The organism is Pseudomonas sp. FDAARGOS_761, from assembly GCF_013343155.1.
Classification (GTDB): Bacteria; Pseudomonadota; Gammaproteobacteria; order Pseudomonadales; family Pseudomonadaceae; genus Pseudomonas; species Pseudomonas aeruginosa.
Genome location: NZ_CP054572.1, coordinates 4478526 through 4702283, shown reverse-complemented (window position 1 = coordinate 4702283; position 223758 = coordinate 4478526). Strand labels below are relative to the sequence as shown.

At 67.5% G+C, this 223758-nt stretch carries 207 protein-coding genes and 1 riboswitch (2 of these 208 running past the window's edge); of the genes, 100 read left to right on the top strand and 107 right to left on the bottom strand.

Features of this window, described 5'->3' with window-relative positions; genetic code table 11:
• Together mapR and ccoG are read right to left on the bottom strand one after the other, a co-directional pair.
• A protein-coding gene (gene mapR / locus FOC67_RS21845) for a GntR family transcriptional regulator MpaR (RefSeq protein WP_003101248.1) crosses the window boundary here: on the bottom strand, positions 1-1196 show its 5' portion. 220 nt of this gene lie to the left of the window's left edge; 1196 of the gene's 1416 nt are visible here — the first part of the coding sequence; the start codon lies at positions 1194-1196; its stop codon lies beyond the left edge, outside the window.
• Positions 1197-1293: 97 nt separating this feature from the next.
• The gene (gene ccoG, locus FOC67_RS21840; RefSeq protein WP_079993372.1) at positions 1294-3015 is read right to left on the bottom strand and encodes a cytochrome c oxidase accessory protein CcoG; all 1722 of its coding nucleotides are present in this window, start codon (positions 3013-3015) and stop codon (positions 1294-1296) included.
• Positions 3016-3120: 105 nt separating this feature from the next.
• On the opposite strand from ccoG, the gene FOC67_RS21835 reads away from it, so the two are divergent.
• A complete protein-coding gene (locus FOC67_RS21835; RefSeq protein WP_009313324.1) occupies positions 3121-4794 on the top strand; it encodes a nitrite/sulfite reductase in 1674 nt (557 codons plus the stop codon).
• The gene (locus FOC67_RS21830; protein WP_003093457.1) at positions 4791-5279 is read left to right on the top strand and encodes a DUF934 domain-containing protein; all 489 of its coding nucleotides are present in this window, start codon (positions 4791-4793) and stop codon (positions 5277-5279) included. The genes FOC67_RS21835 and FOC67_RS21830 overlap by 4 nt, the downstream gene beginning before the upstream one ends.
• Before the next feature lie 81 nt (positions 5280-5360).
• Here the strand turns inward: FOC67_RS21830 and hpaI are convergent, their stop codons facing one another.
• The 8 genes from hpaI to FOC67_RS21790 all read right to left on the bottom strand — a co-directional run bounded on the left by hpaI (position 5361) and on the right by FOC67_RS21790 (position 12762).
• Positions 5361-6167: a 4-hydroxy-2-oxoheptanedioate aldolase gene (gene hpaI / locus FOC67_RS21825; RefSeq protein WP_003093455.1), complete on the bottom strand. Its 807-nt coding sequence runs from the start codon at positions 6165-6167 to the stop codon at positions 5361-5363.
• Positions 6168-6179: 12 nt separating this feature from the next.
• Positions 6180-6983: a 2-oxo-hept-4-ene-1,7-dioate hydratase gene (gene hpaH / locus FOC67_RS21820; RefSeq protein WP_009313325.1), complete on the bottom strand. Its 804-nt coding sequence runs from the start codon at positions 6981-6983 to the stop codon at positions 6180-6182.
• A gap of 17 nt (positions 6984-7000) precedes the next feature.
• Positions 7001-8305 (bottom strand): MFS transporter, encoded by a 1305-nt coding sequence (locus FOC67_RS21815; RefSeq protein ID WP_003101263.1) that lies wholly within the window; start codon positions 8303-8305, stop codon positions 7001-7003.
• Positions 8306-8397: 92 nt separating this feature from the next.
• The gene (locus FOC67_RS21810) at positions 8398-8790 is read right to left on the bottom strand and encodes a 5-carboxymethyl-2-hydroxymuconate Delta-isomerase (RefSeq protein ID WP_003101265.1); all 393 of its coding nucleotides are present in this window, start codon (positions 8788-8790) and stop codon (positions 8398-8400) included.
• A gap of 10 nt (positions 8791-8800) precedes the next feature.
• Positions 8801-9724: a 3,4-dihydroxyphenylacetate 2,3-dioxygenase gene (gene hpaD / locus FOC67_RS21805; protein WP_003093449.1), complete on the bottom strand. Its 924-nt coding sequence runs from the start codon at positions 9722-9724 to the stop codon at positions 8801-8803.
• A gap of 131 nt (positions 9725-9855) precedes the next feature.
• Positions 9856-11316, bottom strand: coding sequence for a 5-carboxymethyl-2-hydroxymuconate semialdehyde dehydrogenase (gene hpaE / locus FOC67_RS21800; RefSeq protein WP_003110130.1), 1461 nt, complete (start codon positions 11314-11316; stop codon positions 9856-9858).
• Positions 11313-12092 carry a fumarylacetoacetate hydrolase family protein gene (locus FOC67_RS21795; protein ID WP_003110132.1) on the bottom strand — a complete coding sequence of 260 codons (780 nt, stop codon included), beginning with the start codon at positions 12090-12092 and terminating at the stop codon, positions 11313-11315. The genes hpaE and FOC67_RS21795 overlap by 4 nt, the downstream gene beginning before the upstream one ends.
• Before the next feature lie 10 nt (positions 12093-12102).
• Positions 12103-12762, bottom strand: a complete 660-nt coding sequence (locus tag FOC67_RS21790) for a fumarylacetoacetate hydrolase family protein (protein WP_009313326.1) — start codon at positions 12760-12762, stop codon at positions 12103-12105.
• A gap of 219 nt (positions 12763-12981) precedes the next feature.
• Between FOC67_RS21790 and hpaA the strand changes: the two genes are divergently transcribed.
• Entirely contained in the window at positions 12982-13893 is a 912-nt protein-coding gene (gene hpaA, locus FOC67_RS21785) for a 4-hydroxyphenylacetate catabolism regulatory protein HpaA (RefSeq protein ID WP_003093443.1), read from the top strand.
• 51 nt (positions 13894-13944) lie between these two features.
• Positions 13945-14751, top strand: a complete 807-nt coding sequence (locus FOC67_RS21780) for an APH(3')-II family aminoglycoside O-phosphotransferase (RefSeq protein WP_009313327.1) — start codon at positions 13945-13947, stop codon at positions 14749-14751.
• Positions 14752-14874: 123 nt separating this feature from the next.
• On the opposite strand, the gene FOC67_RS21775 is transcribed toward FOC67_RS21780, so the two are convergent.
• From FOC67_RS21775 to ppnN, 4 genes are all read right to left on the bottom strand, one after another.
• Entirely contained in the window at positions 14875-15444 is a 570-nt protein-coding gene (locus FOC67_RS21775) for a hypothetical protein (protein ID WP_009313328.1), read from the bottom strand.
• Between the two features lie 77 nt (positions 15445-15521).
• Positions 15522-17708: a bacteriophytochrome BphP gene (gene bphP, locus FOC67_RS21770; protein WP_003137565.1), complete on the bottom strand. Its 2187-nt coding sequence runs from the start codon at positions 17706-17708 to the stop codon at positions 15522-15524.
• Between the two features lie 27 nt (positions 17709-17735).
• Complete coding sequence (locus FOC67_RS21765) at positions 17736-18323, bottom strand: biliverdin-producing heme oxygenase (protein WP_003132314.1); 588 nt, start codon at positions 18321-18323, stop codon at positions 17736-17738.
• A gap of 117 nt (positions 18324-18440) precedes the next feature.
• Positions 18441-19826 (bottom strand): nucleotide 5'-monophosphate nucleosidase PpnN, encoded by a 1386-nt coding sequence (gene ppnN, locus FOC67_RS21760; protein ID WP_003093432.1) that lies wholly within the window; start codon positions 19824-19826, stop codon positions 18441-18443.
• Positions 19827-20245: 419 nt separating this feature from the next.
• Between ppnN and FOC67_RS21755 the strand changes: the two genes are divergently transcribed.
• The 3 genes from FOC67_RS21755 (at position 20246) to FOC67_RS21745 (ending at position 26480) form a co-directional block, all read left to right on the top strand.
• Entirely contained in the window at positions 20246-20755 is a 510-nt protein-coding gene (locus FOC67_RS21755) for an N-acetyltransferase (protein WP_003101282.1), read from the top strand.
• A 153-nt stretch (positions 20756-20908) separates the two neighbouring features.
• Positions 20909-22099 (top strand): sugar transporter, encoded by a 1191-nt coding sequence (locus tag FOC67_RS21750; RefSeq protein WP_003093428.1) that lies wholly within the window; start codon positions 20909-20911, stop codon positions 22097-22099.
• 127 nt (positions 22100-22226) lie between these two features.
• Complete coding sequence (locus tag FOC67_RS21745; RefSeq protein WP_004351703.1) at positions 22227-26480, top strand: CHASE domain-containing protein; 4254 nt, start codon at positions 22227-22229, stop codon at positions 26478-26480.
• Between the two features lie 163 nt (positions 26481-26643).
• On the opposite strand, the gene FOC67_RS21740 is transcribed toward FOC67_RS21745, so the two are convergent.
• Both FOC67_RS21740 and FOC67_RS21735 read right to left on the bottom strand, forming a co-directional pair.
• The gene (locus FOC67_RS21740; protein WP_003093424.1) at positions 26644-27042 is read right to left on the bottom strand and encodes a hypothetical protein; all 399 of its coding nucleotides are present in this window, start codon (positions 27040-27042) and stop codon (positions 26644-26646) included.
• A 64-nt stretch (positions 27043-27106) separates the two neighbouring features.
• On the bottom strand, positions 27107-28300 hold the full coding sequence (locus FOC67_RS21735) for a class C beta-lactamase PDC-12 (protein WP_009313329.1): 1194 nt from the start codon (positions 28298-28300) through the stop codon (positions 27107-27109).
• 148 nt (positions 28301-28448) lie between these two features.
• Between FOC67_RS21735 and ampR the strand changes: the two genes are divergently transcribed.
• Entirely contained in the window at positions 28449-29336 is an 888-nt protein-coding gene (gene ampR, locus FOC67_RS21730; RefSeq protein ID WP_009313330.1) for a LysR family transcriptional regulator AmpR, read from the top strand.
• Positions 29337-29879: 543 nt separating this feature from the next.
• Here ampR and FOC67_RS21725 read toward each other — a convergent pair.
• Positions 29880-31124 carry a cyclic di-GMP phosphodiesterase gene (locus FOC67_RS21725; RefSeq protein ID WP_009313332.1) on the bottom strand — a complete coding sequence of 415 codons (1245 nt, stop codon included), beginning with the start codon at positions 31122-31124 and terminating at the stop codon, positions 29880-29882.
• A gap of 282 nt (positions 31125-31406) precedes the next feature.
• Positions 31407-32282: a LysR family transcriptional regulator gene (locus FOC67_RS21720; protein ID WP_003093413.1), complete on the bottom strand. Its 876-nt coding sequence runs from the start codon at positions 32280-32282 to the stop codon at positions 31407-31409.
• A gap of 158 nt (positions 32283-32440) precedes the next feature.
• On the opposite strand from FOC67_RS21720, the gene FOC67_RS21715 reads away from it, so the two are divergent.
• A complete protein-coding gene (locus tag FOC67_RS21715; protein ID WP_003093411.1) occupies positions 32441-33193 on the top strand; it encodes an SDR family NAD(P)-dependent oxidoreductase in 753 nt (250 codons plus the stop codon).
• Between the two features lie 16 nt (positions 33194-33209).
• Here FOC67_RS21715 and FOC67_RS21710 read toward each other — a convergent pair whose 3' ends face one another.
• The 6 genes from FOC67_RS21710 to FOC67_RS21685 all read right to left on the bottom strand — a co-directional run bounded on the left by FOC67_RS21710 (position 33210) and on the right by FOC67_RS21685 (position 40091).
• The gene (locus FOC67_RS21710; protein ID WP_003110144.1) at positions 33210-34889 is read right to left on the bottom strand and encodes a GMC family oxidoreductase; all 1680 of its coding nucleotides are present in this window, start codon (positions 34887-34889) and stop codon (positions 33210-33212) included.
• Between the two features lie 154 nt (positions 34890-35043).
• Positions 35044-36348: a carbohydrate porin gene (locus FOC67_RS21705; protein ID WP_003093407.1), complete on the bottom strand. Its 1305-nt coding sequence runs from the start codon at positions 36346-36348 to the stop codon at positions 35044-35046.
• 84 nt (positions 36349-36432) lie between these two features.
• Positions 36433-37158, bottom strand: a complete 726-nt coding sequence (locus tag FOC67_RS21700) for an SDR family NAD(P)-dependent oxidoreductase (RefSeq protein ID WP_003093405.1) — start codon at positions 37156-37158, stop codon at positions 36433-36435.
• Positions 37159-37172: 14 nt separating this feature from the next.
• Positions 37173-38231: a 2,3-butanediol dehydrogenase gene (locus tag FOC67_RS21695; protein ID WP_009313333.1), complete on the bottom strand. Its 1059-nt coding sequence runs from the start codon at positions 38229-38231 to the stop codon at positions 37173-37175.
• The gene (locus tag FOC67_RS21690; protein WP_020750850.1) at positions 38228-39487 is read right to left on the bottom strand and encodes an MFS transporter; all 1260 of its coding nucleotides are present in this window, start codon (positions 39485-39487) and stop codon (positions 38228-38230) included. The genes FOC67_RS21695 and FOC67_RS21690 overlap by 4 nt, the downstream gene beginning before the upstream one ends.
• A 70-nt stretch (positions 39488-39557) precedes the next feature.
• On the bottom strand, positions 39558-40091 hold the full coding sequence (locus tag FOC67_RS21685) for a 2,4'-dihydroxyacetophenone dioxygenase family protein (protein ID WP_009313335.1): 534 nt from the start codon (positions 40089-40091) through the stop codon (positions 39558-39560).
• 318 nt (positions 40092-40409) lie between these two features.
• Here FOC67_RS21685 and FOC67_RS21680 point away from each other — a divergent pair, with 318 nt between their 5' ends.
• Together FOC67_RS21680 and FOC67_RS21675 are read left to right on the top strand one after the other, a co-directional pair.
• Entirely contained in the window at positions 40410-41369 is a 960-nt protein-coding gene (locus FOC67_RS21680) for a helix-turn-helix domain-containing protein (protein WP_009313336.1), read from the top strand.
• A 47-nt stretch (positions 41370-41416) separates the two neighbouring features.
• Positions 41417-41833, top strand: coding sequence for a PaaI family thioesterase (locus tag FOC67_RS21675; protein WP_003104529.1), 417 nt, complete (start codon positions 41417-41419; stop codon positions 41831-41833).
• A gap of 63 nt (positions 41834-41896) precedes the next feature.
• Here FOC67_RS21675 and hpaC read toward each other — a convergent pair whose 3' ends face one another.
• The 6 genes from hpaC to FOC67_RS21645 form a co-directional block, all read right to left on the bottom strand.
• Complete coding sequence (gene hpaC, locus FOC67_RS21670; protein ID WP_003104531.1) at positions 41897-42409, bottom strand: 4-hydroxyphenylacetate 3-monooxygenase, reductase component; 513 nt, start codon at positions 42407-42409, stop codon at positions 41897-41899.
• Positions 42410-42438: 29 nt separating this feature from the next.
• Positions 42439-44001 carry a 4-hydroxyphenylacetate 3-monooxygenase, oxygenase component gene (hpaB, locus tag FOC67_RS21665; protein WP_003111030.1) on the bottom strand — a complete coding sequence of 521 codons (1563 nt, stop codon included), beginning with the start codon at positions 43999-44001 and terminating at the stop codon, positions 42439-42441.
• A 165-nt stretch (positions 44002-44166) separates the two neighbouring features.
• The gene (locus FOC67_RS21660; RefSeq protein ID WP_003093387.1) at positions 44167-44457 is read right to left on the bottom strand and encodes a DUF2218 domain-containing protein; all 291 of its coding nucleotides are present in this window, start codon (positions 44455-44457) and stop codon (positions 44167-44169) included.
• Between the two features lie 212 nt (positions 44458-44669).
• Positions 44670-45431 (bottom strand): SDR family oxidoreductase, encoded by a 762-nt coding sequence (locus tag FOC67_RS21655; RefSeq protein ID WP_003113029.1) that lies wholly within the window; start codon positions 45429-45431, stop codon positions 44670-44672.
• On the bottom strand, positions 45428-46813 hold the full coding sequence (locus tag FOC67_RS21650) for an aspartate aminotransferase family protein (protein WP_003093384.1): 1386 nt from the start codon (positions 46811-46813) through the stop codon (positions 45428-45430). The genes FOC67_RS21655 and FOC67_RS21650 overlap by 4 nt, the downstream gene beginning before the upstream one ends.
• A gap of 8 nt (positions 46814-46821) precedes the next feature.
• A complete protein-coding gene (locus tag FOC67_RS21645; RefSeq protein WP_003111033.1) occupies positions 46822-47646 on the bottom strand; it encodes a molybdenum cofactor biosynthesis F family protein in 825 nt (274 codons plus the stop codon).
• Between the two features lie 470 nt (positions 47647-48116).
• Between FOC67_RS21645 and FOC67_RS21640 the strand changes: the two genes are divergently transcribed.
• From FOC67_RS21640 to FOC67_RS21610, 7 genes are all read left to right on the top strand, one after another.
• Positions 48117-48686 carry a fimbrial protein gene (locus tag FOC67_RS21640; RefSeq protein WP_003111034.1) on the top strand — a complete coding sequence of 190 codons (570 nt, stop codon included), beginning with the start codon at positions 48117-48119 and terminating at the stop codon, positions 48684-48686.
• A 30-nt stretch (positions 48687-48716) separates the two neighbouring features.
• Positions 48717-49463 carry a molecular chaperone CupB2 gene (gene cupB2, locus FOC67_RS21635; RefSeq protein ID WP_003093375.1) on the top strand — a complete coding sequence of 249 codons (747 nt, stop codon included), beginning with the start codon at positions 48717-48719 and terminating at the stop codon, positions 49461-49463.
• Positions 49464-49784: 321 nt separating this feature from the next.
• Positions 49785-52319: a fimbrial biogenesis outer membrane usher protein CupB3 gene (gene cupB3, locus FOC67_RS21630; RefSeq protein WP_031627507.1), complete on the top strand. Its 2535-nt coding sequence runs from the start codon at positions 49785-49787 to the stop codon at positions 52317-52319.
• Positions 52316-53056, top strand: coding sequence for a molecular chaperone (locus tag FOC67_RS21625; protein ID WP_003132349.1), 741 nt, complete (start codon positions 52316-52318; stop codon positions 53054-53056). Before cupB3 ends, FOC67_RS21625 begins: the two co-directional genes overlap by 4 nt.
• An 87-nt stretch (positions 53057-53143) precedes the next feature.
• The gene (locus FOC67_RS21620; RefSeq protein WP_009313338.1) at positions 53144-56200 is read left to right on the top strand and encodes a GLUG motif-containing protein; all 3057 of its coding nucleotides are present in this window, start codon (positions 53144-53146) and stop codon (positions 56198-56200) included.
• Between the two features lie 99 nt (positions 56201-56299).
• Positions 56300-57445 carry a fimbrial protein gene (locus FOC67_RS21615; RefSeq protein WP_009313339.1) on the top strand — a complete coding sequence of 382 codons (1146 nt, stop codon included), beginning with the start codon at positions 56300-56302 and terminating at the stop codon, positions 57443-57445.
• Between the two features lie 644 nt (positions 57446-58089).
• On the top strand, positions 58090-58734 hold the full coding sequence (locus FOC67_RS21610) for a response regulator transcription factor (RefSeq protein ID WP_003093364.1): 645 nt from the start codon (positions 58090-58092) through the stop codon (positions 58732-58734).
• Positions 58735-58748: 14 nt separating this feature from the next.
• Here the strand turns inward: FOC67_RS21610 and FOC67_RS21605 are convergent, their stop codons facing one another.
• The 4 genes from FOC67_RS21605 to FOC67_RS21590 form a co-directional block, all read right to left on the bottom strand.
• Positions 58749-59438 carry an SDR family oxidoreductase gene (locus tag FOC67_RS21605; RefSeq protein WP_003093362.1) on the bottom strand — a complete coding sequence of 230 codons (690 nt, stop codon included), beginning with the start codon at positions 59436-59438 and terminating at the stop codon, positions 58749-58751.
• Positions 59439-59527: 89 nt separating this feature from the next.
• On the bottom strand, positions 59528-62503 hold the full coding sequence (locus FOC67_RS21600; RefSeq protein ID WP_009313340.1) for a non-ribosomal peptide synthetase: 2976 nt from the start codon (positions 62501-62503) through the stop codon (positions 59528-59530).
• A 210-nt stretch (positions 62504-62713) separates the two neighbouring features.
• On the bottom strand, positions 62714-62920 hold the full coding sequence (locus FOC67_RS21595; RefSeq protein WP_003093358.1) for a helix-turn-helix transcriptional regulator: 207 nt from the start codon (positions 62918-62920) through the stop codon (positions 62714-62716).
• Entirely contained in the window at positions 62917-63291 is a 375-nt protein-coding gene (locus tag FOC67_RS21590) for a hypothetical protein (protein WP_009313341.1), read from the bottom strand. The genes FOC67_RS21595 and FOC67_RS21590 overlap by 4 nt, the downstream gene beginning before the upstream one ends.
• A gap of 106 nt (positions 63292-63397) precedes the next feature.
• Between FOC67_RS21590 and FOC67_RS21585 the strand changes: the two genes are divergently transcribed.
• Positions 63398-64234 carry a class I SAM-dependent methyltransferase gene (locus tag FOC67_RS21585; RefSeq protein ID WP_003132375.1) on the top strand — a complete coding sequence of 279 codons (837 nt, stop codon included), beginning with the start codon at positions 63398-63400 and terminating at the stop codon, positions 64232-64234.
• Here the strand turns inward: FOC67_RS21585 and FOC67_RS21580 are convergent.
• Positions 64231-64899, bottom strand: a complete 669-nt coding sequence (locus FOC67_RS21580; RefSeq protein ID WP_003093352.1) for a helix-turn-helix transcriptional regulator — start codon at positions 64897-64899, stop codon at positions 64231-64233. The two genes, FOC67_RS21585 and FOC67_RS21580, sit on opposite strands and share 4 nt — an antisense overlap.
• Positions 64900-65127: 228 nt before the next feature.
• Here FOC67_RS21580 and FOC67_RS21575 point away from each other — a divergent pair, with 228 nt between their 5' ends.
• The 6 genes from FOC67_RS21575 to FOC67_RS21550 all read left to right on the top strand — a co-directional run bounded on the left by FOC67_RS21575 (position 65128) and on the right by FOC67_RS21550 (position 72035).
• Positions 65128-66615 (top strand): aldehyde dehydrogenase, encoded by a 1488-nt coding sequence (locus FOC67_RS21575; RefSeq protein ID WP_009313342.1) that lies wholly within the window; start codon positions 65128-65130, stop codon positions 66613-66615.
• Between the two features lie 190 nt (positions 66616-66805).
• Entirely contained in the window at positions 66806-68296 is a 1491-nt protein-coding gene (locus FOC67_RS21570; RefSeq protein WP_003093348.1) for an APC family permease, read from the top strand.
• Positions 68271-68849 carry a DUF3156 family protein gene (locus tag FOC67_RS21565; protein ID WP_003132379.1) on the top strand — a complete coding sequence of 193 codons (579 nt, stop codon included), beginning with the start codon at positions 68271-68273 and terminating at the stop codon, positions 68847-68849. Before FOC67_RS21570 ends, FOC67_RS21565 begins: the two co-directional genes overlap by 26 nt.
• A gap of 160 nt (positions 68850-69009) precedes the next feature.
• Positions 69010-69960: a transcriptional regulator FeaR gene (gene feaR / locus FOC67_RS21560; RefSeq protein WP_003093343.1), complete on the top strand. Its 951-nt coding sequence runs from the start codon at positions 69010-69012 to the stop codon at positions 69958-69960.
• Positions 69961-70228: 268 nt separating this feature from the next.
• Entirely contained in the window at positions 70229-71113 is an 885-nt protein-coding gene (locus tag FOC67_RS21555) for a dTDP-4-dehydrorhamnose reductase (protein ID WP_003113045.1), read from the top strand.
• Positions 71106-72035, top strand: coding sequence for an NAD-dependent epimerase/dehydratase family protein (locus tag FOC67_RS21550; RefSeq protein ID WP_003093339.1), 930 nt, complete (start codon positions 71106-71108; stop codon positions 72033-72035). Before FOC67_RS21555 ends, FOC67_RS21550 begins: the two co-directional genes overlap by 8 nt.
• Here FOC67_RS21550 and FOC67_RS21545 read toward each other — a convergent pair whose 3' ends face one another.
• The 6 genes from FOC67_RS21545 to FOC67_RS21520 all read right to left on the bottom strand — a co-directional run bounded on the left by FOC67_RS21545 (position 72036) and on the right by FOC67_RS21520 (position 76539).
• The gene (locus FOC67_RS21545; RefSeq protein ID WP_003159320.1) at positions 72036-72392 is read right to left on the bottom strand and encodes a SirB2 family protein; all 357 of its coding nucleotides are present in this window, start codon (positions 72390-72392) and stop codon (positions 72036-72038) included.
• An 83-nt stretch (positions 72393-72475) separates the two neighbouring features.
• Positions 72476-73174, bottom strand: a complete 699-nt coding sequence (oprG, locus tag FOC67_RS21540; RefSeq protein WP_003093337.1) for an outer membrane protein OprG — start codon at positions 73172-73174, stop codon at positions 72476-72478.
• Positions 73175-73321: 147 nt separating this feature from the next.
• The gene (locus FOC67_RS21535) at positions 73322-73840 is read right to left on the bottom strand and encodes a DUF3299 domain-containing protein (RefSeq protein WP_003137628.1); all 519 of its coding nucleotides are present in this window, start codon (positions 73838-73840) and stop codon (positions 73322-73324) included.
• Between the two features lie 17 nt (positions 73841-73857).
• Positions 73858-75123, bottom strand: a complete 1266-nt coding sequence (locus tag FOC67_RS21530) for an ABC transporter permease (protein ID WP_004355513.1) — start codon at positions 75121-75123, stop codon at positions 73858-73860.
• A 2-nt stretch (positions 75124-75125) separates the two neighbouring features.
• Complete coding sequence (locus FOC67_RS21525) at positions 75126-75830, bottom strand: ABC transporter ATP-binding protein (RefSeq protein ID WP_004365793.1); 705 nt, start codon at positions 75828-75830, stop codon at positions 75126-75128.
• Positions 75831-75918: 88 nt separating this feature from the next.
• Positions 75919-76539 (bottom strand): DUF2796 domain-containing protein, encoded by a 621-nt coding sequence (locus FOC67_RS21520; RefSeq protein WP_009313343.1) that lies wholly within the window; start codon positions 76537-76539, stop codon positions 75919-75921.
• A gap of 132 nt (positions 76540-76671) precedes the next feature.
• Here FOC67_RS21520 and FOC67_RS21515 point away from each other — a divergent pair, with 132 nt between their 5' ends.
• A complete protein-coding gene (locus tag FOC67_RS21515) occupies positions 76672-77028 on the top strand; it encodes a hypothetical protein (RefSeq protein ID WP_003161695.1) in 357 nt (118 codons plus the stop codon).
• A gap of 24 nt (positions 77029-77052) precedes the next feature.
• On the opposite strand, the gene trxA is transcribed toward FOC67_RS21515, so the two are convergent.
• From trxA to FOC67_RS21500, 3 genes are all read right to left on the bottom strand, one after another.
• Positions 77053-77922, bottom strand: coding sequence for a thioredoxin (gene trxA, locus FOC67_RS21510; protein WP_004355507.1), 870 nt, complete (start codon positions 77920-77922; stop codon positions 77053-77055).
• 71 nt (positions 77923-77993) lie between these two features.
• Complete coding sequence (locus FOC67_RS21505; protein WP_009313344.1) at positions 77994-78656, bottom strand: methyltransferase; 663 nt, start codon at positions 78654-78656, stop codon at positions 77994-77996.
• Complete coding sequence (locus tag FOC67_RS21500; RefSeq protein WP_003132387.1) at positions 78653-79123, bottom strand: YbaY family lipoprotein; 471 nt, start codon at positions 79121-79123, stop codon at positions 78653-78655. The genes FOC67_RS21505 and FOC67_RS21500 overlap by 4 nt, the downstream gene beginning before the upstream one ends.
• Before the next feature lie 185 nt (positions 79124-79308).
• Here FOC67_RS21500 and nrdR point away from each other — a divergent pair, with 185 nt between their 5' ends.
• The 13 genes from nrdR to FOC67_RS21435 all read left to right on the top strand — a co-directional run bounded on the left by nrdR (position 79309) and on the right by FOC67_RS21435 (position 89030).
• Complete coding sequence (nrdR, locus tag FOC67_RS21495) at positions 79309-79773, top strand: transcriptional regulator NrdR (RefSeq protein ID WP_003107181.1); 465 nt, start codon at positions 79309-79311, stop codon at positions 79771-79773.
• Positions 79770-80891, top strand: coding sequence for a bifunctional diaminohydroxyphosphoribosylaminopyrimidine deaminase/5-amino-6-(5-phosphoribosylamino)uracil reductase RibD (gene ribD, locus FOC67_RS21490; RefSeq protein ID WP_009313347.1), 1122 nt, complete (start codon positions 79770-79772; stop codon positions 80889-80891). Before nrdR ends, ribD begins: the two co-directional genes overlap by 4 nt.
• Positions 80892-80972: 81 nt before the next feature.
• Positions 80973-81135: riboswitch (FMN riboswitch) on the top strand.
• 183 nt (positions 81136-81318) lie between these two features.
• Positions 81319-81978 (top strand): riboflavin synthase, encoded by a 660-nt coding sequence (locus FOC67_RS21485; RefSeq protein WP_003093316.1) that lies wholly within the window; start codon positions 81319-81321, stop codon positions 81976-81978.
• Between the two features lie 26 nt (positions 81979-82004).
• Entirely contained in the window at positions 82005-83102 is a 1098-nt protein-coding gene (ribBA, locus tag FOC67_RS21480; RefSeq protein ID WP_003093313.1) for a bifunctional 3,4-dihydroxy-2-butanone-4-phosphate synthase/GTP cyclohydrolase II, read from the top strand.
• 117 nt (positions 83103-83219) lie between these two features.
• Complete coding sequence (gene ribE, locus FOC67_RS21475) at positions 83220-83696, top strand: 6,7-dimethyl-8-ribityllumazine synthase (RefSeq protein WP_003093311.1); 477 nt, start codon at positions 83220-83222, stop codon at positions 83694-83696.
• A complete protein-coding gene (gene nusB / locus FOC67_RS21470; RefSeq protein WP_003093308.1) occupies positions 83693-84172 on the top strand; it encodes a transcription antitermination factor NusB in 480 nt (159 codons plus the stop codon). Before ribE ends, nusB begins: the two co-directional genes overlap by 4 nt.
• Before the next feature lie 18 nt (positions 84173-84190).
• Positions 84191-85159, top strand: coding sequence for a thiamine-phosphate kinase (gene thiL / locus FOC67_RS21465; protein ID WP_009313348.1), 969 nt, complete (start codon positions 84191-84193; stop codon positions 85157-85159).
• Positions 85152-85667: a phosphatidylglycerophosphatase A gene (locus FOC67_RS21460; RefSeq protein WP_003093304.1), complete on the top strand. Its 516-nt coding sequence runs from the start codon at positions 85152-85154 to the stop codon at positions 85665-85667. Before thiL ends, FOC67_RS21460 begins: the two co-directional genes overlap by 8 nt.
• Positions 85668-85675: 8 nt before the next feature.
• On the top strand, positions 85676-86422 hold the full coding sequence (locus tag FOC67_RS21455; protein WP_003102821.1) for an ABC transporter substrate-binding protein: 747 nt from the start codon (positions 85676-85678) through the stop codon (positions 86420-86422).
• A gap of 2 nt (positions 86423-86424) precedes the next feature.
• Entirely contained in the window at positions 86425-87069 is a 645-nt protein-coding gene (locus FOC67_RS21450) for a TIGR02281 family clan AA aspartic protease (protein WP_003093301.1), read from the top strand.
• Between the two features lie 130 nt (positions 87070-87199).
• On the top strand, positions 87200-87817 hold the full coding sequence (gene ribA, locus FOC67_RS21445) for a GTP cyclohydrolase II (protein ID WP_009313349.1): 618 nt from the start codon (positions 87200-87202) through the stop codon (positions 87815-87817).
• The gene (locus FOC67_RS21440; protein ID WP_003102818.1) at positions 87814-88233 is read left to right on the top strand and encodes a hypothetical protein; all 420 of its coding nucleotides are present in this window, start codon (positions 87814-87816) and stop codon (positions 88231-88233) included. The genes ribA and FOC67_RS21440 overlap by 4 nt, the downstream gene beginning before the upstream one ends.
• On the top strand, positions 88233-89030 hold the full coding sequence (locus FOC67_RS21435) for a cobalamin-binding protein (protein WP_009313350.1): 798 nt from the start codon (positions 88233-88235) through the stop codon (positions 89028-89030). The genes FOC67_RS21440 and FOC67_RS21435 overlap by 1 nt, the downstream gene beginning before the upstream one ends.
• A gap of 123 nt (positions 89031-89153) precedes the next feature.
• Here FOC67_RS21435 and dxs read toward each other — a convergent pair whose 3' ends face one another.
• The 3 genes from dxs to FOC67_RS21420 form a co-directional block, all read right to left on the bottom strand.
• Positions 89154-91037 carry a 1-deoxy-D-xylulose-5-phosphate synthase gene (gene dxs, locus FOC67_RS21430; protein WP_003102816.1) on the bottom strand — a complete coding sequence of 628 codons (1884 nt, stop codon included), beginning with the start codon at positions 91035-91037 and terminating at the stop codon, positions 89154-89156.
• A gap of 108 nt (positions 91038-91145) precedes the next feature.
• Positions 91146-92033 (bottom strand): (2E,6E)-farnesyl diphosphate synthase, encoded by an 888-nt coding sequence (gene ispA / locus FOC67_RS21425; protein ID WP_003132406.1) that lies wholly within the window; start codon positions 92031-92033, stop codon positions 91146-91148.
• Entirely contained in the window at positions 92030-92272 is a 243-nt protein-coding gene (locus tag FOC67_RS21420) for an exodeoxyribonuclease VII small subunit (RefSeq protein ID WP_003093283.1), read from the bottom strand. Before FOC67_RS21420 ends, ispA begins: the two co-directional genes overlap by 4 nt.
• A 157-nt stretch (positions 92273-92429) precedes the next feature.
• Here FOC67_RS21420 and FOC67_RS21415 point away from each other — a divergent pair, with 157 nt between their 5' ends.
• On the top strand, positions 92430-93599 hold the full coding sequence (locus FOC67_RS21415) for a mandelate racemase/muconate lactonizing enzyme family protein (RefSeq protein WP_009313352.1): 1170 nt from the start codon (positions 92430-92432) through the stop codon (positions 93597-93599).
• A 231-nt stretch (positions 93600-93830) separates the two neighbouring features.
• Here the strand turns inward: FOC67_RS21415 and FOC67_RS21410 are convergent, their stop codons facing one another.
• From FOC67_RS21410 to mucE, 8 genes are all read right to left on the bottom strand, one after another.
• A complete protein-coding gene (locus FOC67_RS21410; protein WP_009313353.1) occupies positions 93831-94838 on the bottom strand; it encodes a DUF4340 domain-containing protein in 1008 nt (335 codons plus the stop codon).
• Between the two features lies 1 nt (position 94839).
• Positions 94840-96642 (bottom strand): GldG family protein, encoded by a 1803-nt coding sequence (locus FOC67_RS21405; protein ID WP_009313354.1) that lies wholly within the window; start codon positions 96640-96642, stop codon positions 94840-94842.
• A 9-nt stretch (positions 96643-96651) separates the two neighbouring features.
• On the bottom strand, positions 96652-97386 hold the full coding sequence (locus FOC67_RS21400; protein ID WP_003110515.1) for an ABC transporter permease: 735 nt from the start codon (positions 97384-97386) through the stop codon (positions 96652-96654).
• Positions 97383-98309, bottom strand: a complete 927-nt coding sequence (locus tag FOC67_RS21395; RefSeq protein ID WP_003093264.1) for an ABC transporter ATP-binding protein — start codon at positions 98307-98309, stop codon at positions 97383-97385. The genes FOC67_RS21400 and FOC67_RS21395 overlap by 4 nt, the downstream gene beginning before the upstream one ends.
• Positions 98310-98713: 404 nt before the next feature.
• The gene (locus FOC67_RS21390) at positions 98714-101014 is read right to left on the bottom strand and encodes a CHASE2 domain-containing protein (protein ID WP_033985403.1); all 2301 of its coding nucleotides are present in this window, start codon (positions 101012-101014) and stop codon (positions 98714-98716) included.
• 18 nt (positions 101015-101032) lie between these two features.
• A complete protein-coding gene (locus FOC67_RS21385; protein WP_003110517.1) occupies positions 101033-102034 on the bottom strand; it encodes a FecR domain-containing protein in 1002 nt (333 codons plus the stop codon).
• Positions 102035-102199: 165 nt separating this feature from the next.
• Complete coding sequence (gene aqpZ, locus FOC67_RS21380) at positions 102200-102889, bottom strand: aquaporin Z (protein WP_003102790.1); 690 nt, start codon at positions 102887-102889, stop codon at positions 102200-102202.
• Between the two features lie 346 nt (positions 102890-103235).
• On the bottom strand, positions 103236-103505 hold the full coding sequence (gene mucE / locus FOC67_RS21375; RefSeq protein WP_003110519.1) for a mucoid induction factor MucE: 270 nt from the start codon (positions 103503-103505) through the stop codon (positions 103236-103238).
• A 194-nt stretch (positions 103506-103699) separates the two neighbouring features.
• Between mucE and FOC67_RS21370 the strand changes: the two genes are divergently transcribed.
• Positions 103700-104416: a response regulator transcription factor gene (locus FOC67_RS21370; protein WP_003093250.1), complete on the top strand. Its 717-nt coding sequence runs from the start codon at positions 103700-103702 to the stop codon at positions 104414-104416.
• Between the two features lie 90 nt (positions 104417-104506).
• On the opposite strand, the gene ppa is transcribed toward FOC67_RS21370, so the two are convergent.
• The 3 genes from ppa to FOC67_RS21355 form a co-directional block, all read right to left on the bottom strand.
• On the bottom strand, positions 104507-105034 hold the full coding sequence (gene ppa / locus FOC67_RS21365; protein ID WP_003093248.1) for an inorganic diphosphatase: 528 nt from the start codon (positions 105032-105034) through the stop codon (positions 104507-104509).
• A gap of 79 nt (positions 105035-105113) precedes the next feature.
• Positions 105114-105944, bottom strand: a complete 831-nt coding sequence (locus FOC67_RS21360; RefSeq protein ID WP_003093244.1) for a zinc-dependent peptidase — start codon at positions 105942-105944, stop codon at positions 105114-105116.
• Positions 105945-105946: 2 nt separating this feature from the next.
• Positions 105947-106612, bottom strand: a complete 666-nt coding sequence (locus FOC67_RS21355) for a DedA family protein (protein ID WP_003093241.1) — start codon at positions 106610-106612, stop codon at positions 105947-105949.
• Between the two features lie 193 nt (positions 106613-106805).
• On the opposite strand from FOC67_RS21355, the gene FOC67_RS21350 reads away from it, so the two are divergent.
• On the top strand, positions 106806-108389 hold the full coding sequence (locus FOC67_RS21350) for a protein kinase (protein WP_023094520.1): 1584 nt from the start codon (positions 106806-106808) through the stop codon (positions 108387-108389).
• Here FOC67_RS21350 and FOC67_RS21345 read toward each other — a convergent pair.
• From FOC67_RS21345 to FOC67_RS21320, 6 genes are all read right to left on the bottom strand, one after another.
• Entirely contained in the window at positions 108282-109175 is an 894-nt protein-coding gene (locus tag FOC67_RS21345; RefSeq protein WP_003093237.1) for an ABC transporter substrate-binding protein, read from the bottom strand. The genes FOC67_RS21350 and FOC67_RS21345 overlap by 108 nt on opposite strands.
• Before the next feature lie 49 nt (positions 109176-109224).
• Positions 109225-109686: a GNAT family N-acetyltransferase gene (locus FOC67_RS21340; RefSeq protein WP_003093235.1), complete on the bottom strand. Its 462-nt coding sequence runs from the start codon at positions 109684-109686 to the stop codon at positions 109225-109227.
• 162 nt (positions 109687-109848) lie between these two features.
• The gene (eutC, locus tag FOC67_RS21335) at positions 109849-110670 is read right to left on the bottom strand and encodes an ethanolamine ammonia-lyase subunit EutC (protein WP_003110520.1); all 822 of its coding nucleotides are present in this window, start codon (positions 110668-110670) and stop codon (positions 109849-109851) included.
• Between the two features lie 10 nt (positions 110671-110680).
• Positions 110681-112075 carry an ethanolamine ammonia-lyase subunit EutB gene (locus FOC67_RS21330; RefSeq protein ID WP_009313358.1) on the bottom strand — a complete coding sequence of 465 codons (1395 nt, stop codon included), beginning with the start codon at positions 112073-112075 and terminating at the stop codon, positions 110681-110683.
• 58 nt (positions 112076-112133) lie between these two features.
• Positions 112134-113582, bottom strand: a complete 1449-nt coding sequence (gene eat / locus FOC67_RS21325; RefSeq protein WP_004365829.1) for an ethanolamine permease — start codon at positions 113580-113582, stop codon at positions 112134-112136.
• Between the two features lie 209 nt (positions 113583-113791).
• Complete coding sequence (locus tag FOC67_RS21320) at positions 113792-115312, bottom strand: aldehyde dehydrogenase family protein (protein WP_009313359.1); 1521 nt, start codon at positions 115310-115312, stop codon at positions 113792-113794.
• A 338-nt stretch (positions 115313-115650) separates the two neighbouring features.
• On the opposite strand from FOC67_RS21320, the gene eatR reads away from it, so the two are divergent.
• From eatR to FOC67_RS21300, 4 genes are all read left to right on the top strand, one after another.
• Complete coding sequence (eatR, locus tag FOC67_RS21315; RefSeq protein WP_009313360.1) at positions 115651-117582, top strand: sigma-54-dependent transcriptional regulator EatR; 1932 nt, start codon at positions 115651-115653, stop codon at positions 117580-117582.
• 157 nt (positions 117583-117739) lie between these two features.
• Entirely contained in the window at positions 117740-119095 is a 1356-nt protein-coding gene (mpl, locus tag FOC67_RS21310) for a UDP-N-acetylmuramate:L-alanyl-gamma-D-glutamyl-meso-diaminopimelate ligase (RefSeq protein WP_003093229.1), read from the top strand.
• An 8-nt stretch (positions 119096-119103) separates the two neighbouring features.
• Positions 119104-119733, top strand: a complete 630-nt coding sequence (gene ubiX / locus FOC67_RS21305; RefSeq protein ID WP_003093227.1) for a flavin prenyltransferase UbiX — start codon at positions 119104-119106, stop codon at positions 119731-119733.
• The gene (locus tag FOC67_RS21300) at positions 119717-120010 is read left to right on the top strand and encodes a YceK/YidQ family lipoprotein (RefSeq protein WP_023094415.1); all 294 of its coding nucleotides are present in this window, start codon (positions 119717-119719) and stop codon (positions 120008-120010) included. The genes ubiX and FOC67_RS21300 overlap by 17 nt, the downstream gene beginning before the upstream one ends.
• Before the next feature lie 19 nt (positions 120011-120029).
• On the opposite strand, the gene FOC67_RS21295 is transcribed toward FOC67_RS21300, so the two are convergent.
• From FOC67_RS21295 to FOC67_RS21285, 3 genes are all read right to left on the bottom strand, one after another.
• Positions 120030-120671, bottom strand: coding sequence for an oxidoreductase (locus FOC67_RS21295; protein WP_003093223.1), 642 nt, complete (start codon positions 120669-120671; stop codon positions 120030-120032).
• Positions 120672-120717: 46 nt separating this feature from the next.
• Positions 120718-122457 carry a C13 family peptidase gene (locus FOC67_RS21290; protein WP_003118249.1) on the bottom strand — a complete coding sequence of 580 codons (1740 nt, stop codon included), beginning with the start codon at positions 122455-122457 and terminating at the stop codon, positions 120718-120720.
• A 190-nt stretch (positions 122458-122647) separates the two neighbouring features.
• Positions 122648-123103, bottom strand: coding sequence for a MaoC family dehydratase (locus FOC67_RS21285; protein ID WP_003093220.1), 456 nt, complete (start codon positions 123101-123103; stop codon positions 122648-122650).
• Between the two features lie 193 nt (positions 123104-123296).
• On the opposite strand from FOC67_RS21285, the gene FOC67_RS21280 reads away from it, so the two are divergent.
• The 3 genes from FOC67_RS21280 to FOC67_RS21270 are packed head-to-tail and all read left to right on the top strand — an operon-like array spanning position 123297 to position 124982.
• Positions 123297-123659 carry a CidA/LrgA family protein gene (locus FOC67_RS21280; protein WP_003100294.1) on the top strand — a complete coding sequence of 121 codons (363 nt, stop codon included), beginning with the start codon at positions 123297-123299 and terminating at the stop codon, positions 123657-123659.
• On the top strand, positions 123659-124369 hold the full coding sequence (locus FOC67_RS21275) for an LrgB family protein (RefSeq protein WP_003093214.1): 711 nt from the start codon (positions 123659-123661) through the stop codon (positions 124367-124369). The genes FOC67_RS21280 and FOC67_RS21275 overlap by 1 nt, the downstream gene beginning before the upstream one ends.
• Positions 124370-124388: 19 nt before the next feature.
• Entirely contained in the window at positions 124389-124982 is a 594-nt protein-coding gene (locus FOC67_RS21270; protein ID WP_003093212.1) for an LON peptidase substrate-binding domain-containing protein, read from the top strand.
• Positions 124983-124992: 10 nt separating this feature from the next.
• Here FOC67_RS21270 and FOC67_RS21265 read toward each other — a convergent pair whose 3' ends face one another.
• Together FOC67_RS21265 and FOC67_RS21260 are read right to left on the bottom strand one after the other, a co-directional pair.
• Positions 124993-126306 carry a bifunctional DedA family/phosphatase PAP2 family protein gene (locus FOC67_RS21265; RefSeq protein ID WP_009313361.1) on the bottom strand — a complete coding sequence of 438 codons (1314 nt, stop codon included), beginning with the start codon at positions 126304-126306 and terminating at the stop codon, positions 124993-124995.
• Complete coding sequence (locus tag FOC67_RS21260) at positions 126303-127022, bottom strand: DNA-3-methyladenine glycosylase (RefSeq protein ID WP_003110373.1); 720 nt, start codon at positions 127020-127022, stop codon at positions 126303-126305. Before FOC67_RS21260 ends, FOC67_RS21265 begins: the two co-directional genes overlap by 4 nt.
• A gap of 63 nt (positions 127023-127085) precedes the next feature.
• Here FOC67_RS21260 and FOC67_RS21255 point away from each other — a divergent pair, with 63 nt between their 5' ends.
• On the top strand, positions 127086-127943 hold the full coding sequence (locus FOC67_RS21255; protein ID WP_003132493.1) for a class I SAM-dependent methyltransferase: 858 nt from the start codon (positions 127086-127088) through the stop codon (positions 127941-127943).
• Between the two features lie 7 nt (positions 127944-127950).
• On the opposite strand, the gene FOC67_RS21250 is transcribed toward FOC67_RS21255, so the two are convergent.
• Complete coding sequence (locus FOC67_RS21250; protein WP_009313362.1) at positions 127951-129174, bottom strand: alpha/beta fold hydrolase; 1224 nt, start codon at positions 129172-129174, stop codon at positions 127951-127953.
• A gap of 297 nt (positions 129175-129471) precedes the next feature.
• Between FOC67_RS21250 and FOC67_RS21245 the strand changes: the two genes are divergently transcribed.
• The 12 genes from FOC67_RS21245 to lipA all read left to right on the top strand — a co-directional run bounded on the left by FOC67_RS21245 (position 129472) and on the right by lipA (position 140587).
• Positions 129472-130737 (top strand): glutamate-5-semialdehyde dehydrogenase, encoded by a 1266-nt coding sequence (locus tag FOC67_RS21245; RefSeq protein ID WP_003132497.1) that lies wholly within the window; start codon positions 129472-129474, stop codon positions 130735-130737.
• Positions 130737-131381, top strand: a complete 645-nt coding sequence (gene nadD / locus FOC67_RS21240; protein WP_003110376.1) for a nicotinate-nucleotide adenylyltransferase — start codon at positions 130737-130739, stop codon at positions 131379-131381. Before FOC67_RS21245 ends, nadD begins: the two co-directional genes overlap by 1 nt.
• A 22-nt stretch (positions 131382-131403) precedes the next feature.
• Positions 131404-131760 carry a ribosome silencing factor gene (rsfS, locus tag FOC67_RS21235; protein WP_003100305.1) on the top strand — a complete coding sequence of 119 codons (357 nt, stop codon included), beginning with the start codon at positions 131404-131406 and terminating at the stop codon, positions 131758-131760.
• A 7-nt stretch (positions 131761-131767) separates the two neighbouring features.
• On the top strand, positions 131768-132235 hold the full coding sequence (gene rlmH, locus FOC67_RS21230) for a 23S rRNA (pseudouridine(1915)-N(3))-methyltransferase RlmH (protein ID WP_003093193.1): 468 nt from the start codon (positions 131768-131770) through the stop codon (positions 132233-132235).
• A 12-nt stretch (positions 132236-132247) separates the two neighbouring features.
• The gene (gene mrdA / locus FOC67_RS21225) at positions 132248-134188 is read left to right on the top strand and encodes a penicillin-binding protein 2 (RefSeq protein ID WP_003093191.1); all 1941 of its coding nucleotides are present in this window, start codon (positions 132248-132250) and stop codon (positions 134186-134188) included.
• A 31-nt stretch (positions 134189-134219) separates the two neighbouring features.
• Positions 134220-135323, top strand: coding sequence for a rod shape-determining protein RodA (gene rodA / locus FOC67_RS21220; protein WP_003114090.1), 1104 nt, complete (start codon positions 134220-134222; stop codon positions 135321-135323).
• Positions 135324-135331: 8 nt separating this feature from the next.
• Positions 135332-136354 carry a lytic murein transglycosylase B gene (gene mltB / locus FOC67_RS21215; RefSeq protein ID WP_003132500.1) on the top strand — a complete coding sequence of 341 codons (1023 nt, stop codon included), beginning with the start codon at positions 135332-135334 and terminating at the stop codon, positions 136352-136354.
• Positions 136351-137376 (top strand): septal ring lytic transglycosylase RlpA, encoded by a 1026-nt coding sequence (gene rlpA / locus FOC67_RS21210; protein ID WP_003093184.1) that lies wholly within the window; start codon positions 136351-136353, stop codon positions 137374-137376. Before mltB ends, rlpA begins: the two co-directional genes overlap by 4 nt.
• Before the next feature lie 65 nt (positions 137377-137441).
• The gene (locus FOC67_RS21205; protein WP_003093182.1) at positions 137442-138602 is read left to right on the top strand and encodes a D-alanyl-D-alanine carboxypeptidase family protein; all 1161 of its coding nucleotides are present in this window, start codon (positions 137442-137444) and stop codon (positions 138600-138602) included.
• Positions 138603-138672: 70 nt separating this feature from the next.
• A complete protein-coding gene (locus tag FOC67_RS21200) occupies positions 138673-138954 on the top strand; it encodes a DUF493 domain-containing protein (protein ID WP_003100311.1) in 282 nt (93 codons plus the stop codon).
• Positions 138954-139607 carry a lipoyl(octanoyl) transferase LipB gene (gene lipB / locus FOC67_RS21195; RefSeq protein WP_003093177.1) on the top strand — a complete coding sequence of 218 codons (654 nt, stop codon included), beginning with the start codon at positions 138954-138956 and terminating at the stop codon, positions 139605-139607. The genes FOC67_RS21200 and lipB overlap by 1 nt, the downstream gene beginning before the upstream one ends.
• On the top strand, positions 139604-140587 hold the full coding sequence (gene lipA / locus FOC67_RS21190) for a lipoyl synthase (RefSeq protein ID WP_003119196.1): 984 nt from the start codon (positions 139604-139606) through the stop codon (positions 140585-140587). The genes lipB and lipA overlap by 4 nt, the downstream gene beginning before the upstream one ends.
• Positions 140588-140732: 145 nt before the next feature.
• On the opposite strand, the gene FOC67_RS21185 is transcribed toward lipA, so the two are convergent.
• Positions 140733-141626, bottom strand: coding sequence for a LysR family transcriptional regulator (locus FOC67_RS21185; protein WP_003132503.1), 894 nt, complete (start codon positions 141624-141626; stop codon positions 140733-140735).
• A gap of 107 nt (positions 141627-141733) precedes the next feature.
• Here FOC67_RS21185 and FOC67_RS21180 point away from each other — a divergent pair, with 107 nt between their 5' ends.
• Positions 141734-142624: an alpha/beta fold hydrolase gene (locus FOC67_RS21180; RefSeq protein ID WP_003132505.1), complete on the top strand. Its 891-nt coding sequence runs from the start codon at positions 141734-141736 to the stop codon at positions 142622-142624.
• 109 nt (positions 142625-142733) lie between these two features.
• Here the strand turns inward: FOC67_RS21180 and FOC67_RS21175 are convergent, their stop codons facing one another.
• From FOC67_RS21175 to leuS, 6 genes are all read right to left on the bottom strand, one after another.
• Positions 142734-144080 (bottom strand): lytic murein transglycosylase, encoded by a 1347-nt coding sequence (locus tag FOC67_RS21175; protein WP_003132508.1) that lies wholly within the window; start codon positions 144078-144080, stop codon positions 142734-142736.
• Positions 144073-144477 (bottom strand): hypothetical protein, encoded by a 405-nt coding sequence (locus FOC67_RS21170; protein ID WP_021265261.1) that lies wholly within the window; start codon positions 144475-144477, stop codon positions 144073-144075. The genes FOC67_RS21175 and FOC67_RS21170 overlap by 8 nt, the downstream gene beginning before the upstream one ends.
• A 178-nt stretch (positions 144478-144655) precedes the next feature.
• Positions 144656-144808 carry an alternative ribosome-rescue factor A gene (arfA, locus tag FOC67_RS21165; protein WP_003093169.1) on the bottom strand — a complete coding sequence of 51 codons (153 nt, stop codon included), beginning with the start codon at positions 144806-144808 and terminating at the stop codon, positions 144656-144658.
• 91 nt (positions 144809-144899) lie between these two features.
• Complete coding sequence (holA, locus tag FOC67_RS21160; protein WP_003132512.1) at positions 144900-145937, bottom strand: DNA polymerase III subunit delta; 1038 nt, start codon at positions 145935-145937, stop codon at positions 144900-144902.
• A gap of 37 nt (positions 145938-145974) precedes the next feature.
• Positions 145975-146598: an LPS assembly lipoprotein LptE gene (gene lptE / locus FOC67_RS21155; RefSeq protein WP_003110380.1), complete on the bottom strand. Its 624-nt coding sequence runs from the start codon at positions 146596-146598 to the stop codon at positions 145975-145977.
• Between the two features lie 66 nt (positions 146599-146664).
• The gene (gene leuS / locus FOC67_RS21150; RefSeq protein ID WP_003110381.1) at positions 146665-149286 is read right to left on the bottom strand and encodes a leucine--tRNA ligase; all 2622 of its coding nucleotides are present in this window, start codon (positions 149284-149286) and stop codon (positions 146665-146667) included.
• 170 nt (positions 149287-149456) lie between these two features.
• Here leuS and FOC67_RS21145 point away from each other — a divergent pair, with 170 nt between their 5' ends.
• Together FOC67_RS21145 and FOC67_RS21140 are read left to right on the top strand one after the other, a co-directional pair.
• Positions 149457-149888: a hypothetical protein gene (locus tag FOC67_RS21145; protein ID WP_003137702.1), complete on the top strand. Its 432-nt coding sequence runs from the start codon at positions 149457-149459 to the stop codon at positions 149886-149888.
• A 72-nt stretch (positions 149889-149960) separates the two neighbouring features.
• Positions 149961-150722 (top strand): YdcF family protein, encoded by a 762-nt coding sequence (locus FOC67_RS21140; RefSeq protein ID WP_003093163.1) that lies wholly within the window; start codon positions 149961-149963, stop codon positions 150720-150722.
• Between the two features lie 49 nt (positions 150723-150771).
• Here FOC67_RS21140 and lnt read toward each other — a convergent pair whose 3' ends face one another.
• From lnt to miaB, 5 genes are all read right to left on the bottom strand, one after another.
• Positions 150772-152307, bottom strand: a complete 1536-nt coding sequence (gene lnt, locus FOC67_RS21135; RefSeq protein ID WP_009313380.1) for an apolipoprotein N-acyltransferase — start codon at positions 152305-152307, stop codon at positions 150772-150774.
• Between the two features lie 185 nt (positions 152308-152492).
• Positions 152493-153332 carry an HlyC/CorC family transporter gene (locus FOC67_RS21130; RefSeq protein WP_003093161.1) on the bottom strand — a complete coding sequence of 280 codons (840 nt, stop codon included), beginning with the start codon at positions 153330-153332 and terminating at the stop codon, positions 152493-152495.
• Positions 153329-153811 carry an rRNA maturation RNase YbeY gene (gene ybeY, locus FOC67_RS21125; protein ID WP_003093160.1) on the bottom strand — a complete coding sequence of 161 codons (483 nt, stop codon included), beginning with the start codon at positions 153809-153811 and terminating at the stop codon, positions 153329-153331. The genes FOC67_RS21130 and ybeY overlap by 4 nt, the downstream gene beginning before the upstream one ends.
• Positions 153801-154823: a PhoH family protein gene (locus tag FOC67_RS21120; protein WP_003111486.1), complete on the bottom strand. Its 1023-nt coding sequence runs from the start codon at positions 154821-154823 to the stop codon at positions 153801-153803. Before FOC67_RS21120 ends, ybeY begins: the two co-directional genes overlap by 11 nt.
• Before the next feature lie 168 nt (positions 154824-154991).
• Complete coding sequence (miaB, locus tag FOC67_RS21115) at positions 154992-156332, bottom strand: tRNA (N6-isopentenyl adenosine(37)-C2)-methylthiotransferase MiaB (RefSeq protein ID WP_003093158.1); 1341 nt, start codon at positions 156330-156332, stop codon at positions 154992-154994.
• Between the two features lie 128 nt (positions 156333-156460).
• Here miaB and FOC67_RS21110 point away from each other — a divergent pair, with 128 nt between their 5' ends.
• Complete coding sequence (locus FOC67_RS21110; RefSeq protein WP_003093157.1) at positions 156461-156793, top strand: DUF1820 family protein; 333 nt, start codon at positions 156461-156463, stop codon at positions 156791-156793.
• Positions 156794-156808: 15 nt separating this feature from the next.
• Here the strand turns inward: FOC67_RS21110 and FOC67_RS21105 are convergent, their stop codons facing one another.
• From FOC67_RS21105 to FOC67_RS21090, 4 genes are all read right to left on the bottom strand, one after another.
• Positions 156809-157357 carry a tetratricopeptide repeat protein gene (locus tag FOC67_RS21105; protein WP_003093155.1) on the bottom strand — a complete coding sequence of 183 codons (549 nt, stop codon included), beginning with the start codon at positions 157355-157357 and terminating at the stop codon, positions 156809-156811.
• A 208-nt stretch (positions 157358-157565) separates the two neighbouring features.
• Positions 157566-158849, bottom strand: coding sequence for a glutamate-1-semialdehyde 2,1-aminomutase (gene hemL / locus FOC67_RS21100; protein ID WP_009313381.1), 1284 nt, complete (start codon positions 158847-158849; stop codon positions 157566-157568).
• Positions 158850-158886: 37 nt separating this feature from the next.
• Entirely contained in the window at positions 158887-159516 is a 630-nt protein-coding gene (thiE, locus tag FOC67_RS21095) for a thiamine phosphate synthase (protein WP_003093148.1), read from the bottom strand.
• Between the two features lie 10 nt (positions 159517-159526).
• A complete protein-coding gene (locus FOC67_RS21090) occupies positions 159527-160324 on the bottom strand; it encodes a hydroxymethylpyrimidine/phosphomethylpyrimidine kinase (protein ID WP_003100335.1) in 798 nt (265 codons plus the stop codon).
• A gap of 210 nt (positions 160325-160534) precedes the next feature.
• On the opposite strand from FOC67_RS21090, the gene ladS reads away from it, so the two are divergent.
• From ladS to FOC67_RS21060, 6 genes are all read left to right on the top strand, one after another.
• Positions 160535-162922, top strand: a complete 2388-nt coding sequence (gene ladS, locus FOC67_RS21085; protein ID WP_003093145.1) for a hybrid sensor histidine kinase/response regulator LadS — start codon at positions 160535-160537, stop codon at positions 162920-162922.
• Between the two features lie 105 nt (positions 162923-163027).
• Positions 163028-163675, top strand: a complete 648-nt coding sequence (locus FOC67_RS21080; RefSeq protein ID WP_009313383.1) for a TetR/AcrR family transcriptional regulator — start codon at positions 163028-163030, stop codon at positions 163673-163675.
• Entirely contained in the window at positions 163672-165321 is a 1650-nt protein-coding gene (locus tag FOC67_RS21075) for an acyl-CoA dehydrogenase family protein (protein ID WP_009313384.1), read from the top strand. Before FOC67_RS21080 ends, FOC67_RS21075 begins: the two co-directional genes overlap by 4 nt.
• Positions 165322-165332: 11 nt before the next feature.
• On the top strand, positions 165333-165764 hold the full coding sequence (locus tag FOC67_RS21070) for a PaaI family thioesterase (RefSeq protein WP_003137711.1): 432 nt from the start codon (positions 165333-165335) through the stop codon (positions 165762-165764).
• Positions 165765-165818: 54 nt separating this feature from the next.
• Entirely contained in the window at positions 165819-167318 is a 1500-nt protein-coding gene (amn, locus tag FOC67_RS21065) for an AMP nucleosidase (protein WP_003119204.1), read from the top strand.
• Positions 167319-167468: 150 nt separating this feature from the next.
• Positions 167469-168035, top strand: coding sequence for an SEC-C metal-binding domain-containing protein (locus FOC67_RS21060; protein ID WP_003106057.1), 567 nt, complete (start codon positions 167469-167471; stop codon positions 168033-168035).
• Here the strand turns inward: FOC67_RS21060 and FOC67_RS21055 are convergent.
• The gene (locus FOC67_RS21055) at positions 167993-169078 is read right to left on the bottom strand and encodes an MBL fold metallo-hydrolase (RefSeq protein WP_003106059.1); all 1086 of its coding nucleotides are present in this window, start codon (positions 169076-169078) and stop codon (positions 167993-167995) included. The two genes, FOC67_RS21060 and FOC67_RS21055, sit on opposite strands and share 43 nt — an antisense overlap.
• A 138-nt stretch (positions 169079-169216) precedes the next feature.
• Here FOC67_RS21055 and FOC67_RS21050 point away from each other — a divergent pair, with 138 nt between their 5' ends.
• Positions 169217-169786 (top strand): pseudouridine synthase, encoded by a 570-nt coding sequence (locus FOC67_RS21050; protein WP_003114324.1) that lies wholly within the window; start codon positions 169217-169219, stop codon positions 169784-169786.
• Positions 169787-169819: 33 nt separating this feature from the next.
• On the opposite strand, the gene FOC67_RS21045 is transcribed toward FOC67_RS21050, so the two are convergent.
• From FOC67_RS21045 to FOC67_RS21035, 3 genes are all read right to left on the bottom strand, one after another.
• Positions 169820-170212 carry a globin gene (locus tag FOC67_RS21045; RefSeq protein WP_009313386.1) on the bottom strand — a complete coding sequence of 131 codons (393 nt, stop codon included), beginning with the start codon at positions 170210-170212 and terminating at the stop codon, positions 169820-169822.
• A 100-nt stretch (positions 170213-170312) separates the two neighbouring features.
• Positions 170313-170522 carry a DUF2788 domain-containing protein gene (locus FOC67_RS21040; protein ID WP_003093125.1) on the bottom strand — a complete coding sequence of 70 codons (210 nt, stop codon included), beginning with the start codon at positions 170520-170522 and terminating at the stop codon, positions 170313-170315.
• Between the two features lie 201 nt (positions 170523-170723).
• Positions 170724-171233 (bottom strand): Lrp/AsnC family transcriptional regulator, encoded by a 510-nt coding sequence (locus FOC67_RS21035; protein WP_003119210.1) that lies wholly within the window; start codon positions 171231-171233, stop codon positions 170724-170726.
• A 447-nt stretch (positions 171234-171680) separates the two neighbouring features.
• Between FOC67_RS21035 and FOC67_RS21030 the strand changes: the two genes are divergently transcribed.
• Positions 171681-172364, top strand: a complete 684-nt coding sequence (locus tag FOC67_RS21030; RefSeq protein ID WP_023443497.1) for a DUF6515 family protein — start codon at positions 171681-171683, stop codon at positions 172362-172364.
• Here the strand turns inward: FOC67_RS21030 and fieF are convergent.
• The gene (gene fieF, locus FOC67_RS21025; protein ID WP_003093118.1) at positions 172357-173253 is read right to left on the bottom strand and encodes a CDF family cation-efflux transporter FieF; all 897 of its coding nucleotides are present in this window, start codon (positions 173251-173253) and stop codon (positions 172357-172359) included. The two genes, FOC67_RS21030 and fieF, sit on opposite strands and share 8 nt — an antisense overlap.
• Before the next feature lie 88 nt (positions 173254-173341).
• Positions 173342-173758 (bottom strand): hypothetical protein, encoded by a 417-nt coding sequence (locus FOC67_RS21020; protein WP_003093116.1) that lies wholly within the window; start codon positions 173756-173758, stop codon positions 173342-173344.
• A 141-nt stretch (positions 173759-173899) separates the two neighbouring features.
• Between FOC67_RS21020 and hrpB the strand changes: the two genes are divergently transcribed.
• Complete coding sequence (gene hrpB / locus FOC67_RS21015) at positions 173900-176416, top strand: ATP-dependent helicase HrpB (protein ID WP_012613624.1); 2517 nt, start codon at positions 173900-173902, stop codon at positions 176414-176416.
• A 10-nt stretch (positions 176417-176426) separates the two neighbouring features.
• Here the strand turns inward: hrpB and FOC67_RS21010 are convergent, their stop codons facing one another.
• The 3 genes from FOC67_RS21010 to FOC67_RS21000 form a co-directional block, all read right to left on the bottom strand.
• Positions 176427-176834, bottom strand: coding sequence for a hypothetical protein (locus FOC67_RS21010; RefSeq protein ID WP_003093113.1), 408 nt, complete (start codon positions 176832-176834; stop codon positions 176427-176429).
• Between the two features lie 23 nt (positions 176835-176857).
• Positions 176858-177592 (bottom strand): ABC transporter substrate-binding protein, encoded by a 735-nt coding sequence (locus FOC67_RS21005; protein ID WP_003106825.1) that lies wholly within the window; start codon positions 177590-177592, stop codon positions 176858-176860.
• 89 nt (positions 177593-177681) lie between these two features.
• Positions 177682-178821, bottom strand: coding sequence for an endonuclease/exonuclease/phosphatase family protein (locus tag FOC67_RS21000; protein ID WP_009313390.1), 1140 nt, complete (start codon positions 178819-178821; stop codon positions 177682-177684).
• A 61-nt stretch (positions 178822-178882) separates the two neighbouring features.
• Between FOC67_RS21000 and FOC67_RS20995 the strand changes: the two genes are divergently transcribed.
• Positions 178883-179719, top strand: coding sequence for an SDR family oxidoreductase (locus tag FOC67_RS20995; protein WP_003106828.1), 837 nt, complete (start codon positions 178883-178885; stop codon positions 179717-179719).
• Positions 179720-179725: 6 nt separating this feature from the next.
• Here FOC67_RS20995 and FOC67_RS20990 read toward each other — a convergent pair whose 3' ends face one another.
• The 4 genes from FOC67_RS20990 to FOC67_RS20975 form a co-directional block, all read right to left on the bottom strand.
• Complete coding sequence (locus FOC67_RS20990; RefSeq protein ID WP_009313391.1) at positions 179726-180160, bottom strand: VOC family protein; 435 nt, start codon at positions 180158-180160, stop codon at positions 179726-179728.
• 66 nt (positions 180161-180226) lie between these two features.
• Positions 180227-180883, bottom strand: coding sequence for a hypothetical protein (locus tag FOC67_RS20985; RefSeq protein ID WP_003106831.1), 657 nt, complete (start codon positions 180881-180883; stop codon positions 180227-180229).
• 83 nt (positions 180884-180966) lie between these two features.
• Positions 180967-182061: a dimethylsulfone monooxygenase SfnG gene (sfnG, locus tag FOC67_RS20980; protein ID WP_003093107.1), complete on the bottom strand. Its 1095-nt coding sequence runs from the start codon at positions 182059-182061 to the stop codon at positions 180967-180969.
• A 157-nt stretch (positions 182062-182218) separates the two neighbouring features.
• Entirely contained in the window at positions 182219-182800 is a 582-nt protein-coding gene (locus FOC67_RS20975; RefSeq protein ID WP_003110389.1) for a cysteine hydrolase family protein, read from the bottom strand.
• 99 nt (positions 182801-182899) lie between these two features.
• Between FOC67_RS20975 and FOC67_RS20970 the strand changes: the two genes are divergently transcribed.
• From FOC67_RS20970 to FOC67_RS20960, 3 genes are all read left to right on the top strand, one after another.
• Positions 182900-183616, top strand: coding sequence for a DUF2076 domain-containing protein (locus FOC67_RS20970; RefSeq protein WP_009313392.1), 717 nt, complete (start codon positions 182900-182902; stop codon positions 183614-183616).
• A gap of 65 nt (positions 183617-183681) precedes the next feature.
• Positions 183682-184185 (top strand): NYN domain-containing protein, encoded by a 504-nt coding sequence (locus FOC67_RS20965; RefSeq protein ID WP_003093104.1) that lies wholly within the window; start codon positions 183682-183684, stop codon positions 184183-184185.
• 77 nt (positions 184186-184262) lie between these two features.
• Positions 184263-185612, top strand: coding sequence for a DEAD/DEAH box helicase (locus FOC67_RS20960; RefSeq protein ID WP_003118269.1), 1350 nt, complete (start codon positions 184263-184265; stop codon positions 185610-185612).
• A gap of 22 nt (positions 185613-185634) precedes the next feature.
• Here FOC67_RS20960 and FOC67_RS20955 read toward each other — a convergent pair whose 3' ends face one another.
• Both FOC67_RS20955 and FOC67_RS20950 read right to left on the bottom strand, forming a co-directional pair.
• Positions 185635-186810, bottom strand: a complete 1176-nt coding sequence (locus FOC67_RS20955) for a TIGR03862 family flavoprotein (protein WP_014604025.1) — start codon at positions 186808-186810, stop codon at positions 185635-185637.
• A 359-nt stretch (positions 186811-187169) separates the two neighbouring features.
• The gene (locus tag FOC67_RS20950) at positions 187170-187799 is read right to left on the bottom strand and encodes a response regulator transcription factor (RefSeq protein ID WP_003093094.1); all 630 of its coding nucleotides are present in this window, start codon (positions 187797-187799) and stop codon (positions 187170-187172) included.
• Positions 187800-188080: 281 nt separating this feature from the next.
• On the opposite strand from FOC67_RS20950, the gene rocR reads away from it, so the two are divergent.
• The 7 genes from rocR to FOC67_RS20915 all read left to right on the top strand — a co-directional run bounded on the left by rocR (position 188081) and on the right by FOC67_RS20915 (position 197503).
• Positions 188081-189259, top strand: coding sequence for a two-component system response regulator cyclic di-GMP-specific phosphodiesterase RocR (rocR, locus tag FOC67_RS20945; RefSeq protein ID WP_003106013.1), 1179 nt, complete (start codon positions 188081-188083; stop codon positions 189257-189259).
• Positions 189260-189360: 101 nt separating this feature from the next.
• Positions 189361-192999 (top strand): transporter substrate-binding domain-containing protein, encoded by a 3639-nt coding sequence (locus tag FOC67_RS20940; protein WP_009313393.1) that lies wholly within the window; start codon positions 189361-189363, stop codon positions 192997-192999.
• 214 nt (positions 193000-193213) lie between these two features.
• Positions 193214-193804, top strand: a complete 591-nt coding sequence (locus tag FOC67_RS20935) for a GNAT family N-acetyltransferase (RefSeq protein ID WP_003110394.1) — start codon at positions 193214-193216, stop codon at positions 193802-193804.
• A 26-nt stretch (positions 193805-193830) separates the two neighbouring features.
• Positions 193831-194409 carry a GNAT family N-acetyltransferase gene (locus FOC67_RS20930; RefSeq protein WP_003110395.1) on the top strand — a complete coding sequence of 193 codons (579 nt, stop codon included), beginning with the start codon at positions 193831-193833 and terminating at the stop codon, positions 194407-194409.
• Positions 194410-194411: 2 nt separating this feature from the next.
• The gene (locus FOC67_RS20925; RefSeq protein ID WP_009313394.1) at positions 194412-196007 is read left to right on the top strand and encodes a SagB/ThcOx family dehydrogenase; all 1596 of its coding nucleotides are present in this window, start codon (positions 194412-194414) and stop codon (positions 196005-196007) included.
• A 33-nt stretch (positions 196008-196040) separates the two neighbouring features.
• On the top strand, positions 196041-196910 hold the full coding sequence (tesB, locus tag FOC67_RS20920; RefSeq protein ID WP_003093084.1) for an acyl-CoA thioesterase II: 870 nt from the start codon (positions 196041-196043) through the stop codon (positions 196908-196910).
• Positions 196907-197503 (top strand): HAD family hydrolase, encoded by a 597-nt coding sequence (locus FOC67_RS20915; protein WP_003107576.1) that lies wholly within the window; start codon positions 196907-196909, stop codon positions 197501-197503. Before tesB ends, FOC67_RS20915 begins: the two co-directional genes overlap by 4 nt.
• Before the next feature lie 122 nt (positions 197504-197625).
• Here FOC67_RS20915 and FOC67_RS20910 read toward each other — a convergent pair whose 3' ends face one another.
• Positions 197626-197907: an HU family DNA-binding protein gene (locus tag FOC67_RS20910; RefSeq protein ID WP_003093079.1), complete on the bottom strand. Its 282-nt coding sequence runs from the start codon at positions 197905-197907 to the stop codon at positions 197626-197628.
• A gap of 369 nt (positions 197908-198276) precedes the next feature.
• Here FOC67_RS20910 and FOC67_RS20905 point away from each other — a divergent pair, with 369 nt between their 5' ends.
• The 6 genes from FOC67_RS20905 (at position 198277) to FOC67_RS20880 (ending at position 205219) form a co-directional block, all read left to right on the top strand.
• Positions 198277-199197 (top strand): hypothetical protein, encoded by a 921-nt coding sequence (locus FOC67_RS20905; RefSeq protein WP_009313395.1) that lies wholly within the window; start codon positions 198277-198279, stop codon positions 199195-199197.
• Positions 199198-199402: 205 nt separating this feature from the next.
• The gene (gene tauA, locus FOC67_RS20900) at positions 199403-200416 is read left to right on the top strand and encodes a taurine ABC transporter substrate-binding protein (protein WP_003110398.1); all 1014 of its coding nucleotides are present in this window, start codon (positions 199403-199405) and stop codon (positions 200414-200416) included.
• A 64-nt stretch (positions 200417-200480) separates the two neighbouring features.
• Entirely contained in the window at positions 200481-201272 is a 792-nt protein-coding gene (locus FOC67_RS20895; protein WP_009313396.1) for a taurine ABC transporter ATP-binding protein, read from the top strand.
• On the top strand, positions 201262-202080 hold the full coding sequence (locus tag FOC67_RS20890; RefSeq protein WP_003114312.1) for an ABC transporter permease subunit: 819 nt from the start codon (positions 201262-201264) through the stop codon (positions 202078-202080). The genes FOC67_RS20895 and FOC67_RS20890 overlap by 11 nt, the downstream gene beginning before the upstream one ends.
• Before the next feature lie 106 nt (positions 202081-202186).
• On the top strand, positions 202187-203020 hold the full coding sequence (gene tauD / locus FOC67_RS20885) for a taurine dioxygenase (protein ID WP_003093068.1): 834 nt from the start codon (positions 202187-202189) through the stop codon (positions 203018-203020).
• Positions 203021-203182: 162 nt separating this feature from the next.
• Positions 203183-205219, top strand: coding sequence for an OPT family oligopeptide transporter (locus FOC67_RS20880; RefSeq protein ID WP_009313397.1), 2037 nt, complete (start codon positions 203183-203185; stop codon positions 205217-205219).
• Positions 205220-205327: 108 nt separating this feature from the next.
• Here the strand turns inward: FOC67_RS20880 and betT are convergent, their stop codons facing one another.
• The 3 genes from betT to FOC67_RS20865 all read right to left on the bottom strand — a co-directional run bounded on the left by betT (position 205328) and on the right by FOC67_RS20865 (position 209408).
• The gene (gene betT / locus FOC67_RS20875; RefSeq protein WP_003119234.1) at positions 205328-207289 is read right to left on the bottom strand and encodes a choline BCCT transporter BetT; all 1962 of its coding nucleotides are present in this window, start codon (positions 207287-207289) and stop codon (positions 205328-205330) included.
• A gap of 189 nt (positions 207290-207478) precedes the next feature.
• The gene (locus FOC67_RS20870; RefSeq protein ID WP_009313398.1) at positions 207479-208453 is read right to left on the bottom strand and encodes a sigma 54-interacting transcriptional regulator; all 975 of its coding nucleotides are present in this window, start codon (positions 208451-208453) and stop codon (positions 207479-207481) included.
• 175 nt (positions 208454-208628) lie between these two features.
• A complete protein-coding gene (locus FOC67_RS20865; RefSeq protein ID WP_003093057.1) occupies positions 208629-209408 on the bottom strand; it encodes a MetQ/NlpA family ABC transporter substrate-binding protein in 780 nt (259 codons plus the stop codon).
• A 437-nt stretch (positions 209409-209845) separates the two neighbouring features.
• Between FOC67_RS20865 and cioA the strand changes: the two genes are divergently transcribed.
• The 3 genes from cioA to FOC67_RS20850 are packed head-to-tail and all read left to right on the top strand — an operon-like array spanning position 209846 to position 212507.
• Positions 209846-211312 carry a cyanide-insensitive cytochrome bd quinol oxidase subunit I gene (gene cioA, locus FOC67_RS20860; RefSeq protein ID WP_003093054.1) on the top strand — a complete coding sequence of 489 codons (1467 nt, stop codon included), beginning with the start codon at positions 209846-209848 and terminating at the stop codon, positions 211310-211312.
• Positions 211313-211315: 3 nt separating this feature from the next.
• Entirely contained in the window at positions 211316-212323 is a 1008-nt protein-coding gene (gene cioB, locus FOC67_RS20855) for a cyanide-insensitive cytochrome bd quinol oxidase subunit II (protein WP_003093053.1), read from the top strand.
• Positions 212324-212336: 13 nt separating this feature from the next.
• Positions 212337-212507, top strand: a complete 171-nt coding sequence (locus FOC67_RS20850; RefSeq protein WP_003093052.1) for a DUF2474 domain-containing protein — start codon at positions 212337-212339, stop codon at positions 212505-212507.
• A 274-nt stretch (positions 212508-212781) separates the two neighbouring features.
• On the opposite strand, the gene FOC67_RS20845 is transcribed toward FOC67_RS20850, so the two are convergent.
• Entirely contained in the window at positions 212782-213570 is a 789-nt protein-coding gene (locus FOC67_RS20845; protein WP_003137733.1) for a helix-turn-helix domain-containing protein, read from the bottom strand.
• A 101-nt stretch (positions 213571-213671) separates the two neighbouring features.
• Here FOC67_RS20845 and FOC67_RS20840 point away from each other — a divergent pair, with 101 nt between their 5' ends.
• A complete protein-coding gene (locus FOC67_RS20840; RefSeq protein WP_009313399.1) occupies positions 213672-214853 on the top strand; it encodes an MFS transporter in 1182 nt (393 codons plus the stop codon).
• A 56-nt stretch (positions 214854-214909) separates the two neighbouring features.
• On the opposite strand, the gene FOC67_RS20835 is transcribed toward FOC67_RS20840, so the two are convergent.
• Positions 214910-216085 (bottom strand): acetyl-CoA C-acyltransferase, encoded by a 1176-nt coding sequence (locus tag FOC67_RS20835; RefSeq protein WP_003103022.1) that lies wholly within the window; start codon positions 216083-216085, stop codon positions 214910-214912.
• Between the two features lie 181 nt (positions 216086-216266).
• Between FOC67_RS20835 and FOC67_RS20830 the strand changes: the two genes are divergently transcribed.
• The 4 genes from FOC67_RS20830 to FOC67_RS20815 all read left to right on the top strand — a co-directional run.
• On the top strand, positions 216267-217949 hold the full coding sequence (locus FOC67_RS20830) for a fatty acid--CoA ligase (RefSeq protein ID WP_009313400.1): 1683 nt from the start codon (positions 216267-216269) through the stop codon (positions 217947-217949).
• A gap of 211 nt (positions 217950-218160) precedes the next feature.
• Positions 218161-220086, top strand: coding sequence for a DUF1302 domain-containing protein (locus tag FOC67_RS20825; protein WP_003132618.1), 1926 nt, complete (start codon positions 218161-218163; stop codon positions 220084-220086).
• A 60-nt stretch (positions 220087-220146) separates the two neighbouring features.
• A complete protein-coding gene (locus FOC67_RS20820) occupies positions 220147-221514 on the top strand; it encodes a DUF1329 domain-containing protein (protein WP_003103009.1) in 1368 nt (455 codons plus the stop codon).
• A 332-nt stretch (positions 221515-221846) separates the two neighbouring features.
• On the top strand, positions 221847-223758 hold the 5' portion of the coding sequence (locus FOC67_RS20815) for a helix-turn-helix transcriptional regulator (protein WP_009313401.1). 809 nt of this gene lie beyond the right edge of the window; the window shows 1912 of its 2721 coding nt (coding positions 1-1912); it begins with the start codon at positions 221847-221849; its stop codon lies off the right edge, out of view.

The following is a 223758-nucleotide window of genomic DNA, read 5'->3' as shown; positions in this document are numbered from 1 at the left end:
CCGCTGGGACGGCTGACCCGGGTCTGCTCGGGGAAGTAGCGCGCCACCGCCGCGAGCATGGCGTTCTGCTGGGTCTCCAGGGCGTAGCGCAGCTTGCGCAGGTGGCGGTCGTAGCCGCCGTGCTGGAGATAGTCGGCGATGGCCGCCTGGGCCGGGATCGACGCCGACAGGCTGGTCATCAGCTTCAGTCGCTCGATCTGCTCGGCGTAGCGTCCGCCGGCCACCCAGCCGACCCGGTAGCCCGGCGCCAGGCTCTTGGAGAAGGAACTGCAGTGCATCACCAGGCCTTCCTGGTCGTAGGCCTTGACCGGCTTCGGCGCCTGCTGGCCGAAGTACAGCTCGGCGTACACGTCATCCTCGATCATCGGCACCTGGTGGCGCGCCAGCAGCTCGGCGAGGGCGCGTTTCTTCTCGTCGTCCATGCTCGCGCCCATCGGGTTCTGGAAGTTGCTCATGAACCAGCAGGCCTTGATCGGCAGGCGCTCCAGGCTGTCGGCGAGCACTTCCAGGTCGATGCCTTCGCGCGGATGCACGGGGATTTCCACCGCCTTCAGCTTCAACCGTTCCAGCACCTGCAGGGTGGCGTAGAACGCCGGCGCCTCGATGGCCACCAGGTCGCCGGGACGGGTGACCACCTGCAGGCAGAGGTTGAGTGCCTCCAGCGCGCCGTTGCTGATGACCAGTTCTTCCACCGGCAGCAGCAGGCCGCCGACCATGTAGCGCAGGGCGATCTGGCGGCGCAGGCCATGGTTGCCCGGCGTCATGTCGGCGACCACCGACTGCGGGTCCATGTCGCGCACCGCATGGGCCATCGAGCGCGCCAGGCGCGGCAGGGGAAACAGTTGCGGACTGGGGAACGCCGAGCCGAAGGGCACGGTGTCCGGGTCCTTGATCGAACTGAGTACGGAGAACACCAGCTCGCTGACGTCGACCTCGGTGGCGTCGGCCTGGCGCGGGCTGATCTCCGGTTCCGGCAGCGGCCGCTGCACGTGCTGGCAGACGAAGTAGCCGGAGCGTGCGCGGGCCATGATCAGCCCACGGCTTTCCAGCAGGTAGTAGGCCTGGAACACGGTTGAAGCGCTGACCCCGTAGGTACGGCTGGCGTGCCGTACCGAGGGCACCTTCTGCCCGGGGGCGAGGACGCCGGTGCGGATCAGCTCGGCAATCTCGTCGGCGAATTTCTCGTAGCGCTTCATCTTGTCCTGGCCGCTGTCCTGGCTGGCCGTGGGCACGGCCGCTGGCGCCCACTCTATGCGCGCCGGGACCGTGTTGTCATGCCTCATCGCGGCCTCCTCAGCGCGCCGGCGAAACGAAGGTGCTGGTGCTGCCGACCGCCAGGCTCGGGTCGTCGATGCCGCGCAGGCTGAACGCCAGCGGTTGCGAGCCGGCCCTGGCGCGTTCGGCGGTAGAGGCCACCGACACCGGGAAGTCGAGGATCTCGCCGGGCTTCAGGCTCAGGGTGTGCTCGCCCTGCAGGCGGAACTCCGGTGCGTCGTCGAGTTGCAGGCGATAGCGCTGCGGCTGCTGGGTCTTGTTGATGACCTTGAGGGTGTAGATGTTCTCGATCTGCCCGGCGGCGTTCTCGCGGAACAGCCCACGGTCGCGGGTCACGTCCAGCGAGGCCAGCGGGCGGGCATCCAGGGCGACGACGAAGGCGCCGATCATCGCCAGCATCACCGCCGCGTAGCCGACCAGGCGTGGACGCAGGAAACGGGTCTGGCCACCTTCCAGGGCGCGTTCCGAGGTGTAGCGCACCAGGCCGCGTTCATAGCCCATCTTGTCCATGATCGAGTCGCAGGCGTCGACGCAGGCGGCGCAGCCGATGCAGGCGATCTGCAGGCCGTCGCGGATGTCGATGCCGGTGGGGCAGACCTGCACGCACTGCTGGCAATCGATGCAGTCGCCGAGCCCCTGGGCGCGCGGATCGCTGCCTTTCTTGCGGGCGCCGCGGGATTCGCCGCGGGCGGCGTCGTAGGACACGATCAGGGTGTCCTTGTCGAACATCACGCTCTGGAAGCGTGAGTAGGGGCACATGTGGATGCACACCTGCTCGCGCAGCCAGCCGGCGTTGACATAGGTGGCGGCGGTGAAGAACAGCACCCAGAACAGGCTTTCCAGGTCCAGCTGGAAGCTGAACAGGTCGGCCACCAGCGGTCGCACCGGAGTGAAGTAGCCGATGAAGGTGACCGCCGTGACCAGGCTCACACCCAGCCACAGCGCGTGCTTGGCCGTCTTGCGCAAGAGCTTGGCGGCGCTCGCCGGACCCTGGTCGAGCTTGATCCGCGCGTTGCGGTCGCCCTCGGTGACCTTCTCGCACCACATGAACACCCAGGTCCATACGCTCTGCGGGCAGGTATAGCCGCACCAGACGCGGCCGGCGAACACGGTGATGAAGAACAGGCCGAAGGCGGCGATGATCAGCAGCGCCGAGAGCAGGATGAAGTCCTGCGGCCAGAAGGTCGCGCCGAAAATGTAGAACTTGCGCTCGGGCAGGTCCCAGAGCACCGCCTGGCGGCCGTTCCAGTTCAGCCACAGGGTGCCGAAGAACAGCAGGAACAGCAGGCCGCCGCCGAGGCGGCGGAAGTTGCGGAACAGACCGGTGAAGCTGCGGGTGTAGATCGGGCCGTTCACCGCCGACGGCAGCTTGCCGGGCGCGGGCGGCTGTTTCGACGGAGCGGCCGGTACGGCGGGCTCGACCTGGATCGCGGGAATTCTTTCGCTCATTTTTCGTAGGCCCATCAGGCTGGAGAGGCGGTTGCGACTATAGGAACCGGCTGATGGGCGAAACAGCGGCAGATCGAGCGGGAAAAACCGTATCAGATGCCTCCCGAAAGCAGCGGCCCAGCATTGCCGCGGGTTGCCGGGCGACCTCCGGCAGTACAGATATGCGCCCCGTGGCAACCGGTCGCAGGCGGCGCGAATTCGCCGTCGTCGGCCATCTGATGTGTTTTTTTCGGCGGAATCTGCCGCTGTTTCGCTGTCTGTACGCGGGCGATAGTGGGTGCCAGTGAACACCGGCCCATCCTGTCGCCAGAAACAGGGGCGCAGCCGGTCCCCGGTTTCTTCGCCACCCACCCTGCCCGTCATCGGTGGAGAAACCCTGTCGATGAGGGCTTTGCGATGTACCAGTACGATGAATACGACCAGGCGCTGGTGAGCGAGCGGGTGGCGCAGTTCCGCGACCAGATCGCCCGCCGCCTCGACGGCGAACTGAGCGAGGAGGAGTTCCTCCCGCTGCGCCTGCAGAACGGCCTGTACCTGCAGAAGCACGCCTACATGCTGCGCGTGGCGATTCCCTACGGCACCCTCTCGTCGCCGCAACTGCGCGCGCTGGCGCATGTCGCCCGCTACTACGACCGCGGCTACGGGCACTTCACCACGCGGCAGAACATCCAGTTCAACTGGATCGAGCTGGAGCAGGTCGGCGACATCCTCGAACACCTCGCCGGCGCGCAGATGCATGCGATCCAGACCTCCGGCAACTGCGTGCGCAACATCACCACCGAAGCCTTCGCCGGGGTCGCCGCGGACGAATGGACCGACCCCCGGCCGCTGGCCGAGATCCTGCGCCAGTGGTCGACGGTGAACCCGGAGTTCCTGTTCCTCCCGCGCAAGTTCAAGATCGCCCTCAGTTCGGCGGTGGAAGACCGCGCCGCGGTGCAGATGCACGACATCGGCCTGTACCTTTACCGCCACCCCGACGCCGGCGAGTTGCGCCTGCGGGTCCTGGTCGGCGGCGGCCTGGGACGCACGCCGATGCTCGGCCAGGTGATCCGCGACGACCTGCCCTGGCAGCACCTGCTGTCCTACGTCGAGGCGATCCTGCGGGTCTACAACCGCTACGGCCGGCGCGACAACAAGTACAAGGCGCGGATCAAGATCCTGGTCAAGGCGCTGGGCATCGAGGCTTTCGCCCGCGAGGTGGAGGAAGAGTGGCAGCACCTGCGCGACGGCCCGGCGCAACTGACTGCCGAGGAGTGCCAGCGGGTCGCCGAGCGCTTCGTATTGCCGCGCTACCTGCCGCCGGCCGACGGCGAGCTGGCCTACGGCAGCGCCCGTGCGGCCGATCCGGCCTTCGCCCGCTGGGCCTCGCGCAACGTCCAGGCGCACAAGGTGCCGGGCTACGCCTCGGTGGTGCTGTCGACCAAGCCCGGCGCCAGCGCGCCGCCGGGCGACGTCACCGCGGAGCAGATGGAACGCGTCGCCGACTGGGCCGAGCGCTACGGTTTCGGCGAGATCCGCGTGGCCCACGAACAGAACCTGGTGCTCCCCGACGTGCGCCTGGAGAACCTCCACGCGCTGTGGCGCGAGGCCTGCGCAGCCGGCCTCGGCACGCCTAACCAGGGCCTGCTCAGCGACATCATCGCTTGTCCCGGCGGCGACTACTGCGCGCTGGCCAACGCCAAGTCGATCCCCATCGCCCAGGGCATCCAGCAGCGCTTCGAGGACCTCGACCACCTGCACGACATCGGCGAGCTGAGCCTGAACATCTCCGGCTGCATGAACGCCTGCGGCCACCACCACATCGGCAACATCGGCATCCTCGGCGTCGACAAGAACGGCAGCGAGTGGTACCAGGTCACCCTCGGCGGCGCCCAGGGCAAGGACAGCGCGCTGGGCAAGGTGATCGGGCCATCGTTCAGCGCTGCCGAGGTGCCGGCGGTGATCGAGCGGATCGTCGAAACCTTCACCGACCTGCGGGTCGGCCCGGAACGTTTCATCGACACCTTCAACCGGGTCGGCCTGGAGCCGTTCAAGGCCCGGGTCTACGCCAGGATGGAGGAACCGGCATGAACAACCTGATCCGTTTGCGCGATGGCGTCGCCGAGGTCTGCCGCGACGATCCCTGGCAACTCCTGCGCGAGTTGCCCGACGCGCTGCCGCCGGGGCCGTTGCTGCTGCCTCTGGCGGCCTGGCTGGAGCGCCGCGGCGAGGCCGGAGCCGCCGCGCCCTGGCTGGCGCCGGACGATGAGGTGGAAGCCTTGCTGCCGCACTTCGCCGAGCTGCCGCTGATCGCCGTCGACTTCCCCAGCTTCCGCGACGGCCGTGGCTACAGCCTGGCCTACCTGCTGCGCGTGCGCCTGGGCTGGAGCGGCGAGTTGCGCGCAGTGGGCGACGTGTTGCGCGACCAGCTCAGCCATATGCGCCAGTGCGGCTTCGATGCCTTCGCGGTGCGCGAGGACAAGAACGTCGAGGACGCGCTCAAGGGGCTGGCGGGCTTGAGCGTGCTCTACGGCCGCTCGGCGATCGAGCCGCGACCGTTGTTCCGCCGACGCTAGGCATACGCTCCCGGACCGACGCCGATACCTGCCGCAACGCCGACCTGGCCCCTCTCCCGCAGCGGGAGCGAGGCGCGCCCCTCAGCCGTAGACCGAGGAGCTGGCGGACGGCGCCGGCGCGCCGCCCTTGAAGCGCCCCGCCAGCTCGCGCAGCGAACGCATCAGCAGGCTGGTGTCCACGCCCACCGCGACGAACGCGCAGCCCAGCTCCAGGTAGCGCCGCGCCAGCGCCTCGTCGGCGGAGAGGATGCCGGCGGCCTTGCCGGCCGCGCGGATGCGGCGGATGGCGTCCTCGATGGCCGCCTGCACCTCGGGATGGCCGGGATTGCCGCGATGGCCCATGGCTGCGCTGAGATCGGCCGGACCGATGAACACGCCGTCGACGCCCTCGACGGCGGCGATCGCGTCGAGGTTGGCCAGGCCCTCCAGGTTTTCCACCTGGACCAGCAGGCACATCTGCTCGTCGGCGTGGTCCAGGTATTCCGCCACGCTGTTCCAGCGCGAAGCCCGGGCCAGCGCACTGCCGACCCCGCGCACGCCCGCCGGCGGATAGCGCACGGCGCGCACCAGGCCTTCGGCCTGGGCGGCGCTGTCGACCATCGGTACCAGCAGGGTCTGTGCGCCGATGTCGAGCAATTGCTTGATCAGCGCGGTGTCGCCCTGCACCGGGCGAATCACCGGCTGGCCGGGGTAGGGCGCCAGCGCCTGCAACTGGCCGAGCAGGCTGCGCAGGTCGTTGGGCGCGTGCTCGCCGTCCAGCAGCAGCCAGTCGAAGCCGGCGTTGGCGGCCAGCTCCGCGCAGTAGGGATCGGCCAGGCCGAGCCACAGGCCGATCTGCGCCTCGCCGCTGCGCAGGCGTTGCTTGAAGCGATTGACGGGCAGGTCCATGGAAATACCTCCTCAGACGAAACGGCAGGAGATGCTGCCGAGCAGATCGTAGTCGACGTGGAAGGTGTCCCCCGGCGCGGCCGCCACCGGGCGGGTGAAGGAGCCGCCGAGGATCACCTGGCCGGCCTCCAGGCAGACGCCGTAGGGCGCCAGCTTGTTGGCCAGCCAGGCGACGCCCTTGGCCGGGTGGTTGAGCACCGCGGCGGAGACGCCAGACTCCTCGATCACGCCATTGCGGTAGAGGATCGCCGGTACCCGCCGCAGGTCGATATCGCCTGGCCGCACGGCCCGGCCGCCCATCACCACGCCGGCGTTGGCGGCGTTGTCGGAGATGGTGTCGAAGACCTTGCGCGTGACTTTCGTTTGCGGGTCGACCTGCTGGATGCGCGCATCGATGATCTCCAGTGCCGGGATCACCCACTCGGTGGCCTCGAGCACGTCGAACAGGGTGCAGCCCGGACCCTTCAGCGGCTTGCCGAGGATGAACGCCAGCTCCACCTCGACCCGCGGCACGATGAAGCGCTGGAAGGGGATGTCGCTGCCCTCCTCGAAGAACATGTCGTCGAGCAGCGAGCCGTAGTCCGGTTCGCTGATGTTCGACGAGACCTGCATGGCGCGCGAGGTCAGGCCGATCTTGTGGCCCTTGAGCACGCGCCCGTCGGCGATCTTGCGCTCGACCCAGGCGCGCTGGATGGCGTAGGCGTCCTCGATGGCGATGTCCGGGTAGTCGAGGGAGAACTGCCTTACCTGCTGGCGCGAGCGTTCGGCGGCGTCGAGGCGGTTGGCGGCTTCCTGGATCAGACGGGGATCGAGCATGGTCGGGGTCTCTCGGTTCAGCGTGGGTTGACCACGGCGGCGGGGGTCCGCAGGACCAGGCCGGCGCCGAGGGCGATGAGGATGGCCAGCAGGTACAGGGCCAGGCTGGCGCTCTGGGTGGTGTCGCGCATCCAGCCGATCAGGTAGGGCGCGAGGAAGGCGGCGATGCTGCCGAAGGAACTGATCAGGGCGATTCCGGCGGCCAGGGTGGCGCTGGAAAGGAAGGCCGGCGGCAGTTGCCAGAACATCGGCAGGGCGGCGCTGGCGCCCATCCCGGCGATCACCAGGCCGCCCATCACCAGCCAGGCGCTGGTCGGTGCCAGGGCCGCCAGGCTGAGCCCGGCGGCGGCCATCAGCAACGGAATGCCCAGGTGCCAGCGGCGCTCGCGCAGGCGGTCGGAGGAACGGCCGATGAAGATCATGAAGGCGCAGCCGGCGAGATAGGGCACCGCGCTGAGCATGCCGATGCGGCTGTCCTGGGCGATGCCGGCACCATGGATCAGGCTCGGCATCCAGAACGCGATGGTGTTCACCGCCAGCATCACCGCGAAATAGATCGCCACCAGCAGCCACACCTGCGGATTGCTGAAGATGCCGGAGAAGGAGGTGATGGTCTTGCGCTGCTCCTCGCCGGCCAGTTCCTCGCGCAGCAGGTGCTTCTGTTCGTCGCTGAGCCACGTCACCCGTTCGAAGCTTTCCGGCAGCGAGCACCAGACCACCACGCCGAGCAACACAACCGGCAGGCCTTCGATCAGGAACATCCACTGCCAGCCGCGCAGTCCGAGGGCGTCATGGAAGCCTTCTAGGATCCAGCCCGAAAGCGGTCCGCCGATCACCCCGGCCATGGGCACGGCGATGGCGAACAGAGCGGTGATCTGCCCGCGTCGGCGCGCCGGGAACCAACGGTTCAGGTAGACCAGGATTCCGGGGAAGAAGCCGGCCTCGGCGACCCCCAGGAGAAAGCGCAGCAGGTAGAAGCCGCGTGCGGTCTCCACCAGCAGCATGGCGGTGGAGAGACAGCCCCAGACCAGCATCAGGCAGGCGATCCAGCGGCGCGGGCCGATCCGTTCCAGCATCAGGTTGCTGGGCAGGCCGAACAGCGCATAGGCGATGAAGAATAGCCCGGCGCCGAGACCGTAGACGGTGTCGCTGAAGTGCAGGTCGGCGCTCATCTGCAATTTGGCGAAACCGATGTTGATGCGGTCCAGATGGGCGAAGACGTAGCACACCAGCAGCAGCGGCATCAGCCGCCAGGTGACGCGGTCGTGGGTGCTGTCGCTGAGAGGCAGGGTGGTGCTGTTCAGGGTGCTGGCTGTGCTCATGATCTTGTACTTTTTGTGAGCGCCCGGACGTCCCGGCGACCTGTCGGTGGCCGGGAGGCGAGCTGGGTGAGTGCAGCGTTATGGCGGGCCGGTCAGTCCGCCGGGTTGTTCAGGAATTCATGCACGTTGTTGCGCTTGTAGTTCAGCTCCGCGTCCAGTTCGGTGAGTTCGAAGGACAGCGCCAGCAGGCGTCGCGCCTGGAGCTCGGCGAAGTGCGCGGTGATCACCTCGAAAAGTGCCTCGGCGACTTGCCGGCGAGTCTCCAGGTCGCGACCGGCGCCGACTTTCAGGGTCATGTGGACGAAGGCGTAGTCGTGCCTGCCGTCGGCCATGCGCCAGGTGTCCAGGCGCACGCCGCGGCTGCGGATGCCGCCGAGCGGGAACACGCCGCTGGCGCCGAGGCAGGCATGGACCTTCTCGAACAGGCCGGGCAGGTCGGCTTCGGCTTCGATGTTGTCGGTGTATTCGGCGATGAAGTGCGGCATGGTGGCGTCCTCAGAGGCGGCTGGCGCAACTGGCGCCGGCCGGGTTGCCGGCTTGGGCGGCGGGGATCGCCGAGCCGTCCTGGGCGGTGACCGGGAATACCGCGTTGATCTGCCCGGTGCCGGAGGAGCCGAAGTAGGGCGTCACCACCTCCGCCTTGCCGTCGTAGGCCGACCAGCCGAGGGCGCCGAGGAGCATCGCGGTGTCGTGCATGAAGCCTTCGCCATGGCCCTTGGAGGCGTACTCCGGGAGCATCCCGCAGAACTCCGCCCAGCGGCCTTCCTGCCACATCTGCACGACTTCATGGTCGAGGACCTCGAGGAACGGGCTCCAGATGCGGTCGGAGAAGTCCGGCGCCTGGCCGTTCTGGGCGAAGCGGTGGGACAGTGAGCCGCTGGCGAGGAACGCCACCGTGCCGTCGTAGTGCTCTTCCACCGCCTTGCGCATGGCCCAGCCCAGGCGCGCGCTATCGTTCAGGTAATGCACGGTGCACAGGGCAGAGACCGAGACCACCTTGAAGTGGCGGTCCTGGTTCATGTAGCGCATCGGTACCAGGGTGCCGTACTCCGGGCCGAGGGTAGTGGCGTCGTGGGCCAGGGTTTCCACGCCGAGCGCGTTGCAACCCTCGGCGAGGATGCGGCCCAGCTCCGGGTTGCCGGGGAAGCCGTACTCCATGTTGGCGATGAAGTGCGGCAGCTCGTTGCTGGTGTAGAGCCCCTCGAAGTGCGGCGCGCAGTTGATGTGGTAGCCGGCGTTGACCAGCCAGTGGGTGTCGAACACTACGATGGTGTCGACCCCCAGTTCGCGGCAGCGCCGGCCGATCTCGCGGTGCCCGTCGATCGCCGGCTGGCGGCAGCCGTGGCGCGGGCCGGGCAGCTCGGACAGGTACAGCGAGGGTACGTGGGTGATCTTGGCAGCCAGAGCGACTTTGCCCATGACGATTCTCCTGGTGGCCCGTTGGGCCTGGCAGCGGGCGCGGCCGTTGGCGGCTGGCCCGGATTCTTCTGATTGTGTCTGCACGCCGGCGCTGCTGGCGGCCTCGGGCGGCCGCTCTGCACGAGCGCGCCCTACACGCCCCAGCGGGGGATGTGATGGCTGCCCATGGATATACACACGTTCTTGATCTCGGCGAATACCTCGAAGCTGTATTCCCCGCCTTCGCGTCCGGTGCCCGAGGCCTTCACTCCGCCGAACGGCTGGCGCAGGTCGCGCACGTTCTGGCTGTTGATGAAGACCATCCCGGCCTCGATGCCGCGTGCCAGGCGATGGGCCTTGCCGATGTCCTGGGTCCAGATGTAGGAGGCCAGGCCGTATTCCACGTCGTTGGCCAGGCGCAGCGCCTCGGCTTCGTCCTTGAACGGGATCAGGCAGACCACCGGGCCGAAGATCTCCTCCTGGGCGATGCGCATGCGGTTGTCCACGTCGGCGAACACCGTGGGCTGGATGAACTGCCCCTTGCTCAGGTGCGCCGGCAGGCCGGCCGGACGCTCCAGGCCGCCGGCCACCAGGGTGGCGCCTTCCTCGAGGCCGATGCGGATGTAGCCGGTGACCTTGTCGTAGTGGGCCTGGGTGATCATCGAGCCGACCTGGGTCTTCGGGTCCTGCGGATCGCCGACGATCAGGCGCCTGGCGCGCGCGGCGAACTCGGCGACGAACTGCGGGTAGACGCTTTCCTGGACGAAGATGCGACTGCCGGCGGTGCAGCGCTCGCCGTTCAGCGAGAAAATGGTGAACAGAGCGGCGTCCAGCGCCCGCTCGAGGTCGGCGTCTTCGAAGACCAGCACCGGCGACTTGCCGCCCAGTTCCATCGAGTATTTCTTGATACCGGCCGCCTCCATGATCCGTCGCCCGGTGGCGGTGCCGCCGGTGAAGGACACCGCGCGCACGTCGCGGTGGCGGACCAGCGCGTCGCCGGCGCTGGCGCCGTAGCCCTGGACCACGTTGAACACCCCCGGCGGAATGCCCGCCTCGTGCACCAGGCGGCCCAGCTCGTTGGCGGTCAGCGGCGACAGCTCGGACATCTTCAGCACCGCCGTGTTGCCCAGCGCCAGGCACGGCGCGGTCTTCCAGGTGGCGGTCATGAACGGTACGTTCCACGGCGAGACCAGGCCGCAGACGCCCACCGGCTGGTACAGGGTGTAGTTGAGCATCTGGTCGTCGACCGGATAGCTGTGCCCGTTCATCCGCGTGCAGACTTCGGCGAAGAACTCGAAGTTGTGCGAGGCGCGCGGGATCAGCACGTTCTTCGTCTGGTGGATCGGCAGGCCGGTGTCGAGGGTCTCAAGTTCCGCCAGGTGCGGCACGTTCCGGTCGATCAGCTCGCCGAGCCGGCGCATCAGGCGCGCGCGCTCCTTGGCCGGGGTATTGGCCCATTTCGGGAAGGCTTCCCGGGCCGCCGCCACCGCCGCGTCGATTTCCGCCGCGCCGCCGCTGGCGACCTCGCCGATCAGCTCGCCGGTGGCCGGGTTGTAGTTCTCGAAGACGTCCTTGCTTTCGACCTCGCGGCCATTGATCCAGTGTTTGATCATTCTGCGTGCTCCTGTGCGCGGGCGCGGAAGAATTCGGCCTCGCTGACGATTCGGTTGACCAGGCGACCGACGCCTTCCACCTCCACCACCACTTCGTCGCCGGGGACCACGTCGGACAGGCCTTCCGGGGTGCCGGTGGCGATCATGTCGCCCGGCTGCAGGGTCATGAAGCTGGAGAAGTATTCGATCAGGTAGGGAATGTCGAAGATCATGTCCGCGGTGCTGCCTTCCTGGCGCAGCTCGCCGTTGACCCAGGTGCGCAGGGTCAGCCGGTTCGGCTCGGGAACCTCGGCCGCGTCGACGATCCACGGCCCCACCGGGGTGGTGGCGTCGCGGTTCTTCACCCGCAGGTTGGGCCGGTAGTAGTTCTCCAGGTAGTCGCGGATCGCGTAGTCGTTGCACACCGTGTAGCCGGCCAGGTAGCCGAGGGCGTCCTCGCGGCGGACGTTGCGCGCCGGCTTGCCGATCACTGCCACCAGTTCGCACTCGTAGTGCATGTAGTCGACGTTGTCCGGACGCCAACTGACCTGGCGGTGGCCGGTGTAGGTGCCCGGCGACTTGATGAACGCCAGCGGTTCGCTGGGCGCCTTGAACGACAGTTCGGCGGCATGGTCGGCGTAGTTCAGGCCGAGGGCGAACATGCTCCCGGTGGCCGGCGGCAGCCACTCCACCCGGTCCTCGGCGAGCAGGGTGCCGTCGGCCAGGCGGACGGCGTTGGCGTCTTCCACGGTGACCTGGTGAACCCGGCCCTGGTAGCGGATGCGTGCGTGTTTCATGGTCGGTTCCTCATTCCGCGACGATGCTGTTGACGAGGCGGCCGAGGCCGTCGATCTCGACCTCGACGCGGTCGCCGGGATGCACGTCGACGCGCCCTTCGGGGGTGCCGGTGATCAGCACGTCGCCGGCGTGCAGGGTCATGAACTCGCTGATCTCGGCGATCAGCCGCGGGATGTCGCGCACCAGGTTGGCGGTGTTGTTGCGCTGGCGCAGTTCGCCGTTGACGTACAGCTTCAACTCCAGCGCATGGGGATCGGCGATCTCCTGCGCCGGCACCAGTTGCGGACCGAACGGGCAGAAGCCGTCGCGGCACTTGGCTTTCACCGCCGGGCGGTAGTAGCTGTCTTCCGGCAGGCTGAACTCGTTGACGATCACGTAGCCGGCGACATGTGCCATGGCCTCTTCCTCCTTCACCCGGCTGGCGTCGCGAGCGATCACCACGCCCAGCGCCGGGCCCGGTTGCAGGTGCTCGACGCCGCGCGGGAAGAGCACCGGGGCGTCGTGCTCGTTGCGGGTATTCGGTGTCTTGATGAACAACACCGGCTTCACCGGCGGCTTCTGGTAGGGCGGCTGCTGGAACTCCGGCAGGCGGCTGTCGAGCAGGCCCTTGTAGTTCAGCGCGACGCCGAACAGGGTGCCGGCGGCGAGGTCATTCAGTGCGCGGCTCATTGTGGTGGTGTCTCCTGGCGCGATAAGCGAACGGCGAGGGGGCCGTCCTGGCGAAAACTCGTTAATGTGTTAACGTTATATTTAACATGTTAATGATCGTCAACCCCGGCTGCTGCGCCATTCGTCCCGGGGAGGTGGCAAGAGGCGCCGTCTGCGGTATACGGATGCCCGCGACGGCTTGCGTGCGCAGCCGGGAAGAACAACAAAGAGAAGATCGCCATGCCAGAGCGCCAGCCGATCCCCAACATCAACATCGGGCAGGTCTACGACCAGCGCTATGCCGACGCCGAGGTGCACTACGATGCGCTGGGCAACCTGGCCGGATTCTTCGGCCGTAACATGCCGGCGCACCGGCACGACCGTTTCTTCCAGGTGCACTACGTGAAGAACGGCGCGGTGCGGGTCTATCTCGACGAGCGCCAGTACCTGGAGTCGGGGCCGATGTTCTTCCTCACCCCGCCGACCGTGCCGCACGCCTTCGTCACCGAGGCGGACGCCGATGGCCATGTGCTGACCGTGCGCCAGCAACTGGTGTGGAGCCTCACCGAGGCCGAGCCGGGCCTGGCGCCCGGCCCGCAGGTGGCGCCGGCCTGCGTGGCGCTGGGCAACCTGGAGGGCGGCGCGGCCGAGGAGGCGGCGCGCCTGGCGCTGCTCTTCGAGCAGTTGCGCAGTGAGTCGATGGCCAGCCGTCCCGGCCGCCAGCAGACGCTGCTGGCGCTGACCCGCCTGGTCATGATCAGCCTGCTGCGTCTCTCGGCCAATTCGGTGGCTGCGCGGCCGATGCGCCACGAAGACCTGCAGATCTTCCAGCGCTTCAACGCGCTGATCGAGGAGCGCTATGCCGAGCACTGGCCGCTGTCGCTCTACGCCAGCCGAATCGGCGTCACCGAGGCGCGCCTCAACGACGTCTGCCGGCGCATCGCCGACCTGCCGTCGAAGCGCCTGGTGTACGAACGGCTTATGCAGGAGTCCAAGCGCCTGCTGCTGTTCACCGGCGGCTCGGTGAACGAGATCTGCTACCAGCTCGGCTTCAAGGACCCGGCCTACTTCAGTCGTTTCTTCGTGCGTTACGCAGGGCTCACCCCCAGCGCTTACCGCCAGCGACAGGCCGACGGGGAGTCCCGTCGCTGAGCGGGTGGGCGGGTATACTCGCGCTCCCACTCGAACAGGAAGCGTTTCTCCATGCATGATGCAGCCACCTCCATGCCGCCGCAGGCTCCCTCAACCTGGGCCGACTACCTTGCCGGCTACCGCTGGCGAGGGCAGGGCGAAGGATGTTCCGCGGCCACGGTCCACCGCCTGGAGGCTGCGCGGCGGCCGACCCTGTTCGTCAAGCAGGAAGTGCTGTCCGTACATGCCGAGCTGCCCGCCGAAATCGCCCGCCTGCGCTGGCTGCACGGTGCCGGCATCGACTGCCCGCAGGTGCTGAACGAAACCCAGAGCGACGGCCGGCAATGGCTGCTGATGAGCGCCGTGCCGGGGGACACGCTGTCCGCGCTGGCGCAGCGCGACGAGCTGGAGCCCGAGCGCCTGGTGCGCCTGGTGGCCGCCGCCCTGCGCCGGCTGCACGATCTCGATCCGGCCGCCTGTCCCTTCGACCATCGCCTGGAACGGCGCCTGGACACCGTGCGCCAGCGGGTCGAGGCCGGGCTGGTGGACGAGGCGGACTTCGATGACGACCATCGCGGTCGCAGCGCCACGGAGCTGTACCGCCTGCTCCTCGACCGGCGTCCGGCGGTCGAAGACCTGGTGGTCGCCCACGGCGACGCCTGCCTGCCCAACCTCTTGGCGGAGGGCCGGCGCTTCAGCGGCTTCATCGATTGCGGGCGGCTCGGCGTCGCCGACCGGCACCAGGACCTGGCCTTGGCCGCGCGGGACATCGAGGCCGAACTCGGCGCGACCTGGGCCGAGGCCTTCCTCGTCGAATACGGCGGCGATATCGACGGCGAACGGCTGGCGTACTTCAGGCTGTTGGACGAGTTCTTCTAGAGTAGGGCCGGTTCGGGTCCGGACTGGATTCGGCCTGCCGTTGCACGAAAACGAGGTACAACGGCATCGGCCACTATCGCCAACGCCACCGCGCGCCCTCGCTCGTTCCGCGGAGTCGCCGGCTCAGTTCAGCCGGTACTGCGCCAGTTCCTTCGCCGAAAGCACGCGCATCCGTTTGGGATCGGTGCTTTGCATGGCCTGTACCAAGGTGCTGGGGATATCCATTTCGCGGAAGTAGGCGGCGGAGTCGTAGCGCATGCCGTTGGCCGAGCGCGAGTGCAGCGAGTCGCCGTGGGCGTAGTAGGGACGGTGCAGGCCGACGTAGCCGCGTACGGTCTTGCGCTTGCCGGCCGCCAGCAGGTAGACGCAGGTGCCCTGGCAGACGCTGCTCGACGGCACCAGCGCATCGAAGCCGGATTCGCGCAGCAGGCGGCCCATGCGGATCGCCTCCGGCACGCTGCCGCCGATGCTGTTCAGCAGGAGCAGCTTGCGCGAGTAGGTTCCCGGATTGTTGCGCAAACCCTTGAGCAGCGTTTCGTAGTCGCCCGGCGCGATCTCCTCCGAGACGCGGACCGTCAGCACCCGCCCCATGCTCTTGTGTTGCAGCGAATGCACTTCGACCCTGGCCAGTGCGGGAGCCGCGCAGAACACGGCGAGGCAGGCGAAGACGGTCCGGAGGCGGAGGCGGGGCATGGAACGGGGCGATCCTGTCAGACGGCGATGGCTGCCGAAGATACCTGCAAGCGTTGCATTGTGCACGGTCCTCGTCGTCAGGACGAGGAGCCGGTCTCCGCCTGGCGCACCGGCAGGCGCAGGCAGAAGGTGATGACGTCGTCGCGGCAGTCCACGTCGATACGCCCCTGGTGGGCCTGGGCGATGGCCTGGGAGATGTACAGGCCGATACCGAGGCCGTTGCGGTTGCGCTGGTTGTCCGCCGACTCGCGCTTGAACGGTTCGAACAGGTTGGCCAGCTGCGCTTCGGAGAGGCCGCTGGTTTCGTTGAGCACGCTCAGGCACACCTCGTCGCCCTGGCGGGTCAGGGTGACCAGCACCGGCCGGCCGGGCAGGCCGTGATGACGGGCGTTGCTCAGCAGGTTGGCGGCGACCTGGGCGTAGCGGTCCGGGTCGACCACGGCACGAACCTGCGGGTCGATGGCGATCTCGATCACCAGGCCGGGATAGGCGACGTCGGTTTCGCAGACGATCTGCTGCACCAGTTGCGAGACGTCGGTGTCGACCGGGTTCACGGTGAGGCCGATGCCCGATTGCAGGCGGCTCATGTCGAGGATCTGGCTGACCAGCCGTTCCATGCGGCTGCTGGACGCGGAAATGTGTTGGCGCAGTTCGGTGGTGCGGGTGTCGCTGGAGGACAGCAGGGCCGCCGCCATGGAGATCGACTGCAACGGGTTGCGCAGGTCGTGGCCGAGCACCGCGATCAGGCGCTGGCGCATGCGGTCGACCTCGGCCGCATGGTTGAGGCACAGTTCCATCAGGTCCAGGCGCAGCTTTTCGGCGATCGCCAGGTCGGTTTCGCTCCAGGGCGTGGAGTGGCCGCGGACCACTTCCTCCCAGGCCTCGAACGAGCCGCGCGGGGTCAGCCGCGGGCCGGAGGGGCCGATGGTCAACAGCTTTTCCGGCTTGCCGCCCCAGCGGATGCGGTGCACTTCCTCGTGGCGGAACCAGAAGATCCAGCCCGATTCCTGGCGGTGGAAACGGATCGCCAGCACACCGCAGCAGTCGCCGCCGTCCGGAGAGTCCTCGCTGGGCTGCGGCCAGTTGTCGGTGTGGTAGATGTCCCGTTCCGGGTCGCGCTGCAGGCGTTGCAGGACATTCCCGGCCTGGCGCTCGAAGTCGCCGCGGATGCTCAGGGTGCGGCCGCCGAGCATGACCAGGGCGCCGTCGCAGGGAATCAGTGCGGCGATGCCATCGTCCGGGTGGGCCAGTGCGCCGAACAGGTCGTCGGCGTCCCGCGCGCGGCGAGCCAGGGCCAGCCTGCGCTCGGTGGACACGCGCAGCAGTTCGGCGATACGCCCCTGCTCCAGGCGCTCGACGATGGCGCTGCAGACCTGGGAGAAGATCTGGAACGACATGCGCACCGGGTAGGGAATCAGTTTGGGCGACATGTGATGGCAGGAGAACAGTCCCCAGAGCTTGCCGCCGACCACGATGGAGATGCTCATCGAGGCGCGCACGCCCATGTTGGTCAGGTATTCGCAGTGGATCGGCGAAACGCTGCGCAGCACGCTGTAGCTGAGATCGAACGATTCGTTGGTCTCCGGGTTCAGCGCGGGAAACACGCGCATCGGCGTATAGGCCACGTCGGCGATCAGCCTGATCGGGTTCTGGATGTACAGGCGACGCGCCTGGGCCGGGATGTCCGAGGCCGGGTAGCGTTGCCCCAGGTAGCTTTCGAGGTCTTCGCGACGGCTCTCGGCGACCACCTCGCCGGAGTCGTCATGACGGAAACGGTAGGCCATCACCCGGTCGTAGCCGGTCATCCGGCGCAGTTCGTCGGTGACGTTGCTGAGCAGGCTGGCGGTGTCGTTGTGCAACTGGACCTGGGCGATGATGCGCTGGGCGTTGAGGGTGAAGGAGGTGATCGACAGCGTGTCCGCGGTGCGGATCTCGAACTCCAGGTAGAACACTTCCTTGTAGCTGTGGCCGATCACGTCGAACAGGTGTTCGCCGATCCGCGTCTCGACGCTGTTCGACCATGGGCCGTTGCCGGTCAGTCCCTCTTCGAGCATGCGCAGGACCTCCGGCCCCACCTGCTCCGGCGTCAGGTAGGAACCCGGCGAGGCGACGAAACCCAGTAGCGCCTGGATGTTCTCGCTCGCCGCGAGGACCATGCCGTCCGCGCGCAGGGCGATCAGCGCCCCGTGCGGCTGGATCGCGCCAGGCACGTGGATGGGTTCGTCCTCGCAGTTCGCCAGGGTAACCGGGGTGATGCTCGTCATCTATCGTCCAGCCTGGTCTCCAGGCAGTCAGGCTTCGTCGAGAACCCATCGACGAAACGAAAGGAATGTAGCCTGTGCCGCATCCTGCGCAAGGCCGATGGCTTCGGGGCTGTCGATCTGCCGGGCGAGCTGTTCGAGAAACTCCTGCCAGCGCACCCCGGTGGCCTGGCCGTAGCCCCGCAACCACTGTAGCGGCAGACCGGGCAGGCGTGGAGCTAGTCGTTTGTAGAGATACGCGCCGCCCAGCGTCGCGCCTTCCATCACGTAGGCCACCCCGAAGACCTCCGCGGCCCGTGTCGCATTCGGCAGGTCGGCGCAGCGCGGTAGCGCCTCCACCTGCGCGCGGCTCATGCCGCCGGCCAGCAGGTCGCTTTCCAGCCAGGCGCTCTTGACCAGCCGCGCGTCGGCCCGCAGCGCCGCCGGCCAGCCGCTGCGGTTGTCGCGCAGCGCGCGCTCCAGGGGTTCGAGCCAGCCAAGGATACGTCCGGCATGGTCGAGGTAGGCGCGGTCGTCGAGATCGTCGTCGCCCAACGGCGAACGGCGGTCCAGTTCTGCGTGCAGGTCACGGGTGGCGTCGCGGAGCGCGGCGAGGGCTGGCGATGGAGATGGGGACATGAGGTCAGGGCCAGCGATTCGAGGCATGAACGGAAAAGAGTAGCAGGAAGCCGTACGCCCGGCTCGGAATAAATGGGCATCCCCGCGCGCGGCGCAGGGATGCCGGAGCGGGCGCGCTCAGGCCGCCTCGGTCTGCACCACCCGGTAGCAGGGGACGTAGGCCGCGCCGCCGGGCAGCTTCATCCGGTGCTGCTTGACGAAGGCCTGCAGCAGGCGGTCCAGCGGCAGCATCACCGCCGGGTCGCCGTGGATCTCGTAGGGCCCGTATTGCTCGATCATGCGGATGCCGTTGTCCTTGACGTTGCCGGCGACGATCCCGGAAAACGCGCGGCGCAGGTTGGCCGCCAACTCGTGGGGCGGCAGGCTGCGGCTGAGCTGGAGGCTGGCCATGTTCTCGTGGGTCGGCTCGAACGGGCGCTGGAAGCTTTCATCGATCTTCAGCATCCAGTTGAAGTGGAAGGCGTCGTTGCGCTCGCGGCGGAACTGCTTCACTTCCTTCAGGCCCTGGGCCATCTGCTTGGCCACCTCGGCCGGGTCGTCGATGACGATCCGGTAGTGGCGCTGCGCCGCATGGCCGAGGGTCGCCCCGACGAATTCATGGAGCTGCTGCAGGTAGGCTTCGGCGCTGCGGGGACCGGTGAGGATGACCGGGAAGGGCAGGTCCTGGTTGTCCGGGTGCATGAGGATGCCCAGCAGGTAGAGGAACTCCTCCGCGGTCCCGGCGCCGCCGGGGAAGATGATGACCCCGTGGCCGACGCGGACGAAGGCTTCCAGGCGCTTCTCGATGTCCGGCAGGATCACCAGTTCGTTGACGATCGGGTTCGGCGCCTCGGCGGCGATGATCCCCGGCTCGGTCAGGCCCAGGTAGCGGCCGCCGACGATGCGCTGCTTGGCGTGGCTGATGGTGGCGCCCTTCATCGGCCCCTTCATCACCCCCGGTCCGCAGCCGGTGCAGACATCCAGGCTGCGCAGGCCGAGTTCGTGGCCGACCCTCTTGGTGTACTTGTATTCCTCGCTGCTGATCGAGTGGCCGCCCCAGCACACGACGATCTTCGGCTCGACGCCGGGGCGCAGCGTACGGGCGTTGCGCAGCAGCTGGAAGACGTAGTCGGTGAGGCCCTGGGAGCTGTCCAGGTCGACGTGCTGGCTGTCCAGCCCGCTCTGGGTGTAGACGATGTCGCGCAGGGCGCTGAACAGCATCTCGCGGGTGCTGGCGATCATCTCGCCATCGACGAAGGCGTCGGCCGGCGCGTTGATCAGCTCCAGGCGCACGCCTCGGTCCTGCTGGTGGATACGCACCTCGAAGTCCTTGTAGGCGTCGAGGATGGTCTTGGCGTTGTCGCTGTGGGCGCCGGTATTGAGGATCGCCAGGGCGCACTGGCGGAACAGTTGGTAGGTCTTGCCGTTGGCGGTTTCGCTCAGTTGTTGCACTTCGCGTTGGGAGAGGGTTTCCAGCGTGCCTTTCGGACTGACCGAGGCGTTGATCACAGGGCGATGAGACATGTGCGATTCCATGCAGGGGATGCGGCGGCGTAGAAGAACCGCGGCATCCGGATAAGGGAGCGCCGGGCAGGTTGCGTGCCGGGGGAGAGGGCGATCAGCCGTCGGAGTGGGGCGACGAGGCAACCGTGCGCTGGGGCTTGGCTCCAGGGTCTTGGTTAAATGTAATAGCGAGAACCTGACTGATCTGACAAGGAAAATCTCGAATTTATCTGTCGCCGGCCTGGCACCGGGGAAATCCTGCCACTAGCCATGGGCGAAAAAATCCGGCATCGGCTGGGATAATCGACTCTTCTCCTGATATCGTTGCGTTTCCGCCGGATGCTCGGCCAGTCGAAGGGAGGAACGAAGCATGTCGTATGAACAGTCCAGCAGCGTACCTAGCGACTTTCTTTCCTCCTTTTTCCAAGAGCCTGTCATCCATGATCGAACTCAGAACCATCACCCGCGACGACTGGGAAACCTGCATTGACCTGAAGGTCGCCCGCCACCAGGCGCACTTCGTCGCTTCCAACCTCTATTCGCTGGCCCAGAGCCGCTTCCTGCCGGGGTTCCGCGCGGTCGGCATCCACCACGGCGGGCGCATGGTCGGCTTCGCCCTCTACGGCCCCGACGCCGACGACGGCCACTACTGGCTCTACCGCCTGATGATCGACCGCCGCTACCAGGGCAAGGGGCATGGCCGCGCCGCCCTGCAACGGATCATCGCCAGCGTGCGCCGGACGAGGCGGCGCAGCGATCGCCTGATGGTCGCCTACGCCGTCGACAACGACGTGGCTCGCCAGCTTTATCGGGACGCCGGCTTCGTCGAACAGGGCCTCGCGCCCTGGGGCGAGACGATGGCCTGCCTGATGCTGCCGGAGCCGTCCCATCGCTCCGGGAAGGTCGCCGGAGCGCCGGGCGGGCGTGCAGCGCACGGCGTCCCGGCGTAGAATCGCGGGATTCGGCAGTTCCCTCCAATACCTATAACGACCATCCAACGCACATCGCCGCCCCGGACCCTTGCGTCCGGGGCGTTTTCCGTCGTGCGTGGCGAGGGTCGCGGGACCTGCCCGTCCGCCCCCTGCTCCGGAACCGAACGCCCCATGGACAGCACCTCCGAAACCCGCAGCGGCAGCTGGCTGAGCGTGATCGCCCTGGCCCTGGCCGCCTTCATCTTCAACACCACGGAGTTCGTCCCGGTCGGCCTGCTCAGCGACATCGGCCACAGCTTCGAGATGCCTACCTCGCAGGTCGGCCTGATGTTGACCATCTATGCCTGGGTGGTGTCGCTGGCCTCGTTGCCGATGATGCTGCTGACCCGCAACATCGAGCGGCGCAAGCTGCTGGTCGGGGTATTCCTGCTGTTCATCGCCAGCCACGTGCTGTCCGGGCTGGCCTGGAGCTTCCAGGTGCTGATGCTCAGCCGGATCGGCATTGCCTTCGCCCACGCGGTGTTCTGGGCCATCACCGCTTCGCTGGCGGTGCGCGTGGCGCCGCCGGGACAGCAGGCCAAGGCGCTAGGGCTGCTGGCCACTGGCACCACCCTGGCGATGGTCCTGGGCATCCCGCTGGGGCGGGTGGTCGGCGAGGCCCTGGGCTGGCGTACCACCTTCATGGCCATCGCCGGACTCTCGGTGCTGACCCTGCTCTACCTGGCGCGCTCCCTGCCGCTGCTGCCAAGCCAGAACTCCGGTTCCCTGCGCAGCCTGCCGATGCTGTTCCGACGCCCGGCGCTGGTTTGCCTGTACGTGCTGACCGTGGTGGTGATCAGCGCCCAGTTCACCGCCTACAGCTACATCGAGCCCTTCGCCAAGCAGGTGGCGCAGATGAGCGGCGAGGCGACCACCCTGCTGCTGCTGTTGTTCGGCGGCGCCGGGATCTTCGGTTCGATCCTCTTCAGCCGCTACAGCGAGGCTTTCCCGCGAGGCTTCCTGCTGGCCGCGATCCTCGCCTTGGGCAGCAGCCTGGCGCTGCTGTTGCCGCTGTCCGCGCAGCCGACCTGGCTGATGGCGCTCAGCCTGCTCTGGGGCATGTCGATCATGTGCTTCGGCCTGGCCCAGCAGTCCCGCGTCCTGCGCCTCGCCTCGGACGCCACCGACGTGGCCATGGCGCTGTTCTCCGGCCTGTACAACGTCGGCATCGGCGCCGGCGCGCTGCTCGGCAGCGTGGTCAGCGAACGCATGGGCCTGGCCTCGATCGGCAACGTCGGCGCCGCGCTGGCGCTGGCCGGCCTGCTGCTCGCCCTGTTCGCCGCACTGCGCTACGCGGAGGCGCTGAAAAGCACGTCGTTGTGAGCGGTCATACCTGGGGTCGGATGATTCGGCGGAGGAATCCGCCCGCTTGATCTAGTCTTCTGGGACGAAAAGGCGCAGGGAGTGCGGGATTGCCCCGCGCCGGGCCGGCGCAGGGACGGAATATCGGGTGAACGTACAACAGAGCAAGTTCAGGCTGAGCCGCTGGGCGGGCGCGACACTGGCGCTCGGACTGCTGCTGTCCGGGCTGGGCGCCTGGGGGCTGGCGCTGGTCAACGAGCAACAGGCGCGGATGGCGCTGGAACGCGAGGCGGAACTGCTGGCCGAGGCGGTGACCCGCCGCGTGGAACTCTACCAGTATGGCTTGCGTGGGGTGCGCGGTGCCTTGCTGACGGCGGGCGAGGCGCACATCGACCGCGAACTGTTCCGCCGCTACAGCCTGACCCGCGACATCGACCGCGAGTTTCCCGGCGCCCGCGGCTTCGGCTTCATACGCCGGGTGGCGGCCGCCGACGAGGCCGGGTTCCTGCGCCAGGCGCGGGCCGACGGCCAGCCGGAGTTCCGCATCCAGCAACTGACTCCGCACGATGGCGAGCGCTATGTCATCCAGTACATCGAGCCGGTGGCGCGCAACGGCCAGGCGTTGGGCCTGGACATCGCCTCGGAAGCCAATCGCCGGGAGGCCGCCCGCGCCGCCCTGGAGACCGGGCAGGTGCGCCTGACGGGGCCGATCACCCTGGTCCAGGCCAGCGGCTTGCGCCAGCAATCGTTCCTCATCCTGATGCCGATCTACCGCAGCGGCATCACTCCACCGCCGGGGCCCCAGCGCGAACTCGAAGGCTTCGGCTGGAGCTATGCGCCGCTGCTGACCGGCGAGGTGCTGGCCGGGTTGCCCATCGACAACGCGGCGATCCACCTCGAACTCAGCGACGTCACCGGCGACGGCGCTGCCGTGCCCTTCTTCGTCAACGGCGCCGCGGCGCCGGCTCAACGCCTGTTCGGCCACATGCTGCGGCGGGAGATCTACGGTCGGCACTGGCAGATGGCGTTCAGCGCACTGCCGCTGTTCGTCCAGCGCCTGCACCAGCCTTCGCCGCGCATCCTGTTCCTGGCCGGCAGCCTGGTCAGCCTGTTGCTGGCGGCGCTGGTCAACGCCAGCGCCCTCGGCCGCCTGCGCCGGCGTCGGGAGGCGGCGACCCAGGCGCGGCTGGCGGCGATCGTCGGCAATTCGGCGGACGGCATCATCGGCGTCGGCCTCGACGGCGTCATCAGCGACTGGAATCGCGGGGCCGAGGCGTTGTTCGGCTACCGCGAGGAGCAGGCGGTCGGGCGGCGGGTGGTGGACCTGCTGGTGCCGCCATCCAAGGAGAACGAGGAACTCGACATCCTCGCCCGCATCGCCCGTAAAGAACAGGTGGTCAGCTTCGATACCGTGCGCCGGCACCAGGACGGCCACCTGCTCGATGTGGCGGTGACCGTCTCGCCGATCCTCGGTCCGGACGGCGGCGTGGTCGGCGCCTCGAAGACCGTACGCGACATCTCCGCGAAGAAGGCCGCCGAGGCCCGCATCCGCGAACTCAATACCGGCCTGGAGCACCAGATCGCCGAGCGTACCGCCGAACTGCGTCGGTTGAACGTACTGCTCGGCAGCGTGCTGCAGGCGGCGTCCGAGGTGTCGATCATCACCCTCGACCGCGACGGCATCATCAGCGGCTTCAATCTCGGTGCCGAGCGGATGCTCGGCTACCGCGCCGACGAGGTGGTCGGCAAGGCCTCGCCGACCCTGCTGCACAGCGAGCGGGAGTTGCTCGCCCGCGGCCAGGAGCTGGGCGAGGAGGGTTTCCGCGTGCTGGTGGCGCGGGCCGAACAGGAGGGCGCCGAGACCCGCGAATGGACCTATCTGCGCAAGGACGGCTCGCCGCTCAGCGTGACGCTTTCGGTTACCGTCCTGCGCGACGAGGCTGGGGCGATCAACGGCTACCTGGGCATCGCCGTCGATGTCACCGAATGGCGCAACGCCGAGCGCGAGATGGCCGCGGCGCGCGACCAGTTGCAAATGGCCGCCGACGTGGCGCGCCTGGGCATCTGGCGCTGGAACCTGGCCGACGACAGCCTGCAGTGGAACGAGCGCATGTGCGAGCTGTATGGCCAGCCGCTGGCGTTGCGCGACGGCGGCCTGGTCTACGAGCATTGGCGCAGCCGCCTGCATCCGGAAGACCTCGAGCGCACCGAGGCCAGCCTGCGCGCGGCGGTGGAGGGGCGCGGCAACTACGATGTGATCTTCCGCGTGGTGCTGCCCGACGGCGGCATCCGCTTCATCCAGGCCGGCGCGCAGGTCGAGCGCGACGCCGACGGCAACCCGCTGCAGGTCACCGGGATCAATATCGATATCACCAGCGACCAGCAACTGCAGGCGCGCCTGCGCGAGGCCAAGGAGCAGGCGGACGCCGCCAGCGCGGCGAAGTCGTCGTTCCTGGCGAACATGAGCCACGAGATCCGCACGCCGATGAATGCCGTGCTGGGCATGCTGCAACTGGCCCGGCAGACTGATCTCAACGAACGCCAGCGCGACTACCTGGACAAGGCCAGCTCGGCGGCAACCTCGTTGCTCGGCCTGCTCAACGACATCCTCGACTACTCGAAGATCGAGGCCGGCAAACTGGTCCTGGAAATGCTCCCCTTCGAGCTGGAGCCGCTGATGCAGGACCTGGCCGTGGTGCTCTCCGGCAACCAGGGCGACAAGGACGTCGAGGTGATCTTCGACATCGATCCCGAGCTGCCCAGCGCGGTGGTCGGCGACCGCCTGCGCCTGCAGCAGATCCTCATCAACCTGGCCGGCAACGCACTGAAGTTCACCGCCCGCGGGCACGTCCTGGTGAGCTTGCGGCGTCTGGCGCACGACGCCCACCTGGTGCGCCTGCGGGTGCTGGTGGCGGACACCGGCATCGGCATCAGCGCGGAACAGCAGCAGCGCATCTTCGAAGGTTTCACCCAGGCCGAGGCGTCCACCTCGCGACGCTTCGGCGGCACCGGCCTCGGCCTGTTCATCTGCAAGCGCCTGGTCGACCTGATGGGCGGTGAATTGCGGGTCGAGAGCGCGCCGGGCAGCGGTAGCCGGTTCTGGTTCGACCTGGACCTCGACGTCGCCCACGACCAACCGCTGCGTGCGGCCTGCCCCGGGGCCGGCGAACCGCTGCGGCTGCTGGTGGCGGACGACAACCTGGTGGCCGGCGAGCTGCTCGAACGCACGGTCGGCGCGCTCGGCTGGCGCGCCGACTGCGTCGGCAGCGGCAGCGAGGCGGTGGCACGGGTCCAGGCGGCGATGGCCGAAGGCCGTCGCTACGACGTGGTGCTGATGGATTGGCGCATGCCCGATCTCGACGGCCTCAGCGCGGCGCAACTGATCCGCCAGTTGCAGGGCGACCTGCCGCCGCCCATGGTGATCATGATCACCGCCTATGGCCGCGAGGTGCTGGCCGATGCGCGCGACCACAGCGCGCCGCCCTTCGTCGATTTTCTCACCAAGCCGGTCACGCCCAAGCAACTGGCCGACTCGGTGCTGCATGCCCTGCACGGTGAACAGGGCGCCCCGGCCAACCCGCCGCCGCGCCCGGTGGAGCGCACCCAGCGGTTGCGGGGCGTGCGTCTGCTGGTAGTGGAGGACAACGCGCTGAACCGCCAGGTCGCCGCCGAGCTGTTGAGCAGCGAGGGCGCCCGGGTGGCCCTCGCCGACGGTGGGCTGGCGGGCGTTCAGCAGGTGCTGGAGGCGAGCGTGCCGTTCGACGCGGTGCTGATGGACATGCAGATGCCGGATATCGATGGTCTCGAGGCGACCCGGCGAATCCGCGCCGACGGGCGCTTCGCCGGGCTGCCGATCCTGGCCATGACCGCCAACGCCTCGCTGGCCGACCGCGAAGCCTGCCTGGCGGCGGGCATGAACGACCATGTGGCGAAGCCGATCGACAAGGAGCGCCTGGTGCTTTGCCTGCTCGGTCATCTCGGCAGGAGCGGCGCCAGGGGCGCGCCGGCAACGGCAGCGGACGCGGGCGAACTGGTCGAGGCGCGGGGCGATATCGTCGGGCGTTTCGGCGGCAGCCTGGAGCTGATCGTCCAGGTGTTGCGGCGCTTCGTTCCGGATATGCAGGACCTCTTCGCCCAGCTCGAACGCCAGCTCGGCGAGGGCGATGTTCAGGGCAGCGCCGCGACCCTGCATACCATCAAGGGCAGCGCGTCCACCGTTGGCGCCAGCGCCCTGGCCGGCCGTGCCAGCGAGCTGGAGCAGGCCCTGCGCCGCGCCGATCCGCGGCGCGGCATGGAAATCCTCGCCGGCATCCGCCTCGACGAACTGCGCACCCTGTGCGATGCCTGCCTGCTCCGCCTGCAGGCGATGTTCGGCGACGTGCAGGCGGAGTCGGCGAGCTGAACCCCGGCGCGGTGGCCTGTCCCGCCAAGAATTCAGGCGGACCCGGGGCTCGCCTGCATCCGCTGCGGCCTGTAGGGCGAATAACGCCATGGGCGTTATCCGCCGATACTCCTGAAGCCCGCCCAGGTCTTGAGCGACATCCTCTTCCTGTCGTTCAGTGCCTTCAGGCGTCGCGCAGCAGGTCGTGGGCGTTGAGCAGGGCGTAGGCGACTTCCGGGCGCTTCTCCAGGCCGCGGCGGATGGCGGCGGGAATCGCCTGGCGGGTCTTGCGGCAGAGCCCCGGCTGCTCCTCGAAGCGCATGCGGATGCCGCGCATGCTGCGCACCTCGCCGAAGGCCGGGGCGATCCGCAGGCGGATGCCCAGTTGTTCCTCCATGCGCCGCAGCAGGTGTTCCAGGTCTTCCAGGCTGCGCAGGGCTTCCAGGCGAGCGGCCAGGCGCTGCTCTTCCTGGCGGGTCAGGAGGAGGATGCGACGGTCCGCGCCGGGCGCCTCCAGGCGCTCGCGTTCGCAGACGCAGGCGCCGGGCGGGCAGGGCTGGCGGAGGGGCGGGGAAGCGCTCATGGCACCATCATAGCCAGGACCGGCGTCCCGCGCCGCTACGCTCCGTCGCCCTCGCGAGCGCGCCTCAGCGCTTCAGCGGCACCTTGGCCTGCTGCTCCAGGCCGCTGAGGATGGCGTAGGCGATCTTCACCCGCTCGGCATTGGGATAGTTGCGGTTGGCCAGGATCACCAGGCCCAGGTCGCGGCCCGGGACGAACGCCACGTAGGCGCCGAAGCCGTTGGTGGAGCCGGTCTTGTTCAGCAGGCGCTGGCCCTCCAGCGCCTGTGGCGCGGGCAGCCTGGCGATCCTGTGTGGTTGCAGCGCCATCGGCGTCGAGTTGCCGGCCTGCAGGCGCTTCAGGGAGATCGGCCAGTCGTAGGCTTCCCAGCCCAGGCCCTGGGTCATGTCGCCGACCTTGTAGTAACCGCGATGGGTGGCATCGAGCGCCTGCGCCCAGGGCCTGTCCAGGCGCTCCGGATGCAGGTTGGCATCGACGAAGCGCAGCAGGTCGGCCGCGCTGGTCTTCACCCCGTAGCCTTCGGCATCCAGCGGGCCGGGACCGACCCGTAGCGGGCGGTCGTCCTTGCCGTAGCCCTGGGCGTACTGCGCCAGCGCCGCCTCGGGCACGTCGAGGTGGGTCTGTTCGAGGCCCAGTGCCGGGAACAATTGCTGCTCCATGAGCCGTTCGAACGGCTGGCCCAGGCTGCGCGCGGCGAGATAGCCGAACAGGCCGATGCTCGGGTTGGAATAGAGGCGCTGACTGCCCGGCGCGTAGGTCGGCTGCCACTGGCGGTAGTAGTCGCGGATCTGTGCCTGGTCCTTCTGCACCGAGTCGGGGAACTGCAGCGGCAAGCCGCCGGCGGTATAGGTCGCGAGGTCGAGCAGGCTGATGCCGTCGAAGCGGCTGCCCTGCAGTGCCGGCCAGTGCTGGCTGGCGCGGTCGTCGAGGCGCATCTTGTCCTGGGCCAGGGCATAGCCGGCGAGGGTGGCGGTGAAGGTCTTGCTCACCGAGCCGATCTCGAACAGGGTCTCCGGCGTCACCCGGCGGCCGTCCTCTTTCGAGGCCAGCCCATAGCTGAAGTAATGCGGTTCTCCTTTCAGGCTGATGGCCACGGCCAGGCCCGGAATGTCATTGGCCTTCATCACCGGTTGTACGGCGGCGTCGACCAATGCCTTCAGGCGATCCGCCGGGGCCTCGCCGGCAATGGCCGGGGTGGCGGCGAACAGCAGTGTGGAAGCGGCGATGCCGCACAGGCAGGGGAATCTGGTATCGCGCATGAGGATTGGCGTCCTTTGTCGTTGGCTGCATGAGAAACCGCCCCGGGAGCGCTCCTTGATCGGCGGGCGGGGAAAATCTAGGCTTGCGCAGGATTTGCGGCAAACGACGAATACTCGCGGCAGCCATTAGAAAAATTTGGAGCAGAGATTGGTTCGACCCCATTTGCCGCTGAACGCCCTGCGCGCCTTCGAAGCTTCGGCCCGGCACCTGAGCTTCACCCGCGCGGCCATCGAGCTGTGCGTGACCCAGGCGGCGGTCAGCCACCAGGTGAAGAGCCTCGAGGAGCGTCTCGGCGTGGCCCTGTTCAAGCGTCTGCCGCGCGGCCTCATGCTGACCCACGAGGGCGAGAGCCTGCTGCCGGTGCTGTGTGACTCCTTCGACCGCATCGCTGGCCTGCTGGAACGCTTCGAGGGTGGCCACTACCGGGACGTGCTCACCGTCGGCGCGGTCGGAACCTTCACGGTCGGTTGGCTGCTGCCGCGGCTGGAGGACTTCCAGGCGCGCCATCCCTTCATCGATCTGCGCCTGTCCACCCACAACAACCGCGTCGACATCGCCGCCGAGGGGCTCGACTACGCGATCCGCTTCGGCGGCGGCGCCTGGCACGGCACCGAGGCGCTGGCGTTGTTCGAGGCGCCGCTGACGGTGCTCTGCTGCCCGGAGGTCGCCGCCCAGTTGCACAGTCCCGCCGACCTGCTGCAGCACACCCTGCTGCGCTCCTACCGCGCCGACGAGTGGCCGCTGTGGTTCCAGGCGGCCGGACTGCCGGCGCACGCGCCGCTGACCCGGAGCATCGTCTTTGACACCTCGCTGGCCATGCTCGAGGCGGCCCGCCAGGGTGTCGGCGTGGCCCTGGCGCCGGCGGCGATGTTCGCCCGGCAACTGGCCAGCGAGAGCATCCGGCGTCCGTTCGCCACCGAAGTGAGTACCGGCAGCTACTGGCTGACGCGCTTGCAGTCGCGGGGGGAGACCAGCGCGATGCTGGTGTTCAGGGAGTGGTTGCTGGGCCAGGCCGTCTTGGAGAGCGAGGCGTAGCGTTATATCGGTTCGGGTATAAAGATGTAGAAGCGTCCGTTCTGCCTGAACGCTCTGGCGTTTCCGAGATTGATACGGTTTCTTGCGTTCGGATTGTGATTGGAGTGGTCAACGGCGTGACTGATATGGGCCGGTTTGTCTGAGTCTTTGGTCGGGCCGGACATCGTCACCCCCAAGCTGGCCGCATATGCTCGGCGAGCGGCTACAACTTCATTCTCAGGCATACCTCTCCGGCCTGTTTCCGCCACGACCGCCAGTTCGCACAAGCGGCCTGGATTATCCCTGGTGATTACCAGACGGGCTTCAGCGGCCAATAGCTCAAGCAGGGCTATAGAGGGGCCACAGCCCTGTGCGCTGCGCCTCTTGATAGTGTCCATGAGCGGTTCCATAGGGCCTCCTCTCGGGTACCGGTGGTTGTTAGAAGTATTGACGACGGTGCGCTTAAAGCAACCGGGAGCAGGTGCCGGTTGCGGCGAAACGGCGGATAACGCTTCGCGTTATGCGCCCTACGGGAGCGGTGCTCGGCTCGCCGGCGGAAGGCGTCTACGGCTTTCCGGTTCCCGCGTCGAAATACGACCCGCCGTTGCTCGGCAGTCCCGTCCACATCTCGTCGAGATTGCGGAAGTTCCAGGCCTCCGCCGGCTCGAAGCCGACGATTCGGTCGGTCTGTCCGGCCCTACCCAGGTCTATCACCTGCTGCGGGATCGGCACCTTCGAGCGGGCCGAGAAGAATACCTTGACCCGTGGCGTCAGCAGCGAGCGGCCGTGTTGCTCGAGGACCACGCCGAGGCGCCCGCTTTCCAGCCTGACCAGCGCGCCGACCGGGTAGATGCCCACCGCCTTGACGAAGGCGCGGAACACCTGCGGGTCGAAGTGCCCGTTCCATTCGGCCATGCGCCGGATCGCCTCGGCGGCGTTCCAGCCCTTCTTGTAGGGACGGTCGGAGGTGATCGCGTCGTAGACGTCGCACACCGTGCCCATCCGCGCCAGCAGGCTGATCTGCTCCTGCGCCAGGCCGAAGGGGTAGCCGGTGCCGTCGATGCGCTCGTGATGGTGCAGGCAGACATCCACCACCAGGGCGCTGACCTGGCGGCAATCGAGCAGCATCCGCGCGCCGTTCTGCGGATGCCGGCGGACCAGGCCGAATTCCTGCTCGGTGAGCTTGCCGGGCTTGTTCAGGATCGGATCGGGTACCGCCATCTTGCCGATGTCGTGCAGCAGCCCGGCCAGCCCCGCCTCGTGTACCAGCGGGTCGGACAGTTCGAGCTGGCGGGCGAGGGCGATCATCAGCGCGCAGACCGCCACCGAATGCATGTAGGTGTATTCATCCGAGGTCTTCAGCCGTACCAGGCTGACCAGCGCGTTGGGATGGCGCAGCACCGAGGCGGAGATTTCGTCCACCAGGTCCGATGCATGCGCGGTGTCGATGGCCTGGCCCATGCGCGCGTCGTGGAACATGCTGACCACGGCGGCCTTGGCGCGGCCGCAGAGCAGGGCGGCGTGGCGGATTTCCTCCTCCAGGGCGACCCGCGCCGGCGAAGGGTCGGCCGGCATGGTGACCGGCAGGACCGCAGCGGCCGAGACCGCCGCTTCCTCCGGGAGGTCGAGGCCCTTGCCGGCGTCGATCCAGACCTCCTTCACGGCGCTTTCGCGCAGGCGCTGCAGGTCGGACTGGTTGTCGAGCAGGAAGCCGCCCTTTTTCCAGAACGGGTGGTCCAGCCACGAGCCGCAAAGGCTCTGGACGAACATACCGAGGCGAAGCTGGGTTACCGGAATGCGTTTCAGCACGATGGGCTCGACCTCGAGACTGGGCCAGGTGGCTGTCTCCTAACGGTAGCCGAGATGGGCCGGCGGGAGTGAGAGATGCCCGTCAGTTCGTCGGCGTGACCTTCGCTTGGCTGCGTATCGTTCTGTATCCGCGTACTCCCGGCATACAAATCCCTCCGCCGACGGTACAGCCCCGATACATCGCCCTGGCGAAGTGGCCCTATCCAAACCGGCGCCAGCCAGGTCCTCGCGCTGGCGGAGACGGCGGTGGAAACCTACGGCGGCGATAGCACGAGCCAAATCTCAGTCGCGGCGCTCGACGAGCGCGTCCTGGTGTACAGCCATCAAGCGTTGCGCGTTGGGCGTGAGATGGCCGCTGTGCCAGATGAAATGGATCTCGGTGGTGCCATAGTCGCGCAACGGATGCGCGCGGACCTGGTGGTTGCCAGGTAGCGTCGCAAGCACGGAGCGCAGCACCCAGGCGGCACCCATGCCTGCGCTGACGCAGGCGAGCATGGTGTGGTAGGACTCGATTTCCAGCACTGGCAGTTGTTGCAGGCAGTCGGCTTCCTCCAGCCAGCGATCCATGCGGAAGCGGAACGAGCAGTCGTGACGGAACCCATACAGTTCGGCGCAACGCAGGTCGCGCGGACTGGTGATCGGTGGATGATCCAGCTCGGTAACCAGCACCATTTCGTCGACGAAGGCCAGGCTACTTTCCAGGGTCTGAGAGCGCACGGGACCATCGCTCAGGGCCAGGTCTAGCACTCCATCCGAGACCTGCTGCACCAAGGCTTCCGAGGCTTCGCTGCGGATGTCCAGTTCGATCGCGCGGTGGCGTTGGCGGAACCGCCCGATCAGGCATGGCATGAAGGCGACCAGAACCACGTCGAGGGCACCTACCACCAGGCGGCCGCCGCTCTCTTCGTTGCGCATCATGGCCCGGGTACTGTCGCTGAGATCGAGGATTCGCCGGGCATGCTCCAGCAGACGCCGACCGTCCGGCGACAGGCGCAGACGCTGGTGCTCGCGCAGGAACAGCTGGCAGCCGAGGTCTTCCTCAAGCTGGCGGATGCGTACGGAGAGACTCGACGGGACACGGTTCAGCGCCTTCGCCGCGGCGTTGATCGAGCCGGTGTGGGCCACGGCGCAGAAGGCGCGGAGCTGAGACAATTGCACCTGGGTATTCTCGCTTTGCGAATCGTTGGCTGAATATTTTTCGATTTCCAGAATACCTTGTCGTTCGCTACCGTTCGCCCGTCCTTACGTCCGGTGATCGGATCCCGGCGTTCCTTCCCGGCTTGCGGGCCTATCGCGTCCGCTCATGGAGAGATTACATGGATCTGCAACTCGCACAGCGCAGGGTGCTGGTTAGTGGCGGTTCGCGCGGTATCGGCCGCGCCATCGTCGAACATTTTCTCGCCGAAGGGGCCGAGGTGGCCTTCTGCGCCCGTGGTGAGGCGGGCGTGGCCGAAGCAGCGGATTGCTTCGGCGAGCGTGCCTTTGGCATGTCTGTGGACATCACCGACCCGCAGCAGGTGCGCGGTTGGGTAACGCGCTCGGCGCTGCACTTGGGCGGCATCGACATCGTTGTGCCCAACGTCAGCGCGCTGGCCGGTGGCGGAGACCTGGACACCTGGCGGCGCGCTTTCGAGACCGACCTGCTGGGCAGCGTGGGCATGGTCGCTGCCGCCCTGCCGTGGTTGAAACGCTCCGAGGCTGCCTCGGTGGTGCTGATCTCCAGTGTTTCCGGCCGCGAGGTGGACATGTTCGCCGAGCCCTATGGCGTGCTCAAGGCGGCCCTGGTCCACTACGGGAAGACGCTTGCCAGCCGCCATGCGGAGGACGGCATTCGGGTCAATACGGTGTCGCCGGGCAACGTCTATTTCGAAGATGGCGTATGGGGCGCGATCGAACGGGATAGCCCGGAAACCTTCGCCCGTTGTCTCGCCGCCAATCCCATGGGGCGCATGGCGCGACCCGACGAGGTGGCGCGGGCGGTGCTGTTCCTGGCCAGCCCGGCGGCCAGCTTCACCACCGGAACCAACCTGCTGGTGGACGGCGGGTTGACCCGGGGCGTGCAGTTCTGAGCAGAGTGCCGGAGGCTCAGGCCTCTACCAGCTCCGGCGCATCCCGCCGCTGTTCCGTCGGCGCATGGGGCGCCGGCTTGCCGAGGATCAGGTCGGCGGCCTTCTCGCCGATCATGATCGCCGGGGCGTTGGTATTGCCGGTGATCAGCGTCGGCATGATCGACGCATCGGCCACCCGCAGGCCTTGCAGGCCGTGCACGCGCAACTGGTCGTCGACCACCGCGAGCTGGTCGTGGCCCATCTTGCAGGTGCCCACCGGATGGAACACGGTGCCCAGGTTGGCGCGGATCCAGGCCTCGATCTGGCCGCGGCTGGAAACCTGCGGGCCCGGTACCAGCTCGCCCTTGAGGTGACGGGCGAAGCTGCGGCTGGCGGCCAGTTTGCGGACCAGTTGGAAACCCTGGACCAGGGTATCGAGGTCGGCAGGGTGGCTGAGGAAGTTGGCTTCGATCAGCGGCCGGTCGTGCGGGTCCGGCGAGTTCAGGCGGACCCGCCCGCGGCTCTGCGGGTGCATCACCGCGACGTGCAGGCTGACCCCGTGGCCGAAGGGGACCAGGCGCTGCGGCTGGTTCTTCAGCGCGGGGGCGACGATCAGACCCAGCTCCGGGGTCTCTGCCTGCGGGTCGAGGCGGAGGAAGCCACCGGACTCGACGGTGTTCGAGGTCAGCGCCCCGCGCCGGCCGAACAGGTACTGCCAGGGCGAGCGCAGCAGCGGCAGCCAGCCCTTCGGCGAGAAACCCAGGCCGTAGCCGAGCTTGGCCTCGGTGCGGTACATCAGCACGATGTCCTGGTGGTCCTGCAGGTTCTCGCCGACCCCAGGCAACTCATGGCGCTGGACGATGCCGTGGCGCGCCAGTTCCGCCGCCGGGCCGATGCCGGAGAGCAACAGGAGCTGCGGCGAGTTGATCGAGCCGGCGCTGAGGATCACTTCGCGGCGTGCCTGCAATTGCACGACCTCGCCAGCCTGGCTGATCTCCACGCCGGTGGCGCGGGTGCCTTCCAGCAGCACGCGCAGGGTCAGCGCCGAGCTGAGCACGGTGAGGTTGGGCCGCGCCAGGGCCGGGTGCAGGAAGGCGCGCGCCGCGCTACAGCGTTCGCCGTTGACCTGGGTGACGTGGAACGGGCCGATGCCTTCCTGGCGCTCGCCGTTGAAGTCGGCGTTGTACGGCCAGCCCATTTCCTCGGCAGCCTGGAAGAACACCTGGTTGATCGGGCCCGGGCTGCGCTGCGCGGCGACGTTCAATTCGCCGCCGCGCCCGTGCCAGGGCGATTCGCCCGGCTCGAAATGTTCCGAGCGGCGAAAGTAGGGCAGCAGCTCGTCGTAGCTCCAGCCGCGATTGCCGAGGGATGCCCAGCGGTCGTAGTCGTGGCGGTCGCCGCGGATGTAGATCATCCCGTTGATCGCGCTGGAGCCGCCCCAGACCTTGCCGCGCGGGCAGGCGATCGGCTGGTTGGCGGTGCCGGGCTGGGCGGCGAAGCGATGCATCCAGTTCCACTTCGGGTTGGCGATCAGGCGGATGATCCCGGCCGGTGTGCGGATGTAGGCGGCGGGGAGCGGCGTGCGGTCGCTGGGGCCGGCCTCGACCAGGCAGACCGAGACGGCGGGATCGGCGGAAAGACGGTTGGCCAGGACGCAACCGGCGGAGCCGGCGCCGACCACGATGTAGTCGAACGAGCGGCGGGCAGTGGAAGTCATGTCGGCACCTTTCTGGGTGTGCTGCCGGGCCTCGCCCGGCGTTCTTTTTCGCCCCGCGCCCATGGGCGCGACGCTACTCCATTGGACGGGGAAGCGCGCCCGGCCGCTTGTCCCAGCCTGCCGGCGGGCTTGACCGAGGCTGCCAGGCGGCGCGCTAAAGCCCCAGCAGCGAGCCCATGTCGACCATCAGTTGCAGGCCGACGACGAAACCGTCGCCGCTCAGTTCGCGGGCGCCGGGGTTGTAGTAGTTGTCCGGGTTGAAGATGTACTGCACCGACGGCTCCAGCGCGATGTGCGGGGTCAGTGCGATGTGCGCATTGGTTTCCAGGGCGTACACGTCGCGCTGGCCGAGTTTCGCGTCGCCGCCGGCGGCGATCCGCGCCTGGCGCTGGAACTCCAGCTGGTGGTCGTTCAGGCGCAGGTAGCTGGCCTTGAGGTTGAGCTTGTCCCGCGTGCGGTCGAACGGCGCATGGTAGGTCAGGCCCAGCTCGGCGAAATGACGGAACGGCTGCTTGTCGTCGGCCGATACCGACAGCGAGCCGAACAGCCCCAGCGCCCTCGGCGAATCGAGGCGGCCGCCGTCGGCGCGCCAGAACAGCTGCTGGAACTTGAAGAAGCCGCCGGCGCTGCCGTGGTCGCTGGCGCCGGTGAGCGGGTCGACCTGGTTGGCGGTGTTCAGGTAGGCGTTGAGTTCATAGTGCGAGCGGTAGGGATCGAGGCTTTCCTCGCGCTTGTCGCCGATCCCCAGCAGCAGGCTGGTGCCGCTGGCGTCGTCGGTGCCGAAATCGAGGCCATGGCGCTTCTTCAGGTAATCCACCGGGTTGGACTCGAAGGCCCCGGCGTGCAGGTACAGGGTCGGGGTCGCCCGGTACTTCAGGTAGCCGCCCCAGGCGCCGTAGGGCGGCGGCAGGATGCCGGTGGAGGCGTCGATGATCGGGTCGTTGCAGGTGACCACGGTCTCGCAGTTGTAGATCAGGAAATAGCGCCGCGCATTGGTGCGTCCGAGATGGCTGTCGAGGCGTCCGCCCAGCCACTGCTGCTGCCAGGTGAGCAGGCTCAGCTGGTTGGCGCCGATGTCGTTGTGCAGCGGCGCGCCGCCGAAGTAGCTGCCCACCGCGCCCTGCCAGCTCGGCCCGGTGGGCTGACCGGTGCCGCGGTCGAGGATGAACAGGGTTTCCTCGATGTGCAGCGAGGCGCCGTCCAGGCCGGCGAGGGTGGCGAGGTCGAGGTCGGCGCCGAGGAACAGGTCGCCGCTGTTGCCGAAGCTGTGCTGGCGCGGGCCGGTGTCGAGGTTCTTCAGCGACAGGCTCCAGAACTGCGCGTGGGTCTTCACGCCGTGGCGCTGGAGTCGTTCGCCGAACCCGGCCAGCGGGCCGCTGCGGCTGTCTTCGGCGGCCTGCGCGGAGAGACCGAGGAAACCGGCGCAGAGCAGCGCCGGCAAGGTGCGGAGGGTTTTCATGGCAAGGCACTCGTCTTGTTGTTGTTCTGTCGTGCGAATCGCTGTCCGCCCCAAGCGGACAGGTGCATCCGGAGCGAAGGCGGCTCAGGCGCAGAGATAGCCGCCGTCCACCGCCAGCACGGCGCCGGTGACGAAGCTGGCGCCGGGACCGCAGAGGAAGGCCGCGGCGCTGGCCACCTCGGGCGCCTCGCCCCAGCGCGCCAGCGGCGTGCGCTGCATGATCCGGCGGGTGGCCTCGACGTCGGCCTTGAGCCCGGCGCCCAGCGGCGTGTCGATCCAGCCGGGGGCGATGGCGTTGACCCGGATGCGCTCGGCGGCATACTCGCAGGCCAGGGAACGGGTCAGCTGGACGATGGCGCCCTTGCTGGCGCTGTAGGCCGGGCGGTCGGCGGAACCGAAGGTGCTGTACATCGAGGCGATGTTGAGGATGCTGCCGCCGCGCTGCGCCAGCAGCGGCCGGGCCAGTTGGCTGGCGAGCATGGCGGCGCTCAGGTTGAGGCGCAGCACCCGTTCGAAGGTCGCCAGGTCGTATTCCTCGCGGTCGCGGCTGATGCCGGCGTTGTTCACCAGCACATCCAGGCGCGGCAGCGCTTCGAACAGCCGTTGCAGGCGCTGGCTGTCGGTGATGTCCAGTTCTTCCCGGCGAATCCGCGGATGACGCGGTGCGTGCACGCCGTCGGCGTCCAGGCCGAGGGCGACGACTTCGGCGCCGAGTTCGGCGAACTGCATGGCGATGGCCGCGCCGATGCCGGAGCTGCCGCCAGTGACCAGCACCTGCTGGCCGGCGTAGATATCGTGTTGGAAAACCATCGGCGATCGTTCCTTCAGGCGTCGGCCAGGGCCGGGTTGGGATTGACCAGCACCTTGACCTGCGACTTGTCGCGCAGCAGGGCCTCGAAACCGTGCTCGACGGCCTGCTCCAGGGGCACGCTGCGGGTCACTGCGCGGGCCAGGTCGAGGCGGCCATCGGCGAGCAGGGCAATCAGCTCTGGGAAGGCGTCGCGGTAGCCGACGCTGCCGAGCAGGCGCAGTTCGCGGTTGACCAGGTCGAAGGCGTCCAGCCTGACCTCGCCCATCAGGCTCACCAGCACCAGCTCGCCACCCTTGCGCAGGCTGGCCAGGGCGGCGTCGAGGCTGGCCTGGCTGCCGGCGGCCTCGAAGGCGCAATCGAGCGCGCCGCCTTCGCGCAGGCGCGCCGCCGTGTCGCCGTCACGGGCGTCGAGCGCCCGGCTGGCGCCGAATTCGCCGGCCAGGGCGAGGCGCTCGGGACTGACGTCGACCGCGGCGATGTCCTCGATTCCGCGCAGGCGGGCGAGCATCACCAGCAGCAGACCGATCGGGCCAAGCCCGAACACCGCGCAGCGCTGGCCCGGCGCCAGGCTGCTGCGGCGCAGCGCGTGCAGGGCCACGGCGGCCGGTTCGAGCACGGCGGCCTGGCGGAAGCCCACCGCGTCCGGCAGGCGGTGCAGCATGTAGGCCGGCACCCGCGCGCGCTCGGCGAAGCCGCCGTCGCCCATCAGGCCGATGAAGCCCATCGACTCGCAGAGGTTGTAGCGGCCTTCCCGGCAGTAGCGGCATTCGCCGCAGCGGTATTCCGGCTCCACCGCGACGCGGTCGCCGATGCGCAGTCCCTCCACGCCAGGGCCGAGCGCGGCGACCACGCCGCAGAACTCATGGCCGAGGGTCAGCGGCGCGCGGCAACCGGACAGCGGGTGCGCCTCGGCCTGGGGAATCGAGTGCGGGCCGCTCTGGTATTCGTGCAGGTCGCTGCCGCAGATGCCGCAGTAGGCGACTTCCAGTTCGACTTCGCCGGGCCGCGGCGCCTGGCGTTCCAGTTCGCTCAGGCGGAGGTCGCGGGCGGCGTGCCAGCGCAGTGCTTTCATGGTTGGTTTCCTTGCAGGACGGAAGTAGGCGCGCTGCGCTGGCGCGCCAGCACGGCGGGTGCGGTTTCGCGCAGGAACAGCGAGAGGAACGCGGCGAGCAGGGCGCCGCCGCAGGACATCCACATGACGATGGACAGGCCGAAGCGGTCGGCGGCGAAGCCGGCCACGGTCGGCGCGAGGAAACCGCCGACCAGTTCGCCGAGGCCCATGATCAGGCCGAGGGCGGTGGCGATGACGCCGCGCGAGACGGTCTCCGCCGGGATGGTCGCCATGAACAGGGTGAAGCAGCCGAGCCCGGTGTAGGTCAGCAGCAACAGCAGGCCGAGGCTGGTCGCGTTCGGCGCATAGAGCAGCGCCAGCGGGCAACACGCGGCGAGCAGGGAGAACGCCACCAGGGTCGGCCGACGGCCGATGCGATCGGATATCGCCGGTACGGCGAAGCCCCAGACCACCCAGGCGACGCCCAGGCAGCTCATCAGCCTGCCCATGGTCGCCGGGCTGAAGCCGCGGGCGTTGACCAGGAAGGTCGGGGTAAAGGAAATCAGCACGATGAACCAGGTGACGAATACGCAACTGATCAGGGTGCAGAGCAGGATGTTGCGGCTCTTCAGCAGTGCCAGGCGCTTGCCTTTCGCTTCTTCTGCGCGCGGCGCCGGGCGCTGCGCGCGGGGCGGGTCGGGACGCACATGGCGCCAGATCAGCCAGGCGATCAGCAGGCCCGGCAGCAACGAGACGATGAAGGCGTGACGCCAGCCGAGGGCTTCGGCCAGGGCCACCAGCAGCGGCGGGCCGACCACCGCGCCGAGCAGGCCGGCCGCCGAGCCCTGTAGCAGGCCCATGTTGAGGCCGCGGCGATGCGGCGAGGAGGCCTCGACCATCAGTGATTGCGAGAGCGGCAGGATCGGCCCCTCGGCCAGGCCCATGATACCGCGGAACAGCAGCAGGCTGAGGAAGCCGCCGACCAGCCCGGACAGCGCCGAGCACAGCGAGAACAGGATCACCGCCACGATCAGCAGCGGCTTGCGCTGGCCGCGGCGGTCGGACCAGGCGCCGACCAGCGCGCCGGATACCGCCCAGGCCAGGGCCAGCACCGAGGAGAGCATGCCCAGGTGGCTGTTGCTCAGTTGCAGCTCCTGTTCCATGAAGGGAAACAGGAAGGACAGCGCCAGGCGGTCGAAGAAGACGAAGCCGAAGGTCAGGAACAGCACGCAGAGCAGGACGTTTTCGTAACTGGCGGAATTGTTGTTATGCGCCATGTCGGTCTCCAGGCCGGGCGGGCCGGCCGGCGGGGAGGCGCGCATCCGCCGGGGCGGCGCGCGCCCGGGGTCAGCGGAACAGGGAGTCGATGTAGGCGGCGCCGACGCCGATCTTGTCGTAGTGCGCGCGGCACATCGCGATGTAGTCGTGGACGTCGAAGATGCCGTCCGCGTTGCCCTTCTCGTCGAGCCAGACCAGCGGCCCCTTGACGATGAAGAACGCACGCATCGGCTGCTCGTGCTCATAGGCCACCAGGGTGTGGCCCTCGCCGGGCGTCTCGTAGACGAAGTCGTCGGCGGTGGCGGTCCAATCGTGCTCCAGGTAGCCCCACTTGCCGCTGATGGTGTAGGCGAACACCTCGTGCGGGTGGTAGTGGCGGTTGACCAGGCCGGCGCTCGTCGCCATCAGGATGTCGCACCAGCGGTTTTCGCTTGGCGAGATCCACAGCGGACGCGACTTCACGGTCTCGGTGAAGGGCACGTAGAGGCGCTCGTCTTCGGTCGGCGCGTTGCGCAGGTAGACCTCGGGCTTGGCGTCCGGCTTGAAGCAGTCGGGAATCGGTTGCAGGTCTTTCCAGAATTCACGGGTGGCGAGTTCGGGCATGGGGCGGCCTCTGTCGTTGTTATCGTCGGGCCGACTCTAGCCATGGGCGGGCCTTCGGGTTTGACCCTGGCGGCCAGGAAACTTGCGCTTTTCGGACATGGCCTGGCGTGACCCGCGGCGCGCCGCCAAGCTGGCCTGCCCAGCGTCGGAGCCGGCTGGGGGGCGATTGACGGAGGAAAGGATTCAGATGTTAATGACGGGGTGCCAGGCGCCTCGCCGACCGACCGCGACAGGTTGGCGGAGCGGCCCGGCGCCTGGCCCCGGAGGCCTTGCCTGAGGTCCGGGAGGTCCACGCAGCGTTCGACGAGAAGAATAAAAATGCCCGCAAATGCCTTGCTCGAAACCCGGCGGGCCAGCACCCAGGACATTCCCCTGGAGCAGCGGCTGGCGTTCTGGGAGGACTACAACGCTTCCATCCTGGTTGGCCTGAAATGTTCGTCGTATTCCCAGGCCGGCTTCGCCGCGACCCAGGACAACCTCTGCCTCGAACGCCTGCGGCTGGCCCGCATCGGCGGCAACGAGCACGTGGTGGAGCGCGACCGCTCGATGATCCGCGCAGTGCCCAAGGAGTCGATCTTCGTCTCCCTGGTGCAGGGTAGCCAGTCGTTCTTCTACCAGGACAACGGCTGCAACCTCCTGCAACCGGGCGAGCTGGTTATCTACCGGACCGACAAGCCCTACCTGTTCGGTTTTTCCGGACCGATGCGGCAGTTCATCTTCGACATTCCCCAGGACGATTTCGCCGAGCGCTGCCTGCGCGACTTCAAGGGACCGCTGAAGATCGGCGCGGAAAGCCCGGTGCAGCGCCTGCTGGTGCGGACCCTCGGCGAGCGTACCCGGGATTTCCTCGACAGCCCCCATGGCGAGGATGCCGAGCGCTACCAGGAGGAAGCCTACGACCTGCTGGCGAGCATCATCAGCGACCATGCCGGCGAGCACCGCGCCAGCGCCCTGGGCGCGTCCTACCTGCTGGCGGCCAAGCAGTACATCCAGCAGCACCTCGACGAGCCCGCCCTGAGCTGCGAGCGGGTGGCCGCCGCCACTGGCGTCTCCAGCCGGCACCTGGCGCGGCTGTTCGCCCAGGAAGGCAGCTCGCCCGGGCGCTACCTGCAGGAGCGGCGCCTGGAGCGGGCCCGCCAGTTGCTCGCTTCGCCCCAGGGCCGGCGCCTGGATGTCGCCGAGGTCGCCTATCGCCACGGCTTCTCCAGCCAGGCGCATTTCGCCCGGGCCTTCAAGGCGCGCTACGGGATGACGCCGAGCGAGGCGCGTGGCCGCTAGACCCGACTACCGTACCTTTCCTCCTCCTACTGCCAAGGACCCGTTCCGTGACCGACAAGAAAGAGCAGATCGCCCGTTTCATCCAGCGCGAATTTCCCCAGACCCGGGTCGTGGTCGAAGCCGTCGGCGAGCGTAGCGCCACGGTCTGGCAGGCGGTCGACGCCAGCGATCTGCGCCCCGGCGGCACGGTCTCCGGGCCGACCCTGATGGCCATCGCCGATGTCGCGCTGTACGTGGCGGTACTGGGCGAGATCGGCATCGTCCCGCTGGCGGTGACCACCAGCCTGACCATCAACTTCCTGCGGCGTCCGGCGGCGGACCGCCGGGTGGTCGCCGAGTGCCGCCTGATGAAGGTCGGCAAGACCCTGGCGATGGGCGAGGTCTCGCTGTTCTCCGAAGGCGACGCGGAACCGGTCGCCCATGTGGTCGGCACCTACTCGATCCCACCGGCGCACCGCCGCTGAGGGCCTGGCCGGGTTCTCGGCGGCGGCTGCGAAACGCTGGCGGAGGATTCCCGGAGGCGCCGTTCAGGCCGCCCGCCGGGGGCATTGCAGGCGATGGAAGCTGCGGCTGAAGTAGACCAGGCCGTCGCCCTGTTCGAGGACCTGGATGTCCTCCAGCTCCAGCAACAGCACCGAATGGGTGCCGATCTCCTGGACCTCGGCGATGCGTCCCTGCAGGTTGGCCAGGGCACCGTGCAGCACCGGCAACCCGGCGAGGCCCTCGCGCCAGTCATGGAGGGCGAAGCGGCGCTCCATCGGGACCTCGGTCATGCCGGCGAAGTGGCGGGCCACCTCTTCGTGCTCGCCGCTGAGGACGTTCACGCAGAGCCGGCCGTTGGCCTTGAACACCGTGTTCATCTCGCTGTTGCGGTTGATGCAGAGCATCAGCGTCGGCGGGCTGTCGGTGACCGAGCAGACCGCGGTGGCGGTGATCCCGCAGCGTCCTGCCGGGCCGTTGCTGGTGATCACGTTGACCGCCGCCGAAAGATGCGCCATGGCGTTGCGGAAGGCTTGCTGCCTGGGTTCGAGCTGGGACATGGGGATAACCTCCGGACGCGACGCGGGCGTCATTGGCGGATGCGATCGAGTACGTTGATGTCGTCCGGGTTGTGCAGGTGCGGCACGGTCCAGCCGTTCTCGTCGTAGTCGCCCATGCACTGCTCGACCATGCCGAGCATGCCCTTCATCGCCCCGCTGCCGACCGCCTGGCGCAGGGCCTGCATGCGGATCTCGTCCTGGCTGCCGGCGTAGTTGATCTCGTACAGCTCGTGGCGGCCGCCGAACTCGCTGCCGATGGCGTCCCAGAGCAGCTTGAGGATCTTGATCCGCTCCCGGTGGCCCATGCCGCCGGAGCCGCGGCAATAGGTGGAGAGGTACTTGTCGAGTTGCGGATTGTGCAGGTCGCGAACGCCGGAGGGCAGGTAGATCAGGCCGCTGGCGACCACCTGCTCGATGGTCTTCTTGATCTCCGGGTAGGCCTGCGGCGCCAGCACGCGGTAGGCCTGCAGGGCCTCGGCGCTGGGCAGGAAGGCGCCGCTGTGCCATTCGCTGGCGTTGCCGTACATGGCGTCGGTCAGCGACCAGAACAGGTTGCGCCAGGCCACCACTTCGCCGACCTGCGCCTGCACGCCGCGGAACTCCAGGGAGCCGGTGCATTGCAGGGCCTTGTAGAGGGCGCCGGTGATGAAGTCGAGCTTGACCGCCAGGCGGGTGCAGCCCTGCATCGGGAACAGCCGGCCGAAGCCGCCCTGGGGGAACCACTGCTTGCAGCGTTCGAAGTCGCGGTAGATCAGTACGTTCTCCCAGGGGATGAACACCTTGTCCATCACCAGGATCGCGTCGTTCTCGTCGAAACGGCTGGACAGCGGGTAGTCGAACGGCGATCCGGCGATGCCTGCCACCAGTTCGTAGGAGGGGCGGCAGATCAGCTTCATGCCGGGGGTGTTCATCGGCGCGATGAACATCAGGGCGAAGTCGGTGTTGTCGCCGAGCAGTTGCGCCGAACCCTGGCCGACGAAGTTGTAGTGGGTCAGCGCGGAATTCGTGGCGACCACCTTGGCGCCGCTGACGACGATGCCGCCGTCGACTTCCTCGTCCACCGAGATGAACACGTCCTTGACCTGGTCCACCGGCTTGTCGCGGTCGATCGGCGGGTTGACGATGGCATGGTTGAGGTACAGGCAGGCTTCCTGGATGCGCTTGTACCAGGTTTTCGCGTTGTCCTCGAAACGCCCGTAGAAGCCCGGGTTGGCGCCGAGGGCGCTGCCGAAGGCGGCCTTGTAGTCCGGGGTGCGGCCCATCCAGCCGTAGGTCAGCCGCGACCACTCGGCGATGGCGTCGCGCTGCTGGCGCAGTTCGTCGGCGCTGCGCGCGTAGCGGAAGAACTTGTGGGTATAGCCGCCGTTGCCGGTATCGGTCTCCCAGCAGAGCTTTTCCTTGCTCTGCGGATCGTGCAGGGCGTCGTAGAGCCGGGCCATGGAGGCGGCCGCGTTGCGGAAGGCGGGGTGGCTGGTGACGTCCTTGACGCGGTCGCCGTAGATGTAGATCTCACGGTCGTCGCGCAGGCTGGCGAGGTACTCCTCGCCGGTGAACGGACGGGTGGCAGAGGCACGGAAATCTTCGGGTTTCATCATCGTCTCCAGTCATTGTTGTTATCTGCGCGAGAGCGCCTGGAGGGGATGATGGGACGGGGGCGGAGCGAGCTGAATGGCTTTTCCGGGGAATGAATTGCACTTTCCATGGCCCCGCGTGACGCCCGGCGCCCGGCCGCGAAGGGCGGCCGGGTGGCGGCGCGTTCAGCTTTCGGCGGGCTGCCAGGCAATCTCCAGGCTTTCGCTGTTGGCCATACGTTGCAGGTGATCGGCGACCACGTTCTGCATGTGGGCGAGGCTGTCCTCGTCGGGGCTGTTGAGAATCATCAGGACATGGTCGGGGTGGGCGAGCAGCTCGCAGTTGGAGTCGCCGAAGTCGATGAAGCCGCGCTCGGGAGTGAGTTCGACTTCGAACTTGTGGCCCCAGTGCTTGCACAGGCGATTGACGTAGCGTGCGGCCGATTCGGTACGGACATGGGAGGTGGAGCGGAACATGAAGCGAATCCTCTCGGTTGGGGATTTCCGATACTAACCTGCTGAGAGTCATTCTTATTCATCCATTTTGCAGGGGCTTTCGATAATCACCCGGCAAATGGTCGGCCCTTGTCCGTGGGACAGGGCGAGCGCCCTACCGGAGCCGGCGGAAGTGTTTGCCGGATACGTCGGAAGGCGCTCTCTCTGGAGGGAGAGGGCGAACGCCAGCGGCTTCAGGCCAGCCCGCCGTTCTCCGGCAGCAACGCGCCGCCATCCACAACCAGGGTCTGCCCGGTGATGTAGCTCGCCTCGTCGGAGGCGAGGAAGAGCATGGCGTGGGCGATGTCCAGCGGCTGGCCGACACGCCCGAGGGGGATGTGCGCGGCCAGCGCGGCGGCGTCGCCGAGGCTGCCCAGCGCCGGAGTCGCGACCAGGCCGGGCTCGACGCCGTTGACGGTGATGCCGTCGCCGGCCAGCTCCAGCGCGGCGGCGCGGATGAAACCGTTGACCCCGGCCTTGCTCGCCGCATAGTGCGAGAGTCCAGGGATCGCCGTGCGCGGGCCGGTCACCGAGGAGGTCACCAGGACGCGCCCGGCCACGCTGCGGCGCAGGGCGGGAAGGGCGGCCTGGGTCAGCCGGAAGCAGCTTTTCAGGTTCACCGCCAGGGTCCGTTCCAGGGTGCCTTCGTCCAGTTCCGCGAGGGCGCACTGGGGAAAGGCAGCGGCGTTGTGCAGGAGGATGTCCAACTGGCCGAAGCGCTCCAGGGTCGCGCTCACCGCTCGTCTCGCGGCGTCGTACTCGCTCAGGTCGACGGCCAGCAGTTCGGCCGTGCCTCCGCCCAGGCGGATCGCCTCCAGGACGGCCTGGCCGCGGCTGGCGGTACGCGTCGCCAGCAGAACCCTGGCGCCTTCGGCGGCGAAGCATTCGGCGATGGCCCGGCCGATGCCCTGGCCGGCGCCGGTGACCAGTGCGACGCGGTTCTCCAAGCGCCTCACGATGGGCGCTCCAGCAGTTCGCCCAGGCAATCGCGGAGCAGGCGGTCGTGCAGTTCGACGTCCTCCGCGCGGGTCGCCGGGCAGGTCAGCGCCATGTTGTGGAATGGCGTCAAGAGCACGCCGCGGTTGAGCAGGTAGAGGTGCAGGCAGGCCTCGACCAGGCCGTTGCGTGCGTGGTGGGCCTCGCCGCCGTTGCGCGGGGCGTGGGTCATGAACAGGTACTCGACGCGCGCGCCGATGCGCGTCACGTGCCAGGGCAGGCGCAGTTCCTCGAGCGTCGCGCGGACGCCCGCCTCGAGCTGCGCGGCGAGCTGGAACATGTGCCGATAGGCGTCCTCCGTCATCACTTCGGCGAAGGTCGCGCGCATCGCCGCCAGTTGCAGCGCGTTGCCGGCCAGGGTGCCGCCAAAGCCGAAATGGTTGATCGCCTGCCCCGGTCGGAAGTGCGGCAGTACCGCCCAGATCCGCTCCGCCTGCGCCTGGCTGCATCCCCAGACGGCGCTGGGAATGCCGCCGGCGATGCATTTGCCGAGGACGAAGAAGTCCGGCTCGAGGCCATGCGCGCCGCTATAGCCGGCGGGACCGCAGGAGATGGTGTGGGTCTCGTCGATGATCAGCGCCACGTCGTGGCGGCGGGTCAGTTCGCGCAGGCCGGCGTGGAAGCCTTCGGCCGGCGGGACCATGCCGACGTTGGTCATGAAGGGTTCGGTGAGCACCGCGGCGACGTCGCCATGGGCGAGGGCGGCCTCCAGCGCGTCGAGGTCGTTGAACTCCACCAGGCGGGTGGTGGCGTCGTGGCGTACGCCATTGGGGTGAACGCCCGCGCGCGGAACCATGCGCCCGGCGGCGTCGAATTCCACCTGCGATTCGTCGACGCTGCCGTGGTAGTTGCAGTTGAACACCACCACCTTGTCACGTCCGCTGAGCATCCGGCACAGGCGCAGGACGAAACGGTTGGCGTCGGTGGCCGAGGTGGTCACCTGCCAATAGGGCAGGCCGAAGCGCCGCGCCAGTTCGGCGCCGACCCACAGGCTGTCCTCGGTCGGCAGCATCAGGGTCGAGCCGCGCCGCGCCTGGCGGGCGATGGCGTCGGCCACCGCCGGTTGGGCGTGGCCGAACATGGCGCCGCTATCGCCGAGGGCGAAGTCGACGTACTGCTGGCCGTCGATGTCGGTGACGCGCGCGCCCTGGGCCTCCTTCACCAGCAGCGGGCAGTTGCCCGGCCACTGTTGCATCCAGTGCAACGGTGCGCCGTACAGCCAGTGGCGGCGGTTTTCCCGGTAGGCCTGGGCGGAGCGCGGATGCAGTTCGTCGAAGCGTCGCAGCTCGCGCTTGAACAGCGCTTCGACGCGGGCCAGGTCGAGGCCGAAGGTGGTGTCCATGGGCGTCCTCACAGGTCGTGGCGGGTCTGGTTGAGCACCTGGGCCAGGGCGCCGACCGGGAAGTTAACCGGGGTGGCGAAGTCGTCGTCCTGGTAGCCGAAGATCTTGCCGTCGGTGCGCCCGGCTTCCAGGTCGATCAGCAGCACGCCGAGGGTCGGCACGATCTTCTCGCGCCAGACGAACAGGTACAGGCGTTCGGCCAGTCGGTAGCAGTGGCAGCGGTCGGTATCGGCCAGCCCTCGCTCGGCGCCGCGCAGGCATTGCCAGGTGTAGAAGTCGGGATTGAGGTAGACGTGTTCGTAGGCCTCGCTGGCGCTGTAGACGTAGCGGTTGCGCAGGCCGACCAACTCGTCGCTGGGGACGTGCGGGCAGGCGCCGGGCTGCCACGGGCGGTCGAGGCTGCCATGCAGGAACTCGGCCTCGACGCCGGTCAGTTCCCGGCCGGCCAGGGCCCGGGAGAACAGACCCTGTTCGCAGGCCGTGCGGTCGGGCAGATGGCCGAGCACCGCGGTGAACGCCTGGTTGTCGAAGTCCAGCACCAGGCTGACCGAGACCGGCCGGCCGTTTTCCTGCTTGAGGAAATCCACCAGGTAAAGGTTCTCCCGCAGTGAACTGGCGCGGTAGTCCGACTCGCCGCTGGCACTGCCGTCGGCCAGGCGCCAGCGCAGGCGCTGCGAGTCGAAGGCATGTTCGATGACCCAGCCGTTGGCGAAGTGCAGGACTCGTTCGAGCCCGGCGAGATCGCCGCAGGCGGGAAGGACGTGGTTGTCCGGAGCGAAGCCGTCGGCCAGGGCGCCGACGGTGATCCATCCGGAATGCGAGTGGGCGGACATAGGGTTCTCCTCGTCGTGGGAAACCCATGCTGGCCTGTCTTCGAGTATCCCGATATCGACCGGATGGTTGATAGGTCGATATGCCACGGAAATAGCACGGAGCGGCGAAGGGAAAGTTATCGAAGATGAAGTATTAGATGGGTTTTCGTTTCTTCTTTTTTGGTTTTTTAGTTAATGGGTTCCTGTTCTTCTATAAGTATTTTCTGAATGTATTCTTATGTACCTATTGGCTGTTATCGGAAATGGACTACATATGTTTTCGTATGATTATTATTTTTAAATCCTGTCTTTCTTTCTAGTATTTGGGTCTGCGTTTATCAGGGCGCAATCTTCGGCTGTCGCGTAATGGTCGGAGGCGCTTTAGGCGGCCGTCCCGGTTGCGCGCAAAGGCTTGGCTACCTTGGCCGGTTCGTACTGCATCGGCTCTCCAGGGAGCAGCCAGGATGTTCCACAACTCCAAAGGAAATCAGATGAACAAGTTCAAACGTGCAATTCTTGCGCCCCTCGTTGCGTCGGGCACCCTTCTCGCGCTGATGTCCCCCGTGGCCCATGCGGTCGATGGGATCGTCAACTTCTCGGGCAACATCACCGACGTCGCGTGCGATATCAACGGCCAGGCGCCGGGTGCGGGCAACGTCACCAACGTCGACCTGGGTATCGTGGCGCCGACCCATTTCACCGCCGTCGGAACCAACTCCACTTTCCAGGAGTTCGACCTGGTCCTCTCCGGTGCCGGCTGCACCAATGACAAGAAGGTTTCCATCGCCTTCGATACGGTCACCAACGTCGACCGTATCAGCGGCAACCTGATGCTGATGGGGCCGTCGAAAGCCAAGGGCGTGCAGATCCAGATCTTCAACAATTCGGCGGCCAACACCACGAAGATCCCGCTGGGCTTGGTCGAGGCCGCCCCGCAGAAGGCAACCATCGACAAGAACACGGCGACCCTGAAGTACAAGGCCTCCTATGTGTCCACCGAGAAGACCGTGATCGCGGGTACCGGCCTGTCCCATATCCGCTACCTCCTGGCGTACGAGTAAGCGGCGGTCGACGGACGAAGAGGTGAGGCCATGGCGCCGCTAATGCATCGTTTTCATTCTTTCGTGGCGGCAAGCGCCGTGGCCATCGCCCTGTGCGCCGGAACGGCTCATGCCGGGCTGATCGCACAGGGCACTCGCGTCGTCTTTCCGGCCAGCGAGCGCGAGGTCACCTTGCGGGTCAGCAATACGTCCGGCACTCCCGTGCTGGCGCAAGCCTGGATCGACGATGGCCGGCAGGACGTTCCCCCCGAGGAACTGCAGGTCCCCTTCAGCGTCACGCCGGCCGTGACGCGAGTGGACCCCAATGGCGGCGCCGTATTGCGCATCGCCTACCTGAAGGCCCCGTTGCCGACGGATCGCGAATCGCTGTTCTGGCTGAATATCCTGGAAGTTCCGCCCAGGGACGAAGACGAAAACAATGCATTGCAGTTTTCCTTTCGTTCGCGCTTCAAGCTCTTCTTTCGACCCAGCCAGTTGAAGAGTGTCGATTCGGCTGCCGGGAAACTTCAATGGAAGTTTCTGGAGTCAGGGGGAGCAGGAAAAAAGACCGTAGTACAGGTAAATAATCCGACGCCTTACTACGTTTCGTTCGCCAGCGTCGAATTGATTGTCGATGGCCGTGTCATGTCCGTGGGAAAGGGAATGGTCGCGCCATTCTCGACGAAGGAGTTCGACTGGCAGGGAAATCCGAAGAACATGGAAGCCGCTTCCGTCAGATACGAAGTCATCAACGATTACGGTGGCCGCAATACCCTCGATAGGGCACTCGGCAAATAACCCCTCCGTTTCCCCGCTTTTTACTTACGGCCCGACATATGAGTGGCGATTTTAAAATCGCTGCAGGGATTACATATGCCCAAAGTTTCTCTTCATAGGTGCTTGTCCGCTCCCGCTTACGGTGGGCAGGTCGCCCTGTTGCGAATGGCGATACAGGGAGGGATCGCCGTTCGTTCCCTGCGATTCGCCTGTCTGCTGGCACTGTTTCCTTCGCTGTCCTCCTGCCAGTCCTGGTCCTCCGTCGGCGCCGCCGGCGTAGCCGGGGCGAAGGCGAAGGAGGCCAGGGCGGGAGCACCGGCGAAACAGCCGCAGGCGCCCGCGGTGGCCGTTGCGTCACCGGCCGGCGGGTTGGACGCACCGTCGCGGCGGATCGTCTTCGACGCGCAGATGCTGGCCCTGGGGCCGGGCGGACGCTCGATCGATACGTCGCGTTTCGAGCGCGGCGACGTCATCGAGCCAGGCCGCTATCGCCTCGACCTGCTGCTCAACAGCCGATGGCGCGGTGTCGAGGAAGTCGAGCTGCGCCGCCAGCCGGGGCGGGAAAGCGCGGTCTTCTGCTACGACCGGGGCCTGCTGGAGCGGGCGGGCATCGACCTGGAGAAGAGCGCGCGTGGCCAGGATCGTTCCTCGGCTCGCGATCCTCTGCCCGAAGGTTTGCACTGCGACCCGCTCGAGCGCTATGTGCCGGGGGCCCGGGTCAAGCTCGATATCGCCGAGCAGTCGGTCTATGTCTCGGTGCCCAGCTATTACCTGAGCCTGGATTCGTCGAAGACCTATGTCGATCCGGCGAGCTGGGACAGCGGCATTTCCGCCGCCTTGCTCAACTACAACAGCAATCTCCACGTCAGGGAAAACCACGGCAGGAGCGCCACCAGCGGCTATGCCGGGATGAACGCCGGCTTCAATTTCGGGCGGGCGCGCCTGCGCCACAACGGCACGGCCACCTGGTCGCGCCGCATGGGCAGCCACTACCAGCGCAGCGCCACCTATGTGCAGACCGACCTGCCGGCCTGGCGTGCGCAGTTGTTGCTGGGAGAAAACTCCACCAGCAGCGAGTTCTTCGATGCGGTGTCCTTCCGTGGCGTGCAGCTTTCCAGCGATGACCGGATGCTGCCGGATTCGCTGCGCTACTACGCTCCGGTGGTCCGTGGGACCGCCAGTACCAATGCGCGGGTCTCGGTCTACCAGCGCGGCTACCTCATCTACGAAACCACGGTGGCACCCGGGGCGTTCGCTCTCGACGAACTGCAGACCGCCAGCTATGGCGGGGACCTGGAAGTGCGGGTGACCGAAGCCAGCGGGGAAGTCCGCAGTTTCATCGTGCCGTTCGCCACCACCGTGCAACTGCTGCGCCCCGGGACCACGCGCTACAGCCTGACGGCCGGGCGGCTCAACGATCCCAGCCTGGAGCGTCGGCCGAACATGCTGCAGGGCGTCTACCAGCGCGGCCTGGGCAACGACGTCACCGCATACGCGGGCGGGGCCTTCACCGGCAGCTACATGTCCGGGTTGATGGGCGCGGCGCTGAACACGCCGGTGGGCGGATTCTCCGGTGACGTGACGCTGGCGCGTACCGAGGTTCCCGGCGGCGACCGCCTTAGCGGCTCCAGCTACCGTCTCGCCTACAGCAAGAACCTGCCGAACACCGGCACCAACTTTTCGCTGCTCGCCTATCGCTACTCCACCGGCGGCTATCTCGGCCTGCGCGACGCGGCCTTCATGCAGGACCGGGTAGAGCGAGGCGAGCCGCTGGAGTCGTTCTCGCGCTTGCGCAACCGTCTCGACGCCAACATCAGCCAGCAACTGGGCAACGGCGGCAACCTGTACCTGAACGGCTCCTCGCAGCGCTACTGGAGCGGCGGCGGGCGGGCGGTCAACTTCTCCGTCGGCTACAGCAACCAGTGGCGCGACGTCAGCTACTCCATTTCCGCGCAACGCCTGCGCAGCCACTACGAAGGCTTTTCCAGCGGTGACAAGCGCGGCGAGACCAGCACGCTGTTCAGCCTGAACCTGTCCATTCTGCTGGGCGGCGCGGGACGCGGGTCGCCGACCCTGAGCAGCTACCTGACCCGCGACAGCAACAGCGGAACCCAGCTCACCAGTGGGGTTTCCGGCATGCTGGGCAAGCGTGGCGAGGCCTCCTACTCGCTGTCGGCCTCCCATGACCGCGACAGCCGGCAGACCTCGAAGAGCGCCAGCCTCGACTATCGACTGCCGCAGGTCGAACTCGGCTCCAGCCTCTCGCAGGGACCGGGCTATCGGCAGTTGTCGCTCAAGGCCGCCGGCGGCCTGGTCGCGCACAGCGGCGGGATCACCGCGGCACAAACCCTGGGCGAGACGATCGGCCTGGTCCACGCGCCAAACGCCAGGGGCGCGGGTGCCGGCTACTCGGGAAGCCGGGTCGACCGCCACGGCTATGCGGTGATTCCCAACCTGCTGCCCTACCAGTTGAACAGTGTCGACCTCGACCCCAACGGCATGGCCGACGAGATCGAGCTGAGGTCCAGTTCGCGCAACGTGGCGCCCACCGCCGGAGCGGTGGTGCGCCTCGACTATCCGACGCGGGTAGCGAGGCCCTTGCTGGTGGATAGCCGGATGCCCAGCGGCGAGCCCCTGCCGTTCGCCGCGGAAGTGCTCGATGCCCACAGCGGGCAGCCGGTGGGCGCCGTCGGCCAGGGCAGCCGCCTGGTGCTGCGGGTCGAGCAGGATCGCGGCTCGGTTCGGGTGCGCTGGGGCAACGAGCCGCAGCAGCAGTGCCTGGTCGACTATGCGCTGGGCCCGCGCGAGACGACGCCTCCCGTCCTGCAACTGGCATGTCGCCCGGCGTCGGCCGCCGACCGGGAGCGCACGCTGTGACCGGCGTCGGCCTGGGCCGATGCGGCACGGCCTGGGTCCTGCTGGTGGCGCTGGTGGCCGATGCCTCCGCCTCGCTGTCCGTGATCGGGACCCGTTTCATCTATCCGGCGGGCGTTTCCGCGCTGACGATTCGCGTCGGTAACGTCGGGACGCGCCCGGCCCTGGTCCAGGCCTGGCTCGATCGCGGCGACGAGACGGCGGACCCGAGCGCTGTCACGGTGCCGTTCATCCTGTCGCCGCCGCTGTTGCGTATGGACCCGCAGGAGACCCAGGCGCTCCAGCTTCGCCATACCGGCGAGCCGCTGCCGGACGACCGGGAATCGCTGTTCTGGGTCAACCTGCTGGAGGTGCCGGGGCGGGAGGACGGCAGCGGCAACCTGCTGCTGGTGAGCTACCGCCTGCGGATGAAGCTCCTGTTCCGTCCGCAGGGTCTGGCCGGCGATCCGCGAGCCGCCGCGCGCCAGGTCGTCTGGCGCCTGCGTCCGGCGGTACGGCCGGGGCAGCGGGCGCTGCTGGAGGCGGACAACCGCAGTCCCTATCACGTTTCCCTGGTGCGCCTGGAGCTGGGCGAGGGCGACCTCGCCATGTCCCTCGGCAGCGTCACCTTGCCGCCTTTCGCCGTTACCCCGTTGAGTCTGCCGGCCGTGCCCGGCGAGGCGGCGCGGGTCCATTTCGATGCGGTGGGGGATGACGGCCAGATCGAGCGCGGTGACGCGCCGGCAGAGAGATACCCGTAGGAGTTCGGCAGGGCCCGGGGAGTTGGGCTCCTGCCGTAGCACGGCCCTGCGAATAGGTCGCGGGGTTTCACTGGAGGAAGGAAGCACATGAACAAATGCTATGCACTGGTCTGGAACGTATCCCAGGGCTGCTGGAACGTCGTCAGCGAAGGCAGTCGCAGGCGCGGCAAGCCCGCCGGCGCCAAGGCGGCGATCGCCTCCGCCCTGGCCCTGCTGGGCGCCACGGCCCTGGCTCCGGCCTATGCGCTGCCAAGCGGGGGAACGGTGGTCGGCGGGAGCGCGAACGGGGAGATACACCTGTCGGGCGGCAACAGCCTGTCGGTCAACCAGAAGGTCGACAAGCTGATCGCCAACTGGGACTCCTTCAGCGTTGCCGCCGGCGAGCGGGTGATCTTCAACCAGCCGAGCAGTAGCTCGATTGCCCTGAATCGGGTGATCGGCACCAAGGCCAGCGATATCCAGGGCCGGATCGATGCCAACGGCCAGGTCTTCCTGGTCAACCCCAACGGCGTGCTCTTCGGTCGCGGCGCCCAGGTCAATGTCGGCGGCCTGGTGGCTTCCACGCTGGACATCACGGATGCCGAGTTCAACGGCAACTCCTCCAGATACCGTTTCACGGGTCCCTCTACCAACGGTGTCCTCAACCAGGGAGGCGCCATCACCGCGGCGGAAGGCGGCAGCATCGCCCTGCTGGGCGCGCAGGTCGACAACCGCGGGACGGTCCTGGCGCAGATGGGCGGTGTCGGGCTCGGCGCGGGCAGCGACCTGACGCTGAATTTCGACGGCAACAAGCTGCTCGACATCCGCGTCGACGCCGGGGTCGCCAATGCGCTGGCAAGCAACGGCGGCCTGCTCAAGGCCGACGGGGGGCGAGTCCTGATGGCGGCCAGGACCGCCAATGCGCTGCTCAACACGGTGGTGAACTCCCAGGGTGCCATCGAGGCCCGTTCGCTGCGCGGCAAGAACGGGCGGATCGTGCTCGATGGCGGCCCGGACGGCAAGGTCATGGTGGGAGGCGCCTTGTCCGCCAATGCGCTGAACGGACCGGGGCACGGCGGCACGGTCGAGGTCCGGGGGCAGGCGGTGGAGGTGGCCCTGGGCACCCAGGTGAACACGCTCGCCAGCAATGGCCTCAACGGCACCTGGAAGATTGCCGCCGACAAGATCGACGTGCGCCCATCGGCGGTGTCGGATGGCGTCACCGTTCATGCCGACACCCTGTCGCGGAACCTGGCGAGCACCAATATCGAACTGGTTTCGACCAAGGGCGACCTGGACCTCGACGGCTCGGTGAGCTGGGCATCGGGCAACCGGCTGGGGCTGGGCTCCGCGGCCGACCTGACGCTGAATGGCAGGCTGAATGCCAGTGGCGCCAAGGCTGGGCTGGAGCTGAAGGCCGAAGGCGCTATCGATATCAATGACAAGATCGTTCTCGGCGGGGCTGGCAGCGCGCTGGCCATGGATGCCGGCGAAGGCCACCGGGTGAACGGCACGGCGTCGGTCTCCCTGGCCGGGGCCAACGCGACCTACGTCTCCGGCGGCTATTACTACACGGTGGTGCAGAACCTGGCGCAGTTGCAGGCGATCAACAAGAACCTGGACGGCCTGTACGTGCTCGGCGGCAATATCCTGGGCGGCAGCTATTACTGCACGGCACTGCAGTCCATCGGCGGGCCCGCCGGCGTCTTCAGCGGCACCCTGGACGGTCTCGGCAACAGCATCGGCAATCTCTCGATCAGCAACACCGGGCCGAATGTCGGGCTGTTCGCCCGCTCCTCGGGCACCCTGAGCAACCTGAAACTGAACAACCTGCGGGTATCCGATAACACCTACGGCTCCGGTCCGTCTTCGCTCGGCGCCCTGGTCGGGATCAACAGCGGGCGTATCGCCAACGTCAGCGCCAGCGGGGTCTCGGTCGTCGGCAGCCGACTGCGCTCCAACGCACTGGGCGGCCTGGTCGGGCGCAATATCAACGGGCAGATCACGAACGCATCCGTCAGCGGCGGCGTCACCGCTTATGCGGCGAGCACGGCGGTCGGAGGTCTGGTGGGGGAGAACTTCACCACCGCCTGGGGGCCGGAGGCGGTCATCGAGAACGCCCACAGCAACGTCCATGTGGCTGCACAGTCCACCGAGCGCAACAGCCTGGGCGGCGTCGGCGGCCTGGTCGGACTGAATGCGAAGGCCACGATCAGGGCGTCCGGCAGCCAGGGGAAGGTCGAGACCTACCGGCCCGGCCTGAACGTCGGCGGCCTGGTCGGCTACAACATGTTCGGCCACGTCTCCGATAGTAGCGCCAGCGGCCAGGTGGAGGCCGGCGGCGCGGGGAATACCGGCGGGCTGGTCGGCCTGAGTTCCGGCGGCGAGATATTCCGCTCGCAGGCGAGCGGGTCGGTGTACAGCAAGGGCGGCCTGGCGACCGGCGGGCTGATCGGCAAGGCAGAAGGCAACGGCATGCTCGGAAACCTGAAAGCCAGCGGCAGCGTCACGGACCAGGGCGGCGCGGATCTGGGCGGGCTGGTCGGCAACAATAGCCAGAGCGCCATCGAGACCGCCGAGGCGACGGGCAAGGTCAGCGGCGGCAGCAACAGTCGCGTCGGCGGGCTGATTGGATACAACCTCGGCGGTTCCGTCGCCCATGCGATCTCGCGCGGCGACGTGAGCGGCGGGTTCAACAGTCTGGTGGGCGGGCTCGTCGGCCACAACGGCGGCGAACTGGTCAACGTGGATGCCAGCGGCAGGGTCAGCGCCGCTGCGAGTGCGTCGGTTGGCGGCCTGGTCGGCAGCAACGCCGGTTCGATCCTGTCGGCGCGCAGCAGCAGTACCGTCAACGGCAGCGGGCGCAGCCGCATCGGCGGCCTGGTCGGCGAGAACCAGATCCAGGGACGCATCGTTTCGTCCATGTCGGAAGGCACCGTCAGTGGCGACTACTACGTCTCCATGGGCGGGCTGGCCGGCGTCAACCTGGGATCGATCGAGTACTCCGGCGTCAGCGGCAAGATCGACTTCAAGCCTCAGTCCCATTACGGCCAGATCTACGGTGCGCAGGTCGGCGAGAACCATGGGGTCCTGGGCGGCAACTACGTGATCGGCGAGGCGGCGCTCCTGCCGCCTGCCGGTATCGACTACGGCAACATCTGGTAAGGCCGGCAGGGGAGGTCCCTGGCGGACCTCCCCTGCCGGCCGGGGCCGCTCTCGCCTGGAGTGTGGCCCTCTTCCGCAGGCGCAATCTTGGAGAGTTCCATGAGCATGAGGTTATTTCCCGGCCGCGTTTCCCTGCGCCGCCGGCCTGGCGCGCAGGCTCGGCAGGCGCTCGTTCTCGGCCTCTGCTGCCTGACCGGCGGCCAGGCCTGGGCCCTGAACGAGGTCGCCCTGAACTGCTCGTTCGACAATGGCAAAGGCTTGCCCTGGCGTGTGGTGAACGAGCTGACCAGCGGCACGGCGAAAGGCACGGTGCTGTTCGCCAGGCCGGTGAGCCTGTTCCTGAACTACAAGCCCCAGGCTTCCCAGGAGGCGCATGAGCTGGTCATCGGGGGGAACTGGTCCGGGGTGGGCTATCCGGGGCCCTACGGCACGGTGGCGTCCGACGTCAAAGGCATCGGCTATCGGATCTCGGTGGATGCCCAGGACGGCGTCAAGCGGGTGATTCCGGTCGACAACCAGCCCCATGCGCTGGACAAGCGAGTCACGAGCTTTTCCGGAAGCACGACCAGCGACTACCTACAGGAACTGGTCCTGACGGTCGACCCCGGCGAGTTGCCTGCCGGCGACCTGAAGGTAACCAGCGTATCCGGCAGCGCCACCCTGAATCTCTGGGCGGTGGACAGGCTGAAGGGCGAAGCGTCCATCGGCAGCGTCCTGGCGGTGCCTGCGGACAACTACCCCACCGGGGTTTGCCGAAAGCCCTATTCGCTGATCGGCCCGGCCTCCATCGGGATCGGCGGCGGTCCCCCGCAGCCGCCGATCCCGAAGAAATGCAAGGTCGAGGTGGGACGGGAAATCAACGTCAAACTGGGTAGCGTCGCGTTGAAGAACTTCCCGCGGGTCAACGACACCTCCACGGAGCGTTCCTTCGATATTTCTCTCAGCGAGTGTGCGGCGCTGGCCAAGCCGGAAATCGCTTTCCGCGACAAGTATGTCTCGGCGCAGCAAGCGGACCCGACGATCCTCAGCTTGAAGAGCGGCGGCGCGGCGGGGTTCGGCATCGTCGTGAAGAACGGCCTGGACCAGCAGCGGATACGTTTCGACGGCACGCCCTACCCGATGCGGCGTGTCGGCGACAGCGCCGACCTCCCGCTGAGTGCCGCCTACATCCGTATCGGCGCGGAGGGCGAATTGAAGGCCGGGGTCGCCGACGGCGCCGCCGAGTTCACGTTTACCTTCCCCTGAGCGGCGCCGCCGTTCTTTCCCCGGCGTTTCCCGCCCCGCCTCGGGAAGCGCCGTCGGCCGCTTTCGCGCCAGCCCTTGCGAAGGCTCGGCCCCTCACCTCCAGTGGTTGCAGATCGCCGAAGGCGCTCTGCATATCGCTCCGCTGCTCGTCCTGGGTCTCGTGCGCACATGCCATTCCCGCACGCGGAATACCGATATTGCGTATGGGCGAAGGCTTTCTGAGGGATATGCAAGTTTCCTCGGTAGGATTTCGCGCAAATAAAAGAACGCTATTTTCCAGGCGATAGTTTCAGCTTGTCACGGAACTCTTTTTTCAAATTTTTTGCTGCTCTGGCTTGTCCGTTTCGTATTTCATCGTTTTTCATAAGTGTCTGCGTATACGTTTTTCGGGGGCTGTTTCAAGTGTCTTTGTTGTTAGTTTGCGAGGCGAAAAAATAGTAGTTTTACTATATTAAATATCGTCGGTTTCACTAGAAAATACACATGTTCACTTTGAACCGGGGCAGTGGCGTCGGCGGATTCCGGACCGCGCTTTCCTCCTTGCCGGCCGAGCGGCGGCCGCCTGCCTGCGGCAGGCATGACCGAGACCACAGGTTTCCTGGTAACGCTTTCGCCTGCCGTGTACCGCTTAAGGAGACGCAAGGATGTCCCTACATCGCATTCGCGTAATGGTTGCGGATGATCATCCCGCCATTTCGCTGGGTATTTCCTACGAACTGAGTCAGTGCGGTTCTTTGGAGATGCTCGGTCAAGTTTCCAATTCTACCGAGTTGATCGGCCGGCTCGACGAAGGCGACTGCGATGTCGTTATCGTCGACTATACGATGCCGGGCGGGAAATATGGCGATGGACTGGCATTGTTGTCATTGCTGCGACGACGTTATCCGCATCTGCAATTGGTCGTCTTTACCATGCTGAACAATCCGGGTCTTATCCGGGCCATTCTCAAGCAGGGTATCAATTGCATCCTCAGCAAGTCCGACTCGACCAGTCACCTGCTGGCGGCGGTGAGCGCGGCCTATTCGCGAAACCAGTATTTCTCGCCGTCGATCAGGGACATCTTCGTCAACCAGGTGCTTTCCTCGCACAACGAACGGCTGACGCCCCGGGAGGCGGAAATCGTCCGTCTGTTCGGCTCCGGACTGACCATCACCGAAATCGCCGAGCGCTCGCATCGCAGCGTGCAGACCATCAGTACGCAGAAGGTCAGTGCCATGAAGAAGCTCGGCATCAAGCGCGATGCCGACCTCATCAGGTATGCGGCCGAGGGCTATTGCCGGATGCCCTGACGGATCGGCCCGCTTCACCAGGGCAGCGGCTGGTTCCGATAATCGACGAAGCGACAGGCATTCACGCCCGCGGCATCCTCCACCGCCGCGACCAGTCCGGCGGCGCTTTCCTCGACGCTCAGCGGCGCGCTGTCGCCGCCCATTTCGGTACGCACCCAGCCGGGATGCAGGAGCAACAGGCTGAACGGCAACTCCTCGAACTCGCCCTCCCAGCTGCGTACCAGGCTGTTCAGCGCCGCCTTGCTGGCGCCGTAGAGCGGCATTGTGGCCGACAGGCCCAGCGCCAGGCTGGCCATCTGCGAACTCATGAACGCCACCACGCCACCCCGGCTAACCCGCCCGGACAGTGCCCTGGCCAGGCGCAGCGGCGCGATGGCGTTGGTCAGGAACAGCTGGGCGGTCTGCTCGGCGTCGATTTCCGCCACATCCTGTTGCTGCGGGCCGTAGATGCCGGCGTTGACGATCAGGCGATCGATCCGCCGCTCGCCCAGCGCCTCGCCGATGCGTTCGGCGCAGTCGCGTTGGTTGAGGTCGCCGGTCACCGCTTGCAAGCGCTCCCCGGCTCGCTCCGCCAGTGCCTGCAGCCCGGGAGAGCCTTGCGGTCGCCGGGCGACGGCGAATACCTGTGCGCCGCGTTGCAGGAAGGCATCCGCCAGTCCCAGGCCGATGCCGCGCGAGGCGCCGACGATCAGAACGTTGTGCATGAGGTTCTCCGGGCGATAAAGCGGACAGGATACCCAAGCGCGTCCCGCTGCGGTAACCGCCGCGGCGACCGGCCGCGGCGGCCTCGACCTTACCGCATGGCGCTGCCGCCCAGGCCGGCGAGGTACAGGTCGAGCAGGCGGTCGTCGAACTCCGGCTCGCGCACGGCGCTCCCGCGCAGGTGTTCCTCGACGTTGGTGCAGTCCCAGAGATAGGTATCCTGGTACAACTCGACGGTGCTGCGGCCGGCGTACATGTTGTCGCGGAACATACTCAGCAGGGGATAGAGCGGGGCGTCGCGATTGTCTTCCCAGAGACTTACCCAGTCGTCGAACGGCATCTGCCGAAGGGGACGCCCGGCGCGTCGCCCGAGACGGCCGAAGAACTCGTCCAGGGTCAGGCAGCGCGGAATGCTCGGCACCAGGTTGAATTTCTTGCCCAGCGCCGAAGGCTGGCGGGCGATGACGCTGATCGCCTCTACCATGTAGTCCACCGTGGTCAGGCCCTCGCGCAGCTCGCGCAGGAGCGGCACGGCCCGGTACTCCAGGCAGGTCCGCGCCAGCCGGCTCCACCACTGGTAGTCGGCGTAGGCGCCGGTACGGCTGTGGCAGGTGGCGTAGCCGAGGCGGAAGGTCATCAGCGGCAGGCCGCGTTCAGCGGCGAGGTCGGCGATCTTTTCCATCACCCATTTGCTGCGCACGTAGCCCATGTCGGTGACCACCGCCGGCAGGTTCTGGTCGATGTCGTCGTCCTCGCGCATCAGGCGCTTGCCGGTATGCAGGTGGCCCCAGCTGTACACCGAGATGCTCGACAGCAGCATCAGCGGCTTGCAGCGGCCGCTGGCGCAGAAGCGCAGGACCTGGCCGAGCCCCTCGACGTTGTCGCGCTTCATGTAGCTGTACGGCTGGATGAAGTTCACCGCGCTGGCGGAATGGAAGACCTGGTCGACGCTGCCGGCCAGCTCGCGATAGGTTTCCGCCGGTAGTCCGAAGCCTGGTTCGGCGAGGTCGGCGGCGTAGGCCCTGACCCGTCGCCAGTCCGACTCGGCGAGTTCGATGCGGTGCTGCCGGGCGGCCTGGCGCAGGCGTTCGAGGGCGTGGGCGTCGTTTTGCGCACGGACCGGACAATGCAGGTCGGCCTCGCGGCTGGCCAGCAGCTCGGCGAGCAGGTGGGCGCCCATCAGCCCGCTGGCGCCGGTGAGCAGGATGTGCCGTGGCGCGAGCAACTGGGCGGCGTCCATGGGCCGACTGAAATCCACGTCGGCGGGCAGGCGCACGTCCCGTTGCAGCTCCTGGGCCGGTTCGCTGTCCAGCGCCGGCGGCGCTTCGCCGGCGCGCTGCGCCAGGCTGGCCGCCAGTTGGCGTACGCTCGGGGTGCGGTAGATGTCGTGGATGTAGGCACGGTTGCCGAAGCGTCGGCTCAGTTCGCGCACCAGGGCGGCGGCCAGCAGGGAATGGCCGCCGACCTCGAAGAAGCTGTCGTCCAGGCCGAAGTCGGTATGCCCCAGCACTTCCTGCCAGGCCAGGGCCACTTGCAGTTCGCCGGGGGTGCCGAAGCGTTGCTCGTCGAGTCGTTCCTGGCATTGTTCCTCCAGGCGTCGACGCAGGGCCTGGCGGTCGATCTTGCCGTTGACCGTGGTCGGCAGGCTGTCCAGCGACAGATAGCGGCTGGGCAGCATGTAGTCGGGCAGTTCCTGGCGCAGGGCGGTCTTGATGGCGGCGAGCACGGCCCTGGCATCGCCGCCCCGCTGGCGGGGGACCACGAAGGCGCTCAATTGCTGGCTACCGCAGCGTGGGTCGGCATGCGCCAGCACCACCGCGCCATGGATCGCCGGCTGGCGCAGCAGCGCGGCTTCGACGTCGCCGAGTTCGACGCGGTGGCCGCGGATCTTCACCTGGTCGTCCAGCCGACCGAGGAACTGCAGGCTGCCATCGGCCAGCCAGCGGGCCTTGTCGCCGGTGCGGTAGAGCCGACGCCGCAGTGCCTGCGAGTAGTGGAAGCGCCTGGCGGTCATGTCCGGGTCGCGCAGGTATTCGCGCGCCAGGCAGACGCCCGCCAGGTTCAGCTCGCCGGGCCGGTCGCCATGGCAAGGCCGGTCGTCGGCGTCGAGAATGAATGCCTCGCAACCGTCGATGGGCGTGCCGATCGAGGCGGGCCGCCGATGAGCTTCGGCGTCGACGATGCGGCAGGTGGCGAAGACCGTGGCTTCGGTCGGGCCGTAGTAATCCACCACGGTATAGGGCAGCCCGCCGGTTGCGACCGGCGGCAGTTTTTCCCCGGCGCAGAACAGGTAGCGCAGCGCCAGCGACGGCGGAGCGGGTTGCTCCACCAGCGCAGGGACTATCACGGTAGGCGCGAAGGCATGGCTGATCCGCTGCTCGGCGAAGAATGCCAGCAGCGCCGCCGGGTCCGGGCGCACCTCGTCGGGCACCAGGTGGAGGCAGGCGCCTGCGCACAGGGTGGACCAGATTTCCCATTGGCAAACGTCGAAGCCGACGCCGGCCATCAGGGTGGTGCGGCTCCGTTGGTCCATCTCGAAGCGCCGGTTGTGCCAGTCCACGAGGTTGCTCAGGGAGCGGCTCTCGATCACCACGCCCTTGGGTTCGCCGGTGGTGCCCGAGGTGAAGATCACATACAGCGCTTCGCTGCCGTCGAGCGCCGGCCTCGGCGCGGCACCCGCCGCGCTCGTCGCGAGCACCTGTGCGATGACCTCCACCGGTTGCCCCGGCAGGTCCTCGGCCTGGGTGGCGAGGACCACGGGGGCCTGGCACTGGCGGAGGATTTCCTGCTTGCGCCTGTCGGGTTGCCGACGGTCCACCGGTACGTAGGCCGCTGCGCACTTGGCGGCCGCCAGGATGGCGATGACCAGTTCGGCCGAGCGTTCGGCCAGCAGGGGCAGCCGCTCGCCCCGGGCGACGCCGCGCCTGGCCAGGTGGGCGGCCAGCCGGTCGCTGAGTCGGTCGAGTTCGCGGTAGCTGAACGAGCGCTCGCGATCGACGAGGGCGGGGCGTTCGGGATGGGTATCTGCGTGTTGCCTGAATAAGCCAAGAACAGAATCTTTCGACATGGCTGAGACTCCTGTCTTGCCGGTTGAAAAGACGTTATCCGTGGTTTTTCAGCGTATCGAGCGGGGACCAGGGGGAAGGCTGGCGATAGGCCTGGTCCAAGGCTAGCCCCGAGGGGAAATGCGGCAACTGCCATTTGGTACAGGGTAAGGGGGGCTCGCCGCCGGGGTCGCCAGGGGGCGCCCCGGACATTTTCGGCAGCGGGACCGGACTCAGTCCAGCTGGCCTTCCCGGTCGTCGAAGATCGCTTCTATCGCCAGTCCGAACACCCGGGCGAGCTTGAAGGCCAAGGGCAGGCTTGGGTCGTAGCGGCCGGTTTCGATGGCGTTCACCGTCTGCCGCGATACCTCCAGCTTTCCGGCCAGCTCCGCCTGTGACCAGCCGCGCTCCGCGCGCAACTCGCGAACCCGGTTCCTCATGCGTAGCGCCTCAGTCCCAGGACGCAGCCGATGGCCCAGAACGCGCCCATCAGGGGCCAGACGAAGAACATCGAGAGTTTCGGAAAGCCGGTGGTTTCGAGGAAACCGTAGGCGAAGGTGAGCAGGGCGGTGCCGACGAAGGCCAGGGCGAGGGCTTCGAGATGGATGCGCCGGGCCATTTCGTCGAGGCGCCGCAGGTAACGGATCACCACCAGCGCCAGGGCGACCATCGGTGGCACCGGCAGCAGGGCGAGGAAGACCCGGCCGGCGCCCGGTTCCGTGCCTGCCAGCAACTGGCCGCTGATCAGAACGGCAGCGGCATAGGCGACCAGCGCGAGAAGCAGTTCGAGGAAGAAACGTTTGTGGGTCATGGTTGAATCGTCCATGTAAAGGGGGCTTTACATTGGCCGGGATGCTCTTCTTTGTCAAGCAAGCTTTACATTCTCCATGGGCTTGCCTTGGCGAGGAGACTCGGGGATGGTAGCGGGCGGTCTCTGGGAGAACGGCGAAATGGCGACGGGCGACGAATTCGACGCGCTGCTGGTGGAAGCCGGCCGCACACCGATGCGCGGCTGGGAATACGACTATGGCGGACGCATCCGCCTGGAACCGCCGCCATGGGATTTCCCGGGGCGCATGCTGGAGCGCTGCCGGGCCGCCGCCAGCCTGCTGGACATGGGCACCGGCGGCGGCGAATGGTTGAGCCGGCTGCCGTATCGTCCGCCGCTCACCGTGGCTACCGAGGGCTGGGCGCCCAACCTGGAGATTGCCCGGGGTCGCCTGGAGCCCCTGGGCATCCGCGTGGTCGAGGTGGAGGGCGCGCCGGACAACCATCGCCAGGGCCGGGAGGGCGATGGCGGCGGGGCGTTGCCGTTCGCCGATGGCACCTTCGACCTGGTCGGCAACCGCCACGAGTCCTATCTGCCATCGGAGGTCCGGCGGGTGCTGGCGCCCGGCGGCTGTTTCCTCACCCAGCAGGTGGCCGGCGACTTCAACCGCGAGTTCTATGCGTTGCTCGGCGAACCGGCGCCGACGCCGGAGGCGCCGCACTGGAACCTGGGTTTCGCCCGGGCCCAGCTGGAGGCCGCGGAGTTGCCGCCGGTGGCAGGCGGCGAAGGTTGGGAGGTGTTGCACTTCGCCGATGTCGGCGCCCTGGCCTGGTACCTGTTGAACCTGCCCTGGGTATTTCCCGGTTTTTCCTTCAGGCGCCACCGCGAGCGCCTGCGCGGCCTGCACGAGAGCGGCAAGCCGCTGGCGGTGCGGCAGTTCCTCTTCTGGCTGGAGGCGCGCAGCCCCCAGGCCGCGCGCGGCTAGAGGAAGAGTCGCTTCACCAGCTCGGTGCGGCTGCGCGCGCCGGTCTTGCGGAACAGGTTGAGCAGGTGGGTCTTCACCGTCGGCAGGCCGAGTCCGAGGCACTGAGCCAGGCATTTGTTGCTGACGCCGTCGCGCAGCAGCAGGGCGATCTCCCGTTCCCTCGGTGTCAGGCCTTGCAGGCGCTCGGCGCTGGCCGTTGGCGTGGCGCATGCCTGCGCCGCCAGCTCCATCAGGCCATGCAGGGCGCGCAACTGTCGCAGCTCCTGGTCGGAGAAGGCCCCTAGGCGGGCGTCGCGCAGCAACGACAGGGCCGCCACCGGACGCTGCTGCGCATGCGCCAGCACCTCGACCACGTCGCAGATCCCGTGGCGTCGCAGGAAGCCCTGGTACAGCGCGCTGTCCTCCGCGGGCTGGCGGGCGATGCCCTGGCGCAGCGGCACCACCGGCGAAGCGCTGGCCAGGCAGTGGCGCGGCTGCAGCGGATCGTAGTCGCGGTAGTGGCGCAGGTAGTCGCGGTGCATGCCGGCCGGCATCCGCAGGAGCTGGAAATCGTGTGCGCGGCAGTCCTCGTCGATGCGATAGAACACGCACAGGCTGGCCGGCACCACCTGGGTGAAGGCCTGCATGCAGCGCGGGCCGAGGTCGGGCGACAGGGTCGAAGGCATGGCGCGGGACTCCCGTGGGACGAGGCGGCGGGACGTCCACTGTCCTGCTTGCCGGGCAGAATGTCCATGCCCCGGCGCGCCGTCTTGTCTCTCTCTGCCTGGCTTGGCAGGCAGCGGCAAGAAACCCGGCAGGCTGGAGCAAGCGAGCGGGGGAGCGGCGGGTCCAGAGTATTCCCGGGTAGTAGGCGCATGCATGACGCAGCGCCGTCGCCAAGCCGAGGAGCACACATGAGTATTGCCATCGACCCGTCCGTCAGCGCCTTCTTGCGCAGTCCCCATGGCCTGCTGATCGACGGCGAGTCCGGGCCGGCGCGTTCCGGCGCCGACATGCCGCTGTACGACCCGGCGACCGGTGCCGAGCTGGCGCGCGTGGCCCGCGCCGGCGCCGAAGACGTCGATCGGGCGGTCGCCGCCGCGCGGCGTGCGTTCGAAGGCAACTGGGCAGGCCAGCGCCCGGCCGATCGCGAGCGCCTGCTGCTGCGACTGGCGGAACGGATCGAGGCGCATGGCGAGCAACTGGCGCAGCTGGAGACCCTGAACAACGGCAAGTCGATCAACCTGTCGCGGGCCCTGGAGGTCGGCGCCTCGGTGGAGTTCATCCGCTACATGGCCGGCTGGGCGACCAAGATCGAGGGCCGCAGCCTCGACCTGTCGATCGCTGCGGTCCCAGGCGCGCGCTACCGGGCCTACACGGTGCCGGAGCCGGTGGGCGTGGTCGGAGCCATCGTGCCGTGGAATTTCCCCTTGCTGATGGCGATCTGGAAGATCGTCCCGGCCCTGGCCTGCGGCTGCACCGTAGTCCTCAAACCGGCCGACGAAACCCCGCTGACCGCCCTGCGCCTCGGCCAGTTGTGCCTGGAGGCGGGGATTCCACCAGGGGTGGTGAACATCGTCACCGGCACGGGCGCCGAGGCCGGCGCGGCACTGGCGGCGCACCCAGGCATCGACAAGCTGGCGTTCACCGGCTCGACCCCGGTGGGCAAGCTGATCGGGCATGCGGCGGTGGAGAACATGACGCGTTTTTCCCTCGAACTCGGCGGCAAATCCCCGGTGATCATCCTCGATGACACCAGCCTGGACATGGCTGCCGCCGGTTCCGCCGGCGCGATCTTCTTCAACCAGGGGCAGGTCTGCACCGCTGGTTCGCGCCTCTATGTGCAGCGCAAGCGTTTCGACCAGGTGCTGGAGCGCCTGGCGGCCATCGCCGGCGACCTGAGCATCGGCCCCGGCCTGGATCCGACCACGCAGATCAACCCGCTGGTCTCGGCCAGGCAGCAGGAGCGGGTGCTGGGGATGATCGAAAGCGGGGTGGCCGAGGGCGCCAGCGTGGTCTGCGGCGGGGCGCGCCAGGGCGAGATGGGGTTCTACGTGCAGCCGACGATCCTTGCCGACGTCACCCCGGGGATGCAGGTGGTGCGCGAGGAAATCTTCGGGCCGGTGCTGGTGGCGACGCCCTTCGACGATCTCGACGAAGCGGTGCGTCTGGCCAACGACAGCATCTACGGGCTCGGTGCGAGCATCTGGTCCAACGACCTGCGCCAGGTCATGGACCTGGTGCCCAGGATCAAGGCCGGCACGGTATGGGTGAACGCCCACAACCTGCTCGACCCGTCGATGCCGTTCGGCGGCTTCAAGCAGTCCGGCATCGGTCGCGAGATGGGCCATGCGGCGATCGAGGCGTACACCGAGAACAAGTCGGTGTGCATCGCCTACTGATATCGATGAAATCGGGGTGAGCCGATTCGTTCGGCTCTTTCGCTGCCCTCCGCGGCAGCCTTTTGTTCGACACGCTTCGCCTGCCGGCGGAGCGTACGGGACGCCGGCGCGTCCCGCAGGGCGCCTGGCGCGCCCTGGCAGGGCCTGACGCAAGAACAACAACAGCAACGCTGCCGTCGAGGATACGTCGATGTCCAACTCCAGACTCACCCAGCACCTGCTCCGCGGGCGGGTTGGTTTCCCCACCGCCCTGGCCAGTTCGGTCGGGTTGATCATGGCCAGCCCGGTGATCCTCACCGCCACCACCGGCTTCGGCCTGGGCGGCGGAACCTTCGCCGTGGCGATGCTGGTGGCGCTGCTGCTGATGCTGGCGCAGTCCACCACCTTCGCCGAGGCCGCCTGCCTGCTGCCGACCCGTGGCTCGGTCTACGACTACCTGTCGTGCGGCCTCGGGCGCTTCTTCGCGATCACCGGCACGCTGTCGGCCTACCTGATCGTCCATGTGTTCGCCGGCACCGCCGAAACCATGCTCAGCGGCACCATGGCGCTGGTCAACTTCGAGTCGCTGAATACCCTCACCGAGCCGGGCGGCGGCGCCTGGTTGGTGGGCGTCGGCATGGTGCTCTGCTTCGGCCTGCTGAATGCGCTGGGGATCACCGCCTTCGGTCGCGCCGAAGTGATCCTCACCTTCGGCATGTGGAGCACCCTGATGATCTTCGCCGTGGCCGGTCTGCTGCGCCTGCCCGCGGTGGAGTTGCAGGGCTGGTTCGGGGCCTCGATGGTCGGCGACGACCTGCCGACCCTGCTGTCGCTGGTGGGCATGGCGATGTTCATGTTCGTCGGTTGCGAATTCGTCACGCCGCTGGCGCCGGAGGTGCGCCACGCTTCGCGGACCCTGCCGCGGGCGATGGCCCTGGGGTTGGTCGGGGTGGCCTGCTGCATGTTCCTCTATGGCGCGGCGATGCGCCGGCAGGTGGAAAACCTCGACCTCGGCGGCGGCCTGCACCTGCTGGAGACGCCGATGGCGATCCCGCGATTCGCCGAGCAGGTGATGGGACCGTTCGGACGCATCTGGCTGGGCGTGGGCCTGCTGTTCGCCGGGGCCGCCACCATCAACACCCTGATGGCCGGCCTGCCGCGGATTCTCTACGGGATGGCGCTGGATGGCGCCTTGCCGAAGGCCTTCACCTACCTGCACCCGCGCTTCAAGACACCATTGCTGTGCATCGCCGTGGCAGCGGCGATTCCCTGCCTGCACGCCTGGTGGCTGGGCGGCGACAGCGAAGGGATCATCCACCTGGTCCTGGCGGCGGTCTGCGCCTGGGGCACCGCCTACCTGCTGGTGACCCTCTCCGTGGTGCTGCTGCGCATCCGTCGCCCGGACCTGCCGCGCGCCTACCGCTCGCCGCTGTTCCCGTTGCCGCAGCTGTTCTCCAGCGCCGGAATCCTGCTGGGGATGTTCTACATCACGCCGCCGGGTATGAACCCCGCCGACATCTACCTGCCGTTTGCCCTGATGCTCGGCCTGGCGGCCGCCTACGCCCTGTTCTGGACCCTGTGCGTACAGCGGGTGAATCCGTTCCGTCCGCTGGCGGTGGAAGAGGTGCTGGAGAAGGAATTCGCCGAAGAGGACCAGCAGCAGCGGGAGAAGGCGCATGTCCGCCTGGGCGCGCTGGTATGAGCGCCACTGGCGCGACTGGCGGCCAGCCGCCTATCGCCCCGGAGCCACCCTGGCCCTGGTGCGGCGCAACCTGGCTGCGTGCGACGGCGAGGCGCAGGACGGCAGGCTGTTGCTGCGTACGAAAGAGCTGAGCCTCGAGGTTCGCGAGCGGGTCCAGGCGCACCTGTTCATGCATATCGTCAGCACCGAGTTCAGCCTGTTCGTGGCGGCGCCCGGGGGGCCGCCGGCCAGCCTGGAGCTGCGTCACGCCGGTTGCTTGCGGCGTCGCGGCATTCTTTGCAAGGTGCGCAGCGGGAGCGGGCTCGAGCCGTTGCGGGAGGCCTTGCAGGGGGGCGACCGGGCCTTGCTGGAGCAGCTCATGCCGCTGGACTTCCGGAGCTTGCGCCTCTGCCGCGACGACAGGGGCTGGACCGTGAGCCTGGAACACCTGGGGGCGTGCGAGGTGGTCAACCGCTTCCCCGCCTATCGCCGCTACATCCCTCTGGTCGCCGAGCAGCGCCTGGCCCTGCTGGGCGCCTTCGCCCAATTGCAGCGCCTGCTTTCTCCCGCCTGAACGGCCCTTGCCGGCTCTCCCGGATGCGTATCCGCCGGTCCATTTGCGCTAGCTTGTGGGTATATCGATAACATGTTAATCATATCGGCAGCGCTGCGTGGCTCGGTAATTGCCGCGCCATACAACAATAACGATGGCCGTTGCCGTCAGGAGGTGCCCGGTGCATACCCTGTCTTCCGCACACAACAGCTTCGAAGCCTGGAACCAGGCGTTGCGCCAGGTCTGCGGGCGCTTCGAATCGCAGCCCGCGCTGAACCGGACGCTGTTCATCGGCGATATCTCGCGGCAGGACCTCGGCGGCCTGGAGCTGGCGCAGATCCGCACCAACGCCGGGCGCATCGCCCGCCAGGCCACCCATGCCGATCATGACGACGACCGTCACTGCTTCCTGGTCGTCCAGCGCAGCGGCCATGCGCAACTGCGCCAGGGTGGGGACAGCATAGAGCTGGCGCCAGGGGAAATGGCGCTGATGGACTCCGCGGGCGGCTGCGAGATCATTCCCCACGGACTCATCGAACACACCTCGTTCCATCTCTCCCGCGACCAGGTATGCCGGCACCTGCCGCCCAGCCAGCGGGCCTTCGGCAAACTCTCGCCGAACTGCGCCAGCGGTCGCCTGCTCGGCCTGCTGGTGCAGCAGGTGTGCGCCGGAGAACTGCAGCCGTGGGCGGTGGCGGACGAGGGCGGGGCGTTGCAGGAGGCGCTGATCGCCCTGCTCGGGCCGGCGCTACAGCACGCCGGCGAGGAATTGGAGGGACCGCTGGCCGGGCTCTATGGCTACAGTCTGCGCCGGCACGCGGAGCGTCTGATCGAGCAATCCCTGCAGGAGCCGCGCCTGAGTCCGGACATGCTCGCCGGCCGCCTGCGCATCTCGGTGCGCCAGTTGTACCGGTTGTTCGAGGAGCAGGGCGACAGCGTCTGCCGCTACATTCTCCGCCAGCGCCTCAGCCGCAGCGCCGCCGACCTCGGCAACCCACGGCTGCGCGGCGAATCGATCACCTCCATCGCCTTCAAGTGGGGTTTCAGCGACTCGGCGCATTTCAGCCGGGCGTTCAAAAAGCAGTTCGAGGTTTCGCCCAAGGACTATCGGGCCGGCGCGCTACCGGCCTGACGCCGCCGCGCGCTGCCATTCGTCCCGCCGATCCGCGCCGCAGGCGGAGCTGGCCCGGTGAATGCTTGACGCTTCACCGGAGGCACAGCAAGAATGCGGCGTGTCAGGTTGCATGAAAATAACGGCGGCGCTGTCCGGGGTACCTGCCGCGACAAGCAGCACCCGATGCCCGCACCTTTCATGTCGCCAGCGAGGCGCAGGATGTCATTGCCTTGGGGCGTGCGCCGCGTCGCTATTCACTATCAGATTTCGAGTGCCCCCCTACACCATGCGAATGCGCCTGATGCTTTTGGGCGGCGGTAATGCCCTTGGACAGGCGCTGATCCGCCTAGGGGCGGAGGAAGACATCGGTTTCCTCGCGCCCAGACCACCCGAGCAGGGCTGGGATGCCGCCAGCCTCACCACCCTGCTGGACGAAACGCGCCCCGACGCGGTGATCAACCTCGCCTTCTACCACGACTGGTTCCAGGCCGAGCAGGTCGAGGCGGAGCGCCTGGGCGCCCAGGAGCGCGCCGTCGAGCGCCTCGCGGAACTCTGCCAGCACTACGAGATCCTGCTGGTCCAGCCGTCCAGCTACCGGGTCTTCGACGGCGCCCGCGCCACCGCCTACAGCGAGAAGGACGAGACCCTTCCGCTGGGCCTGCGTGGCCAGGCGCTCTGGCGCATGGAGCAGAGCGTGCGCGCGGCCTGCCCGCGACATGTGCTGATCCGCTTCGGCTGGCTGCTGGACGAAAGCCCGAACGGCTTGCTGGGACGTTTCCTCAGCCGCGCCGAACAACCGCAGCCGCTGTTCCTCGCCGACGACCGGCGCGGCAACCCGACGCCGGTGGACGACGCCGCGCGGGTGGTGCTCTCGGTGCTCAAGCAGCTCGACTGCCAGGCGCCGCTGTGGGGCACCTACCACTACGGCGGACTGGAAGCGACCACCACCCTGGCGCTGGGGCAGGTGATCCTCAACGAGGCGCGTACCTATCGCTCCAACCTGATCCAGGAGCCTTCGGCGGAGGCCCATGCCGCGCGCCCGGACGCGCTCGACGAACCGCAGCACGCGGTGATGGTCTGCAAGAAGATCCTCCACACCTTCGGCATCAAGCCGCGCGCCTGGCGCGCAGGTTTGCCGGCTCTATTGGACAGGTACTACAGGCATGTTTGAACGCCCCATCCTGATCACCGGCGGCGCCGGTTTCATCGGCTCCCACCTGACCGACGCGCTGCTGGCGCGCGGCTACCGCGTGCGTGTGCTGGACAACCTGTCCACCGGCAAGCGCGACAACCTGCCCCTGGACGACGAACGGGTCGAGCTGCTCGAAGGCGACGCCGCCGACGCGGCGACCCTGGCGGCCGCCCTGAAGGGCTGCGCGGCGGTCGCCCACCTGGCCGCGGTCGCCTCGGTACAGGCCTCGGTGGACGACCCGGTCGCCACCCACCAGAGCAATTTCATCGCCACCCTGAACCTCTGCGAAGCGATGCGCGAGCAGGGCGTGAAGCGCGTGGTGTTCGCTTCCAGCGCAGCGGTCTACGGGCAGAACGGCGAAGGCACGGCGATCGACGAAGACACCCCGAAGTCGCCGCTGACGCCCTACGCGTCGGACAAGCTGGCCAGCGAGTACTACCTCGATTTCTATCGCCGCCAGCATGGGCTGGAACCGGCGATCTTCCGCTTCTTCAACGTCTACGGGCCGCGCCAGGACCCGTCCTCGCCCTATTCCGGGGTGATCAGCATATTCACCGAGCGCGCCCTGAAGGGGACGCCGATCACCGTGTTCGGCGACGGCGAGCAGACCCGCGACTTCATCTACGTCGCCGACCTGGTCGATTTCCTGGTCCAGGCGCTGGAGGCGACGGCGGTGGAGCCCGGGGCGGTGAACGTCGGCCTGAATCGCAGCATCAGCCTGAAGCAGTTGCTGGCGGAGATCGGTCAGGTGCTCGGTGGCCTGCCGCCGGTGACCCACGCCGACGCGCGAGCCGGTGACATCAGGCATTCGCGGGCGAACAACGAGCGCCTGCTGCGGCGTTTCCGCTTCGACCAGCCGACGCCGATGGGCGTGGGCCTGGCGCGCCTGCTCGGCCGCTGATCACCACCAGGGCTTGTTCAGCGCCAGGTAGAAGATCCCGCCCAGCAGGGCAAGGCTGAGGACGCTGAGCAGGCCCTTGCCGGGGCCCCGCGCCATCCGCAGGGCGAACGCCGCGCAGACGATGTAGCCCAGCAACAGCCCCAGCTTCGCCAGCAGCCAGAGCGGCAGCGGCCAGGGCATCGCCAGGTGCACCAGGCCGAGCGCGCTGAGCAGCAGCAGGGTGTCCACCAGATGCGGTCCCCAGCGGCGGATGCCGCTGGCCTTGCGCCCCGACCAGTTCCAGGCCAGGCGCCAGACGAACAGGGCGGCGCTGCTGAGGGCGAAGGTGATGTGCAGGGTCTTCAGCCAGAGGTACATGGGGTCCGTTTCCGCAGGATGAAAAAAGGCGCCCGAAGGCGCCTTTTTCCGTTGGGGGCGCAAGCCCCGCGACAGTCTACGACTCAGAACTTGTAGCCGAAACCGATCATGTAGACCCACGGATCGACGTCCACGTCGACCTTGGTCTTGTTCACGCCCAGGGCGCTCGGGCCGTTGATGCTGGCCTTGGTGTCGATGTCCATGTACCAGACGGCCATGTTGAACAGCGCGTGCTCGTTGAGCATGTAGTCGAAGCCCAGTTCGCCGGCCAGGCCCCAGGAGTCCTGCAGCTTCATGCTGCTGAAACCCTGCGCCTTGCGGTTGCTGGCGAGGTCTTCGTCGAAGAAGGTGGTGTAGTTCACGCCCAGGCCGCCGTAGGGCTGGAAGGCGCTGTTGGTACCGCCCATGGGGTAGTACTGGAGCAGCAGGGTCGGCGGCAGTTGCTTGATGTCGGCCAGCTTGCCGTCCAGGCCCGGGCCGAGGCCCTTGACGTCGACCTGGTGGTTGAACGGAGTGGCGGCGACCAGTTCCACGCCCCACTTGTCGGCGAACATGTAGGTGAAGGTCAGGCCGAGCTGGGTGTCGCTGTCGACGGTCGCCTTGGTACCGCGCTGCTTGGCGCCGTCCAGCTTGATGTCGGAACTGCTGTCGTCGGGATCGACGGTGGCGAAGCCGCCACGGATGATGAAGTCACCGGCCTTGTGTCCTTGAATATCCGCAGCGGCGAACGGGGAGGCGACGGTGAGGGCCAGCAGGGAAGCGGTAAGCCAGGACTTACGCATGATGAGCTCCATTCCTTGTATTAGAAAGTGTTGGTGCTGCTAATGGTCAGCCAGCTAACAGTTGCCTTCCTTGACACAGCTCAATCAATCCTAGGAGCAAATGTGACCGCCGCAACGTAAACGGCGCGGCGGATTGTCGCATGTCGTTCAGCTACCTTCGTATTCGTAGGGCGTCACCTTGCTCGCCTGCATGCGGTAGCCGGCCGCCGCCAGCTCGCTGCTGGCGTTCTCCACCTTGAAGGTGCCCTCGACCCAGAACGGCTGGTACAACTCGTCCATCTGCACGCCCTTGGCGGTCTTCACGTAGACGATCTGGTTCGACGGCGGCGGCGGTACGTGGATGCAGGCGCCGTAGTAGGGCACCAGGAGGAACTCGGTGACCAGCCCGGCCTCGCTGATTTCCAGCGGCACGATGTAGCCCGGCAGCTTGGCCTCGATGCCGTCCAGTGCCTTCACCACCGGGGCGTTGGGGCTCTGCTGGCTGGCCGCCGGGCCGGCTTCGCTGAGGGCGTTGGCGAGGTCGTGGATCGGCAGCGGCGCCGGGGCGGGCGGGGCGCCGGCCGGGATCAGTTGCGACCAGGTCAGTTCGCGCGGCGCGGCGCGCGCCACGGCACTGCCCAGGAGCAGGGCGAAAGCCAGCAGGAGGACGGTCAGGGAGCGCAGCATCGGGGAATATCTCCGGGTCATAGGCGGATCGACAGGCCATCGGCCAGGGACTGGCGGTAGGCGCGCCAGGCCGGCACGCAGCCGATCAGCACGGCGGCCGCCAGGATAGCCCCGAGCAGGCTCCACTCATAGTCGCTCGGCCAGGCCAGCGGCAGGTAGATGCCGTAGTTGGCCTGGACGTAGCCCTGGCTGGCGGCGATGCCGAGGTAGAGCAGGCAGAGGCCGAGGGCGACGCCGGCCAGCGCCAGGCTGAAGGCCTCGGCCAGCAGCAGACCGAAGATGTGCCAGGGGCGCGCGCCCACCGAGCGCAGGATGGCCATCTCCCGGCGGCGCTCGTTGAGGCTGGTGAGGATCGCCGTGAGCATGCCGATCAGGCCGGTGAGGACGACGAACAGCGAGACCACGAACAGTGCCTTCTCGGCGGTGCCCATCAGGCCCCACAGTTCCTGCAGGGCGACACCGGGGAGGATCGCCATCAGCGGTTCGCCGGGATAGTCGTTGACCTCGCGTTGCAGGGCGAAGGTCGCCACCTTGCTCTTCAGGCCGACCAGGAACGCGGTGATCGCCTGTGGTTGCAGGTCCATGTGCCGCGCCTGCTCGGCACTGACGCGCCCGGCGCCCATCGCCGGCACCCCGTTGCGCCAGTCGACGTGCAGCGCCTCCATGCCGGCGAGGGATATGTGCAGGGTGCGGTCCACCGGGGTACCGGTGCGCTGGAGGATGCCGACCACGGTGAACGGCTTGTCGTCGTGCTTGACCAGGCTCACCGTGCTCACCCCATGGGCCAGCACGATCTTCTCGCCGAGCCTGTAGTGCAGGGCTTCGGCCACCTCGGCGCCGAGCACCACGTCGAACAGGTCCTGGCCGAAGGCGCGGCCCTCGGCCAGTTGCAGTTCCTGGCCGCGGCCGTAGCGGTAGTGCTCGAAATAGCCGGCATCGGTGCCCATTACCCGGTAGCCGCGGTGCGAGTCGCCGAGGGAGATCGGGATCGCCCACTTCACCCGCGGGTTTTCGGCGAAGTGCCGGTAGCTGTCCCAGCGGATGTTGTTGGTCGCGTTGCCGATGCGGAATACCGAGTAGAGCAGCAGGTTCACCGAGCCGGAGCGCGCGCCGACGATCAGGTCGGTTCCGGAGATGGTACTGGCGAAGCTGGCCTTGGCCTCGGTGCGGACCCGCTCCACCGCCAGCAGCAGGCAGGCGGAGAGGGCGATGGCGAAGATCGTCAGCAGGGCGGTGAAGCGGCGGTTGGCCAGGCTGGCCAGTGCCAGTCGGAAGAGATACATGCTCAGAGTCCTGCCGGCCGGGCGGCGCGGTTGAGATCGGAAAGGGACAGGCTGCGGTCGAACAGCCCGGCCAGGCTCTGGTCGTGGCTGACGAACAGCAGGCTGGCGCCGGCCTCGCGGCATTCGGCGAAGAGCAACTGGAGAAACGCCTCGCGGCTGTCGGCGTCGAGCGCCGAGGTCGGCTCGTCGGCGATCACCAGCTCCGGCTGGCCGATCAGCGCGCGGGCGGCGGCGACCCGCTGCTGCTGGCCGATGGACAGGCTGTCGGCGCGGCGTGCGTGCAGTTCGCCGCCGAGGCCGAGCTGGCCGAGCAGATGGCTGGCGGCCTGCGCCGGGCTACCGTGGCGTTCGCGGGCGCGCTGACGGCGCAACGCGGAAAAGTGACAGGGCAGCTCGACGTTCTCGCGTACCGAGAGGAACGGCAGCAGGTTGAACTGCTGGAAGATGTAGCCGGTGTGGTCGACGCGGAAATGGTCGCGGCGCGCGGCGGACAGCTTTTCCAGGTCCTCGCCGAGCAGGCGGATGCTGCCGCGGCCGGGCTTCTGCACGCCGCCGAGGAGGCCGAGCAGGGTGGTCTTGCCGCTGCCGGAAGGCCCCTTGAGGAACAGGCTCTCGCCGCGTTCGAGATGGAAGCTGGGAATGTCCAGCAACTCCGCCTGGCCGGGCCAGGCGAAGCCGAGGTTGGTCAGGGTGATCAGTGCGCTCATGGGGGTAGGGGCGGAACGCTCCGCCGGAGCCTCGAGAATGGATGGAGGGGCGCCGCGCCGAATCCCTCGCGGCGCTTCCGGAACGATCCTACAGCTTCAGCTCGGCGCTGGCCGGGGCCAGGTCGGCGCCTTTCTGGCCGTCGGGACCGATCAGTTGTACCTGAATTTTCTGGGTGGCGGGGAAGCGCTTGAAGAACTCGGCGAGGGTCAGCAGCTTGAGCAGCTCGGGCTTCTCGCAACTGAGCTGGTAATGGGCGTGGATATCGGCATGACCGTTTTCGTGTTCGTGTTCGTGTTCGTGTTCGTGTTCATGTTCATGTTCATGTTCATGTTCGTGGCCTGCCTTCTCCTTGTGCGCGTGGGCCGGCGCCTTGTCGCCGAACAGCGGACTCCGCAGTTCCTGGCTGGCCACCGAGCAGCCGGCGGTGACCGGCAGGGCGAACAGTTCCAGCGGTTTTTCCAGTTGCGCGCGGGCCTTGGCCACGGCGGCCTTGTCCGCGTCGGTGCTGGCGGCGTGTTCGAAACCGACCAGGTTCATCGCCGGGCTGTCCAGCTCCAGTTCGAGGGTCTTGCCGTCCAGCGCCACGTTCAACTGGGCGACGCCGTGCTCGTGCTTGCCCAGGCTGCCGTGGGCGTGGTCATGGTCGTGGTCGTCATGGGCCTGGGCGGCGAACGGCAGCAAGACGAGGGCTAACAGCAGTGGGCGCATGAACGGGACTCCGGCAAGGAAGGAAAAGAGTTTGTTACGTTATAACGAATTTTTCCGCCTGCCTAGCCTGGCCGATTTGGCCCCTACGCGCCGACGTGGGAGCATGGCGCGATTCGCTTGTGGAGAAACGAGATGGTGCGGATTCGCGGAAGCATCGGCGACTGGCCGGTGGACCTGACCCTGGAACTGGACGCCGAGGATTGGCGCCAGCTGGCGCAACACGTGCCCCCGCCGCCGCTGGGCGAGCCGCAGGTCGCGGCGGCCAGGGCGCCGGCGTCGGCAGCGCCGGTGGATCGCCTGTGGCAGACCGCCCAGGACCTGCTGCGCGGCAGCGGGCGGATCGAGGGGCCACAGTTGCTGGCGGAGCTGGAGGCGTTCAGCGGCAACGCCGGCGCCGCCAAGCAACTGCTGGTGCGCCTGCGGCACGACGCCCGGGTCAAGGTCGAGGTGGTCGACGGCACCCAGGTGTTCGTCTGGCTGGAGGACTGAGCCCCGCGGACGGGGCTCGGCGACTCAGTAGAGCGCCTGGTACAGCTTGCGGCGGTAGGCGGTGACCAGCGGATGGTCGTTGCCGAGCAGGTCGAAGACCTGCACCAGGGTCTTGCGCGGCAGGTCGTCCTGGTAGCCGCGGTTGCGCAGGAACAGCTTGAGCAGTCCGTCCAGAGCCGCCTCGTACTGCTGCCGGGCGAGCTGCTGGACGGCCAACTGGTAGGCCGCCTCGTCGTCGCCGGCATCGGCGGCCAGACGGCTCTTCAGTTCTGCACTGTCGGGCAGGTCGGCAGCCTGGCGCAGGAAGGTCAGTTGCGCGCGGGCGCCGGCCAGGGCCTGCTTGTGCTCGTCGCTCTTCACCGCGTCGAGGATGGCCTGCGCCTCTTCCAGTTCGCCGCGCTCGGCCAGGCAGCGGGCGTAGAGGATCAGCGCCGCGGGGTTGTCGTTGTTCTCCGCCAGCAGGGCTTTCAGGGTCGCTTCGGCGTCGCCGATGCGGCCTTCGGCGAACAGCGCCTGGGCCACTTCCAGCGGGTCTTCGTCGGGCAGCGCCGGTGCTTTCACATGGGGTTCGAGCAGGGCGCGGATCTGCGATTCGGGCTGGGCACCGGCGAAACCGTCGACCGGCTGGCCATCCTTGAACAGGACCACGGTCGGCAGGCTGCGGATGCCGAAGCGCATCACGATGTCCTGCTCGACGTCGCAGTTGACCTTGGCCAGCAGCAATTCGCCCTGGTAGGACTCGGCGATCTGCGCCAGCAGCGGCATCAGCGCCTTGCACGGGGCGCACCAGTCGGCCCAGAAGTCCACCAGGACCGGCTTGTGGAACGAGTTCTCGATGACCAACTGCTCGAAGTTGGCGCCGGTGACGTCGAAGATGTAGGGCGTATCGCTCATGTCGATTCTCGGAAACGCAAGGTGGTGACCACTATAAGTGGGGGCGCGCCGCGCGCAAACAAGCCCGTGCCTCAGGCTTGCCCGCGTTCGGCGTGATACAGGCTGACCAGGCGGAATTCGGCGGGTTCGGCGAGGTCCGGCCAGGTACAGGCGTCGAGCACGTCCAGGCGCCGGTACAGCGGATGACGGAAGTCACGGACCCGCGAGTCGGCGACCAGCGCCTGGCGGCCGCGGCTGAGGAACTGGTCGAGCAGCGGCAGGTTGGCGCGGTCGTAGAGCACGTCGGCCACCAGGATCAGGTCGAAGCGATCGTCCTCGGCGAAGAAGTCCGCCGAATAGCTCAGCTCCACTCCGTTCAGTTCGGCGTTCGCCCGGCTCGCTGCCAGCGCCAGGGGATCCAGGTCGCAAGCCACCACCTCGGCGGCGCCGGCGCGGGCCGCGGCGATCGCCGCCACCCCGGAGCCGCTGCCGAAGTCCAGCACGCGCTTGCCGCGGACCCACTGCGGGCGCTCCGCCAGCCAGCGCGCCAGGACCAGCCCGCTGGCCCAGCAGAAGCACCAGTACGGCGGCTCTTCGAGGATGCGGCGGGTTTCCTCCGGGCTGAACTGGCGGTCCATGTTCTGCGCGTCGATCAGCCACAGGCGCAGGTCGGTGCTGGGCAGCGCGGTGGCGCTGAGCCGGGCGTCGCCGAGCAGCTCGCCCAGCGCCTGGGTCAGGGCTTGCGGTGCCGTCACGGCGCGCGTACCAGGCGCAGTTCGCCGAGGGACTGGGTGGTCGGCTGGGCGATCCGCAACGGATGCAGGCGCCAGGCCAACTGGCCGGACTGGATCACCCGCGCGTGCAGTTCGACGCGCAGCGCGCCACCGGCCGGCGGGAAGGACTCGGGGTTGAACGGCAGGCGGAAGGGCATGAGTTCGCCGGTGGCCAGCACCGTCTCGCTGGCCAGCAGCCGCTGTGGACGGTCGCGCTCGTCGATCACCAGCAGTGCCATCTGCACCTCGCTGCCGCGTGGCAGGCTGCCCTGGATGCTGCTCAGCGTTCCGCTCAGCTCGCGCAGGTGGGCCGGCAGCACCGGCTCGACCATGGTCACGCTGCGCGAAGCTTGCGGCGTTGGCGCAGGCTTCGGCTTGTCGCTGGAACAAGCGGCGAGGAGAAGGACGGCCAGCAGGGCGATCGAGCGCAGGGTCATGGGCTGCTCCATAGCGGTGGAATCCGGGCGGCGCTTGTATAGCGCAAAGTGTGATTCTTGTCGCGCTTCGCGTAGGCCGCAACGTCCGATTCTTCCCGCCTCTCCCAGCGTGCCGGCGCCGGTCGATTCTGCGGGTGCTCGGTCGGGCGCGGATGCGCTACCATGCGGCTTCCTTCAGCTACGCCTGTATCAGCACCATGCATTGTCCCTTCTGCGGTGCCCATGACACCAAAGTGATTGACTCGCGACTGGTCGCCGAGGGCGATCAGGTGCGCCGGCGCCGCGAGTGCCTGGCCTGCGGCGAACGTTTCACCACCTTCGAGACCGCCGAGCTGGTCATGCCGCGCCTGATCAAGCAGGACGGCAGCCGCCAGCCGTTCGACGAGGACAAGCTGCGCGCCGGCATGCAGCGTGCCCTGGAGAAGCGTCCGGTCAGCGTCGAGCGCCTGGAAGCGGCCATCGGCCACATCAAGCACCAGTTGCGCGCCACCGGCGAGCGCGAGATCAAGTCGCGGGTGCTGGGCGAACTGGTGATGGCCGAGCTGCAGAAGCTCGACGAAGTCGCCTACATCCGCTTCGCCTCGGTTTACCGGCGCTTCCAGGACCTCAACGAATTCCGCGAGGAGATCGAACGCCTCGCCCGCGAGCCGGCCAAGGAATGAACGCCGCCGACCCGCTGTACATGGCCCGCGCCCTGGAACTGGCGCGCCAGGGGCTGTACTCCACCCATCCGAATCCGCGCGTCGGCTGCGTGCTGGTCAAGGACGGCCAGGTGGTCGGCGAGGGCTGGCACGTCCGCGCCGGCGAGCCGCACGCCGAGGTCCATGCCCTGCGCCAGGCCGGCGAGAATGCACGCGGCGCCACCGCCTACGTGACCCTCGAGCCTTGCAGCCACTTCGGCCGCACCCCGCCGTGCGCCGATGCGCTGGTGGGCGCCGGGGTGGCGCGGGTGGTCGCGGCGATGCAGGATCCCAACCCCGAGGTCGCCGGTCGCGGCCTGCTGCGTCTGATGCAGGCCGGTATCGCGGTGCAGAGCGGGGTCCTCGAGGCCGAGGCGCGGGAACTCAACATCGGTTTCATCAAGCGCATGGAGCATGGCCTGCCGTTCGTCCGGGTCAAGCTGGCGATGAGCCTGGACGGGCGCACCGCCATGGCCAGCGGGGAAAGCCAGTGGATCACCGGCCCCGCCGCGCGTTCGGCGGTGCAGCGCTTGCGCGCTCGCTCCAGCGTGGTGCTGTCCGGCGCCGATACGCTGCTGGCGGACGATGCGCGGCTCAACGTTCGCCCCGACGAACTGGGCCTGAACGCCGAGCTTACCGCGCTCGCCGCGGCTCGCCAGCCGTTGCGGGTGCTGGTCGACGGGCGCCTGCGGGTGCCGCTGGAATCGGCGTTCTACCAGGCCGGTCCGGCACTGGTGGCGACCTGCGCCGCCGCCTCGGCGCGCGAACGCTTCCAGGACGCCGGTCACGAACTGCTGGCGCTGCCCTCCGCCGAGGGGCATGTCGACCTGCACAAGCTGCTCGTGGAACTGGCGGCGCGCGGCGCCAACGAAGTGCTGGTGGAGGCCGGCCCCCGCCTGGCCGGCGCCTTCGCCCGGCTGGGGCTGGTGGATGAGTACCGGCTGTTCGTCGCGCCGAAGTTCCTCGGCTCCAGCGCCCGTCCTTTGCTCGACTGGCCGCTGACGCGGATGGCCGATGCGGCGCAGTTGCTGATCGACGACATCCGCGCGGTGGGCGACGACTGGCTGGTCACCGCGCGGCCCCATCCGCGGGACGCTTGAACTTCGCTGCGCGGCGACGCGGCGGACGATGCACAAGCGGCGCAACTGTGGTAAAACGCCACACGGCCATCTCGGTGGCCGTAACGTTCTCAGGGCGGGGTGAAAGTCCCCACCGGCGGTAATGGCGCGCAAGGCGCCTAGCCCGCGAGCGCTTGCCGGACCGGCCACCGCCGGACGACAAGGTCAGCAGACCCGGTGCGATTCCGGGGCCGACGGTCATAGTCCGGATAAAGAGAGAACGGGATTGCCTGCCTGGGCGTACCCTGTGCGCCCGCAAGATCCCCTTCGATCCAAAAAGCCCTGTTTTTCACGAAACAGGAGTTCGTCATATGTCTTCATCTTGGAATACCCGCGCTATGGCACGCAGGCCGCTCGGCGTCGCGCCGGCCATGCTGCGCGCCTGTGCGGCGGAAAAACGGGAGGTCGCATGTTCACCGGCATAATCGAATCGATCGGCAGCGTCCGCGCGATGACGCCCAAGGGCGGCGACCTGCGGGTCTACATCGCCACCGGCAAGCTCGACCTGGGCGACGTCAAGCTTGGCGACAGCATCGCGGTCAACGGCGTCTGCCTGACCGCGGTGGAACTGCCCGGCGATGGCTTCTGGGCCGACGTCAGCCGCGAGAGCCTGGCGCGCACCGCCTTCCAGCACCTGAAGGTGGGCAGCCGGGTGAACCTGGAAAAGGCCCTGACGCCGACCACCCGCCTCGGCGGACACCTGGTGAGCGGCCACGTCGACGGCGTCGGCGAGGTGCTCAAGCGCGAGGAGAACGCCCGCGCCATCCAGTTCACCGTACGCGCCCCGCGCGAACTGGCCAGGTACATCGCGCACAAGGGCTCGATCACCGTCGACGGCACCAGCCTCACGGTGAACGCGGTGAACGGCGCGGAGTTCGAGCTGACCATCGTCCCGCATACGCTCAGCGAAACCATCATGGCCGAGTACCAGCCCGGACGCCGGGTCAACCTCGAGGTCGACCTGCTGGCCCGTTACCTGGAGCGCCTGCTGCTTGGCGACAAGGCCGCCGAGCCCAGCGCCTCCGGCATCAGCGAAGCGTTTCTCGCCGAGAACGGTTTTCTCAAGTAACCCACGAATTGCATAAGGGGGTGCCCATGGCACTCAACACGATCGACGAACTGATCGAAGACATCCGCCAAGGCAAGATGGTCATCCTGATGGATGACGAGGACCGCGAGAACGAAGGCGACCTGATCATGGCCGCCGAATGCGTCCGCACCGAAGACATCAACTTCATGGTCAAGCATGCCCGCGGCCTGGTCTGCATGCCGATGACCCGCGAGCGTTGCGAGCGCCTCGGCCTGCCGCTGATGGTGCAGCGCAACGGCTCCGGCTTCGGCACCAAGTTCACTGTCTCCATCGAGGCCGCCGAGGGCGTCACCACCGGCATCTCCGCCGCGGACCGCGCCCGCACCGTGCAGGCTGCGGCGGCGAAGAACGCCGTGGCCGCCGACATCGTCAGCCCCGGCCACATCTTCCCGCTGATGGCCCAGCCAGGCGGTACCCTGGCTCGCGCCGGGCACACCGAGGCGGCCTGCGACCTGGCGCGGATGGCCGGGTTCGAACCGTCCGGGGTGATCTGCGAGGTGATGAACGACGACGGCAGCATGGCTCGCCGGCCCGAACTGGAGGCGTTCGCCGCCGAGCACGGGATCAAGATCGGCACCATCGCCGACCTGATCCACTACCGGCTGATCCACGAGCGCACCGTCGAGCGCATCGCCGAGCAGCCGCTGGACAGCGAACTGGGCCACTTCAACCTGATCACCTACCGCGACTCGGTGGAGGGCGACGTGCACCTGGCGCTGACCCTCGGCAAGGTCTGCGCGGAAGAGCCCACCCTGGTCCGCGTGCACAACATGGACCCGCTGCGCGACCTGCTGCAGGTCAACCAGCCGGGCCGCTGGAGCCTGCGCGCGGCGATGACCAAGGTCGCCGAGGCGGGCAGCGGCGTGGTGCTGCTGCTCGGCCACCAGATCGGCGGCGACGACCTGCTCGCCCATGTCCGCGAGATCGCTTCGGCGCCGGCCCCGGCGCCCAAGGCCACCACCACCTACAGCACCGTCGGTGCCGGCTCGCAGATCCTGCGTGACCTCGGCGTGCGCAAGATGCGCCTGCTGAGTGCGCCGATGCGCTTCAATGCGATATCCGGTTTCGACCTGGAAGTTGTAGAATACCTGCCCGCCGAATAAGGCCTGTCCCGCCCGCCGCGTGCAAGATCGCGGCGGGCGCTATGCTGGACCGACCTTTCGACCCTTTTCGCTCGGGGCGCAACGGCGCCCCGGCTCTTTAACAGATGAGACCTGCTCATGACCCTGAAGACCATCGAAGGTACCTTCATTGCTCCCAAAGGCCGCTACGCCCTGGTGGTCGGCCGCTTCAACAGCTTCGTCGTGGAAAGCCTGGTCAGCGGCGCCGTCGACGCGCTGGTCCGCCACGGCGTGGCTGAAAGCGAGATCACCATCATCCGCGCCCCGGGTGCCTTCGAGATCCCGCTGGTGACCCAGAAGGTCGCCCAGCAAGGCGGCTTCGACGCCATCATCGCCCTCGGCGCGGTGATCCGTGGCGGCACCCCGCACTTCGAATACGTGGCCGGCGAGTGCACCAAGGGCCTGGCCCAGGTGTCCCTGCAGTTCGGCATCCCGGTCGCCTTCGGCGTCCTCACCGTCGACTCCATCGAGCAGGCCATCGAGCGCTCCGGCACCAAGGCCGGCAACAAGGGCGCCGAAGCCGCGCTGTCGGCCCTGGAAATGGTCAGCCTGCTGGCGCAGTTGGAGGCCAAGTGAGCAATCAAGACAGCGGCAACCCGGCAGCCAAGCCGCCGAAAGGCAAGACCGCCGCTCGCCGCAAGGCCCGCAGCCTGGCCGTCCAGGCCCTGTACTCCTGGCAGATCGCCGGCCAGCCCCTGCACGAGATCGAGGCGCAGTTCCGCACCGACAACGACTTCTCCGAGGTCGACGGCGCCTACTTCCACGAGATCCTGCACGGCGTGCCGCGACAGAAGAGCGAGCTGGACTCCACCTTCGAGCCCTGCCTGGACCGCCCGCTGGCCGAGATCGACCCGGTCGAGCTGGCCATCCTGCGGCTGTCCACCTACGAGCTGCGCAACCGCATCGACGTGCCCTACAAGGTAGTGATCAACGAGGGCATCGAGCTGGCCAAGACCTTCGGCGCCACCGACGGCCACAAGTTCGTCAACGGCGTGCTCGACAAGCTGGCGCCGCGCCTGCGCGCAGCCGAGCTGCGCGGCGGCAAGCGCTGATCCCGCGCCGGCGGCGTCATGGGTGAGTTCGAGCTGATCCGCCGCTTCTTCGCCGCGGCCGCCTGCGCGGCGCCGGCGACGGAGGTGGCCCTCGGCATCGGCGACGACTGTGCCCTGCTGGCGCCGCCTGCCGGCGAACAGCTGGCGGTCTCCACCGACACCCTGGTGGAAGGTGTGCATTTTCCCGCCGGTTGCGACCCTTTCCTTCTTGCCCAGCGCGCCCTGGCGGTCTCCGCCAGCGACCTGGCGGCGATGGGCGCCGCGCCCCTGGCCTTCACCCTGGCCCTGACCTTGCCGAAGGCCGAAGCCGAGTGGTTGCAGGGCTTCGCCCGCGGCCTCGACGCCATGGCCCGGCAGTGCGGCCTGGCCCTGGTCGGCGGCGACACCACGCGCGGCCCGCTGAGCATGACCCTGACCGTATTCGGCAGGGTTCCGGCCGGCCAGGCGCTGACCCGCGCCGGTGCGCGCCCGGGCGACCTGCTCTGCGTCGGGGGCCCGCTCGGCGAGGCTGGAGCGGCGCTGGAACTGGTGCTGGAGCGAAGATCGGCGCCCGCCGAGGTGGCCGAACCGCTGCTGGCGCGCTACTGGACGCCGGCCCCGCAATTCGGTCTGGGCCTCGCCCTGCGCGGCAAGGCCAGCGCCGCCCTGGACATCTCCGACGGGCTGCTCGCCGACTGCGGGCATATCGCCCGCGCTTCCGGCGTCGCCCTGCTGGTCGAATGCCAGCGCTTGCAGGCAAGCGCCGCGTTGAGCGGCCTGCTCGCCGGCGAGGAAGCCTTGCGCCAGCAACTGGCCGCCGGCGACGACTACGTGCTGGCCTTCACCCTGCCGTCTGCGTACCTTGGCGAGATTCGCGCCGCGTGGCCGGCCATGGCCGTCATCGGCCGGGTCGAGGCGGGGCAGGGGGTGCACCTGCTCGACGCCGACGGAAAGGAACTCATACCGGCCGTGGCCGGCTACCAACATTTCGGAACCCAACGTGACTGAGCATCCTGATCAGGCGCCGGCGCAGCCGGTGCCGCCGTCGGTCTGGCGCAATCCCTGGCATTTCCTCGCCTTCGGCTTCGGCTCCGGCACCCTGCCCAAGGCGCCGGGCACCTGGGGGTCGCTGGTGGCCATCCCGTTCATCCCGCTGTGGCAGATGCTGCCGGACTGGGGCTACTGGCTGATGCTGGGAGTGACCATGCTGTTCGGCTTCTGGCTGTGCGGCAAGGTCGCCGACGACCTGCGCGTGCACGACCACGAAGGCATCGTCTGGGACGAGATGGTCGGCATGTGGATAACCCTCTGGCTGGTGCCGGAGGGCTGGTGGTGGCTGCTGATCGGCTTCGTCGTGTTCCGCATCGTGGATATTCTCAAACCCTGGCCGATCAGTTGGGTGGACCGCAACGTGCACGGGGGCGTCGGGATCATGCTCGACGACGTCCTGGCCGGGGTATTCGCCTGGCTGGTCATGCAGGGTCTAGTCTGGGGATGGGTACACTGGCTGGTCTGAGGCCTCCCATGCGTCTGCTCGTCCTGTTCTGCTGCCTGTGGCTGCTGCCCGGCGTCGCTTCCGCCGCCCCCTCCGTGGGCGAGATCCGCGTGGTCAGCGAAACCTGGACGCGCTACACCCAGGAGGACGGTCGCGGGGTGGCCTGGGATCTGCTGCGGGCCGTCTACGAGCCGGCCGGGGTACGCCTGCGGATCGCCAACGAGCCCTATACCCGGGCGGTCGGCCTGGTCCTGCGCGGCGAGGCCGACGCCTGGGTCGGCGCCTACCGCGGGGAAATCGACGAAGCGCTTTACCCTCGCTGGCCCTATGACGTCGATCCGATCGCCGTGCTTTCCCTGAAAGACAATCCGCCGCCGCCACTGGAGGGCCTGAGCCGGTTCCGCCTGTCATGGATGCGTGGCTACGCCTTCGCCCGCTATTTCCCTACCCTGACCCCGCACAGCGAGTTGCAGCGCCGCACCTCGGCGCTGCCGATGCTGCTCAACCACCGGGTCGACTATTTCATCGATTCGCGTCCGGAACTGGAGGAAATGCTCGCAGGGGCCGGAGCGCTGGCGGCTGAGTACCGCATCACCGACGTCACTCGGTTGCCGCTGTATCTTGGCTTCTCCGATTCCCCCAGGGGCCGTGAGCTGCTGGCGCTGTTCGACCGGCGCATGCGGCAGTTGCATGCCAGCGGCGAGCTGGAGCGGATCTTCGCCCGCTGGAACTGGCCCTATGCGCCGTTGAAGGCAATCCTGCCACCCAAGGAGTGATCATGCTGCGGCTGTGCGTCGCCCTGTTTTCCAGCGTTCTCGCGTTGTCCTCGCTGGCCGCGCCCCAGGTGTTCGTGGTCGGCCTGTTCCCCGGCGCGGCGGTACTCAACGTCGATGGCCAGCGCAAGCTGGTCAGGGTCGGCCAGACCGGCCCGCAGGGCGTCCAGGTGGTCAGCGCCGACAGCCGCAAGGCGGTGCTGCGGATCGACGGCGTCGAGCGCACCTACGAACTGAGCCGCGAATACAACGAGGCGGGCTATTCGGCGCCGCAGCGGCAAAGCTTCAGCATCGCCCGCGGTACGGGCGGGCACTATTGGGTGGCCGGTTCGGTGAACGGGCAGAACATGCAGTTCCTGGTGGATACCGGCGCCACCAGCATCGCCATGAACGAGAACGAGGCGCGCCGCCTGGGTATCGATTACCGGGTGGACGGCAAGCCGATGGTCGCCTCCACTGCCAGCGGAACCTCGCGCGGCTGGCGGGTGACCCTGGACCGGGTGAAGATCGGCGGTATCGAGTTGCTGGGCGTCGAGGCGGCGGTGATCGAGGGTGGCTATCCGACCGAAGCCCTGCTCGGCATGAGTTTCCTCAACCGGGTGCGTTGGCGCGAGGAACAGGGGATGCTGCTTATCGAGGCCAAGCATTGAATGTCGCTCGCTCATAACCCGGGGTTCTATTCATCGTCCATCTCGATAGGTATTTGCGGCATTTCGAGCTGACCGGGCGCCGGACGCTGCTGGTACAATGGCGGACTTCCGTTTCCCTAGGAGTTCCCCGGTGTCCGTCGTGTTCGTCGCCGCCTCCAAACTGCCGACTCCCTTCGGCGAATTCACCATGCATGGTTTCCTCGACGAGGAGAGCGGCAAGGAACATGTAGCCCTGAGCATGGGCGACATCGCCGATGGCGCGCCGGTGCTTGGCCGCCTGCATTCCGAATGCCTGACCGGCGACGCGCTGTTCAGCCTGCGCTGCGATTGCGGTTTCCAGCTGGAAGGCGCGCTTGCCGCCATCGCCGAGGAGGGCCGCGGCGTGCTCCTCTACCTGCGCCAGGAAGGTCGCGGCATCGGCCTGCTGAACAAGATCCGCGCCTACGAGCTGCAAGATGCCGGCGCCGATACCGTCGAGGCGAACCTGCAACTGGGTTTCGGCGCTGACCAGCGCGACTACGCCATGTGCCAGCCGATGCTCGCGCACCTGGGCGTCTCCTCCCTGCGCCTGATGACCAACAATCCGCGCAAGGTCAAGGCGCTGGAAAGCTACGCCATCACCGTGGCGGAGCGCGTGCCGCTGCAAAGGGGCCTGAACAAGCACAACAGGCGCTACCTGGCGACCAAGGCCGGCAAGCTCGGGCACATGCTCGGCAGCCTGCACCAGGGCGAGGCGGAAACCACGTGAGTCGCCAGCAAGCCCGCGGCGCGCTGGGACGCGCCTGGTGGTTGCAACTGGCGTTGGCGCTGTTGCCGCTGATCCTGGTCGAGTTCTTCCTCGGCGAACTGCAACCCCTTCCCCATGGTCTGGCGATGCCGCTGTTCATCGCCGCGCTGCTGTCGATGTTCGTCAACCTGCCGCTGTTCGGTGCCTACAAGCGTGGTCTCATCGCCACCCAGAAAGCGCTGGATACGGCGGAGGAAGCCGCCGCCTGGACCCGTCTGGCGCAGGTGCGCCGCAAGGCCCTGTTCGGCGCCAGCCTGCCGGCCTGGATCGGCGTGCCGGGCGTGTTCGCCGGGCTCAACGGCGTTGCGCTGATCCTGCTCGGGGTCACCAGCCTGGTGCTGTTCTGGCTCTACCGTATTCCGCGTCAACTCGGTTGATGCGCTCGTTCTGGCTGCTCGCCTGCCTGCTCCTCAGCCTTTCCGCCGGGGCGGCGCAGCGGGTGGTCAGCCTGGCGCCTTCGCTGACCGACAGCGTCCTCGAACTCGGCGCCGCGCGCCGCCTGGTCGGCGTGCTGGATGGCGGCGAGCGTCCGGCGGCGATTGGCGACCTGCCTTCCGTCGGCCGCTACGGCCAAGTCAATCTCGAACGCTTGCTGGAACTGCAGCCCGATCTGATCCTGGTCTGGCCCGGCAGCGTGCCCGAGGCGCAGTTGCAGCGCCTGCGGGACTTCGGCATCGCCCTCTTCATCGCCGAACCGCACAACCTCGACGAACTGGCCCTGCAACTGGCTGCGCTGGGCGAGGCATTGGGCGAGGCCGAGGCCGGCCAGCGGCTGTCGACCAGGTTCCGCGAAGGCATGCAGCGCCTGGCCGAGCGCTACCGGCGGGACAAGCCGCTGAAGGTGTTCTACCAGGTCTGGGACCGGCCGCTGTACACCATTGGCGGACGCCAGGTGATCAGCGATGCGCTGCGCGTTTGCGGTGCCGAGAACCTGTTCGGCGACCTGCCGCAGCCGGCGCCGCAGGTCAGCGTCGAGGCGGTTCTGGCGCGCGATCCGGCGGTCATCGTCGCCGGCAGTCACGCCCAGCTCGAACTCTGGCGGCAATGGCCGGCGCTGGCGGCGACGCGGCGCGGACAGCTGCACCGGATCGAAGACAAGAACCTCGAGCGGCCGAGCTTCGCCATGCTGGCGGCGACCGAGAAACTCTGCCGCTCGCTCGCCGGGGCGCGCTGAACGCTTGCCGGTATCGCGCTGTACCGGCGGATAACGCCGGTGGCGTTATTCGTCCTACGGGCAATTGGGGGGTAGGGCGAATAACCGCAACGCGGTTATCCGCCGTTGTCGCTGGGTTTGGCGCTACTGCCGGTCGAGACGCTGGCGTACTGCCTTTTCGATGCCCGCGGCATCCAGGCCGCATTCGGCGAGCATCTCGCTGGGCTTGGCGTGTTCGACGTAGTAGTCGGGCAGGCCCAGTTGCAGCAGCGGGACTTCGAGGCCCTCGCTGGCGAGGAACTCGCCGACCGCCGAGCCGGCGCCGCCCATCACGGCGTTTTCCTCGATGGTCACCAGCAGTTCGTGGCTGCCCGCCAATTCGCGTACCAGGGCTTCGTCGAGGGGTTTGACGAAACGCATGTCGACGACCGTGGCGTCGAGGCTTTCGGCGACCTTCATCGCCTCCGCCAACTGCACGCCGAAGACCAGCAGTGCGACCCTGCCGCCGCGCCGACGGACCACGCCCTTGCCGATTTCCACCGGTTGCAGGTCCGGATCGATCGGATGGTTGGGGCCGCTGCCGCGTGGATAGCGCACCGCGGCCGGGCCATCGAACAGATAGCCGGTGGTGAGCAGCTTGCGCAGCTCGTCCTCGTCGCTGGGGGTCATCACCAGCATGCCGGGGATGCAGCGCAGGTAGGAGATGTCGAAGCTGCCGGCGTGGGTCGGGCCGTCCTCGCCGACCAGGCCGGCGCGGTCGATGGCGAACAGCACGTCGAGGTGCTGCACGGCGACGTCATGGATCAACTGGTCGTAGGCGCGCTGGAGGAAGGTCGAGTAGATCGCCACCACCGGCTTCATGCCCTCGCAGGCCATGCCGGCGGCCAGGGTCACGGCATGCTGTTCGGCGATGGCGACGTCGAAGTAGCGTTCCGGGTAGCGTTCGCTGAAGGCCACCAGGTCGGAACCTTCCTTCATAGCCGGGGTGATGCCGAGCAGGCGCGCGTCCTGGGCGGCCATGTCGCACAGCCACTGGCCGAAGACGCTGGAATACTTGGGTCCGCCGGTCTTCTTCGGCGCACTGCCGGGAGCTTCCAGCTTGGTGATCGCGTGGTAGCCGATCGGATCCAGTTCGGCCGGGGCGAAGCCCTTGCCTTTCTTGGTCACCACATGGAGGAACTGCGGGCCCTTCATGTCGCGCATGTTGCGCAGGGTAGCCACCAGGGTCGGCAGGTCGTGGCCGTCGATCGGGCCGATGTAGTTCCAGCCGAGTTCCTCGAACAGGGTGCCGGGGACCAGCATGCCCTTGGCGTATTCCTCGGTGCGCCGGGCGATCTCCCAGGCCCCGGGCAGGCGCGAGAGCACCTTCTTGCTGCCCTCGCGCATGCTGCTATAGGTGCGGCTGGAGAGGATCTTCGCCAGGTAGTTGGAGAGCCCGCCGACGTTGTGCGAGATCGACATGTCGTTGTCGTTGAGGATCACCAGCATGTCGGCGTCGACTTCCGAGGCGTGGTTGAGTGCCTCGAAGGCCATGCCGGCGGTCAGCGCACCGTCGCCGATCACGGCCACCGACTTGCGCTCCTTGCCTTGCAGGCGGGCGGCGATGGCCATGCCCAGGGCGGCGCTGATGGAGGTGCTGGAGTGGCCGACGCCGAAGGTGTCGTACTCGCTCTCTGCGCGGCGCGGGAAGGCCGCCAGGCCGTTCTTCTGGCGCAGGGTGCCCATCAGCTCGCGGCGTTCGGTGAGGATCTTGTGCGGATAGGCCTGGTGGCCGACGTCCCAGACCAGGCGGTCGTCCGGAGTGTCGAAGACGTAGTGCAGGGCGATGGTCAGCTCGACCACGCCGAGGCCGGCGCCGAAATGACCGCCGGTCTGGCCGACGGTATACAGCAGGTACTGGCGCAGCTCGTCGGCCAGGGTTTCCAGGTCCGCCTCGCCCAGCCGGCGCAGTTCGGCCGGCGAAGAGGCGCGGTCGAGCAGGGGCGTGGCGGGGCGCTCGCGGGGAATCTCATGGAGCGTCTTGGGCATCAGGCTGTCGTTATGCAATCCGGAGAGGCCAGCAGTTTACCTGATGCACCGGCCGCGCCCAAGCAAGGGAGCCCCTACCTTTGCCGGGGACTTCCGACGACCCGTCGGTCAGTTGCGTCGCTCGACGATGTAGCGGGCCAGTTGGCGCAGCGGGTCGGCGCTCGGCGGAAAACCGTCGAGGGCGGCCAGGGCCTGGTCGCGCAGCTCCAGGGCATAGCCTTTGGCGGCCTCCAGGCCGAGCAGGGCGGGATAGGTCGGCTTGTTGTGCGCCTGGTCCTTGCCCTGGGTCTTGCCGAGGGTGGCGGTGTCGCTTTCCACGTCGAGGATGTCGTCCTGCACCTGGAAGGCCAGGCCGATCGCCTCGGCGTAGCGCTCCAGGGCGGCCAGCGCGGCGGGCTCGGCGCGACCGCTGGCGAGGGCGCCGAGGCGCACGCTGGCTTCGATCAGCGCGCCGGTCTTGTGCCGGTGCATGACTTCCAGGGCCGCCTGGTCGAGGGCTACGCCGACCGAGCCGAGGTCGATCGCCTGGCCGCCGACCATGCCGGCGGAGCCTGCGGCGCGCGCCAGGCGGGTGAGCATTTCCAGACAGACGGCATGTTCCTGCGGATTGCGCCGGGTGTCGGCGAGCACTTCGAAGGCCAGCGCCTGCAAGCCGTCGGCGGCGAGGATCGCGGTGGCCTCGTCGAAGGCCCGGTGGGTGGTCGGCTGGCCACGGCGCAGGTCGTCGTCGTCCATTGCCGGCAGGTCGTCGTGGACCAGCGAGTAGGCATGGATCAGCTCCACCGCGCAGGCCGCGGCGTCGGCGCGCTGCGGCGCACCGCCGAGGGCCTCGCAGGCGGCGTAGGCGAGCAGCGGGCGAACCCGCTTGCCACCGTTCATCACGCTGTAGCGCATGGCCTCGTAGAGGCGTTGCAGTTCTTCGCGGGGAGCGACGAACAGGGCGTCCAGGGCGGCATCGACGCGCGCCTGGCAGCGCGCCTGGTAGGCCGCGATCATGCCTCGTCGCCTTCCGCATCGAACGGCGCTTCGCTGAGCTCGCCGTCGCGTTCGAGGAGGATCTGTACCTTCTGTTCGGCCTGGCTCAGCGACGTCTGGCATTCGCGGGTCAGGCGGATGCCCTGCTCGAAGGCGCCCAGCGACTCTTCCAGCGACAGCTCGCCGCTTTCCAGGCGTTCCACCAGGGTTTGCAGCTCGGTGAGGGACTGTTCGAAATCGAGGGTTTTCTTGCGGGCCATCGGGGGAGTCTCGGCGAGGTGTACAAAACCCCGCGACACTAGCAGAGGGGCGGGGGCCGGGCAAATCGGCGGAAGGTCGCTACGACCGATCGGGACGACCATGGCGGCGGCCTTGGCTAAGGTGGAGAGAGGTCCAGCGAGGAGGAGCCGACAGGCGATGCGCATCCAGGAGGTCCGGGAACGCAGTATTCCCCTTTCCCGTTACGCCGGCGTGGCGGCTGCCACCGGTGGTTTGAGCACCAGCCTGGTGGCGGTGCTCACCGATGCCGTGCGTGACGGTCGGCGTGTGGTCGGCTACGGCCACGCCTCGGTAGGGCGCTACGCCCAGGGCGGGCTGATCCGCGAGCGTTTCGCCCCGCGCCTGCTGGGGGCTCCGGCGGACAGCCTGGCGAGCGACGATGGCAGTGGCATCGATCCGTTGCGTGCCTGGGACCTGATGATGCGCGACGAGAAGCCCGGCGGCCACGGCGAACGCTGCGTCGCGGTGGGCGCCCTGGACATGGCCCTGTGGGATGCCGCGGCCAAGGCCGCCGGCCTGCCGCTGCATCGCTTCCTGGCGCGACGCCTGGGGCTGGCGGAAGACTATCCGCAGCGCGTACCGGTCTACGCCGGCGGCGGCTACCCCTATCCGCACGACGACCTGGGACGCCTGGAGGAGGAGCTGCGGCGCTTCGTCGATCTCGGCTACACCCACGCCAAGATCAAGATCGGCGCGGCCGGGCTGGACCAGGACCGGCGCCGTATCGACAGGGCGCTGCGGGTTCTCGGCGACGCTTCGCGGCTGGCGGTCGACGCGATGAACCGCTACGACGCGGGGGGCGCCGTCGACGCAGCGAAAGCCCTGGCGCCGCTGGGGTTGTGGTGGTTCGAGGACATCTGCGACCCCCACGATTTCCCTACCCAGGCCGAAGTAGCGGATATCTATCCGGGCCCCATCGGTGCCGGCGAGGCCTTGTTCTCCCTGGCCGAGGCTCGCCTGCTGGACCTCTACGGCGGCTTGCGGCGGGAGCGCGACGTGCTGGTCTTCGACCCCGTGCATTGCTATGGCCTGCCGGGCTACCTGGCGATACTCGACCACCTGTGCGCCCGGGGTTGGCCGCGCGCGGCCTTCCGCCCGCACGCCGGCTACCTGTTCAGCCTGCACCTGGTGGCGGCCCTGCGCCTGGGCTGGGCCGAGGCTACGCCGTCGGCTTTCCGGCCATTCGACGATTTCGCCGGTGCCCTGCCGTTTTCCTCGGGACTGGCGGGGTTGCCACAATCGCCTGGTATCGGCTTCGAGCGCCAGGCGACACTTGCCGGGCTGTTCCGCAAGCTTCTGGAGGTCTAGCGAACGGCGGTTGGCTGGGGTTGTGCGGAGGCATTAAAAAAGCCGGCTTGTGGCCGGCTTTTCTGGGGTGGGGTTGGCTTACTTCTGATAAGCCGCGCCTGCCTTAGGAATTCTGCATCGACGAGCCGAGGGCTCGTGAAGGAGGCGCTACTCTAGCAAACTCGGCCGGTCCTGCCCAGCATCCCGCGGGGCTCTATTTCGCCGGCTGCGAGCGGCGCCTGGCGAGAGCGCTCAGCACTTGGGCGACGAGGGCTTGGCCGGCTTGCTTTTCTTCACCGGCGATGCCTTGGGTAGCTGGGGCGCGGGAGCGGTATCCGGACTCAGACCCTCCACGCGGTAGCGCCAACCCTTGATGGCTGAGACCTGCCCGTCGGCGAAGCCCTTGCTGTCGGTCAGTTGCAACCAGTACTGGCGCTCCAGTTCCAGAAGCTGGCCCTGCAGCGTGCCGCCGGCGAAACTCTTGAGCGTGAAGGTCAGCAGCGGTTTTTGCCGCGAGGCCTTGGCCGGCGCGACCTCCAGCAGCCTGAGCGCAGCGAACAGGCGTGCGGCCTGCTCGGCTTCCGCCTCGCCCATCAACTGTGGCCTGGATGGGAACTGTCGCAGGCGGATGCCATCGTCCTTTTCGCTGGCTCGGGAAATGTTCAGCCGTACACCGTTGCCATAGGACAGGGTCAGCTCGCGCAACTGTTCGAATGGCAGGTCGGTCAACCGAGGGTCGAGCAGGGCCAGGTCGTTGACCGGCAGGCCGACCGTTCGGTCGATCAGCCAGGCCCGCTCATCGTCGGCCTGCCTGACCAACTGCCCGCCCTGCGAGGTGCGCTTGCCCAGCAACAGAACCAGCGACGGCGCGTCGCCGCGCTCCAGGGTGATCCGGCTGGCCTGGCCCTTGCCCTGGTCGGAGAGTCCCATGCGCTCGCGGTTTTCCGGCGAGGCGCTCTTTTCCTCCAGCAGGCGCGCGTCGGCCAGGCTGCGCAACAGCTGCCGGATGGTTTCCCCCGAGGCGGGATAGCCGTCCTTGCTGGCGAGCGTCCAGTCCTTGCCATCGCGCCTGGCGCGGATCGTCGGTTGGCCGGGGGTGGCGATGCACAGCGCGGTCACCTGGTGCGGTTTCAGCCCTGGCAGCCAGGCGCGGCTCGCAGGCGGTTGCGCGGGCGGTTGCTGCCGTTCGTGGAGCCAGCCCAAGGTTCCGGCGAACAGCGCCAGGGCGAGAGCGAGTCCCGCTATGCTACCCAGGCGCATGTCAGCCCCTCCTCCGGCGCATGCTGCGCCAGCTCCAATGCAGCAGGAGGAGCAGGGTGAGGAGCGCCGGCAGCAGGACCGTATTGGCCAGTTTCACCTGTTCCGCCAGGCGCTCGACATCGGCATTCAGTTGGAACTGCAATTGACGCAGTTGCTGGCGGATGCGCAATTTGTCATCGATGAAGCGGCGCAGCGTCGCTTCCATTTCCGGAGTCACCTCCTGGCCGCCGTCGTCCATCGATTGCTGCAGGGCCCGCAGGTTCTTGTCGGTATCGTTGAGGCTCTGCTGCAGCGCGTTGAGCTGTTCCTGGGCGCGCATCCCGGCTTCGCGTCGGAGCGCTTCCACGCGGGTGAACGGGCGCTTCGTATGGCCTCGCGAGCGTAGGTCGATCAGCGCGTCCGAACCGGAGAGATAGTCGAGGGCATTGCCGACGAACAGGTCGTTGTCCGCCCATACCTGCGGCTCGTTGTGGCCGGGCTGTTCCTGGAGCCAGAGCGGATTGCTCAGCAGGTCCGTATCGGCGACCAACAGCACATGGATGTTTGCGCTGTCGCTCAGGCCTTCGCCTTGCTTCCCGCGGTCCGCGGGGAAGGCACTCGTCGCCGGCCCCTCGACCTTGGCGGCCAGCACGTAGCGTTCTCCGGTCGGGACCAGGGTGGCGTTGAGCTGCTCCGTCGAGGATTGGCGGAAGCGCTCCAGCGACAGCGGCATGCTGTGCGCCGAGCTGTGCAGCAACGGAATGAAGCGCGTCGAGGCTCCGCCGAGAGGTTCGAGCAGGCCGACGCTGGCGAGGTTGAGGCTTTCCAGGCCGGTGGTCAGCACGTTGTCGTGGGGGAACGTGTCGCCGGGGAGGTGCAGCCAGGTCGGATTGCGCTCCGGGCGACGTTCGGCGTTGGGTTTGATCATGGCGAACGAGGCATCCGCCAGCAGGGTATCCGGCCGCAACTGGACGCCCCAGGAACGCAGCAACGGGGCCAGGTCGGAGCCTTTCCCGCCGTCCGCATCGGCGAGACTCAGAGGATCGACGAAGGCCAGCAGCTTGCCGCCGCGCAGGACGAACTGGTCGATGGCGTATTGGGTCTGTTCGGACAATTGCCTGGGGTGCACCAGCATCAACACCGAGATGTCGGCGGGGATTTCCGTCGAGGCGAGCCCCAGGGTGCGGATGTCGAACTGTTGGTAGAGCTTGTCCATCATCGCCCACGGCCTGCTGCCCGACTGCCCGTCGGTGGGCGCCTGCCCGGTCATCGGCAGCGAACTCATCAGGCCGACTACCGTGCGCTCCCGTTGCGCGAGCGCCTGGACCAGGCGGCTGAGATCGTATTCCAGAAGCGGCTCTTCTTCCGGCGAGAAGAACGGGATCACCTGGAGGCCGTCGGTTGCATCGGTGGCCGCCAGGCCAAAGTAGATGGCTTCGCCATTCGTGCCGATGGGCAGCGCTTGCAGGCCGAAGCGCGCGGCACGGTCCTCGTCGTCGGAGAATGGCAGGGGGTCGATCACGAACAGTCGGACATTGCCGTGGCTCCGCCGCGCATAGAGGTCCAGCACCTCCTCGACGCGGCGGGCGTAGTTGCGCAGGGCGGGCAGGTCACTGGCGCGGCTTTTCGAAAAGAACAGGTAGAGGTTGAGCGGTTCGTCGAGGCTGTCGAGGACTTCCTGGGTGCCGGCGCTGAAGGTGTAGAGCTTCTGCTGGGTGAGGTCGAACTGCTGGTCGCGCAGCAGCAGGCTGGACAGCAGGTTGAAAGCGAGGAACAGCAGGCCGACCAGCAGCAGGCCGACGCCCGAGTACAGGGTTCGTTTCATGGGTGTTTCCTACGCCGCCTTTTTCAGGTCGATGATGATGGTGGTGGCGACCAGCCAGGCGACGATCAGGCTGAAGAAGTAGGCCAGGTCGCGGACGTCGAGCACGCCCCGGCCGAGCGCCTCGAAACGGACCAGCACGCTCAGCGAGGCAATGCCGTCCAGCAGCCATTGCGGAAGCCAGCCGGAGAGCGCCTGTTGTACGTGGGGAGTGCCGGCGCCGACGAACAGCAGGCAGACGAGAACGGTCAGGGCAAAGGCGATGATCTGGTTCTTCGCCAGCGCCGACATGCAGGATCCGATGGCCAGGTAGCCGCCGGACAGCAGCCAGCCGGCCAGGTAGCCGGCGATGATCGCGCCGTTGTCGGGCGAGCCGAGGTAGTTCACCGTCAGCGGCATCGGGAAGGTCAGCAGCAACGCCAGCCCGGCGCAGAACCAGGCCGCCAGGAACTTGCCGGTGACCAGGGTGGCGCGGGAGACGGGCAGGGTCATCAGCATCTCGATGGAGCCGGACTTGCGCTCCTCGGCCCACAGGCGCATGGCCAGCGCGGGGATCAGCAGGAGGTAGAGCCAGGGCAGGCTGGAAAAGAACGGCGCCAGGTCGGCCTGGCCGCGCTCGAAGAAGTCGCCCAGGTAGAAGGTGGCCACGCCGGAGAGGACGAGGAAGATCAGGGTGAACACATAGGCGAGCGGCGTGGCGAAGTAGCTGCCCAGCTCGCGTCTGAAAATGGTGCCGATGGCGGTCATGCGGGGGTTTCTCGGGTCAGTTGGCGGAACACTTCTTCCAGTTGGCCGTGTTCGGTACGCAACCCGGATACCCGCCAGCCATTGCCGTGGATCAGGCGGTTGAGCGCGGGAAGGATCTGCGCGCCGGGGCGGGCCAGGATGGTCAGGGTGCCGGCTCGGTCGGGGCGTCCTTCGATACCGGCGACGCCGGGGAGCATGGCGATGGCCAGCGGGTCTACCGGTGCTTCGATGCTGAGGCTGACGGCATGGTGGTAGCGGCTGCGGGTCCTGAGTTCGCCCGGGGTGTTGTCGGCCAGCAGGCGGCCGCCGTTGATCACCAGGGCGCGGCTGCACATGAACGAGACTTCTTCGAGGATGTGCGTGGAAATCACCACGATCTTGCTTTCCGAGAGGTTCTTCACCAGTTGCCGGACCTGGTGCTTCTGATTCGGGTCGAGGCCGTCGGTGGGCTCGTCGAGCAGGAGCAGCTCGGGATCGTGGAGGATCGCCTGGGCCAGCGCGACGCGACGCTTGAAGCCCTTGGACAGGGTTTCGATGATGCTCCTGCGCTCATCCCGCAGCTCCATGCAGTCCATGGCGCTGTCGATGCGCCGACGTTTTTCCCGTCCGCTGTAGTCGCGGATGGACGCGACGAAGGCGAGAAAGCCCTCGACCGTCATTTCTCCGTAGCTGGGAGCGTTCTCCGGCAGGTAGCCGATCAGCTTCTGCGCCTGGCGCGCCTTGTCCTGCATGTCGAAGCCGAAGATGCGTATGCTGCCGGCGCTCGGCGCGAGGAAGCCGGAAAGCATCTTCAGGGTGGTCGACTTGCCCGCTCCGTTTGGGCCGAGGAGACCGACGATCTCTCCCCGGTCGATCCGGAAGCTCAAGTCGTTTACCACCGTCCGGCCGGAAAAGCGTTTGCTCAGTCTGTCTATGTCGATCATGGTTTCACTGGAAGTTGAGCCGTTTGCTGTTATGCGTAGGGGATCGCATGAGCGCGGTAGATTACCGGGAGTTATTGGCTGGTTTTTCCAGTGGGCTCTTTTTGAGATTAGTTACTTATATTGTTGGGAAACTTCCTACGAACTATCGTTAAAAGATGGAAGTTATCGAGACTTCCAGGGCAGCCCTGGAGCTGGCGCAGCGCCTTGGTTCCGCTGCGGGAACGCGGCCATGTCGCGCTCGCTGGTGCCTATGTTGGGGACGCGTCGATTCCCCCTGCGGAGTTTCACGAGGGAAGGCAGTTGCCGTTTCGATAGACGGGAAGCGGAATAGTCCGGCCGCCTGGATATTCCGAACTTCGAGACCAATGCAAGTTGGAGGAAGACCCGACTTCCGCCAGTAGCGGTTATTCCTCGCCTTTCAGCAGCGGAAGGCGAATCTCGAAAGTGGTGCCCTGGCCAACCTGGCTCTGGCAACCGATCCTGCCGCCGTGCCGGTCGATCACCGTCTTGACCATGGCCAGCCCCAGGCCCAGGCCGGTGCTGCCCTCGGCGGAAGCGAAGCGCTGGTACTGGCTGAACAGGCGCGGTAGTTCGGCGGCCGCGATACCTTTGCCCTGGTCGACGATCCGGCAGCTCAGCCAGTCGCCTTCGAGGCGGATGCTCAGGCTGACGACGGTCCCCGCCGGGCTGTACTTGACCGCATTCTCCAGCAGGTTGAACAGCGCGCGCGTGAGCAGGCCGGGGTCGGCCCAGACCATCGGTTCCTGCTCGTCGTCCCAGTCGCGCCGCAGGTCGATGTCCTTCTGTTGCGCGAGGGGCCAGAGCTGGTCGGCGGCGTCCATCGCCAACATGGTGAACATGCACGCTTCGAAGCGGTAGGCGTCGGATTCGGCCTTGGCCAGTTGCACGAAGGCGTCGGTCAGGCCCAGGGCGCGACGGACCTGCTGCTCTATCTGTCGGTAGACCTGCTGGCCGGCTTCGTCCTCGGCGGGGCGAACGTCGAGCAGGGCGAGGATCGCCGAGTGCGGCGCGCGCAGGTCGTGGGAGAGGAAGCGCAGGAGGGTGGCGCGCTGGCGCTCGGCATCGCGTTCGGCGCTCAGGTCGATCAGGCTCACCAGCCAGCCGATGGCGGTTTCGCTTTCGACCGGCAGCAGGCGCGCCAGGTCGAGGCGCAGGTCGCGTTCCCGATGGTCGCGGAACTCGATGGCTTCCAGGGTTTCCAGCGTTGGGCGGGCGCCGCCGGCGAGGCTCGGATGGCCGAGTTCGGCCAGGCACTGGCGCAGTTCGGCGCCGCGCAGCTCGCCGCCGAACAGGTCGCGTGCCTTGCGGTTGGCCAGCAGGATCTGCCCCTGCGGGTCGCAGATCAGGGTCGCCACCGGCAGGCCTTCCAGGCCGTCGGCCATGAACCGCCGGCTGTCGCGGGTGCGGCTGACCGCCTGCTCCAGGGCGGCGATGCGGTTCTGCAATGGATCGTTGCCGGCGCGCGGGGGGCTGGCCCGCTCGGGCAGCACCTTGGGCTCGCGGTCGAGACGCGCCAGTTCCCAGCCAAAGTAGGCGAGCACCGCGTTCAGCCGGCGCCAGCTCCAGATCAGGTAGGCCAGCAGCAGGCCGACCAGGCTGGCCAGCGGCGACCACCACCAGCCGTTGAGCAGCAGCGCCCAGGAAAGACCCAGGGCCAGGACCGCGCAGGCCAGGGTGAGGAGCAAGGCGTGGCGCGAGCGGAACAGCATCAGGCCGAGCAGCAGCGCTACGCTGGCGGCGGAGAGCAGGGCGGCGAGCCAGGGTTGCAGGTCGACGGCGGTGCGCTGCTGCAACAGCCCGTTGAGGATGTTGGCCTGGATCTCCACCCCCGGCGTGGTGCCGAGGCTGGCCGACAGCGGGGTGACATAGCGGTCGCCGAGGCCCGGCGCGGTGGCGCCGACCAGGACCAGGCGGTCGCGCAGCAGGCTGTCTGGCACCTCGCCGCGCAACACGCTGACGTAGGGCACGCTGGGGAAGCCCGCGTCGGCACCGATGAAGGGAATGCGGATGGCGTGGTCACGCTGCCAGCCGGGCAGGTTGCGCATGTCGTCGAGGCCGGGCATGGGCATGGCGCCGGCATCGGCGAATGCTTGCCAGGCGAGCAGCGGGCGCGGCTGGCCGAGCGGTCCTTCGCGCAGGTAGACGCTGCGCACCGTGCCGTCGCTGTCCGCTTCGACGTTGATATGCCCGATGCCGGCGGCGCAGCCGGCCAGCGGCGCGGTCGGCGGTATCTCCCGTGGCGGTTCGCCGTAGCGCGGCACGCTTTCGCGCAGCAGTGGCAGGAGGACGTTGCCGGCCCGGCACAGCGATCTTGCCAACTGGCGGTCGCTGTCCGGATTGGAGGAGGGTTCGCTGAAGATCACGTCGAGCAGTACGCTGCGTGCGCCGGCGGCGGCCAGGCGATCCAGCAGCTCGGCGTGGATGCTGCGCGGCCAGGGCCAGCGACCGAGGCTTTCCAGGCTACGGTCGTCGATGGCGACGACGAGGATGCGCGGATCGACGGCCAGCGGGGTGAGGTTGCGCAGGCGGTCGTAGAGCAGGTTGTTCAGCGGCAGGCCGCTGCTCAGCGAAAGCAGGGCGGTGAGCGGAAGGAGCAGCAGGCTGACCAGCAGCCATTCGCGCACCAGACCGCGGAACAGCCGCTGCGCCTGGCTGGGCTCGTCCTGGCGGTCGAGCGCCTTCATCGGCGAGGCCCCGGCGCCCTATCGGGCACTGCCGCCTCGCGGGTAGTAGAGAATGTCGTAGACGCTGGTCTCGCCCTCCAGGCCGTCGTTGTCGAAGGCCGAGAGACGGACGTGGTAGAAGGCCGCCTTGAGTCCGCTGAAACTGACTTCCGGGGTGCTCGAGAAACGCTCCTGCTGGATGCGCAGGAAGTCCGGATCGCTGGCTACCTGCGCACGGTAGCGCTTGGCGCCGTGCAGCGGGGCAAGATAGAGCTTCCAAACCGGCGACTCGCCGTGCTCGCCGCCCTGGCCGCGCAATTGCGGGGCGGGTAGCAGGTCCACCGGCGTCAGCTTGCCCTGCGGCTTGACCTTCAGGCCGCGGCGGGCGTCGACCAGCACGTCCTCGTCCGGCTCGGCCTGCGCCGCCTTGCGGGCCGGGCGCCTGCCGTTGAGCGGCAGGTCGTCGCTGGTCAGCTCGCGGTTCACCGCGACGCGCCCGTCGAGCACTTCGGTCAGCGCCTGGCCGTCTTCGGTGCGGGCGCGGAAGTGGGTACCGCGCACGCCCAGTACGCCGACCGGGGTCAGCACCTGGAAGCGGTCGTGATCGCTCTTTCTCTTCAGGACATAGGACTCGACCTGCCCCGCGCGCAGGGCGATCTGCGGAATGCCGGTGTCCTCGTCGAGGTGCAGGGTGACTTCCGAACTGGAGGGCAGGACGATGCGGCTGCCGTCGCCGAGCAGCAGGCTGACGAAGGCGGTCGGAGAGGTCTTGACGCCTTCCAGTTCGTCGATGTCCATGCCTTCTTCCAGGGGCGTCTGGTTGCCCTTGGCGTCGAGCTTCCAGGCGTCGCCGGCGAGATAGAGCACGCTGGCGGGGAGCGGCTGGGGCAGGCACGTTTCGCCCTGCTCGATGAACGGCGGCCGTTTCGTCTTGGCCGGCGCGGCCGCGACGGAGCCGGCGAGCAGCGTCAACAGTCCGCCCAGCGCCAGGGCGGCGCAAGCCGGAAAGAGGGATCGGGAAGTAAGGGCGAGGGCTGTCATAGGCTTCACTGGGCGGCGGGTCAGGTATCGCTGGCGGTCCGGTCAGGCTGCAATCTGCCTGATCGGGCGCCGGTTTCGCAATCCTTGCAACGACATCGGGAGCCCGCAGGCTCCCTTGTCGTTTCCTCGGCCGCAGCGCCTGGCGGTTGGGCCAGGCGCTTCGGTTCAGTCGTTCTTGTCGCCGATCAGGCGATAGGCCAGGGCGCCGAGTACCGCACCGAGAATCGGCGCGACCCAGAACAGCCACAGCTGGGAAACCGCCCAGTCGCCGACGTACAGGGCGACCGCGGTGCTGCGCGCCGGGTTCACCGAGGTGTTGGTGACCGGGATGCTGATCAGGTGGATCAGGGTCAGGGTCAGGCCGATGGCGATCGGCGCGAAGCCCTGCGGCGCGCGCTTGGAGGTGGCGCCGAGGATGATCAGCAGGAACATGCCGGTAAGTACCACTTCGCTGACCAGCGCGGCTTGCAACGAGTAGCCGCCCGGCGAGTGTTCGCCGTAGCCATTGGAGGCGAAGCCGGCGGCTAGGTCGAAGCCGGCCTTGCCGCTGGCGATCAGGTACAGCACGCCGCCGGCGGCGAGGCCACCGAGGACCTGGGCGACGACATAGGGCAGCAGTTGGCTGGCCGGGAAGCGCCCGCCGACCCACAGGCCTACCGATACCGCGGGGTTCAGGTGTGCGCCGGAGATCGGGCCGATGGCATAGGCCATGGTCAGCACGCTGAGGCCGAACGCCAGGGCCACGCCGAGGTAGCCGATTCCCAGTTCCGGTACGCCGGCAGCGAGTACTGCGCTGCCGCAGCCGCCCAATACCAGCCAGAAGGTGCCGAAGAACTCTGCTCCGTATTGCTTCATGATGAGGTCCTTTTCAGATCCAGGGTGGGACGCGGATCGAGGCGTCCGGATAGCGGGAGGGGATGATTCGAACAAGGAAGGGGAGATGACACATCCGTGTGTCGAAGCCAGCCCTGGGGGGATTGGCTCGGTTGCCTGGGGCGATCGTCCGTCACCGACCCCTGACTGTGGTTCGAGTGGTCTCGTCCCACGGCCCGCCGGAGCGGGTTTACACATCCCTGTGTCGGAGCAATCCATTTGCTCCTTGGCCTACTCAGCGGTTGGAAATCTACCAAGCGCGATTTGTCTGCTGTGAGATTTGCCATATTTCTTCAGATTCTTCCGCGCTATTTCAGATTCGTCGCGTTCAAAACACCCAGCGCAACTCGTCACGCACGCTGACGGCGCCGGACAGGCCGACGTTCCACATCTCGGCCCTGGCGCGGGCCGGGCCCTCGAGGCCGAGCGGAGTGGCGAAGGACGGGCTGGCGGTGCCCTGGCTGAACGATGGGGCCTGGACCGGACCGGCCGGATGGCTCACCGATTCCAGGCCGAGGACCAGGGCAAGGCAGGAAAACTTGCCGAGGGCCTGCAGGTTGATGTCACGCAAACGTTGGCTAACTGGCCGGAAACCCATGGCTACGACTCCTTGATAGGTCAGGCTGGCGCTGGCTCGCGGGCTCTTCGTCCCGCTTAATGGCTATTTGGAATCAGGCTATCAAGGGCTGGTCGCGACCAGAGAGATTCGTCACAATTCTTCAGATTTGTACGTAATTCGCCGTTCCTGGAGCGAAAAAGGGGCGTTAGCCCGATTGAACAGGACCAGCTTTTATGCGTGTCGCGATACTGGACGACGAGTCGGCCGAACTGGACCGGGTCGAGCAGACCTTGCAGCAGATACCCGCGCAGGGCGAACAGGCCTGGACGGTGCACCGTTTCGCCCGTGGCGAGGACCTGCTCAAGCAGCTCAAGCGGGAAACCTTCGACCTGCTGATCCTCGACTGGCAGTTGCCGGACCTCAGCGGCCTGCAATTGCTGCGCTGGAGCCGCGAGCATCTGGATGCGCCGCCGCCGGCGATCATGCTGACCAGCCGTGACGCCGAACAGGACATCGTGCAGGCGTTGAACAGCGGCGCCGACGACTATGTCAGCAAGCCGTTCCGGCCCAACGAACTGAAGGCGCGGGTAGCCGCCGTGCTGCGTCGCCACGGGGGAACGCGTCCCGCGCAGCATGAGGTGCAGACTTTCAACGACCTCAGCTTCGACGATGCCGAGCTGACCGTGACCCGGGCCGGCGCGCCGATCAGCCTGACCGAGCGCGAATACCGCCTGGCCCGCTGCCTGTTCGCCAACCTGGGACGGCCGTTATCGCGGGAATATCTCTACGAGCGCTTCTGGCCCCACGAGGAAGTGTTGTCCTCGCGGCCGCTGGATACGCACATCTATCGCCTGCGCAACAAGCTTGGCCTGACCGCCGAGCGTGGTTGGCAGTTGCTGACCATCTACGGCTACGGATATCGGTTGGAGAGCGTGGCGACGGTCGACTGAGCGGCGCGGGGGGCGAGACCGACCTTGGCGGTCGGCGAGGGAGAATGAAAAAGCCCCGCGGCTGCGGGGCTTCTTTTCGGCGAGGCGCGCTTACTTCTGGAACGCGGCCACGGCCTTGGTGATCTCGGCGCGGGCGGCGTCGGCGTTGCCCCAGCCTTCGACCTTGACCCACTTGCCTTTCTCGAGATCCTTGTAGTTCTCGAAGAAGTGCTTGATCTGCTCCAGCAGCAGGGCCGGCAGGTCGGTGTATTCCTTCACGTCCTTGTACAGGACGCTCAGCTTGTCGTGCGGCACGGCGATCAGCTTGGCGTCGCCGCCTGCCTCGTCGGTCATGTGCAGGACGCCAACCGGGCGCGCGCGGATCACCGAACCGGGAGCGACCGGATAGGGGGTCACCACCAGCACGTCCAGCGGGTCGCCGTCGTCGGCCAGGGTGTTCGGGATGAAGCCGTAGTTGGCCGGGTAGAACATCGGGGTGGCCATGAAACGGTCGACGAACAGGCAGTCGGTGTCCTTGTCGATCTCGTACTTGATCGGCGCATGGTTGGCCGGAATCTCGATAGCGACGTAGATGTCGTTCGGCAGGTCCTTGCCGGCCGGGATCTTGCTGTAGCTCATGGGTGACTCCAGAGGTTTCTGGCCAAAAAAGAGGCCGCGATTATAGGCATATTCGGTTGTCGATGCCATGTACCGGCATTCAGCCGTTAGTCGTGTCGCCCGCCGCCTCGCGGTAGTCCGGATGCTCGGCCTGCAGGCGGCGCAGGCGTTGCAGTGGGTCCTGGCGGTAGAACAACTGGAGCTGCCGGTATACCGCCGGATAGGCCTCGTGGAGGAGATCCGGAGCGGTGAAGAAATACTCGCTGGTAACGGCGAAGAACTCCGCCGGATCTTCCGCCGCATAGGGATCGATGGCGGTCTGCGCGTCGGGATCGCGGTCGAGCAGGGCGTTCATCTCGTCGTAGGCGGCCTGCATGGCGCTCGCCCAGTCGCCGATGCGCATGCCGGCGTGCAGCGGCGGCAGGCCGTTGGCGTCGCCGTTGAGCATGTCCAGCTTGTGCGCCAGTTCGTGGATCACCAGGTTGTAGGCATCCCAGCCACCCCCGCCGACGACGCCGGGCCAGGCCAGGACCACCGGCCCTTGCAGGGAGGTCTCGCCGCTGCGTTCGTCGTCGAACTCATGGACTACGCCGCTGGCGTCGCGGTGTTTCTGCGGGCTGACGAAATCGTCGGGATACAGCACCAGCTCGTGGAAGCCCTGGTACCAGTTCAGCTCCGGCAGGTGCAACAGCGGCAGTTGCGCCTGCGCCGCCAGCAGCAGGCGGCCGAAGTCGTCGAGATCGACGCCGGCGAGTGCGGTCAGGTGCTTGTCGGCGAGAAACAGCACGGCCCGCTCGCGCAGGCGGCGGTCCTCGTCGGCGTCCAGGCCGTCGAGGATCGGCAGGTGCCGGCGTACCCGCTGCCAGAGCTCTTCGGCCACCGGGTGGCGCGCCAGCAGGCGCCGGCGCCGCCAGGCGCGGAACGACCACATGCTCAGTCGCTCTGGGCCTTGGCCTGTTTGGCGGCGCTCGCCTGCAGGCGATGGCGAATGAAGCCGAGGATCATCGGCAGCAGCGACAGCAGGATGATGCCGATCACCAGCAGCGACAGGTTCTTCTTGATGAACGGCACGTTGCCGAAGAAGTAGCCCAGGGTCACCAGGCCGCCGACCCAGGCCACGGTGCCGACCACGCTGAACATGACGAAGCGCGGATAGTGCATCTTCGCCATGCCGGCGACGAAGGGCGCGAAGGTCCGCACGATGGGCAGGAAGCGCGCCAGGGTCACGGTCTTGCCGCCGTGGCGTTCGTAGAACTCATGGGTGCGGTCGAGGTAGTCGCGGCGGAATACCTTCGAGTCCGGGTTGCTGAACAGCCGCTTGCCGAGGGTCCGGCCGATCACGTAGTTGGTGCTGTCGCCGGTGATCGCCGCGACCATCAGCAGCCCGCCGAGCAGCCATGGGTCCATGCCGCCGGTGGCGCAGATGGCGCCGGCGATGAACAGCAGCGAGTCGCCGGGGAGGAACGGAGTCACCACCAGGCCGGTTTCACAGAAGATCACCAGGAACAGGATGGCGTAGATCCAGACGCCATAGTTGCTGACCAGCATGGCCAGGTAGGTATCCAGGTGGAGAATCAGATCGATTGGGTTGAAGTCCATTGAGCAACCTGCGGAGACAACGCGTTGAGCGGCAGAGGGCCGCCATTATAGGGGGGCGTCCGGATGGGTGGGGGGCTGTTTGTCGCGATCCCGGCAAAACCACTGATTGCAGGATGTTTCGGTAATTTTTCCGAAATTGGTCGGCATAAAGTCTGCAAGAACAGGAGAAATTTCTAGCAGGGAAGGGCGTGCGATGACACTCCAGCCTTTTGCCCAGCCACCGCTCAGTCTCGCCCTGGGCGCCGGGCGCGACTTGCCGGGGCAGGCCGCGCGGGTTCGCGCCGAATGGCTCGCGCCTCGCCCCGGACGGGCTCCGGCGTTTCTCCTGGCGCTGCTCTGGGGACGCGGTTGCGCCAACGTGGTGCAGGCCATCGAAGGCCATCTCGACGCACTGTTCGCCGACTACGCCTGTACCCCCGAGGGTTGGCCGGAAGCGCAGGCGGCGCGGCAGGTCCTGGCTTCGCTGAACATGCAGCTGTATCGCCGGCGCCGCGAAGGCGAGCCGGGCGTGCTCGAGCTGGCGGCGGGGTTGCTGCTGGTCCATGCCGGGGGCGTGCACTTTCTCCAGTGCGGCGCCGTCGGCCTGCTGCGTTATCGCCAGGGCAGCCTGCAGCGCCTGGGAGGGAGCGGCCAGCCGCTGGGTAGCAGCGCGGAGCTGGCGCTGGTCCAGCACAACCTGACCCAGGTGGCCGGCGAGCCCTTGGTGCTGGCGCCCCAGCCGTTGCTCGAAGTGGCCGACCTGCGCGCCCTCGGAGAACGTTGTGCCGGGCTGACCACGGGGCGCCTGGAGGGCGTGCTGCAGCCGTTGCTGCATGCGCCGGGGGCGGTGGCGCTGGTCTTGCCGGGGGCGCTCGAGCGCGCCCCAGCGGCGCCACGGCATACCGGCTGGCCAGCGCTGGGCGCGGCGTGCCCCGGCGACTGCGTGGATGGCTGGACCTTGCAGGCGGCTTGCGCGTTCGGCCCGCCCGGGCGGCTGTTCCGCGCCTGCGACGAGCAAGGACGCGAGGCGTTGCTGCTGCTCGCGGCGGCCGATGCCGACGAAGCGTTCTGGCAGCGCGAATGGGCACTGCGGCGCTGCCGTGCGGAGAGCCTGCCGCGAGTATTGTCGTCGCTCCGGTTGCGTCGTCATGCCTTCCAGTTGTTCGCTCCGCCGCGCTGGCCGATGCGCAGCCTGCTGGATTGGGCGCCAGCGCACCTGCCGCTGGAACCGCAATGCGCGCTGGTCCTCCTGGAGCAACTTATCGATGCGGTTCGCGCCTTGCAGCGGCGCGGTGTACAGGGCTTGTGGCTGGCGCCGCGGCAGATCCTGCTGGACGAGGGCGGGCGCCTGCTGTTCCTCCCCGAGGCAGCGGCGATCCTGCCGGGGGTGGCGCGCCAGGCGCTGCCTGCGGACAGCGTGCCGCTGGCGCCGGAGTTGCGTCGCGGCGAGGCGCTCGATGGCCGGGCCGACCAGTTCGCCCTGGCGGCGCTGTTCTATTGGCTGCTCTGTGGTCGCTGGCCGTCGATCGCTTGCCCGGAGAGCGACGGCGGATGCCGCTACGAGCCGCTGGGCGAGCGTCAGGCGGACCTGCCGGTCGGCTGGGACGGTGTATTGGCGCGGGCCCTGGCGCCGCGTCCGGAGGCGCGCTTCGAAGCGTTGTCGGAATTCTGGCTGGCCTTGCAGAAGCCGCTAGCGCATCCCCAGCGGGTCTTTGCGCCACGCCGGTTGCAACGGGGCGTGCTGGCCCTGGTCCTGCTCCTGGCCGGGGCTGCGCTGCTGGTCGGCCTGGCCGGTTAACGGATCGACGGCCAGCGTGCGGGTCTGTCCGCTGCGTTCGAGGTGCGCTTCGGCGATCAGTTGTTCCAGCCGGCCGCTGCGACGCATCAGGCGCAGGTTGCGGTCGAGGCTGGCGGCAAGGGCGGCGCCGCGGGCGTGCCTTTTCGGCACCAGTACATAGAGCGGCTTGACCTCCAGCGGCGGTTCGATGAACACCAGGCGATCCTTCAGCGCCGGCACGTTGCGCGCCAGCAGGTGGTAGCCGGTGTAGCGATCGACCACGGCCAGGTCGATACGCCCGCGCAGGAGCTTCTCGAGGTTCTGCCAGTCGTTGGTCACCGCGTCCTTGGTCAGGCTGCGGTCGGCGTCGAAATCCTCCCGGTTGACGTAGCCGCGGACCACACCGATGCGGTACGGACGCAGGCTTTCCAGATGCGCGGGATTGACCGGCAGCAGGCGCTCGCGCTGGCGGAAGAAGCCCAGTTGCGAGTCGAGCAGGGGGATGGTGGCGTGGAACAGTTCGCGCCGCTCGGGCGACAGGTAGGCCGGCATGAGGGCGTCGAAGCGCCCCTCGGCGGCTTCCTTCAGAGCGCGTTGCCAGGGCAGGAACACCAGTTCGGCGCGGTGCCCGTCGAGGGCCAGGGCTTCGTCGAGGATGCGGCTGGCGAGGCCCTTGCCCGGCAGGTCGGGGCCGACGTAGGGCGCCCAGTCGAGGGTCGCCACGCGCAGGGTGTCGGCCTGCGCGCCGGCCGTGGCGAGGAGCAGGCCGAGCAGGACGCCGGGCCAGTGCCAGGTGCGCGAACCCATGGATGCCTCTGCTCTGAGCGATCGGTTGGGAAGTGCCGTGCCTTTGTCTTCAGCTTAGTTCGTCGCTGATCGGCAGGGTGTAGTTCTTGAACTCCTGGTCTTCGCGGAAGCCGATCGACTCGTAGACTTTCTGCGCTACCTCGTTGTCGACGCTGGTAGAGACACGCATGCGCACCGCATGGGTTTCCCGGGCCATCTGCTTGGCGTGTTGCAGCAGGTGGTCGGCGACCAGTTGCCGGCGCGCCTCTTCGGCGACGTAGATGTCGTTGAGGATCCAGACGCGCTTGAGCGACAGCGAGGAGAAGCTCGGATAGAGCTGGCAGAAACCGAGCAGCCGGTCTTCTTCGTCGGCCAGCGCCAGGTAGATCACCGACTCCTTGCGGCGCAGGCGTTTCTCGAGGAATTTCCGCGAGGACTCGGGGTAGGAGAGCATGCCGTAGAATTCGCGGTACTTGACGAACAGCGGCGCCAGCAGGTCGAGGTGTTCGAGGGTGGCTTGCACGATTCGCATGACGGGCCTCGCATTGCGGGAAGGGGCTGCCGGGACGATGCAGGCTGCATGCCAGCAACGCTTCGATGCTGCCCAATCTCCCTGGAAAGCGCAATCCAAGCGAACGTTTGAATCGGTCGAAGGAGGGGCGTCGCGCGCCGGCCCATCCTTCGGCCGGGAGGCTCAGTCCCTCGCCAGGAGGAAGTTGCCGGTGCGCGGAGCCTCGCCTTCCAGCGCCTGGACTTCCGCCTCGTCCTTCAGGTTGACCCCGGAAAGCTGCCGCCGGCAGGCCTCGCGCATCAGGTAGAGCAGGCGGTGCGCGGCCATGCCGTAGCTGAGGCCTTCCAGGCGGACGTTGGAGATGCAGTTGCGATAGGCGTCGGTGAGGCCGACCCGCGGGGCCCAGGTGAAGTACAGGCCGAGGCTGTCCGGCGAGCTGAGGCCGGGACGCTCGCCGATCAGGATCACGCTCATCTTCGCCCGCAGCAATTCACCGATCTCGTCGGCCACCGCCACCCGTCCCTGTTCCACCAGGACCACCGGCGACAGCGACCAGCCTTCGGCCAGCGCCTGTTCCTCCAGGCGTTCGAGGAAGGGCAGGGTGTGACGCTGCACGGCCAGCGCGGAGAGGCCGTCGGCGACCACGATGGCCAGGTCGATCTGCCCGTCGTAGCCGGCGGCGTGTTCGCGCAGGCGTTGCACCGAGGCCTCGTCGAGGCGCCGGCCGAGGTCCGGGCGTTGCAGGTAGACGTGGCGGTCGGCGGCGGCGCTGTGCAGCAGCAGGCTGTCGCGGCCGCGCTGGCGCAGGCCGTCGCTGATGGCCGCATGGTCGAAGGGCAGGTGCACGGCGTCGCGCGCCTGGGCGTGGGCGTACTGGAAGTCCAGTTGCGGGCGGGTCGGCAGGCTGGTGCCGGTGCGGCCCAGGGCGATCCGCGCGGGGGTCAGCTGGCGCAGCGGCAGCCAGGGGTTCTCGGCGCTGGCGTCGGGCAGGTGCTTGTCGTTCATCGGCATCTCCTCAGGCCAGTTGCGCCAGGGCCTGGCGGAACGCCGGCGGTAGCTCGTCGCCGAAGTGGATGCGCCCGTCGGCCTGGGTGAAGATTCCCATCCGCTGCAACCAGTCCTCGAATTCCGGCGCCGGCTTCAGGCCCAGCGTCTGGCGTGCATAGAGGGCGTCGTGGAAGGAGGTGGTCTGGTAGTTGAGCATCACGTCGTCGGAGCCGGGAATGCCCATGATGAAGTTGATCCCGGCGACGCCCAGCAGGGTCAGGAGCATGTCCATGTCGTCCTGGTCGGCCTCGGCATGGTTGGTGTAGCAGATGTCGCAACCCATCGGCACGCCGAGCAGCTTGCCGCAGAAGTGGTCTTCCAGGCCGGCGCGGATGATCTGCTTGCCGTTGTACAGGTACTCGGGACCGATGAAGCCGACCACGGTGTTCACCAGGAACGGCTTGAAGTGACGAGCCACCGCATAGGCGCGGGTCTCGCAGGTCTGCTGGTCGACGCCGTGATGGGCGTTGGCCGAGAGCGCGCTGCCCTGGCCGGTCTCGAAGTACATCAGGTTGTTGCCGAGGGTGCCGCGCTTCTGGCTGAGCCCGGCCTCGTAGCCTTCCTGGAGGATCTTCAGGCTGATGCCGAAGCTGGCATTGGCCGCCTCGGTGCCGGCGATCGACTGGAACACCAGGTCCAGCGGCACGCCGCGGTTGATCGCCTCGATGGAGCTGGTGACGTGGGTCAGCACGCAGGCCTGGGTGGGAATCTCGTAGCGCTGGATGATCGCGTCGAGCATCTCCAGCAGGGCGCAGATCGAGGCCATGCTGTCGGTGGCCGGGTTGATCCCGAGCATCGCGTCGCCATTGCCGAACAGCAGGCCGTCGAGGATGCTCGCGGCGATTCCGGCCGGGTCGTCGGTCGGGTGGTTCGGTTGCAGGCGGGTGGAGAGTCGGCCGCGAAGGCCGAGGGTGTTGCGGAAGCGGGTGACCACGCGGATCTTCTGCGCCACCAGGACCAGGTCCTGGACACGCATGATCTTCGATACCGCCGCTGCCATTTCCGGCGTCAGGCCCGGAGCCAGGGCGCGCAGGCTGGCCTCGTCGGCGGCGTCGCCGAGCAGCCAGTCGCGGAAGCCGCCGACGGTGAGATGGGACACCGGGGCGAAGGCGTCGCGCTGGTGGGTGTCGATGATCAGGCGGGTGACCTCGTCGTCCTCGTAGGGAATCAGCGCCTCGTCGAGGAAGTGTTTGAGCGGGATGTCGGCCAGGGCCATCTGCGCGGCGACCCGCTCGCCGTCGTTGCTCGCCGCGACGCCGGCGAGGAAATCGCCGGAGCGCGCGGGGCTGGCCTTGGCCATCACGTCCTTGAGGCTGTCGAAGCGGTAGGTCTCGCCGCCGACGCTATGGGTGAAACGTGCCATGTGTGTCTCCAGTGCCCGGCCTCGCCATGCGGCGGGCCGGGCTTTGTCGTTGTCGCTCTCAGCGCAGGTCCTGTTCCGCCGCCTGGATCGCGGCGAACTCCTCTTCCGGGGTGCCGGACACCAGGTGATGCCGACTGTACAGGGCGAAGTAGCCGATCAGTACAGCGTAGATCGCCACCGCGCCGACCACGACCCGCGGGTCGACCAGGAAGCCGGCGACCACCGCGACGCAGGCCAGCGCCAGGGCTACGCCGGAGGTGAGGATGCCGCCAGGGGTGCGGTAGGGGCGCTGCATGTCCGGGCGGCGGATGCGCAGGGTGATGTGCGCGGCCATCATCAGCACGTAGGAGATGGTCGCGCCGAACACCGCGACCAGGATCAGCAGGTCGCCCTGGCCGGTCAGCGACAGGCCGAAGCCGATCACCCCCGGCACCACCAGGGCCAGTACCGGCGCCTTCTTGCGGTTGGTCAGCGAGAGGCTGCGCGGCAGGTAGCCGGCGCGGGAGAGGGCGAAGATCTGCCGCGAGTAGGCATAGATGATCGAGAAGAAGCTGGCGATCAGCCCGGCCAGGCCGACCAGGTTGACGAACTGGCTCATCCAGGTCGAACCCTTGTAGGCCGACTCCAGCGCTTCCACCAGGGGATTGCCCGAGCCCATCAGCTCCTTGGCTCCGGCGGCCCCGGGACCGACGACCAGAATCAGTGCGGCGAAGGCGAGAAGCACCAACATGGCGCCGATCAGTCCGCGCGGCAGGTCGCGCTTGGGGTTCTTGGTTTCCTCGGCGGCCAGCGGCACGCCTTCGACGGCGAGGAAGAACCAGATCGCGTAGGGGATCGCCGCCCAGACCCCGACATAGCCGAACGGCAGGAAGCTGCTGGCGCCGGTCGCCGCGGTCTGCGGGATGTTGAACAGGTTGGCCGAGTCGAAGTGCGGAAGCATCGCGACAATGAACACGCCGAGGGCGATGGCCGCCACCGCGGTGATGACGAACATCAGCTTCAGCGCCTCGCCGGCGCCGAGGATGTGGATGCCGATGAACACGATGTAGAACACCAGGTAGATCAGCCAGCCGCCGACGCCGAACAGCGACTCGCAGTAGGCGCCGATGAAGCAGGCGATGGCCGCCGGGGCGATGGCGTATTCGATGAGGATCGCGGTGCCGGTGAGAAAGCCGCCCCAGGGCCCGAAGGCGCTGCGGGCGAAGCCGTAGCCGCCGCCGGCGGTAGGGATCATCGAAGACAGCTCGGCGAGCGAGAAGCACATGCACAGGTACATGGTGGCCATCAGCAGGGTGGCGAGGAACATCCCGCCCCAGCCGCCCTGGGCCAGGCCGAAGTTCCAGCCGGCGTAGTCGCCGGAGATCACGTAGGCGACGCCGAGCCCGACCAGCAGGACCCAGCCGGCGGCGCCTTTCTTCAGTTGACGGTGTTGGAAGTAGTCGGCGTCGACGCTTTCGAAGTCGACCCCGGAAGTTGCGGGCGCATGGCCGGTTTGTTCGAGGGACATGGGTTTTTCACCTCAATCTTGTTGTTATCGACCCCGGTTTTCCCGGTGGTGTGCTGTACGTGGTGAACGCAGGCAATAGCTATGCCAGCCGCTCTGCAATCGGCTTGGCGAGGAGGTGGAAGGGGCGCCACCGTCAGCCTCGGCGGCGTGTTTCACGAGCCGGCGCGACCGCTCCGGGAAAGAGCGGTCGCGGCCGGTCCGGGGTCCTACTAGAAGAAGCCCAGCGGGTTGATGTCGTAGCTCACCAGCAGGTTCTTGGTCTGCTGGTAGTGGTCGAGCATCATCTTGTGCGTCTCGCGACCGACGCCGGACTTCTTGTAGCCGCCGAACGCGGCGTGGGCCGGGTACAGGTGGTAGCAGTTGGTCCACACGCGACCGGCCTTGATCCCGCGGCCCATGCGGTAGGCGCGGTTGATGTCACGGGTCCAGAGACCGGCGCCGAGGCCGTACTCGGTGTCGTTGGCGATGGCCAGGGCCTCGGCTTCGTCCTTGAAGGTGGTGACGCCGACCACCGGGCCGAAGATTTCCTCCTGGAACACGCGCATCTTGTTGTGTCCCTTGAGCAGGGTCGGCTGGATGTAGTAGCCGCTGGCCAGGTTGCCTTCGAGCTTCTCGACGCTGCCGCCGGTGAGCACTTCGGCGCCTTCCTGCTGGGCGATGTCGAGGTAGGAGAGGATCTTCTCGTACTGCTGCTGGGAGGCCTGGGCGCCGACCATGGTCTCGGTGTCCAGCGGGTCGCCGCGCTTGATCGCCCTGACCTTTTTCAGCACCTCTTCCATGAACGCCGGGTAGATCGACTCCTGGACCAGCGCGCGGGACGGGCAGGTGCACACCTCGCCCTGGTTGAAGAAAGCCAGCACCAGGCCCTCGGCGGCCTTCTCGATGAACGCCGGCTCGGCCTGCATGATGTCTTCGAAATAGATGTTCGGGCTCTTGCCGCCCAGCTCGACGGTGGAGGGAATGATGTTCTCCGCCGCGCACTTGAGGATGTGCGAGCCGACCGGGGTGGAACCGGTGAAGGCGATTTTGGCGATGCGCTTGCTGGTGGCCAGGGCCTCGCCGGCCTCCCTGCCGAAGCCCTGGACGACGTTGAGCACGCCCGGCGGCAGCAGGTCGCCGATGAGTTCCAGCAGCACGCAGATGCCCAGCGGGGTCTGCTCGGCCGGCTTGAGCACCACGCAGTTGCCGGCGGCCAGCGCCGGGGCCAGCTTCCAGGCGGCCATCAGCAGTGGGAAGTTCCACGGGATGATCTGCCCGACCACGCCCAAGGGCTCGTGGATGTGGTAGGCCACGGTGCTGTCGTTGATCTCGGCGGCGGAGCCTTCCTGGGCGCGGATGCAGCCGGCGAAGTAGCGGAAGTGGTCGGCGGCCAGGGGGATGTCGGCGTTGAGGGTCTCGCGCACGGCCTTGCCGTTGTCCCAGGTCTCGGTGACGGCGAGCAGTTCCAGGTTCTGCTCGATGCGGTCGGCGATCTTCAGCAGGATGTTCGAACGCTCCTGCACCGAGGTGCGGCCCCAGGCGTCGGCGGCGGCGTGGGCGGCGTCGAGGGCCTTGTCGATGTCCTCGGCGGTGGAACGGGGGAACTCGGCGATCGGCTGGCCGTTCACCGGCGAGGTGTTGGTGAAGTACTGGCCCTTGACCGGAGGCACGAACTCGCCGCCGATGTAGTTGCCGTAGCGGGCCTTGAAGGAAACGATGGCGCCTTCGCTACCGGGATGAGCGTAACGCATGATGGTATCTCCTGGCTCTTGTGCTTATTAGGGGAGGACGCGCTGTCGCGCTTGTCGTAAGCCTGGAGCAAGGGCCGGGCCAGAGTGGCGAAAGGCCCGAAGTAGAGCGTCCTGGAGGTTTCGCAGGGGGGCTTGCGAACGCTCCCTGTCACGCGGGCGGGACGCTCGTGAGTGACACTCTGTACCGTTTTCGGCGCAGCGCATGACTCATCGGTCAGTCCGTCGTTGCATTGCGCCCCGGCCTGTTGGATGCTGCACCGATAGCCGTCCGGAGACTCGCGGACCGATCCACCGCGCCCAGGCAAGAGACGGCCCGTCCCTCGCGGAGAACCATAACAATGCCTGCCAGTTCCATGAGCCGCCACGCGCGGCAAGTGCTGACCGTCGCCCAGGGCAAGATCCCGCCGGGCGGCCCTGCGACCGATCCGTCCATCGCCCGCTCCTGGCTGCGCTGCCTGGAACAGCACCATCTCGATCCCGGCCAGCCGATGGCGCCGATGGTGCTGGAGCACGCGCGCATGCTCGAACGCCGCGAGCGCCTGCAACAGGTGCTGGAGATCGCCGATGGCGAGATGCACAGCCTCTACCAGCAGCTTTCCGGCAACGACCACGCGGTACTGCTCACCGATGCCCGCGGGGTGATCCTCAATTGCGTCAACGCCGACGCCCAGCGCCAGACCTTCGAACACGCCGGCCTCTGGCTCGGCGCCGACTGGAGCGAGCCCTGCGAAGGCACCAACGGCATCGGCACCTGCGTGGTCGAGCGGCAGGCCCTGACCATCCAGCAGGAAGAGCACTTCCGTAGCCGCCACACCGGCCTGACCTGCTCGGCGAGCCCGGTGTTCGATCCGCAGGGCGAGCTGATGGCGGTGCTCGACGTGTCTTCGGCGCGCCAGGAAGTCTCGCGGCAGAGCCAGTTCCACACCATGGCGCTGGTCAACCTGTCGGCGAAGATCATCGAGGGCTGCTATTTCCTCCGTCGCTTCGAGGGCTCCTGGCTGCTGCGCTTCCATGTCCAGGGCGACTATGTCGGCCTGTTCAGCGAAGGGCTGCTGGCCTTCGAGGAAGACGGGCGGATCCGCGCGGTGAACCAGAGCGCGCTGAACCTGCTCGGTTGTCCGCGCCAGCGCCTGCTCGGCCAGCCGGTGGAGACCTTCTTCGATTGCCGTCTCGACGACCTGCTCGGTCGCGCCTCGCCGCAACCCAGCGCCAGCTGGCCGCTGCGCACCCGCGAGGGACGGACCCTGTACGCCATGCTGCGCGGCGCGCCGCGGGCGATACCCCAGGGCCTGGCGGTGCCCCCGGCAGCGAAGCCGGCGCCTGCCGCGCCCGGCCTGTGCCTGGGCGACGCCGAGCTGGCCGCCGATTTCCGCCGGGCGCTGAAGGTCTACGCGCGCGACGTGCCGCTGCTGCTCAACGGCGAGACCGGTTCCGGCAAGGAGGCCTTCGCCAAGGCCGTGCACCTGGCCGGCCCGCGCGCGGAACAGGCGTTCGTCGCGCTGAACTGCGCGGCGATCCCGGAAACCCTGATCGAGAGCGAACTGTTCGGTTATCGCGGCGGCAGCTTCACCGGCGCGCGCAAGGAGGGCATGCGCGGCAAGTTGCAGCAGGCTGACGGCGGCACCCTGTTCCTCGACGAGATCGGCGACATGCCGCTGGCCTTGCAGACCCGCCTGCTGCGGGTGCTGGAAGAGCGCCGGGTAGTACCGCTGGGCGGCGAGCCGGAGGATGTCGACGTGCGCCTGATCAGCGCTACCCACCGCGACCTGGCCGAGCTGGTCGCCGATGGACGCTTCCGCGAGGATCTCTACTACCGCCTCAATGGCATGGTCGTGAGCCTGCCGCCGCTGCGCGAGCGCAGCGACCGCGAGGAGCTGCTGGACTACCTGCTGGCCGAGGAAGCCAGGGGCCAGCGCATCCAGCTCGACGGCGAGGTTCGCCAGGGCCTGCTGGCCTACCGCTGGCCGGGCAACGTCCGGCAGATGCGCACGGTGCTACGGACCCTGGTGGCACTCTGCGAGGACGGCCGGGTCGGCCTGCGCGACCTGCCCGCGGATATCCGCCAGGCCCTGGCGGTGCTGCCGCCCGCCGCAGCGGCGCCCGCCCCGGCCGCGGGCAACAGCCTGGACGACGCCGAGCGAGCCGCGTTGCTGGCGGCGCTGGATGGCCAGCGCTGGCACGTGAGCCGGGTGGCCGAGCAACTGGGGATCAGCCGCAACACCCTGTATCGCAAGCTGCGCCGGCACGGCCTGGTGCGCGGTCAGGCCTGACGGGCGGGACGGCTCCAGGCGGGCCGCCGCGAGGCCGGCGGGAACCCCGCCGACGCCGCGTCGTCTGATGCCGCGACGCCGGGCGGCCGGCGCCTCCGCTGTGCTAATCTGCCGCCCATTCACAGCGCCTTCGACGGCTTGATCTGCAGGAGTCTGCATGCACATCCACGTACTCGGCATCTGCGGGACCTTCATGGGCTCGCTGGCCGTGCTGGCCAAGGAACTGGGCCACCGGGTGACCGGTTCCGACGCCAACGTCTACCCCCCCATGAGCACCCAGCTGCAAGCCCAGGGCATCGAGCTGATGCAGGGCTACGATCCGGCCCACCTGGAGCCGGCGCCGGACCTGGTAGTGATCGGCAACGCCCTGTCGCGCGGCAATCCGGCGGTGGAGCATGTCCTGAACAAGGGCCTGCCCTACGTTTCCGGCCCGCAGTGGCTGGCCGACCACGTGCTGCAAGGACGCTGGGTGCTGGCGGTGGCCGGTACCCACGGCAAGACCACCACCACCAGCATGCTCGCCTGGGTTCTGGAGCACGCCGGCATGAGCCCGGGCTTCCTGATCGGCGGGGTGCCGCAGAACTTCGGGGTTTCGGCGCGCCTGGGCGGTACGCCGTTCTTCGTGGTCGAGGCCGACGAGTACGACAGCGCCTTCTTCGACAAGCGCTCGAAGTTCGTCCATTACCGCCCGCGCACGGCGATCCTGAACAACCTGGAATTCGACCACGCGGATATCTTCCCCGACCTCGCGGCCATCGAGCGGCAGTTCCACCATCTGGTGCGCACTGTGCCGGGCGAGGGCCTGATCATTCGCCCGAGCGCCGAGAAAGCCCTGGAGCGCGTACTCGGGATGGGCTGCTGGACCCCGGTGCAGACCACCGGCGAAGGCGGCCAGTGGCAGGCGCGCCTGCTCGCCGAGGACGGCTCGCGCTTCGAGGTGCTGTTCGACGGCATCGTCCAGGGCGAGGTGGACTGGCCGCTGACCGGCCTGCACAACGTCGCCAACGCCCTCGCCAGCCTGGCGGCGGCGCGCCATGTCGGCGTGATGCCCAGCCAGGGCGCGGCGGCGCTCAGCGAGTTCCGCAACGTCAAGCGGCGCATGGAGAAGGTCGCGGAGGTCCGGGGCGTGACCCTCTACGACGACTTCGCCCACCATCCGACCGCCATCGCCACCACCCTCGACGGCCTGCGCAAGCAGGTTGGCGCCGATACCCAGGTGATCGCCATCGTCGAGCCGCGTTCCAACTCGATGAAGCTCGGCGCTCATCGCGACGGCCTGCCGGACAGCGTGCGCCAGGCCGACCAGGTGCTCTGGTACGCGCCGCCGAACCTGGGCTGGGACCTGGCCGCCACCGCCGCGCAATGCGCGATACCGTCGCAGGTCTGCGATACCCTGGAGGCGATCATAGAGCAGGTGCGCCAGCAGGCCAGGCCCGGCGCGCAAGTGGTGATCATGAGCAACGGCGGCTTCGGCGGCTTGCACGGCAAGCTGGCCGCGGCGCTGGCCGAGTGAGGGGCGCGATGAGCGGTCCGGAACGCATTACCCTGGCGATGACCGGCGCCTCAGGCGCCCAGTACGGCCTGCGCTTGCTCGATTGCCTGGTGCAGGAAGAGCGCGAGGTGCACTTCCTGATCTCCAAGGCCGCGCAACTGGTGATGGCCACCGAGACCGACGTGGCCCTGCCGGCCAAGCCGCAGGCGATGCAGGCCTTCCTCACCGAATATTGCGGTGCCGCCGCCGGACAGATCCGCGTGTTCGGCCAGAACGACTGGATGGCGCCGCCGGCCTCCGGCTCCAGCGCGCCCAATGCCATGGTGATCTGCCCGTGTTCCACCGGCACCCTGTCGGCGGTCGCCACGGGGGCCTGCAACAACCTCATCGAGCGCGCCGCCGATGTCGCCCTGAAGGAGCGCCGGCCGCTGGTGCTGGTGCCGCGCGAGGCGCCGTTCTCCAGTATCCACCTGGAAAACATGCTCAAGCTGTCCAACCTCGGCGCGGTGATCCTGCCGGCGGCGCCGGGCTTCTACCACCAGCCGCAATCGGTGGAGGACCTGGTGGACTTCGTCGTCGCGCGAATCCTCAACACCCTGGGGATTCCCCAGGACATGCTGCCGCGCTGGGGGGAACAGCACCTTGTCAGCGACGAGTAGGGTGCTGCTACTGGTCCTGGCGGTGCAGTTGGGCGGTTGCGCCACCGTGCGCACCCTGGATGCGGCCAAGCCAGGGGCGCCGGTGGTCTACGCCGGCACCCGGCTGGACTGGTACAGCCTGCACGGCGGCTGCTGCCCAATGGAACGCTTCGGCGCGGAGGCGCCGGCCCATCCGGGGCTCGACCTGCCGGGCAGCGCGCTGCTGGACACCCTGTTGCTGCCGTTCTCGCTGGCCACCGCCATCGGCCTCAACCTCGGCGTCAGCGGCGGCATGTAGGGCGGGACCCGCCCGCGGCTCATTTCCCCAGCTTGCGCAGTTCGTCGGACTCGACGATGCGCACGCCCTTGCCTTCCTCCAGCGCCAGGCGCCAGAGCGCGCGGGCCAGGTCGCAGGCCTCGATGCCGTGGTACTTGCCGGGAAGGATGCGGGCGATCGGCGCGGCGAGGATCTCGGCCAGGCGGAATTCCTCGCGCGGGCCGAACAGCAGCGATGGCCGGGCGATGGTCAGCTGTGGCCAGCCCTGTTCCTGCAGGGCCTGCTCCAGTTCGCCCTTGACCCGGTTGTAGAAGATCGACGACTTGGCGTCGGCGCCCAGGGCGCTGACCACCAGGTAATGCCGGGCGCCCATCTCCAGCGCGCGCTTGCCCACCGCCAGCGGCAGGTCGAAATCGACCGCGCGGAAGGCCTCCTCCGAGCCGGCTTCCTTGATCGTGGTGCCGAGGCAGCAGAAGGCGGTATCGATGCTGCCGTTGAGTTGCGGCAGCAGCTCGGCCAGCGGGCCGACCGGGTTGTCCAGCCGCGGATGCTCGGCCAGCGCCTTGCGGGCAGGGGCGATGACCTTGGCCAGGGTCGGCTCGCTCAATATCCGATCCAACAGGTGCTCGCCGGTAAGACCGGTCGCGCCGGCGAGCAGAACGCGCTTGGGCGTCGAGTGCATGTGTGTTTCTCCCCTTCCACACCAATGAGCGTAGTGCGCGGCGTATCTATTTGCCCGCCGCGCCCTCGCCGGTTTTTCCTTCCCGGGACGCGAGCGCGCGCTCGGCTTGCTGCCCCCGCAGCGTCCGCCAGTGCGCGAGCACGCGTTCCGGTAACCAGGCTTGCGGTTCCGAAGCTTCGAAACCTTCCTCCTTCTCCCTTTGACGCACTTCCTCTTTCGCCAGTTCGAACGCTTTGGACAGATCGTCGGTGCGGTTCAGCGCATTGGCCAGCAAGGCGCGGCCGAAATAGGTGAAGTCGGCGTCGTCGGAACAGCCGAACGAGACCCGGTCGGCACGCGCGGCGGTCAGGATCAGGGTACGTTCGTCTTTCAGCGGCGGGATGAAGCCCCCGCTGTAGCAGGCCGATACCACCAGCACCTTGTCGCGCTGGCGCAGCGGCGCGAGCAGTTCGGCCAGTTCCGCGGCCGGCAGGTCGCCGAGGTTCAGGCCGGGCATGTCCAGGGCCAACTGGTGGTCGCTGGAGCCGTGGCTGGTCAGGTAGATGAAGACCAGGTCTTCCGGCCCGCTGCGTTCGGCCAGGGTGCGCACGGCGCGGGACAGGCTTTCCCGGGTAGCCAGCGGGCGGTCGCCGAAGTGGTCGCGGTGGTTGACCAGGCGAATCACGCCACGAGCGGCGAAACGCTGGCCGAGCAGGTCGCCGGCGTAATCGGCCTCGCGCAGGAACACGCCCTGGCGGCCATCGCCGCCCAGGCTCAGGGCATAGAGTTCGCTGGCCGGCGTCGAGGCCGGGATCTTGCGCAGTTCTTCGTCGAGCAGGCGACCCTGGGCCAACAGGCCGATTTCCAGGGTGTCGGGCAGGGCCTTGCCGGCGGCGTCGCGGATGCGCTTGCCGTCGGCCCAGAGTCCCTGCTCACGGCTGCCGTCGGCGCGGTCCAGGGTGCCTTGGCCGGCATAGGCGCCGGCGGCGAAGCCGCCTTCGTAGCGGGTGCCGTCCAGTTGTTCGAGCAGGCCCTGGCCATGGAAGCGCCAGAACTGGAAACCGCCGCGGTAGCGGCTGCCGTCGGCGCCGAGAAGCTCGCCGGGGCCGTTCAGCGCGCCTTCGCTGAAGCGGCCGATCCAGACATCGCCGCTGGCGCTTTCGTAGCGCCCCTGGCCATGGAACTGGTTGTCCTTGAACTGGCCGACGTAGCGGTCGCCATCGGGCCCGCTCCAGCGCCCCTTGCCGTTCAGTTGCCCGTCGCGGAAGGTACCGGCGTACTGGTTGCCCTGGCTGTCGCTGAAGCTGCCTTCACCTTCCAGGCGACCCTGGCGGAAGCTGCCCTGGTAGCGGCTGCCATCGCTGCCGTCCAGCGTGCCCTGGCCGCTGTACAGGCCCTTGCGGAAACCGCCGCGGTAGCGAGTGCCCTGTTGTTCCAGGCTGCCTTCGCCATCGAACAGGCCCTGGCGGAAGCCGCCCTGGTAGACGCTGCCATCGGCCATCGCCAGGCGTCCCTGACCGTCGAACAGGCCGGCCGCGAAGCCACCGCTGTAGCGGCTGCCGTCGGCGCCCTGCCAGGTGCCATGGCCGTGCAGCAGGCCATGCTCGAAGCGGCCGGCGTACCAGGCGCCGTTGTCGTAGTCCAGCCGGCCCTGGCCTTCCAGGCGCCCGTCCACCAGCTCGCCGCGATAGCGCGCGCCGTCCGGCAGGCGCGCATCGGCCGGGAGCAGCGGTTCGCCCTCGCCACAGGCGGCGAGCAGGATGACCAGGGCGGAGCAGAGCGAGAGAGACCTGGCGGGGCGAAGCATGCGGCGTTCCCGATGAGTGGTTCGGTCCGAGGGTGGAGGGGAGACAGTGTGGCGGAAAAATCGTTGCCTGGCAGTAGGGTATTTCCCTGCCGGCCCAGAGCGCCCCCGCGAGCGGGGGCTTTTGGAAGGGGGGAGAGGGGCGCGAAGGCGCCTGGCCGTCAAGCGAACGGCAGCGCTCGCTGGGGCGGGCTCAGACGAAGCAGAGGCTGAGGGTCTCGGCGATGTAGGCGGGTTTCTCCTGGCCTTCGATCTCCAGGGTGGCGCGCGCCTTGATCAGCCACTGGCCGGGATTCTTCTCGTTGACGTCGAGCAGGGTCAGGCCCAGGCGGACCCGCGAGCCGACCCGCACCGGCTGGATGAAGCGCACCGTATCGAGGCCGTAGTTGACCGCCATCTTCAGTCCTTCGGGAAGCACCAGCAGGCCTTCCATCAGCTTCGGGATCAGCGACAGGGACAGGAAACCGTGGGCGATGGTGCCGCCGAAGGGCGTCTTCGCCGCCTTCTCCGGATCGACGTGGATGAACTGGTGGTCGCCGGTGCATTCGGCGAACTGGTCGACCCGCTCCTGGTCGATGGTGAGCCATTCGGAATGGCCGAGATCCTTGCCGACATAGTCCTTGAGCGCTGCTACGGGTACGAATGGCATAAGTCCTCCGGGAGGATGGCTGTTGTTCTCATGGTGCAGGAAGATCAGCACGCGTTGGCGACCGGGTCAAGAAACCATCGGCCTGGCGAATATCGCGTCATGCGGTGCCGCGACTGCGACTGATGGATAGGCGAGGAGCGTGCCAATGTCCCGGCGGGCTGGGCATAATGGTCGGCCCTTGCTGGAGGTGCCCATGTTGCTTCGTGGTCTGACCTGGCTGGTGCTGTTCCAGTTGCTCGGCACAGGTCTGAACGTTCTGTTGTTGCCCATGCTGCCCGGTCCGATCATCGGCCTGGTGCTGCTGTTCGGTTATTTCCTGGCGCGTGGCGAGGTCGGCAAGCCGGTCAACGAGGCGGCCGGCTCGTTGCTGCGCTACCTGCCGCTGCTGCTGGTGCCGGCGGCGGTCGGGGTGATGGCCTATGCGCGGGAGATCGCCGCCGACTTCTGGGCCATCGTCGGCGCGCTGGTACTGTCGCTGGTGCTGTCGTTCCTGTTCGCCGGCTGGATGATGCAGAAGCTCATCGATCGCCAGCAACGTCGCCGGGAGGAGTCCTGATGGCCTGGCAGGCCGCCCTCGAGGCGGTGATCCACCATCCGCTGTTCGGCGTCGGCGTGACCCTGGGCGCCTACCAGTTGGCCCTGGCCGCCTATGAACGGACCCGCTGGGTGTTCCTGCAGCCGGTGCTGGTGTCGATGCTGGTGGTGATCGGCGTACTGCTGCTTTGCGGCATCGACTACGACGAATACAGTGCCAGCGCCAAGGTCCTGACCATTCTCCTCGGCCCCGCCACGGTGGCCCTGGCGGTGCCGCTGTTCCTCAACCTGCGGCGTATCCGCCAATTGTTCTGGCCGACCCTGCTGACCCTGGTGGTCGCCGGTACGCTGGCGACGGTGCTGGGCATCGCATTCGGCTGGCTGTTCGGTGCCGAGCCGCGGATGCTGATGAGCATGGCGCCGAAGTCGGTGACCTCGCCGATCGCCATGCTGGTGGCCAGCCAGATCGGCGGCGTGGCGGCGCTGGCCGCCGTGTTCGTACTGATCACCGGGGTGCTCGGGGCGATCCTCGGGCCGGAGCTGCTGCGCGCCATCGGCGTCCGGCACCCCGCCGCGCAGGGCATGGCGCTGGGCATGACGGCCCACGCGGTGGGCACTTCGCGGGCCTTGCAGGAAGGCGAGGAGTGCGGCGCCTTCGCCGCCCTGGCGATGAGCCTGATGGGCGTTGCCACCGCAGTGCTGCTACCGTTGGCGGTAGCGCTGGTTGCCTGACGATGCCCGAGGAGTCGCGATGAAGTTGCCGTTGTTTCCCCTCAACGCCGTGCTGTTCCCCGGTTGCCGCCTGGACCTGCAGATCTTCGAGGCGCGCTACCTGGACATGATCAGCCGCTGCATGAAGCAGGGCACCGGTTTCGGCGTGGTGACCATCGGCGAAGGGCGGGAGGTCGGCGAAGCGCCGAGCCGCCTGGCGATGGTCGGCTGCGAGGCCTCGGTCCGCGACTGGCAGCAGCGCCCGAACGGCCTGCTGGGCATCCGCGTGGAGGGCGGTCGGCGTTTCCAGGTGCTGTCGGTGGAGGTCCAGGCCGACCAGCTCAGCGTTGGCGAGATCGAGTGGTTCGAAGACCTGCCGGAGCAACCCCTGACCTACGAACACAACGATCTCGCCGCGTTGCTCAGCGTGCTGGCCGAGCATCCGATGGTGGCCGCGCTGGAGATGGGCGGCGAGCCCGGCGGCCAGCAGGACCTGGCCAACCAGTTGGCCTACCTGCTGCCGTTCGATACCGAACGCAAGCTCGAACTGCTCGCCCTGCCCGACGCGCAGATGCAACTGGCGCGGATCCAGGTGCTGCTGGAGCACCTGCAGGGCGAGTTGGGTATCGACTGAGCGCCAACCCTCACAGCGGCCGGTAGCGCGCAATGGCTTCCGGCAGGGCCCAGCCGGCGGCGATCGCCAGGGTCGCCACGCAGACCGGCAACAGCAGCCACCAGACCCGTTGCGGCAGCGCCGGCAGCGACTCGCGGCGCTGGCTCAGCCACAGGCTGGCGGCGCAGACCGTAGTGGCGAGCAGGGCGCCGGCGACGATGTCCGACGGCCAGTGCACGCCAAGGTAGACCCGCGACAGGGCGATGCTCAGCGACGGGATCACCGCCAGCAGTACCCAGGTCAGGCGCCAGCGCGGCGGTTGCTGGCGGCTGGCGAGGACGCCCAGGGTGAGGAAGAAGGCGAAGGACGCCGAGCTGTGCCCGCTGGGGAAGCTGAAGCTGCTCAGCGGTTCGGCCAGCACTTCCGGGCGGGCGCGGGCGAACAGGGTCTTCAGGGTCTGGTTGGCCAGCGCGGTACCCACCAGGGTGCCGATGGCGAAGATGGCCGGACGCCATTGCCGGGTCAGCAGGAGGATACCGCCGAGCAGCGCGCCGGCGATGAACTGGGTGCGGAAATCGCCGAGCCGGGTGACCACCACCATCACCGGGTTCAGGTCGGCGTTGCGGTGCTCCTGGACCAGCGTCATCAGGCCCTGGTCGAGGTCCTGGAGGTACGGCCAGGCGACGGTCATCGCCAGCAGCAGGACCAGGCTCAGCGCGGCCGCCACAGCGGTTGCCCAGCGTTTGCGTCGCAGGCTGGCCTGGACTACCACGCCGACCAGCACCGCCAGGCAGGCCGCGACGATCCCGGCTTCGCTCCAGAAGCCTTCCGGCAACGGCAGGCGCAGGGCTGCGCCGGTGGCCCAGCCGGGCAACAGGTAGGCGACCGCCCAGCCGGCGGCGGCAATCAGCGAAACGCCGAGAAAACGGCCGAACGGCATGTCGAGCATGCCGGCGACCATCGGCAGCATCGGCCGCAGGGCGCCGATGAAGCGGCCGACCAGCAGGCTGGCGATACCGTAGCGCTCGAAGTACACCTCGGCGGCGGTGATCCACTGCGGATGGCTGCGCAGGCCGGGTAGGCGGCGGATGTTCTGGTGGAAGCGGCGGCCGATCCAGTACGAGCTGAGGTCGCCCAGCACCCCGCCGGCGTAGGCCAGCAGCAGGGTTTCGCCGAGGCTGAGGGCGCCGCTGCCAGCGATCACCGCGACGCCGAACAGCAGCACCACGCCGGGCAGGACGATGCCGACGATGGCCGCGCATTCGAGGAAGGCGATGAGGAAGATGGCCAGCCCCAGCCACTCGGGGTTGGCGGCCATCCAGGCGTTGAAGCTGTCGAGACTCATTGCAGGTGCGGGTCCTGGTGTCCGAGTAGATGATAGTCGCGCCCGGCGACCTGGCCGCGGCGCAGTGGGTTGCGGGTGCAGAAGGCGGCGAAGGCGGCATCGACGAAACGGTACGGCAGGTGTTCGTCGCGCCCCTTCGGAATGCCCAGCCGAGCGGCCTGGATCACCTGGCTGGGGCGCTCGCCGACATCGTCGACGAACAGTCGCTGCGGATCGAAGCGCTGTGCGTCCCACTCCGGCACCTTCAGCCCCATGGCCTTGCACAGCAGGGTCTGGCCGGCGCACAGGCGGCCGATCTCGCGGGGCCGGCCCTGGCTGTCCGGGTTCAGGCTCTGCATCCGCTCCAGCGCCGCGTGGTCGCTGATGCGATCCAGCCAGGGATGGCCGGACTTGATCAGCACCGCATTGCCCGGCCCGCCGGCGCTGAAGTTCAGCGAGTCGCCGCCGCGCGCGTAATACATATAGATGTGCCCGCCGTCGAGGAACAGTGCCTTGCGCTTCTCGGTGTAGCCGAGCGAGGCGTGGCTGCCTTTCTCCTCCAGGTAGTAGGCCTCGGTCTCGATGATTCGCGCCGCCAGCCAGAGATTGCCCTGGCGATGGCGGATCACCTTGCCCAGCAGCTCGCGGGCGACCAGCAACGCATCGCGGTCGAAGAAGGTGTCGGGGAGTGGCCGGGCGTCGGGCCAGGGCAAACTAAGGATGGGATCGCGGGACATGGGATTGTCGCTGGGACCATGGCAGTCATAGGCTGGCGAATGATAACAACAAGAGCCTGAATCATGGTTGAACGAGAGCGTGTCGACAGTGCCCACATCACGCCCAGCGCCCATTACACTGGCTACGTCTGGTTCCGCCATCGACTCGCCGAACCGGCCTTCGCCACCGTCTTCGGCCGCTGGGTACACGGCTTCGTCGCGCCGATCAACTGGGGCGCGCAGCTCGGTTTCGGGCTGAACATCGAGGATTTCCTGTTACAAAGACACCTCATGATCGACGCGCGCCTGACCCAGGCCGTCGAACGCGAGGGAGTGGTCCAGGTGGTGGAAATGGCCTGCGGGCTCTCGCCGCGCGGGCGACGCTTCCGGCAACGCTATCCACAGTTGCGCTACCTGGAGGCCGACCTGCCGCCGATGGCCGCGCGCAAGGCGGCGCTGCTTCGCGATCAGGGTTGGCTGGGTCCGGAGCACGCGGTGGCGGCTGTGGATATCCTCGCCGAGGACGGCGAGCGCAGCCTCGCCGCGCTGTTCGCCGGGCTCGACCGCGAGCGCCCGCTGGTGGTGATCACCGAGGGGCTGGTGAACTATTTCCAGCGCCCGGTGATCGAGGCCTTCTGGAGTCGCCTGGCGACCGAACTTAAACGCTTTCCCCAGGGCACTTACCTGACCGACCTCTATCCCGATCTCCGCGAGCACCCGCGCTACCGGCAGATCCGCTGGGGAGTGGGGATCATCGGGCGGCTGACGCGGGGAAGCTATCCGTTGCACTACCGCAATGCCGCGGAAATCGAGGCGGCCTTCGCCCGCTGCGGCTTTGCCTCCACCCTGGTGCTCGACCCGCAGCGCGAAGGCGCCGCCCTGGGCTTGCCGCAGGGACGCCTGCCGAGCCTGGTGCGGGTGATCGAAAGCCGCACGGCATAGCCGCCTTTCAGGCGACCTCCGCTCGCTGCCAGGCGGCGAGGAGGTCGGCCAGTCCGGCGCTGGCCGCCGGATCGGAGTGCGGGAAGATGAAGGCGAAGCCGCCGGCGGTCGAACGCAGGGGCAGGATGTCCAAGTCCGCCAGGCCGTCGTAGCACAACCGCCAGCCGCGTTGCGGGCGGGATTCGGGCAGCTCGGCGTGCAGCCGCCCGCCGAAATAGCCGAGTTCCACCAGTTCCACCGCATAGACGCCGAGCTGCGGATGTTCCAGCCGAGCGTGCCCCTGGGCTGGCCGATGGCGGACCTCGAAGCGTCGCTCCAGGCCGAGCAGGCGCGTGCGCGGGATCCGCGTGCTGCCCTCGGCGCGCTCCGGCAGCGCCTCGCCGCGCAGGAACGGGCCGTAGAGCCGGGCGCAGGCCTCGCGTCGTTCGAACTGGGCAAGATGGTCGGCGTCGTGGATCAGGGCGAACTCGGCGTTCCCGCAGGCATGGGCGAACACCGCATGTTCCCAGGGCTGGGTGAAATGGTCGTACTCGCCGGCGAGTACCAGGGTCGGGCAGGTCGGGTGCCGCTCGAAGCCGCCGAAGGCCAGCAGGCGCCGGCTATTCTGCCGGTAGCGTTCGATCTCCGCCACGGTCAGGCGTTGCAACTGGCGCAGCATGGCCTTGCGAAATACCGGGGAGACGCCGGTACGTTCCAGCTGTAGCGGGTTGATCAGGCCGGTCAGTACGCCGTGGGCGAAGGCGCTCTGGTCGCCCTCGTCGAGCCGGGCCAGCGCTTCTTCCAGCAGCAGCCGCGCACCGGGGCGGCCGAATGCGGTGATGCCGGCCAGTAGCAGGCGCGCGCAGCGGCGCGGATGGCGGGCGGCGAACAGCGCGGCCAGGGCCGAGCCGTAGGACAGGCCGATGGGCATCAACGGCGGCAGGCCGAGCCGTTCGGCGAAGGCCGCGATCAGGTCGGCGAGGTCTTCCAGGCTCAGTTCCGCCGCCAGTTGCAGGTTGCCGCCCTGGCTCGGCAGGTCGAGCAGGATCACCGGGTGCTCGGCGAGCAGTTCGCTGACCTCGCCGGCGAACGAGCGGAAGCTCTGGAAGGCGCCGCCCAGCAGGAGCACCGGCGGGCGCGGGTCGTCGGCGCGGGCGGCGAAGGCCTGGTAGCGCAGTTGCCAGCCGTCTAGAAAGAGGATATCCGGTTCGCTGCTCAGCGACTGCGCGCTGTAGTCGGTACGGTAGCGCATGGCGAGGCCCCGCGGTGTGTGCGTCGTTATTGTTGTTCTGCCGAGCGGGTGCCGGTGGGTGGCAGCGGCCAGGCTCGCTTCGAAGGTAAACAGAGGTAGCAATTTTGTTTACCTATCCTTCGGCCGGCGCCTGCGCCCGGGTGTCACCGTCTCGCGCACAGGCCCAGGCGCAGCGGGGCCGCCGCGTTACCGCCGGGGGCCGCAGAACGCACTGTCTACCGACCGGCTGTTGCGGCTGGGCGCGCCGGGGCTGGCTCGCTATAATCGCGCATTTCCCTGACGCCAGATGCCGAGACCATGACCGAGTCCGTCCTCGACTATATGAGCCGCCTGGGCCGCGATGCCCGCGCCGCCTCGCGGTTGCTCGCGCGCGCCGCCACCGCGCAGAAGAACCGCGCCCTGCTGGCCGCGGCCGATGCGCTGGACGCCGCCCGCGCGGAGTTGTCCCACGCCAACGAGCAGGACCTCGCTGCCGGCCGGGCCAATGGCCTGGAGCCGGCGATGCTGGACCGCCTGGCGCTGACCCCGGCGCGCATCGACGACATGATCGAGGGCCTGCGCCAGGTCGCCACGCTGCCCGACCCGATCGGCGAGATCCGCGACATGCGCTACGTGCCCTCGGGCATCCAGATCGGCAAGATGCGCGTGCCGCTGGGCGTGGTCGGGATCATCTACGAGTCGCGGCCGAACGTGACCATCGACGCCGCCAGCCTGTGCCTGAAGTCCGGCAACGCGACCATCCTGCGCGGCGGCTCCGAGGCGATCCACTCCAACCAGGCGATCGCCCGCTGCATCCAGCAGGGCCTGGCCGAGGCCGGCCTGCCGGCCGCCGCCGTGCAGGTGGTGGAAACCACCGACCGCGCCGCGGTCGGCGCGCTGATCAGCATGCCCGAATACGTCGACGTGATCGTCCCGCGCGGCGGCAAGAGCCTGATCGAGCGCATCAGCCGCGAGGCCAAGGTGCCGGTGATCAAGCACCTGGACGGCATCTGCCACGTCTACATCGATGTCGCCGCCGACCTGGACAAGGCGATTCGCGTCGCCGACAACGCCAAGACCCAGCGCTACGCGCCGTGTAATACCATGGAGACGCTGCTGGTGCATGCCGGTATCGCCGAGCGGGCGCTGCCGCCGCTGGCCACGATCTACCGCGAGAAGGGCGTGGAACTGCGCGGCGACGCCGCGACCCGCGCGCTGCTCGGCGCAGACGTGCTGGAGGCTACCGAGGAGGACTGGCGTACCGAGTACAACGCGCCGATCCTGTCGATCCGCATCGTCGACGGGCTGGACGCGGCGATCGAGCACATCAACACCTACGGCTCGCAGCACACCGACGCGATCATTACCGAGAACTTCAGCGATGCGCGGCGTTTCCTCGCCGAAGTGGATTCCGCTTCGGTGATGGTCAACGCCTCGACCCGCTTCGCCGACGGCTTCGAGTACGGCCTCGGCGCCGAGATCGGGATTTCCACCGATAAGCTGCACGCCCGCGGCCCGGTCGGCCTGGAAGGCCTGACCAGCGAGAAGTACGTCGTCTTCGGCGACGGTCACGTGCGCACCTGATGGGCAAACGTATCGGCCTGTTCGGCGGCACTTTCGACCCCGTGCATATCGGACATATGCGCAGCGCCGTGGAAATGGCCGAGCAGTTCGCCCTCGACGAACTGCGCCTGCTGCCCAATGCGCGGCCGCCGCACCGGGAAACCCCGCAGGTGTCGGCCGCGCAGCGGTTGGCGATGGTCGAGCGGGCGGTGGCGGGAGTCGAGCGATTGACGGTCGATCCCCGCGAACTGAAGCGCGACAAGCCGTCCTACACCATCGACACCCTGGAGTCGGTGCGGGCGGAACTGGCGGCCGACGACCAGTTGTTCATGCTGATCGGCTGGGATGCCTTCTGCGGCTTGCCGACGTGGCACCGCTGGGAGGCGTTGCTGGATCACTGCCACATCGTCGTGTTGCAGCGTCCGGATGCCGACAGCGAGCCGCCGGAGTCGCTGCGCGACCTGCTGGCGGCGCGGAGCGTGGCCGACCCGCAGGCCCTGAAAGGGCCGGGCGGGCAGATCACCTTCGTCTGGCAGACGCCGCTGGCGGTGTCCGCCACCCAGATCCGTGCGCTGCTGGGTGCCGGGCGCTCCGTGCGTTTCCTGGTGCCGGACGCGGTATTGAACTACATCGAGGCGCACCACCTGTATCGTGCGCCACACTGATAAAGAAACAGAGACCGACTCAATGCAAACCGAACAACTCGTCCAAGTGGCCATCGATGCCCTGGAAGACCTCAAGGCCCAGGACATCGTGACTCTCGATGTGCGGGACAAGACCAGCGTCACCGACTACATGGTGATCGCCTGCGGCAGTTCTAGCCGCCAGGTCAAGTCGCTGGCCGACAACGTCCTGACCAAGGCCAAGGAAAACGGCGTCAAGCCCCTGGGCAGCGAAGGCCTGGAGTCCGGCGAATGGGCGCTGCTCGACCTGGGCGACGTGGTGGTCCACGTGATGCTCCCGGCGACCCGCCAGTTCTACGACCTGGAGCGCCTGTGGCAGGGCGCCGAGCAGAGCCGCGCCCAGCACCAGCCGGAAGAGTGACGCCGGCATGCGGTTGCGCCTGATCGCGGTTGGCTCGCGCATGCCTCGCTGGGTCGAGGAAGGCTGGCAGGAGTACGTCAAGCGCCTGCCGGCCGAGCTGTCCCTCGAACTGGTGGAGATCCCGCTCAACACCCGTGGCAAGAACGCCGACGTGGCACGCCTGATCCGTCAGGAAGGCGAGGCCATGCTGGCGCGCGTGCAGCCGGGGGAACGGGTGGTGACCCTGGAGGTCGAAGGTCGGCCCTGGAGCACCGAGCAACTGGCTCGCGAACTGGATCGCTGGCGTCTCGACGCACGCACCGTGAATCTCATGGTCGGCGGCCCGGAAGGGCTGGCGCCGGAGGTCTGCGCGCGCAGCGAGCAGCGCTGGTCGCTGTCGCCGTTGACGCTGCCGCACCCGTTGGTGCGGATCCTGGTCGGCGAGCAGATCTACCGGGCCTGGACCGTATTGTCCGGGCACCCCTACCACAAATAGTCCCCAGTCCCGATGCCGCAGCCGATCCACCTGAAAGACCACGAGAAAGACGCCCGCCTGGTGCGTCGGCGCGTCATCGTCGGGGCGGTGGCGGTGGTCTTGCTGACCCTGGTGCTGGTGGCGCGCATGTACCACCTGCAGGTGACCCAGTACGAGTACCATTCGACGCTGTCGGAGAACAACCGGGTCCATGTGCAGCCGATCCCGCCGACCCGCGGGATCATCTTCGACCGCAACGGCGTGATCATCGCCGACAACCGGCCGAGCTTCAGCCTGACCATCACCCGCGAACGCACCGAGGACCTGCAGAAGACCCTCGACACGCTGGTGGAGATCCTCGGCCTGACCGAGGACGACCGGGCCATCTTCGAGAAGCGCATGAAGCAGGGGCGGCGTCCGTTCGAGCCGGTTCCCATCATGTTCGAACTCAACGAGGAACAGATCGCCCGCATCGCGGTGAACCAGTTCCGCCTGCCGGGCGTCGACGTGGCGACCCAGTTCGTCCGCCACTACCCGCTGAAGGAGCACTTCGCCCATTCGGTCGGGTACGTCGGGCGGATCAACGAGCAGGAACTGAAGAACCTCGACCCGATCAACTACAGCGGCACCCACCATATCGGCAAGACCGGCATCGAGCGCTTCTACGAGAGCGAGTTGCACGGCACCGTTGGCTACGAGGAAGTCGAGACCAACGCCCGCGGGCGGGTGCTGCGGGTGCTCAAGCGCACCGACCCGATTCCCGGCAAGGACATCGTCCTGAGCATCGATAGCCGCCTGCAGGAGGCCGCCGAGAACGCCCTGGCCGGGCGGCGGGGCGCCATCGTGGCGATCCAGCCGTCCACCGGCGACGTGCTGGCGATGGTCAGCCAGCCGAGCTACGACCCCAACCTGTTCGTCACCGGCATCAGCTTCAAGGCCTATGCCGAGCTGCGCGACTCCATCGACCGGCCGCTGTACAACCGCGTCCTGCGCGGGCTCTATCCGCCGGGCTCGACGGTGAAGCCGGCGGTGGCACTGGCCGGCCTCGACGCCGGGGTGGTCACGCCGACCTCGCGGGTCTTCGACCCCGGCTACTACCAGTTGCCCAACTACGACCACAAGTACCGTAACTGGAACCGCTACGGCGATGGCTGGGTGAGCCTGGAGTCGGCGATCTACCGGTCCAACGACACCTATTTCTACGACCTCGCGCACAAGCTGGGGATCGACCGCCTGCACGCCTTCATGAGCCGCTTCGGCTTCGGCCAGAAAGTCGCCCTGGACATGTTCGGCGAAGCCGACGGGCTGATGCCCTCGCGCGAATGGAAGCGCAAGACCCGCCGCCAGGTCTGGTACCCGGGGGAGACCCTGATCCTCGGCATCGGCCAGGGCTACATGCAGGCGACGCCGATCCAACTGGCGCAGATGACCGCGCTACTGGCCAACAAGGGCCACTGGATCCGCCCGCACCTGGCCAAGACCATCGACGGCCAGCCGCCGGTCGACCCCGACCCGATGCCCGACATCGTGCTGCGCGACCCGGCCAACTGGGACCGCGTCGACTACGGCATGCAGCAGGTGGTGCATGGCGCCCGCGGCACGGCGCGCAAGGTTGGCGCCACCTCGGCCTACCTGATCGCCGGCAAGAGCGGTACCGCCCAGGTGGTGGCGATCAAGCAGAACGAGCGCTACGACCGCTCCAAGCTGCTCGAGCGGCACCGCGACCACGCCCTGTTCGTCGGCTTCGCGCCGGCCAACAACCCGCAGATCGCGGTGGCGGTGATGGTGGAGAACGGCGAGTCCGGCTCCGGCGTCGCCGCCCCGGTGGTCAAGCAGGTGATGGACGCCTGGCTGCTCGACGAGCACGGCAAGCTCAAGGCCGAATACGCGGAACCCGTCGCGCCGCTCGCGGCGGCGGTGGCCAAGCCCGAACCCACGGCAGCCGAGCCGGAGGCGCCCGCCCTTGAACAGTAACTTCGACCGCACCCTGTCCAACGAAGACGTGATGCGCCGGCGCGCCAGCCTGTTGCAGCGCCTGCACATCGACGGGATTCTCCTGCTGCTGTTGCTGATCCTCGGCGCCACCGGCCTGTTCGTCCTCTATTCGGCGAGCGGCAAGAGCTGGGACATGCTGATGAAGCAGGCCACCTCGTTCGGCCTGGGACTGGGCATGATGGTGGTCATCGCCCAGATCGAGCCGCGCTTCATGGCCCGCTGGGTGCCGCTGGGCTACCTGGTGGGGGTCGCGCTGCTGGTGGTGGTCGACGTGATCGGCCACGACGCCAAGGGGGCGACGCGCTGGATCAACATCCCCGGGGTGATCCGCTTCCAGCCCTCGGAGTTCATGAAGCTGCTGATGCCGATGACGGTGGCCTGGTACCTGTCCAAGCGCAACCTGCCGCCGGGGCTCAAGCACATGGTGATCAGCCTGGCGATCATCATCACCCCGTTCGTGCTGATCCTGAAACAGCCCGACCTCGGCACCGCCATGCTGATCCTCGCTTCCGGCGGCTTCGTGCTGTTCGTCGGCGGCCTGCGCTGGCGCTGGATCGTCGGCGCGGTGTCGGCGGCGGTGCCGATCGCAGTGGCGATGTGGTTCTTCATCATGCACGACTACCAGAAACAGCGGGTGCTGACCTTCCTCGACCCGGAAAGCGACCCGCTGGGCACCGGCTGGAACATCATCCAGTCTAAGGCGGCCATCGGTTCCGGCGGGGTATTCGGCAAGGGCTGGCTGCTGGGCACCCAGTCGCACCTGGATTTTTTGCCGGAAAGCCACACCGACTTTATCATTGCGGTCCTCGGCGAGGAGTTCGGCCTGGTCGGCGTCTGCCTGCTGCTGGTGCTCTACCTGCTGCTGATCAGTCGTGGCCTGGTGATCACCGCCCAGGCGCAGACGCTCTACGGCAAACTGCTGGCCGGTGGCATCACCATGACGTTTTTCGTTTATGTCTTCGTGAATATCGGTATGGTGAGCGGGTTGTTGCCGGTGGTGGGGGTACCGCTGCCTTTCATTAGTTATGGCGGAACTTCGCTGGTTACCCTGTTGTCAGGGTTCGGGGTTCTGATGTCGATCCATACCCATCGGAAGTGGATCGCCCAGGTTTGAGACCAAGAGTGAAGAACGCAATGCAAGTACTGCGTACATGGGCGGCCAGGGGCGTCCAATGGGTCGGCGTAGCCGGCGTCATTGGCCTGTCCGGGGCGGCCCAGGCGGGGGACTACGACGGCTCGCCGCAAGTGGCCGAGTTCGTCAGCGAAATGACCCGCGACTACGGCTTCGCCGGAGAGCAGCTGATGGGGCTGTTCCGCGACGTGAACCGCAAGCAGTCGATCCTCGATGCGATCTCGCGCCCGGCCGAGCGGGTCAAGCAGTGGAAGGAATACCGGCCGATCTTCATCAGCGACGCGCGCATCAGTCGTGGTGTCGACTTCTGGAACAAGCATGCCGAAGACCTGGCGCGGGCAGAGAAGGAATACGGCGTGCCGGCCGAGATCATCGTCTCGATCATCGGCGTGGAAACCTTCTTCGGCCGCAACACCGGCAGCTACCGGGTGATGGACGCGCTGTCCACCCTCGGCTTCGACTACCCGCCGCGGGCCGACTTCTTCCGCAAGGAGTTGCGCGAGTTCCTCCTGCTCGCCCGCGAACAGCAGGTCGACCCGCTCAGCCTGACCGGCTCCTACGCCGGCGCCATGGGCCTGCCGCAATTCATGCCGAGCAGCTTCCGCGCCTACGCGGTGGACTTCGACGGCGATGGCCACATCAATATCTGGAGCGACCCGACCGACGCCATCGGTAGCGTCGCCAGCTACTTCAAGCAGCACGGCTGGGTCACCGGCGAGCCGGTGGTCTCGGTGGCCGAGATCAACGACGAGAGCGCCGAGAGCGCGGTGACCAGGGGCGTCGACCCGACCATGAGCCTGGGCGAGCTGCGTGCCCGCGGCTGGCGCACCCACGATGCGCTGCGCGACGACCAGAAGGTCACGGCGATGCGTTTCGTCGGCGACAAGGGCATCGAGTATTGGGTCGGTTTGCCGAACTTCTACGTGATCACCCGCTATAATCGCAGCGCCATGTATGCCATGGCGGTTTATCAGCTGGCGGGCGAGATTGCCCGCGCGCGAGGTGCCCATTGAGCAAGCGTGTCCGCTCCTCCCTGATCCTGCCCGCCGTCTGCGGCCTCGGGCTGGCGGCCGTGCTGTTGAGCAGTTGCTCCAGCAAGGCGCCCCAGCAGCCGGCCAGGCAGGCGGGCATTTCCGGGCCGGGCGACTATTCCCGTCCGCATCGCGACGGCGCCCCCTGGTGGGACGTCGACGTGTCGCGGATCCCCGATGCGGTGCCGATGCCGCACAACGGTTCGGTGAAGGCCAATCCCTACACCGTGCTGGGCAAGACCTACTACCCGATGAACGATGCGCGGGCCTACCGGATGGTCGGCACCGCGTCCTGGTACGGCACCAAGTTCCACGGCCAGGCCACCGCCAACGGCGAGACCTACGACCTCTACGGCATGACCGCCGCGCACAAGACCCTGCCGTTGCCGAGCTACGTGCGGGTGACCAACCTGGACAACGGCAAGAGCGTGATCGTCCGCGTCAACGACCGCGGCCCGTTCTATTCCGACCGGGTCATCGACCTGTCCTTCGCCGCGGCGAAGAAGCTCGGCTATGCCGAGACCGGCACCGCGCGGGTCAAGGTCGAAGGCATCGACCCGGTGCAGTGGTGGGCCCAGCGCGGCCGGCCGGCACCGATGGTCCTGGCGCAGCCCAAGCAGGCGGTGGCCCAGGCCCCCGCTGCGACGCAAACTCAGGCGGTGGCGATGGCCCAGCCGATCGAGACCTACACCCCGCCGCCGGCGCAGCACGCGGCCGCCGTGCTGCCGGTGCAGATCGACTCAAAAAAAAACGCTTCATTACCAGCCGATGGCCTGTATCTCCAGGTGGGCGCCTTCGCCAACCCGGATGCGGCGGAGCTGCTGAAGGCCAAGCTGAGCGGCGTGACGGCTGCGCCGGTGTTTATCAGCTCGGTCGTACGCAACCAGCAGATTCTGCACCGGGTGCGGCTGGGACCGATCGGTTCGGCGGACGAGGTTAGCCGCACCCAGGACAGCATCCGCGTGGCCAACCTTGGCCAGCCGACGCTGGTACGCCCCGACTGAGCGCCTACTCACGCAGGGAATTCCCGCAAGGGATTGTTTGACCATTGGTAGAACCAGAGAGACGGATGAACATCACCACTATCGCGAAACGCTTGTCACTGCTTGTCCTGTTCATCGCCCCTACGGCTGGCTGGGCTGCTGAATCCATGGTTCCGGCGCCGCCGCAACTGGCCGCCAAGTCGTACGTCCTGATGGACGGAGAGAGCGGCCAGGTTCTGGTCGAGAACAACGGCGACCAGCGCCTGCCGCCGGCCAGCCTGACCAAACTGATGACCGCCTACATCGCCACCAAGGAGATCGAGGCCGGCCGCATCGGCGAGAACGACCTGGTCACCGTCAGCGAACATGCCTGGCGCACCGGCGGTTCGCGGATGTTCATCAAGGTCGGCAGCCAGGTATCGGTGAGCGACCTGCTGCATGGCATCATCATCCAGTCCGGCAACGACGCCAGCGTCGCCCTGGCCGAGCATATCGCCGGCAGCGAAGACGCCTTCGCCGACATGATGAACACCACCGCGCAGAAGCTGGGCCTGACCAACTCCCACTTCATGGACGCCACCGGCCTGCCCAACCCGGACCACTATTCCTCCGCCCGCGACATGGCGGTGCTGGCCCGCGCGATCATCTACGGCGAGCCGAGCCACTACGCGATCTACGCGCAGAAGGAATTCCTCTGGAACAACATCAAGCAGCCGAACCGCAACCTGCTGCTGTGGCGCGACAAGACCGTCGACGGCCTGAAGACCGGCCACACCGACGAAGCCGGCTACTGCCTGGTGGCTTCCGCGGTACGCGACGGCCAGCGCATGATCGCGGTGGTGTTCGGCACCAACAGCGAGCAGGCCCGCGCCGCCGAGACCCAGAAGCTGCTGACCTATGGCTTCCGCTTCTTCGAAAGCCGCAACTTCTACAAGAAGGGCACCGAGCTGACCAAGGGCCTGGTCTGGAAGGGTTCCGAGCATGAAGTGAAAGCCGGCCTCGCCGAAGACCTGACCATGACCCTGCCGCGCGGCCAGATGCAGAAGCTGCAGGCCAGCATGGTCCTGGAGCCGCAGCTGATGGCGCCGATCCAGCAGGGCCAGGTGATCGGCAAGGTGGAAGTGAAGCTGGACGACAAGGTCATCCGCAGCGCCGACCTGGTCGCCCTCAACGCCGTCGAGGAGGGTGGTTTCTTCCGCCGCCTGTGGGATAGCATCCGCCTGTTCTTCTACGGTTTGTTCAACTGACCGACCGGCGCCCGCCCGCTCACGAGGCCAGCGGGCGCCCGTCCCCGCGGACCACGGGTCCGCCGCCGCCATGACCGATACCCCTGACGTTCAACCCCCGAAAATCGAATTCCCCTGCGAGCGCTATCCGATCAAGGTGATCGGCGACGCCGGCGAAGGTTTCTCCGACCTGGTCGTGGAAATCATCCAGCGCCACGCGCCGGATCTCGACGTCGAGACCCTGGTGGTCCGCGACAGCAGCAAGGGGCGCTTCCTCTCGGTGCAGGTGCTGATCACCGCCACCGATGTCGACCAACTGCAAGCCATCCATAACGACCTGCGCGCGACCGGACGCGTGCACATGGTGCTCTGATGGGACTCGAGCTGGGCTTCCGTGAGCTCGGCGAGGTTCCCTACGAACCGACCTGGCATGCCATGCAGCGCTTCGTTGCCGAACGCGACAAATCGGTAATGGACGAAGCCTGGCTGTTGCAGCACCCTGCGGTCTTCACCCAGGGGCAGGCCGGCAAGGCGGAGCATGTGCTGTTCCCCGGCGACATCCCGGTGATCCAGGTGGATCGCGGCGGCCAGGTGACCTACCACGGCCCCGGCCAGTTGGTCACCTACCTGCTGCTCGATGTCCGCCGCCTGGGACTGGGCGTGCGCGAGCTGGTCAGCCGGATCGAGCAGAGCCTGATCGGCCTGCTGGCGTCCTATGACGTGCAGGCCGTGGCCAAGCCGGACGCGCCGGGTGTCTACGTCGACGGGGCGAAGATCGCCTCCCTCGGCCTGCGCATCCGTAACGGCTGTTCCTTCCATGGCCTGGCGCTGAACCTGGACATGGACCTGCGACCGTTCCAACGAATCAATCCCTGCGGCTACGCCGGGATGCCCATGACCCAACTGCGCGACCTGGTTGGGCCGGTGGATTTTGCCGAGGTGTGTACCCGATTGCGCGCTGAGCTCGTCTCACGCCTTGGCTACGCTGAACAGAAGACCCTTACGGGCGGGATCGAACTGACATGAGCACTGTTGTGGAGAAGTCCGGAGAAGCCAAGCCGGGCAAGGTGGAAGTCGGCGTGAAGCTGCGCGGCGCGGAAAAGGTCGCGCGGATTCCGGTGAAGATCATTCCCACCGAGGAACTGCCGAAGAAACCCGACTGGATCCGCGTGCGCATCCCGGTTTCCCCCGAGGTCGACCGCATCAAGCAACTGCTGCGCAAGCACAAGCTGCACAGCGTCTGCGAAGAGGCGTCCTGCCCGAACCTGGGCGAGTGCTTCTCCGGCGGCACCGCGACCTTCATGATCATGGGTGACATCTGCACCCGGCGCTGCCCGTTCTGCGACGTCGGCCATGGCCGGCCGAAGCCGCTGGACGTCGACGAGCCGACCAACCTGGCCATCGCCATCGCCGACCTGCGGCTGAAGTACGTGGTGATCACCTCGGTGGACCGCGACGACCTGCGCGACGGCGGTGCCCAGCACTTCGCCGACTGCCTGCGCGAGATCCGCAAGCTGTCGCCGGGGATCCAGCTGGAAACCCTGGTGCCCGACTATCGCGGTCGCATGGACATCGCCCTGGAGATCACCGCCAACGAGCCGCCGGACGTGTTCAACCATAACCTGGAGACGGTGCCGCGCCTGTACCGCTCCTCGCGGCCGGGCTCGGACTTCGAGTGGTCGCTGGACCTGCTGCAGAAGTTCAAGCAGATGGTTCCGCACGTACCGACCAAGTCCGGGCTGATGCTTGGCCTGGGCGAGACCGACGATGAGGTCATCGAGGTCATGCAGCGGATGCGCGAGCACGACATCGACATGCTGACCCTTGGCCAGTACCTGCAGCCGTCGCGCAACCACCTGCCGGTGCAGCGCTTCGTGCATCCGGATACCTTCGCCTGGTTCGCCGAGGAAGGCGAGAAGATGGGCTTCAAGAACGTCGCGTCCGGTCCGCTGGTGCGTTCGTCCTACCATGCCGACCAGCAGGCGCACGGCAACAAGATCGGCTGATCGACGCCGCGCCAATGCCTTCCGACGCCGCGTCCCTGCACAGGGACGCGGCGTTTTTCATTGGGCAGCCACGAAGCCTCTTCGGACGTAGGACGAACAACCGCTTGCGGTTATCCGCCGGCGCGTAGGTGAGTACCGTTTGCTCTCATCCCTGTGCGGTAACGAAGCGACTGCGCTGGCCGAGCTGCCGCACCGCCTCGATCAGTGCCTCGGCCGCCAGGCTGGGTTGGCGCGAGAAGGCGTAGAAACGCGCCTCCGGCAGCGTCGGAAAACCCTGTTCCGGGCCCAGTTCGCGCAGCCCCTCGCGCATCTGGCTGCGCGCCACCACCGTCACGGCGAAACCGGCCAGCGCGGCGGACAGGCAGCCGGCCATGCTGGCGCTCTCGAACACCAGGCGCCAGGGACGCGCAGCGGCGCCGAGGGCTGTAATCGCCGCTTCGCGGTAGACGCAGGGTTCGGGGAACAGCGCCAGCGGCAGCGGTTCGCCCACGGGCAGCTCGATCGCGGTCGCCGCGGCCCAGACCAGCGGTTCCTCCCAGAGCAGTTCGCCGTCGTCTCCGACCCGCCGGCACTGCTTGCCGAACACCACGTCGGTGCGCCCCTGGGCCTGCTGGCGGAGCAGGTCGGTGGTGATACCGACCTTGAGTTCGATGGATGCTTCGGGGTGCCAGCGGCGAAAGCGTTGCAGGACGCGTGGCAGCCAGGCGCTGGCGAAGTCCTCCGAAGCGCCGATGCGCAGGCGGTCGCGGATCGGCGTGCCGTGCAGCCTGGCGCGGGCCTCGCGCTCCAGCTCGACGATGTTGCGGGCATAGGCGTAGAGCGTCTCGCCCGCCTGGGTCAGCTCCAGGCGGCGGGTGGTGCGGCTGAGCAGGCTGACGCCGGCTGTCTGTTCCAGGCGCTTGATATGCCCGCTGACCGCGGAGGGAGTGAGCGCGAGATTGTCCGCGGCGAGGGCGAAGCCGCCACTGTCGACCACTTCGAGAAAGGTACGCAACAACACGATATCCAGGGATTGGGAGGTGGGGACGGCAAGCTCCATGAGGTCTTCCATTCATCTCGTTTCATGAATAGTAGACGCTAACTATTCATGAATCACCCTTGGCAAGCGTCCTAGGATGTCCCTTCGCTTTCTCTTGGAGAGGTCCGATGAGCCGCTATGCCTTCGTTTCCACCGATGTCCTGGATATCGCCTACCTGGAGTGGAATCCGCAGGGGGCGCGCAGCGCCGTCTTGTTGCACGGTTGGCCGGACAGCCCGCATGCCTGGGAAGACCTGGCGGAGTCCCTGGCGGACGCCGGCTATCGGGTGCTGGCACCAGCCCTCCGGGGATTCGCCCCGACCCGCTTTCGCGATGCGTCTACTCCGCGCAGCGGGCAACTGGCGGCTCTGGCTTGCGATCTGCTGGCATTCGTCGACGGCCTGGCATTGCAGCGTCCCCTGCTGGTCGGCCATGACTGGGGTGCCCGCGCGGTGGCCAGTGCCTGCGGACTGCGCGAGGGCTTCGCCTCGCACCTGGTGATGCTCTCGGTGGGGTACGCCAGCAACGATCCGCAGCAAGTTCTTTCCCTGCCGCAGGCCCGTAGCTTCTGGTACCAGTGGTTCATGGCCACGCCACGCGGCGAGCGCGCGCTGCGCGAGGAGGGCGAGGCGTTCGCCCGGCAGATGTGGGACACCTGGTCGCCGCCGGGATGGTATGCCGAGCGCGATTTCCAGGAGGCCGCCCAGGCCTTCTCCGGGCCGGACTGGGTCGCCGTGGTGCTGCACTATTATCGGCATCGCTGGGGCTTCGTCGCGGGGGAGCCGCGCTACGGGGCGGCGGAACAGCGCTTGCTCCCGGCACCGCGCCTGGCGCTGCCGACCCTGGTGCTGCACGGCGGCGCGGATGCCTGCACCCACCCCGACGGCTCCCGCGGACGCGAGCACTACTTCAGCGGGCGTTACCAGCGGCTGGTGCTGGAGGGCGTCGGCCATTTTCCGCAGCGCGAGGCGGCCACCCAGGTGGCGGACGCTATCCTGCGGTTCTGCGCGGATGACTAGGTTCTGGACGCCGCAGCGGCGGATAACGCCCATGGCGTTATCCGCCCTACGAACCGGTGTGCCGCGAGCGGTCGCGGCGGACGTGGGGTCGTAAGCTCCGCCGGCGGCCCTATGGCGTCCGCAGGCGGTCGAGCAGCGCCGGGGTCGGATAGCCGTCCGCCGGCCAGCCGAACTCCTGCTGGCAGGCGCGGATCGCCTTGCGCGTATTGGCGCCGATGATGCCGTCCACCGCGCCCGGATCGTGTCCGCGGGCGGCCAGTTGCCGTTGCAGCTCGATGCGCTGCGAGCGGCTCAGCGGAACATCCTCCAGTGGCCAGGCGCCGACTATCCGGCCGCCGCCCTTGAAGCTGTCGGCGAGCAGGCCGACGGCCAGGGCATAGGCACTGGAGTTGTTGTACTTGAGGATGGCGCGGAAGTTGTGCAGCACCAGGAAGGCCGGGCCGCGGTGCCCGGCCGGCAGCAGCAGCGAGGCCTGTTCGCCGGAGAGCCCGGAGGGCAGGGGGCCGCCGTTGACGCCTTGTACGCCCATCCCTTGCCACTCGCCCAGGGGCTTGCGGATGGTGAGTTCCGCCAGGGAATAGTCGAAGCCTGCCGGCAGGCGGACTTCGAACCCCCAGGGTTGTCCGGCGATCCAGCCGGAGGCTTTCAGGTAGTTGGCGGTGGAGGCCAGGGCGTCGCCGGGCGAGCCCCAGATGTCACGCTTGCCGTCGCCGTCGAAGTCCACGGCATACTGGTTGTAGGTGGTCGGGATGAACTGGGTCTGGCCCATGGCGCCGGCCCAGGAGCCGATCATGAAGGAGGCCGGAACGTCGCCGTGCTGGAGGATCTTCAGGGCGGCGAGCAACTGGGCGTGGGCGAATTCCGGGCGGCGTCCTTCATAGGCGAGGGTCGCCAGGGAGCGGATCACGTTCTTGTTGCCCATGTGCGAACCGTAGTTGCTCTCCATGCCCCAGATCGCCACCACCGCATCCGCATCCACCGCATAGCGCGCGTCGACTTCGCCGAGGATGCGCGCGTGCTGCGCCAGGCGCGCCTGGCCCTGGCGAACGCGCAGCGGATCGAGGGCGCCTTCCAGGTATTTCCATACCGGCCGGGTGAATTCCGGCTGGCTGCGGTCGGCTTCGACCACGGCGGGATCGGGCTCGACCCCGGCGAAGGCGCGATCGAAGGTCTGCGCATCGATTCCACCGGCCAGCGCCTGTTGACGGAAGGCGTCGCGCCACTGTTCGAAGCTCTGCCCAGGCTGGGCCTCGCTCGGCGCGCCAGCGGACACCGAGGCGGCCGGGCCGGCGCCGGTGAAGGGCGCCTTGGTCTGCAGGGGAGCGGCAGGCTGGTTGTATTCGATTATCGGGTTCTTCTGCGCGCAGGCACTGGAGAGGCCAAGCCCCATGGCGACGACGGTGCTGCCCAGCAGCCCGCTCACCTTCAGCAGGGCGGATCGTTCGGGGTTACGCATTGCTCTCCTCAGCAGGGTCCTCGGGACGGGCCACCTTAGCACGCCGGCCAGGACGCGTCTGCCGTCGTTGGACGCGCCGGCGGGGCCCCGGGTTCGCCAATGCGGTTCCATCGGCGTGGTGGATATCTTTCGACATAGGTTCGGTCAGTGTCGGGCGGCCAATGGTTTCGTCCGTATCGCTCCGCCGCCTGTCGAAGCCTCGCGGCGCACCCGAGTCGGGATCGGCGACGGGTCGCGCGGCATGCTCGAGGCCTTCGACTTCTTCTTCCTGGCCTTCGTTCTGCGCGACATAGCTACCCGCTTCGGCGTCGGCATCGAACGCCCGAGCCTGGTTCGTGCGCTGCAATGGCCAGAGGGTTGCCAGTCGGCCGCGCGGGATGTCGAGGCCGCGGATCATGATGGAGGAACCATTGGCTTTTCGCCCACCCCGAGGGGGCCAGGGCTTGCGCGCCGACGATAGTGTGCCCATGGGCGGCAGGCTGGCGGTGGGGTTGGTCTTGTCGACGGGCTTCGGGCGGGGTAGGCGGGGCGCGTGGGTGAGGAGGGCGTTGCGGGAGGATGGACCAGCGGCTGTTTCAGGCCGCCATAACGAAAGAAGCCTCCCAGTTACGGGAGGCTTCGCGGCGGTAGCTGCCTTTGCCTTTCTTCGCCTGTTCCTGGCGGCTGCGGAACAGTGGCTGGGCGACCAGGGATTTGGCCTTGTTCGGCCGCTTGCTTTTCTTTGCCATGGCAGAGGTCCTCGAAGGTGATCGGGCTGGCGCTCGCCAGCGCGCGCATCATCTGCCTGTCGCCGCGGATTGTCCAGTGCCGGTTGCGCCTTCAGGCTGCCGGCAGGCCGAGGCGCTGGCCGGCGAGGGTCAGGGCGAGAAGCGAGAGACCGCTCCAGGGGCTGCCGGGTGCCTGTCCCTTGATCTGCGCGTCGATCAACTGGGCATCCCGCAGCATCTGGTTCCAGCGGCTGCTGGAGTGGCGTTGCAGGGCACGGGTCAGCAGCGGACGGCGCTTGTCCCAGACCGGCGGACGCGCCTGGGCGAAGGCTTTCTCCAGCGGGATGCCCTGGCCGTATTGTTGGGACAGGCCAGCCAGCAGGCGGATCTCGCGGGCCAGGCCCCAGAGGATCACCGGCGGCTCGATGCCTTCGCCGCGCAGTCCTTCCAGGATGCGCAGAGCGTGGGCCGCTTCACCGCCAAGGGCCGCGTCGATCAGGCCGAAGACATCGAAGCGTGCGCTGTCGGCGACCGCGGCCTGTACGGTGGCGGCGTCGATCTGGTTGCCCTCGGCGAGCAGCTTGAGCTTTTCGATTTCCTGGGCGGCGGCGAGCAGGTTGCCTTCCACGCGCGCGGCGATCAGCTCCAGGGCTTCGGGGCTGGCGGACAGGCCGGCCTGGGACAGGCGCTGGCGAATCCACTGCGGCAACTGGTGGACGTCGACCGGCCAGACCTGGATGAACTGCGCGGCGTTGCCATCGATCAGGGCCTTGGCCCACTTGGTCTTCTGCGTGCTGCCATCGAGCTTGGGCAGGCTGAGCAGGAGCACGGTGTCTTCCGGCGGCCGTTGCAGGTATTCCTGGAGAATCGCCGCGCCTTTGTCGCCGGGCTTGCCGGAGGGCAGGCGCAGTTCGATCAGGCGCTTCTCGGCGAACAGCGACAGGCTGGCGCCGGCCTCCAGCAGCAGGCCCCAATCGAAGTTGGCTTCGGCATTGAATACCTGGCGCTCGCCGAAGTCGCGCTCGCGGCAGGCCTGGCGAATGGCATCGCAGGCTTCCTGGCAGAGCAGCGGTTCATCGCCGCTGACGACATAGACGGGCGCCAGGGGGCCCTGGAGGTGCTTGGCGAGTTGCGCGGGAGTCAGCTTCATAGGAGAAGACGGGGCCGGCGAAACCGGCCCCGGGGCATCACGGGGTGGGGAACTCGATCGGCGACTGCTGCGGCTCGGCGGCGCGGCGCTGGCGCTCCGCCTCGTCGGCGGCGCGCAGGGCTTCGGCTTCCGCCTTGGCCTTGGCTTCTGCCTGGCGCTGGGCTTCGTCGAGTTGCGCCGGGGTCAGCGTCTGGAGGCGCATGGACAACTGCTGGATCAGGTCGCGCCGCATCTCGCTGCGCAGCTGCGCGGCTTCCTGGTCGGAACCGATCAGGTTGTTTTCGTCGTGCACGTAGACCTTCTGCACCTGTACCTGGTTGCTCATCAGGACCAGGTCGTTGGCGCCGACGATCTCGTAGTTGATCGTGTTGGTCAGCTCGAACTCCGCGCCGCGCGCGGAACCGGTGTAGCTGACGGTGCGCTGCTGGTTGTCCTCGCGGACCAGCACCAGGTGGTAGGGCGCGTTGCTGGTGACCTTCACGCCGCTGTTTTCCAGGGTTTCCTTCAGTTCGCGCACGGTCGGGCCGTAGGCGTTGCGCGCGGACACGTCGATTTCCTTGAGCGCGAATTGCGCATCGCCCAGGCCGCGCAGTTGGAAGCCGCAGGCGGCCAGCAGGGTGGTCATACCGATCAGCGCGGCGCTGGTCAGGATACGTTTCATCAAGCTTCCCTCACTCCTGTTGATCAGCGCCCCCGGATGGCCGGGGGCGTCCAATGGAATCGCGTATCAGTTGGCGACGATGTTGACCAGTTTGCCCGGTACCACGATGACCTTGCGGATGCTCAGGCCTTCGGTGAAACGCAGCACGTTCTCGTTGGCGCGCGCGGCGGCCTCGACATCCTCGCGGCTGGCGCTGGCGGCCACGTCGATGTGCCCGCGCAGCTTGCCGTTGACCTGCACCACCAGTTGCAGGGTGTCCTGCACCAGTGCGCTCTCGTCGACGCTCGGCCAGCGCGCATCGATCACCGCTTCGGCATGGCCGAGCTGGCCCCAGAGCACGTGGCAGATGTGCGGAGTGATGGGCGCCAGCAGCAGGACCACGGTTTCCAGGCCTTCCTGGATCAGGGCGCGGTCCTGGGCGTCCTGGTTCGGCGCCTTCTCCAGCACGTTCATCAGGGTCATCACCGCGGCGATGGCGGTGTTGAACTTGTGGTGCTGGCCGACATCCTGGCTGGCCTGCCTGATCGCCAGGTGGATGGCGCGGCGGACCTGCTTCTGCGCGTCGTTCAGGGCGGCGACGTCCAGCGCGCCGGGGAGGCCGGCGCTGACATGGGCGTGAGCCAGGCGCCAGACGCGGCGGAGGAAGCGGTTGGCGCCCTCGACGCCGGCGTCCGACCACTCCAGGCTCATGTCCGGCGGCGAGGCGAACATCATGAACAGGCGGCAGGTATCGGCACCGTACTGGTCGATCATCGATTGCGGGTCGACGCCGTTGTTCTTCGACTTCGACATCTTCTCGGTGCCGCCGATCTCGACCGGCTGGCCGTCGCTCTTCAGGCGTGCGCCGACGACCTTGGCCTTGGCGTCACGCTCGACCTCGACGTCGGCCGGGTTGAACCAGTCCTTGCCGCCGTTGGCGGTGGTCCGGTAGTAGGTATCGGCGACCACCATGCCCTGGGTCAGCAGGTTCTTGAACGGCTCGTCGCTGCCGACCAGGCCCTCGTCGCGCATCAGCTTGTGGAAGAAGCGCGCATAGAGCAGGTGCAGGATGGCGTGCTCGATGCCGCCGATGTACTGGTCGACCGGCAGCCAGTAGTCGGCCGCCTTCTTGTCCAGCATGCCGCCTTCGAACTGCGGGCAGGCGTAGCGGGCGAAATACCAGGACGACTCGACGAAGGTGTCCATGGTGTCGGTTTCGCGCTTGGCCGGCTGGCCGCATTTCGGGCAGCTGCATTCGTAGAATTCCGGCATCTTCGCCAGCGGCGAACCGGAGCCGTCCGGTACCACGTCTTCCGGCAGCACCACCGGCAACTGGTCGGCCGGCACCGGGACGTCGCCGCAAGCCTCGCAGTGGATGATCGGGATCGGGCAGCCCCAGTAGCGCTGGCGGCTGATGCCCCAGTCGCGCAGGCGGAACTGGGTGCGCGCCTGGCCCAGGCCCTTGGCCTCGAGGTCGGCGCCGATGGCGTCGAAGGCGGCCTGGTAGCCGAGGTTGTCGTACTTGCCGGAGTTGACGGTGAGCACGGACTCATCCTTGGCGCCGTACCACTCCTTCCAGACGCTGGACTCGAAGTCGTCGTCGCCCTCGACCTTGGCGATCACCTGGCGGATCGGCAGGCCGTACTTGTTGGCGAACTCGAAGTCGCGCTCGTCATGGCCGGGCACCGCCATCACCGCGCCTTCGCCGTAGTTCATCAGCACGTAGTTGGCGACCCATACCGGCAGCTTGTCGCCGGTCAGCGGGTGTTCGACGAACAGGGAAGTGGCCATGCCTTTCTTCTCCTGGGTGGCGATGTCGGCTTCGGCGACGCCGCCGCGCTTGCATTCGTCGATGAACGCCTGCAACTGCGGGTCGTTCTGCGCGGCCTGGGTGGCCAGCGGGTGTTCGGCGGCGACGGCGACGTAGGTGGCGCCCATCAGGGTGTCCGGACGGGTGGTGAACACCTTCAGTTGGCCGGCGTGGCCGATGGAGGCCTGGTCGTAGGGGAAGCCGATCTCCATCCCGCGCGACTTGCCGATCCAGTTGCGCTGCATGGTCTTCACCTGCTCCGGCCAGCCGGGCAGGTTGTCGAGGCTCTCCAGCAGTTCCTCGGCGTAGGCGGTGATCTTGAAGTAGTACATCGGGATCTCGCGCTTCTCGATCAGCGCGCCGGAGCGCCAGCCGCGCCCGTCGATCACCTGCTCGTTGGCGAGTACGGTCTGGTCGACCGGGTCCCAGTTGACCGTGCCGTTCTTGCGGTAGATCACCCCTTTTTCGAACAGGCGGGTGAACAGCCACTGCTCCCAGCGGTAGTAGTCCGGCTTGCAGGTGGTGACCTCGCGGCTCCAGTCGATCGCCAGGCCGAGGCTGTCCAGCTGCGACTTCATGTAGGCGATGTTGTCGTAGGTCCAGGCCGCCGGGGCGACGTTGTTCTTCATCGCGGCGTTTTCCGCCGGCATGCCGAACGCGTCCCAGCCCATCGGCTGCAGCACGTTGCGGCCCTGCATGCGGTGGTAGCGGCTGATCACGTCGCCGATGGTGTAGTTGCGCACGTGGCCCATGTGCAGCTTGCCGCTCGGATACGGGAACATCGACAGGCAGTAGAACTTCTCCTTGTCGGGTAGCTCCCTGACGAGGAAGGACTGGTGTTCTTTCCAGTAGTTCTGGGCCTGGGTTTCGATCTCGAGTGGCTGATATTGCTCGTGCATGGCGCTACTTAGACGTGACTGTTCGAAAGCCTCGTAGCATACATGACCCCCACTCCTGTCGATAGCCCGCGCCGTTTGTCGCCGGGGGCGGTTCAGCCGAACGGGAACGCTAAGCTTGCCCTATGGGCCGTCGATGGCTGGCTGCCCAGTGGTACCTTCAGAGGTGTTCGATGGCTGAGCTGCAACGCGCGAGTGTGACGGGAGGTGGGCTGTACGAGAGGCTGCTGCAGCGTCTCGCCCTGGCTCTGGATGAAGCGGATACGGCCGAGCGCCTGCGTGACGAGCATCCCACGGAGCTTGAGTTGCGTGGTTTGAGCGAAGCGGAGATGGGGCTGATACGCGCCTATCTCGACCAGGACCTGCACTGGTTGCGCGGCTGGCATGCGGCCGCCGAGGAGCTGGCGCTGCTCGAGCGCCAGCCCGGCAGGACACCCCGGCCGCCCCGGCCGCAACCGCCGGCGCCGCGTCGGCACGTCTCGTTGAAACAGCGGCAACTGCTCTGTGCGCTCTGCGGTGCGCCGGTGCAGTGGAGCAAGGGGCATGGCGTGTTGCCGTGCGGCCATTGCGGCTCGCAACTGTTCCGTTCGGGCAACGACCGCTAGGGTCTCCTTCCCGGAAGTTTCGCCAGGCGTCGCGCAATCCTTTAGATTGCCTCTTCCGACAGGGAGGGGGCGATGCCGATCCGTTATTTCTTCAAGCAACTGCTGCTGCCGCCGGGCGGCCTGTTGCTGCTGCTGTTTTTCGCTTTCTGGTGGCGCACCAGCCGACCGCGGCTGGCGCGGCTGTGCGGTGTCTGCGGGTTCTTCGGTCTGTGGCTGATGAGCATGCCGCTCAGCGTGGAGTGGATGGGGCGCTGGCTCGAAAGCGAACCGGCCCTGCTGGCGGAGGATCTGCCGGGCCTGGCGCAGCGCGCCGACGCCATCGTCATCCTCGGTGCCGGCCGGCAGACCAACGACCCGGCCTGGGGCGACGATGCGCCGAGCCTGCTGGCGGCCGAGCGGCTGCGCTATGCCGCGCGGCTGGCCAAGACCTCGGCGCTGCCGGTACTGATCAGCGGCGGGTTGCATTACGGACGCCCGCCCAGCGAGGCGGCGCTGATGGCCAATGCCCTGCTGCAGGACTTCGGCGTGCCGACGCGCTGGCAGGAAGGTCTCAGCCGTACCACCTGGGAAAACGCCACCCTGAGCGCCCCGCAGTTGCGCGAGGCCGGCGTGCGCCGGGTGGTGCTGGTGACCCAGGCCTGGCACATGCAGCGGGCACGCTGGAGCTTCGAGCGCCAGGGGTTCGAGGTGATCCCGGCGCCGGTCGGCTTCCTCGGCGGGGCCAACCTGCGGCCCTTCGGCGGCTGGCTGCCGGAAGCGCAGGCCTTCTGGCAGAGCGGCATGCTGCTGAACGAGGCGATCGGCCTGGTCGGCTATCGCCTGTTCTACCGCTGAGACGCAACCGGCGCCGCAGGGGCGCCGGTCTATCCAGGAGGGGCTGGCTTCAGCCGAACAGGCGTCGCTCCTGCGGGCGCAACTGGCGGCCGAGCAGAGCCCATAGCAGCAGCACGCCGGCCAGCCCGGCCAGCGGCCAGACGCGGTATTGCAGATAGGGCGTCAGGCCCTGCATGGGAATCACCTCGCCGCGCAGGATGCCCTGCTGGAACTGCGGGATCTGCCGGACGATCCGGCCATAGGGATCGATCAGGCCGGTGACGCCGTTGTTGGTCGCGCGGATCATCCAGCGACCGCTTTCCAGGGCGCGCATCTGTGCCATCTGCAGGTGCTGCAACGGGCCTATGGAAGTGCCGAACCAGGTGTCGTTGCTCACTGTCAGCAACACCTGGCTCTGCGCCGCGAGCGCGGCGGCGAACTCCGGGTAGACCACTTCGTAGCAGATGTACGGGGCGATCTCGTAGCCCTTGGCCTTGAGCAGCGGCTGGTCGGCCGGGCCGCGAGCGAAGTCGGACATCGGCAGGTCGAAGAAGGCGATCAGGCCGCGCAGCAGGTCCTGCAGCGGCACGTACTCGCCGAACGGCACCAGCTTCTGCTTGAGGTAGGTGCCCGTGCCTTCGCCGACCACGGTGATGCCGTTGAAGTAGCGACTCTTGCCGTCGGCGAGACGTTCGCGCACCGGGACCCCGGTGATCAGCGCGGCGTTCTTCTCGTCGGCGACCTGGCCCATGGCGCCGAGGTAGCCGCTGGCCATGTCCTGGAGAATCGGCACCGCGGTTTCCGGCCAGACGATCAGGTCGACGTCCTGCTGCGGCAGGCTCAGGTCGCGGTAGAGGTCGAGTTGTGCGCGGACCTGATTCGGGTCCCATTTCAGCTCCTGGGCGATGTTGCCCTGGATCGCCACGACCTTCAGCGGTTCGCCGGCCGAATGGGTCCAGGCGTGGCCCTTGAGATAGAGGCCGGCCGCCCACGGGCCGAGCAGCAGGACCAGCCCCAGAAGCAGGCTGGCACCGTGCGGGAAGAGGCGCGGCAGGTTCACCAGCAGGGCCGCGCTGAGGGCGATGACGAAGGAGGACAGCCATACGCCGCCCACCGGCACCAGCCCGGCCAGCGGTCCCTGCAACTGGCTATAGCCGGCGTAGAGCCAGGGGAAACCGGTAAGGAACCAACTGCGGAACAGCTCCAGTGCCAGCCACAGGGCGGCGAACGCCAGGGCGTCGCCCAGCGGCGCGTTGTCGCGGCGCAGGCAGCGCGCCCACAGCCAGGCCGGCAGGGCGAAGAAGAAGGCGACGCCGGCGGTGAAGCCGAGCATGAGGAAGCTCGCCAGCGGCACCGAGGCGGCGCCGTAGTCATGGATACTGACGTAGATCCAGCTGGTGCCGGCGCCGAACGCGCCGAAACCGTACCACCAGCCGCGCCACAGGGCGGACTTGCCGGGAAGGCCGCGCAAGCCGAGATAGAGCAGGGCGATCGAGAGGATCGCCAGCGGCCAGTAGTCGAAGGGCGCCAGGGCCAGGGGTGTGAGCGCGCCTGCGGCGAGTGCCAGCAGGTGTCCGGGCCAGCCGGGACGAGAAATCCAACGCATCGAATGTCCTTAGAGCCTGTTCAATGTCCGACTGCGCAGACCGGGGCCACCTTCGGCTGCCGGACGGCAACGTCCGCGGCGACAGGGGAGTCTGGCGCAAGGCGCAAGAGTAAAGGAGGGGCTGGCGAGACGCCAGAAGGACGGCGCGGGAAGATGCCCCCTCCGCCGCGGCGGAGGGGGCGCGCTCAGTTCTGCAGGGGAGACAGGCGCAGCAGGTGGACGCGGCGGCTGTCGGCGTTGAGCACGCGGAAACGGAACTCGCCCAGCTCGACCACTTCGTTGCGCTTGGGCAGGTGGCCGAAGGCGCTCATCACCAGGCCGCCCACGGTATCGAATTCCTCGTCGGAGAATTCCGAGCCGAAGAAGTCGTTGAAGGCGTCCACGGGGGTCAGCGCCTTGACGATGAAATCGCCGCTGGGCAGCGGCTTGATGTAGCTGTCTTCCTCGACGTCGTGCTCGTCCTCGATATCGCCGACGATCTGTTCCAGCACGTCCTCGATGGTCACCAGGCCGGCCACGCCGCCGTATTCGTCGATGACGATGGCCATGTGGTTGCGGTTGGCGCGGAATTCGCGGAGCAGCACGTTGAGGCGCTTGGATTCGGGGACGAAGGTAGCCGGACGCAGCAGTTCCTTGATGTCGAAGGGACGCTCGTCGTTGTGCAGGATCAGTGGCAGGAGGTCCTTGGCCAGCAGTACGCCCATGACGTCGTCGAGGCTTTCGCCGACCACCGGGTAGCGCGAGTGGGCGGCTTCGATGATGGCCGGAAGGAATTCCTTCGGCGTCTGGGTCGAGCGGATGCTCATCATCTGCGAGCGCGGCACCATGATGTCGCGCACCTGCAGGTCGGCGACCTGGATCGCCCCCTCGACGATGGACAGCGCCTCGCTGTCCAGCAGCTTGTTGTCGTGGGCATCGCGCAGCAGCTCGAGGAGCTCCTGGCGGTTTCTCGGCTCGTGGGCAAAAGCCTGGGTGATCTTGTCCAGCCAGGACTTGTGCCCGTTGCTCGATCGGTCTTCGCTCATTTTTCCTTGCTCGGTGGCTCTTCGTCGTCGCAGGCGTACGGATCGGGATGACCCAGTTCCGCCAGCAATTCACGTTCCAGTGTTTCCATTTCTTCCGCTTCGGCGTCGTCGATGTGGTCGTAGCCGAGCAGGTGCAGGCAGCCGTGGATCACCAGGTGGGCCCAGTGGGCCTGCAACGGCTTGCGCTGTTCCAGGGCTTCGCGGGCGACCACCGGGGCGCAGATCACCAGGTCGCCGAGCAGCGGGATATCGAGAAGCTCGTCCGGGACATCGGCGGGGAAGGACAGCACGTTGGTCGCGTAGTCCTTGTGCCGGTAGGTGCTGTTCAGTTCCAGGCCTTCGGCCTCGTCCACCAGGCGGATGGTCAGCTCCGACTCCGGACGCTGGCGCAGGGCCAGTTCGCACCAGGCGCGGAACTGTGCTTCGGAGGGCAGGTCCGGGGCGGCGCTGGCGACCTGCAGGTCGAGCTCAAGCGGCATCGTGACCGCCCTTGCCCGTTCCCTCGACCGGCCGCACCTGGCCTTGCTGGCGGTTCTCATGGCGCTCGTAGGCTTCGACGATACGCTGCACTAGCGGGTGGCGGACCACATCCTTGGGCTTGAAATGGGTGAAGCTGATGCCGGGGACGTCCTGCAGGACCTCGATCACGTGCTTGAGGCCGGAGCGGGTGCCGCGGGGCAGGTCGACCTGGGTGACGTCGCCGGTGATCACCGCGGTGGAGCCGAAGCCGATCCGGGTGAGGAACATCTTCATCTGCTCGACGGTGGTGTTCTGGCTCTCGTCGAGGATGATGAAGCTGTTGTTCAGCGTGCGCCCGCGCATGTAGGCCAGCGGCGCGACCTCGATGACGTTGCGCTCGATCAGCTTGGCCACGTGTTCGAAGCCGAGCATCTCGTAGAGCGCGTCGTAGAGCGGGCGCAGGTAGGGGTCGATCTTCTGCGACAGGTCGCCGGGAAGGAAACCGAGCTTCTCGCCGGCCTCGACCGCCGGGCGCACCAGCAGGATGCGGCGGATCTGCTCGCGCTCCAGGGCGTCGACGGCGCAGGCCACGGCGAGGTAGGTCTTGCCGGTGCCAGCCGGACCGATGCCGAAGTTGATGTCGTGGTCGAGGATCGCCTTGACGTAGCGCTGCTGGTTGGCGCCGCGCGGGCGGATGTGCGCCTTGCGCGACTTCAGGGTGACCTGCGGCGCGCTCTGCAATTCCTCGAGGTCTTCCAGGCCGGACTCCTGCAGGTACAGGTGCACGGTGTCGGGAGTGAGATCGGTGCCGTTCTGCGCCTCGCGGTAGAGACGCTGCAGCAGGCGTTCGGCGACCTTGGTCCGGCGCGGTTCGCCGGCCAGTTCGAACTGGTTGCCGCGGTTGCGGATCTCGATGTCGAGGCGTTTCTCGATCTGGTGGAGATGCTCGTCGAACTGCCCGCAAAGTGTCGCGAAGCTGCGGGCGTCGAACGGCTCGAGGATAAAGCGATGAAGTTCCTGGGGGGCGTTCAAGGTGTTCTGTCGTACTCGCCAGTGGCTGATTGATAGGGAAGAGAATAACCGCTGGATATCGTCGCGCAAAGTTGCCGTATCGCGGCGGCGCTTTCCCGGTTCCCGCTGAAACGTTGGTGCACCGTGGCGGCGGGAAGGTTCAGCGAGCCCGCCGTACGGTCGTCGGCCTCAATGCAGGGTGCTGTCGATCAGGGTACCGCGCAGCGAGTGCGGCAGCGCGTCGTCGATGTGCACCTGGGCGAACTGGCCGATCAGGCGTGGATTGTCGCAGCGGAAGTTGACGATCCGGTTGTTCTCGGTGCGCCCCTGGAGCATGCCTGGGTCCTTCTTCGAGAAGTCGGTGACCAGGATCCGCTGGGTGCTGCCGACCATGCGCCGGCTGATCTCGTAGCCTTGCTGGTGGATGCGGCTCTGGAGGATCTGCAGGCGCTGTTTCTTCACTTCTTCCGGCAGGTCGTCGGCGAGGTCGGCGGCGGGCGTGCCGGGCCGCGCGCTGTAGATGAAGGAGAAGGAGAAGTCGAAGCCGACGTCCTCCACCAGCTTCATGGTCTGCTCGAAGTCCTTCTCGGTTTCGCCGGGGAAACCGACGATGAAGTCGGAGCTGATGCAGATGTCCGGTACCGCGGCCTTCAGCTTGCGGATACGCGACTTGTATTCCAGCACGGTATGGTTGCGCTTCATCGCCGCCAGCACGCGGTCGGAGCCCGACTGCACCGGCAGGTGGATGAATTTCACCAGCTCCGGCACCTCGGCGTGGGCCTGGATCAGCGCGTCGGAGAATTCCAGCGGGTGCGAGGTGGTATAGCGGATGCGTTCGATACCGTCGACGGCGGCGACCACCCGCAGCAGTTCGGCGAAGTCGGCCAGGCGGCCATCGTGGGTCAGGCCGCGGAAGCCGTTGACGTTCTGTCCCAGCAGGGTGACTTCGCGGACGCCGTTCTCGGCCAGGTGGATCACTTCGGCGATCACGTCGTCGAATGGTCGGCTGACTTCCTCGCCGCGGGTGTAGGGCACCACGCAGAAGCTGCAGTACTTGCTGCAGCCTTCCATCACCGAGACGAAGGCGGTGGGGCCATCGACCCGCGGTTCCGGCAGGCGGTCGAATTTCTCGATTTCCGGGAAGGACACGTCGACCTGCGGCTTGCGCGTGCTGCGCGCGGCGTCGATCATTTCCGGCAGGCGGTGCAGGGTCTGCGGGCCGAAGACCACGTCGACATAGGGCGCGCGCTCACGGATCGCGGCGCCTTCCTGGCTGGCCACGCAGCCGCCGACGCCGATCACCAGGTCGGGATTCTGCTGCTTCAGCTCGCGCCACATGCCGAGCTTGGAAAACACCTTTTCCTGGGCCTTCTCGCGGATCGAGCAGGTATTGAGCAGGATGACGTCGGCCTCGGCGGCGTTTTCGGTCACCTCGAGGGCTTGGTGTTCACCGAGCAGGTCCGCCATTCGCGACGAGTCGTACTCGTTCATCTGGCAGCCGTGGGTTTCGATGAAAAGCTTCTTGGCCATGCGCTTCGTCGGACAGTTCGAAAAGGACCGCGCATTATAGAGGGCGGGGCCCCCGGTTCCTAGCGTTGCTGGCCGAAAGGCTGTGCTATGATTCGCGCCCTTCATTTTCCGGCATTGCTTTCCCCGCCATGAACAAGCGCGAAAACCCCATCTACAAGGTGATTTTCCTCAACCAGGGCCAGGTCTTCGAGATGTATGCCAAGCAGATCTACCAGAGCGATCTGTGGGGCTTCCTGGAAATCGAGGAGTTCGTCTTCGGCGAGCGCACCCAGGTGGTGGTGGACCCCAGCGAGGAGAAGCTCAAGGCGCAGTTCGAAGGCGTTCTGCGCAGCTTCGTGCCGATGCACGCGATCGTCCGCATCGACGAGGTCGAGCGCCTGGGTACGCCGAAGATCAGCGAGGCCAAGGGCGCGGGCAACGTCATGCCGTTCCCCATGCCGATGCCCGGCAAGAGCGACTGATTCGCGAAAGGGACGTCAGGGCAGCGGCGCGAAGGGCGTGACACCGCCGGCAGTCTGCAGTTCGATCAGGTAGTTGCGGAAGATCTGCCCCAGCACCCGGGTGGCGATGTCCAGTTCGTCGCGGTTCATCTGCTCGGCTACCAGGTCGGCGCTGTCCAGGGCGTCCTCGGCGCCGTTCACCGCTGCCATCTTCAGCACGATGTAGGCCTGTACGTTGTTCGCCGGAACCCCTTCGCCACGGAAGAACATGGTGCCGAGGTGGTACTGGGCCTGGGCATGGCCCTGTAGAGAAGCTTTCTCGAACCAGTTGAGGGCGGCCTGGAGGTCGCGCGGGATGCGCTCGCCGTCGTAGAAGAATTCGCCCAGTTCGTATTGCGCCTCGGCGTCGCCGCCATTGGCGACCTGCTGGCAGGCGGCGAGCGCCTGTTGCAATTCTTCGGGAACGGTGTTCAGCGCGCAGCGGCCGGTCGCTGGAATCAGCAACGAGTTGCCTCCCGCCTGCGCGAGCAGCGGCTGGAGGATCAACAGGCAACCCAGGGCGAGGGTGCGGCCGGTACGGAACATGAGGGGAAGACACCTCCTGGATCGGGGCGGGCAAGGGCTGCCCGGCCAACGAAATGCGCTGACCCTCACATTATGAAATAAGCCGACGCCTCCTTACAAAGTCTTTACTGTCTTTTCGGGAACTTTGTCGGCGCGTTTATGAATTTCGGCTAGGAAGGCGTTCCGGCGGGGTGGAGGGCGGCGCCCGGGAAGGGCGCCGCGAAGAGGGTCATTTCAGCGCGGCGAAGGCTTTTTCGGCGGCGTTCAGCGTGATTTCCAGCTCCTTGTCGCCATGGGCGATGGAGGTGAAGCCGGCCTCGAAGGCGCTAGGCGCAAGGTACACGCCACCGTCGAGCATCAGGTGGAAGAAGCGCTTGAAGCCTTCGACGTCGCTGGCCATCACGTCCTCGAAGGTGACGATGGCGTCGGCGCCGCTGAAGTACAGGCCGAACATGCCGCCCGCCTGGGTGGTGACGAAGGGGATGCCGGCGGCATCCGCGCGCTGTTGCAGGCCGTCGAGCATGCGCGTGGTGTAGGCGGTCAGTTCGTCGTGGAAACCGGGGCGGCTGATCAGGCGCAGGGTGGTCAGCCCGGCGGCCATTGCCAGCGGGTTGCCCGAGAGCGTGCCGGCCTGGTAGACCGGGCCCAGCGGGGAAATCTGCTGCATGATCTCGCGCTTGCCGCCGAAGGCGCCCACCGGCATGCCGCCGCCGATGATCTTGCCGAAGGTCGACAGGTCCGGGGTGACCCCGTAGTAGGCCTGGGCGCCGCCGAGGGCGACACGGAAGCCGGTCATCACTTCGTCGAAGATCAGCACCACGCCGTGTTCGTCGCAGGCTTCACGCAGGCCTTCGAGGAAGCCCGGCGCCGGCGGCACGCAGTTCATGTTGCCGGCAACCGGCTCGACGATGATGCAGGCGACCTCCTTGCCGACTTCGCCCAGTGTCTTGCGCACCGCCTCGATGTCGTTGAACGGCAGGGTCAGGGTGTGCTTGGCGAAGGCTGCCGGAACGCCCGGGGAGTTCGGCACGCCGAAGGTCAGGGCGCCGGAGCCGGCCTTCACCAGCAGGCTGTCGGAGTGGCCGTGGTAGCAGCCTTCGAACTTGATGATGCTGTCGCGCCCGGTGTAGCCGCGGGCCAGGCGGATGGCGCTCATGGTCGCCTCGGTGCCGGAGCTGACCATGCGCACCATCTCCATCGACGGCACCATGGAGCAGACCAGGTCGGCCATTTCCACTTCCAGCGCGGTCGGCGCGCCATAGGACAGGCCGTGGTCGAGCTGCCGGCGCACCGCGTCGAGCACGTCCGGATGGCTGTGGCCGAGGATCATCGGGCCCCAGGAGCCGACATAGTCCACGTAGCGCTTGTCGTCCTCGTCCAGTACATAGGCGCCTTCGGCGTGCTTGAAGAACAGCGGGGTGCCGCCGACGCTCTTGAAGGCGCGCACCGGGGAGTTGACCCCGCCGGGAATGTGTTTCTGGGCGTTGTTGAACAGCGTTTCGGAACGGGACATGGCTAGCTCTCTATCTCTCGGGCGAGGCGCGGAGGCGTCAGGCAGGTTCGAACAGGGCGCTGAAGGCGCGGGCGCGGCGTTCCACCTCGGCGGCGGACGCGGCGGCGAACAGCGCATGGATCACGGCGACCAGATCGACGCCGCGGGCGATCAGGCCGGGCGCGGTGTCGAGGCTGATGCCGCCGATGGCGGTGATCGGCAGGTGCAGGCGCGGCCGGGCCTGGTCGAGCAGTTCGACGCTGGCGGCGGGGGCGCCGGGTTTGGTGCTGGAATTGAAGAAGCGGCCGAAGGCGACGTAGCTGGCGCCCTCGGCCACCGCCTGCTCGGCCAGTTCCAGTTGGGCGTGGCAGGTGGCGCCGATGATCGCCTGGCGGCCGAGCAGGGCGCGCGCCGCCGACAGCGAACCGTCGGTCTGGCCGAGGTGCAGGCCGACGCCCAGGCGCGCGGCGAGTTCGGCGTCGTCGTTGACGATCAGCTGCGCGCCGTGGCGTTCGCAGAGTTCGCGCAGGCTTTCCGCCTCGCGCAGGCGCCGCGCCTGGTCGCTGGATTTGTCGCGGTATTGCAGCAGGCGCGCGCCGCCGCGTAGCGCGGCTTCGACGTAGGGCAGCAGGCGGCCGTCGTCCAGTAGCTGGCTATCGGTGATGGCGTACAGGCCGCGCAGTTTCATCGGCTGGCTCTCAGTGACAGAAGTCGGTGGGCAGGCGGCGCGGCACGTATTGGCCGTGGCCCGGACTCTCGGCGTCGCGCAGGGTCCGCCAGGTGTAGTCGAGGGCGCTCTGTACGGCGCCGTGCAGCGCTTCGCCGAGGGCGATGCGACCGGCCAGGGCGCTGGCCAGGGTGCAGCCGGAGCCATGGTAGCTGCCGGGCAGGCGCTGGCAGGTGAAGGTGCGGCGGCTGCCGTCGCGGCTGTACAGGCGATTGTGCACTTCGCTTTCGTCGCCGTGTCCGCCGGTGATCAACAGGTGCTCGCAGTGTTCCAGCAGGCGCTCGGCGCACTGGTCGGCGCTGCCCTCGGGCAGGTCGGCGAGCAGGCGCGCTTCCGGCAGGTTCGGCGTGGCGATGGTGGCGCGCGGCAGCAGCCGCTCGCGCATGGCGAAGCCGACGTCGCCCTTGCCCAGCGCACCGCCGCCGCCGGCGCGCAGCACCGGATCGCAGACCACCGGCAAGTGCGGGTGGGCGGCGAGGATCTCGGCCACCGTGTCGACCATCTCCAGCGAACCGAGCATACCCAGCTTGACCGCCGCGACGGGCAGGTCGGCGAGTACGGCGTTGGCCTGGGCCAGCACCCACTCGCGGTCGAGGACGCGGAAGTCGCTGACGTTGACGGTGTCCTGCACGGTCAGCGCGGTGACCGCCGGGGCGGCGTGGCAGCCCTGGGCGAGCAGGGCTTCGATGTCGGCTTGCAGTCCGGCGCCACCACTGGGGTCGTGACCGGACAGGCAGAGCACTACGGGGCGGGAAGTCGGTGTTTTCATGGCGCGTGAGCTTACCACTAAAAGCGCTCCGTGGCGGCTGCGCGGACGACCTTTCGGGCGCCGCGCCCGGGCCCTGCGTGACACGTCCCGGGCCTGATGTGGCGTGGCGTGTGCTAAAGTTCGGCGAATATTCATACAACGCTCGCCAAGGGCGGACCATGACGAGGGAGGTGGGGCTCCCGGTCCGTTCGAGGAGCACTGCGGGGCATCATGCGGCACTGGCTGATTCTCTTTCTTCTTGCGTTGCCGTGCCTGGCGGGTGCGGTGAGCTTCAACGAGCAGGTCGAGCGCCTGCCGCTGGGGCAGTCCATCGACGTGTTCGAGGACGTGCGCGGTAGCGCCGATATCAACGACATCACCTCGCGGGCCATCGACAGCAGCTTCCGCCGCCATGACAAGGACGTGCTCAATGCCGGCTATTCGCGCTCGGTGTTCTGGTTGCGCCTGGACCTGGACTACCGGCCGGTCGCCTCCAGCGATCCGCGCACCTGGCTGCTGGAGCTGGCCTATCCGCCGCTGGACAAGCTCGACCTCTACCTGCCCGATGGCCAGGGCGGCTACCGCCTCGCCCAACGCACCGGCGACACATTGCCGTTCGCCAGTCGGCCGATCCGGCAGAACAACTACCTGTTCGAACTCGGCCTCGAGCCGAACAAGCCGCAGCGTGTCTACCTGCGGCTGGAAAGCCAGGGATCGATCCAGGCGCCGTTGACCCTGTGGTCGCCCAAGGCCTACCTGGAGGAGCAGCCCGAACGCATCTATGTGCTCGGCATCATCTATGGCGTGCTGCTGGTGATGCTGATCTACAACCTGTTCATCTTCCTCAGCGTCCGCGATACCAGCTATCTCTACTACATCCTCTATATCGCTTCGTTCGGGCTCTACCAGGTCTCGGTGAACGGCGCCGGCATCGAGTACTTCTGGCCCGACAGCCCCTGGTGGGCGAACGCCGCCACGCCATTCCTGATCGGTTCGGCGGCGCTGTTCGGCTGCCAGTTCGCGCGCAGCTTCCTGCATACCCGCGACCACAGCGTGTGGGTCGACCGCGGCCTGCTGGCGCTGATGGCGGTCGGCGCGCTGGTCATGCTGATGGCGCTGACCATGAGCTACGCCGTGGCTCTACGCCTGGCCACCTACCTGGCGCTGGCCTTCACCGGCCTGATCTTCGCCGCCGGCATCCTCGCCTGGCTGCGCGGCATGCGCGTGGCGCGCTATTTCATCATCGCCTGGACCGCCTTCCTTCTCGGCGGCATCGTCAATACCCTGATGGTCCTCGGCTACCTGCCGAACATGTTCCTCACCATGTATGCCAGCCAGATCGGTTCAGCGCTGGAGGTGGGCTTGCTGTCGCTGGCGCTGGCCGACCGGATCAACGCGATGAAGGAGGAGCGCGCGCGAATCCTCCAGGAGTCCAGCCGCAAGCTGGAAGCGCTGAACCAGGAACTGGCCAACAGCAATCGCCTGAAGGACGAGTTCCTCGCCACCGTCACCCACGAACTGCGCACCCCGATGAGCGGGGTGATCGGTTCGCTGGAGCTGATGCAGACGGTGCCGATGGACGTCGAACTCGCCGAGTACCAGCGCACCGCCGCCGGTTCGGCGCGGGACATGATGCGGATGGTCAACGACATCCTCGCCCTCATCGAACTGCAGGCCGGCAAACTCTACCCGCGCCGCGAGCCGTTCAGCCTGCGCGGCCTGTTCGACAGCCTGCGCGCGCAGTACGCGCCGCGCGCCGAGGAGAAGGGCCTGCGCTTCGCCCTGCAACTGGACGACAGCCTGCCGGACACCCTCGAAGGCGATGCCGGCAAGCTGGCCCAGGCGCTGGGCTACCTGGTCGACAATGCGATCAAGTTCACCGCCAGGGGCAGCGTGACCCTGCGCGTCGCCGCCGGGCGTACCCATGACGGGGTGGCGCTGCGGGTGGAAGTGATCGACACCGGCATCGGTTTCGACATGGCCGCCGGCAGCGACCTCTACCAGCGTTTCGTCCAGGCCGACAGCTCGTTGACCCGTGGCTACGGAGGCCTCGGCATCGGCCTGGCTCTGTGCCGCAAGCTGGTGGAGCTGCTTGGCGGCGAGCTGACCCACGAGTCCCGGCCGGGACAGGGCAGCCGCTTCCTTCTGCGCCTGCAACTGACCCAGCCGGCCCAGGGCCTGGCGCCGCCGCCGCGGCGCGCCGGCGGGCAGGCGGTGCGGCGTCCCGAGGAGTGCACGGTGCTGGTGGTGGAGGACAACGCCATCAACCAGTTGGTGACTCGCGGCATGCTGCTCAAGCTCGGCTACCGGGTGCGCACCGCCGACAACGGCAGCGAGGCCCTGGAGTTGCTGGCGCGCGAGCGGCCGGACGGCGTACTGCTCGACTGCCAGATGCCGGTGATGGACGGCTTCGCCACCTGTCGGGCGATCCGCGCGCTGCCCGGCTGCGCGGAACTGCCGGTGCTGGCGTTGACCGCCCACAGCCACAGCGGCGATCGCGAGCGCTGCCTGGCGGCGGGCATGAGCGACTACATGGCCAAGCCGGTCAAGTTCGAAGAGTTGCAGACCCTGCTGCACGATTGGCTGCTGTGCCAGCCGATCGTCACCAAGTCCGCCTGAAGCCTTTCCGCGGCTGGCTGAAATGCCGGCCTGCGCGACCTGTATGTCTCTTTAGGCAAAGCCTGAAGCGTGATTCACTGGGAAAAAGTGAATCCGGATTCAGTCATGGTCTATCGTGTCACCGAACGCCGCCTGCAACGCGATTCCGCGCTGCGCGAGCGCATCCTCCAGCTAGGCCTGCGGCGTGTCGCGGAGGGCGGTTTCGCCGCGCTGACCATGCAGGCCCTGGCCGACGACGCGGGGATCGCCACCGGCAGCCTGTACCGCCACTTCCAGGGCAAGGGCGAGCTGGCGGCGGAAATCTTCCGCCGCGCCAGCCAGCGTGAGGTCGATGCCCTGGCCGTGGTCCTGCGCGGTCCCGGCGCGCCCGCCTGGCGCCTGGCCGAGGGCTTGCGGCGCTTTGCCGCGCGCGCCTGGAGCAGCCAGCGGCTGGCCTTCGCCCTGATCGCCGAGCCGGTGGATCCTGAAGTCGACGAGCAGCGCCTGCGCTATCGCGAGGCCTACGCCGCACTGTTCGTCGAACTGCTCGAGGAGGGCCGGCGCAGTGGCGCATTCCAGCTTTCCCTGGTGCCGCTTGCCGCGGCCTGCCTGGTCGGGGCCATCGCCGAGGCGCTGGTCGGCCCCTTGTCTCCCCCGGCGCGCGCCGCTCGCGACAGCGGCCAGCCGGAACCGAGTCTGGAGCCGGTGAGTACGGCTCTGGTGAACTTCTGCCTGCGCGCGGTGGGCGCGCCTGTCTGCGAGGAACCCTCATGAACCTGCACCAGTACGCCGAAACCCACGAAGTGACCAACCAGGTACCGTCGCTGGATGGTGCCAACCTCTACCGCCTCGACCTGCCTCTCCAGGAGTGGGTGCGTCGCTACCAGGGCGGCTGGGCCGAGGAGCGCCTGCAGCGCTACGGCGAGCTGGCCGGCGGCCCGCTGATGGCGGCCGGCTTCCTGGCCAACCAGTACAAGCCGGAGTTCCATAGCCACGACCGCTACGGCAACCGCGTCGACCTGGTGGAGTTCCACCCCGCCTACCACGAGCTGATGCGCGCCGCCATCGAACACGAACTGCCCTCGCTGCCCTGGACCGACCCGCGCCCCGGCGCCCAGGTGGCGCGGGCCGGGCTGTCCTACCTGCACAGCCAGGCGGAGGCCGGCACCGGTTGCCCGTTGACCATGACCTACGCCAGCGTGCCGGCGATTCGCCTGCAGGCGGACCTGGCCGAGAAATGGCTGCCGAAGATCCTCTCCCGCGAGTACGACCCGCGCAACGTGCCGATGGAGCAGAAGGCGGGCGTCACCATCGGCATGGCGATGACCGAGAAGCAGGGCGGCACCGACGTCCGCGCCAATACCACGCGGGCCTACCCGGTGGGGATTCCCGGGCCGGGGCAGGCCTACGAACTGGTCGGGCACAAGTGGTTCTGCTCGGCGCCGATGTGCGACGCCTTCCTCACCCTGGCCTACACCGACAAGGGCCTGACCTGCTTCCTGCTGCCGCGCCACCGGCCGGACGGCAGCCGCAACCAGTTCTACATCCAGCGCCTGAAGGACAAGCTGGGCAACTGGTCGAACGCCTCCAGCGAAATCGAGTATCGCGGCGCCCTGGCCTGGATGGTCGGCGAGGAGGGCCGTGGCGTGCCGACCATCATCGAGATGGTCGCCATGACCCGCTTCGACTGCATGATCGGCTCCAGCGCATTGATGCGTCAGGCGTTGACCCAGGCTGCCCACCACTGTGCCTACCGCAAGGTCGGCGGGCGGGTGCTGGCCGAGCAACCGCTGATGCAGAACGTGCTCGCCGACCTGGCCCTGGAAAGCGAGGCGGCGCTGGCCCTGACCCTGCGCATGGGGCATGCCCTGGACCGTGCCCACGACGAGCAGGAGGAGAAGTTCGCCCGCCTGGTCACCGCGGTGGGCAAGTACTGGATCTGCAAGCGTGCCCCGGCGATGATCAACGAAGCCTCCGAATGCATGGGCGGTGCCGGCTACGTCGAGGAAACCATCCTGCCGCGGCTGTACCGCGAGGCCCCGGTGAACTCGATCTGGGAAGGTTCCGGCAACGTGCAGTGCCTGGACGTGCTGCGTGCCCTGTCGAAGGAGCCGGGGGTGCTCGACGCGCTGTTCGCCGAACTGGGCGACGGCCATGGCGACGCCCGTCTCGCCGCGCACATCGGCAACCTCAAGGCGGCCTTCGCCGACACCGCCGACATCCAGTACCGCGCCCGCCAGCTCACCGAGGACGTGGCGATCGCCTTGCAGGCCAAGCTGTTGCTGGAAGCCGGCAACTCCGCGGTGTCCGACGCCTTCATCGGCAGTCGCCTGGGGGACGGCGGGCGGGTCTACGGCACCCTCCCGCGCGGCGTCGAGGTCGAGGCGCTGTTGGCTCGCGCCACCCCGCACCTGGCCTGAGGCGCGTCGCGATGCAAGCGCATCCGCGCTACCGGGAGCTGGTCGAGCAGGGCTTCGCCGCGGCCAGTTTCGTCGGCGACCTCGGCATCCGTCCGCTGGACTGCGGGCCGGGTTGGGTCGAAGCGGGGCTGGACATCCTGCCCCGCCACGCCCAGCAGAACGGCTTCATCCATGCCGGGGTCCAGGCGACCCTGGCCGACCATGCCGCCGGGGCCGCCGCCGCGACCCTGGTGGAGGAGGGGCAGACGGTGCTGAGCCTGGAGTTCAAGCTCAACCTGTTGCGCCCGGCGCTTTGCCAGCGCCTGTTGTGTCGCGCCGAGGTGCTCAAGGCCGGGCGCCAGGTGACGGTGGTCGAGGCCGAGGTGTTCGCCGAGCGGGACGGTCGGCGGCGCCTGTTCAGCAAGGCCACCGTGACCATGGCGGTGGTGGCGCTGGCCGAATGAGGTAACGGGAGAAAAGCGCTGTGTTTTCCTGTCGGTACAGGCAAGATGTTTTCCATGCGAACCGACAGGAAGCCCACCATGAGTATCGATTCCGACGACGGGTTCGTCGTCGCCCGCACGGCCGAGGAGGCCGTCGACCGTCTTGCCGAGCTGCACCGCCAGGCCACCGCGGCGCTGAGCCAGGCGCTCAAGCGCTACATCAAGGAGCGCATCGAGCCGAGCGAGGCCGAGCGGCAGAACTTTCACTACCCGCAACTGCGCATCGGCTACCGCTGCCAGGGCGAGGTGCCGTCCACCACCCGCGCCTACGCCAAGGTCCAGGTGCCGGGCGAATACAGCGTCACCGTCACCCACCCCGACGCCTTCCGCAAGTACCTGCTGGAACAGTTGCGTCCGCTGATGGACGATTTCACCGTGCAGGTGCAGGTCGGCCCGAGCCAACAGGACATCCCCTATCCCTACGTGGTCGAGCAGGGCGACGAGCTGGCCGGCTCCGGGGTGACCGCCGCCGAGCTGGCGCGGGTGTTCCCCAGCACCGACCTGTCCGCCGCTTCCGACGACATCGCCGACGGCCTCTACGAATGGGAACGCGCCGACCAGTTGCCGCTGGCGCTGTTCGACGCCGCGCGGGTGGACTTCTCCCTGCGCCGCCTGGTGCACTACACCGGCAGCGACTGGCGCCACGTGCAGCCGTGGATCCTGCTGACCAACTACCACCGCTACGTCGACCAGTTCATCCGCCTCGGCCTGACCCGCCTGCGCGAGGACCCGCGCTTCGTGCGCATGGTCCTGCCGGGCAACGTGATCATCGAACGCGGGATGGACGAAGGCGAGGCCAACGCCATCGTCGCCGGGGTGGTCTGGCACCGCTACCAGATGCCGGCCTACCACCTGATCGCCGCCGATGGCGACGGCATCACCCTGGTCAACATCGGGGTCGGCCCGTCCAACGCGAAGAACATCACCGACCACCTGGCGGTGTTGCGTCCGCATTGCTGGCTGATGATCGGCCACTGCGGCGGCCTGCGGCAGTCGCAGACCATCGGCGACTACGTACTGGCGCACGCCTACATGCGCCGCGACGGCATCCTCGACCGCGCGCTGCCGCCGCACATCCCGATCCCGGCGCTGGCCGAAGTCCAGGTCGCCTTGCAGGAAGCCGCCGCCGAAGTCACCGGCGAGCGCGGCGAGTCGCTCAAGCGACGCTTGCGCACCGGCACCGTGCTCACCTACGACGACCGCAACTGGGAGCTGCGCTGGGCCCAGGAGCGGCCACTGATCAACCTGGCGCGGGCCATCGCGGTGGACATGGAGAGCGGCACCATCGCCGCCCAGGGCTACCGCCTGCGGGTGCCCTACGGCACGTTGCTGTGCGTCTCGGACAAGCCGCTGCACAGCGAGATCAAGCTGCCCGGCTCGGCCAACGCCTTCTACGAGCGCGCGGTGAACCAGCACCTGCGGATCGGCATCGCCGCCCTCGACCTGTTGCGCAGCCAGCTCAACTCGCTGCACTCGCGCAAGCTGCGGAGTTTCGACGAGCCGCCGTTCCGTTGATCGGACGCGCCCCGGTTTCCGCGCGGAAACCGGGGCGCGCTTCTACGCCTCGCGGCGCCGAGGCCCTACAATGACGGCCCTTCGCCCTGCGTGGAACCGCGGCGCCCTCTGCCGGTCGGAACGACCACGCCTGCCATCGATGTGAGCCCCATGCCGTTCAGCGTCCCCACTCATCTCAGCAACCCGCTCCGTCGCTTCGCCCGCCGCCTGGTGCCCGATGCCGCGCCGGAAGTGGCAGCGCCGTTGCCGATGCCGGAAAGCCTGGCCGGCGAACCGTGGTTCTCGGTCGGGCGGGCGGTCGAGGCCCTCGGCGGCGAGCGGGTCGATGGCTGGATCCTGGAAGAATGGCGTGGCTTGGCCCTGCGCGCGCGTTTCAGCGCTTGCTGGCGCGATCCGCGCGGCAACCTGTGGAATGTCCTGCCGCAGGCGGGCGCCATCGCTTTCCTGGCCGACCCGCAGCGGCGCTACGAAGGCGTGCCGCTGGCCGACCAGTACCAGGCGCTCAGCCGCGATGTCCTGCTGGAAGACTACCTTGGCCTGCGGCGCCAACTGGCCCGCGCCGGCCTGGACGACGAGGCCCGCGAGCGCCTGGCCGGGATGGCCGCGCGCCTGGAAAGCTGGCTGGCCCTGGGCGGCCGTGGCGACCAGGCTTGTCCGTGCGGCAGCGGCAAGCGCTACCGCAACTGCTGCTCCCGCCTGGTGGCCTCGGCCTCCTGAGCGACGTTGCGCGGTGCGACGCGCCACTGCTCGCCGGGTTTCGGCGTGCCGAAGGTCGCCGGGTCCACGCCTTGGCTGCGCAGCGCCGCCTGGAGCGCCTTGGGCGGGTCGTCCTGCTGTTCGTCGGTGAGATTGAAGGTACCGAAGTGGATGGCCATGCTGGTCTGCGCCTGCAGCGTGCGATGGGCCTGCACCGCGTCGTCGGGATTCATGTGGTGGTCGCGCATGAACCAGCGCGGCTCGTAGGCGCCGATCGGCAGGGCGGCGAAGCGCATCGCCCCGAAGCGCTGGTTGATCAGCCCGAACTCCGGGCCTAGCCCGGTATCGCCGGGAAACAGCAGCGGGCCGTCCGGCGAGTCGATGACGAAGCCGAGCCAGAGCGTGCGGTTGGTGTCGCTGCGGGTGCGCGACGACCAGTGCTGCACCGGTACGCCATGCAGCGTCAGGCCAGCGCCCAGCGGCACGGCCTGCCACCAGTCGATCTCCACGACGTCGGCGAAACCTGTCTGGCGGATCAGCCCGGCGTTGCCCAGGCCGCTGACCACCTTGGCCGTCGGCCAGCGCCGGTGGAGCTGGCGCAGGGTTTCCAGGTCGAGGTGGTCGTAGTGGTTGTGGCTCACAAGCACCAGGTCGATCGGTGGCAACTGGTCGAGCGTCAACCCGGGCGGATGGTGGCGCTTCGGGCCGATGAAGGCGAGCGGGCTGACCCGTTGCGACCAGACCGGGTCGGTGAGGATGTTCAGGCCGCGGTGCTGGATCAGCAGGGTGGCGTGGTTGATGTAGGTGACCCGCAGTTCTTCGCCGCGGGCGCGCTCGTTCACCCTTGGCGGCGTTGCCGTCGGCGGCAGGGCGACCCACGGGCGTTGCGGCGGGCGGTTCCACTGCCACTTGAGCAGGTCGCGCAGGCTCTTGTGCGCGGTCGGCTGGATATTGCGGAAACGTTCGCCGTCGAAATGGTCCGAAGGCGGACCCTGATAGGCGCTGCCAGCGCAGCCGGCCAGGGTCAGCAGGCTGATCAGCCAGGTGGGACGCAGGGAGGGCATGAGGGGATGCTCTTGCGGTCAGGCTCTCGGACAACCTAGCATGCCGCCCGGTACCCCGATCAAGCCAACTCGTTTCCAGTCATGTCCCGTCCCCCGCGTCCTTCCCCGCGTCATCCCGTCCGCCCTGCGCCACGCCGGGTGGCCAAGGCGCCGCCGAGCGAGCCGAAGCTGCTGCTGTTCAACAAGCCGTTCGACGTACTGACCCAGTTCAACGACGAGCAAGGGCGCTCGACCCTCAAGGACTTCATCCCGGTGCCGGGCGTGTATCCGGCCGGGCGCCTGGACCGCGACAGCGAGGGCCTGTTGCTGCTGACCAACGACGGTCGCCTGCAGGCGCGCATCGCCGACCCCCGGCACAAGCTGCCGAAGACCTACTGGGTGCAGGTCGAAGGCACGCCGGACGAGGAGCAATTGCGGCGCCTGCGCGAGGGCGTGACGCTCAACGACGGCCCGACGCTGCCCGCCGAGGCGCGTCTGCTGGATGAGCCGACGTTGTGGGAGCGGGTGCCGCCGGTGCGTTTTCGCAAGTCGGTGCCGACCCACTGGCTGGAACTGGTGATCCGCGAGGGGCGCAATCGCCAGGTGCGGCGGATGACGGCGGCGGTGGGCTTGCCGACGCTGCGGCTGGTGCGGGTGCGGATCGGCCCCTGGAGCCTGGACGGCCTGGGCCTCGGGGAATGGCGGGAAGTGCCGGCGCGGCTGGACTGACGAGAGGGGCGTCGTCCAGCGGGCGCGGAACGATCAGTAGTACGACTTGATCACGGCGATGCCACGACCCATCACGTCGCGCCAGGCGTCGCGGGTCTCTGCGTCGCAGTCGCGGTCGTGCTCGGCGACCGCCATCAGCAGGGCGTCCAGCCACAGGTCGTAGAGTTCCGGGCGGATATCCAGCGCGGCGCGCGAATGGCTGGCACCGAGGGCGCGCAGCTTGCTGTCGGACATGCCGCGGGCGTACATCACCAGGTTCATGATCCCGGCACGCAGCAGGTGTTTCTGCACAGTCATGTCGGTGGTGGCGAACTTGGCGCGAATCTGCGGGGAACTGGCAAGGAAATGCCGGTAGAAATCATCGAAGAATCCGGTGCTGGCACAGCAGCGTCCATAACTCTGCATGACGCGGTCGGCGGCGTTCATGGCGACTCCCTTGTTCTAGGCAATGGCAAGGCGAGCCGGCCCCGTTGGCCGGGGCCGGCGGATGATTACGAGTGGTTGGATGACGCGCGTGGCGCCGGGGTTACATGCCCGCGCCTTCGAGGCTGCCGATGACCAGGCCCTTGATGATGAAGCCCAGTACGCCCAGGCCGAGGGCGAAGAACAGGATCAGGGTTCCGAACTTGCCGGCTTTCGACTTCTTCGCCAGGTCCCACACGATGAAAGCCATGAACAGGATAAGCACGGTCACCAGACCGGTCATCATCCACTCTTCGAACAGTTCGGGATCCATTGGCAACCTCCGGATTTTCAAGCAAACGAAGTCCGGCTCGCGGTCGGACGGAGCGTGCCATGGGGGGCGGGCAAGGCGTTTATCGTTCTACGAGCAGGCTGCTCTTTATATGCGGGGGCCACGCGGGCATGACAACTGAAACAGGCTGCCGATTATACGGCATGCCGCCTGTTCCGTGTCATGTCCCAGGTCTCGCTACGATCAATCGCGCAGGTGCTCCAGCGGCAGTTCGGTACTCGCCAGCACCTGGTTGAGGACGAAGCTGGAGCGCACGCTGGAGACCCCTTCGATGCGCGTCAGGGTACCCAGCAGGAGCTTCTGGTAATGGTCCATGTCCGGCACCACGACCTTCAACTGGTAGTCCGCGTCCATCCCGGTGACCAGGCTGCACTCCAGCACTTCCGGGCATTTGCCGATGACTTCCTGGAAATGTTCGAAGCGTTCCGGGGTGTGTCGGTCCATGCCTATGAGGACGAAGGCGGTGAGGCTCAGGCCGAGTTTCTTGCGGTCCAGCAAGGCTACCTGGCGGACGATGTAGCCGTCGTCCTCGAGCTGCTTGACCCGTCGCGAACAGGGCGATGGCGACAGGCCTATCCGTTCTGCCAGTTCCTGGTTGGAGATGCGTGCGTCGCGCTGGAGTTCTTCGAGGATACGCAGGTCGTAGCGATCGAGTTTGTTCATGGCGAGGATTTCTTTCAGGTTGATTGCCATTGGCAAGGTGAATTTGAGTGATTTATTGCGCAATCAAGGTTCTGGTGAGCAATATTAGCAATCATTGGTCGCGCCTGGCGACGTATTCTTTTACCCAGATTCACGGCCCGGACATCTCGTCCATCACGGCTCGCCCAATCAGGCCAGCCGTGGCCGCCGACCCTACAGGGTTGCGCCGGCCTCCGGGTTGCACACCGCCCAGAAGGTGGAGTGAGGTGAGCCGTCGCCAATAGCGCCGAGCCAGGACAGTTACCCCAGAAGGGAGGTCGACGGGCCTCCCTTTTTCTTTGCTCGCGATCCGGCCCGTGCCGCGCTTTTACCCATTCTTTACCCGGCGTTTACCCACCCTTGGCGGAAAACGGCGGAAAGTCGTTCCCGGGATCATTCGAACGTGGCCGGGCGACCAGGCCCGGGGCGAGGCAGACGATGAACGGTGGATGGTGGCGAATGCTCGGGGTGGGCGCTCTCTCGCTGAGCCTGTGCGTCCAGGCGCAGGCTGACGACGGCCGAGGGGGACGCGGCGGACCCGGCGGCGAGCGCGGTGTTGCCCACGGACAACCGGGACCTGGCCGCGGCGAAGCGTACGGCGGCAGTTGGGGACCGCATCCCGACTGGCGTCCGGGCCGGATGGTGGATGCCTTGCCGCGCGGACACCTGCGGGTGCCCTATCGCGGCGGCGAGTATTTCTTCCACGACGGCTACTGGTACCGACCCGACGGCCCGCGCTATGTGCTGGTCGTGCCGCCCCGCGGGGTGCGCGTCCGCAGCCTGCCGCCCTATGCGGAGCAGGTCTGGCTGGGCAGCGTGCTGTACTTCCTTGCCGCCGGCACTTACTACCTGTGGCATGCCGACACCCGCGAGTACGAAGTGGTCAGCCCGCCGCCGCGGGCAGCGGGACCCGTTTATCCGGTCAGCGGGCCGGCCGCCAGCTACGACGTGGTGGCCTACCCCGCGCGCGGCCAGGGGCCCGACCAGCAGGGCCGCGACCGCTACGAGTGCCACCGCTGGGCGGTGGGCGAGAGCGGCTTCGACCCGGCGGGGGCGACCTACGCGCCGGCCGCCGAGGTCGCCAACGGCTACCGCCGGGCCATGGCAGCCTGCCTGAGCGGGCGCGGCTACAGCGTCAACTGACGGTTTCCTTGCCGACCACTTCCTGCGGGTCGGCATGGATCAGCACCTCGGCCTTCGGGTATTCGCGCTTGATCGCCAGCACTGCGCGGTCGGTCAGGGCGTGGGCCACCGACAGGCTCAGCTCGCCGGGCAGTTCGAGGTGCAACTGGACGAACCAGTGGTTGCCGGAAATCCGCGTGCGCACGTCGTGCGCGCCGAGCACTCCCGGCACGCTGCAGGCGAGTTCGCGCATGCGCTCGCTGATGTCGGTAGGCAGTTCCCGGTCCATCAGGATCGACACCGACTCGCGAGCGATCTGCAGGGCGCTCCAGAGGATGTACAGGGCGATGCCCAGGCCGAACAGGCCGTCGCTCTGTGGCCAGCCGTAGCGGGCCAGGAGCAGTGCCACGAGGATGCTGGCGTTGAGCAGCAGGTCCGAGCGGTAGTGCAGCGAGTCGGCGCGTATCGCGGTGGAACCGGTGCGGCGGATGACGTGGGTCTGGAAGGCCAGGAGAAGGGCCGTGAGCAGCAGCGACAGCAGCATCACCGCGATGCCCCAGGTGGCCGCGCCGAGGGGCTGCGGGTCGCGCAATTGCTCGACCGCCTGGATAGCCACCAGCACCGCGCTGGCACCGATGAACATGGCCTGGGCCAGGCCGGCCAGGGCCTCGGCCTTGCCGTGGCCGTAGCGGTGGTCGTCGTCGGCCGGGCGTAGCGAATAGTGCACCGCCAGCAGGTTGAGCAGCGAGGCGGCACTGTCCAGCAGGGAGTCGGTGAGGCCGGCGAGCAGGCTCACCGAACCGCTCAGCCACCAGGCAATGGCCTTGCCGATGACCAGGGTGACGGCGACACCGAGCGAGGCCAGGGTGGCCAGGCGCAGCAGGCGGGCGTGGGGGGAATCGGGACTCATGGGGCGCTTCTGTCAGGAGGGACGGCGCCACTGTAAACCAACCGGGCGGCGACCGGGCACTGACGCACGGTCGCGCTCGAAGGGCGGATCAGGCGGCCGGCTTCAGGCCATAGGCCGCCAGTTGCTCGACGCTGCCGCTGTGGCGGATCAGGCGCGGGTCGTCGAGCGGCAGTTCACGGCCGATCTCGCGTTCGAGGATGGCCTTGAGCTTGCGGTTGTCGACCTTGCCGTCCGCGCCGACGGCATCCTTGAGCACTTCCGGGGCGACCGAGTACTTGGCGTCGGGCAGGTAGATGGCGCCGGTGGCGAAGTCGACGCCGAAGGCGATCAGGCCGGGGATGATATAGAACAGCAGGCCGATGGCGTCGAAGGCGACGATGGCCGGATCGATGCGACCGTCGATCTGGCCGCGTCGCTCGGGGTAGAACAGCGTACCGCAGGCCGACAACTGGCTCAGCAGGGCTGCACTGAGAACGGCACAGGAAACGCGGGTGGCAAGGCGCATGTATGACCTCCGGGTGAACATGACGGCGAACTATAGCAATCGACCAGCGTTCGGCAATCTTCTGCCGCGACGATGACGATAAGACCGTCGAAAGCGCCTGCCGGTTCGCCGGTATACTTCGTCGGTCAGTCCGGAGCCAGCATGATTTCCCTACCCATCGACGCCGTTGTTCCCGCCCTGCGCCAGGCCCTTGGCGCACAACACCAGGCCGTCCTGGAAGCCCCGCCGGGTGCCGGCAAGACCACCCGGGTGCCGCTGGCCCTGCTCGACGAGCCCTGGCTCGCCGGCCAACGCATCCTCATGCTCGAACCGCGACGCCTGGCGGCGCGGGCCGCGGCCGAGCGGCTGGCCGCCGAGCTGGGCGAAAAGGTCGGCGAGACCGTCGGCTACCGGATCCGCCTGGAGAGCAGGGTCGGCCCGAAGACCCGCATCGAAGTGGTCACCGAGGGTATCCTTGCCCGTCGCCTGCAAGACGACCCGGCTCTGGACGGTGTCGGCCTGGTGATCTTCGACGAATTCCACGAGCGCAGCCTGGATGCCGACCTGGCCCTGGCGCTGACTCTCAATGGCCGCGAACTGTTGCGCGACGAGCCGCCGCTGAAAGTGCTGGTGATGTCGGCGACCCTGGAGGGCGAGCGTCTTGCGGCGCTGCTCGGCGAAGCGCCGGTGGTGCGCAGCGAGGGCCGCATGTTCCCGGTGGATATCCGCTGGGGACGGGCGGCGCAACCCGGCGAGTTCATCGAGCCGCGGGTGCAGCAGGCGGTGCTCCAGGCGCTGGCGGAGGAAAGCGGCAGCGTGCTGGTCTTTCTTCCCGGCCAGGCCGAGATCCGCCGCGTTCACGAAGGCTTGCGCGAGGCCCTTGGCGGTCGCCCCGAGGTGCTGCTCTGCCCGCTGCATGGCGAGCTCGACCTCGCCGCCCAGCGCGCCGCCATCGAGCCGGCGTCGCGGGGCACGCGCAAGGTGGTGCTGGCGACCAACATCGCCGAGACCAGTCTGACCATCGACGGCGTACGGGTGGTGATCGACGCCGGCCTGGCGCGGGTGCCGCGCTTCGATCCGGGTAGCGGCATGACCCGCCTGGAGACCCAGCGCATCTCCCGCGCCTCCGCTACCCAGCGTGCCGGCCGCGCAGGGCGCCTGGAGCCGGGCGTATGCTACCGCTTGTGGTCGGAGAGCCAGCATGAGCAGTTGCCTGCCTACGGCACGGCGGAAATCCTCCAGGCCGATCTGGCCGGGCTGGCCCTGCAACTGGCGCGCTGGGGCGTGGCGCCGGAGGAGCTGGCCTGGCTCGACGCGCCGCCCGCGGCGGCCTACGCCCAGGCCCGCGAGCTGCTCGGGCGGCTGGGGGCGCTGAACGCCAGCGGCGCGTTGAGTGCCCATGGCCAGGCGATGGCCGAATTGCCGACCCATCCGCGCATTGCCCACCTGCTGCTGCGCGGCCAGGCCCTCGGCCTTGGCGAACTGGCTTGCGACGTAGCGGCGCTGCTCGGCGAACGTGACATACAGCGTGGCGGCGGCGCCGACCTGCACAGCCGTCTCGCCCTGCTCGCCGGCGAGGCCCGCCCTGGCGCCTCGCGCGGCGCGGTACAGCGCGCCCGGCAACTGGCCCGGCAGTTCCGCGGTTACCTGCGCGGCGCCGCCAGCGAGGCGGTCGTCGATCCCGGCCATCCGCGCTGGCTGGGCTGTCTGCTGGCCTTCGCCTATCCCGACCGCATCGCTCGCCAGCGCCGCGCCGGCGGCGGCGACTACCGGCTGGCCAATGGACGCGCTGCGCAGTTCGGCGAACCGGACAGCCTGATGAAGCAGCCCTGGCTGGTGATCGCCGATCTGGGCAGCCGCCAGGGCCAGCGCGAAGAGCGGATCTACCTGGCCGCCGAACTCGATCCGAGGTTGTTCGATACGGTCCTGGCGGAGCAGGTCAGCCAGCGCGACGAGCTGCAGTGGGACGAGCGCGAAGGCGTGCTGCGCGCCGAGCGCCAGCGCCGGGTCGGCGAACTGGTGCTGTCCAGCGAGGCGCTACCCGGCCTCGACGAAGCGGCGCGCAGCCAGGCGCTGCTCGGCCTGGTCCGGCGCAAGGGCCTGGAGTTGTTGCCCTGGACCCCGGAACTGCGCCAGTGGCAGGCGCGTATCGGCTTGCTGCGCCGGCTGGACCTGGAAGACAAGGGTGAGAGCGAGTGGCCGGACGTCAGCGACGCCGCGTTGCTGGAACGGCTGGAGGAATGGTTGCCGGCCTATCTCGGCAAGGTCACCCGCCTGGCTCACTTCGCCAACCTCGACCTGGCTTCGATCCTCGCCGGGCTGTTGCCCTGGCCATTACCGCAGCGTCTCGACGAGTGGGCGCCGAAAACCCTGGAAGTCCCCTCCGGCTCGCGCATCCGCCTGGACTACAGCGAAACCCCGCCGATCCTCGCGGTGCGCCTGCAGGAACTGTTCGGCCTCGGCGATACTCCGCGCATCGCCCAGGGCCGCCTGGCAGTGAAGCTGCACCTGCTGTCACCCGCGCATCGCCCGGTGCAGGTGACCCAGGACCTGGCGAACTTCTGGCGCAGCACCTATGCGGAAGTCAAGAAGGACCTGAAGGGACGCTATCCGAAGCATTATTGGCCGGACGACCCGCTGGTGGCCGAGGCCACTGCCCGGGCCAAGCCACGCAAGTAGTCGACGGCGCTCAGAGCACCCGGGTCAGGTCGTCGTCGAGGAAGTGCCGGAAACTCAGGCGCTGGCCGTCGGCGAAGTCGAAGTGGCTGTCCAGAGTCGGGCCGTTGAGGACGAACTCCAGGGCCAGCAGGCGCACACCGACCAGGCCGCGCTGCCGGCCGAGGTCGTGCAGGCGGTACTCGCCCGGGCCTTCGTCGTTCTCGCAGGGCCGCGGCGCTTCGCCGCTGCGCCAGAACACCGTCTCGCCCTCGAAGTAGAGGCGATACCAGCGTTGCTCGAACTGCAGGTAGACCACGTTCACCGGATCGGCCGGACGGCCTTCCCACCACCATTCCTGGATCAGCAGCGACTGGCAGACCTGTCCGCGCAGGGCGGGCTGTTCGCCGTTGATCGTGCAGCAGGGGATGGCGGTATGCATCGGGCTCCTCCTCCGGGGTCGGTTCACAGCAGGGACAGGTCGGCGCCGTCGCTCCGCAACTGGTCGTAGGCCTGGTCCAGGCGGTCGCGCAGCGCTTCGGCGCCGGGAATGTGGCGCGAGACGATCATCCGCAGCGGCAGGCGGTACAGTTCCTGGCTTGCCAACGCCTGGCGGCTGGCCGCTTCCACCGGCGCCTGGTAGTCGAGCAGGTAGTCGCCGCGCCCGAGTTCGAGCATGCGCAAGGCGGCGTGGTGGGTGCCGGTGCGGTACAGGCGCAGGTGCAGGTTGGGGTCCTGGATGAAGTCGGTGACCGGTTTCCAGTAGCTGTAGCCGCTGATCAGGATCAGCCGGCGTCCGGCCAGGTCCTGGGGAACCCGCGGTGCCGGCTGGTGCGCCGGGTAGTACAGGTTCAGGCTGACGTGGCCGAGCACGCGCCGCGCCTGGAGGGTGTCGGCGGCCAGCTCCGGCTTGGCCGCGCCGGCCCACAGCGCCACGCTGCCATCCTGCAGCCCCAGGTACAGGCGCGCGCTGGGCAGGGCGCGGAACGCCGGACGATAGCCGGCCCGCTCCAGCAGCAGGCGGACCAGGCGGGCGCCGGAACCGGCGGCGTGGCCATCCCGGGCGGTATAGATGTAGGGGGGGAATTCGTAGTAGCCGACGTTCAACGACGGCCTTGCGTCCTGCGCATGGAGCTGCGGGGCGGCCAGCAGGGCGAACGCCAGCAGCGCGAGCAGGGGCGTTGTGGTGCGTAGGGGCATGGTGTGCGGCCTTGCCGTTTTTTGTTGTTATGAATGGGGGCGAAGCATGCGGCGCGCCGGGCCGCTTGTCCAGCCCGGCGCGCGCCCGGTCAATGGGGCAGCAGGAAGCGCGCGGCGAGCGGCAGGTGGTTGGAGATCTGCAGCGTATCGCTGCGCCGGACCCGGGCATCGAGACGGGTCAGCGAGGGGCTGTGGAACAGGTAGTCGAGGGTCCGATCCGGCCCCTGGACCCGTGGGTCGTTGGGGAAGTGCGTGTACCAGCGAACCTGGTCGACGCCACTGGCCTCTTCCAGCGACGGCACCATCGGGAAGCGCCCGCTCAGGATGGCCAGTTCGCTGTCTTCCCGGTAGGGCGCGCGCAGCGGCGCCAGCAGGTAGGGATACTGGCCGGGCGGCAGCAGGTTGAGGTCGCCGCCGAGCAGCCAGGGCGTGCGCCTGGCCTGCAGTTCGTCGAGCAGCGTACGGGTGGTCCCGACCTGGCGCTCGAGGGTGTCGTCGTTCGCCTGCGGGCGGTCGAAGCGGGCGTTGAGCACGGCCAGCTCGCCGCCGCCGTCGATCGGCAGGTGGCTGACCAGGATCGCCGGGCGCGGTCCGAACAGGCGGTCGAACAGCCCGCCGTCGCGTGGCGGCAACTGGCGCCGCTCGGCGCTATCGATGCGATAGCGGCTCAGGGTGGCCTGCTTGCGGCCGACGCTGCCGAAGATGTGCGGCGTCGGCACGAAGGCCGACTTCCACTCGTAGGCCTGGGCGCTGCAATGGTAGAGATCGTTGATGCGCTCCTGGATCAGCGCCAGTTGGTCCTGATCGTCGGTGGCGCTGGAGCCGTCGTCGATCTCCTGGAGCAGGACCAGGTCCGGCTGCTCGTCGCGGATCACCCGGACCACCTCGTCGAGGGTGAACGCCAGGTCTTCGGCGGTGGGGCGCTGGTCCGGGCCGGTGGCATCCGGCAGGTCGTCCCAGAAGACGTAGCGCTTGCCGGCCAGGTACTGGATGTTCCAGGTCATCACCTTCAGGGCCTGCCCCGGCTTCAGCGCCGGCGCGGCGCCCTGGCAATGCAGGGGCGCGGCTTCGCGATCGGCGGGTTGCCAGCTCAGCAGGTAGCTGGCGAGCAGGGCACCGCCGACCAGCAGGAGCAGGCCGACGAACAGCAGGTTGCGTAGACGGGGCAGTGACATCGCAATCGAGACTATGCTGGAAAGGACCAGAGCATAGAGCTTGCCGCCGCGCATTTCACCCTTGCCGGTCGAATTGACGCAAGGGTTCGCGTTTTTTCGAGCGGGAGGGTATCGCATGCCGCGCAAGGTATTCAGCAGCCAAGCCTACCGCCACAAGGTGGTGCTGGTCAGTGGTGGTTGTTCCGGCATTGGTCGCGCGCTGGCGCTGCGTTTCGCCCGGGCCGGTGCGCGACTGGCGATCCTCGACCTCGACCAGGCGGCGCTGGACAGCCTGGTCCAGCACCTGCGCGACCACCTCGGCGGCGAGGCGCTCGGCCTGCGCTGCGACGTCGCCGACGCCGATGCGGTGGAGCGCGCCGTGGCGCTGGCGGTGGAGCGCTTCGGCGGCATCGACGTGCTGGTCAACAACGCCGGCATCACCCACCGAGGTACCTTCGCCGAAACCGGCCTGGGGGTTTTCCGCAAGGTCATGGCGGTGAACTTCTTCGGCGCCGTGCATTGCACCCGCGCGGCGCTGCCGAGCCTGCTCGAACGGCGCGGGCAGATCGTCGTGCTCGGTTCGCTGACCGGCTTCGCCCCGTTGCTCTACCGCAGCGCCTACAACGCCAGCAAGCATGCCTTGCACGGTCTGTTCGATACCCTGCGGATGGAGCTGGAAGGCACCGGCGTCAGCGTGACCCTGGCCTGCCCGGGATTCACCGCCACCGACCTGCGCAAGAATGCGCTGGTCGGCGATGGCTCGGTGACTCGCCAGCCGGTGCAAGTGCTGGGCAGCCAGGTGGCATCGCCGGTGGAGGTCGCCGAGGCGATCTTCCAGGGCGCCGCGCGGCGCCGGCGCCTGCTGGTGCTGTCCAACGTCAACTGGCGGGCGCGGCTGCTGGCGCGCTTCTTTCCGCGTCTCTTCGAAAAGCTGCTGGTGCCGCGCCTGTCGGGACTCAAGCCGCAACCCTGACGGCGCTCAGTGGGCGTGGTCGTGGACGTCGAAGCCCTGGCTCATGTCCCAGTAGGAGGCCTCGACCTTGTGCCCGTCGAGGTCGCGGATGAAACACCCGTAGTAGGGCTCGCCGTACAGCGGACGCGGGCCCGGCGCGCCCTCGTCGTCTGCGCCGGCGGCCAGGGCCGCGGCGTGGAAGGCGTCGACCTGGGCCTTGCTGTCGGCGAAGAAGCCGACGTGGCTGCCGTTGCCGACGCTGGCGGGACGGCCGTCGATCGGCGCCTGCACCCAGAACTCCGGATAGAGCTTGCCGTAGGCCACGGCGCCGGGGTATTCGAGGATCACCTTGCAGCCGAGGGCGGCCATCACCGCGTCGTAGAAGGCTCGGGCACGGGGAAAGTCGTTGGTGCCGATGGACAGGTGGGAAATGCAGCTGGGGTTGGCCGATTCGTCGCTCATGGTCCGTTCCTCGAGGCAGGGCTCGTCAAGCATAGGCCAGCGCGGCGAATCGGCGCGCGGCGCCGTTCACATCCCGTTGCGTGGCGCCGGACCGAGGCTGTAGATGCGGAAGGCGACGATGGTCAACAGCAGCTGGAAGAACCCGCTGAGCGTATGCAGGGCGACCCGCAGCACGACGGCGTCGCCGGCCGAATCGGCGAGCCAGGCTTCCAGGCTCCAGACCGGCAGCAGGATCACCAGCGAACAGGCGAGGATCAGGAAGAATCGCCCACGGGTGAACTCGAAGCTTTCCCGCAGCGCCTGCAGCGGACTACGGCCGCGCAGCACCAGGCAGAATTCGGCGAAGGACAGCTTCACCATGACGAAGATGCCCGGCAGGATCAGCAGCGACAGGCCGAGCACGATCAGCAGCGAAGTCAGCGCCGCGAGTAGCGCGAAGGCTGGCCACAGGCGCAGCGCGGCGCTCCACAGCTGGCCGACGCGAGGCCGCTCGTCGCGCCCGCGCGCGTCCATGAACAGGATCAGGGCTGCGGTGTAGAGCGGGTAGAAGAGCAGTCCGGCGACCAGGCTCCAGGCGCCCATCTGCTGGGGGCCGACGGCTTCGTCGATCTGCTGCTGGAGCAGGCTTTCGAGGAATATCCAGGGCAGGCAGAGCGGCACCAGGGTGGTCAGGTGGCGGGTGAAGAAGAACCAGGCGTCACGCAGCGGCAGCAGAGGATTCATCGCGGGTCGGCAGATCGGATACGAGCCCGCGACTCTAACCCAGCCGGCCGCCGAGGCCAACGCCTGGCGGCCGCCGTTGCCGTTCAGGCCGCTTCGCGAGCCTGGGCCTGCTCCAGTTCGCGGACCAGCGGCAACACGTGCTTGCCGAAATACTCCACTTCTTCGTGGAAGTGCAGGAAGGCCGACAGCACCAGGTCGACCCCGGCCGCCTTCAGCGCGACGATGCGCTCGGCGATCTGCCGTGGCGTGCCGATCAGGTTGGTCTTGAAGCCGTCGTTGTACTGCACCAGGTCTTCGAAGGTGGATTTGGCCCAGTTGCCATCGCCCTCCGGCGAGGCCTTGCCGGCCTGTTTCACCGCGTCGCCGAAGGCGTTCACCGCCTCGTAGTCGGCCTTGGCGATGATCTCGTCGAGCACCGCCCGCGCTTCCTCCTCGGTGTCGCGGGCAATGATGAAGGCGTTCACTCCGACCTTGACCGAATGGCCGTTGGCCGCCGCCTTGGCGCGGATGTCCTCGACCTGGGCGCGGATGCCGTCGATGCTGTTGCCGTTGGTGAAGTACCAGTCGGACACGCGCGAGGCCATGTCCCGCGCCGCCCGAGAGCTGCCGCCCTGGAAGATTTCCGGGTGCGGCTGCTGGATCGGCTTGGGTTTCAGGGTGTAGTCGTGGAAACGATAGAAATCGCCCTTGAAGGTGAAGTTTTCCTCGGTCCAGATGCCTTTCAGCACGCGGATGAACTCCTCGGAGCGCCGATAGCGTTCGTCGTGCTCCAGCCAGGGTTCGCCGATGCCGGTGAACTCTCCCTTGAACCAGCCGCTGACGATGTTCACCGCGACCCGGCCATTGGTCAGTTGGTCGATCGTCGCCAGTTGCTTGGCCACCACCGCAGGATGCCAGGGGCCAGGCAGGATCGCCGCGATCACCTTGAGCTTCTCGGTGGCCGCCAGCAGGGCGTGGCTGATGGCCACCGACTCGTGCTGGTACTCGGCGCCGTAGCCGGCGGTGAAGCGGATCTGCGAGAGGGCGTAGTCGAAGCCGTTGCGTTCCGCCAACTGGGCCAGCTTGCGGTTGTAGTCGATGTCCCAGCTGGTGCGCTGCTCGATCTTGCTCACCACCAGGCCGCCGCTGACGTTGGGGACCCAGTAGGCGAAGCGGATCGGCTGTTGCTCTTGGCTCATCGGGGGTATCTCCGGGTAGGGGCGTGGTCCGGTGTCTATGAAGGAACCGTGCCATCCCGGATTCATGTTTTCGAATCAATGGCTTATGGGGGATATGGCGGAACCGGCCTGTCTTCTGCCGGACAGCCCTGTTGTCCCGCTGTTGCCCGGCAGACAGTCAGGCCGGCAAGCGCTGCAACAGTTCGGCGGCGCGCAGTACCACGGCGTACTCGCCGTGCAGGTTGGCCAACGCCATCGCATGTACCTCGTCGGCGCTGCGCGGGGTGCCATGGAAATCGGGCTTGGCGAAGGTGAAGCAGGCGTCGGCCACTACCCAGGTCTGGAAGCCGAGGTTGCCGGCGCTTCGTGCGCTGGCTTCCACCGAGTTCTCCGTGGCTACCCCGACGAGCGCCACCTGGCGGATGTCACGGACATGGAGCCAGCGTTGCAGGCCGCTGTTGATGAAGGCGTCGGGAACGTTCTTCTCGAACACCGCCTCGTCGTCGCGCGGCGCCAGCGCTGGCTGGAACTCCACGCCGGGCTGGCCGGGCGCGAAGGGCGAGCCGGGCTGCCGGGAAATGTGCCGGACGTGCACCACCGGCCAGCCGGCGGCGCGCCAGGCGGCAAGCAGTTCGACGATGCGCGCCTCGGCGCCGGGATTGTTGCGCGGCGGCAGGTCGTCGCGCTGCATGCCGCGTTGCAGGTCGACGATCAGCAGGGCGACCTGGGGCCGTGCGGAGCGCTGGGCGTGGTCATTCATCGGGAATTCACCGGAGGAACTTGAGATCGTGCAGGGTGCTCCAATATTTCCCTTTGGTGCAATCCATCCTTCCTTCTCGAAATGCAGTCGAGGCGTGCGATGAAATCCGATGAGAAAACCCTGATCGACGGCCTGTTCAGCCGCCTGCGCGAGGCCGAGGGGCAGTCCGCTCCGCGTGACGCCGAGGCCGAGGCGCAGATCAACCAGCACCTGGTGCGGCAGCCGGCGGCGCCGTACTACATGGCGCAGGTGGTGCTGATCCAGGAAGCCGCGCTGAAGCGCCTCGACCAACGGGTGAAGGAACTCGAGGCGCAGGTCGCCCAGTTGCAGCAGAGCCGTCCGAGCAGCGGCGGCTTCCTCTCCGGCCTGTTCGGCGGCGGCGCGCGCGACGAGCCGGCGCCGAGCCAATCGGGGCGCCCGGCGGGCTGGGGCGAGACGCGTTTCTCCAATCCGGCGGTGGCGGCCGGCGACATGCGTCCGGGTATGGCGCCCGCCGCGGCGGCCGCGCCTTCGCGGGCCAGCGGCTTTCTCGGCGGCGCGCTGCAGACGGCCGCCGGGGTCGCTGGCGGGATGCTGGTGGCCGACCTGCTCACCGGCATGTTCCGCCACAGCCAGCCGCAGGAAATCGTCGAGGTGATCCAGGACGTCCCGGTGGATAACCTCGACGCCAGCCAGTTTGCCGATCCCGAGCCGGCGCCCGAGCGCTTCGCCGATAGCGACTATCCCGCCGACGGCGGTTTCGCCGATGGCGATTTCAGCGACAGCGACTTCAACGACGACTCCAGCTTCCTCGGCGACGACGATTTGTTCACCTGACCGTTAGGGTTGCGGGCCGTGGGCTGCGATAATGGTGGCCCACTGCCGTCGTTCCGGAGTTCCCCTTGAGTCGTCCCGAGTCGCCCGCGGCGAAGAAGATCGCTGTCTTCGCCGATGTGCAGAACCTCTACTACACCGTGCGCCAGGCCTACGGCTGCCATCTCAACTACGCCGCCCTGTGGGCAGACATCGCTCGCGGCGGGAGCATCGTCGAGGCCTATGCCTACGCCATCGACCGCGGCGACCCGCGTCAGCAGCAGTTCCAGCAGATTCTGCGCAACCTCGGTTTCACGGTGAAGCTGAAGCCCTACATCCAGCGTGCCGACGGCTCGGCCAAGGGTGACTGGGATGTCGGCATCACCATCGACGTACTGGATGCCGCGCCGCGGGTGGACGAAGTGGTGCTGCTGTCCGGTGACGGCGACTTCGATCTGCTGCTGGAGAAGGTCATCCGCGCCCACGGCGTCGTGGCTACGGCCTACGGGGTGCCTGGCCTGACCGCCAACGCGCTGATCCGCGCAGCGTCGCGCTACGTGCCGATCGAGGGCGGACTGCTGCTCAAGGGCTGACCGGCCGCGCGCCAGAGGACGATGGGAGACGGCGAATCCGCTAGAATGCCGTCCGTTTCCTTTTTTCCGAGCCGCTCATGACGTTCGCTTCCCTCGGTCTGCTCGACCCCCTGCTCAAGGCCCTCGAAGGGCTCGGCCACGGCACGCCTACGCCGATCCAGGCCCAGGCCATACCTCCGGCGCTCAAGGGCCGCGACCTGCTCGCCGCAGCACAGACTGGCACCGGCAAGACCGCCGGTTTCGCCCTGCCGTTGCTGCAGCGGCTGACCCTGGAGGGGCCGCAGGTCGCTGCCAACTCGGTGCGCGCACTGGTCCTGGTTCCGACCCGCGAACTGGCCGAGCAGGTCCACGCCAGCGTCCGCGACTACGGCCAGCACCTGCCGCTGCGTACCGCGGTGGCCTACGGTGGGGTCAGCATCAACCCGCAGATGATGAAGCTGCGCAAGGGAGTGGATATCCTCGTCGCCACTCCCGGGCGGCTGCTCGACCTGTATCGGCAGAACGCGGTGAAGTTCGCCCAGCTCCAGGCGTTGGTGCTGGACGAAGCCGATCGCATGCTCGACCTCGGTTTCGCCCGCGAGCTGGACGAACTGTTCGCCGCGCTGCCGCGCAAGCGCCAGACCCTGCTGTTTTCCGCGACCTTCTCCGACGCCATCCGCACGCTGGCCCGTGAACTGCTGCGCGACCCGCTGTCCATCGAGGTCAGTCCGCGCAATACCGCGGCGAAGAGCGTCAGGCAATGGCTGGTGCCGGTGGACAAGAAGCGCAAGGCCGAGCTGTTCTGCCACCTGTTGCAGGCCAATCGCTGGCGCCAGGCGCTGGTCTTCGCCAAGACCCGCAAGAGCGTCGAGGAACTGGTCGGACTGTTGCAGCGGCAGGGTATCGCCGCCGACTCGATCCATGGCGACAAGCCGCAGCCGGCGCGGCTGCGCGCCTTGCAGCGGTTCAAGGCCGGCGAGGTAGACCTGCTGGTAGCCACCGACGTGGCCGCGCGTGGCCTGGATATCGAGGAAATGCCGCTGGTGGTCAACTTCGACCTGCCGATCGTCGCCGAGGACTACGTGCATCGCATCGGCCGTACCGGCCGTGCCGGTGCCTCCGGCCAGGCGGTGTCGCTGGTCTGCGCCGACGAAGTGGAGCTGCTGGCGGCGATCGAGACACTGATCGGGCAGACCCTGCAGCGCCGCGAGGAGCCCGACTTCGCGCCGGAACACCGGGTGCCGCAGACCGCGCCGGGGGGCGTGGTGCTGAAGAAACCGAAGAAGCCGAAGAAACCCAAGGCTGCGGAGAGCGCCGGCAAGCCCGGCAAGATCCACTTGGGCAGTTGGTTCGACAGCAGCGCGCCGACGGTCAAGGCGGTGCGCAAGGCGCCGGGCTTCGGCGCGGGCGCGGCGGGCAAGCCGAAGAAGCGGCCATCCGGCAAATAGCGAGGCGCTGGCGTACTGGCCTCTAGCCCCTGCCGCGCAACCAGGCCAGCGCGCCGAGTCCGGCTACGCGCCCGCTGGCGAAGCAGGCGGTCAACAGGTAGCCGCCGGTGGGTGCCTCCCAGTCGAGCATTTCCCCGGCGCAGAACACACCGGGCAGGCCAGCGAGCATCAGGTTGCGGTCGAGCGCCTCGAAGCGCACGCCGCCGGCGCTGCTGATCGCTTCGTCCAGCGGACGCGGGCGCAGCAGCGTCAGCGGCAGGCGCTTGATCGCCGCCGCCAGGCGGGCCGGCTCGGCATAGGTGGCGGCGGGGGTGAGTTCACGCAGGAGGCCGGCCCGAACCCCATCGATGCCCAACTGGCTGCGCAGGTGATTGGCCATCGACCTGGAACCGCGCGGGCGAGCCAGGGCTGCCTCGATCTGCTCGCGACGCCTGTTCGGCAACAGGTCCAGCCATACTTCGGCCGATCCCTGTGCCTCGATCCGTTCGCGGATGGCGGCGGAGAGGGCATAGACCAGGCTGCCCTCGATACCGTCGCGGGTCACGACGAATTCGCCCTGGCGCGGCGTTTCGCCCGCCAGTCCCATGGCCACCGGTTTGACCGGAGCGCCGGAGAACTTGTCGCGAAACAGCTCGCTCCAGCCGCCGATCTCGAAACCGCAATTGCTTGGCCGCAGGGGCTCGACCTCGACGCCGCGGGCCCGCAGCAGGGGCACCCAGGCGCCGTCGGAGCCCAGGCGCTGCCAACTGCCGCCACCGAGCGCCAGGATCACGGCGTCGGCCCGTATCGACAGGCGCTCGGCGGCGCTCTGGATGTCCAGCGTACCGTCCGCGTTCCAGCCCAGCCAACGGCAGCGGGTGTGGATGAGCACGCCTTGCTCGCGCAGGCGCTTGAGCCAGGCACGGAGCAACGGCGCGGCCTTCATGTCGGAGGGGAACACCCGGCCGGAACTGCCGACGAAGGTGTCGATACCCAGGCCGTGGATCCAGGCGCGCAACGCATCCGCGTCGAATTCGCCGAGCAGTGCGGCGATTTCCTTCTGGCGCCTGCCATAGCGGCCGAGGAATTGTTCCCTGGCCTCGGCATGGGTGATGTTCATGCCGCCGACGCCCGCGAGCAGGAATTTCCGGCCGACCGAGGGCATGGCGTCGAACACTTCCGTGCGTACGCCCGCCTGGCTCAGGACCTCCGCGGCCATCAGGCCTGCGGGACCGCCGCCGACGATGGCGACCTGGGGGGAAGGGGAGGATGCTTGACTGGGCATGTGGACGACGAGCGAGACCTGGGGAAACCGGCGTGCAGTGTAACCGAGGCGAAGACCGCCTCCGAGCCTTGTCGATGCCACCTGGTCCGCTCGCCGTGCGCCTGGTCAGGAACTGATCAACCGTCGCAAGGCCAGGCACGATGCGCTGCGCGAAGCGTTTTTCGCACCTTATCCACAGGCGGTTCCACATGCTTTGTGGAAATCCGCTGACGCTCGTCGCGTGGCAGGAGCGGCTTCCGGTCGCGCTTGCCCGAAGGTGCCCTGGGCCTGGGCTTCGACAGCGAAGCGCCAGGTCAGTGGATCAGCGAATTGCGCTTGGCGAACTCCGCGAGGTCGACCAGCGAACCCAGGCCGAGCTTCTGCAGCAGGCGGGTCTTGTAGGTGCTGACGGTCTTGTTGCTGAGGAACAGCTTCTCGCCGATGGCCTTGTTCGAATAGCCCATGGCGAGATGCTGGAGGACGATCATCTCGCGGTCGGAGAGCAGGCCGATAAGCTCGCTTTCGGAAATGCGCTCCGGCGGGGTGCCGAGGGTATCGAACGTGAGCGAAGGAAAGAACGTGTAGCCAGCAATCACGGCGTTCAGGGCGTTGATCAGGTTGTTCAGGTCTTCTTCCTTGTTGACGAACCCACGGGCGCCGACCTGGATGCAGCGCTTGCAGAACGCCTCTGCGGATTGTGAAGTGAGTACCAGCACCTGGGTGCGCAGTTCCAGGGACTTGATCCGCGAGATCACGGTCAGGCCGTCGAGCTTGGGAATGCCGATGTCGAGAATCACCACGTCCGGTTCGTGCTCCCGGACCAACTGTATGGCATCCACGCCATTGTCCGTCTCGGCCACCACCTGCAAACCATGCTTTTCCAGCAGGACGCGCACGGCGAGGCGGATGACGGGGTGGTCGTCGACGATCAGGACGGTATGCATAAATTCGATTTACCTTGAGGGACCGGGGCAGGGTCGGGATTCGATTTCCCGGGCGCTGCCGCCGGTGGTCATCCATGTTGGGCGCTAGGCCGAGATCGCCGTCCAGAATAGCCTGTTGAGGCGGGGCGATTCGGTTTTTCATGTGGAACCATGCTAATCCAACCGAACCTCCAAATCAGTAGGAAAATTCCCACAAAACATGGGGACTTGTCCCATAGGTCTAGTAAGGGAAACACAGCAGTATATCGCCGGTATTTCCTGGAAACCCTGTGTGGACCGTGATGAATGATTTGAATGTTCTGGTGTTGGAGGATGAGCCTTTTCAGCGCCTGGTAGCCGTCACAGCCCTGAAGAAAGTGGTGCCCGGATCGATCCTCGAGGCGGCGGACGGCAAGGAGGCGGTGGCGATCCTGGAGTCCTGCGGACACGTCGACATCGCCATCTGCGACCTGCAGATGAGCGGCATGGACGGCCTGGCGTTCCTTCGCCACGCAAGCCTGAGTGGCAAGGTCCATTCGGTGATCCTCAGCAGCGAGGTGGATCCCATCCTGCGCCAGGCCACCATTTCGATGATCGAGTGCCTGGGCCTCAATTTTCTCGGCGACCTCGGCAAGCCATTCAGCCTGGAGCGGATCACCGCCCTGTTGACCCGCTACAACGCTCGTCGCCAGGACCTGCCGCGACAGATCGAAGTCGCCGAGCTGCCCTCCGTGGCGGACGTGGTGCGCGGCCTCGACAACGGCGAGTTCGAAGCCTACTACCAGCCCAAGGTGGCCCTGGATGGCGGCGGCCTGATCGGCGCCGAGGTCCTGGCACGCTGGAACCACCCGCATCTCGGCGTACTGCCGCCGTCGCATTTCCTCTATGTGATGGAAACCTACAACCTGGTCGACAAGCTGTTCTGGCAACTGTTCAGCCAGGGTCTGGCGACGCGCAGGAAGCTGGCGCAGTTGGGGCAGCCGATCAACCTAGCGTTCAACGTCCATCCTTCGCAACTGGGTTCGCGTGCGCTGGCCGAGAACATCTCGGCGTTGCTGACCGAGTTCCACCTGCCGCCCAGTTCGGTGATGTTCGAGATCACCGAGACCGGGTTGATCAGCGCTCCTGCCAGCAGCCTGGAGAACCTCGTGCGTCTGCGGATCATGGGCTGCGGCCTGGCGATGGACGATTTCGGCGCCGGCTATTCGTCCCTCGACCGGCTCTGCGAGTTTCCCTTCAGCCAGATCAAGCTGGACAGAACCTTCGTCCAGAAGATGAAGACCCAGCCCAGGAGTTGCGCCGTCATCAGCAGTGTCGTGGCGTTGGCGCAGGCGCTGGGAATTTCCCTGGTGGTGGAAGGGGTGGAGAGCGACGAACAACGGGTACGCCTGATCGAACTCGGTTGCTCCATAGCCCAGGGCTACCTGTTCGCCCGGCCGATGCCGGAACAGCACTTTCTCGACTATTGCTCCGGATCCTGACGCCGCCGCCCTGGCCTCGGCTGCCGCTAGCCGAACGCCGGGCCTCGCGCCGGACGCGTTTCCTTTCCATACAACTGCCGGCCCTGCCGCACAGACCTTTCATGCGATCAAAACTATTCCTGCTGTTCTTCTGCCTGCTGCTGTCGGGCGGACGCCTGTTCGCCGTCGAAGCGCATCCGTCCCTGACGCTGTTCAGCCAGTTGCGCATCGAGCACGAGGACATGGCGATCGCCGAGGACGACTGGGCCTGGCTGCGCCACAAGGGTCACCTGAGGCTCGGCGCGGCGCTGGACGAGACCTCGCCCTTCAACGTCCGGCTCGACGACGAGAACTACGAAGGCATAACGGCGGACGTCGCCACGCTGGTCGGGCAGTTGCTCGGCATGCGCATCAAGGTCGTGAGCTTCGATACCCATGCGGATGCCGTGGCGGCGCTCGCTGCCGGAAAGATCGACCTGCTTGGCAGCCATTACAGCTCGGCGGGCGATTCCTCCCTGGTGCTCAGCCAACCCTATGCCCGTGATCGATTGGCGGTGTTCAAGCGGATGGGGGAAAAGCGCAACTCGCCGGAGGATCTCGCCGGACTCAGCGTGGCGGTGGCCCGGGAGCATGTCGGGGAATTGCGCCAGCGTTTCCCGCGGGCGCGTTTCGTGGTCTTCGGCAGCCATGACGAGGCCGTTGCCGCGGTGGCTTTCGGACATACCGACCTGTATCTCGACGATGTGCTCAGCGCCTACCACCGGATCAATCGATCCTATTACGGCTACGTGAGGTTCGAGCGGTTTGCCGATGCCCGCCTGGAAGGGGGCTACGGCTTCCTCCTTCGTCGCGGCGATACGAACCTGTTGCGCGTCGTCAACTCGGCCATCGGCGCGATCAACCAGGACCGTCTCGAAAGCATCGCCAGGCGCTGGGTCGGCAGCGGCTCCCTGCCAACGGGCCAGCGTATCGCGCTGACGCCGCAGGAGAGCCGCTGGATCGCTCGCCACCCGGTGGTGCGGTTGGTCATCAACGACGACCTGGCGCCGCTGGCCTTCTTCAATTCCGACGAGACCTTCTCGGGCATCGCCTCCGACCTGCTGGACATGATTTCCCGCCGCACCGGCCTGCATTTCCAGGTCACGCCTCGCAGTGGCGGCTTCCCCGAGCAGATCGGCGTATTGGCCAGGAAGGAGGCGGACCTGGCGATCATGAGCCGCAGCAGCAAGCGCGAGGAAATGCTGCGTTTCACCCGCTCGTTCCTGTCCACCTCGTACGTCCTCGTCACCCGGGCGGACGACAAGGGACGCGCGGAGAGCCCCGGAAGCCTCGACGGCAAGCGCATAGCGATTCCCGCCGGCCATGTGGGCATGCAACAGGTGCGCGAGCGCTATCCGCAGGCCTCGATGGTGGAGGTCGGCGTCGCGCTGGATGCCATGAACCTGGTCTACGAAGGGCGGGCCGACGCGGCGGTGGTGCCGCTGGTCACCGCTCGCTACTACATCGTCCGGTTGTTCCGCGAGAGGCTGGCGATCGCCGACCTGGTTCCCATCGGCGCGGCCACCGCCCACTTCGCCGTTCGCCGAGGCGACGCCGAACTCCAGTCGATTCTCGACAAGGCCTTGCTGAGCATCTCGCCGGACGACCTGAGCGATATCGTCAATCGCTGGCGCTCGCCGCCGGGGATGAGTGGCCAGACCTGGGTCGACTACATCCTGGTGATCACCGAGATCCTGGCGATCGCAGCGGCCTTGCTGCTGTTCTGCCTGGGCTGGGTCACTTATCAGCGCCGGCAGATCAGGGCGCGCGCGCGGGTCGAACAGGCGCTCAGCGACCAGTTGCGGTTCGTCGAGGCCCTGACCGACTGCATGCCTCCGCCGCTGTATGTGCGCGATGTCAACGGACGGATGCTGTCTTGCAACCGCAGCTACTTGCAGAGCGTCGGCCTGAGTTCCGATGAGGTGATGAACCGCACCGTGCTCGAGCTGCCCATGGAAAACTTCGAGACCGCTCCGGAGTTCCATCGCAGCTACCTGATGGCCATGCGCGAGGGCAGGACCATCGAGGCGGTCTACCCGGTGGCGCTGGGCGGCCGGGAGCGCTGGATCGACCACTGGATCCAGCCGTTCCGCGATTCCAGCGGGACCATCCGCGGTGTCATCTGTGGCTGGCTGGACATCACCGAGCACCGCCAGTTGATCGATGAGCTGGAAGAGGCGAAGAACCTGGCCGACGAAGCGAGCCGGGCCAAGACCACCTTCCTGGCGACCATGAGCCACGAGATACGCACGCCGATGAATGCGGTGATCGGCATCCTCGAACTGGCGCTCAAGCGTGCCGAGACCGGTCGGGTGGACCGTTCCAGCATCGAGATCGCCTATGCCTCGGCGAAGAGCCTGCTGGAGCTGATCGGCGATATTCTCGACATCGCCCGCATCGAGTCCGGTCGCCTCAGCCTGTCGCCGAAACGGGCCAACCTGCGCGAGCTGGTGGAATCGGTGGCACGGGTGTTCGAAGGCCTGGCCCGGCAAAAGCGCCTGAGCCTGGTGCTGGAGATCGACTCGAGCATCAACGGCGACGTACTGCTGGATGCCATGCGCTTCAAGCAGATCCTCTCCAACCTGGTCAGCAACGCGATCAAGTTCACCGACGAGGGCTCGATCCGCATCCGCATCGATGGCCGCCAGGTGGAGCCGTCGCTGTTGCAGGTCAATCTCTGTGTGGAAGACACCGGCATCGGTATTTCCCTGGGCGACCAGCAGCAGTTGTTCCGGCCTTTCGCCCAGGTCAACCGCAACCTGCAGAACACCGAGGGCACCGGGCTCGGCCTGGTGATCTCGCGCTCGCTGTGCGAAATGATGGGAGGGCGCCTGGTGATGAGCAGCGAGCTGGGGCAGGGTACGCGGATCGACGTCGAGCTGCGCCTGCAGGTGCTGGAACCGATCGTCGAGAACGTGCGGGCGATCCCGCTCGGCAGTCGCCAGGCGCGGCGGTTGCAGGTGCTGGTGGTGGACGATCATGCGGTCAACCGGCAGATCCTCCATCAACAGCTGAGCTTCCTCGGTCATGACGTGGAGGAAGCGGAGAACGGCCTGAACGCTCTCAACCTCTGGCATGGGCAACCGTTCGACATGGTCATCACCGACTGCCACATGCCGCTGATGAGCGGCTCCGACCTCGCCCGCTCGATCCGCCAGGAGGAGCGCGAGAATGGCGAGGAACCGGTGGTCATCATCGGCCTCACCGCGGACGCCCAGCCGGAGGAGATCGAGCGCTGCATCCAGGCTGGAATGAACGAATGCCTGATCAAGCCCATCGGTCTCGATGTTCTCGAGGAGCGTCTTCTGGCCCTGGGCTTTGCCGACGACGACCTGCCCGTCACCATCGACGCCGAACCCGTCGCGATACCGTCGGACCCCCGTCTCTACGACCTGGATTCTCTGCATGCGCTGACCGGCGGCGAGCCGACGATGCTCAGGCGGCTGCTCGATGAACTGCTGACCAGCAACCGCAAGGACCTGGAGACCCTCGAGGGACTGGTGCAACGCCAGGAGACCGGCGAACTGGCCGAGCTGGCGCATCGGATCAAGGGCGCGGCGAGGGTGGTGCGTGGCGAGCAACTGGTGGAAAGCTGCCGGCGCCTCGAGGATGCCTGCCTCAGCCCGAACGCCTCGTTCGCCTGGGTGGAGGAGTGCGCCGTTGGGGTGAAACTGGCGATCCTCGCCCTGGACGAGAGTCTGGTGGAAGAGTGCACGGATTGACGTGGCTTGCGCCCTTTGCCCGGGCGGTAAACCAATCGTCATCGCTTTGCCCGAGGATCGGGCATGTCCAGGCGCGGAAAAGACTACACTCCGGTTGGGTAGCCTTTTCCGCGAAGCCTGACCAAAGATCGGAATACCGCCCTCGCGGGCACCCCAGCCGATTCCTGCGGTCAGATAGTCCTTCTGGAGTGCGTTGAACGAAAGGAACCAAGCGATGGCCGACCTGACCAGCCTGAGCATCGAGCATCTGCGCTCGCCACGGCTGTATACCCACCGTCTGATCCTGCGGCCCTGGCTGGTGCAGGATCGAGCCAGGTTCGCCGAGCTGAATGCCGACCCGCGGGTGATGGAGTTCTTTCCGTCCTGCCTGGATCGCGCCCAGAGCGACGCGTTGCTGCGCCGCATCGACGCGCACTTCGCCGAGCACGGTTTTGGCTGGTGGGCGCTGCAGGTCAAGGGCGGCGATCCTTTCATCGGCTACGTGGGGCTGGAGGTCGTGGACTTCGATGCGCCCTTCGTACCCGCGGTGGCCATCGGCTGGCGTCTCGCCGCCGAGCATTGGGCGGAGGGCTTCGCCCACGAGGCGGCCGAGGCGGCGCTGAGCTACGCCTTCGATACCCTTGGCCTGGACCAGGTGGTGGCTTTCACCGTACCGGCCAACGAGAACTCCCTGGGACTGATGGAGCGCCTGGGGATGCATCGCGATCCCACCGACGACTTCGAGCATCCCGACCTGCCCCCCGGCCACCGCTTGCGGCATCATGTGCTGTACCGGTTGACGCGCGAGGACTGGCTTCGCAGATGAGTCGGCCGTTTCCGAAAAGGCCTCCCATGAACGCGAACCTTCCCCCTTCCGCCATTTCCGAACTGCATGGCCCGCGCCTGCTGCTGCGCGCCTGGCGCGACAGCGACCGCGAGGCGTTCGCCGAGATGTGCGCCGACCCGCAGGTAATGGAATTCTTCCCCAGTGTGCTCGACCGCGCGCAGAGCGACGCCTTGGTCGATCGCGTCCAGGCGCATTTTGCCGAGCGTGGCTACGGGCCCTGGGCCCTGGAGCTACCGGGCGAGGCGGCGTTCATCGGATTCACCGGCCTGTTCGACGTGACCATGGACGTGCACTTCGCCCCGACCGTGGAGATCGGCTGGCGCCTGGCGCCCGCCTACTGGGGCCGTGGATTCGCCCGCGAAGCGGCGGAAACCGCCTTGGACTTCGCCTTCGAGCGGCTGCGCCTGCCCGAGGTGGTGGCCTTCACCACGCCGCCCAACCGCCGCTCCTGGGGCTTGATGGAGCGCCTGGGCATGCGTCGCGATCCGGCCGAGGATTTCGACCACCCACTCCTGGCAGCGGATCACCCGATGCGCCGGCATATCCTCTATCGCGTCGACGCGGCCCGCTGGGCGGAGCGGTGAACATGGGCGACGGCGGCGGCGAGGTGCTCTCCTACCATCGCCTCAGCATGCATCGCCCGGAGCGCTACGCTCCCGGTCCCGGCGGACTGGACTGGGCGACCCAGCCGGCGCCGTTCCGCCAGTACCGGGGCTGCCGGCAAGTCGAACTGCTGCATCGGCCGCTGGAGGAGTCGCCACCCTACGACGGGGTGTTTTCCGGGCCGGCGGCCGCGCCCTCCCGGCTCGATCGCCGCAGCCTCTCGCAGATGCTCTACGACGGATTGGCGCTGTCGGCCTGGAAGGAGGCCGGCGGCACTCGCTGGGCGCTACGGGTCAATCCGTCGAGCGGCAACCTGCATCCCACCGAAGCCTACCTGCTGCTTCCCGGCGGTACCCTGGAGCCGGCGCCACTGCTCGCCCACTACCGTCCCGACAAGCATGCCCTGGAGGTGCGCGGCGAACTGCCGGCGCCGCTGGCTTCGCTGCTGGATGACTGCTTGCCGGCCGGCGGCTGCCTCCTGGCATTGACCAGCGTGCCCTGGCGCGAGGCCTGGAAATACGGTGAGCGAGCCTATCGCTACTGCCAGCATGACCTCGGCCACGCGCTGGCCTGCCTCTCGATCGCCGCGGCGATCCAGGGCTGGGAGATGCGCCTGCTGCGCGGCGTCGCCGAAAGCGCACTGGACGGCCTGTTCGGCCTTGACCGGGACGGCTTCGCCGAGTGCGAGAGCGTCGACGCACTGTTCTGGATCGGGCCGGCGCTCACGCAGGAGCCTTCCCTTTCGCCGCGCCTGTGCGAAGGGCTGGCGGCCCTGCCATTGGCCGGCGCACCGAACCGGCTGTCGCGGGAGTACCGGGACTGGCCGGAGTTGCAGCGGATACATGGGCTATGCCGGGCGCCGCGCCTGCCGGCACGCCCGTGGAGGGTCGCACCGGGCGAGCCCGGCAACGACAACCCCGGCCTGCCGCTGCGACCGCTGCTGCATCGGCGGCGTAGCGCGCAGCGCATGGACGGGCGCGCCGGCATCGATGTCGAACTGCTGCGGGCCTGGCTGCGCAGGCTGCTGCCGGAGCGCTCGCCGGTGCCTTTCGCGGTCACCGGCGAGGCCGCGCGGGTCGATCTACTGCTGTTCGTCCATCGCGTCCGGGGCCTGGTGCCGGGGTTGTACTGGCTGGATCGCAGCGGCCTGCGGCGGCCGCCGATGCGCGAGGACTTCCTCTGGCAGCGCGTCGATCCGGAGTTGCCGCTGTACCTGTTGCAGGAAGGCGATGCGCGCGCGCTGTCGGCGTATCTCTCCTGCCAGCAGGACATCGCCGGCGACGGCTGCGTCGCGCTCGCCATGCTCGCCCATCTCGGCGCGGCGCTCGAAGAAGGCCCCTGGTGCTATCCGCGGCTGTACTGGGAATGCGGGCAGCTCGGCCAGTTGCTCTACCTTGAGGCGGAGGCCGCTGGGCTGTCTGGGACGGGTATCGGCTGCTACTACGACCCCCTGGTGCATGAGCTGCTTGGACTAACGGATGAGTCCATGGCCAGTCTCTACCATTTCACCCTCGGCCGCGCGGTGTGGGACACTCGTCTTTGCAACATGCCCGCGTACCCGGCCTTGCGCCGCGACTAGCCCGTCGACAGCCCGAATTCGAGGAAACACCCCATGACCCAGATACTGGACAACCTGGTGGCTTTGCTGAGCCTGGAACCCATCGAGGAGAACCTGTTCCGGGGCATGAGCCAGGATCTCGGCTTCCGCCAGCTCTATGGCGGCCAGGTCCTGGGCCAGGCACTGTCGGCGGCCAGCCAGACGGTGGAGGACGATCGCCACGTACACTCCATGCACGGCTACTTCCTGCGTCCCGGTGACGCCAGCATGCCGGTGGTCTACCAGGTGGACCGGGTGCGCGACGGCGGCAGCTTCAGCACCCGCCGGGTCACCGCGATCCAGAAAGGCCAGCCGATCTTCACCCTGAGCAGCTCCTTCCAGTACGACGAGGAAGGTTTCCACCACCAGATCGAGATGCCCGAGGTGGTCGGCCCGGATAACTTGCCTTCGGAGCTGGAGCTGACCCGCCAGCGCGCCGAGCGGATTCCCGAGCGCATCCGCGACAAGCTGCTGTATCCGAAGCCCATCGAGATTCGTCCGGTCACCCAGCACGACCCCTACGACCCGCAGCCCGACGAACCGGTGAAGTACCTCTGGTTCCGTGCCGACGGCAAGCTGCCGGACGTCCCGGCGCTGCACAAGTACCTGCTGGCCTACGCCTCGGATTTCGGTTTCCTTACCACCTCGATGCAGCCCCATGCCGTTTCGGTGTGGCAGAAGACCATGCAGGTCGCCAGCCTCGACCACGCCCTGTGGTTCCACCGCGACCTGCGCGCGGACGAGTGGCTGCTCTACGCCATCGACAGCCCCTGGGCCGGCAACGCACGCGGTTTCGTGCGCGGCAGCATCTTCAACCAGAGCGGCCAGCTGGTCGCCTCGTCGAGCCAGGAAGGCCTGATCCGCAAGCGTGAGGACTGGGCGTGAGGCTGGCCGACATCCGCCACTGGGTGTTCGACATGGACGGCACCCTGACCCGGGCCGTGCACGACTTCCCGGCGATCCGCCGAGCGCTGGACATCCCCGAGCAGGACGACATCCTGCTGCACCTCGCCGCCCTGCCCGAGGCTGAGGCGGCGGCCAAGCACGCCTGGCTGCTCGAACACGAGCGCGCCCTGGCCGAGGCCGCGCGGCCGGCGCCGGGCGCACTGGAACTGGTGCGCGAGTTGCAGCGGCGCGGCGTGCGCCTGGGCATCCTGACCCGCAACGACCACCAGTTGGCGCTGATCACCCTCGAAGCGATCGGCCTGGGCGGCTGCTTCCCCACCGAGCACATCCTCGGGCGCGGCGAGGCGCGGCCCAAGCCGGACCCTGATGGCTTGCTGCGCATCGCCCGACGCTGGAACGTGACGCCGGCGGAGCTGGTGATGGTCGGCGACTACCGTTTCGACCTCGACTGCGGACGCGCCGCGGGTAGTCGCACGGTGCTGGTCAACCTGCCGGAAAACCCCTGGCCGGAGCTGGCCGACTGGCACGCTGCCGATTGCCATGCGTTGCTCGAGCAACTGCAAACGCCGTAGGAATATCCGGCGGAAAACCTCGAGGGCGGCAGCGCCAGCGGCTCCCCGAAAACGAAAAAAGCGCAGGAGGCCAGGCTCCTGCGCTTTTTCCTGCGCATCCGTGCGGGATGCGGCGGCCGTTATCAGCCGTTGATCGCGTCGGTCAGCGCCTTGGCCGGAACGAACTTGGCTACACGCTTGGCAGCGATCTCGATCGCCTTGCCGGTCTGCGGGTTGCGGCCGGTGCGCGCGGGACGCTCGGAGACCTTCAGCTTGCCGATACCCGGCAGGGTGATTTCGCCATCGTTCTCCAGGGCGTCCTTGACGATCTCGGCGAGCTGGTCGAGCGCGCTGCGAACGGTGGTCTTCTGCGCGTCGATGGCTTCGGCGATGTCCTGGATCAGTTGGTCTTTGGTCAGTGCCATGGTGGTGTAGCTCCTTGGTAAAAGACTGCGCGAGGGGCCTCGCACAGAAACGGGCGTGATTTTAAACAGCTTGGCGCGAATAAGGTTCCCTTTTCTCCGCTTATTTGTTTCCTCGCACGACGCGCATGACAGAGCCGTTACAGAGGTTTTCGCGGCTGTCCGGAATGATGCCGGCGTCGGTTGCCCGACGCATCCTCATGGTTCTGCCAGGGGCGCATGCCTCCGGTTCTTAGTTAAGGATTATTGGTTATTTATGAGTTAGGGTTTCATCCATTATGGTTATAAGCAGGACATCCCGTCCCTTTCCATCACCGGAGCCTGCTTACCTCGCGCCAACGCCTGGCCCTCGCTCCCCGTTCGAGGTGCCGCATGAGCGAAGCCCGGCTCCACTCGCCCGACCCCAGGACACTGCGACCCATGGCCGGTTGGGCGGCAAGCCTGCGCGACAGTGGACTGCTGGCGCTGGCAGTGCCGCGCGTGTTCGCCGGCATGGAGCGGGGCTGGGGGGAAATCTTCGCTGGCGTCCGCCACCTGGCCGAGCAGGAACTCGAGCTGGCACGGCGCCTGGCCCTGCATCATCTGCAGATCGCTTCCATTCGCCTGCTGGGTAGTCCTGAACAGCAGCGCCGCCTGTTGCCGGCCAGCGTCGAGCGCCGCTGGCTGTGGAGCGAGGCGGTCGATCTGCGGCGCGCCCAGCCCGAAGCGCAGGAGCACTGGCGGGGCGGTTTCCTGGTGGGTGGGCGGGGTAGCGATTGCTTCGCCGTGGAAGACGTGGATCGCTTGCTGATCTCAGCCTGGCACGCGCCCTCCCGCGCTCACCTGATCGCTGTCGCCGAAACGGGGCGGGCAGGCATCGACATCTCCGGCCTCGCCGATGGCTCGGGGCTGTTCTTGCCCGCCGGGCAGCGGCTGCATTACCAGCGGCTGCGGCTGCATCCCGAGGACATCCTGGTGCCGCCCGGCCTGCCGCCGACCCCGTGCGGGCAACTGCGCGAAGGCTTGACCCGATTGGCCCAGGCCAACCTCGACCTGGGCCAGGCTGCGCGGGTGCCGGGCGACGTGGCGGGGCAGGGAGAGGCGCCGCGTCTCCTCGCCCTCGCGCTGCGTCTTGTCGAACTGGCGGCGGAGTCCTTCCAGGCGGCATTCGCCCGCGGCGGCGCGCTGACATTCCGCGAAAGCGCGGCGGCGTCGCTGCTGGCGAGCGAGGCGAAGGCGGTGGCCCGCGCCGGGCTGCTCGCCTGCCTGCGCCGACAGGCCCTGGAAGCCCGTCTGCTGGGCGCGGCCCTGTAGGGACGGGGGGCATGGAGCAAGGGCGGAATGGCATCCGGGTGCGCATTCGCGCTCATAAACTAATTCCAAAATATTATTTATATCGAGTTTTTTATATCTGTAATCTGCATCGCACCGGACCACCGGACTCGCTGTCGCCACCCATTGCCCGTCCCTGGTCCGTTCTCCTCCGGAGCGCGGCACCGTTGCCTCCGAGGTTCGCCCGATGAAACGCCCGAATTCCCTGCACCGCCTGGTGGCAGCCCTGGCCTTTGCCAGCCTTTCCGTCGCCGCCCAGGCCGCCGACATCACGGTCGGCTACCAGACCGGCATCGACCCGACCAAGGTGCCCCAGGCCGATGGCCTGTACGAGAAAGCCATCGGCGAGAAGATCGACTGGCGCCGCTTCAACAGCGGTCCGGAAGTGATCGCCGCGCTCGCCTCCGGAGACCTGCAACTCGGCAACATCGGGTCCAGCCCGCTGGCAGCGGCGACCTCGCGGAAGCTGCCGATCGTCGCCTTCATCGTTTCCGCGCAGATCAACGCCGCCGAGGCGCTGGTGGTGCGCAATGGAAGCGGGATCGGGAAACCCGAGGACCTGGCCGGCAAGACCATCGCTACCCCGTTTGTTTCAACCTCCCACTACAGCCTGCTCGGCGCCCTCAAGCACTGGCAGATCGATCCGTCCAAGGTGAAGATCGTCAACCTCAACCCGGCCGAGATCGCTGCCGCCTGGCGTCGCGGCGACATCGACGGGGCCTTCGTCTGGTCGCCGGCGCTGGGCGAGATCAAGAAAAGCGGCAAGGTCCTCACCGACGCCGCCGAAGTCGGCCAGTGGGGTGCGCCGACCTTCGAGGTGTGGGTGGCGCGCAAGGACTTCGCCGAGAAGCATCCTGAAATCGTCGCCCGCTTCGCCCGCGTCAGCCTCGATTCCTTCGCCGACTACAACGCGCACAAGGCCGAATGGACCGCCGACTCCGAGCCGGTGAAGAAGATCGCCCGGCTGACCGGCGCCGATCCCAGGGACGTCCCCGAACTGCTGGCCGGCTCGACCTTCCCGGAAAGCCAGGCGCAACTTTCCGCCGACCTGCTCGGCGGCGGCACCGCCAAGGCTATCGCCGGCACTGCCGAATTCCTCAAGGAGCAGAAGCGCGTGCCGGCCGTCCTCGGCGACTACTCGCCCTACGTCAGCGCCGATTTCGTGCGCCAGGCGGAGCAGGTCCAGGTCGGCCAGCGCTGAATTCCGCGCCTCCGCTCCGGCCTGTCGGAGCGGAGGCTTTCTTACCCTACGGAGGGCAGAACACATGAGCCGTCTGACGGCCGAGGCGATCAGCCTCTCATTCGAACAGCGCGGCCAGCGCCGCGCCATCCTCCGCGATCTCAGCCTGGGCCTGGCCAAGGGCGAGTCGCTGGTGGTGCTGGGTCCTTCGGGCTGCGGCAAGTCGACACTGCTGAACATCCTCGCCGGTTTCCAGACGCCGGACCAGGGACGCGTGCAGATCGACGGCCGGACACTCGAAGGGCCCGGCGGCGAGCGCGGCGTGGTATTCCAGGACGACGCCCTGATGCCCTGGCTCAACGCCCTCGACAACGTCGCCCTGGGCCTGCGCATCCGTGGCCTGGGCAAGGCCGAGCGCACCGCGCGGGCGCGCCAGGTCCTGCAACTGGTGGGCCTCCAGGAGTACGCCGAGCAGTCCGTCGCCCAGCTCTCCGGCGGCCAGCGGCAACGCCTCGGGCTGGCACGCGCGCTGGCGGTCGAGCCGGACTTCCTGCTGCTCGACGAGCCGTTCGGCGCGCTCGACGCGCTGACCCGCGAGCGCATGCAGGTGCTCCTGCTGGACCTGTGGAAGCAGACCGGCAAGGGCCTCTTCCTGATCACCCACAGCGTCGACGAAGCCCTGTTCCTGGCTACCGACCTGGTGGTGATGGACGGCCCGCCGGCGCGCATCGTCAAGCGCCTGCCGGTGGACTTCGCGCGGCGTTACGCCGCCGGCGAAACGGTGCGTTCGATCAAGTCCGATCCCGAGTTCGGCCGTTTGCGCCAGGCGTTGCTGGACGAATTCCTCGATGTCGCGGAGGCCGAACATGCCCACTGATACCCTCGGACTCGCCGTCGCCAATCCTGTCCCGCGCAAGCGCCGTCTGCCCGGCGACCGTCGGCGCTGGGCCGCCGGTGCCAGCGTGCTGGCCCTGGCCCTGCTGTGGTGGGCGGCGACCCGTTTCGGCTGGGTCGACGTGCTGTTCCTGCCGGCGCCCGAACAGCTCTTCGAAGCCCTGCAACGGCTATGGCAGGAGGGCTACCTCGATGCCAGCCTGCTGCAACACGTCGGCACCAGCCTGCTGCGGGTGCTCCTGGCGCTCGGCGCGGCGGTGCTGACGGCGATCCCGCTGGGCGTGCTGATGGGCCTCAATCCCCTGGCCGGCGCCGCCCTCGATCCGCTGGTGGAGTTCTACCGGCCGATCCCGCCGTTGGCCTACCTGCCGTTGATCGTCATCTGGTTCGGCATCGGCGAGCTGAGCAAGGTGCTGCTGATCTACCTGGCGCTGTTCGCGCCGCTGCTGATCGCTACCGCCGCCGGCGTGCGTCGCGTCGACCGATCGCGGGTGCAGGCGGTGCGCTGCCTGGGGGCCAGCCGCTGGCAGGTGGTGCGCTACGTGATCCTGCCGAGTGCCTTGCCGGAGGTCCTCACCGGCCTGCGCATCGCCCTCGGCGTCGGCTGGTCGACCCTGGTCGCCGCCGAGCTGATCGCGGCCAACCGCGGCCTCGGCTTCATGGTCCAGTCCGCCGCGCAATTCCTCGCCACCGACGTGGTGGTGGTCGGCATCCTGCTGATCGCCGCCATCGCCCTGGCCTTCGAACTGGGGCTGCGCTGGGTCCAGCGGCGCTTCGCCGCCTGGGGTTGAGCGCGAGAGTCCCGAGTCATTTCCGAACCGGCCTTCACCCACGCGGCGAAGGCCGGAGCGAGGGCGCGCAGGGCGCGCCCGCAACCTGCCCGACGAGTAGCACGACATGAGCCTGACCATCCAACCCATTAGCCCGGCCCTGGGCGCCATCGTTTCCGGCATCGACCTCGGCGCGCCGCTGGACGACACCGGCCAGCGGGCCATCGAGCAGGCCCTGCTCGAACACCAGGTGCTGTTCTTCCGCGACCAGTCGCTGGAGCCCAGGAGCCAGGCGCGCTTCGCCGCCCGCTTCGGCGACCTGCACATCCATCCGATCTACCCCAGCGTGCCGGAGCAGCCGGAGGTCATCGTCCTCGACACCGCGGTCACCGACGTGCGCGACAATGCCATCTGGCACACCGACGTGACCTTCCTCGAGACCCCGGCGCTGGGAGCCGTGCTCGCCGCCAAGCAATTGCCGCCGTACGGCGGCGACACCCTCTGGGCGAGCAGCACGGCGGCCTACGAGGCGCTGTCGGCGCCGCTGCGGCGTCTGCTGGACGGCCTCACGGCGACCCACGACATCGGCAAGTCCTTCCCCCGCGAGCGCTTCGGCGTCACCGAGGCCGACCTGGCGCGCCTGGAGGAGGCCCGCCTGAAGAATCCGCCGCGCTCGCATCCGGTGGTGCGCACCCATCCGCTCACCGGGCGCAAGGGCCTGTTCGTCAGCGATGGCTTCACCACCCGCATCAACGAACTGGAGCCGGCCGAGAGCGATGCGCTGCTGACGTTCCTCTTCGCCCATGCCACGCGACCTGAATTCACCGTGCGCTGGCGCTGGCAGGAAAACGACGTGGCGTTCTGGGACAACCGCGTGACCCAGCACTACGCGGTGGACGACTACCGGCCACAGCGGCGGGTCATGCATCGCGCCACCATCCTCGGCGACAAGCCCGTCTGACGCCGCCGCGCGCGGGCTTGCTCCGGCGGCCCGCGCCGGCAACTGTCCGTTCCGCCAGCTTTTCCTCTCGAAAAGGTCGCCTCTGCGACATTCGCTGTCGTGTCCCGGCGTGCCGCTCTCGCCTAAGCTTGGCGGGTCCAATTGTTTCGAGAGTTTTCATCCATGCAAGAACGCATCCCGGATGAGCTGACCCTGCCAGAGCTCACCCTGCGTGGCCTGATCCTCGGTGCGCTGATCACCGTGGTCTTCACCGCCTCCAACGTCTACCTCGGTCTGAAGGTCGGCCTGACCTTCGCCTCGTCGATCCCGGCGGCGGTGATCTCGATGGCCGTCCTGCGCTACTTCTCCGGCGCCAACATCCTCGAGAACAACATGGTGCAGACCCAGGCCTCGGCGGCCGGCACTCTATCCTCGATCATCTTCATCCTTCCCGGCCTGCTGATGATCGGCTACTGGAGTGGCTTCCCGTTCTGGCAGACCGCGGCGATCTGCTCCATCGGCGGCATTCTCGGGGTGCTCTATACCATTCCGCTGCGCCGGGTGATGGTGGTGCAGAGCGAACTGCCGTATCCGGAAGGGGTGGCGGCGGCGGAAATCCTCCGGGTCGGCAGCGACGGCGCCGAGGACGAGGAAGACGCCCGCGCGCCGCGTGCCGCCGGTAACGCGCCGGGGCTCTACGACATCCTCGGCGGCGGCCTGGTGGCGGCGCTGTTCAGCCTCTGGAGCAGCGGCTTCAAGGTTCTCGCCGAAGGCTTCAGCGTCTGGCTCAGTGCCGGGCAGGCGGCGTTCCGCCTTTCCACCGGTTTTTCCCTGGCGCTGGTCGGTGCCGGCTACCTGATGGGCATCACCGCCGGCATCGCGATCCTCATCGGCGTGCTGATCTCCTGGGGCGTCGCGGTGCCGCTGCTGACCGTCAACAGCGTGCCGGCCGACGGCCAGAGCCTGTCGGACCTGGCCACCCAACTGTGGAGTTCGCAGGTGCGCTTCCTCGGCGCCGGCACCATCGGCGTGGCCGCGCTGTGGACCCTGGCGACCCTGTTCAAGCCGATGGTACGGGGCGTCTGGGCCTCCCTCGGGGCAGTGCGCGGCAATAGCCAGGCGAACAGCCTGCGCACCGAGCTGGACATGCCGGCCAAGTGGATCCTGCTGATCGCCGGGATACTGCTGGTCTCGCTGTTCGTGGTCTTCAGCCACTTCCTCGGTGCCGCCGCGCCGGACATGGCCAGCCCGCAGTTCTGGAGCCTGGTGGCGGTATGCGTGGTGTTCGCCTTCTTCTTCGGCTTCCTGATCGCCGCCGCCTGCGGCTACATGGCCGGCCTGGTCGGTTCGTCGAGCAGTCCGATCTCGGGCATCGGAATCATCGCGGTCATCCTGGTGTCGTTGCTGATACTCGGCTTCGGCAGCATCGAGGGCGGCCTGCTGGACCGCCAGAACGGCAAGCTGGCGATCGCCCTGGCGCTGTTTACCACCTCGGTGGTGCTGGCCATCGCGGCGATCTCCAACGACAACCTGCAGGACCTCAAGACCGGCTACCTGGTCGGCGCCACGCCCTGGCGCCAGCAGGTCGCGCTGATCGTCGGCTGCATCGTCGGCGCGCTGGTGATCCCCCCGGTGCTGGAACTGCTCTACAGCGCCTACGGCTTCACCGGGGCCCTGCCGCGCGAGGGAATGGACCCCGGCCAGGCCCTGGCCGCGCCGCAGGCGACCCTGATGACGGCGATCGCCAGCGGGATTTTCCACGACGCGCTGAACTGGAACATGATCCTCATCGGCGTCGCCCTGGGCATCGCCCTGATCCTCGTCGACCTGCTCCTGCGCCGTACCGGCAAGGCCTGCCTGCCGGTGCTGGCGGTGGGCCTGGGGATCTACCTGCCGCCGACCATCGGCATGACCCTGGTGGTCGGCGCGCTGATTTCCTGGCTGCTGGAAAATGCCCTGAAGAAGCGCGCGGCGGCAGCCGGGGTCGACGAAGAGACCTATGCCGAAGAGCCGAAGCGACGCGGCGTGCTGCTGGCCTCGGGGCTGATCGTCGGCGAGAGCCTGATGGGCATCCTGCTCGCCGGGGTGATCGGCGCCACCGGCGAGGACGCGCCGCTGGCGCTGGCCGGCGCCGGCTTCGCGGGCATCGCCCAATGGCTGGGACTGGTGGTATTCGTCGCGATCTGCGTGCTGTTCTACCGGCGAGTGCTGGCGCGCTGAGGGATTCGTGGCTGCACTGGGAGGGGATGTTGCCGCTAGCGTCATTCCCTGCGGTCAGGGACGGAGGATGAGGGAAGGGGCGCCCTGCGCGCGCCCCTTTTCCTGCGCTCAACGCACCAGGTGCAGGAACTGCAGGTGCCGCTCGTACTGGTCGAGCATGTCGTTGATGATCTGCTCCTTGGTGTAGCCCATCAGATCGTAGTCCTGGCTACCTTCGGCGAGATGCACCTCGGCACGGAAGTAGCGGCGATTCTTCAGGTGCAGGCCGCCCATGCCGGCACGCGCGAAGGACGGCGTGAAGTAGCCGCGCATCAGCACCTGGTAGAGGAACCGATGCTGCTCGCCATGACCGATCTCCAGGCTCAGCGAGGCGTTGCCCGGGTCGAGCTGGGCGTCCACCGCCAGGCCCTTCTCGCGGAACACCTCGGAAACCTCGCTGATCGCCGGGCGCACAACGTCGTTCATGAAGCGGTACACCTCGTCCCGCGAGGGGAAGTGCACGGCCTGCGACAGGCGTCGCTTCCAGCCGCCGGAGCGCTTGCCGTTGCCGCTCATCAGCGGCGCCAGGGAGTGGCTCCGCGCCCGCTGGCGCTGCGACTCCATGTAGAAGGCCTTGTGCAGGCCCCACATCATCAATAGCAGGATCAGCGAGAAGGGCAGGGAGGTCAGCACCACCGCCGACTTCAGCGCGTCGATGCTGCCGGCGAACAGCAGCCCTCCGGTGACCAGCGCGGTGACCGAGCCCCAGAACACCCGCAGCCACTTCGGTCCGTCGTCGTCGGCGCTGCCGCCGTGGGCGGAGAGGGTGGAGAGGACCACGGTGCCGGAGTCCGCCGAGGTGACGAAGAAGACGAAGCTGACCAGCACAGTGACGGTGATCACCGCGCGGCTCCAGGGGTAGTTCTGGAGCATCTGGTAGAGGGCCATCGACGGCTGCTCGATGGCCACCCGGCCGAGTTCGCTGGCGCCGCCGAGGGCCTGCTCCAGGGCGCTGTTGCCGAAGATCGACATCCACGCCAGGGTGAAGCCGAGCGGGATGAACAGCACGCCGAAGACGAATTCGCGGATCGTCCGGCCGCGCGAGATGCGCGCGATGAACAGGCCGACGAAGGGCGCCCAGGCGATCCACCAGGCCCAGTAGAACACCGTCCACGAGCCCAGCCAGTCGCTGGGACCGCCGTAGGCGTAGAGGTCGAAGCTCTTGCCCGGCAGGTGGCCGAGGTAGTCGCCGACGTTCTGCACCAGGGTGTTGAGCAGGTGCTGGGTCGGACCGGCGAACAGCACGAACAGCAGCAGGCTGCAGGCCAGCAGCATGTTGATGTCGGAGAGGATGCGGATGCCCTTGTCGACCCCGGAGACCGCCACCGAGATCGCCGCGCCCATCATCAGCACGATGAGCGCCATCTGCACCGGGTGGGTATGCGGGATGGCGTACAGGTAGTCCAGCCCGGAGTTCAGCTGGAGCACGCCGAAGCCCATGTCGGCGCCGAGGCCGAACACCGTGGCGATGATGCCGAAGCAGTCCACCGTGTAGCCGATCGGCCCGTTGATGCGCTTGCCGATCAACGGGTAGAGCGCCGAGCGCAGGGCCAGTGGCAGGTTGTGGCGGTAGGCGAAGTAGGCCAGGGCCATCGCCACCAGGGCGAACACGCCCCAGCCGTGCAGGCCCCAGTGCAGGAACAGCAGTTCCATGGCCTGCCGCGCGGCTTCCTGGGTACCGGCCTCGCCTTGCGGCGGCTGGAGGAAGTGGGTCAACGGCTCGGATACGCAGAAGAAGAACAGGGTGATGCTGATGCCGGCGGCGAACAGCATGCCGGCCCAGGACAGGTAGCTGAATTCCGGCTCGTCGTGGTCGGCACCGAGCTTGATCTTGCCGTAGCCGGAAAGCGCGGTGACCACCACGAAGATCAGGTACAGCGTCATCGCCAGCAGGTAGTACCAACCGACGGTCTGCGAGGCCCAGGTCTGTGCGGCCAGCAGCCATTCGCCGGCGCGCTGGGGGAAGCCGATGACCACCGCGGCGAACAGCAGGATCAGGATCGCCGCACCGTAGAACACCGGGGGATTCATGCGGATGGGCGTGGGGGTGGAGGGGGTGGCGGAGGGCGATTGTGCGTCAGTCAAAACAGGCTGGTCTCCTCGTCCTTAATTTGATCAAGCGTTCAATATAAACACGATCAAGGGCTCGGGAGCCAATCCTTCGGACGTATGGAAGCCTTCGGCGCCGCGCTTTTCCCGCACGTTCGCCGAAGGATTCCTTCAGTTCGCCGCCAGTCCCAGGCGCCGCCTTCCCGCCTCCTCGTCGCCGCCTGCCTGCTCGGTGGCCAGCTGCAGGAGCAGGGCCTGTACCTGCTCCAGCGACGGCGCTCTGGCTTGGCCGAGCAGGCGCCGCAGACCGGCCAGCGATGGGTCTGGCGTTGCCCCGCCAAAATTCAGATGCTGCGGCAGGATTTCTTCCTTGTCGCTGACCAGCAGGGCGAAGTGGACGACGTTTTCCAGCTCGCGGATGTTGCCTGGCCAGGGATAGCTCTCGAGGACCCGCTGGGTTTCCACGCCGATGGCCGGCACCGGCAGGTCCAGGCGCTGGGCATAGACACCGACGAAGTATTCCGTCAGCGGCAGGATGTCCCCCGGACGTTCGCGCAATGGCGGCAGGCTCAGGCGGCCGTCGTGCAGGTACTGCTGCAGGCCGGCCAGGAACTTGCCGGCGCGCACCGCCTGGTCCAGGTCGACGCTGGTGGCGGTGACCAGGCGCACGTCATGGGGAATCGGCTGCTGCGCGCCGACCCGCAGCACCTCGCGTTCCTCCAGCGCCTGCAGCAGCCTGGCCTGCAACGTCAGCGGCAGGTCGCCGATCTCGTCCAGGTACAGGGTGCCGCCATTGGCCGAACCGAACCAGCCGGCGCGGCTGCCGACCGGGCCGTTGTGGGCGCCGGGGGCGTAGCCGAACAGCTCGGCTTCGGCGTGGTTGCGACTGAGGGCGCTGCAACTGACCGCGACGAACAGACCGGCGCGTTCGCTGTGGCGGTGGATCTGCCGGGCGAGCAGCTCCTTGCCGGTGCCGGTCTCGCCTTCGATCAGCACCGGCTGGCCCTGCGGCGCGAGGCGCTCGAGTTCTTCGCGGACCCGGTGCGAGCGTGGGTCGAAGAACACCAGGGCCTTGGCGCGGATGCTCAGCGGACTGCGGTCGGCGTCGGGGAAGGTCAACGGCGCGGGGCGTGGTTTCTCGCTCATGGGTAACTCCTTGACGGCACGGGGCGCCTCCAGCGCCTGCGCCGCGACGACGGACCGGGACGGCTGCGGGCGGGGGCCGTTGCGGAAAAAGAAACGCCGGTGCAAGCCATGCGACACCGGCGTGAACAAGGGGCGCTGCAACGGCGCCCAGCGTGGGAGTCGGGACGGGCTGGGGTCAGAAGGCCGGGACCACCGCGCCGGCATATTTCTTCTCGATGAAGGCTTTCACTTCCGGGCTGGTCAGCGCGGCGGAAAGCTTCTTCAGGGCGTCGCTGTCCTTGTTGTCCGGACGTGCCACCAGGTAGTTCACATAGGGCGAGTCGCGGTCTTCCAGGACCAGCGCGTCCTTGGCCGGGTTGAGCTTGGCCTCCAGCGCGTAGTTGGTGTTGATAAGGTCCAGGTCGACCTGGTCCAGCACGCGCGGCAACAGGGCCGATTCGAGTTCCTTGAACTTCAGGTTCTTCGGGTTCTCGGCGATGTCCTTGGGCGTGGCCAGGGCGTTGTTCGGGTCCTTCAGCTTGAGCAGGCCGGCCTTCTGCAACAGCAGCAGGGCGCGCCCGCTGTTGCTGCCTTCGTTGGGGATGGCGACGGTGGCGCCGTCGGGCAGCTCGGCCAGCGACTTGTATTTCCTCGAATAGCCACCGAAGGGTTCGACGTGTACGCCGACCACGGTGACCAGGTTGGTGCCCTTGCCTTTGTTGAAGTTCTCCAGGTACGGCAGGGTCTGGAAGTAGTTGGCGTCCAGGCGCTTCTCGGCGACCTGCACGTTGGGCTGCACGTAGTCGGTGAACACCTTGATCTGCAGGTCGACGCCTTCCTTCGCCAGGGTCGGCTTGATCAGCTCAAGGATTTCCGCATGGGGGATCGGCGTGGCGGCGACGATGAGCTTTTCCGCGGCGCTGGCGGAAACGCTGATGACGGAGGCCAGGGCAGTCAGCAGGAGCAGTTTTTTCATTCTTCGATCCTTGTAGGGCGATGTCCGCCGCTGCGCGCAGGGCGGTGAAGGAGGGGCGCCAACACGCGAGGGGCGGCTTGAAGGGGAGAGTAGCGACTCTTTTTATTCCATAAAAATATTATTTATTTATTTTTATATTCTATTAATGAATATGCGAGAGCTGAGGCAATTTGTCTCGCGACAACCGACCACAGCAGGACGGTCTAGGCTAACGGGTAAGATTTTCGTACCGAATTGCTCTGCATCAAGGCGGGTGGTCCGGGAATCTGCTTGCGACCCTTCCCGCATTCCTGCCATCCAGGGCTGCGGTCGCTTTCCAATGACAAGAACGATAGCTGAAGGATGTGTTCCAAAACCTTGCGTAGCGTTGCGCGTGAGGAAGCACGGCCGAATCCGCACGTAAGCCGGAAGGGCCGAGAACCTGAAGAGGAGTTGCCATGTTCGGATTGGAGGCTATCGACCTTGCCCGCATCCAGTTCGCGTTCACCGTGTCCTTCCACATCATCTTCCCGGCGATCACCATCGGGTTGGCCAGCTACCTGGCCGTACTGGAAGGCCTCTGGCTGAAAACGAACGAAGAGGTCTACCGCGACCTCTATCATTTCTGGTCGAAGATTTTCGCGGTCAACTTCGGCATGGGCGTGGTGTCCGGGCTGGTCATGGCGTACCAGTTCGGCACCAACTGGAGCCATTTCTCCGACTTCGCCGGGTCCATCACCGGTCCGCTGCTGACCTACGAGGTGCTCACCGCGTTCTTCCTCGAGGCCGGTTTCCTCGGCGTCATGCTGTTCGGCTGGAACCGCGTGGGACCGGGCCTGCATTTCTTCGCCACGGTGATGGTGGCGATCGGCACGCTGATCTCGACGTTCTGGATCCTCGCTTCCAACAGCTGGATGCAGACCCCGCAGGGCTTCGAGATCGTCGACGGCCGGGTGATCCCGGTGGACTGGGTGGCGGTGATCTTCAACCCGTCGTTCCCCTACCGCCTGCTGCACATGTCGGTCGCCGCGTTCCTCGCCACCGCCTTCTTCGTCGGCGCCTCGGCCGCCTGGCACCTGCTGCGCGGGCGCGACAACCCGGCGATCCGCAAGATGCTCTCGATGGCCATGTGGATGGCGCTGATCGTCGCCCCGGTACAGGCGCTGATCGGCGACGCCCATGGCCTCAACACCCTGGAGCACCAGCCGGCGAAGATCGCCGCGATGGAAGGCCACTGGGATAACAGCAGCGGCGAGCCGACCCCGCTGATCCTGTTCGGCTGGCCGGACATGCAGCGCGAGGAAACCCGCTTCAAGGTGGAGATCCCGGTGCTCGGCAGCCTCATCCTCAAGCACAGCCTGACCGAGCCGATCCCGGCGCTGAAGGACTTCCCGCCGGAAGACCGGCCGAACTCCACCGTGGTGTTCTGGTCGTTCCGGATCATGGCCGGCCTCGGCATGCTGATGATCCTGGTCGGCGTCTGGAGCCTGTGGCTGCGCTGGCGCGGCCAGGACAAGCTGTTCAACTCGAAGGCCTTCCTGCGCCTGACCCTGCTGATGGGACCGTCCGGCCTGATCGCGATCCTCGCCGGCTGGTTCACCACCGAGATGGGCCGCCAGCCCTGGGTGGTCTACGGGCTGATGCGCACCGCCGACGCCTCCTCGGCACAGAGCGTGACGCAGATGAGCCTGACCCTGCTGACCTTCGTGGTGGTGTACTTCTCGCTGTTCGGCGTCGGCATCGGCTACATGATGCGCCTGGTGCGCAAGGGCCCGGTCACCCATGAGGGACGCGAGACCAACCCGGGAGGCGCCGGGCAGAAGCGCACGCCGGCGCGGCCGTTGTCGGCCGCCGGCGAAGGTTTCGACGAAGAGCACGACGGCCACGCGCAAGCGGCCGACCGCGACCAGGACAAGAGGAACTGAGACATGGGTATCGATCTTCCCCTCATCTGGGCGGTCATCATCATCTTCGGCATCATGATGTACGTGGTGATGGACGGCTTCGACCTGGGCATCGGCATGCTCTATCCGTTCTTCAAGGACAGCGGCGACCGCGATGTGATGATGAACACCGTGGCGCCGGTCTGGGACGGCAACGAGACCTGGCTGGTGCTGGGCGGCGCGGCGCTGTTCGGGGCCTTCCCGCTGGCCTACGCGGTGGTCCTGTCGGCGCTCTATCTGCCGTTGATCTTCATGCTCGTCGGGCTGATCTTCCGCGGCGTCGCCTTCGAGTTCCGCTTCAAGGCCAAGCCGGCCAAGCAGCACATCTGGGACAAGGCGTTCATCGGCGGTTCGCTGGTGGCGACCTTCTTCCAGGGCGTGGCGCTGGGCGCCTTCATCGAAGGCATCCCGGTGGAGAACCGCAGCTTCGCCGGCGGTTCGCTGGACTGGATCGCGCCGTTCCCGCTGTTCTGCGGCCTGGCCCTGATCGTCGCCTACACCCTGCTCGGCTGCACCTGGCTGATCATGAAGACCGAAGGCCGCCTGCAGGAGCGCATGCACGACCTGGCGCGCCCGCTGGCGCTGGTGCTGCTGGCGATCATCGGGGTGGTCAGCCTGTGGACGCCGCTGGCCCATGCCGAGATCGCCGCACGCTGGTTCAGCCTGCCGAACCTGTTCTGGTTCCTGCCGGTGCCGATCCTGGTCCTGGTGACCTTCTATGCGCTGCTGCGCTCGGTGGCCAACAACGACCACGTGAAGCCGTTCGTGCTCACCCTGGTGTTGATCTTCCTCGGCTACAGCGGCCTGGGGATCAGCCTGTGGCCGAACATCATCCCGCCGGCGGTGAGCATCTGGGAGGCCTCGGCGCCGCCGCAGAGCCAGGGCTTCATGCTGGTCGGCGCGCTGTTCATCATTCCCTTCATCCTCGGCTACACCGCCTGGAGCTACTACGTGTTCCGCGGCAAGGTGAAGCACGGCGATGGCTATCACTGAGGAGGCGCCGCATATGGTCCGTACGCCGAGTCATCCCGAACGAGATAGCGCGGCCAAACCACCGCTCTGGCGACGCCTGGCCTGGTTGGCGGGTATCTGGACCGCCAGCGTGCTGGCCCTGGGCGTCGCCGCCTGGCTGATGCGCCTGTTCATGAGCGCGGCGGGGCTGGGCGTTCCGCACTGATCGACGATCCCATCCGGGCGCTCCGGCGCCCTTTTCCGAGAGCCCTCCGCTGGAGGGCTTCTTTTTGTCCGCCGATCCGCCAGTGCTTGGTGTTGCGCCGTAGGGCGTCAATCCTCGCGTTCCCGCCTTGCACCATGGCGGATAACCGCGCTGCGGTTATGCGCCCTACGGGAGCCTTGGCGGCGGATGCGCCCTAGCGGCGCCTTGGTAGGGCGAATGACGCCGCAGGCGTTATCCGCCGATTCGCGGTTGCTTGGCGTTGCGCCGTGGGGCATCAGTCCTCGCGGCCCCTGACCCGTGCCAGTTGCTCCAGTCGCCCCAGGTAGTCGCGCGGGGTTTCGCCGAGCAGGCGGCGGAACATGCTGCTGAAGGCCCGCGTACTGCCGTAGCCGAGGTCGCGGGCGACCACCTGCACGCTGTCGCCGGCCAGCAGGCGCGGCAGGGCTTCGGTCAGGCGCAGTTGCTGGCGCCACTCATGGAAGCTCATCTGCAATTCCTGGGCGAACAGCCGCGCCAGGGTGCGCGAGCTGGCGCCGACCCGCAGGCCCCAGTCATCGAGGGTCAGCCCCAGTTCCGGCTGTTTCAGCAATGCCTGGCAGATCGCCTGCAAGCGGCGGTCGCGGGGCATCGGCAGGTACAGCGGCATCCGTTCGAGGTTGGCGATCTCGCTGAGGATCAGCCCTTGCAGGCGCTGGCGGAAGTCGTCCAGGCGCGGCTGGCTCTCGAGGTGGATGGCGCGCAGGATCATTTCCCGCAGCAGCGGCGTCACCGCCAGTACGCAACAGTCGCTTAGCGGTGTCGGCGTTTCGGGTTGCTCGATGAACAGGGTGCGCATGTGCACCTCGCCGGACATGAATATCTCGTGCTCCACCCGGGGCGGAATCCATACCGCGCGGGTCGGCGGGATCACCCAGGCGCCGTGGTGGGTGGCCAGGCGCATCAGGCCGCGAGCGGCGTAGAGGAACTGCGCCTGCGGGTGGAAATGCCGCCCCAGGTGATGGCTGTCGGGGAAGTCGAGGGAGATGGCGGCCAGCAGGCCGTCCGGGCGGTGCTCGATCAGCATGTCCGTTTCGATGACCTCGCTGTCCTGTCTGCGCTTTTCGGTCAACCTATCATGCCCGGGTCATGACGCCCATTCCTCACCGACCATTCAGACCGCACGCCATGAACCGACCTCGAACCGTTATCCGCTTCATCAACGCCGCGCATGTCATCGACCACATGTTCATGCTGATCTTCCCCGCCGCCGTGCTCGGCATGGCCGGCAGCTTCGACCTCGACTACGCCGGTCTGATCGGCCTGTCGCTGGGCGGTTTCATCGCCTTCGGCGCCTGTTCGCTGCCGGCCGGCTGGCTGGGCGATACCTGGAGCCGGCGGCGGATGATGCTGCTGTTCTTCTTCGGTATCGGCGCCGCCGCACTGCTCACCGGGCTGGCCGGCAGCGTACCGATGCTGGTGACCGGGCTGACCCTGATCGGGGTATTCGCCGCGATCTACCACCCGGTCGGCACCGCGATGCTGGTGGCACACGCGGAGAACCGCGGCCGCGAGATCGGCATCAACGGCATGTGGGGTAACCTCGGGGTCGCCTTCGCCGCGCTGCTTACCGGCTTTCTCACCGCGCACTTCGGCTGGCGTGCGGCGTTCATCCTGCCCGGCGGGGTGGCCATCCTGCTCGGCATCGGCTTTTTCTTCTGCGTGCGCGAGGAGCCATCGCCGCACCTGTCGGCCAAGGCCGCGGCGCGTGGCGAGGACAGCGAGGGTCTGTCGATGCGCCGGGTGTTCGGCGTGCTGGCGCTGGTCACCGCCACCGGCGGGGTGGTGTTCAACGCCAGCACCGTGACCTACCCGAAGCTGTTCCAGGAGCGCCTGAGCGACTTGCTGGCGTCGCCGCAGACCCTTGGCGTGGTGGTCAGCCTGGCCTATGCCTTCGGCGCGGTGGCGCAACTGATCATGGGCCGCCTGATCGATCGCCTGAACCTGAAGTTGCCGTTCGTCTTCCTCACCTTCTGCCAGGTGCCGCTGCTGCTGGCCCTGGCCTACGGCCACGGCAGCGCAGTGGTACTGTTCGGCGCGCTGTTCATGTTCGCGGTGTTCGGCCAGGTGACGGTGAACGACGCGATGGTCGCCCACTTCGTCGCGCCGCAGTGGCAGGCGCGGGTCTTCGCCCTGCGCTATTTCCTGTCGTTCGGTGCCAGCGCGGCGGCGATCCCGATGATCGCCTACCTGGAGCCACGGCAGGGGCTGCTGGGGTTGTACCTGGTACTGGCGGGCTTCGCCGCGCTGACCTTCGCCACGGCGCTGGTGTTTCCGCGTCCGGCGCGCAGCGCCGCGGTGGGCACCTGAGGAAGAGGGCGCCCGGACAGTGCGAGCCGGCCGGGCGCCGATGGCTCAACGCCGTATCAGAGCAGTTCGAGCGCCACGGCGGTGGCTTCGCCGCCGCCGATGCACAGCGAGGCGACGCCGCGCTTGCCGCCTTTCTGGCGCAGGGCGTTGATCAGGGTGAGGATGATCCGCGAGCCGGTGGAACCGACCGGATGGCCCTGGGCGCAGGCGCCGCCATAGACATTGACCTTGGCATGATCGAGGCCGTGTTCGCGCATGGCGAGCATGGTGACCATGGCGAAGGCTTCGTTGATCTCGAACAGGTCGACGTCGTCCTTGCTCCAGCCGGTCCTGGCGAACAGGTTGGTCATCGCGCCGATCGGCGCCAGGGTGAACTCGCTCGGGTCCTGGCTCTGGGTGGCATGGCCGACGATTCGCGCCAGCGGCTTCAGGCCACGGCGCTGGGCTTCCTCGGCGGTCATCAGGACCAGCGCGGAGGCGCCGTCGGAGATCGAGCTGGCATTGGCGGCGGTGATGGTACCGTCCTTGCGGAACGCCGGCCTGAGGCTGGGGATCTTCTCCAGGTTGGCGGTCAGCGGTTGCTCGTCGTCCTTCACCACGCTCTCGCCCTTGCGGCTGGTGACGGTGACCGGGACGATTTCCGCCGCCAGCGAGCCATCGGCGATGGCGGCCTGGGCGCGCTTGAGCGATTCGATGGCATAGGCGTCCATCTCCTCGCGGGTCACGCCGTACTTGTCGGCGGTCTCCTGGGCGAACGAACCCATCAAACGGCCGGTACGGGCGTCCTCCAGGCCGTCGAGGAACATGTGGTCCTTGATCTCGCCGTGGCCCATGCGCAGGCCGCTGCGGGCTTTCTCCAGGACATAGGGCGCGTTGGACATGCTTTCCATGCCACCGGCGACCATCACCTGGTTGGTGCCAGCCTTGAGCAGGTCGTGGGCCAGCATCACCGCCTTCATCCCCGAGCCGCACAGCTTGTTGATGGTGGTGCAGCCGGTGGCGGCGGGCAGGCCGGCCGCCAGCGCGGCCTGGCGGGCCGGGCCCTGCTTCAGGCCGGCGGGCAGGACGCAACCCATGATCACTTCCTGTACGTCCTCGGCGGCGATGCCGGCGCGCTGCACCGCTTCGCGGATCGCGACGGCACCCAGGTCGACCGCGGAAACGCCGGCCAGGCTGCCCTGGAAGCCGCCCATGGGAGTACGGGCGCCGGCGACGATGACGATATCGGACATGGAACGTTACCTCTTGTTCTGGATAGGGTCTGAACGATTCAGTGGGCGGATTCTATCTTGTGACCAGGAGGCTCCGAAAGGTCACGGGGCAAATCACTCTTTTGACTGATGAACAAAGCCCGCCGACGGCTCTAGAGTCGGCCTCATCCTGACAACGAACCCGCTCCCAGGTGTACGCCCCATGCTGAAGACCCGTCTCATCCCGGCCGCCGCCGGCGCTTATCAGTATCCGTTGCTGATCAAGAGCCTGATGCTTTCCGGCCGTCGTTACGAAAAGAGTCATGAAATCGTCTACCGCGACCAGGTGCGCTACAGCTACGCCACCTTCAACGAGCGCGTCGCGCGCCTGGCCAACGTACTCAGCGAGGCCGGGGTGAAGGCCGGCGACACGGTGGCGGTGATGGACTGGGACAGCCATCGCTACCTGGAATGCATGTTCGCCATCCCGATGATCGGGGCGGTGCTGCATACCATCAATATCCGCCTCTCCCCGGAGCAGATCCTCTACACCATGAACCACGCCGAGGATCGCTTCGTGCTGGTGAACAGCGAGTTCGTCCCGCTCTACCAGGCGGTGGCGGGGCAGCTGGCCACGGTGGAACGGACCATCCTGCTCACCGACGGCGCGGAGAAGAGCGCGGAACTGCCCGGCCTGGTCGGCGAATACGAGTTGCTGCTGGCCGCGGCCAGCCCGCGCTACGACTTCCCCGATTTCGACGAGAACTCCATCGCCACCACCTTCTACACCACCGGCACCACCGGCAATCCGAAAGGTGTGTATTTCAGCCACCGGCAACTGGTCCTGCACACCCTGGCGATGGCTTCGACCATCGGCAGCCTGGACAGCATCCGCCTGCTCGGTACCAGCGACGTGTACATGCCGATCACCCCGATGTTCCATGTCCACGCCTGGGGCACTCCGTACGTGGCGACCATGCTCGGGGTCAAGCAGGTCTATCCCGGGCGTTACGATCCGGAACTGCTGGTCGAACTGTGGAAGCGCGAGAAGGTCACCTTCTCCCACTGCGTGCCGACCATCCTGCAGATGGTGATGAACGCCAGGGCTGCCCAGGGCGTGGACTTCAAGGGCTGGAAGGTGATCATCGGCGGCAGCGCGCTGAACCGCTCGCTCTACGAGGCGGCCAAGGCGCGCGGCATCCAGCTGACCGCCGCCTACGGCATGTCGGAGACCTGTCCGCTGATTTCCTGCGCCTACCTCAACGACGAACTGCTGGCCGGAAGCGAGGACGAGCGCACCACCTACCGGATCAAGGCCGGCGTGCCGGTGCCGCTGGTGGATGCGGCGATCATGGACGAACAGGGCCGCTTCCTCCCGGCCGACGGCGAGTCCCAGGGCGAGCTGGTGTTGCGCTCGCCATGGCTGACCCAGGGGTATTTCCGCGAACCCGAGCGCGGCGAGGAGTTGTGGCGCGGCGGCTGGATGCACACCGGCGACGTGGCGACCCTGGACGGCATGGGCTTCATCGAGATCCGCGACCGCATCAAGGACGTGATCAAGACCGGCGGCGAGTGGCTGTCCTCCCTGGAGCTGGAAGACCTGATCAGCCGCCATCCGGCGGTACGCGAAGTGGCGGTGGTCGGGGTGCCCGATCCGCAATGGGGCGAGCGCCCGTTCGCCCTGCTGGTGGTGCGCGAGGGCCAGCAACTGGACGCCCGTGGCCTGAAGGAGCACCTCAAGCCTTTCGTCGAGCAGGGCAACATCAACAAGTGGGCGATCCCCTCGCAGATCGCGGTTGTTACCGATATTCCCAAGACCAGCGTTGGCAAGCTGGACAAGAAGCGCATCCGTATCGAGATCGCCCAGTGGCAGGAAGCCGGCAGCGCCTTCCTGTCGACCGTCTGACGGGGCTTTCCTACACCGCTGAAACGCCCGGAGGCCAAGCAAACGCTTGGTCTCCGCGTTTTCGCGACCGCCCGGTCATTCTCCATCCGCCGCAAAGGCGCGAGCCAGAGTGGTTGCGCCGCGCAAATCACACTTTCGAGGGATCAAGTGGCAGGCAGCGCTAGCTATAGTCCACGCACTCATAACAAAAAACACACATGGAGTAGCGTCGATGACAACCCGTAATCCGTTCTCGCGTCGGGCCCGGTTGCCGTTGGCCGTCAGCCTGGCTTCCTCGCTGGCGGCTCCGGCCTTTGGGGTGACCTTCAACATCGGGGAAATCGAAGGTTCCTTCGACTCGGCGTTGTCGGTCGGGGCCAGCTGGTCGACCGCCAAGCCGAACAAGAACCTGATCGGTGTGAACAACGGCGGCAAGGGACTTTCCCAGACCTCCGACGACAGCCACTTGAACTTCAAGCGTGGGGAAACGTTCTCGAAGGTCTTCAAGGGCATCCATGACCTCGAACTGAAGTACGGCGATACCGGTGTGTTCCTGCGCGGCAAGTACTGGTACGACTTCGAACTGAAGGACGAGCACCGCGAGTTCAAGGACATCGACGACAGCGGCCGCAAGACCCTGGCCAAGTCCTCCGGCGCCGAACTGCTCGACGCCTTCATCTACCACAACTATGCCATCGGCGACCTGCCGGGCAGCGTGCGCCTGGGCAAGCAGGTGGTGAACTGGGGCGAGAGCACCTTCATCCAGAACGGCATCAGCGCCATCAACCCGATCGACGTCACCGCCTTCCGCCGGCCCGGCTCGGAGATCAAGGAAGGCCTGATCCCGGTGAACATGTTCTACCTGTCGCAGAACCTCACCGACAACCTGTCCGCCGAAGGCTTCTACCAGATCGAGTGGGACCAGACGGTGGTCGACAACTGCGGCACCTTCTTCTCCCAGCCGGACGTGGTGGCCGATGGCTGCGACCAGAACCTGGCGGTGCTGACCAACAACAAGGCGTCCATCAACCTGCTCAACAACGTGCTCGCCGGGGCTGGCCTGAGCGTTACCCCGTCGCCCTGGGACGAGGGCATCCTGGTCCGCCGCGGGCCGGACCGCGACGCTCGCGACAGCGGCCAGTACGGCTTCGCCCTGCGCTACTTCGCCGACGAACTGAACACCGAGTTCGGCGCCTACTACATGAACTACCACAGCCGCCTGCCGATCTTCAGCGGCCAGGGCGCCTCGGCTAGCACCATGGCGGCGATCAATGACCTCGCCACCCGCCTCGCCGCGATCAACCCGGCACTGGCCGCCCAGGCCGCGGCGGCGGCCACCGCCGGCAACTCCAGCTACTTCATCGAGTACCCGGAAGATATCCGCATGTTCGGCCTGAGCTTCTCCACCACGTTGCCCAACGGCACCGCGTGGAGCGGCGAAGTCAGCTACCGGCCCAACGCGCCGGTGCAGCTGAACACCACCGACATCCTCTTCGCCGGCCTCGACCCGGTGAGCATCGGCGGCAACCGCCCCTACGACAACGCCTCGGTGCTGAACGGCCAGGCCGGGCAGGACCTGCACGGCTATCGGCGCAAGGAGATCACCCAACTGCAGACCACCCTGACGCACTTCTTCGACCAGGTGATGGGCGCCGAGCGCCTGACCCTGGTGGGCGAGATCGGCTGGACCCACGTCGGCGGCCTGGAAAGCACCTCCAAGGCACGCTACGGGCGTGACCCGGTCTTCGGACCGGGGCCGCTGCCGGGGACCATCTCCGGCCTGGCCAGCTGCCAGGCGCTGAACATCAGCACGCTGGGCACCGCCGAAGCGAACAACGTCAGCCGCTACTGCGAGAACGATGGCTATACCACCTCGGACGCATGGGGTTATCGCGCCCGTGCGATCTGGGACTACAACGACGTGTTCATGGGCGTGAACCTCAAGCCCAGTGTGGCCTGGTCGCACGACGTCGATGGCTATTCGCCCGGCCCCGGCGCCAACTTCGAGGAAGGCCGCAAGGCGGTCAGCCTGGGGGTGGACGCGGAGTACCAGAACACCTACACCGCGAGCCTCTCCTACACCAACTTCTTCGACGGCAAGTACACCACCGTGGACGATCGCGACTTCGTCGCGCTCAGCTTCGGCATGAACTTCTGATGTACGCCGGCCCGGTGCGAACCGGGCCGGCGAGCAGGACTTAACGAGGACGACGAGCGAATGAAAACAACGAAGATTCTTCTGCATACCGGTGTACTGGCCCTGAGCCTGCTGGCCACCCAGGTGATGGCGGCGGTATCCGCCGACGAGGCGGCCAAGCTCGGCACCAGCCTGACTCCGTTGGGGGCGGAGAAGGCCGGCAACGCCGACGGCAGCATCCCCGCCTGGGATGGCGGCCTGGCGACCAACGCCGGCAGCGTCGACAGCCGTGGCTTCCTCGCCAACCCCTATGCCAGCGAGCAACCGCTGTTCACCATCACCGCGCAGAACGTCGACCAGTACAAGGACAAGCTGACTCCCGGCCAACTGGCCATGTTCAAGCGCTACCCGGATACCTACAAGATCCCGGTATACAAGACCCACCGCAGCGCCACCGTCCCGGCGGCGGTGCAGGAGGCGGCCAAGCGCAACGCCACCACCACCAAGCTGGTGGAAGGCGGCAACGGCCTGGAGAACTTCGATACCGCCAACCCGTTCCCGATCCCGCAGAACGGCCTGGAGGTGATCTGGAACCACATCACCCGCTATCGCGGCGGCAGCGTCCGGCGCCTGGTGACCCAGGCCACTCCGCAGGTCAACGGCTCCTACCAGCTGGTCTACTTCCAGGATGCCTTCACCTTCCGTACCAACCTGAAGGACTACAACCCGAACAAGCCGAGCAACGTGCTGTTCTACTTCAAGCAGCGGGTCACCGCGCCCTCGCGCCTGGCCGGTAACGTGCTGCTGGTCCACGAGACCCTCAACCAGGTCAAGGAGCCGCGCCTGGCGTGGCTCTACAACGCCGGCCAGCGCCGCGTGCGGCGGGCTCCGCAGGTGTCCTACGACGGTCCCGGCACCGCCGCCGACGGCCTGCGCACCTCGGACAACTTCGACATGTACAACGGTGCGCCGGACCGCTACGACTGGAAGCTGGAAGGCAAGAAGGAAATCTACATTCCCTACAACAGCTACAAGCTCGACGATCCGAAGATCAAGTACAGCGAAATCGTCAAGGCCGGCCACATCAACCAGGACCTGACCCGCTACGAGCTGCACCGCGTCTGGCATGTGGTCGCGACCCTGAAGCCGGGCGAGCGGCACATCTACGCCAAGCGTGACTTCTACATCGACGAGGACACCTGGCAGGCCGCCGAGATCGACCATTACGACGGTCGCGGCACCCTGTGGCGCGTGGCCGAGGCGCATGCCGAGCAGTACTACGACAAGCAGGTGCCCTGGTACGCGGTGGAAACCCTCTACGACCTGCTCTCCGGCCGCTATCTGGCGCTGGGCATGAAGAACGAGGAGAAACAGGCCTACGACTTCAACTACAGCGCTTCGGAAAGCGACTACACCCCGGCGGCGTTGCGCCAGGAAGGGGTGCGCTGAGAAACGGCGTTCCTAGCCACGAAGAAACCGGCCTTGTGCCGGTTTCTTCGTTTTCGCGGGCGGCGTGCCGCTCCGGCCGTCAATTCATTACAAAGTGTTTTCCCGCCTCGCCCGCGGATTCCGTCGTCGCCATCCTCCCGGCGGGCACCTGTGTGGCCGGGAAACGTTTGCCGCGCCTGGACCGCGCCGGGAAACCGGTCTTTCCTTGGTTATCGAGCTGAAGCGCCGGTGCGCTATTTCGTCCGAGCCGATGGATAGTGCTTCAAATAGCCATCACTTGTGGTTAGTCTCCGGAGCGTTCACGCCCCATACATAAACCAAGAAACCGGGTGATGACTGACTTCTCGCGCACCTTCTCGGGCACTCCATCCGCCGTCCTGCCGACGGCCAACCGCTTTTTCCGCCCCCCGCTGCCGTCGGCCCATGTGGCGCGCCCGCGTCTTTGCCGTCGACTGCGCGACGGACTGGACGGTCGCCTGCTGCTGATCGCCGCGCCCGCCGGATTTGGCAAGAGTTCCCTGGCCATCGAGTTCTGCGAAAGCCTCGACCCGCGCTGGCAGAGCCTCTGGCTGGGACTGAGCAGCCGCGAGAGCGATCCCGGACGTTTCCTCGAACGCCTGCTCGATGGCTTGCGACAGTACCACCCGACCCTGGGCGAAGAGGCCCTTGGCCTGCTGAAGATGCGCCAGCGCCACCAGCCGTTCGCCTTCGAGACCTGGCTCGACGACCTGCTCGACGAACTCGGCCCCTGCCTGGACCCGCAGCGCCCCCTGTTGCTGGTGCTGGACGACTACCACCTGGCCCAGGGCGCGGTGCTCGACCGCTGCCTGCAATTCCTCCTCAATCACCTGCCCGAGGGCCTGGTGCTGCTGGTCACCAGCCGGCAGCGGCCGGACTGGCACCTGGCGCGCCTGCGCCTGTCGCGGCAATTGCTCGAACTCAGCGAACAGGACCTGCGCCTGACCGCCGAGGAGAGTGGAGCGCTGATGGCCGCCAGCGGCCTCGAACTCGACGAGGACGCGCTGGACGCGCTGCTCGAGCGCAGCGAAGGCTGGGTCGCCGGGCTGCGCCTCTGGCTGCTGGCGCGCGGCGACCCAGAGGAGCAGGTCAGTCCCGGGGTACACGGCGCCGACGAGCTGATCCGCGACTACCTGCTGGAGGAGGTGATCGAGCGGCAGCCGCCCGAGGTCCAGGCGTTCCTCGCCCAGACCGCGCGCTTCGAGCGCTTCTGCGCCGAACTCTGCGATACCGTGCGCGAGGCCGGCGACAGCGCGGCGATCCTCGACCACCTGCAGCAGCACCAGGTCTTCCTCGTGCCGCTGGACGAAAACGGCCAGTGGTTCCGCTACCACCACCTGTTCTCCGACCTGCTGCTGGCGCGTCCCTTACCCGACTTCGGTCCGTCCGCCGGCTCCCTGCACCTGCGCGCCTGCGGCTGGTTCAGCCGCCATGGCCTGCTCGACCAGGCGGTGGAACAGGCGCTGCGCGCCGGCCAGCCGGACGTGGCGGCGAGCCTGGTGCAGAACCTGTCGGAAGAGCAACTGCTGGCGGAGCAGAACATCGCCACCCTGCTGCGCTGGAAGATGGACCTGCCGGACAGCCTCCTGGCGAGCACGCCGCGCCTGATCCTGCTGTACGGCTGGGCGCTGGCGCTGGCCTGCCAGCTGGATGCCGCGGAAGAGCTGGCCGGCCAACTGGCGCGTTTCCTGCCGGCGCCGGACGAGTCTGCGCAGCGCGACCTGCTGGCCCAGTGGCAGGCCCTGAGCGGGGTGATCGCGCGCGGCCGCGGCGACATCGACAAGGCCGAGGCGCACTGCCGCGAGGCCTTGCAGGACCTCGCCGGGGAGCGCTACGGCACTCGCCTGCAATGCCTGTCGACGCTGAGCAACCTGGCGGTGACCCGTGGCGACTTCTGGCAGGCGCGCAACTACAACCGCGACGCCCTGGAGTTCGCCCAGCGCTACGGCAACCCGCTGTTCGAGGCGCTGGTCCATTACGACCGCGCCCGCGTCCTCCAGGCGCGCGGCGAGGTGGCGCGCGCCGAGGAGGAGGTGCGCCAGGGCCTGGAACGCCTCCAGCACCTGCCGGCGCAACGCCGCTACGCGGTGCGCGGGCGGCTCCTGCTGTACCGCGGCTACCTGCGCAGCCTGGCGCTGCAGCCGGACGAAGCGCGCAAATGGATCAAGCAGGGAATCGAGGAAACCCGCAGTTGCCGGGATGTCAGCCTGGTGATCGGCTATTGCG

Excerpts from the sequence above, each read along its gene's own strand:
- FOC67_RS21340 (WP_003093235.1), bottom strand. The coding sequence starts at position 109,686 with ATGCGAATCGTGCAAGCCACCCTCGAACACCTCGACCTGCTGGCGCCG.
- FOC67_RS21615 (WP_009313339.1), top strand. The coding sequence starts at position 56,300 with ATGAGCATGAGGTTATTTCCCGGCCGCGTTTCCCTGCGCCGCCGGCCT.
- hpaE (WP_003110130.1), bottom strand. The coding sequence starts at position 11,316 with ATGATCAAACACTGGATCAATGGCCGCGAGGTCGAAAGCAAGGACGTC.
- rsfS (WP_003100305.1), top strand. The coding sequence starts at position 131,404 with ATGCAAACCGAACAACTCGTCCAAGTGGCCATCGATGCCCTGGAAGAC.
- FOC67_RS21000 (WP_009313390.1), bottom strand. The coding sequence starts at position 178,821 with ATGCGCGGCGGCAAGCTCTATGCTCTGGTCCTTTCCAGCATAGTCTCG.
- ribD (WP_009313347.1), top strand. The coding sequence starts at position 79,770 with ATGAACGCCGCCGACCCGCTGTACATGGCCCGCGCCCTGGAACTGGCG.
- lipA (WP_003119196.1), top strand. The coding sequence starts at position 139,604 with ATGAGCACTGTTGTGGAGAAGTCCGGAGAAGCCAAGCCGGGCAAGGTG.
- FOC67_RS20910 (WP_003093079.1), bottom strand. The coding sequence starts at position 197,907 with ATGGCACTGACCAAAGACCAACTGATCCAGGACATCGCCGAAGCCATC.
- FOC67_RS21420 (WP_003093283.1), bottom strand. The coding sequence starts at position 92,272 with ATGGCCCGCAAGAAAACCCTCGATTTCGAACAGTCCCTCACCGAGCTG.
- FOC67_RS21645 (WP_003111033.1), bottom strand. The coding sequence starts at position 47,646 with ATGTCCGCCCACTCGCATTCCGGATGGATCACCGTCGGCGCCCTGGCC.
- FOC67_RS21570 (WP_003093348.1), top strand. The coding sequence starts at position 66,806 with ATGTCCAACTCCAGACTCACCCAGCACCTGCTCCGCGGGCGGGTTGGT.
- lipB (WP_003093177.1), top strand. The coding sequence starts at position 138,954 with ATGGGACTCGAGCTGGGCTTCCGTGAGCTCGGCGAGGTTCCCTACGAA.
- FOC67_RS21045 (WP_009313386.1), bottom strand. The coding sequence starts at position 170,212 with ATGAACGCCGCCGACCGCGTCATGCAGAGTTATGGACGCTGCTGTGCC.
- hemL (WP_009313381.1), bottom strand. The coding sequence starts at position 158,849 with ATGTCCCGTTCCGAAACGCTGTTCAACAACGCCCAGAAACACATTCCC.
- FOC67_RS21595 (WP_003093358.1), bottom strand. The coding sequence starts at position 62,920 with ATGAGGAACCGGGTTCGCGAGTTGCGCGCGGAGCGCGGCTGGTCACAG.
- ybeY (WP_003093160.1), bottom strand. The coding sequence starts at position 153,811 with ATGCCGCTTGAGCTCGACCTGCAGGTCGCCAGCGCCGCCCCGGACCTG.
- FOC67_RS21485 (WP_003093316.1), top strand. The coding sequence starts at position 81,319 with ATGTTCACCGGCATAATCGAATCGATCGGCAGCGTCCGCGCGATGACG.
- FOC67_RS21200 (WP_003100311.1), top strand. The coding sequence starts at position 138,673 with ATGACCGATACCCCTGACGTTCAACCCCCGAAAATCGAATTCCCCTGC.
- FOC67_RS21320 (WP_009313359.1), bottom strand. The coding sequence starts at position 115,312 with ATGCGTTACGCTCATCCCGGTAGCGAAGGCGCCATCGTTTCCTTCAAG.
- FOC67_RS20925 (WP_009313394.1), top strand. The coding sequence starts at position 194,412 with ATGGGCGACGGCGGCGGCGAGGTGCTCTCCTACCATCGCCTCAGCATG.
- FOC67_RS21265 (WP_009313361.1), bottom strand. The coding sequence starts at position 126,306 with ATGAGTCTCGACAGCTTCAACGCCTGGATGGCCGCCAACCCCGAGTGG.
- FOC67_RS21600 (WP_009313340.1), bottom strand. The coding sequence starts at position 62,503 with ATGTCGAAAGATTCTGTTCTTGGCTTATTCAGGCAACACGCAGATACC.
- FOC67_RS20845 (WP_003137733.1), bottom strand. The coding sequence starts at position 213,570 with ATGCTGATCGAGCACCGCCCGGACGGCCTGCTGGCCGCCATCTCCCTC.
- eutC (WP_003110520.1), bottom strand. The coding sequence starts at position 110,670 with ATGAACGACAAGCACCTGCCCGACGCCAGCGCCGAGAACCCCTGGCTG.
- dxs (WP_003102816.1), bottom strand. The coding sequence starts at position 91,037 with ATGCCCAAGACGCTCCATGAGATTCCCCGCGAGCGCCCCGCCACGCCC.
- FOC67_RS21410 (WP_009313353.1), bottom strand. The coding sequence starts at position 94,838 with ATGCGCCTGGGTAGCATAGCGGGACTCGCTCTCGCCCTGGCGCTGTTC.
- FOC67_RS21545 (WP_003159320.1), bottom strand. The coding sequence starts at position 72,392 with ATGTACCTCTGGCTGAAGACCCTGCACATCACCTTCGCCCTCAGCAGC.
- FOC67_RS21400 (WP_003110515.1), bottom strand. The coding sequence starts at position 97,386 with ATGACCGCCATCGGCACCATTTTCAGACGCGAGCTGGGCAGCTACTTC.
- FOC67_RS21290 (WP_003118249.1), bottom strand. The coding sequence starts at position 122,457 with ATGCTTCGCCCCGCCAGGTCTCTCTCGCTCTGCTCCGCCCTGGTCATC.
- FOC67_RS21175 (WP_003132508.1), bottom strand. The coding sequence starts at position 144,080 with ATGCGTAACCCCGAACGATCCGCCCTGCTGAAGGTGAGCGGGCTGCTG.
- FOC67_RS21280 (WP_003100294.1), top strand. The coding sequence starts at position 123,297 with ATGTTGCTTCGTGGTCTGACCTGGCTGGTGCTGTTCCAGTTGCTCGGC.
- FOC67_RS20935 (WP_003110394.1), top strand. The coding sequence starts at position 193,214 with ATGGCCGACCTGACCAGCCTGAGCATCGAGCATCTGCGCTCGCCACGG.
- FOC67_RS20985 (WP_003106831.1), bottom strand. The coding sequence starts at position 180,883 with ATGAATCCTCTGCTGCCGCTGCGTGACGCCTGGTTCTTCTTCACCCGC.
- FOC67_RS20940 (WP_009313393.1), top strand. The coding sequence starts at position 189,361 with ATGCGATCAAAACTATTCCTGCTGTTCTTCTGCCTGCTGCTGTCGGGC.
- eatR (WP_009313360.1), top strand. The coding sequence starts at position 115,651 with ATGCCTGCCAGTTCCATGAGCCGCCACGCGCGGCAAGTGCTGACCGTC.
- FOC67_RS21680 (WP_009313336.1), top strand. The coding sequence starts at position 40,410 with ATGCCCGCAAATGCCTTGCTCGAAACCCGGCGGGCCAGCACCCAGGAC.
- FOC67_RS21180 (WP_003132505.1), top strand. The coding sequence starts at position 141,734 with ATGAGCCGCTATGCCTTCGTTTCCACCGATGTCCTGGATATCGCCTAC.
- hpaC (WP_003104531.1), bottom strand. The coding sequence starts at position 42,409 with ATGTCCCAGCTCGAACCCAGGCAGCAAGCCTTCCGCAACGCCATGGCG.
- rocR (WP_003106013.1), top strand. The coding sequence starts at position 188,081 with ATGAATGATTTGAATGTTCTGGTGTTGGAGGATGAGCCTTTTCAGCGC.
- FOC67_RS21070 (WP_003137711.1), top strand. The coding sequence starts at position 165,333 with ATGCAAGCGCATCCGCGCTACCGGGAGCTGGTCGAGCAGGGCTTCGCC.
- ispA (WP_003132406.1), bottom strand. The coding sequence starts at position 92,033 with ATGATCGCGGCCTACCAGGCGCGCTGCCAGGCGCGCGTCGATGCCGCC.
- mucE (WP_003110519.1), bottom strand. The coding sequence starts at position 103,505 with ATGGGTTTCCGGCCAGTTAGCCAACGTTTGCGTGACATCAACCTGCAG.
- ribBA (WP_003093313.1), top strand. The coding sequence starts at position 82,005 with ATGGCACTCAACACGATCGACGAACTGATCGAAGACATCCGCCAAGGC.
- FOC67_RS21585 (WP_003132375.1), top strand. The coding sequence starts at position 63,398 with ATGGTAGCGGGCGGTCTCTGGGAGAACGGCGAAATGGCGACGGGCGAC.
- FOC67_RS20880 (WP_009313397.1), top strand. The coding sequence starts at position 203,183 with ATGCAAGAACGCATCCCGGATGAGCTGACCCTGCCAGAGCTCACCCTG.
- rlmH (WP_003093193.1), top strand. The coding sequence starts at position 131,768 with ATGCGGTTGCGCCTGATCGCGGTTGGCTCGCGCATGCCTCGCTGGGTC.
- FOC67_RS21330 (WP_009313358.1), bottom strand. The coding sequence starts at position 112,075 with ATGGCACGTTTCACCCATAGCGTCGGCGGCGAGACCTACCGCTTCGAC.
- FOC67_RS20820 (WP_003103009.1), top strand. The coding sequence starts at position 220,147 with ATGAAAACAACGAAGATTCTTCTGCATACCGGTGTACTGGCCCTGAGC.
- FOC67_RS21550 (WP_003093339.1), top strand. The coding sequence starts at position 71,106 with ATGTTTGAACGCCCCATCCTGATCACCGGCGGCGCCGGTTTCATCGGC.
- FOC67_RS20830 (WP_009313400.1), top strand. The coding sequence starts at position 216,267 with ATGCTGAAGACCCGTCTCATCCCGGCCGCCGCCGGCGCTTATCAGTAT.
- FOC67_RS21685 (WP_009313335.1), bottom strand. The coding sequence starts at position 40,091 with ATGCCCGAACTCGCCACCCGTGAATTCTGGAAAGACCTGCAACCGATT.
- FOC67_RS21005 (WP_003106825.1), bottom strand. The coding sequence starts at position 177,592 with ATGCCCCTACGCACCACAACGCCCCTGCTCGCGCTGCTGGCGTTCGCC.
- sfnG (WP_003093107.1), bottom strand. The coding sequence starts at position 182,061 with ATGAGCCAAGAGCAACAGCCGATCCGCTTCGCCTACTGGGTCCCCAAC.
- FOC67_RS21525 (WP_004365793.1), bottom strand. The coding sequence starts at position 75,830 with ATGAGCGCACTGATCACCCTGACCAACCTCGGCTTCGCCTGGCCCGGC.
- FOC67_RS21350 (WP_023094520.1), top strand. The coding sequence starts at position 106,806 with ATGACACTCCAGCCTTTTGCCCAGCCACCGCTCAGTCTCGCCCTGGGC.
- FOC67_RS21370 (WP_003093250.1), top strand. The coding sequence starts at position 103,700 with ATGCGTGTCGCGATACTGGACGACGAGTCGGCCGAACTGGACCGGGTC.
- FOC67_RS21835 (WP_009313324.1), top strand. The coding sequence starts at position 3,121 with ATGTACCAGTACGATGAATACGACCAGGCGCTGGTGAGCGAGCGGGTG.
- hpaD (WP_003093449.1), bottom strand. The coding sequence starts at position 9,724 with ATGGGCAAAGTCGCTCTGGCTGCCAAGATCACCCACGTACCCTCGCTG.
- ubiX (WP_003093227.1), top strand. The coding sequence starts at position 119,104 with ATGAGCGGTCCGGAACGCATTACCCTGGCGATGACCGGCGCCTCAGGC.
- FOC67_RS21750 (WP_003093428.1), top strand. The coding sequence starts at position 20,909 with ATGGACAGCACCTCCGAAACCCGCAGCGGCAGCTGGCTGAGCGTGATC.
- FOC67_RS21795 (WP_003110132.1), bottom strand. The coding sequence starts at position 12,092 with ATGAAACACGCACGCATCCGCTACCAGGGCCGGGTTCACCAGGTCACC.
- FOC67_RS21395 (WP_003093264.1), bottom strand. The coding sequence starts at position 98,309 with ATGATCGACATAGACAGACTGAGCAAACGCTTTTCCGGCCGGACGGTG.
- FOC67_RS21695 (WP_009313333.1), bottom strand. The coding sequence starts at position 38,231 with ATGAAAGCACTGCGCTGGCACGCCGCCCGCGACCTCCGCCTGAGCGAA.
- nadD (WP_003110376.1), top strand. The coding sequence starts at position 130,737 with ATGGGCAAACGTATCGGCCTGTTCGGCGGCACTTTCGACCCCGTGCAT.
- FOC67_RS21205 (WP_003093182.1), top strand. The coding sequence starts at position 137,442 with ATGAACATCACCACTATCGCGAAACGCTTGTCACTGCTTGTCCTGTTC.
- hpaB (WP_003111030.1), bottom strand. The coding sequence starts at position 44,001 with ATGAAACCCGAAGATTTCCGTGCCTCTGCCACCCGTCCGTTCACCGGC.
- eat (WP_004365829.1), bottom strand. The coding sequence starts at position 113,582 with ATGTCCCTCGAACAAACCGGCCATGCGCCCGCAACTTCCGGGGTCGAC.
- nrdR (WP_003107181.1), top strand. The coding sequence starts at position 79,309 with ATGCATTGTCCCTTCTGCGGTGCCCATGACACCAAAGTGATTGACTCG.
- FOC67_RS21110 (WP_003093157.1), top strand. The coding sequence starts at position 156,461 with ATGAACAAGCGCGAAAACCCCATCTACAAGGTGATTTTCCTCAACCAG.
- amn (WP_003119204.1), top strand. The coding sequence starts at position 165,819 with ATGCGAACCGACAGGAAGCCCACCATGAGTATCGATTCCGACGACGGG.
- FOC67_RS20970 (WP_009313392.1), top strand. The coding sequence starts at position 182,900 with ATGAAATCCGATGAGAAAACCCTGATCGACGGCCTGTTCAGCCGCCTG.
- FOC67_RS21130 (WP_003093161.1), bottom strand. The coding sequence starts at position 153,332 with ATGAGCGAAGACCGATCGAGCAACGGGCACAAGTCCTGGCTGGACAAG.
- FOC67_RS21105 (WP_003093155.1), bottom strand. The coding sequence starts at position 157,357 with ATGTTCCGTACCGGCCGCACCCTCGCCCTGGGTTGCCTGTTGATCCTC.
- FOC67_RS21060 (WP_003106057.1), top strand. The coding sequence starts at position 167,469 with ATGCCGTTCAGCGTCCCCACTCATCTCAGCAACCCGCTCCGTCGCTTC.
- FOC67_RS21515 (WP_003161695.1), top strand. The coding sequence starts at position 76,672 with ATGGTGCGGATTCGCGGAAGCATCGGCGACTGGCCGGTGGACCTGACC.
- FOC67_RS21390 (WP_033985403.1), bottom strand. The coding sequence starts at position 101,014 with ATGAAGGCGCTCGACCGCCAGGACGAGCCCAGCCAGGCGCAGCGGCTG.
- cioB (WP_003093053.1), top strand. The coding sequence starts at position 211,316 with ATGGGTATCGATCTTCCCCTCATCTGGGCGGTCATCATCATCTTCGGC.
- ladS (WP_003093145.1), top strand. The coding sequence starts at position 160,535 with ATGCGGCACTGGCTGATTCTCTTTCTTCTTGCGTTGCCGTGCCTGGCG.
- FOC67_RS21450 (WP_003093301.1), top strand. The coding sequence starts at position 86,425 with ATGCTGCGGCTGTGCGTCGCCCTGTTTTCCAGCGTTCTCGCGTTGTCC.
- FOC67_RS21765 (WP_003132314.1), bottom strand. The coding sequence starts at position 18,323 with ATGTCCCCATCTCCATCGCCAGCCCTCGCCGCGCTCCGCGACGCCACC.
- FOC67_RS21040 (WP_003093125.1), bottom strand. The coding sequence starts at position 170,522 with ATGGATCCCGAACTGTTCGAAGAGTGGATGATGACCGGTCTGGTGACC.
- hpaI (WP_003093455.1), bottom strand. The coding sequence starts at position 6,167 with ATGGACCTGCCCGTCAATCGCTTCAAGCAACGCCTGCGCAGCGGCGAG.
- FOC67_RS21575 (WP_009313342.1), top strand. The coding sequence starts at position 65,128 with ATGAGTATTGCCATCGACCCGTCCGTCAGCGCCTTCTTGCGCAGTCCC.
- FOC67_RS20930 (WP_003110395.1), top strand. The coding sequence starts at position 193,831 with ATGAACGCGAACCTTCCCCCTTCCGCCATTTCCGAACTGCATGGCCCG.
- FOC67_RS21700 (WP_003093405.1), bottom strand. The coding sequence starts at position 37,158 with ATGGTTTTCCAACACGATATCTACGCCGGCCAGCAGGTGCTGGTCACT.
- thiE (WP_003093148.1), bottom strand. The coding sequence starts at position 159,516 with ATGAAACTGCGCGGCCTGTACGCCATCACCGATAGCCAGCTACTGGAC.
- FOC67_RS20865 (WP_003093057.1), bottom strand. The coding sequence starts at position 209,408 with ATGAAAAAACTGCTCCTGCTGACTGCCCTGGCCTCCGTCATCAGCGTT.
- arfA (WP_003093169.1), bottom strand. The coding sequence starts at position 144,808 with ATGGCAAAGAAAAGCAAGCGGCCGAACAAGGCCAAATCCCTGGTCGCC.
- FOC67_RS21415 (WP_009313352.1), top strand. The coding sequence starts at position 92,430 with ATGCGCATCCAGGAGGTCCGGGAACGCAGTATTCCCCTTTCCCGTTAC.
- FOC67_RS20890 (WP_003114312.1), top strand. The coding sequence starts at position 201,262 with ATGCCCACTGATACCCTCGGACTCGCCGTCGCCAATCCTGTCCCGCGC.
- FOC67_RS21360 (WP_003093244.1), bottom strand. The coding sequence starts at position 105,944 with ATGTGGTCGTTCCGCGCCTGGCGGCGCCGGCGCCTGCTGGCGCGCCAC.
- FOC67_RS21705 (WP_003093407.1), bottom strand. The coding sequence starts at position 36,348 with ATGAAAACCCTCCGCACCTTGCCGGCGCTGCTCTGCGCCGGTTTCCTC.
- ppa (WP_003093248.1), bottom strand. The coding sequence starts at position 105,034 with ATGAGCTACAGCAAGATCCCGGCCGGCAAGGACCTGCCGAACGACATC.
- FOC67_RS20895 (WP_009313396.1), top strand. The coding sequence starts at position 200,481 with ATGAGCCGTCTGACGGCCGAGGCGATCAGCCTCTCATTCGAACAGCGC.
- FOC67_RS21605 (WP_003093362.1), bottom strand. The coding sequence starts at position 59,438 with ATGCACAACGTTCTGATCGTCGGCGCCTCGCGCGGCATCGGCCTGGGA.
- FOC67_RS21075 (WP_009313384.1), top strand. The coding sequence starts at position 163,672 with ATGAACCTGCACCAGTACGCCGAAACCCACGAAGTGACCAACCAGGTA.
- lnt (WP_009313380.1), bottom strand. The coding sequence starts at position 152,307 with ATGCGTTGGATTTCTCGTCCCGGCTGGCCCGGACACCTGCTGGCACTC.
- betT (WP_003119234.1), bottom strand. The coding sequence starts at position 207,289 with ATGAATCCCCCGGTGTTCTACGGTGCGGCGATCCTGATCCTGCTGTTC.
- FOC67_RS21740 (WP_003093424.1), bottom strand. The coding sequence starts at position 27,042 with ATGAGCGCTTCCCCGCCCCTCCGCCAGCCCTGCCCGCCCGGCGCCTGC.
- FOC67_RS20835 (WP_003103022.1), bottom strand. The coding sequence starts at position 216,085 with ATGTCCGATATCGTCATCGTCGCCGGCGCCCGTACTCCCATGGGCGGC.
- FOC67_RS21775 (WP_009313328.1), bottom strand. The coding sequence starts at position 15,444 with ATGCCCCGCCTCCGCCTCCGGACCGTCTTCGCCTGCCTCGCCGTGTTC.
- fieF (WP_003093118.1), bottom strand. The coding sequence starts at position 173,253 with ATGAGTCCCGATTCCCCCCACGCCCGCCTGCTGCGCCTGGCCACCCTG.
- FOC67_RS21640 (WP_003111034.1), top strand. The coding sequence starts at position 48,117 with ATGAACAAGTTCAAACGTGCAATTCTTGCGCCCCTCGTTGCGTCGGGC.
- FOC67_RS21580 (WP_003093352.1), bottom strand. The coding sequence starts at position 64,899 with ATGCCTTCGACCCTGTCGCCCGACCTCGGCCCGCGCTGCATGCAGGCC.
- FOC67_RS21250 (WP_009313362.1), bottom strand. The coding sequence starts at position 129,174 with ATGCGCTACCGTACCGACTACAGCGCGCAGTCGCTGAGCAGCGAACCG.
- FOC67_RS21145 (WP_003137702.1), top strand. The coding sequence starts at position 149,457 with ATGGCTGAGCTGCAACGCGCGAGTGTGACGGGAGGTGGGCTGTACGAG.
- FOC67_RS21355 (WP_003093241.1), bottom strand. The coding sequence starts at position 106,612 with ATGGACTTCAACCCAATCGATCTGATTCTCCACCTGGATACCTACCTG.
- FOC67_RS21735 (WP_009313329.1), bottom strand. The coding sequence starts at position 28,300 with ATGCGCGATACCAGATTCCCCTGCCTGTGCGGCATCGCCGCTTCCACA.
- lptE (WP_003110380.1), bottom strand. The coding sequence starts at position 146,598 with ATGAAACGTATCCTGACCAGCGCCGCGCTGATCGGTATGACCACCCTG.
- FOC67_RS21815 (WP_003101263.1), bottom strand. The coding sequence starts at position 8,305 with ATGAGCACAGCCAGCACCCTGAACAGCACCACCCTGCCTCTCAGCGAC.
- FOC67_RS21780 (WP_009313327.1), top strand. The coding sequence starts at position 13,945 with ATGCATGATGCAGCCACCTCCATGCCGCCGCAGGCTCCCTCAACCTGG.
- FOC67_RS21660 (WP_003093387.1), bottom strand. The coding sequence starts at position 44,457 with ATGTTCCGCTCCACCTCCCATGTCCGTACCGAATCGGCCGCACGCTAC.
- FOC67_RS21755 (WP_003101282.1), top strand. The coding sequence starts at position 20,246 with ATGATCGAACTCAGAACCATCACCCGCGACGACTGGGAAACCTGCATT.
- FOC67_RS21500 (WP_003132387.1), bottom strand. The coding sequence starts at position 79,123 with ATGGAGCAGCCCATGACCCTGCGCTCGATCGCCCTGCTGGCCGTCCTT.
- ppnN (WP_003093432.1), bottom strand. The coding sequence starts at position 19,826 with ATGTCTCATCGCCCTGTGATCAACGCCTCGGTCAGTCCGAAAGGCACG.
- FOC67_RS21080 (WP_009313383.1), top strand. The coding sequence starts at position 163,028 with ATGGTCTATCGTGTCACCGAACGCCGCCTGCAACGCGATTCCGCGCTG.
- FOC67_RS21275 (WP_003093214.1), top strand. The coding sequence starts at position 123,659 with ATGGCCTGGCAGGCCGCCCTCGAGGCGGTGATCCACCATCCGCTGTTC.
- FOC67_RS21170 (WP_021265261.1), bottom strand. The coding sequence starts at position 144,477 with ATGATCCGCGGCCTCGACATCCCGCGCGGCCGACTGGCAACCCTCTGG.
- bphP (WP_003137565.1), bottom strand. The coding sequence starts at position 17,708 with ATGACGAGCATCACCCCGGTTACCCTGGCGAACTGCGAGGACGAACCC.
- FOC67_RS20960 (WP_003118269.1), top strand. The coding sequence starts at position 184,263 with ATGACGTTCGCTTCCCTCGGTCTGCTCGACCCCCTGCTCAAGGCCCTC.
- FOC67_RS20955 (WP_014604025.1), bottom strand. The coding sequence starts at position 186,810 with ATGGCCGCGGAGGTCCTGAGCCAGGCGGGCGTACGCACGGAAGTGTTC.
- FOC67_RS21650 (WP_003093384.1), bottom strand. The coding sequence starts at position 46,813 with ATGGACACCACCTTCGGCCTCGACCTGGCCCGCGTCGAAGCGCTGTTC.
- FOC67_RS20825 (WP_003132618.1), top strand. The coding sequence starts at position 218,161 with ATGACAACCCGTAATCCGTTCTCGCGTCGGGCCCGGTTGCCGTTGGCC.
- FOC67_RS21385 (WP_003110517.1), bottom strand. The coding sequence starts at position 102,034 with ATGACAGCCCTCGCCCTTACTTCCCGATCCCTCTTTCCGGCTTGCGCC.
- FOC67_RS21610 (WP_003093364.1), top strand. The coding sequence starts at position 58,090 with ATGTCCCTACATCGCATTCGCGTAATGGTTGCGGATGATCATCCCGCC.
- FOC67_RS20990 (WP_009313391.1), bottom strand. The coding sequence starts at position 180,160 with ATGAGCGACGAATCGGCCAACCCCAGCTGCATTTCCCACCTGTCCATC.
- FOC67_RS21010 (WP_003093113.1), bottom strand. The coding sequence starts at position 176,834 with ATGCATACCGCCATCCCCTGCTGCACGATCAACGGCGAACAGCCCGCC.
- FOC67_RS20995 (WP_003106828.1), top strand. The coding sequence starts at position 178,883 with ATGCCGCGCAAGGTATTCAGCAGCCAAGCCTACCGCCACAAGGTGGTG.
- tauD (WP_003093068.1), top strand. The coding sequence starts at position 202,187 with ATGAGCCTGACCATCCAACCCATTAGCCCGGCCCTGGGCGCCATCGTT.
- FOC67_RS21620 (WP_009313338.1), top strand. The coding sequence starts at position 53,144 with ATGAACAAATGCTATGCACTGGTCTGGAACGTATCCCAGGGCTGCTGG.
- FOC67_RS21270 (WP_003093212.1), top strand. The coding sequence starts at position 124,389 with ATGAAGTTGCCGTTGTTTCCCCTCAACGCCGTGCTGTTCCCCGGTTGC.
- FOC67_RS21530 (WP_004355513.1), bottom strand. The coding sequence starts at position 75,123 with ATGTATCTCTTCCGACTGGCACTGGCCAGCCTGGCCAACCGCCGCTTC.
- FOC67_RS20850 (WP_003093052.1), top strand. The coding sequence starts at position 212,337 with ATGGTCCGTACGCCGAGTCATCCCGAACGAGATAGCGCGGCCAAACCA.
- FOC67_RS21140 (WP_003093163.1), top strand. The coding sequence starts at position 149,961 with ATGCCGATCCGTTATTTCTTCAAGCAACTGCTGCTGCCGCCGGGCGGC.
- FOC67_RS21255 (WP_003132493.1), top strand. The coding sequence starts at position 127,086 with ATGGTTGAACGAGAGCGTGTCGACAGTGCCCACATCACGCCCAGCGCC.
- cupB2 (WP_003093375.1), top strand. The coding sequence starts at position 48,717 with ATGGCGCCGCTAATGCATCGTTTTCATTCTTTCGTGGCGGCAAGCGCC.
- cioA (WP_003093054.1), top strand. The coding sequence starts at position 209,846 with ATGTTCGGATTGGAGGCTATCGACCTTGCCCGCATCCAGTTCGCGTTC.
- FOC67_RS21055 (WP_003106059.1), bottom strand. The coding sequence starts at position 169,078 with ATGCCCTCCCTGCGTCCCACCTGGCTGATCAGCCTGCTGACCCTGGCC.
- FOC67_RS21260 (WP_003110373.1), bottom strand. The coding sequence starts at position 127,022 with ATGTCCCGCGATCCCATCCTTAGTTTGCCCTGGCCCGACGCCCGGCCA.
- FOC67_RS21535 (WP_003137628.1), bottom strand. The coding sequence starts at position 73,840 with ATGCTGCGCTCCCTGACCGTCCTCCTGCTGGCTTTCGCCCTGCTCCTG.
- FOC67_RS21090 (WP_003100335.1), bottom strand. The coding sequence starts at position 160,324 with ATGAAAACACCGACTTCCCGCCCCGTAGTGCTCTGCCTGTCCGGTCAC.
- FOC67_RS21710 (WP_003110144.1), bottom strand. The coding sequence starts at position 34,889 with ATGACTTCCACTGCCCGCCGCTCGTTCGACTACATCGTGGTCGGCGCC.
- FOC67_RS21295 (WP_003093223.1), bottom strand. The coding sequence starts at position 120,671 with ATGCACTCGACGCCCAAGCGCGTTCTGCTCGCCGGCGCGACCGGTCTT.
- FOC67_RS20840 (WP_009313399.1), top strand. The coding sequence starts at position 213,672 with ATGAACCGACCTCGAACCGTTATCCGCTTCATCAACGCCGCGCATGTC.
- FOC67_RS21690 (WP_020750850.1), bottom strand. The coding sequence starts at position 39,487 with ATGGCGCATAACAACAATTCCGCCAGTTACGAAAACGTCCTGCTCTGC.
- FOC67_RS20870 (WP_009313398.1), bottom strand. The coding sequence starts at position 208,453 with ATGAGCGAGAAACCACGCCCCGCGCCGTTGACCTTCCCCGACGCCGAC.
- miaB (WP_003093158.1), bottom strand. The coding sequence starts at position 156,332 with ATGGCCAAGAAGCTTTTCATCGAAACCCACGGCTGCCAGATGAACGAG.
- thiL (WP_009313348.1), top strand. The coding sequence starts at position 84,191 with ATGGGTGAGTTCGAGCTGATCCGCCGCTTCTTCGCCGCGGCCGCCTGC.
- hpaA (WP_003093443.1), top strand. The coding sequence starts at position 12,982 with ATGCCAGAGCGCCAGCCGATCCCCAACATCAACATCGGGCAGGTCTAC.
- FOC67_RS20950 (WP_003093094.1), bottom strand. The coding sequence starts at position 187,799 with ATGCATACCGTCCTGATCGTCGACGACCACCCCGTCATCCGCCTCGCC.
- hpaH (WP_009313325.1), bottom strand. The coding sequence starts at position 6,983 with ATGCTCGATCCCCGTCTGATCCAGGAAGCCGCCAACCGCCTCGACGCC.
- oprG (WP_003093337.1), bottom strand. The coding sequence starts at position 73,174 with ATGCGTAAGTCCTGGCTTACCGCTTCCCTGCTGGCCCTCACCGTCGCC.
- FOC67_RS21405 (WP_009313354.1), bottom strand. The coding sequence starts at position 96,642 with ATGAAACGAACCCTGTACTCGGGCGTCGGCCTGCTGCTGGTCGGCCTG.
- FOC67_RS21520 (WP_009313343.1), bottom strand. The coding sequence starts at position 76,539 with ATGCGCCCACTGCTGTTAGCCCTCGTCTTGCTGCCGTTCGCCGCCCAG.
- FOC67_RS20975 (WP_003110389.1), bottom strand. The coding sequence starts at position 182,800 with ATGAATGACCACGCCCAGCGCTCCGCACGGCCCCAGGTCGCCCTGCTG.
- tauA (WP_003110398.1), top strand. The coding sequence starts at position 199,403 with ATGAAACGCCCGAATTCCCTGCACCGCCTGGTGGCAGCCCTGGCCTTT.
- FOC67_RS21455 (WP_003102821.1), top strand. The coding sequence starts at position 85,676 with ATGCGTCTGCTCGTCCTGTTCTGCTGCCTGTGGCTGCTGCCCGGCGTC.
- FOC67_RS21830 (WP_003093457.1), top strand. The coding sequence starts at position 4,791 with ATGAACAACCTGATCCGTTTGCGCGATGGCGTCGCCGAGGTCTGCCGC.
- FOC67_RS21555 (WP_003113045.1), top strand. The coding sequence starts at position 70,229 with ATGCGAATGCGCCTGATGCTTTTGGGCGGCGGTAATGCCCTTGGACAG.
- rodA (WP_003114090.1), top strand. The coding sequence starts at position 134,220 with ATGCGCCGGCGCGCCAGCCTGTTGCAGCGCCTGCACATCGACGGGATT.
- FOC67_RS21435 (WP_009313350.1), top strand. The coding sequence starts at position 88,233 with ATGCGCTCGTTCTGGCTGCTCGCCTGCCTGCTCCTCAGCCTTTCCGCC.
- trxA (WP_004355507.1), bottom strand. The coding sequence starts at position 77,922 with ATGAGCGATACGCCCTACATCTTCGACGTCACCGGCGCCAACTTCGAG.
- mpl (WP_003093229.1), top strand. The coding sequence starts at position 117,740 with ATGCACATCCACGTACTCGGCATCTGCGGGACCTTCATGGGCTCGCTG.
- FOC67_RS21030 (WP_023443497.1), top strand. The coding sequence starts at position 171,681 with ATGCTCGGGGTGGGCGCTCTCTCGCTGAGCCTGTGCGTCCAGGCGCAG.
- ribE (WP_003093311.1), top strand. The coding sequence starts at position 83,220 with ATGACCCTGAAGACCATCGAAGGTACCTTCATTGCTCCCAAAGGCCGC.
- FOC67_RS21285 (WP_003093220.1), bottom strand. The coding sequence starts at position 123,103 with ATGCCATTCGTACCCGTAGCAGCGCTCAAGGACTATGTCGGCAAGGAT.
- tesB (WP_003093084.1), top strand. The coding sequence starts at position 196,041 with ATGACCCAGATACTGGACAACCTGGTGGCTTTGCTGAGCCTGGAACCC.
- mrdA (WP_003093191.1), top strand. The coding sequence starts at position 132,248 with ATGCCGCAGCCGATCCACCTGAAAGACCACGAGAAAGACGCCCGCCTG.
- leuS (WP_003110381.1), bottom strand. The coding sequence starts at position 149,286 with ATGCACGAGCAATATCAGCCACTCGAGATCGAAACCCAGGCCCAGAAC.
- holA (WP_003132512.1), bottom strand. The coding sequence starts at position 145,937 with ATGAAGCTGACTCCCGCGCAACTCGCCAAGCACCTCCAGGGCCCCCTG.
- FOC67_RS21565 (WP_003132379.1), top strand. The coding sequence starts at position 68,271 with ATGTCCGCCTGGGCGCGCTGGTATGAGCGCCACTGGCGCGACTGGCGG.
- FOC67_RS21035 (WP_003119210.1), bottom strand. The coding sequence starts at position 171,233 with ATGGCAATCAACCTGAAAGAAATCCTCGCCATGAACAAACTCGATCGC.
- FOC67_RS21020 (WP_003093116.1), bottom strand. The coding sequence starts at position 173,758 with ATGCGCCTTGCCACCCGCGTTTCCTGTGCCGTTCTCAGTGCAGCCCTG.
- FOC67_RS20905 (WP_009313395.1), top strand. The coding sequence starts at position 198,277 with ATGAGCGAAGCCCGGCTCCACTCGCCCGACCCCAGGACACTGCGACCC.
- hrpB (WP_012613624.1), top strand. The coding sequence starts at position 173,900 with ATGATTTCCCTACCCATCGACGCCGTTGTTCCCGCCCTGCGCCAGGCC.
- FOC67_RS21715 (WP_003093411.1), top strand. The coding sequence starts at position 32,441 with ATGGATCTGCAACTCGCACAGCGCAGGGTGCTGGTTAGTGGCGGTTCG.
- FOC67_RS21345 (WP_003093237.1), bottom strand. The coding sequence starts at position 109,175 with ATGGGTTCGCGCACCTGGCACTGGCCCGGCGTCCTGCTCGGCCTGCTC.
- FOC67_RS21185 (WP_003132503.1), bottom strand. The coding sequence starts at position 141,626 with ATGGAGCTTGCCGTCCCCACCTCCCAATCCCTGGATATCGTGTTGTTG.
- FOC67_RS21810 (WP_003101265.1), bottom strand. The coding sequence starts at position 8,790 with ATGCCGCACTTCATCGCCGAATACACCGACAACATCGAAGCCGAAGCC.
- FOC67_RS21245 (WP_003132497.1), top strand. The coding sequence starts at position 129,472 with ATGACCGAGTCCGTCCTCGACTATATGAGCCGCCTGGGCCGCGATGCC.
- FOC67_RS21590 (WP_009313341.1), bottom strand. The coding sequence starts at position 63,291 with ATGACCCACAAACGTTTCTTCCTCGAACTGCTTCTCGCGCTGGTCGCC.
- aqpZ (WP_003102790.1), bottom strand. The coding sequence starts at position 102,889 with ATGAAGCAATACGGAGCAGAGTTCTTCGGCACCTTCTGGCTGGTATTG.
- FOC67_RS21790 (WP_009313326.1), bottom strand. The coding sequence starts at position 12,762 with ATGAGCCGCGCACTGAATGACCTCGCCGCCGGCACCCTGTTCGGCGTC.